This is a genomic window from Streptomyces desertarenae, assembly GCF_042681365.1.
In the GTDB taxonomy this organism is placed as follows: domain Bacteria; phylum Actinomycetota; class Actinomycetes; order Streptomycetales; family Streptomycetaceae; genus Streptomyces; species Streptomyces desertarenae.
Genome location: NZ_JBHUFU010000008.1, coordinates 1 through 220,767 on the forward strand (window position 1 = coordinate 1; position 220,767 = coordinate 220,767).

Annotated in this window: 206 protein-coding genes, 6 pseudogenes and 1 riboswitch (1 of these 213 only partly in view); of the genes and pseudogenes, 99 read left to right on the forward strand and 113 right to left on the reverse strand. The window is 75.5% G+C overall.

Features of this window, described 5'->3' with window-relative positions:
- The first annotated feature begins 137 nt into the window (after nucleotides 1-137).
- Nucleotides 138-701 (forward strand): hypothetical protein, encoded by a 564-nt coding sequence (locus ACFSJS_RS14635; RefSeq protein ID WP_380900307.1) that lies wholly within the window; start codon nucleotides 138-140, stop codon nucleotides 699-701.
- 180 nt (nucleotides 702-881) lie between these two features.
- Here ACFSJS_RS14635 and ACFSJS_RS14640 read toward each other — a convergent pair.
- A pseudogene (locus ACFSJS_RS14640) lies at nucleotides 882-1,271 on the reverse strand (CoA transferase subunit A); the annotation flags it as partial.
- Nucleotides 1,272-1,383: 112 nt separating this feature from the next.
- On the opposite strand from ACFSJS_RS14640, the gene ACFSJS_RS14645 reads away from it, so the two are divergent.
- The 3 genes from ACFSJS_RS14645 (at nucleotide 1,384) to ACFSJS_RS14655 (ending at nucleotide 4,802) form a co-directional block, all read left to right on the forward strand.
- Complete coding sequence (locus ACFSJS_RS14645; RefSeq protein ID WP_380900308.1) at nucleotides 1,384-2,352, forward strand: LysR family transcriptional regulator; 969 nt, start codon at nucleotides 1,384-1,386, stop codon at nucleotides 2,350-2,352.
- 103 nt (nucleotides 2,353-2,455) lie between these two features.
- On the forward strand, nucleotides 2,456-3,679 hold the full coding sequence (locus ACFSJS_RS14650; RefSeq protein WP_380900310.1) for an acetyl-CoA C-acetyltransferase: 1,224 nt from the start codon (nucleotides 2,456-2,458) through the stop codon (nucleotides 3,677-3,679).
- A 607-nt stretch (nucleotides 3,680-4,286) separates the two neighbouring features.
- Nucleotides 4,287-4,802 carry a lytic polysaccharide monooxygenase auxiliary activity family 9 protein gene (locus ACFSJS_RS14655; protein WP_380900312.1) on the forward strand — a complete coding sequence of 172 codons (516 nt, stop codon included), beginning with the start codon at nucleotides 4,287-4,289 and terminating at the stop codon, nucleotides 4,800-4,802.
- 313 nt (nucleotides 4,803-5,115) lie between these two features.
- On the opposite strand, the gene ACFSJS_RS14660 is transcribed toward ACFSJS_RS14655, so the two are convergent.
- Nucleotides 5,116-6,570, reverse strand: a complete 1,455-nt coding sequence (locus ACFSJS_RS14660; RefSeq protein ID WP_380900314.1) for an amino acid permease — start codon at nucleotides 6,568-6,570, stop codon at nucleotides 5,116-5,118.
- Between the two features lie 1,187 nt (nucleotides 6,571-7,757).
- Between ACFSJS_RS14660 and ACFSJS_RS14665 the strand changes: the two are divergent.
- Together ACFSJS_RS14665 and ACFSJS_RS14670 are read left to right on the forward strand one after the other, a co-directional pair.
- Nucleotides 7,758-8,240: pseudogene (locus ACFSJS_RS14665) on the forward strand (MarR family winged helix-turn-helix transcriptional regulator).
- 88 nt (nucleotides 8,241-8,328) lie between these two features.
- Complete coding sequence (locus ACFSJS_RS14670; protein WP_465269797.1) at nucleotides 8,329-10,761, forward strand: MFS transporter; 2,433 nt, start codon at nucleotides 8,329-8,331, stop codon at nucleotides 10,759-10,761.
- Nucleotides 10,762-10,888: 127 nt separating this feature from the next.
- On the opposite strand, the gene ACFSJS_RS14675 is transcribed toward ACFSJS_RS14670, so the two are convergent.
- Nucleotides 10,889-12,073, reverse strand: a complete 1,185-nt coding sequence (locus ACFSJS_RS14675) for a DUF418 domain-containing protein (RefSeq protein WP_380900318.1) — start codon at nucleotides 12,071-12,073, stop codon at nucleotides 10,889-10,891.
- A gap of 186 nt (nucleotides 12,074-12,259) precedes the next feature.
- Nucleotides 12,260-12,805, reverse strand: a complete 546-nt coding sequence (locus ACFSJS_RS14680) for an AAA family ATPase (RefSeq protein ID WP_380900320.1) — start codon at nucleotides 12,803-12,805, stop codon at nucleotides 12,260-12,262.
- A gap of 428 nt (nucleotides 12,806-13,233) precedes the next feature.
- Between ACFSJS_RS14680 and ACFSJS_RS14685 the strand changes: the two genes are divergently transcribed.
- On the forward strand, nucleotides 13,234-14,994 hold the full coding sequence (locus ACFSJS_RS14685) for a cellulase family glycosylhydrolase (RefSeq protein ID WP_380900322.1): 1,761 nt from the start codon (nucleotides 13,234-13,236) through the stop codon (nucleotides 14,992-14,994).
- Between the two features lie 96 nt (nucleotides 14,995-15,090).
- Here the strand turns inward: ACFSJS_RS14685 and ACFSJS_RS14690 are convergent, their stop codons facing one another.
- Entirely contained in the window at nucleotides 15,091-15,483 is a 393-nt protein-coding gene (locus ACFSJS_RS14690; protein WP_380900324.1) for a DUF5997 family protein, read from the reverse strand.
- 58 nt (nucleotides 15,484-15,541) lie between these two features.
- Between ACFSJS_RS14690 and ACFSJS_RS14695 the strand changes: the two genes are divergently transcribed.
- Nucleotides 15,542-16,315 carry a LysR family substrate-binding domain-containing protein gene (locus tag ACFSJS_RS14695; RefSeq protein ID WP_380900326.1) on the forward strand — a complete coding sequence of 258 codons (774 nt, stop codon included), beginning with the start codon at nucleotides 15,542-15,544 and terminating at the stop codon, nucleotides 16,313-16,315.
- Between the two features lie 66 nt (nucleotides 16,316-16,381).
- Here the strand turns inward: ACFSJS_RS14695 and ACFSJS_RS14700 are convergent, their stop codons facing one another.
- The 6 genes from ACFSJS_RS14700 to ACFSJS_RS14725 all read right to left on the reverse strand — a co-directional run bounded on the left by ACFSJS_RS14700 (nucleotide 16,382) and on the right by ACFSJS_RS14725 (nucleotide 24,095).
- Nucleotides 16,382-17,794: an FAD-dependent oxidoreductase gene (locus ACFSJS_RS14700; protein WP_380900328.1), complete on the reverse strand. Its 1,413-nt coding sequence runs from the start codon at nucleotides 17,792-17,794 to the stop codon at nucleotides 16,382-16,384.
- A gap of 108 nt (nucleotides 17,795-17,902) precedes the next feature.
- Nucleotides 17,903-18,121: a hypothetical protein gene (locus tag ACFSJS_RS14705; protein WP_380900330.1), complete on the reverse strand. Its 219-nt coding sequence runs from the start codon at nucleotides 18,119-18,121 to the stop codon at nucleotides 17,903-17,905.
- Nucleotides 18,122-18,273: 152 nt separating this feature from the next.
- Nucleotides 18,274-19,719: a WGR domain-containing protein gene (locus ACFSJS_RS14710; protein ID WP_380900332.1), complete on the reverse strand. Its 1,446-nt coding sequence runs from the start codon at nucleotides 19,717-19,719 to the stop codon at nucleotides 18,274-18,276.
- Between the two features lie 298 nt (nucleotides 19,720-20,017).
- Nucleotides 20,018-21,103, reverse strand: coding sequence for a S1 family peptidase (locus ACFSJS_RS14715; protein ID WP_380900334.1), 1,086 nt, complete (start codon nucleotides 21,101-21,103; stop codon nucleotides 20,018-20,020).
- Nucleotides 21,104-21,343: 240 nt separating this feature from the next.
- On the reverse strand, nucleotides 21,344-23,161 hold the full coding sequence (locus ACFSJS_RS14720; RefSeq protein ID WP_380900336.1) for a thiamine pyrophosphate-requiring protein: 1,818 nt from the start codon (nucleotides 23,159-23,161) through the stop codon (nucleotides 21,344-21,346).
- Nucleotides 23,162-23,372: 211 nt separating this feature from the next.
- On the reverse strand, nucleotides 23,373-24,095 hold the full coding sequence (locus ACFSJS_RS14725; protein WP_380900338.1) for a ribonuclease H family protein: 723 nt from the start codon (nucleotides 24,093-24,095) through the stop codon (nucleotides 23,373-23,375).
- A gap of 112 nt (nucleotides 24,096-24,207) precedes the next feature.
- On the opposite strand from ACFSJS_RS14725, the gene ACFSJS_RS14730 reads away from it, so the two are divergent.
- From ACFSJS_RS14730 to ACFSJS_RS14740, 3 genes are all read left to right on the forward strand, one after another.
- A complete protein-coding gene (locus ACFSJS_RS14730) occupies nucleotides 24,208-24,699 on the forward strand; it encodes an NUDIX domain-containing protein (RefSeq protein ID WP_380900340.1) in 492 nt (163 codons plus the stop codon).
- Between the two features lie 114 nt (nucleotides 24,700-24,813).
- A complete protein-coding gene (locus ACFSJS_RS14735) occupies nucleotides 24,814-26,547 on the forward strand; it encodes an ABC transporter ATP-binding protein (RefSeq protein WP_380900342.1) in 1,734 nt (577 codons plus the stop codon).
- A 5-nt stretch (nucleotides 26,548-26,552) separates the two neighbouring features.
- Nucleotides 26,553-28,466, forward strand: a complete 1,914-nt coding sequence (locus ACFSJS_RS14740) for an ABC transporter ATP-binding protein (RefSeq protein ID WP_380900345.1) — start codon at nucleotides 26,553-26,555, stop codon at nucleotides 28,464-28,466.
- 57 nt (nucleotides 28,467-28,523) lie between these two features.
- On the opposite strand, the gene ACFSJS_RS14745 is transcribed toward ACFSJS_RS14740, so the two are convergent.
- Entirely contained in the window at nucleotides 28,524-29,804 is a 1,281-nt protein-coding gene (locus tag ACFSJS_RS14745) for an MFS transporter (RefSeq protein ID WP_380900347.1), read from the reverse strand.
- An 83-nt stretch (nucleotides 29,805-29,887) separates the two neighbouring features.
- Nucleotides 29,888-31,636 (reverse strand): FAD-dependent oxidoreductase, encoded by a 1,749-nt coding sequence (locus ACFSJS_RS14750; protein ID WP_380900349.1) that lies wholly within the window; start codon nucleotides 31,634-31,636, stop codon nucleotides 29,888-29,890.
- 384 nt (nucleotides 31,637-32,020) lie between these two features.
- Here ACFSJS_RS14750 and ACFSJS_RS14755 point away from each other — a divergent pair, with 384 nt between their 5' ends.
- The 7 genes from ACFSJS_RS14755 to ACFSJS_RS14785 all read left to right on the forward strand — a co-directional run bounded on the left by ACFSJS_RS14755 (nucleotide 32,021) and on the right by ACFSJS_RS14785 (nucleotide 37,455).
- On the forward strand, nucleotides 32,021-33,205 hold the full coding sequence (locus tag ACFSJS_RS14755) for a SchA/CurD-like domain-containing protein (protein ID WP_380900350.1): 1,185 nt from the start codon (nucleotides 32,021-32,023) through the stop codon (nucleotides 33,203-33,205).
- Nucleotides 33,206-33,348: 143 nt separating this feature from the next.
- On the forward strand, nucleotides 33,349-33,813 hold the full coding sequence (locus ACFSJS_RS14760) for a cupin domain-containing protein (protein ID WP_380900352.1): 465 nt from the start codon (nucleotides 33,349-33,351) through the stop codon (nucleotides 33,811-33,813).
- Nucleotides 33,810-35,078: a beta-ketoacyl-[acyl-carrier-protein] synthase family protein gene (locus tag ACFSJS_RS14765; RefSeq protein WP_380900354.1), complete on the forward strand. Its 1,269-nt coding sequence runs from the start codon at nucleotides 33,810-33,812 to the stop codon at nucleotides 35,076-35,078. Before ACFSJS_RS14760 ends, ACFSJS_RS14765 begins: the two co-directional genes overlap by 4 nt.
- A complete protein-coding gene (locus tag ACFSJS_RS14770) occupies nucleotides 35,075-36,316 on the forward strand; it encodes a beta-ketoacyl synthase N-terminal-like domain-containing protein (protein ID WP_380900356.1) in 1,242 nt (413 codons plus the stop codon). Before ACFSJS_RS14765 ends, ACFSJS_RS14770 begins: the two co-directional genes overlap by 4 nt.
- 44 nt (nucleotides 36,317-36,360) lie before the next feature.
- The gene (locus tag ACFSJS_RS14775) at nucleotides 36,361-36,630 is read left to right on the forward strand and encodes an acyl carrier protein (protein ID WP_380900358.1); all 270 of its coding nucleotides are present in this window, start codon (nucleotides 36,361-36,363) and stop codon (nucleotides 36,628-36,630) included.
- Between the two features lies 1 nt (nucleotide 36,631).
- Nucleotides 36,632-37,111 carry an SRPBCC family protein gene (locus ACFSJS_RS14780; protein ID WP_380900360.1) on the forward strand — a complete coding sequence of 160 codons (480 nt, stop codon included), beginning with the start codon at nucleotides 36,632-36,634 and terminating at the stop codon, nucleotides 37,109-37,111.
- A gap of 11 nt (nucleotides 37,112-37,122) precedes the next feature.
- The gene (locus tag ACFSJS_RS14785) at nucleotides 37,123-37,455 is read left to right on the forward strand and encodes a TcmI family type II polyketide cyclase (RefSeq protein ID WP_380900362.1); all 333 of its coding nucleotides are present in this window, start codon (nucleotides 37,123-37,125) and stop codon (nucleotides 37,453-37,455) included.
- Nucleotides 37,456-37,578: 123 nt separating this feature from the next.
- Here ACFSJS_RS14785 and ACFSJS_RS14790 read toward each other — a convergent pair whose 3' ends face one another.
- The 7 genes from ACFSJS_RS14790 to ACFSJS_RS14820 all read right to left on the reverse strand — a co-directional run bounded on the left by ACFSJS_RS14790 (nucleotide 37,579) and on the right by ACFSJS_RS14820 (nucleotide 43,508).
- Entirely contained in the window at nucleotides 37,579-38,874 is a 1,296-nt protein-coding gene (locus ACFSJS_RS14790; RefSeq protein ID WP_380900364.1) for an acyl-CoA dehydrogenase family protein, read from the reverse strand.
- 102 nt (nucleotides 38,875-38,976) lie between these two features.
- Nucleotides 38,977-39,927, reverse strand: a complete 951-nt coding sequence (locus ACFSJS_RS14795; protein ID WP_380900366.1) for a sulfite exporter TauE/SafE family protein — start codon at nucleotides 39,925-39,927, stop codon at nucleotides 38,977-38,979.
- A gap of 168 nt (nucleotides 39,928-40,095) precedes the next feature.
- Complete coding sequence (locus tag ACFSJS_RS14800; protein WP_380900368.1) at nucleotides 40,096-40,827, reverse strand: N-acetylmuramoyl-L-alanine amidase; 732 nt, start codon at nucleotides 40,825-40,827, stop codon at nucleotides 40,096-40,098.
- Nucleotides 40,828-40,946: 119 nt separating this feature from the next.
- Complete coding sequence (locus ACFSJS_RS14805; protein WP_380900370.1) at nucleotides 40,947-41,834, reverse strand: TetR/AcrR family transcriptional regulator; 888 nt, start codon at nucleotides 41,832-41,834, stop codon at nucleotides 40,947-40,949.
- Between the two features lie 10 nt (nucleotides 41,835-41,844).
- Nucleotides 41,845-42,357 (reverse strand): thiol-disulfide oxidoreductase DCC family protein, encoded by a 513-nt coding sequence (locus tag ACFSJS_RS14810; protein WP_380900372.1) that lies wholly within the window; start codon nucleotides 42,355-42,357, stop codon nucleotides 41,845-41,847.
- A 5-nt stretch (nucleotides 42,358-42,362) separates the two neighbouring features.
- Nucleotides 42,363-42,770, reverse strand: a complete 408-nt coding sequence (locus ACFSJS_RS14815; RefSeq protein WP_380900374.1) for a hypothetical protein — start codon at nucleotides 42,768-42,770, stop codon at nucleotides 42,363-42,365.
- A 609-nt stretch (nucleotides 42,771-43,379) separates the two neighbouring features.
- On the reverse strand, nucleotides 43,380-43,508 hold the full coding sequence (locus ACFSJS_RS14820) for a hypothetical protein (protein ID WP_380900376.1): 129 nt from the start codon (nucleotides 43,506-43,508) through the stop codon (nucleotides 43,380-43,382).
- A gap of 620 nt (nucleotides 43,509-44,128) precedes the next feature.
- Here ACFSJS_RS14820 and ACFSJS_RS14825 point away from each other — a divergent pair.
- Complete coding sequence (locus tag ACFSJS_RS14825; RefSeq protein WP_380900378.1) at nucleotides 44,129-46,594, forward strand: glycoside hydrolase family 95 protein; 2,466 nt, start codon at nucleotides 44,129-44,131, stop codon at nucleotides 46,592-46,594.
- Nucleotides 46,595-46,657: 63 nt separating this feature from the next.
- Here ACFSJS_RS14825 and ACFSJS_RS14830 read toward each other — a convergent pair whose 3' ends face one another.
- Nucleotides 46,658-47,551 (reverse strand): RNA polymerase sigma factor SigF, encoded by an 894-nt coding sequence (locus ACFSJS_RS14830; RefSeq protein ID WP_380900380.1) that lies wholly within the window; start codon nucleotides 47,549-47,551, stop codon nucleotides 46,658-46,660.
- Between the two features lie 217 nt (nucleotides 47,552-47,768).
- Here ACFSJS_RS14830 and ACFSJS_RS14835 point away from each other — a divergent pair.
- The 3 genes and pseudogenes from ACFSJS_RS14835 to ACFSJS_RS14845 form a co-directional block, all read left to right on the forward strand.
- A pseudogene (locus ACFSJS_RS14835) lies at nucleotides 47,769-48,343 on the forward strand (pyridoxal-phosphate dependent enzyme); the annotation flags it as partial.
- Nucleotides 48,344-48,465: 122 nt separating this feature from the next.
- Nucleotides 48,466-48,858, forward strand: coding sequence for an MmcQ/YjbR family DNA-binding protein (locus ACFSJS_RS14840; RefSeq protein WP_380900382.1), 393 nt, complete (start codon nucleotides 48,466-48,468; stop codon nucleotides 48,856-48,858).
- A gap of 68 nt (nucleotides 48,859-48,926) precedes the next feature.
- Nucleotides 48,927-49,673, forward strand: coding sequence for a hypothetical protein (locus ACFSJS_RS14845; RefSeq protein ID WP_380900384.1), 747 nt, complete (start codon nucleotides 48,927-48,929; stop codon nucleotides 49,671-49,673).
- A 14-nt stretch (nucleotides 49,674-49,687) separates the two neighbouring features.
- Here the strand turns inward: ACFSJS_RS14845 and ACFSJS_RS14850 are convergent, their stop codons facing one another.
- The 4 genes from ACFSJS_RS14850 to ACFSJS_RS14865 all read right to left on the reverse strand — a co-directional run bounded on the left by ACFSJS_RS14850 (nucleotide 49,688) and on the right by ACFSJS_RS14865 (nucleotide 52,492).
- Nucleotides 49,688-50,473, reverse strand: a complete 786-nt coding sequence (locus ACFSJS_RS14850; protein ID WP_380900386.1) for an ATP-grasp domain-containing protein — start codon at nucleotides 50,471-50,473, stop codon at nucleotides 49,688-49,690.
- A 160-nt stretch (nucleotides 50,474-50,633) separates the two neighbouring features.
- Nucleotides 50,634-51,044 carry a DUF3662 domain-containing protein gene (locus ACFSJS_RS14855; protein ID WP_380900388.1) on the reverse strand — a complete coding sequence of 137 codons (411 nt, stop codon included), beginning with the start codon at nucleotides 51,042-51,044 and terminating at the stop codon, nucleotides 50,634-50,636.
- A gap of 79 nt (nucleotides 51,045-51,123) precedes the next feature.
- Nucleotides 51,124-51,330, reverse strand: a complete 207-nt coding sequence (locus tag ACFSJS_RS14860; protein WP_380900390.1) for a hypothetical protein — start codon at nucleotides 51,328-51,330, stop codon at nucleotides 51,124-51,126.
- A 169-nt stretch (nucleotides 51,331-51,499) separates the two neighbouring features.
- The gene (locus ACFSJS_RS14865) at nucleotides 51,500-52,492 is read right to left on the reverse strand and encodes a magnesium and cobalt transport protein CorA (RefSeq protein ID WP_380900392.1); all 993 of its coding nucleotides are present in this window, start codon (nucleotides 52,490-52,492) and stop codon (nucleotides 51,500-51,502) included.
- 209 nt (nucleotides 52,493-52,701) lie between these two features.
- Between ACFSJS_RS14865 and ACFSJS_RS14870 the strand changes: the two genes are divergently transcribed.
- A complete protein-coding gene (locus tag ACFSJS_RS14870; protein WP_380900394.1) occupies nucleotides 52,702-53,133 on the forward strand; it encodes a CBS domain-containing protein in 432 nt (143 codons plus the stop codon).
- A gap of 85 nt (nucleotides 53,134-53,218) precedes the next feature.
- Complete coding sequence (locus ACFSJS_RS14875) at nucleotides 53,219-53,752, forward strand: 2'-5' RNA ligase family protein (RefSeq protein ID WP_380900396.1); 534 nt, start codon at nucleotides 53,219-53,221, stop codon at nucleotides 53,750-53,752.
- 43 nt (nucleotides 53,753-53,795) lie between these two features.
- Here the strand turns inward: ACFSJS_RS14875 and ACFSJS_RS14880 are convergent, their stop codons facing one another.
- Nucleotides 53,796-54,191: a VOC family protein gene (locus ACFSJS_RS14880; RefSeq protein ID WP_380900398.1), complete on the reverse strand. Its 396-nt coding sequence runs from the start codon at nucleotides 54,189-54,191 to the stop codon at nucleotides 53,796-53,798.
- A 240-nt stretch (nucleotides 54,192-54,431) separates the two neighbouring features.
- Here ACFSJS_RS14880 and ACFSJS_RS14885 point away from each other — a divergent pair, with 240 nt between their 5' ends.
- A complete protein-coding gene (locus ACFSJS_RS14885) occupies nucleotides 54,432-54,656 on the forward strand; it encodes a hypothetical protein (protein ID WP_380900400.1) in 225 nt (74 codons plus the stop codon).
- An 87-nt stretch (nucleotides 54,657-54,743) separates the two neighbouring features.
- Here ACFSJS_RS14885 and ACFSJS_RS14890 read toward each other — a convergent pair whose 3' ends face one another.
- Nucleotides 54,744-55,985 carry an MFS transporter gene (locus ACFSJS_RS14890; RefSeq protein ID WP_380900402.1) on the reverse strand — a complete coding sequence of 414 codons (1,242 nt, stop codon included), beginning with the start codon at nucleotides 55,983-55,985 and terminating at the stop codon, nucleotides 54,744-54,746.
- A 73-nt stretch (nucleotides 55,986-56,058) separates the two neighbouring features.
- On the opposite strand from ACFSJS_RS14890, the gene ACFSJS_RS14895 reads away from it, so the two are divergent.
- Nucleotides 56,059-56,817 (forward strand): DeoR/GlpR family DNA-binding transcription regulator, encoded by a 759-nt coding sequence (locus tag ACFSJS_RS14895; RefSeq protein WP_380900404.1) that lies wholly within the window; start codon nucleotides 56,059-56,061, stop codon nucleotides 56,815-56,817.
- An 88-nt stretch (nucleotides 56,818-56,905) separates the two neighbouring features.
- On the opposite strand, the gene ACFSJS_RS14900 is transcribed toward ACFSJS_RS14895, so the two are convergent.
- The 6 genes and pseudogenes from ACFSJS_RS14900 to thiI all read right to left on the reverse strand — a co-directional run bounded on the left by ACFSJS_RS14900 (nucleotide 56,906) and on the right by thiI (nucleotide 62,387).
- Nucleotides 56,906-58,489: an MDR family MFS transporter gene (locus ACFSJS_RS14900; protein WP_380900802.1), complete on the reverse strand. Its 1,584-nt coding sequence runs from the start codon at nucleotides 58,487-58,489 to the stop codon at nucleotides 56,906-56,908.
- A gap of 122 nt (nucleotides 58,490-58,611) precedes the next feature.
- A complete protein-coding gene (locus ACFSJS_RS14905) occupies nucleotides 58,612-59,271 on the reverse strand; it encodes a TetR/AcrR family transcriptional regulator (RefSeq protein ID WP_380900406.1) in 660 nt (219 codons plus the stop codon).
- A gap of 253 nt (nucleotides 59,272-59,524) precedes the next feature.
- Nucleotides 59,525-59,796: pseudogene (locus ACFSJS_RS28045) on the reverse strand (IS982 family transposase); the annotation flags it as partial.
- Nucleotides 59,797-59,854: 58 nt separating this feature from the next.
- Nucleotides 59,855-60,505: an MOSC domain-containing protein gene (locus tag ACFSJS_RS14910; protein ID WP_380900408.1), complete on the reverse strand. Its 651-nt coding sequence runs from the start codon at nucleotides 60,503-60,505 to the stop codon at nucleotides 59,855-59,857.
- Nucleotides 60,506-60,543: 38 nt separating this feature from the next.
- On the reverse strand, nucleotides 60,544-61,011 hold the full coding sequence (locus ACFSJS_RS14915) for an SRPBCC family protein (protein WP_380900410.1): 468 nt from the start codon (nucleotides 61,009-61,011) through the stop codon (nucleotides 60,544-60,546).
- 101 nt (nucleotides 61,012-61,112) lie between these two features.
- Nucleotides 61,113-62,387, reverse strand: coding sequence for a tRNA uracil 4-sulfurtransferase ThiI (gene thiI / locus ACFSJS_RS14920; protein WP_380900412.1), 1,275 nt, complete (start codon nucleotides 62,385-62,387; stop codon nucleotides 61,113-61,115).
- A 269-nt stretch (nucleotides 62,388-62,656) separates the two neighbouring features.
- Here thiI and ACFSJS_RS14925 point away from each other — a divergent pair, with 269 nt between their 5' ends.
- Nucleotides 62,657-63,544: a pentapeptide repeat-containing protein gene (locus ACFSJS_RS14925; protein WP_380900414.1), complete on the forward strand. Its 888-nt coding sequence runs from the start codon at nucleotides 62,657-62,659 to the stop codon at nucleotides 63,542-63,544.
- Nucleotides 63,545-63,661: 117 nt separating this feature from the next.
- Here the strand turns inward: ACFSJS_RS14925 and ACFSJS_RS14930 are convergent, their stop codons facing one another.
- Nucleotides 63,662-64,156: a GNAT family N-acetyltransferase gene (locus ACFSJS_RS14930; protein ID WP_380900416.1), complete on the reverse strand. Its 495-nt coding sequence runs from the start codon at nucleotides 64,154-64,156 to the stop codon at nucleotides 63,662-63,664.
- Between the two features lie 463 nt (nucleotides 64,157-64,619).
- Between ACFSJS_RS14930 and ACFSJS_RS14935 the strand changes: the two genes are divergently transcribed.
- Nucleotides 64,620-65,492 (forward strand): SDR family NAD(P)-dependent oxidoreductase, encoded by an 873-nt coding sequence (locus ACFSJS_RS14935; RefSeq protein ID WP_380900418.1) that lies wholly within the window; start codon nucleotides 64,620-64,622, stop codon nucleotides 65,490-65,492.
- On the opposite strand, the gene ACFSJS_RS14940 is transcribed toward ACFSJS_RS14935, so the two are convergent.
- On the reverse strand, nucleotides 65,438-66,667 hold the full coding sequence (locus ACFSJS_RS14940) for a PP2C family protein-serine/threonine phosphatase (protein WP_380900420.1): 1,230 nt from the start codon (nucleotides 66,665-66,667) through the stop codon (nucleotides 65,438-65,440). The genes ACFSJS_RS14935 and ACFSJS_RS14940 overlap by 55 nt on opposite strands.
- 231 nt (nucleotides 66,668-66,898) lie before the next feature.
- On the opposite strand from ACFSJS_RS14940, the gene ACFSJS_RS14945 reads away from it, so the two are divergent.
- From ACFSJS_RS14945 to ACFSJS_RS14960, 4 genes are all read left to right on the forward strand, one after another.
- The gene (locus ACFSJS_RS14945) at nucleotides 66,899-67,429 is read left to right on the forward strand and encodes a DUF2243 domain-containing protein (RefSeq protein WP_380900422.1); all 531 of its coding nucleotides are present in this window, start codon (nucleotides 66,899-66,901) and stop codon (nucleotides 67,427-67,429) included.
- Nucleotides 67,426-68,391, forward strand: a complete 966-nt coding sequence (locus ACFSJS_RS14950; protein WP_380900424.1) for a cytochrome c oxidase assembly protein — start codon at nucleotides 67,426-67,428, stop codon at nucleotides 68,389-68,391. Before ACFSJS_RS14945 ends, ACFSJS_RS14950 begins: the two co-directional genes overlap by 4 nt.
- 405 nt (nucleotides 68,392-68,796) lie before the next feature.
- Nucleotides 68,797-69,009, forward strand: coding sequence for a hypothetical protein (locus ACFSJS_RS14955; RefSeq protein ID WP_380900426.1), 213 nt, complete (start codon nucleotides 68,797-68,799; stop codon nucleotides 69,007-69,009).
- A gap of 296 nt (nucleotides 69,010-69,305) precedes the next feature.
- Entirely contained in the window at nucleotides 69,306-69,848 is a 543-nt protein-coding gene (locus ACFSJS_RS14960; protein ID WP_380900428.1) for an acetoacetate decarboxylase family protein, read from the forward strand.
- Nucleotides 69,849-69,889: 41 nt separating this feature from the next.
- Here the strand turns inward: ACFSJS_RS14960 and ACFSJS_RS14965 are convergent, their stop codons facing one another.
- From ACFSJS_RS14965 to ACFSJS_RS14975, 3 genes are all read right to left on the reverse strand, one after another.
- A complete protein-coding gene (locus ACFSJS_RS14965) occupies nucleotides 69,890-71,041 on the reverse strand; it encodes a polyprenyl synthetase family protein (protein ID WP_380900430.1) in 1,152 nt (383 codons plus the stop codon).
- 60 nt (nucleotides 71,042-71,101) lie between these two features.
- Entirely contained in the window at nucleotides 71,102-71,791 is a 690-nt protein-coding gene (locus ACFSJS_RS14970) for an HAD family hydrolase (RefSeq protein ID WP_380900432.1), read from the reverse strand.
- 120 nt (nucleotides 71,792-71,911) lie between these two features.
- Complete coding sequence (locus ACFSJS_RS14975; protein ID WP_380900434.1) at nucleotides 71,912-72,898, reverse strand: RluA family pseudouridine synthase; 987 nt, start codon at nucleotides 72,896-72,898, stop codon at nucleotides 71,912-71,914.
- Between the two features lie 105 nt (nucleotides 72,899-73,003).
- Between ACFSJS_RS14975 and ACFSJS_RS14980 the strand changes: the two genes are divergently transcribed.
- Nucleotides 73,004-73,534: a hypothetical protein gene (locus tag ACFSJS_RS14980; protein ID WP_380900436.1), complete on the forward strand. Its 531-nt coding sequence runs from the start codon at nucleotides 73,004-73,006 to the stop codon at nucleotides 73,532-73,534.
- A gap of 223 nt (nucleotides 73,535-73,757) precedes the next feature.
- Here ACFSJS_RS14980 and ACFSJS_RS14985 read toward each other — a convergent pair whose 3' ends face one another.
- The 3 genes from ACFSJS_RS14985 to ACFSJS_RS14995 all read right to left on the reverse strand — a co-directional run bounded on the left by ACFSJS_RS14985 (nucleotide 73,758) and on the right by ACFSJS_RS14995 (nucleotide 78,073).
- Entirely contained in the window at nucleotides 73,758-74,168 is a 411-nt protein-coding gene (locus tag ACFSJS_RS14985) for a DUF2267 domain-containing protein (RefSeq protein ID WP_380900438.1), read from the reverse strand.
- Nucleotides 74,169-74,308: 140 nt separating this feature from the next.
- Complete coding sequence (locus tag ACFSJS_RS14990; protein ID WP_380900440.1) at nucleotides 74,309-76,537, reverse strand: glycoside hydrolase family 3 N-terminal domain-containing protein; 2,229 nt, start codon at nucleotides 76,535-76,537, stop codon at nucleotides 74,309-74,311.
- 330 nt (nucleotides 76,538-76,867) lie between these two features.
- Nucleotides 76,868-78,073, reverse strand: coding sequence for a glycoside hydrolase family 6 protein (locus ACFSJS_RS14995; protein ID WP_380900442.1), 1,206 nt, complete (start codon nucleotides 78,071-78,073; stop codon nucleotides 76,868-76,870).
- 274 nt (nucleotides 78,074-78,347) lie between these two features.
- Here ACFSJS_RS14995 and ACFSJS_RS15000 point away from each other — a divergent pair, with 274 nt between their 5' ends.
- The 11 genes from ACFSJS_RS15000 (at nucleotide 78,348) to ACFSJS_RS15050 (ending at nucleotide 89,002) form a co-directional block, all read left to right on the forward strand.
- Nucleotides 78,348-78,722 (forward strand): RNA-binding S4 domain-containing protein, encoded by a 375-nt coding sequence (locus ACFSJS_RS15000; protein WP_380900444.1) that lies wholly within the window; start codon nucleotides 78,348-78,350, stop codon nucleotides 78,720-78,722.
- A gap of 358 nt (nucleotides 78,723-79,080) precedes the next feature.
- Nucleotides 79,081-81,666 (forward strand): sensor histidine kinase, encoded by a 2,586-nt coding sequence (locus ACFSJS_RS15005; protein WP_380900446.1) that lies wholly within the window; start codon nucleotides 79,081-79,083, stop codon nucleotides 81,664-81,666.
- On the forward strand, nucleotides 81,663-82,097 hold the full coding sequence (locus ACFSJS_RS15010) for a roadblock/LC7 domain-containing protein (protein WP_380900448.1): 435 nt from the start codon (nucleotides 81,663-81,665) through the stop codon (nucleotides 82,095-82,097). The genes ACFSJS_RS15005 and ACFSJS_RS15010 overlap by 4 nt, the downstream gene beginning before the upstream one ends.
- Nucleotides 82,094-82,483 carry a DUF742 domain-containing protein gene (locus ACFSJS_RS15015; protein ID WP_380900450.1) on the forward strand — a complete coding sequence of 130 codons (390 nt, stop codon included), beginning with the start codon at nucleotides 82,094-82,096 and terminating at the stop codon, nucleotides 82,481-82,483. Before ACFSJS_RS15010 ends, ACFSJS_RS15015 begins: the two co-directional genes overlap by 4 nt.
- Complete coding sequence (locus ACFSJS_RS15020) at nucleotides 82,464-83,066, forward strand: GTP-binding protein (protein WP_380900452.1); 603 nt, start codon at nucleotides 82,464-82,466, stop codon at nucleotides 83,064-83,066. Before ACFSJS_RS15015 ends, ACFSJS_RS15020 begins: the two co-directional genes overlap by 20 nt.
- 119 nt (nucleotides 83,067-83,185) lie before the next feature.
- Nucleotides 83,186-84,313, forward strand: a complete 1,128-nt coding sequence (locus tag ACFSJS_RS15025) for an FAD-dependent oxidoreductase (RefSeq protein ID WP_380900454.1) — start codon at nucleotides 83,186-83,188, stop codon at nucleotides 84,311-84,313.
- A 101-nt stretch (nucleotides 84,314-84,414) separates the two neighbouring features.
- Complete coding sequence (locus ACFSJS_RS15030) at nucleotides 84,415-85,320, forward strand: LysR family transcriptional regulator (RefSeq protein ID WP_380900456.1); 906 nt, start codon at nucleotides 84,415-84,417, stop codon at nucleotides 85,318-85,320.
- Between the two features lie 88 nt (nucleotides 85,321-85,408).
- Nucleotides 85,409-86,005, forward strand: coding sequence for a cysteine dioxygenase family protein (locus tag ACFSJS_RS15035; protein ID WP_380900458.1), 597 nt, complete (start codon nucleotides 85,409-85,411; stop codon nucleotides 86,003-86,005).
- Nucleotides 86,005-87,159 carry a YeiH family protein gene (locus ACFSJS_RS15040; protein WP_380900460.1) on the forward strand — a complete coding sequence of 385 codons (1,155 nt, stop codon included), beginning with the start codon at nucleotides 86,005-86,007 and terminating at the stop codon, nucleotides 87,157-87,159. Before ACFSJS_RS15035 ends, ACFSJS_RS15040 begins: the two co-directional genes overlap by 1 nt.
- Before the next feature lie 705 nt (nucleotides 87,160-87,864).
- On the forward strand, nucleotides 87,865-88,443 hold the full coding sequence (locus tag ACFSJS_RS15045) for a hydrolase (RefSeq protein WP_380900462.1): 579 nt from the start codon (nucleotides 87,865-87,867) through the stop codon (nucleotides 88,441-88,443).
- Between the two features lie 388 nt (nucleotides 88,444-88,831).
- Nucleotides 88,832-89,002, forward strand: a complete 171-nt coding sequence (locus ACFSJS_RS15050) for a hypothetical protein (protein WP_380900464.1) — start codon at nucleotides 88,832-88,834, stop codon at nucleotides 89,000-89,002.
- Nucleotides 89,003-89,106: 104 nt separating this feature from the next.
- Here ACFSJS_RS15050 and ACFSJS_RS15055 read toward each other — a convergent pair whose 3' ends face one another.
- Nucleotides 89,107-89,466 (reverse strand): hypothetical protein, encoded by a 360-nt coding sequence (locus ACFSJS_RS15055; protein WP_380900466.1) that lies wholly within the window; start codon nucleotides 89,464-89,466, stop codon nucleotides 89,107-89,109.
- Nucleotides 89,467-89,931: 465 nt separating this feature from the next.
- Between ACFSJS_RS15055 and ACFSJS_RS15060 the strand changes: the two genes are divergently transcribed.
- Nucleotides 89,932-91,185: a hypothetical protein gene (locus ACFSJS_RS15060; protein WP_380900468.1), complete on the forward strand. Its 1,254-nt coding sequence runs from the start codon at nucleotides 89,932-89,934 to the stop codon at nucleotides 91,183-91,185.
- Between the two features lie 43 nt (nucleotides 91,186-91,228).
- Here the strand turns inward: ACFSJS_RS15060 and ACFSJS_RS15065 are convergent, their stop codons facing one another.
- From ACFSJS_RS15065 to ACFSJS_RS15080, 4 genes are all read right to left on the reverse strand, one after another.
- On the reverse strand, nucleotides 91,229-92,896 hold the full coding sequence (locus tag ACFSJS_RS15065) for an ATP-binding protein (protein ID WP_380900470.1): 1,668 nt from the start codon (nucleotides 92,894-92,896) through the stop codon (nucleotides 91,229-91,231).
- 116 nt (nucleotides 92,897-93,012) lie between these two features.
- Nucleotides 93,013-94,512, reverse strand: coding sequence for a tripartite tricarboxylate transporter permease (locus ACFSJS_RS15070; protein WP_380900472.1), 1,500 nt, complete (start codon nucleotides 94,510-94,512; stop codon nucleotides 93,013-93,015).
- The gene (locus ACFSJS_RS15075) at nucleotides 94,512-95,099 is read right to left on the reverse strand and encodes a tripartite tricarboxylate transporter TctB family protein (protein ID WP_380900474.1); all 588 of its coding nucleotides are present in this window, start codon (nucleotides 95,097-95,099) and stop codon (nucleotides 94,512-94,514) included. The genes ACFSJS_RS15070 and ACFSJS_RS15075 overlap by 1 nt, the downstream gene beginning before the upstream one ends.
- 50 nt (nucleotides 95,100-95,149) lie before the next feature.
- Complete coding sequence (locus ACFSJS_RS15080) at nucleotides 95,150-96,154, reverse strand: tripartite tricarboxylate transporter substrate binding protein (protein ID WP_380900476.1); 1,005 nt, start codon at nucleotides 96,152-96,154, stop codon at nucleotides 95,150-95,152.
- A gap of 116 nt (nucleotides 96,155-96,270) precedes the next feature.
- Between ACFSJS_RS15080 and ACFSJS_RS15085 the strand changes: the two genes are divergently transcribed.
- Nucleotides 96,271-96,969: a response regulator gene (locus ACFSJS_RS15085; RefSeq protein ID WP_380900478.1), complete on the forward strand. Its 699-nt coding sequence runs from the start codon at nucleotides 96,271-96,273 to the stop codon at nucleotides 96,967-96,969.
- Between the two features lie 13 nt (nucleotides 96,970-96,982).
- Here the strand turns inward: ACFSJS_RS15085 and ACFSJS_RS15090 are convergent, their stop codons facing one another.
- Both ACFSJS_RS15090 and ACFSJS_RS15095 read right to left on the reverse strand, forming a co-directional pair.
- On the reverse strand, nucleotides 96,983-97,783 hold the full coding sequence (locus ACFSJS_RS15090) for an ABC transporter permease (protein ID WP_380900480.1): 801 nt from the start codon (nucleotides 97,781-97,783) through the stop codon (nucleotides 96,983-96,985).
- Complete coding sequence (locus ACFSJS_RS15095; RefSeq protein ID WP_380900482.1) at nucleotides 97,776-98,741, reverse strand: ATP-binding cassette domain-containing protein; 966 nt, start codon at nucleotides 98,739-98,741, stop codon at nucleotides 97,776-97,778. Before ACFSJS_RS15095 ends, ACFSJS_RS15090 begins: the two co-directional genes overlap by 8 nt.
- A gap of 130 nt (nucleotides 98,742-98,871) precedes the next feature.
- Between ACFSJS_RS15095 and ACFSJS_RS15100 the strand changes: the two genes are divergently transcribed.
- Complete coding sequence (locus tag ACFSJS_RS15100; RefSeq protein WP_380900484.1) at nucleotides 98,872-99,642, forward strand: TetR/AcrR family transcriptional regulator; 771 nt, start codon at nucleotides 98,872-98,874, stop codon at nucleotides 99,640-99,642.
- 105 nt (nucleotides 99,643-99,747) lie between these two features.
- On the opposite strand, the gene ACFSJS_RS15105 is transcribed toward ACFSJS_RS15100, so the two are convergent.
- Nucleotides 99,748-101,403, reverse strand: a complete 1,656-nt coding sequence (locus ACFSJS_RS15105) for a glycoside hydrolase family 13 protein (RefSeq protein ID WP_380900486.1) — start codon at nucleotides 101,401-101,403, stop codon at nucleotides 99,748-99,750.
- A 214-nt stretch (nucleotides 101,404-101,617) separates the two neighbouring features.
- Between ACFSJS_RS15105 and ACFSJS_RS15110 the strand changes: the two genes are divergently transcribed.
- Entirely contained in the window at nucleotides 101,618-102,265 is a 648-nt protein-coding gene (locus ACFSJS_RS15110; RefSeq protein ID WP_380900488.1) for a DedA family protein, read from the forward strand.
- A 37-nt stretch (nucleotides 102,266-102,302) separates the two neighbouring features.
- Here the strand turns inward: ACFSJS_RS15110 and ACFSJS_RS15115 are convergent.
- The 3 genes and pseudogenes from ACFSJS_RS15115 to ACFSJS_RS15125 all read right to left on the reverse strand — a co-directional run.
- Nucleotides 102,303-102,776 (reverse strand): annotated as a pseudogene (locus tag ACFSJS_RS15115) (phosphatase domain-containing protein); the annotation flags it as partial.
- A gap of 92 nt (nucleotides 102,777-102,868) precedes the next feature.
- Nucleotides 102,869-103,642 carry an alpha/beta hydrolase gene (locus ACFSJS_RS15120; protein WP_380900490.1) on the reverse strand — a complete coding sequence of 258 codons (774 nt, stop codon included), beginning with the start codon at nucleotides 103,640-103,642 and terminating at the stop codon, nucleotides 102,869-102,871.
- 55 nt (nucleotides 103,643-103,697) lie between these two features.
- Complete coding sequence (locus tag ACFSJS_RS15125) at nucleotides 103,698-104,675, reverse strand: SDR family oxidoreductase (RefSeq protein ID WP_380900492.1); 978 nt, start codon at nucleotides 104,673-104,675, stop codon at nucleotides 103,698-103,700.
- 176 nt (nucleotides 104,676-104,851) lie between these two features.
- On the opposite strand from ACFSJS_RS15125, the gene ACFSJS_RS15130 reads away from it, so the two are divergent.
- A complete protein-coding gene (locus ACFSJS_RS15130; protein ID WP_380900494.1) occupies nucleotides 104,852-105,220 on the forward strand; it encodes a hypothetical protein in 369 nt (122 codons plus the stop codon).
- Between the two features lie 37 nt (nucleotides 105,221-105,257).
- Nucleotides 105,258-106,529 (forward strand): cytochrome P450, encoded by a 1,272-nt coding sequence (locus ACFSJS_RS15135; protein ID WP_380900496.1) that lies wholly within the window; start codon nucleotides 105,258-105,260, stop codon nucleotides 106,527-106,529.
- Nucleotides 106,530-106,554: 25 nt separating this feature from the next.
- Here ACFSJS_RS15135 and ACFSJS_RS15140 read toward each other — a convergent pair whose 3' ends face one another.
- The 5 genes from ACFSJS_RS15140 to ACFSJS_RS15160 all read right to left on the reverse strand — a co-directional run bounded on the left by ACFSJS_RS15140 (nucleotide 106,555) and on the right by ACFSJS_RS15160 (nucleotide 109,744).
- Nucleotides 106,555-107,058, reverse strand: coding sequence for an AAA family ATPase (locus ACFSJS_RS15140; protein ID WP_380900498.1), 504 nt, complete (start codon nucleotides 107,056-107,058; stop codon nucleotides 106,555-106,557).
- Between the two features lie 120 nt (nucleotides 107,059-107,178).
- Nucleotides 107,179-107,709: a DUF1360 domain-containing protein gene (locus ACFSJS_RS15145; RefSeq protein ID WP_380900500.1), complete on the reverse strand. Its 531-nt coding sequence runs from the start codon at nucleotides 107,707-107,709 to the stop codon at nucleotides 107,179-107,181.
- A gap of 49 nt (nucleotides 107,710-107,758) precedes the next feature.
- The gene (locus ACFSJS_RS15150) at nucleotides 107,759-108,064 is read right to left on the reverse strand and encodes a hypothetical protein (RefSeq protein ID WP_380900502.1); all 306 of its coding nucleotides are present in this window, start codon (nucleotides 108,062-108,064) and stop codon (nucleotides 107,759-107,761) included.
- A gap of 217 nt (nucleotides 108,065-108,281) precedes the next feature.
- Complete coding sequence (locus ACFSJS_RS15155; protein ID WP_380900504.1) at nucleotides 108,282-108,695, reverse strand: hypothetical protein; 414 nt, start codon at nucleotides 108,693-108,695, stop codon at nucleotides 108,282-108,284.
- Between the two features lie 137 nt (nucleotides 108,696-108,832).
- The gene (locus ACFSJS_RS15160; protein ID WP_380900506.1) at nucleotides 108,833-109,744 is read right to left on the reverse strand and encodes a glycoside hydrolase family 19 protein; all 912 of its coding nucleotides are present in this window, start codon (nucleotides 109,742-109,744) and stop codon (nucleotides 108,833-108,835) included.
- 365 nt (nucleotides 109,745-110,109) lie between these two features.
- Between ACFSJS_RS15160 and ACFSJS_RS15165 the strand changes: the two genes are divergently transcribed.
- Nucleotides 110,110-111,030, forward strand: a complete 921-nt coding sequence (locus ACFSJS_RS15165; RefSeq protein ID WP_380900508.1) for a DUF2637 domain-containing protein — start codon at nucleotides 110,110-110,112, stop codon at nucleotides 111,028-111,030.
- 100 nt (nucleotides 111,031-111,130) lie between these two features.
- Here ACFSJS_RS15165 and ACFSJS_RS15170 read toward each other — a convergent pair whose 3' ends face one another.
- The 4 genes from ACFSJS_RS15170 to ACFSJS_RS15185 all read right to left on the reverse strand — a co-directional run bounded on the left by ACFSJS_RS15170 (nucleotide 111,131) and on the right by ACFSJS_RS15185 (nucleotide 117,939).
- Nucleotides 111,131-114,343: a glycosyl hydrolase 115 family protein gene (locus ACFSJS_RS15170; RefSeq protein WP_380900510.1), complete on the reverse strand. Its 3,213-nt coding sequence runs from the start codon at nucleotides 114,341-114,343 to the stop codon at nucleotides 111,131-111,133.
- Between the two features lie 249 nt (nucleotides 114,344-114,592).
- Nucleotides 114,593-115,771: a MalY/PatB family protein gene (locus ACFSJS_RS15175; protein ID WP_380900512.1), complete on the reverse strand. Its 1,179-nt coding sequence runs from the start codon at nucleotides 115,769-115,771 to the stop codon at nucleotides 114,593-114,595.
- Nucleotides 115,772-115,853: 82 nt separating this feature from the next.
- Nucleotides 115,854-116,126: a DUF4235 domain-containing protein gene (locus ACFSJS_RS15180; RefSeq protein WP_380900514.1), complete on the reverse strand. Its 273-nt coding sequence runs from the start codon at nucleotides 116,124-116,126 to the stop codon at nucleotides 115,854-115,856.
- A 157-nt stretch (nucleotides 116,127-116,283) separates the two neighbouring features.
- The gene (locus tag ACFSJS_RS15185; protein ID WP_380900516.1) at nucleotides 116,284-117,939 is read right to left on the reverse strand and encodes a catalase; all 1,656 of its coding nucleotides are present in this window, start codon (nucleotides 117,937-117,939) and stop codon (nucleotides 116,284-116,286) included.
- A gap of 162 nt (nucleotides 117,940-118,101) precedes the next feature.
- On the opposite strand from ACFSJS_RS15185, the gene ACFSJS_RS15190 reads away from it, so the two are divergent.
- Nucleotides 118,102-118,863 carry a ZIP family metal transporter gene (locus tag ACFSJS_RS15190; protein ID WP_380900518.1) on the forward strand — a complete coding sequence of 254 codons (762 nt, stop codon included), beginning with the start codon at nucleotides 118,102-118,104 and terminating at the stop codon, nucleotides 118,861-118,863.
- Nucleotides 118,864-118,913: 50 nt separating this feature from the next.
- Here the strand turns inward: ACFSJS_RS15190 and ACFSJS_RS15195 are convergent, their stop codons facing one another.
- The gene (locus tag ACFSJS_RS15195) at nucleotides 118,914-119,564 is read right to left on the reverse strand and encodes a hypothetical protein (RefSeq protein WP_380900520.1); all 651 of its coding nucleotides are present in this window, start codon (nucleotides 119,562-119,564) and stop codon (nucleotides 118,914-118,916) included.
- 228 nt (nucleotides 119,565-119,792) lie between these two features.
- On the opposite strand from ACFSJS_RS15195, the gene ACFSJS_RS15200 reads away from it, so the two are divergent.
- On the forward strand, nucleotides 119,793-120,221 hold the full coding sequence (locus tag ACFSJS_RS15200) for a hypothetical protein (RefSeq protein ID WP_380900522.1): 429 nt from the start codon (nucleotides 119,793-119,795) through the stop codon (nucleotides 120,219-120,221).
- 87 nt (nucleotides 120,222-120,308) lie between these two features.
- Here the strand turns inward: ACFSJS_RS15200 and ACFSJS_RS15205 are convergent, their stop codons facing one another.
- Entirely contained in the window at nucleotides 120,309-121,394 is a 1,086-nt protein-coding gene (locus tag ACFSJS_RS15205) for a glutamate--cysteine ligase 2 (protein WP_380900804.1), read from the reverse strand.
- Nucleotides 121,395-121,584: 190 nt separating this feature from the next.
- Here ACFSJS_RS15205 and ACFSJS_RS15210 point away from each other — a divergent pair, with 190 nt between their 5' ends.
- Nucleotides 121,585-122,610: a DNA topoisomerase IB gene (locus ACFSJS_RS15210; protein WP_380900524.1), complete on the forward strand. Its 1,026-nt coding sequence runs from the start codon at nucleotides 121,585-121,587 to the stop codon at nucleotides 122,608-122,610.
- A gap of 58 nt (nucleotides 122,611-122,668) precedes the next feature.
- Here ACFSJS_RS15210 and ACFSJS_RS15215 read toward each other — a convergent pair whose 3' ends face one another.
- Complete coding sequence (locus ACFSJS_RS15215) at nucleotides 122,669-123,526, reverse strand: helix-turn-helix domain-containing protein (RefSeq protein ID WP_380900526.1); 858 nt, start codon at nucleotides 123,524-123,526, stop codon at nucleotides 122,669-122,671.
- Between the two features lie 395 nt (nucleotides 123,527-123,921).
- On the opposite strand from ACFSJS_RS15215, the gene ACFSJS_RS15220 reads away from it, so the two are divergent.
- Nucleotides 123,922-124,383: an ATP-binding protein gene (locus ACFSJS_RS15220; protein ID WP_380900528.1), complete on the forward strand. Its 462-nt coding sequence runs from the start codon at nucleotides 123,922-123,924 to the stop codon at nucleotides 124,381-124,383.
- A gap of 65 nt (nucleotides 124,384-124,448) precedes the next feature.
- Here the strand turns inward: ACFSJS_RS15220 and ACFSJS_RS15225 are convergent, their stop codons facing one another.
- The 4 genes from ACFSJS_RS15225 to ACFSJS_RS15240 all read right to left on the reverse strand — a co-directional run bounded on the left by ACFSJS_RS15225 (nucleotide 124,449) and on the right by ACFSJS_RS15240 (nucleotide 129,613).
- Entirely contained in the window at nucleotides 124,449-125,864 is a 1,416-nt protein-coding gene (locus ACFSJS_RS15225; protein WP_380900530.1) for an NADP-dependent succinic semialdehyde dehydrogenase, read from the reverse strand.
- A gap of 247 nt (nucleotides 125,865-126,111) precedes the next feature.
- Complete coding sequence (gene tpg / locus ACFSJS_RS15230; protein WP_380900532.1) at nucleotides 126,112-126,669, reverse strand: telomere-protecting terminal protein Tpg; 558 nt, start codon at nucleotides 126,667-126,669, stop codon at nucleotides 126,112-126,114.
- A 4-nt stretch (nucleotides 126,670-126,673) separates the two neighbouring features.
- A complete protein-coding gene (gene tap / locus ACFSJS_RS15235) occupies nucleotides 126,674-129,103 on the reverse strand; it encodes a telomere-associated protein Tap (protein ID WP_380900534.1) in 2,430 nt (809 codons plus the stop codon).
- A gap of 108 nt (nucleotides 129,104-129,211) precedes the next feature.
- Nucleotides 129,212-129,613, reverse strand: a complete 402-nt coding sequence (locus ACFSJS_RS15240) for a hypothetical protein (RefSeq protein WP_380900536.1) — start codon at nucleotides 129,611-129,613, stop codon at nucleotides 129,212-129,214.
- A 142-nt stretch (nucleotides 129,614-129,755) separates the two neighbouring features.
- On the opposite strand from ACFSJS_RS15240, the gene ACFSJS_RS15245 reads away from it, so the two are divergent.
- Entirely contained in the window at nucleotides 129,756-130,223 is a 468-nt protein-coding gene (locus ACFSJS_RS15245; protein WP_380900538.1) for a MarR family winged helix-turn-helix transcriptional regulator, read from the forward strand.
- Nucleotides 130,224-130,238: 15 nt separating this feature from the next.
- Here ACFSJS_RS15245 and ACFSJS_RS15250 read toward each other — a convergent pair whose 3' ends face one another.
- The 3 genes from ACFSJS_RS15250 to ACFSJS_RS15260 all read right to left on the reverse strand — a co-directional run bounded on the left by ACFSJS_RS15250 (nucleotide 130,239) and on the right by ACFSJS_RS15260 (nucleotide 133,088).
- Nucleotides 130,239-130,637 (reverse strand): hypothetical protein, encoded by a 399-nt coding sequence (locus tag ACFSJS_RS15250; RefSeq protein ID WP_380900540.1) that lies wholly within the window; start codon nucleotides 130,635-130,637, stop codon nucleotides 130,239-130,241.
- A gap of 176 nt (nucleotides 130,638-130,813) precedes the next feature.
- Nucleotides 130,814-131,287 (reverse strand): C40 family peptidase, encoded by a 474-nt coding sequence (locus tag ACFSJS_RS15255; RefSeq protein WP_380900542.1) that lies wholly within the window; start codon nucleotides 131,285-131,287, stop codon nucleotides 130,814-130,816.
- Between the two features lie 3 nt (nucleotides 131,288-131,290).
- A riboswitch (cyclic di-AMP (ydaO/yuaA leader) is annotated at nucleotides 131,291-131,448 on the reverse strand.
- A 386-nt stretch (nucleotides 131,449-131,834) separates the two neighbouring features.
- A complete protein-coding gene (locus ACFSJS_RS15260; protein ID WP_380900544.1) occupies nucleotides 131,835-133,088 on the reverse strand; it encodes an acyl-CoA dehydrogenase family protein in 1,254 nt (417 codons plus the stop codon).
- A gap of 162 nt (nucleotides 133,089-133,250) precedes the next feature.
- Here ACFSJS_RS15260 and ACFSJS_RS15265 point away from each other — a divergent pair, with 162 nt between their 5' ends.
- Complete coding sequence (locus ACFSJS_RS15265) at nucleotides 133,251-133,904, forward strand: TetR/AcrR family transcriptional regulator (protein WP_380900546.1); 654 nt, start codon at nucleotides 133,251-133,253, stop codon at nucleotides 133,902-133,904.
- A 67-nt stretch (nucleotides 133,905-133,971) separates the two neighbouring features.
- On the opposite strand, the gene def is transcribed toward ACFSJS_RS15265, so the two are convergent.
- Nucleotides 133,972-134,517, reverse strand: a complete 546-nt coding sequence (gene def / locus ACFSJS_RS15270) for a peptide deformylase (RefSeq protein ID WP_380900548.1) — start codon at nucleotides 134,515-134,517, stop codon at nucleotides 133,972-133,974.
- 108 nt (nucleotides 134,518-134,625) lie between these two features.
- Between def and ACFSJS_RS15275 the strand changes: the two genes are divergently transcribed.
- From ACFSJS_RS15275 to ACFSJS_RS15290, 4 genes are all read left to right on the forward strand, one after another.
- Nucleotides 134,626-135,864 carry a MurT ligase domain-containing protein gene (locus ACFSJS_RS15275; RefSeq protein ID WP_380900550.1) on the forward strand — a complete coding sequence of 413 codons (1,239 nt, stop codon included), beginning with the start codon at nucleotides 134,626-134,628 and terminating at the stop codon, nucleotides 135,862-135,864.
- Nucleotides 135,865-135,908: 44 nt separating this feature from the next.
- A complete protein-coding gene (locus tag ACFSJS_RS15280; protein ID WP_380900552.1) occupies nucleotides 135,909-136,646 on the forward strand; it encodes a type 1 glutamine amidotransferase in 738 nt (245 codons plus the stop codon).
- 117 nt (nucleotides 136,647-136,763) lie between these two features.
- On the forward strand, nucleotides 136,764-137,714 hold the full coding sequence (locus tag ACFSJS_RS15285; protein ID WP_380900554.1) for a cytochrome c oxidase assembly protein: 951 nt from the start codon (nucleotides 136,764-136,766) through the stop codon (nucleotides 137,712-137,714).
- Between the two features lie 112 nt (nucleotides 137,715-137,826).
- Nucleotides 137,827-137,985 (forward strand): hypothetical protein, encoded by a 159-nt coding sequence (locus ACFSJS_RS15290; protein ID WP_380900556.1) that lies wholly within the window; start codon nucleotides 137,827-137,829, stop codon nucleotides 137,983-137,985.
- A gap of 57 nt (nucleotides 137,986-138,042) precedes the next feature.
- Here ACFSJS_RS15290 and ACFSJS_RS15295 read toward each other — a convergent pair whose 3' ends face one another.
- Nucleotides 138,043-138,450: an SSI family serine proteinase inhibitor gene (locus ACFSJS_RS15295; protein WP_380900558.1), complete on the reverse strand. Its 408-nt coding sequence runs from the start codon at nucleotides 138,448-138,450 to the stop codon at nucleotides 138,043-138,045.
- Nucleotides 138,451-138,779: 329 nt separating this feature from the next.
- Here ACFSJS_RS15295 and ACFSJS_RS15300 point away from each other — a divergent pair, with 329 nt between their 5' ends.
- Both ACFSJS_RS15300 and ACFSJS_RS15305 read left to right on the forward strand, forming a co-directional pair.
- A complete protein-coding gene (locus tag ACFSJS_RS15300) occupies nucleotides 138,780-140,918 on the forward strand; it encodes an amylo-alpha-1,6-glucosidase (RefSeq protein ID WP_380900560.1) in 2,139 nt (712 codons plus the stop codon).
- Between the two features lie 246 nt (nucleotides 140,919-141,164).
- Nucleotides 141,165-142,286, forward strand: a complete 1,122-nt coding sequence (locus tag ACFSJS_RS15305) for a glycosyltransferase family 4 protein (RefSeq protein ID WP_380900562.1) — start codon at nucleotides 141,165-141,167, stop codon at nucleotides 142,284-142,286.
- Between the two features lie 142 nt (nucleotides 142,287-142,428).
- Here ACFSJS_RS15305 and ACFSJS_RS15310 read toward each other — a convergent pair whose 3' ends face one another.
- Both ACFSJS_RS15310 and ACFSJS_RS15315 read right to left on the reverse strand, forming a co-directional pair.
- On the reverse strand, nucleotides 142,429-142,815 hold the full coding sequence (locus ACFSJS_RS15310; protein ID WP_380900564.1) for a VOC family protein: 387 nt from the start codon (nucleotides 142,813-142,815) through the stop codon (nucleotides 142,429-142,431).
- Nucleotides 142,812-143,105 carry an ArsR/SmtB family transcription factor gene (locus tag ACFSJS_RS15315; RefSeq protein WP_380900566.1) on the reverse strand — a complete coding sequence of 98 codons (294 nt, stop codon included), beginning with the start codon at nucleotides 143,103-143,105 and terminating at the stop codon, nucleotides 142,812-142,814. The genes ACFSJS_RS15310 and ACFSJS_RS15315 overlap by 4 nt, the downstream gene beginning before the upstream one ends.
- A 458-nt stretch (nucleotides 143,106-143,563) precedes the next feature.
- Here ACFSJS_RS15315 and ACFSJS_RS15320 point away from each other — a divergent pair, with 458 nt between their 5' ends.
- Nucleotides 143,564-144,295: a lysophospholipid acyltransferase family protein gene (locus ACFSJS_RS15320; RefSeq protein ID WP_380900568.1), complete on the forward strand. Its 732-nt coding sequence runs from the start codon at nucleotides 143,564-143,566 to the stop codon at nucleotides 144,293-144,295.
- A 429-nt stretch (nucleotides 144,296-144,724) separates the two neighbouring features.
- Here the strand turns inward: ACFSJS_RS15320 and ACFSJS_RS15325 are convergent, their stop codons facing one another.
- The gene (locus ACFSJS_RS15325; protein WP_380900570.1) at nucleotides 144,725-145,030 is read right to left on the reverse strand and encodes a type II toxin-antitoxin system Phd/YefM family antitoxin; all 306 of its coding nucleotides are present in this window, start codon (nucleotides 145,028-145,030) and stop codon (nucleotides 144,725-144,727) included.
- Nucleotides 145,031-145,121: 91 nt separating this feature from the next.
- On the opposite strand from ACFSJS_RS15325, the gene ACFSJS_RS15330 reads away from it, so the two are divergent.
- The 3 genes from ACFSJS_RS15330 (at nucleotide 145,122) to ACFSJS_RS15340 (ending at nucleotide 146,673) form a co-directional block, all read left to right on the forward strand.
- On the forward strand, nucleotides 145,122-145,778 hold the full coding sequence (locus ACFSJS_RS15330; protein ID WP_380900572.1) for an ATP-dependent Clp protease proteolytic subunit: 657 nt from the start codon (nucleotides 145,122-145,124) through the stop codon (nucleotides 145,776-145,778).
- A gap of 11 nt (nucleotides 145,779-145,789) precedes the next feature.
- Nucleotides 145,790-146,098 (forward strand): hypothetical protein, encoded by a 309-nt coding sequence (locus tag ACFSJS_RS15335; RefSeq protein ID WP_380900574.1) that lies wholly within the window; start codon nucleotides 145,790-145,792, stop codon nucleotides 146,096-146,098.
- Between the two features lie 74 nt (nucleotides 146,099-146,172).
- On the forward strand, nucleotides 146,173-146,673 hold the full coding sequence (locus ACFSJS_RS15340; RefSeq protein WP_380900576.1) for a DUF6328 family protein: 501 nt from the start codon (nucleotides 146,173-146,175) through the stop codon (nucleotides 146,671-146,673).
- Between the two features lie 43 nt (nucleotides 146,674-146,716).
- On the opposite strand, the gene ACFSJS_RS15345 is transcribed toward ACFSJS_RS15340, so the two are convergent.
- Together ACFSJS_RS15345 and ACFSJS_RS15350 are read right to left on the reverse strand one after the other, a co-directional pair.
- Nucleotides 146,717-147,154, reverse strand: coding sequence for an ATP-binding protein (locus ACFSJS_RS15345; RefSeq protein WP_380900578.1), 438 nt, complete (start codon nucleotides 147,152-147,154; stop codon nucleotides 146,717-146,719).
- Between the two features lie 271 nt (nucleotides 147,155-147,425).
- Nucleotides 147,426-148,679, reverse strand: coding sequence for an 8-amino-7-oxononanoate synthase (locus tag ACFSJS_RS15350; protein ID WP_380900580.1), 1,254 nt, complete (start codon nucleotides 148,677-148,679; stop codon nucleotides 147,426-147,428).
- Between the two features lie 150 nt (nucleotides 148,680-148,829).
- On the opposite strand from ACFSJS_RS15350, the gene bioB reads away from it, so the two are divergent.
- The 3 genes from bioB to bioD all read left to right on the forward strand — a co-directional run bounded on the left by bioB (nucleotide 148,830) and on the right by bioD (nucleotide 152,209).
- Nucleotides 148,830-150,050 carry a biotin synthase BioB gene (gene bioB / locus ACFSJS_RS15355; RefSeq protein ID WP_380900806.1) on the forward strand — a complete coding sequence of 407 codons (1,221 nt, stop codon included), beginning with the start codon at nucleotides 148,830-148,832 and terminating at the stop codon, nucleotides 150,048-150,050.
- Entirely contained in the window at nucleotides 150,043-151,413 is a 1,371-nt protein-coding gene (locus ACFSJS_RS15360) for an adenosylmethionine--8-amino-7-oxononanoate transaminase (protein ID WP_380900582.1), read from the forward strand. Before bioB ends, ACFSJS_RS15360 begins: the two co-directional genes overlap by 8 nt.
- Nucleotides 151,414-151,477: 64 nt before the next feature.
- The gene (bioD, locus tag ACFSJS_RS15365; RefSeq protein ID WP_380900584.1) at nucleotides 151,478-152,209 is read left to right on the forward strand and encodes a dethiobiotin synthase; all 732 of its coding nucleotides are present in this window, start codon (nucleotides 151,478-151,480) and stop codon (nucleotides 152,207-152,209) included.
- Nucleotides 152,210-152,294: 85 nt separating this feature from the next.
- Here the strand turns inward: bioD and ACFSJS_RS15370 are convergent, their stop codons facing one another.
- Both ACFSJS_RS15370 and ACFSJS_RS15375 read right to left on the reverse strand, forming a co-directional pair.
- A complete protein-coding gene (locus ACFSJS_RS15370; RefSeq protein WP_380900586.1) occupies nucleotides 152,295-152,666 on the reverse strand; it encodes a fic family toxin-antitoxin system, toxin component in 372 nt (123 codons plus the stop codon).
- Complete coding sequence (locus ACFSJS_RS15375) at nucleotides 152,663-152,896, reverse strand: antitoxin (protein WP_380900588.1); 234 nt, start codon at nucleotides 152,894-152,896, stop codon at nucleotides 152,663-152,665. The genes ACFSJS_RS15370 and ACFSJS_RS15375 overlap by 4 nt, the downstream gene beginning before the upstream one ends.
- A gap of 560 nt (nucleotides 152,897-153,456) precedes the next feature.
- Here ACFSJS_RS15375 and ACFSJS_RS15380 point away from each other — a divergent pair.
- From ACFSJS_RS15380 to ACFSJS_RS15405, 6 genes are all read left to right on the forward strand, one after another.
- The gene (locus ACFSJS_RS15380; RefSeq protein ID WP_380900590.1) at nucleotides 153,457-154,902 is read left to right on the forward strand and encodes a hemolysin family protein; all 1,446 of its coding nucleotides are present in this window, start codon (nucleotides 153,457-153,459) and stop codon (nucleotides 154,900-154,902) included.
- Entirely contained in the window at nucleotides 154,899-155,906 is a 1,008-nt protein-coding gene (locus tag ACFSJS_RS15385) for a hemolysin family protein (protein WP_380900592.1), read from the forward strand. Before ACFSJS_RS15380 ends, ACFSJS_RS15385 begins: the two co-directional genes overlap by 4 nt.
- 60 nt (nucleotides 155,907-155,966) lie before the next feature.
- On the forward strand, nucleotides 155,967-156,812 hold the full coding sequence (locus ACFSJS_RS15390; RefSeq protein WP_380900594.1) for an SGNH/GDSL hydrolase family protein: 846 nt from the start codon (nucleotides 155,967-155,969) through the stop codon (nucleotides 156,810-156,812).
- A 95-nt stretch (nucleotides 156,813-156,907) separates the two neighbouring features.
- Nucleotides 156,908-158,338: an adenylosuccinate lyase gene (gene purB, locus ACFSJS_RS15395; RefSeq protein WP_380900596.1), complete on the forward strand. Its 1,431-nt coding sequence runs from the start codon at nucleotides 156,908-156,910 to the stop codon at nucleotides 158,336-158,338.
- Nucleotides 158,339-158,499: 161 nt separating this feature from the next.
- Nucleotides 158,500-159,021: a G/U mismatch-specific DNA glycosylase gene (gene mug, locus ACFSJS_RS15400; RefSeq protein WP_380900808.1), complete on the forward strand. Its 522-nt coding sequence runs from the start codon at nucleotides 158,500-158,502 to the stop codon at nucleotides 159,019-159,021.
- Nucleotides 159,022-159,158: 137 nt separating this feature from the next.
- Entirely contained in the window at nucleotides 159,159-160,310 is a 1,152-nt protein-coding gene (locus tag ACFSJS_RS15405; protein ID WP_380900598.1) for an ROK family transcriptional regulator, read from the forward strand.
- A 42-nt stretch (nucleotides 160,311-160,352) separates the two neighbouring features.
- On the opposite strand, the gene ACFSJS_RS15410 is transcribed toward ACFSJS_RS15405, so the two are convergent.
- Entirely contained in the window at nucleotides 160,353-161,096 is a 744-nt protein-coding gene (locus ACFSJS_RS15410; RefSeq protein ID WP_380900600.1) for a GntR family transcriptional regulator, read from the reverse strand.
- Nucleotides 161,097-161,305: 209 nt separating this feature from the next.
- On the opposite strand from ACFSJS_RS15410, the gene ACFSJS_RS15415 reads away from it, so the two are divergent.
- From ACFSJS_RS15415 to ACFSJS_RS15430, 4 genes are all read left to right on the forward strand, one after another.
- Nucleotides 161,306-162,055 carry an SDR family oxidoreductase gene (locus tag ACFSJS_RS15415; protein WP_380900602.1) on the forward strand — a complete coding sequence of 250 codons (750 nt, stop codon included), beginning with the start codon at nucleotides 161,306-161,308 and terminating at the stop codon, nucleotides 162,053-162,055.
- 288 nt (nucleotides 162,056-162,343) lie between these two features.
- Nucleotides 162,344-163,939 (forward strand): alkaline phosphatase D family protein, encoded by a 1,596-nt coding sequence (locus ACFSJS_RS15420; protein WP_380900604.1) that lies wholly within the window; start codon nucleotides 162,344-162,346, stop codon nucleotides 163,937-163,939.
- Nucleotides 163,940-164,047: 108 nt separating this feature from the next.
- Complete coding sequence (locus ACFSJS_RS15425; RefSeq protein WP_380900606.1) at nucleotides 164,048-164,614, forward strand: DUF1990 family protein; 567 nt, start codon at nucleotides 164,048-164,050, stop codon at nucleotides 164,612-164,614.
- Between the two features lie 100 nt (nucleotides 164,615-164,714).
- Nucleotides 164,715-166,229: a GNAT family N-acetyltransferase gene (locus ACFSJS_RS15430; protein ID WP_380900608.1), complete on the forward strand. Its 1,515-nt coding sequence runs from the start codon at nucleotides 164,715-164,717 to the stop codon at nucleotides 166,227-166,229.
- Here the strand turns inward: ACFSJS_RS15430 and ACFSJS_RS15435 are convergent.
- Nucleotides 166,177-167,436 (reverse strand): trans-sulfuration enzyme family protein, encoded by a 1,260-nt coding sequence (locus ACFSJS_RS15435; protein ID WP_380900610.1) that lies wholly within the window; start codon nucleotides 167,434-167,436, stop codon nucleotides 166,177-166,179. The two genes, ACFSJS_RS15430 and ACFSJS_RS15435, sit on opposite strands and share 53 nt — an antisense overlap.
- 59 nt (nucleotides 167,437-167,495) lie before the next feature.
- On the opposite strand from ACFSJS_RS15435, the gene ACFSJS_RS15440 reads away from it, so the two are divergent.
- The gene (locus ACFSJS_RS15440) at nucleotides 167,496-167,999 is read left to right on the forward strand and encodes an Lrp/AsnC family transcriptional regulator (RefSeq protein ID WP_380900612.1); all 504 of its coding nucleotides are present in this window, start codon (nucleotides 167,496-167,498) and stop codon (nucleotides 167,997-167,999) included.
- Between the two features lie 143 nt (nucleotides 168,000-168,142).
- The gene (locus tag ACFSJS_RS15445) at nucleotides 168,143-169,837 is read left to right on the forward strand and encodes a DUF885 domain-containing protein (protein WP_380900614.1); all 1,695 of its coding nucleotides are present in this window, start codon (nucleotides 168,143-168,145) and stop codon (nucleotides 169,835-169,837) included.
- Nucleotides 169,838-169,933: 96 nt separating this feature from the next.
- On the opposite strand, the pseudogene ACFSJS_RS15450 reads toward ACFSJS_RS15445, so the two are convergent.
- From ACFSJS_RS15450 to ACFSJS_RS15460, 3 genes and pseudogenes are all read right to left on the reverse strand, one after another.
- A pseudogene (locus ACFSJS_RS15450) lies at nucleotides 169,934-170,023 on the reverse strand (SDR family oxidoreductase); the annotation flags it as partial.
- A gap of 508 nt (nucleotides 170,024-170,531) precedes the next feature.
- A complete protein-coding gene (locus ACFSJS_RS15455; RefSeq protein WP_380900616.1) occupies nucleotides 170,532-171,725 on the reverse strand; it encodes a trypsin-like serine protease in 1,194 nt (397 codons plus the stop codon).
- Nucleotides 171,726-172,069: 344 nt separating this feature from the next.
- Nucleotides 172,070-172,303, reverse strand: a complete 234-nt coding sequence (locus ACFSJS_RS15460; protein ID WP_380900618.1) for a hypothetical protein — start codon at nucleotides 172,301-172,303, stop codon at nucleotides 172,070-172,072.
- Between the two features lie 415 nt (nucleotides 172,304-172,718).
- Here ACFSJS_RS15460 and ACFSJS_RS15465 point away from each other — a divergent pair, with 415 nt between their 5' ends.
- A complete protein-coding gene (locus tag ACFSJS_RS15465; protein ID WP_380900620.1) occupies nucleotides 172,719-173,153 on the forward strand; it encodes a VOC family protein in 435 nt (144 codons plus the stop codon).
- Nucleotides 173,154-173,318: 165 nt separating this feature from the next.
- Here the strand turns inward: ACFSJS_RS15465 and ACFSJS_RS15470 are convergent, their stop codons facing one another.
- The 4 genes from ACFSJS_RS15470 to ACFSJS_RS15485 form a co-directional block, all read right to left on the reverse strand.
- Nucleotides 173,319-173,702, reverse strand: a complete 384-nt coding sequence (locus tag ACFSJS_RS15470) for a VOC family protein (protein WP_380900622.1) — start codon at nucleotides 173,700-173,702, stop codon at nucleotides 173,319-173,321.
- A gap of 83 nt (nucleotides 173,703-173,785) precedes the next feature.
- Nucleotides 173,786-176,797 carry an AAA family ATPase gene (locus ACFSJS_RS15475; protein WP_380900624.1) on the reverse strand — a complete coding sequence of 1,004 codons (3,012 nt, stop codon included), beginning with the start codon at nucleotides 176,795-176,797 and terminating at the stop codon, nucleotides 173,786-173,788.
- Entirely contained in the window at nucleotides 176,794-177,960 is a 1,167-nt protein-coding gene (locus ACFSJS_RS15480; protein ID WP_380900626.1) for an exonuclease SbcCD subunit D, read from the reverse strand. Before ACFSJS_RS15480 ends, ACFSJS_RS15475 begins: the two co-directional genes overlap by 4 nt.
- Before the next feature lie 135 nt (nucleotides 177,961-178,095).
- Nucleotides 178,096-179,418, reverse strand: coding sequence for a glycosyl hydrolase family 28-related protein (locus ACFSJS_RS15485; protein WP_380900628.1), 1,323 nt, complete (start codon nucleotides 179,416-179,418; stop codon nucleotides 178,096-178,098).
- A 44-nt stretch (nucleotides 179,419-179,462) separates the two neighbouring features.
- On the opposite strand from ACFSJS_RS15485, the gene ACFSJS_RS15490 reads away from it, so the two are divergent.
- Nucleotides 179,463-180,179 carry a CDP-alcohol phosphatidyltransferase family protein gene (locus tag ACFSJS_RS15490; RefSeq protein ID WP_380900630.1) on the forward strand — a complete coding sequence of 239 codons (717 nt, stop codon included), beginning with the start codon at nucleotides 179,463-179,465 and terminating at the stop codon, nucleotides 180,177-180,179.
- 89 nt (nucleotides 180,180-180,268) lie between these two features.
- On the opposite strand, the gene ACFSJS_RS15495 is transcribed toward ACFSJS_RS15490, so the two are convergent.
- The 5 genes from ACFSJS_RS15495 to ACFSJS_RS15515 form a co-directional block, all read right to left on the reverse strand.
- A complete protein-coding gene (locus ACFSJS_RS15495) occupies nucleotides 180,269-180,697 on the reverse strand; it encodes an FAD synthase family protein (RefSeq protein ID WP_380900631.1) in 429 nt (142 codons plus the stop codon).
- Between the two features lie 27 nt (nucleotides 180,698-180,724).
- On the reverse strand, nucleotides 180,725-182,266 hold the full coding sequence (locus ACFSJS_RS15500; RefSeq protein ID WP_380900633.1) for a fibronectin type III domain-containing protein: 1,542 nt from the start codon (nucleotides 182,264-182,266) through the stop codon (nucleotides 180,725-180,727).
- A 96-nt stretch (nucleotides 182,267-182,362) separates the two neighbouring features.
- Nucleotides 182,363-183,916: a lipopolysaccharide biosynthesis protein gene (locus ACFSJS_RS15505; protein WP_380900635.1), complete on the reverse strand. Its 1,554-nt coding sequence runs from the start codon at nucleotides 183,914-183,916 to the stop codon at nucleotides 182,363-182,365.
- Complete coding sequence (locus ACFSJS_RS15510) at nucleotides 183,913-185,646, reverse strand: lipopolysaccharide biosynthesis protein (protein ID WP_380900637.1); 1,734 nt, start codon at nucleotides 185,644-185,646, stop codon at nucleotides 183,913-183,915. The genes ACFSJS_RS15505 and ACFSJS_RS15510 overlap by 4 nt, the downstream gene beginning before the upstream one ends.
- Nucleotides 185,643-187,298 (reverse strand): hypothetical protein, encoded by a 1,656-nt coding sequence (locus ACFSJS_RS15515; protein WP_380900639.1) that lies wholly within the window; start codon nucleotides 187,296-187,298, stop codon nucleotides 185,643-185,645. Before ACFSJS_RS15515 ends, ACFSJS_RS15510 begins: the two co-directional genes overlap by 4 nt.
- Before the next feature lie 186 nt (nucleotides 187,299-187,484).
- Between ACFSJS_RS15515 and ACFSJS_RS15520 the strand changes: the two genes are divergently transcribed.
- Nucleotides 187,485-188,723: a WcaI family glycosyltransferase gene (locus tag ACFSJS_RS15520; protein ID WP_380900641.1), complete on the forward strand. Its 1,239-nt coding sequence runs from the start codon at nucleotides 187,485-187,487 to the stop codon at nucleotides 188,721-188,723.
- 89 nt (nucleotides 188,724-188,812) lie between these two features.
- Here the strand turns inward: ACFSJS_RS15520 and ACFSJS_RS15525 are convergent, their stop codons facing one another.
- The 3 genes from ACFSJS_RS15525 to gmd are packed head-to-tail and all read right to left on the reverse strand — an operon-like array spanning nucleotide 188,813 to nucleotide 191,522.
- Entirely contained in the window at nucleotides 188,813-189,979 is a 1,167-nt protein-coding gene (locus tag ACFSJS_RS15525) for a glycosyltransferase (RefSeq protein WP_380900643.1), read from the reverse strand.
- A complete protein-coding gene (locus tag ACFSJS_RS15530; RefSeq protein WP_380900645.1) occupies nucleotides 189,976-190,512 on the reverse strand; it encodes an LbetaH domain-containing protein in 537 nt (178 codons plus the stop codon). Before ACFSJS_RS15530 ends, ACFSJS_RS15525 begins: the two co-directional genes overlap by 4 nt.
- Nucleotides 190,509-191,522: a GDP-mannose 4,6-dehydratase gene (gene gmd, locus ACFSJS_RS15535; protein WP_380900647.1), complete on the reverse strand. Its 1,014-nt coding sequence runs from the start codon at nucleotides 191,520-191,522 to the stop codon at nucleotides 190,509-190,511. Before gmd ends, ACFSJS_RS15530 begins: the two co-directional genes overlap by 4 nt.
- Nucleotides 191,523-191,698: 176 nt before the next feature.
- On the opposite strand from gmd, the gene ACFSJS_RS15540 reads away from it, so the two are divergent.
- Nucleotides 191,699-192,643 (forward strand): GDP-L-fucose synthase family protein, encoded by a 945-nt coding sequence (locus ACFSJS_RS15540; RefSeq protein WP_380900649.1) that lies wholly within the window; start codon nucleotides 191,699-191,701, stop codon nucleotides 192,641-192,643.
- 55 nt (nucleotides 192,644-192,698) lie between these two features.
- Here ACFSJS_RS15540 and ACFSJS_RS15545 read toward each other — a convergent pair whose 3' ends face one another.
- From ACFSJS_RS15545 to ACFSJS_RS15555, 3 genes are all read right to left on the reverse strand, one after another.
- Nucleotides 192,699-194,060 carry an exopolysaccharide biosynthesis polyprenyl glycosylphosphotransferase gene (locus tag ACFSJS_RS15545; RefSeq protein WP_380900651.1) on the reverse strand — a complete coding sequence of 454 codons (1,362 nt, stop codon included), beginning with the start codon at nucleotides 194,058-194,060 and terminating at the stop codon, nucleotides 192,699-192,701.
- 428 nt (nucleotides 194,061-194,488) lie between these two features.
- Nucleotides 194,489-195,115 (reverse strand): YigZ family protein, encoded by a 627-nt coding sequence (locus tag ACFSJS_RS15550; protein ID WP_380900653.1) that lies wholly within the window; start codon nucleotides 195,113-195,115, stop codon nucleotides 194,489-194,491.
- Between the two features lie 9 nt (nucleotides 195,116-195,124).
- Nucleotides 195,125-196,057 (reverse strand): LysR family transcriptional regulator, encoded by a 933-nt coding sequence (locus ACFSJS_RS15555; RefSeq protein ID WP_380900655.1) that lies wholly within the window; start codon nucleotides 196,055-196,057, stop codon nucleotides 195,125-195,127.
- A gap of 74 nt (nucleotides 196,058-196,131) precedes the next feature.
- On the opposite strand from ACFSJS_RS15555, the gene ACFSJS_RS15560 reads away from it, so the two are divergent.
- Together ACFSJS_RS15560 and ACFSJS_RS15565 are read left to right on the forward strand one after the other, a co-directional pair.
- Entirely contained in the window at nucleotides 196,132-196,539 is a 408-nt protein-coding gene (locus ACFSJS_RS15560) for a RidA family protein (protein ID WP_380900657.1), read from the forward strand.
- A gap of 51 nt (nucleotides 196,540-196,590) precedes the next feature.
- Entirely contained in the window at nucleotides 196,591-196,998 is a 408-nt protein-coding gene (locus ACFSJS_RS15565) for a CoA-binding protein (protein ID WP_380900658.1), read from the forward strand.
- 78 nt (nucleotides 196,999-197,076) lie between these two features.
- On the opposite strand, the gene ACFSJS_RS15570 is transcribed toward ACFSJS_RS15565, so the two are convergent.
- From ACFSJS_RS15570 to ACFSJS_RS15580, 3 genes are all read right to left on the reverse strand, one after another.
- On the reverse strand, nucleotides 197,077-197,454 hold the full coding sequence (locus ACFSJS_RS15570) for a hypothetical protein (protein WP_380900659.1): 378 nt from the start codon (nucleotides 197,452-197,454) through the stop codon (nucleotides 197,077-197,079).
- A gap of 43 nt (nucleotides 197,455-197,497) precedes the next feature.
- Nucleotides 197,498-198,049: a YbaK/EbsC family protein gene (locus tag ACFSJS_RS15575; protein WP_380900661.1), complete on the reverse strand. Its 552-nt coding sequence runs from the start codon at nucleotides 198,047-198,049 to the stop codon at nucleotides 197,498-197,500.
- A 152-nt stretch (nucleotides 198,050-198,201) separates the two neighbouring features.
- Nucleotides 198,202-199,062, reverse strand: a complete 861-nt coding sequence (locus ACFSJS_RS15580; protein WP_380900663.1) for an acyltransferase — start codon at nucleotides 199,060-199,062, stop codon at nucleotides 198,202-198,204.
- A gap of 160 nt (nucleotides 199,063-199,222) precedes the next feature.
- Here ACFSJS_RS15580 and ACFSJS_RS15585 point away from each other — a divergent pair, with 160 nt between their 5' ends.
- From ACFSJS_RS15585 to ACFSJS_RS15595, 3 genes are all read left to right on the forward strand, one after another.
- Nucleotides 199,223-199,768, forward strand: a complete 546-nt coding sequence (locus ACFSJS_RS15585) for a gamma carbonic anhydrase family protein (protein ID WP_380900665.1) — start codon at nucleotides 199,223-199,225, stop codon at nucleotides 199,766-199,768.
- Between the two features lie 108 nt (nucleotides 199,769-199,876).
- Nucleotides 199,877-200,923 (forward strand): DUF8017 domain-containing protein, encoded by a 1,047-nt coding sequence (locus ACFSJS_RS15590; RefSeq protein ID WP_380900667.1) that lies wholly within the window; start codon nucleotides 199,877-199,879, stop codon nucleotides 200,921-200,923.
- The gene (locus ACFSJS_RS15595; protein WP_380900669.1) at nucleotides 200,923-202,305 is read left to right on the forward strand and encodes an MFS transporter; all 1,383 of its coding nucleotides are present in this window, start codon (nucleotides 200,923-200,925) and stop codon (nucleotides 202,303-202,305) included. The genes ACFSJS_RS15590 and ACFSJS_RS15595 overlap by 1 nt, the downstream gene beginning before the upstream one ends.
- Here the strand turns inward: ACFSJS_RS15595 and ACFSJS_RS15600 are convergent.
- Entirely contained in the window at nucleotides 202,245-203,072 is an 828-nt protein-coding gene (locus tag ACFSJS_RS15600) for a spermidine synthase (protein WP_380900810.1), read from the reverse strand. The genes ACFSJS_RS15595 and ACFSJS_RS15600 overlap by 61 nt on opposite strands.
- Nucleotides 203,073-203,228: 156 nt before the next feature.
- Here ACFSJS_RS15600 and ACFSJS_RS15605 point away from each other — a divergent pair, with 156 nt between their 5' ends.
- Together ACFSJS_RS15605 and ACFSJS_RS15610 are read left to right on the forward strand one after the other, a co-directional pair.
- A complete protein-coding gene (locus ACFSJS_RS15605) occupies nucleotides 203,229-204,098 on the forward strand; it encodes a TVP38/TMEM64 family protein (protein ID WP_380900812.1) in 870 nt (289 codons plus the stop codon).
- A 54-nt stretch (nucleotides 204,099-204,152) separates the two neighbouring features.
- A complete protein-coding gene (locus tag ACFSJS_RS15610; RefSeq protein WP_380900671.1) occupies nucleotides 204,153-205,025 on the forward strand; it encodes an undecaprenyl-diphosphate phosphatase in 873 nt (290 codons plus the stop codon).
- A 19-nt stretch (nucleotides 205,026-205,044) separates the two neighbouring features.
- Here ACFSJS_RS15610 and ACFSJS_RS15615 read toward each other — a convergent pair whose 3' ends face one another.
- The gene (locus ACFSJS_RS15615; protein ID WP_380900673.1) at nucleotides 205,045-206,265 is read right to left on the reverse strand and encodes a CapA family protein; all 1,221 of its coding nucleotides are present in this window, start codon (nucleotides 206,263-206,265) and stop codon (nucleotides 205,045-205,047) included.
- A gap of 186 nt (nucleotides 206,266-206,451) precedes the next feature.
- On the opposite strand from ACFSJS_RS15615, the gene ACFSJS_RS15620 reads away from it, so the two are divergent.
- The 4 genes from ACFSJS_RS15620 (at nucleotide 206,452) to lnt (ending at nucleotide 210,857) form a co-directional block, all read left to right on the forward strand.
- Nucleotides 206,452-207,435: an FAD-dependent oxidoreductase gene (locus tag ACFSJS_RS15620; protein WP_380900675.1), complete on the forward strand. Its 984-nt coding sequence runs from the start codon at nucleotides 206,452-206,454 to the stop codon at nucleotides 207,433-207,435.
- A 189-nt stretch (nucleotides 207,436-207,624) separates the two neighbouring features.
- On the forward strand, nucleotides 207,625-208,623 hold the full coding sequence (locus ACFSJS_RS15625) for a PP2C family protein-serine/threonine phosphatase (protein WP_380900814.1): 999 nt from the start codon (nucleotides 207,625-207,627) through the stop codon (nucleotides 208,621-208,623).
- 212 nt (nucleotides 208,624-208,835) lie between these two features.
- On the forward strand, nucleotides 208,836-209,177 hold the full coding sequence (locus tag ACFSJS_RS15630; protein ID WP_380900677.1) for a hypothetical protein: 342 nt from the start codon (nucleotides 208,836-208,838) through the stop codon (nucleotides 209,175-209,177).
- A gap of 102 nt (nucleotides 209,178-209,279) precedes the next feature.
- Nucleotides 209,280-210,857 (forward strand): apolipoprotein N-acyltransferase, encoded by a 1,578-nt coding sequence (lnt, locus tag ACFSJS_RS15635; RefSeq protein ID WP_380900679.1) that lies wholly within the window; start codon nucleotides 209,280-209,282, stop codon nucleotides 210,855-210,857.
- Here the strand turns inward: lnt and ACFSJS_RS15640 are convergent.
- Complete coding sequence (locus ACFSJS_RS15640) at nucleotides 210,829-211,734, reverse strand: Gfo/Idh/MocA family protein (protein ID WP_380900681.1); 906 nt, start codon at nucleotides 211,732-211,734, stop codon at nucleotides 210,829-210,831. The genes lnt and ACFSJS_RS15640 overlap by 29 nt on opposite strands.
- Nucleotides 211,735-211,788: 54 nt before the next feature.
- Nucleotides 211,789-213,009, reverse strand: a complete 1,221-nt coding sequence (locus ACFSJS_RS15645; protein WP_380900683.1) for an FAD-dependent monooxygenase — start codon at nucleotides 213,007-213,009, stop codon at nucleotides 211,789-211,791.
- A 92-nt stretch (nucleotides 213,010-213,101) separates the two neighbouring features.
- On the opposite strand from ACFSJS_RS15645, the gene ACFSJS_RS15650 reads away from it, so the two are divergent.
- The gene (locus ACFSJS_RS15650) at nucleotides 213,102-213,749 is read left to right on the forward strand and encodes a TetR/AcrR family transcriptional regulator (protein ID WP_380900685.1); all 648 of its coding nucleotides are present in this window, start codon (nucleotides 213,102-213,104) and stop codon (nucleotides 213,747-213,749) included.
- Between the two features lie 551 nt (nucleotides 213,750-214,300).
- Here the strand turns inward: ACFSJS_RS15650 and ACFSJS_RS15655 are convergent.
- Nucleotides 214,301-214,876 carry a hypothetical protein gene (locus ACFSJS_RS15655; RefSeq protein ID WP_380900687.1) on the reverse strand — a complete coding sequence of 192 codons (576 nt, stop codon included), beginning with the start codon at nucleotides 214,874-214,876 and terminating at the stop codon, nucleotides 214,301-214,303.
- Between the two features lie 65 nt (nucleotides 214,877-214,941).
- Nucleotides 214,942-215,961 (reverse strand): helix-turn-helix transcriptional regulator, encoded by a 1,020-nt coding sequence (locus tag ACFSJS_RS15660; protein WP_380900689.1) that lies wholly within the window; start codon nucleotides 215,959-215,961, stop codon nucleotides 214,942-214,944.
- Between the two features lie 108 nt (nucleotides 215,962-216,069).
- Between ACFSJS_RS15660 and ACFSJS_RS15665 the strand changes: the two genes are divergently transcribed.
- Entirely contained in the window at nucleotides 216,070-216,486 is a 417-nt protein-coding gene (locus tag ACFSJS_RS15665; RefSeq protein ID WP_380900691.1) for a DUF3224 domain-containing protein, read from the forward strand.
- A gap of 25 nt (nucleotides 216,487-216,511) precedes the next feature.
- Here ACFSJS_RS15665 and ACFSJS_RS15670 read toward each other — a convergent pair whose 3' ends face one another.
- The 4 genes from ACFSJS_RS15670 to fabG form a co-directional block, all read right to left on the reverse strand.
- On the reverse strand, nucleotides 216,512-217,186 hold the full coding sequence (locus tag ACFSJS_RS15670; RefSeq protein WP_380900816.1) for a uracil-DNA glycosylase: 675 nt from the start codon (nucleotides 217,184-217,186) through the stop codon (nucleotides 216,512-216,514).
- Between the two features lie 132 nt (nucleotides 217,187-217,318).
- Nucleotides 217,319-218,899, reverse strand: a complete 1,581-nt coding sequence (locus ACFSJS_RS15675; RefSeq protein WP_380900693.1) for an ABC transporter substrate-binding protein — start codon at nucleotides 218,897-218,899, stop codon at nucleotides 217,319-217,321.
- Nucleotides 218,900-219,234: 335 nt separating this feature from the next.
- Nucleotides 219,235-219,990: an SDR family oxidoreductase gene (locus tag ACFSJS_RS15680; RefSeq protein WP_380900695.1), complete on the reverse strand. Its 756-nt coding sequence runs from the start codon at nucleotides 219,988-219,990 to the stop codon at nucleotides 219,235-219,237.
- Nucleotides 219,991-220,045: 55 nt separating this feature from the next.
- Nucleotides 220,046-220,767, reverse strand: partial view of a 3-oxoacyl-ACP reductase FabG gene (fabG, locus tag ACFSJS_RS15685; protein ID WP_380900697.1) — the 3' portion only. The gene runs 40 nt beyond the window's last position; only the last 722 of its 762 coding nucleotides appear in the window; its start codon lies off the right edge, out of view — the gene reads right to left on this strand; it ends in the stop codon at nucleotides 220,046-220,048.

Sequence of the window (220,767 nt, forward strand, 5' to 3'; positions counted from 1 at the left end):
CGCGCGCCGCCCCCGGGGGCGGCGCGCGGCGGGCCGTGCGGTCAGGGCTCGGGGACGCGGGCTCAGGCAGCGGATACCGTCAGCCTCTGCTATGCCTTGAAAGCGTAGAAAACACACCAAAAAGACTGGAGGTCGGTGTGCCCGAACGTAACACGCTCGCCCACAGCCTGCACGATCTGGGAATGGGCGCATGGTTCGGCGGCTCTTTGATGGGCGCCGTGGGACTGAACGGTGTAGCCCGCGAGTGGGAGGACGGGAAGACCGGAGACAAGATCGCAAGCATCGGATGGGCGAAGTGGACGCCGGTCAACGGCATGGCCATCGCAGTCCACCTCGCCGGCGCCGTCTCCATGCTGGCGTCCAACTTCTACCGGGTCGAGCACCAGCGGGGGATGGGGGCCACCTCGGTGATCAAGACCCTCCTCACCGGTGCCGCCCTGGCGGCCACCGCCTACAGCCGGGTGCTGGGCAAGAAGCTCGAGATGGTCACCTCGGCCGAGCCGGGGACGGACGCGGAGGCCGAGCGCCACCCCGTCTCCCTCGAAGACGCCGAACGGCAGCTCCGCTGGGCCCAGTGGAGCATCCCCGTACTGACCGGCGCGCTGACCGTCGTCAGCGCACTCGCCAGCGAGCAGCAGAAACTGTCCCCGCAGAAGATGGGCATGCTGCGCAAGGCCGCCGCACGCCTGGACATGGACTGAGCGCGGTCCGCCGCACGCGGACAACGGTGCCCCGGCCGCCCAGGCCGGGGCACCGTGCGGTGGACCGCGGCCCGGCCTGCCCCCCCCGTGTGCGTCACCCCCTCCCCCGGGCCCCCACCCGGCCGGTCGCCAACCGCACGCCGCGGCCCTGCCCACGTCCGGCTGCGGCACCCCCGGCACGGGCAGGTCGCTGCCGGCGCAGGAGCGCAGCGGGTGGCGGGGAGCCGCCGGACACCGGTGAGGTGACGGCAGATCACGCCGCAGTGGGAGCGCTCCTCGGATCCGGTGGTTCGGAGCCGGCGTGCTCGACGCGGCGCAGCTCGCCGGGGGAGCCCGCGGAGGAGTTGCCCGCGAAGGAGGGGACCGGCTCGGCGACGCAGCCGCCCGCCGGCATCCGGTCCACCGCGATGTCCGCCGCCGTGCGGACCACGGTGAGGTTCCCGCGGCCCTGCCGGACAGTCCCGTGGCCTGCGGCCGTGGGGACGGGATGCGCGAAGCGCTTGCGGGAGGCCGTGTCGCCGCCGTGCCGGAGGCGGCGATCGCGTCCCTCGTCGTCGTGGTCCTGTCCACGGCCCTTGCACTGCCGGCGCCCGTTGATTACGGTCCGATGCCGGATCAAGGCCACCTTGAAACTCCAGGCGAAACAGACGGTGCCGACCGCACGAGACCCCGGGGGGTGGCCGTGGAACTGCGTTACCTGACCTCCTTCATCGCGGTGGCCGAGGAGCTCCACTTCGGCCGCGCCGCCAGGCGGCTGCGGATGGCGCAGCCGCCGCTCAGCCAGCGGATCCGCCGGCTGGAGAAGGAGCTGGGCGTCCAGCTCTTCGAGCGCAACACCCGCTCGGTGCGGCTCACCAGCGCCGGCCGGTCCTTCCTCGAGCCGGTCCGCCGGGTGCTGGACGACCTGGACGTCGCCGTGCGAGCCGCCAAGGCGGCCGGGCAGGGCGAGTACGGCCGCGTCACCGTCGGCTTCGCCGGCGCCTCCTCACACGACACCCTGCCGCTGCTGACCCGCGCGGTGCGCGCCGCCCACCCCGGCCTGGAACTGGTGATGCGGGGGCAGACCTACGCCGACGTCGCCCTGGCGAAGGTCGCGGACGGCTCCCTCGACCTCGGCTTCGTCCGGCTCCCCGCCGACCTGCCGGGTGTGGAGACCCGCGTGATCGGTGAGGAGGAGCTGCTGTGCGCGCTGCCGCAGGACCACCTCCTCGCCGAGCGCGAGCGCATCGCCCTCGCCGATCTGGAGGGCGAGCCCTTCGTCACGTTCCCCGCCAACGCCGGCTCCTCGCTCCGCGACGCCTCCTTCCGCGCCTGCGAGGAGGCCGGCTTCCGGCCCCGGGTGGTGCAGGAGGCCCCGGACTCCTACACCATCCTGGCGCTGGTCGCGGCCGGCGTCGGGGTGACCCTCACCCTCTCCTCGTGCCTCCACATCCAGCAGACCGGCATCGTCCACCGCCCCCTGGGGGGCCCTCCCCGACGGCTGCGGGCCGCCCTCGCCTGGCGCCGCGACAACCCGTCGGCCGCCCTCCGCAGCGTTCTGCGGGTGGCGGCGGAGGCCCTGCCCACTCCGCCGGGGTACGAGGCGGAGGGCGGGAGGTCCGGCGGGGCGGCGCAGCTCCGCGAGGCCCCGAAGGCGGCCGGAGCCGATTGAGTGGTCCGGCGTCTCGATCCGTCGTCGATCGAGTATTGGACCGGGCGCGCGACCGGTGGAAAGGTCGGTCGCATCCGTATCCGCACCCCTGAAAGGCCACGACATGCCCGGTCAGTCCGATGTCGTCATCTGCGAACCGCTGCGCACCCCCATCGGCCGGTTCGGCGGAGCGCTGTCGTCGCTGCGTCCCGCCGGCCTCGCGGCCCGTGTGATCGCGGAACTCGTGCGCCGGACCGGCATCGACCCCGAGCGCGTGGACGAGGTGATCCTCGGCCACGTCTACCCCACCTCCGACGCCCCCGCGATCGGCCGGGTGGCGGCGCTGGACGCCGGGCTGCCGGTCTCCGTCACCGGCGTCCAGCTCGACCGGCGCTGCGGTTCCGGTCTGCAGGCCGTCCTGGATGCCGCGATGCAGATCCGCGCCGGTTTCAGCGAGGTGGTGATCGCGGGCGGTGTCGAGGTGATGAGCGCGGCCCCCTTCTACACGCACGACGCACGCTGGGGCGTCAAGGGCCCGGGCCTGGAGCTGCACGACTCCCTCGCCCGCGGCCGCGTCACCGCCGGCGGCGTCAACCACCCGGTGCCCGGCGGCATGATAGAGACGGCCGAGAACCTCCGCCGCGCGTACCGGATCAGCCGCGAGGACCAGGACGCCCTGGCCCTGCGCTCCCAGCAGCGGGCGGCCGCGGCCATCGGGGCCGGGCTGTTCGACGAGGAGATCGTCCCGGTGCCGGTGCGCACCCGCAGGGGCGGGACCACCGTCTCCGCCGACGAGCACCCGCGCCCGGACACCACGGCCGAGAAGCTCGCCGCCCTGAAGCCCGTGATGGCCGCGTCCGACCCGGAGGCGACGGTCACGGCCGGCAACGCCAGCGGCCAGAACGACGCCGCCGCGGCCTGCATCGTCACCAGTGCCGGGACCGCCGAGCGCCTGGGGCTGACCCCGCTGGTCCGCCTCGTCTCCTTCGCCAGGGCCGGGGTCCCCGCGCAGACCATGGGCATCGGCCCGGTCCCGGCCACGCGCGCCGCCCTGGGGAAGGCCGGGCTGACCCTGGCGGACCTGGACCTCATCGAGCTCAACGAGGCCTTCGCCGCCCAGGTCCTCGCCTGCACCCGTGAACTGGGCCTCACCGACGCCGACCACGAGCGCATCAACGTCAACGGCTCCGGCATCTCCCTCGGTCACCCCGTCGGCGCCACCGGCGGCCGCATCCTGGCCACCCTCGCCCGCGAGATGCGCCGCCGCGAGGCCCGCTACGGCCTGGAGACCATGTGCATCGGGGGCGGCCAGGGACTGGCCGCGGTCTTCGAGCGCGTCGCGGGCTGACGCTCCCCGCCTCCCGCCGGCGGGCCCGGGTCCGCCGGCGGGAGACCGCCTGAGCCGATCGGCGGGAACCGCGCCGGCACCGGACGCGCCGCCCGGGGCCGTACGGCAGGACCGCCGCCGACGGCTGCCCGGCCCTCGGCCGGGGCGTCCCGACGGCCGCGGAGCTGCTCCGGGCGACGGGTGCGGGCACGGCGCCGGACCACGGCGCCGACAGAGACCGCTCCCCGGCGCCCCTCCCCGTGGGGAGCCGCGTCCGGTTGCACGCCGTCGCCGCCTCCGCGGAGCCGGTGAAGCGGGGCGGGGCCGCCATGGCCCGGGACGTCGCGTTCGAGCCGGCGGACCCGGGGAACCGGCCTGCGTCGCCGAGTCGCTGACGCACGTCCGTCCGTGCTGCGGTCGCGGTCGCGATCGCAGCAGCCCGGCGTCCGGACGGCCGCCTCTCTTGACCGGTGACCGTCAACGAGTATGGTCTAGACCAAGCGGGAGCGCGGATGCGTCGCCGCAGCCGGCCCCACCGTCACGGCTGCCGTCCCGCATGTCCGCGCCTCCCCCGAGCCGTTCCGGCGAACCCGCGCGAAAGGCGCGGTCCCCCCACGAAGGAGTTGCCATGAAGGGTAAGAAGAGGCTGGCCGTCGCCATCGGAGCGGGCATCGCCCCGCTCCTGGCCGTGAGCCTGCCGGCCGGCACGGCGAACGCGCACGGCTACATCTCCTCGCCCCCGAGCCGCCAGGCCCAGTGCGCCGCGGGTGTCGTCCCCTGCGGCCCGATCAAGTACGAGCCGCAGAGCGTCGAGGGCCCCAAGGGGCTGAGGAGCTGCAGCGGCGGCAACGCCGCCTTCGCCGAGCTCGACAACGACAGCAAGGGCTGGAGGGTCACCCCCGTCAGCCGGACGACCAGCTTCAACTGGCGCCTGACGGCCCGCCACGCCACCAGCACCTGGCAGTACTACGCGGGCGGCCGGAAGATCGCGGAGTTCAACGACGGCGGTGCGCAGCCCGGAGCGACCGTCACGCACCAGGTGAACTTCGGCAGCCTGTCCGGAAAGCAGAAGGTGCTCGCGGTGTGGAACATCGCCGACACCGCCAACGCCTTCTACGCCTGCGTGGACGTGAACATCGGCTGACCCCGCCGATCGGCGCCGGCTTCGCGGGAGGACGGCCGGCGCACGGGGCGCGGCGCCCTGCGGGGACCGCCGCGCCCCGGTCCTCGGAGTGCCGGCGACCGGGTCACCGCGGGACGGCCGCCGGGCCGCGGCCCGTCGGGGGCGCGGCTGCCCCACGCCGCCCCCGAGAGGCCGCGCGGCCGGGCCGGGGGGAACCTACGCCTCCCCCGGACGACCTGTCCCTCCCCGAATTCACCCCTCCCCGACTCCGCCCACCGCCGGGGCCTGTGAGCCCCGCCGCGGCCCGGCGGGCGGCGCGTGCCCTCCGGGCCCGTCAGGGGTGGGGCCCTCCCGCGGGGCCGCCCCGCGCGGCCCCCTCCTCCTGCGCGAGCACCGAGTGCCGGTAGGAGTAGCCGAAGTAGACGACCAGACCGATCAGGAACCAGGCCGCGAAGCGCAGCCACGTCTCCGTCCGGAGGTAGGTGATGAGCCAGACCGAGGCGATCACGCCGATCGCCGGGGTGAACGGCATGAAGGGGGCGCGGAACCGGCGCGGCAGCTCGGGGTGGCGGTAACGGAGCACCATCACGGCGGTGCACACCACGGCGAAGGCGAGCAGGATGCCGATGTTGGTCAGCTCCGCCGCCTCACCGATCGGTACGAAACCCGCGATCACCGCGGAGGCCCCGCCCACGATCCAGGTGACGCGGGTGGGGACGTGCCGGGTCGGATGCGTCCTGGCGAACCAGCGCGGCAGCAGGCCGTCACGGCTCATGGAGAACCACACCCGCGTCACGCCCAGCATGAAGGTGAACATCACGGTGAGGATGCCGATGATCGCCCCGACCGCGACGACATCGGCGACGGCGTCCAGCCCCACCGACTTGAAGGCGGTGGAGAAGCCGCTCTCCGGGTCGACTTCCGTGTAGTTCTGCATGCCCGTCAGGGTCAGGCAGGCCAGGACGTACAGCACCATCGCGATGGCGAGCGAGTAGACGATCGCCCTGGGCATGTGCCGCTGGGCGTCCCTCGACTCCTCGGCGGCCGTGCTCATGGCGTCGTACCCGAAGACGGCGAAGAAGACCGTGGCCGCCCCGGTGAAGGCGCCGCCGACGCCGTACGGGAAGAACGGGCTGTAGTTGCCGGTGTCGATGTGGAGGAAGCCGACGACGATGACCAGCAGCACCACCAGCACCTTCAGGACGACGACCGCCGTCTCGAAGCGCGCCGCGTTCTTGATGCCCAGGGTGAGCAGGTAGGCGATGAGGAGGCAGAGGACGGCCGCGATGAGGTCGACCCGGTGCCCCTCACCGGTGCCCGGGGCGCCGAGCATCCAGGCGGGCAGGGCGGTGCCCGTCTCGGTCAGCAGGAAGTTGACGTAGCCGGAGATGCCGATCGCGACGACCGCGACGATCGCGGTGTACTCCAGCAGCAGGTCCCATCCGATGAACCAGCCCGCCAGCTCGCCCAGGACCGCGTAGCCGTAGGTGTAGGCGGAGCCGGCCTTCGGGATCAGTCCGGCGAACTCGGCGTACGAGAGCGCCGCCGCCGCGCTGGCCACACCGGCGATGAGGAAGGACACCAGGACGGCGGGGCCCGCGGTTCCGTTGGCGACGGTCCCGGCCAGGGTGAAGATCCCGGCTCCGATGATGCCGCCGACCCCGATGGCGGTGAGCTGCCACAGGCCGAGCGTACGGGCGAGCCGCTCGCTCGGAGCGCCCTCGGCCGCCTCGATGTACTCGATCGGTTTCCGACGCAGTACGCCCTGTCCCATCCGGAGCCCGGCCATGACCTCGTCCTCTCCGCCGGTGGCTGACAGCCGCTCATGATGACGGACCGGGCGGGGTGCCGGAGGCAGGCGCTCCGGAAGTGGTCCGTCCGCCTGCCCGCCCACCGGCCGGGCTGGGCCTTACGGGTGCCGCCCCTTCCGGTCCGGCGGCGGGCCGGCGGTGGGAACCGGGACGGGGCCGGTGCCCGCACGTCCGCGCGAGGACGCTTCCCCGGTGCGCGGAGGAGGCGCGGCGGGCCGCCCGGCGGTGGAGGGAGCCGCCGGCGGAGGGGGTCTGCCCCGCTGCCAGGTGCCGGTGTGCCACACCGCGTTGCCCGACCGGTCGTGGAGGACGAGGGTCCCGTCGTTCCGGAAGAGGGCGCAGGCGCCCCCGGCCAGGCCCCGGGCGCCTGCCGCTGCCCGACGTCAGGGCCGCCTTCCTGCGGACCGTCGTTCCGCGCGGGGAGTCGGCGCCGGCCGGGACGCGCGCGCCGCCGTGCGCCTCCGGCGCACGGGGGCGCTGTGCCGGGGCGGGGGCGCCTCGACGGCGGCGGATGCCGTACCCCGGCGAGCAGCGCGGTCGTCACCGCCGCGGCGGTCAGACATCGGCGGAATGCTTTCATCTCATCCTCCGGAGACCCACAGGAATCACGCGCCCCGGAACCCCGGAGCAGCCGGCGGTGGATTACCCGGGGCACTCCCGCCTCGCCCCGGCCCGCGGAGGGAGCCGAGAGAGCAGGCCGCCCCATCCCGCCGTGGGGAATTGTTCTCCCTCCCCCGCCCCGGTCGGCAGGGCGAGCAGGGAGAGGAAATGACGACCGGAATCGCCCTCGTACCATCCGGTGGAATTCTCCGCGGCCCGGCATCCCGGTTCCGGCGCCTGCGGCGCGGTACCGGCCCACCGGGGCGGGTCCGGCGCGGCCGCGGGCCCCGGCGTCCGGGGCACCCCGGCGGACACGGGCCGGCCTCGATGCGGCGCCCGCCGCGCCCCGGGCGGTGCACACCTCCGCGGAGCCGCGCGAACCGGCTGCGGGGCCCGCCGGTCCCGCGGCCGTCGCATCCCGCCGGCCCGGCACCCCCACTCCACCGCCCGGCTGCCGCCGGACAGGTCTTTGCCGAGCTTTTACGGGATTTTGCCCGATTTAGTTTCGTTTCATTAACCAACTAATTTATCGTTGCCCTAGGCAACAAAGTGGAGGTGTGCCGCCGTGGAGCGGTTCGAGGAGCTGGCCCGGCGGCTCAGCGCCGTGGGGGCCGTGAAGCGCGACCTGGGACGCACCCTCCCGCAGGACTGCCCGGCGGGTTCCGCCGCCGTGCTCACCGCGCTCGACCGCGAGGGCGAGATGCGGATGAGCCGGCTCGCCGAGCTGCTCGCCGTCGACACGTCGGTCACCAGCCGGCACGTCGCCCACGTGGCGGACCGGGGCTGAATCGAGAAGTCCCCGGACCCCGCGGACGGGCGCTCACGGATCCTGCGGCTCACACCCGCCGGCCGGCGGAAGCTGGCGCAGCTCTCCGAGCGCTACACCCGGGCGCTCGCCGCGCACCTGGCCGACTGGTCCGACGACGAGGTCGACCGGCTCAACGCGATGCTCGCACGGCTGCGCGACAGCTTCGGCGGCTGCCGCACCGCGCCGCGGCCCCCGGACGCCGGGGGTCCCGCGGAACCGACCACCCGTACACCCGCGTAGGAAAAGGAAGTCCATGGCCACATCCACACCGACCGGTGTGCGGGGCAGCCACGCCAAACACGGAGCGGGCGCCGGGAGCGACGCTCCGATGACGCACCGGCAGATCATGGAGGCGCTCTCCGGGCTGCTGCTCGGCATGTTCGCCGCCGTCATCGCGTCGACCATCGTCTCGAACGCGCTGCCCGAGATCATCGCGGAGCTCGGCGGCGGGCAGAGCGCCTACACCTGGGTGGTGACCGCGTCGCTGCTGACGATGACGGCCTCCACCCCCCTGTGGGGCAAGCTCGCCGACCTGAGCAGCAAGAAGGCGCTGGTCCAGGTGGCTCTGTGCATCTACATCGCGGGCTCGCTCGTGGCCGGCCTCGCCCGGAACCCGGGCATGTTGATCACCGCCCGTGCCGTCCAGGGCCTGGGCGCCGGCGGTCTGGCCGCGCTCTCCCAGATCATCATGGCCGCCATGATCTCCCCGCGTGAGCGGGGCCGCTACTCCGGCTACCTGGGCGCGACCTTCGCCGTCGCCACCGTCGGCGGCCCGCTGCTCGGCGGCGTCATCACCGACACCCCGTGGCTGGGCTGGCGCTGGTGCCTCTACGTCGGCGTGCCGTTCGCGCTGGTCGCGCTCCTGGTGCTGCAGAAGACGCTGCACCTGCCGGTGACCAGGCGGAAGGTCAGCGTCGACTGGGCGGGCGCCTGCCTCGTCACCGCGGCCGTCTGCCTGCTGCTGGTCTGGGTGACCTTCGCCGACGACAAGTACGACTGGCTCTCCTGGCAGACCTGCGCCATGGTCGGCGGCGCGATCGTCCTCGCGCTGGTCTTCCTGCTCGTCGAGACGAGGGCGAGCGAGCCGATCATCCCGCTGCGGCTGTTCCGCAACCGCACGATCACCCTGGCCTCGCTCGCCTCCCTGCTCGTCGGTGTCGCGATGTTCGCCGGCACCGTGTACTTCAGCCAGTACTTCCAGCTGGCCCGGGGCCAGTCGCCGACGATGTCCGGCGTCATGACGATCCCGATGATCGGCGGCCTGTTCGTCTCCTCGACGGTCTCCGGTCTGGTCATCACCAGGACCGGCAGGTGGAAGGCCTGGCTGGTCGCCGGCGGTGTGCTGGTGACCGCGGGCCTGGGACTGCTCGGCACCATGCGGTACGACACCCCGTACTGGCACCTGGCCCTCTTCATGGCCGCCATGGGCCTCGGCATCGGCATGATGATGCAGAACCTGGTGCTGTCCACGCAGAACCAGGTGGCGCCGCAGGACCTCGGCGCGGCCAGCTCCGTGGTGACCTTCTTCCGGTCGCTCGGCGGTGCGGTGGGCGTCTCGGTGCTCGGCTCGGTGATGTCGACCCGGATCGGCCACCACGCCGAGGACACCGTCTCCTCCCTCGGCCCCGGTGAGCGGGCGGCGGCCGGCAGGACCCTGGCCGGCGGCGGGATCCCCGACATGGACCTGCTGCCCCCGCACATCCGCACCTGGCTGGAGGGCGCCTACGGGCACGGGATCGCCGACGTCTTCCTGTACGTCACGCCGGTCGCCTTCCTCGCCTTCCTGGTGACGCTGTTCATCAAGGAGGTCCCGCTGCGGACGTCGGGCGCCCTCGCCCAGGCCGCCGAGCGGCAGCCGGACGCCGTCCGGGCCGGGGGGACCGCGGCGGCGCGGGCCGCCGGGACCGAAGGCCCGGAGGAGGACGTCCCGAGCCGGGCCACCGCCTCCCGCACCGGGGAGGACACCGCGGGCGGGGCCGCGGACACGCCCTCCGGCGGAGGGATACCGGTGCGCGGCCGCGTCCGCGGCGCCGAGGACGCGCCCGTGCCGCGGGCCGCGGTGACGCTGATCTCCCTCACCGGACGCCGGCTCGGCCGCTCGGTCGCCCGGGGCGACGGCGGCTACGCCCTCGACGCCCCCGGCGCCGGCACCTACGTGCTGATCGCCTCGGCCGACGGCTTCCAGCCGCAGGCCTCCACGATCGTCGTCGACGGCGGGCCCCTCCTCGCCCACGACATCCTGCTGAACGGCACGAGCGGGCTCGGCGGTGTGGTGCGGGCCGCCGGCAGCGGCGAGCCGGTCACCGGCGCGACGGTCGTCGTGACCGACGTCCGCGGCGACGTCCTGGCCGCGGGGCAGACCGGCGAGCAGGGCCTGTTCACCTTCGCCGAGCTGGTGCCCGGCCCGGTGACCGTCGCCGTCAACGCCGCGGGACACCGCCCGGCGGCGCTCCCCGTCGAGGTCGGCGGCACCGGGGTGACCCGTGTCGAGGTCGAGCTGCGCACCGGGGCGCGGGTACGGGGCACCGTGCGGGCCGCGGGCGGACCGCTGGACGACGCCCGGGTCACGCTCGTGGACGTCGCGGGCAACGTGGTCGCCACCGCGACGACTGGGGCCGACGGGGCGTACGCCTTCACCGACCTCGACGGCGGCGAGTACACGGTCATCGCCGGCGGCTACCCCCCGGTGGCCACCGGGGTCCGCGTGAGCGGGCACGGGGTCGAGAACCACGACATCGAACTCGCCCACCCGGGCGAGTAGTCCGGTCCCGGCCCCCGGGCGGTGCCGTGAGCGGAGGGCGGCGTCCCCTGGGCCGGAACGGCCCCCGGGCGGAGGGCAGGGGGCGGCCCACGCGGGCCCCCGGGGCACACGGCACCGGCGCGGCACCTCAGCGGCGCAGGACCCGCTTCTGGAGCGCCTCCAGCGGCCCCGCCGAGAACCGCCGCAGCCACAGCGCGGAACCGGCCGTCAGCACCAGGCACACTCCCGCCCACAACCCCATCACCCACCACGGCCGCCCCGTGCCGCCGAGCCGCTCCGCCAGGCCCAGCCCGATGCCGTACGCGGCGAACACGCACAGCACGTTCTGGAGGACGTACGCGGACAGCGCCGTCCGGCCGACGCAGGCGAGTCCCGTCATCAGGGGACCCGGCCGCCGCACCCGGTCCACCAGCGCGCCGATCAGGCCGATGTACCCGACGGCCAGCAGCGGGGCGGCAGCGTACCGGCTCAGCAGGAACAGGTCCGGGCCGCCCAGCGCCGCCGCCACGTTGAGCGGCAGCCCGAGACCCAGCCCCCACGCCAGCATCCGGGAGCGCAGGCGGCGCCCCGTCCCGTCCGCGCCGAACGCCCCCGCCCGGTACAGCCGCACGCCCAGCAGGAGGAGGGAGACCAGCAGGAAGAAGGTCAGCACCGGTTCCAGGCGCAGCGCGACCGCGTTCTGGAGCCGGAAGGCGACCTGCTCGGGGTAACTCCCGTGCGCGTACAGGTCGACGATCTCCGGGGGGACCGTGCCGCCGTCCTCCGTGCCGCTCAGGACCAGTGCCGCCGTCAGCAGGCCCATCACGGCCAGGTGCGCGCCCGCCCCCCACCACATCACCCGGCGCCGCGCCCGCTCCGAGCGGGTCAGCAGCCAGGCCACGAGCAGCGCGGTGACCGCGTACCCCATCAGCACGTCCCACGCGAAGACCAGCACGAAGTGCAGCGTGCCCTCGCAGAACAGGAACAGCGCCCGCCACCGGTAGCGTCCCGGCCACGGCTGCCCGCGCCGTGCCGCCGCGTCGTACTGGACGGCCAGCCCGACCCCGAACAGGATCGTCAGCAGTGACAGGAACTTGCCGTTCGCGAGCAGGGTGAACACGCTTTCGGCGGCTTCCGGGAACGACCCGAAGGACGCCTCGGCCGTGCCGGACCGCAGGACCCCCCACTCCGCCCCCGGGGCGGTGAAGATCCACACGTTGGTCATGAGCGTGCCGAGGACGGCCGCGCCGCGCAGGACGTCGAGCAGGACGAGCCGTCCTCCGGTGGGCGGGGGTGCCGGTGTCTGCGGGGGCTGGGTGCCGGTGTCCGTCATGGCCCCATCGTCACGGCGCTTCCGGGCGGGATCCTCGTGAGCGGGGCCGAACTTCCGGTACGCCGAAGGACGCAGGCGCCGGCGCGGTCGCTTCCTCCCCGCGGGGGAGGAAGTCTCCGGCCGGCGTCGCGGGGCCGCCGGCGGGACGGTGCGTGCCGGGGCGAACGGTCCCCGTGCGGCCGGATGTCAGCGGATGAGTCCGGTGACGAAGCGCGCCCGCTCCGCGACCGGGGCGAACGGCAGGTGCACCGGTTCGTAGCCGTAGTCGGTGTAGGCCGCGACCATCGACTCGTAGGTGCGCTCGGCCTCGGCGTAGGACTGCCGGCGCTCGCCGTCCTGCCGGTAGATCTCCGGCCACGGGGGCGCGACGAACACGCGGCGGCGGTAGCGGAAGGTTCTGGCGGCGGTGTCGAGGTGGGCGGGGACGGGAAGCCCCTCCAGCCGCAGGTAGCCCACGATGTCCGGGATTCCCCGGTCGAAGAAGACCGGCGCCGTGCCCGAGGCGGCCGTGCGGTACGAGCGCAGCTCCCAGCAGAGCATCAGTTCGGCGAACAGGGCCGGATCGGTCCACGGCAGCGCGGGCCCGGCGATCGCCGCCTGGTCCCGGATGATGCCGCGTCCCGCTTCGGGGGAGTGCGCATGGCCCGTCTCCCGCAGGTGGTCGATCAGGGTGGTCTTCCCGGAACCGGGCCCCCCGGTGATGACGACGAGCCGTTCCGCTCCCAGCGTCATGCGGTGATCCTCCCAGTCCACGTCGCCCGCCGCTCCGCCCGGCGAAGGGCTCCGGAGCCGCCCGCCGGCGGAACCCTACCGGCACGGCCGAACCGCCGGCCGGAAGCACACCCACGTGGACCCGGACCCCGGCTCCCGGCCGGCGGGCCGCGTCCGGCACCGCGGAAAACCAATTCGGCGGATCGGCCGTCGAATTCGATTCGATGATTCACCGATCACCGGACAGAGGCCGCCGAACTCCTCCTTTCCGCCTCGGAAATCCATATCGGCGGACGGTTTTTCCACCGGGCCCGTACCGGAGTTCTTGCCTGCGCGACACACCGATGTCAGGATTCCGGCGAACCGGCGTCCACCCGCGGTTCCGCGGTCGGCCGCAGACGCGTCCGTCCCCCCTTTCCCCCGGAATTGACCGACCACCAAGGAGCACCATGTCCGGTTTACGCGACACCACGGGAGCGATACGCCGATGGCTCGGCCTGCTGGCGGGCGGCCTCGCCGTACTGCTCGCCGGGCTGGGCCTGACGCCCGCCGGCGGTGCCGAGGCGGCGGCCGCCGCGGCCGCGCCGTCCACCGCCGCACGCGGCAATCCGGCTCCGGGCGACGCGATGGCCCGGGTCGCCGCGATGCAGCCCGGCTGGAACCTGGGCAACTCCCTCGACGCCACCGGCAGCGACGAGACCTCGTGGGGCAACCCGCGCATCACCGAGGCCCTGCTCGACAACGTCAGGGCCCAGGGGTTCAACAGCATCCGCATCCCCGTGACCTGGAGCCGGCACCAGGGCCCGGCACCGGACCACACCCTGGACGCGGCGTACCTCGCCCGTGTCAAGGAGGTGGTCGGCTGGGCGCTGGCGGACGGCTTCCACGTCATGATCAACATCCACCACGACTCCTGGCAGTGGATCGCGGACATGCCGGCCGACCGCACCGGCGTCCTCAACCGCTACAACGCCATCTGGAAGCAGCTGGCCGCCGCGTTCCGGGACTCCTCGCCCAGGCTGGTCTTCGAGAGCGTCAACGAGCCGCAGTTCACCGGCGGTTCCGGTGACGCCCAGAACGCGGCGCTGCTGGACGAGCTCAACACCTCCTTCCACCGCATCGTGCGCCAGTCCGGCGGCAACAACGCGACCCGCCTGCTCGTCCTGCCGACCCTGCACACCTCCGCCGACCAGGCGCGGGTGGACGAGCTGACCGCCACCATCGACGCCCTGGGCGACCGCAACCTCGCGGCGACGGTGCACTACTACGGCTACTGGCCGTTCAGCGTGAACGTCGCGGGCGGGACGCGTTTCGACGCCACCGCCCAGAAGGACCTGACCGACGCGTTCGACCGCGTCCACAGCGCGTTCGTGGCACGGGGCATCCCGGTGATCCTCGGCGAGTACGGCCTGCTGGGCTTCGACCGGCACACCGGCACCATCCAGCAGGGCGAGAAGCTGAAGTTCTTCGAGTTCCTCGGCCACCACGCCCGCGTCAGGAAGATCACCACCATGCTGTGGGACAACGGCCAGCACTTCCGGCGCACCGATTTCCGGTGGAACGACCCCGAGCTGTTCGCGCAGATCAAGTCCAGCTGGACGACCCGGTCGGGCACGGCCTCGTCCGACCAGGTGTTCAGCGCCCGCTCGGCGGCCGTCACCGACAAGACGCTCACGCTGAACCTCAACGGCACCTCGTTCACCGGACTGCGCCACGGCTCCACCGACCTGGTGCCCGGCAGGGACTACAACCTCCGGGGCGACCGGCTCACCATCACCGCCTCGGCGCTCACCCGGCTGAGCGGATCGCGGGCGTACGGCACCAACGCGGTGCTGCACGCGCGGTTCTCCAAGGGGGTCCCGTGGCGGATCGACCTGGTCACCCACGACACACCGGTCCTGCGGAACGCCTCCGGGACGACGGATTCGTTCGCCGTCCCCACCGACTTCCGCGGTGACAGGCTCGCCACGATGGAGGCCAGGTACGCCGACAGCACCAACGCCGGCCCCCACGGCTGGACCTCCTACAAGGAGTTCGACCGCGCCTTCGCGCCCGACTACACAGGCGGCGCCACCAGGCTGACGTCCGACTTCTTCGCGGAGGTCAGGGACGGCTCCCGCGTGACGCTCACCTTCCACTACTGGAGCGGGACGACGGTGACCTACCACGTCACCCGGTCCGGGACCTCGGTCACCGGCACCACGGCCTGACCGGCGCCCCCGGGCGCCGGACGGGCCGGCGCCCGGGGGCGGGGCCGGTGCAGCGGGCCGAGGGGGCCAGGGCCCCCTCGGCGGGGCCGGGGACCGTCAGCGGGACTGCTCGCGCCGCTCGGCGTTCCTCTCCCTGATGCGCGCCGCCTCCCTGCGCACCTCGGCCTGGGTGGCGCGCTCCTTCTGCAGCCACTCGGGGTTCTCCGCCTTCAGGGCGTCGATCTCCTCCGTGGTGAGGGGCTCGGTGATCCCGCCGCGGGCCAGGCCCGAGATGGACACGCCCAGCTTCGCCGCGACCACCGGCCGGGGGTGCGGGCCGTTGCGCCGCAGCTCCTGCAGCCACGCGGGCGGATCGGCCTGCAGCGCGTTCAGCTCGGCGCGCGAGACGACGCCTTCCTGGAACTCGGCGGGGGTGGCCTGGAGGTACACACCCAGCTTCTTCGCCGCTGTGGCGGGCTTCATCGTCTGGGTGCTCTGGTGCGGCTTCATGCTCCCAAGGGTATCGAGCGCGCGCGGCGCCTCCGGCCGCGCCCGGTAGGCTGGCGCGGTGACAGGCTCGGAAGCATCCCCCTCGTTCCGGCTCGCATACGTTCCGGGAGTGACGCCCTCCAAGTGGGTGCGGATCTGGAACGAGCGCCTGCCCGACGTCCCCCTGCACCTCGTCCAGGTGCCCGCCGCCGAAGCGTCCGACGTGCTGCGGAGCGGCGGCGCCGACGCGGGGCTGCTGAGGCTGCCGACCGACCGGACGGATCTGAGCGCGATCCCCCTCTACACCGAGACGACGGTGGTCGTGGTCCCGAAGGACCACCTCGTGGCGGCGGTCGAGGAGGTGACCGCCGAGGACCTGGCCGACGACGTCGTGCTGCACCCCCTCGACGACACCCTCGACTGGGAGCGCCCGCCGGGGCGGCCCGCCCTGGAGCGTCCCGCCACCACGGCGGACGCCGTGGAACTGGTGGCGGCGGGGGTGGGCCTGCTCGTCGTCCCCCAGTCGCTCGCCCGGCTCCACCACCGCAGGGACCTCACGTACCGGCCGGTCACGGGCACCCCCGCGTCGCGCGTCGCGCTGTCGTGGCGGGAGGACGGGACCACCGATTTGGTGGAGGACTTCATCGGGATCGTCCGGGGGCGGACCGTCAACAGCACGCGGGGGCGCCGCCCCGCCGCGCCGGAGGAGCCGAAGCGCAAGCGGCCCGGCAAGGGCGGCGCGCGGCAGAAGCCCGCACCCGGCACGTCGGCCGGCCGGAACCCCCGGGGGGGCTCCGGCGGCCCCAAGGGGGGCAGGCGCGGCAGGCCCGGCGGGCGCGGCCGCCGGTCCTGACGGCTCCCGTGCGGCCGGCCCGCTCCCCGCCGGGCCGGCACCGGCGGAAAGGCCCGGGAGCCGCCGTCAGTGCGCGCCGGCCCGGCGCACCTCCGCGGCCGCCTTCCGGGCCGCCACCAGGACCGGGTCCCACACCGGGGAGAACGGCGGCGCGTAGCCCAGGTCCAGGGCGGTCATCCGCTCGACCGTCATCCCGGCGGACAGCGCGACCGCGGCCACGTCCACGCGCTTGCCGGCGCCCTCGCGCCCGACGATCTGCACGCCCAGCAGGCGGCCCGTGCGGCGTTCGGCGATCATCTTCACGTGCATCGGCGCGGCGCCCGGGTAGTAGCCCGCGCGGCTGGTCGACTCGACCGTCGCGGTCACGAACCGCAGTCCGGCGGCTCTGGCCTGGCCCTCCAGCAGGCCGGTGCGGGCGATCTCCAGGTCGCAGACCTTGCTGACCGCCGTGCCGACGACCCCGGGGAAGGTGGCGTAGCCACCGCCGATGTTGGTGCCGATGACCTGGCCGTGCTTGTTCGCGTGCGTGCCCAGCGCGACGTGCCGGGTGCGGCCCGAGACGAGGTCGGGGACCTCGACGCAGTCGCCTCCCGCCCAGATGTCCTCCCGGCCGCGCACGCGCATCGCCAGATCCGTCAGCAGGCCGCCGGACTCCCCCAGCGGCAGCCCCGCCTCGCGCGCGAGTCCGGTCTCGGGCCGTACGCCGAGGCCGAGCACCACGAGGTCGGCCTCGTACTCGGCGTCCTCCGTGGCGACCGCCCGCGCCCTGCCCCCCTCGCCGGTGCGGACGGCGGTGACGGTGGTCCCGGTCACCGTCTCGATGCCCATCCGGCGCATCGCCTCGCGCACCAGCCGGCCCATGTCGGGGTCGAGCGTGGTCATCGGCTGTTCGGCCCGGTCCAGCACCGTGACCCGGTAGCCGCGGCGGACCAGCGCCTCGGCCATCTCCACGCCGATGTAGCCGGCGCCCACCACGACCGCGCGCCGCGGCGCGTCCGCCGCCCGGGACGCCTCGTTCCGCTCCAGGTCCGCCAGCAGCGCCCGGCCGTCGTCCATGCTCTGCACGCCGTGCACGCCCGGCGCGTCGATCCCCGGCAGGTCGGGGCGCACGGGGCGGGCGCCGGTGGCGATGACCAGGTGGTCGTAGCCCAGCCACCGCTCACCGGTTGCGCCGCTCCCCCGCTCCCGGAGGCGGATCCGCCCGCCGTCCGGGTCGAGCGCGGTGACCTCGGTGTGCAGCCGCAGGTCGATGTCCCGCTCGCGGTGCTGCCGGGGGGTCCGCGCGATCAGGTCGTCCGGGTCGGTGACGTCCCCGCCGATCCAGTAGGGGATGCCGCACGTGGAGTAGGAGGTGTGGCCGCCCCGCTCCAGCGCGACGATCTCCAGTTCCCCAGCCCGTCGGAGCCTGCGCGCCTGCGAGGCGGCCGACATGCCCGCCGCGTTCCCCCCGATGACCACCATGCGCTGCGCGGCCGCCATGCCGTGTGCTCCCTCCGCCGTACCGGTCGCGTACCGGCTCCGCCGTGCGTATGCCCGCACCGCGGCGCGGTACCGCCGGCCGCGGTGCGGGCCTCGGGCCGGGCCTCGTCAGGCCGTGCCCGGCGCGCCGGTGGCCGCGGGCGCCCGCATCCGCTCGCGGAGCAGGTTCAGGCAGGGCCCGCAGTGCCGTTCGGTACGGGTGTGCCCCTGGGGGGTGGGCGGATCCGCCCACCCCCCGCACAGGGCACGGCTCCTCGTCCCCTCCGCCAGGACGTGCCAGACGGAACCGGTGCCGGCCTCGTCCGGCCCCATGCGCATCTCGTACACGGCGCCTCCTCCACGGCTTCCTGTGCCATGGAAGGCCCAGACACCCGGGACCGGTAACCGGAGGGGGCCATTCGGGTGACCGGACCCCGGATGCGGGGCCCGGGCGGGACGTCCGGCCGTGCGGCGGCGGGGCCGGCCGTGGGCGGTCCGGTTCACAGCAGGCGCTTGATCTCCCCGCGGGCCCGGTAGAAGCCGCCCCGGGCGGCCACCCGGACCTCGGAGACGACGTAGCGGGCGCCGGGGACGCGGATGTCCTTGGGGAACTGGACCCGCCAGGAGGGGTCGTAGCCGGGGGAGACCACCCGGACACGGGTACGGGCCCCCTCCTGCACGCACTCCACGACCACCCCGTGCCCGGAGGCGGCCGAGGAGGCCCGGACCGTCTCCAGCTCCCGCGTGGGCGTGACGCGCTCCCAGCCGGAGGCCTTGACGTCGGCGGTCTGCGGCAGCCGCCCGCCCTGGGCCTCGCGGACCGCGCTCTCGCCGGCGTCGACGCAGGCGAGCGTGCCGTCGGTGGTGACCAGGTAGAGCCGCTCGCCGCGGTACTGCATCGAGTAGGCGGATCCGCAGCCGGTGCCCAGCTTCCACAGCCGGGTGCCGCCGGCGTCGAAGCAGTAGACGGAGGAGTGGTTGTCCCCGGCGAAGACGTACCGGCCGTCGGGGGAGGCCGCGCAGGAGAACACCGGGGCGTCGCAGCGGTACCGGGCCCGCACCTCCCCGTCGTGCTTGGCCAGGCGGTAGACCAGCCCCCGGCTGGTGCCGGCGAAGACCTCGCCGGCCTCCTGCCAGCCGAACAGCACCGATCCCTCGGTGGGGACCGACCACTCCGGGGCACCGTCGCGTGCCGCGTACCGGGCCACACCGCTGGAGTCCCCGTGGTAGACGCCGTCCTCGTCGCAGCGGACCATCCAGGCGTGGCTGCCGGAGCCCGGACGGCGCCACTGGAACTCGTCCTCGTGGTCGACGGTGGTGACACCGCCCCGGGCGTCGGAGACGCCGAGGACGCCGTCGTGGATGTCCAGCCAGTAGATGTCGACGTCCGCGGCTATCTCGTAGGCGACGTGGGGCACCTTGCCGCCCAGGTCGTAGACGCGGCCGTCGTCGCATCCGGCGTAGATCCAGAAGTCGTCGGCGACGATGCACTTGACGCCGTCGGGGAGGCCGAACCGGCCGGTGACCTCGCCGTCGTGGGTGAGGGTGAAGACGTCGCCGTTCTGGTTGCCCACCCAGGCGTGCTCGTCGTCGACGAAGACGCCGAAGGCGGGCGCGCCGGAGCGGAACCGCCACAGCACGGGCGCCTGGCGGGCCGTGGAGCGGCTGCTGGTGATCTCGCGCCGCGTGACCGGGCGGCGCCGGCGGACCCCGCGCACGGCCGGCGCGTAGCCCTTGCGGACCTTCTCGCCGATCTTGCGGGCGGCGGCGGCCGCGGCCTTCTCCGCCGTCGCGTAGCCGGTGGTCCGCGTCTGCCCCTTCTCGCCGATCCGGCCGAAGGAGACGGTCACCTCGGTGCCGCTGAGCCGCACCTCGTAGAACTTGTGCGCACCCCCGTTCTCCTCCGACAGCTCCAGGTAGGTCGTCGACTCGGCGGCAACAGGCATGGCGGACCCTTCGTCGGGCGGCAGGCGGGAAGGACGCCGGGTTGCGCACACCCGTGCGGCGGTCTCCGGCGATGGGGGAAACCCTAGGCTTGGGCAGTGACAGCGGGCGCTGACGGGCGGTCACGGGGAGCCGGGGGCGGATCCGGCGCCCCGGCCGCCCTCATGGACGAGGCCCGCGGGGACCCGCTGCCGGCCGCGCGGGCGGTGACACCGCCCGCGGACCCGGAGACGGCGGCGGACCCGGAGACGACGGCGGGGCCCCGGGCCGCTGCCCGGAGCCCCGCTCGCGCGTACGGCCTCAGCCGATCTGCGCGCCGAAGACCGTGAGCGCCTCCGTGACCGGCTGGAAGAACGTCTGGCCGCCCGAGGAGCAGTCGCCGCTGCCGCCCGAGGTCAGGCCGATCGCGGCGTCGCCCGAGAAGAGCGAGCCGCCGCTGTCGCCGGGTTCGGCGCAGACGTCGGTCTGGACGAGCCCCTCGACGACCTGCCCGCTGCCGTAGTTGACGGTGGCGTTCAGGCCGGTGACCGTCCCCTCGTGCACCCGGGTGGTCGAACCGCTGCGGACGACCCGCATCCCCACGGTCGCCTCGGCCGCCCGGGTGATCGTCTGGGTTCCGCCGCCGTAGAGGTTCACCTCACTGGGGTGCGGGGTGTCGCCGTCGTACGCGACCAGCGCGAAGTCGTCACCGGGGAACCGGGAGTCGACCATCGTGCCGATCGCCGGGCCCCCCGGGGACTGCGACCACCGGCTGCCCGTCTCGCCGCAGTGGCCCGCCGTCAGGAAGTGGGGCTCGCCGCCCCTGACGACGTTGAAGCCGAGCGAGCAGCGTCCGCCGCCGGAGTGGATGGCGTCACCGCCGGCGGCGAACGGCTCGAACTCCCCGGCCGAACGCCTGAGTTCGGCCTTGGAGCCGAGCCCCTTCACCACCTCGGCGAGCCGGTCCAGGGACTCGCCCTCGACGGTGCGGTCGGCGGTGACGACGACCTTGTTGGCCACCGGGTCGACGGCCCACGAGGTGCCGGGTATCGACGCCTCGTCCTTCAGGGTCCGCCGGGCATCGGCCAGGTCGGCGAGCGTGTGCTCGACGATCCTCGCCTCGCCGCCGGCCCTGCGCACGGAGTCGGCCGCGGTCCCGTCCGCGACGTTGACGACCAGTTTCCCGGCCGGGGCGTCGTAGTAGGCGCCGGCCGCGTCGGCGCCTAGTTCGCCGGCGAGCGACTCGGCGAGTTCTCCGGCCGCCGCGGCCGACAGGGTCCGCGCGGTGAACCGCGGCGCCTCCTCGGCGGCGTTGGCGGCCTGGAGGGTGAATCCGCAGCCGAGTACGGCGGCGGCGGTGCCGCAGGCGAGGGCGGCGCGCTTCCCGGATACACGACGGTGTCTCACATCGACCTCCTGTGGGGGGCCGCGTGCGGACGGGTGGGGGGCCGCACGCGGAGGATGAGCGGCCACTATTTCCCTACCGTCCGGTAGCACACAAGGCCGGCCCCTCCGACGGTCACCCGATCTCCACGCCGCTCCCCCGGGGCGGTCACCGGCCGGGAGCGGTCCGGAAGCCCGGCGCAGCGGGCCGGGCTTCCGGACCGGGGCCCGGGACGGGCCCGGCGGCGCGGCGGGCGCGGAGGCTCAGCGCTCCCGCCCCGCCCCCGGCTCCCTGCCGCCTCCGGGGAGGAACTCCTGCACCTTGGCCTTCACTCCCTGCCGGATCACCGAGCCGCGGTCGCTGTCGCCGTGGAGGAGGGCGGAGGCGGTGGCCTCCATCTGGTCCCAGGTGGCGTGCGGCGGGATCGGGGGCACGGCGGGGTCGGTGCGGAAGTCGATGACGAAGGGGCGGTCGGCGGCCAGGGCCCGCTCCCAGGCGGGCCGGACGTCCTCGGGCCGCTCCACGCGGACGCCGTCCAGACCGCAGCGGACGGCGATGTCGGCGTAGGGCAGGTCGGGGAGGTGCTGGGACTCCTCGAACTGCGGGGCACCGGTCATCGACCGCATCTCCCAGGTGACCTGGTTGAGGTCCTGGTTGTTGAACACGGCCACCACCAGGCGCGGATCGGACCACTGGGCGTGGTACTTGGCGGCGGTGACCATCTCCATCATGCCGTTCATCTGCATCGCGCCGTCACCGACCAGGGCGATGGCGGGCCGGTCGGGGTGGGCGAACTTGGCGCCGATGGCGTAGGGGACGCCCGGTCCCATGGTCGCCAGGGTGCCCGACAGCGAACCGCGCACGGCCCCGGTGAACCGCAGGTGGCGGGCGTACCAGTTGGTGGACGAACCGGAGTCGGCGGTGACGATCGCGTCGTCGGGCAGCAGCCCGTCCAGGACGTGGACGACGTACTCGGGGTTGACCGGGTCGGCCTCCAGCGCCGCGCGCCGCCGCATCACCTCCCACCAGCGGGCGACGTTGCCCTCCACCGTCCGTCGCCAGGAGCGGTCCTGCTTGCGGTGGAGCAGCGGCAGCAGCCGCTCCAGGGTGGCGCGGGCGTCGCCGACCAGGTTCACCTCGAAGGGGTAGCGCAGGCCCACCATGTGCGGGTCGATGTCGATCTGCACCGCGCGCGCCTGCCCGTACTCCGGCAGGAACTGGGTGTAGGGGAAGCTGGAACCGACCACCAGCAGCGTGTCGCAGTCGCGCATCAGCTCGTAGGAGGGGCGGGTGCCCAGCAGCCCGATCGAGCCGGTGACGTAGGGCAGGTCGTCCGGGAGCGCGTCCTTGCCCAGCAGCGCCTTGGCCACCCCCGCGCCGAGCACGTCGGCGAGCTGCTCGACCTCCGCCCGCGCGCCGCGGGCCCCCTGCCCGATCAGGACGGCCGTCCGCTCCCCGGCGTTGAGCACCTGCGCCGCCCGCGCCACGTCCTCGTCCGCCGGCACCGGGGCGGAGGCGCCCAGCCCGATGCTGGAGGGCACCATCTTGAACTCGTGTCCGGGCGGGGTGTACTCCAGCTCCTGCACGTCGGCCGGGATGATCACCGCGGTCACCGTGCGCCGGCCGCAGGCGGTGCGGATCGCCCGGTCGATGAGGTTGGGCAGCTGCTCGGGCACCGTCGCCGTCTCGCAGAAGTCGGAGGCCACGTCCTTGTACAGGGTGTGGAGGTCCACTTCCTGCTGGTAGGAGCCGCCCATCGCGCTGCGGTCGGTCTGGCCGACGATCGCCACCACCGGCACGTGGTCGAGCTTGGCGTCGTACAGGCCGTTGAGCAGGTGGATGGCGCCGGGTCCGGAGGTGGCGGCGCACACCCCCACCCTGCCGGAGAACTTCGCGTAGCCCACCGCCTGGAAGGCGGACATCTCCTCGTGCCGGGACTGCACGAACCGGGGCCGGTCGTCCGCCCGGCCCCAGGCGGCCAGCAGCCCGTTGATGCCGTCCCCCGCGTACCCGAAGACGTACTCCACGCCCCACTCCCGCAACCGCCGCAGGACGTGGTCGGCAACCTTGGTCTCCGCCACTCGTCTCTCCGTTCCCTGTGTCGTACGAGCACCCGGCCGGCCCCGGCAGGGGCCATGACCAGGTAGCCGCAGCGCACGGGCGGGAAACATCAGGGCGCCGCGGTGCACCTCCCGGGCGCGGGCGGCAGGGCGGCGGACCGCCGCCCCGCCGGGCGGGCGCCCCCGGAGCAGGCCGGACCCCGCGGGACGCGGCGGCGCGGGGGCGCGGGCGTCACGCGCCGTCGCCCGGCCCGGCGGCCGCGCAGGCCGGATGGCCCCAGCCGTCGGGGTTCTTCGCGATCGTCTCGCCCTTCGCGTACGGCCGCCCGCAGCGGCACCGGCCCGGGAACCTGGCCTTGACCGAACCCCCCGGGGAGCGCGTACTCCGCGGGCGCTGCGCCGCCTTCGCGCCCGGTGCGCCCGGCCTGCGGGCCCCCTTCCCGCCGGCGGCGGGGCGCGCGGCGGGCTGCGGCGGGGGCAGTTCGTCGCCCGCGGCGGAGCCGATCGGCTGCTGGGTGCGGGCGGTGTGGCTCGCGGCCCGGTCGGCGGCGTCGTTGAGGGCGTCGCCGTCCACCCGGTGGGCCGGGGTGTGGACGAACTCCACGCTCCGGCCGGCCAGCAGCGCGTCGATGCGCATCACCAGCTCCTGGTTGGCCACGGGGGTGCCGGCGGAGGTCTTCCAGCCCTTCCTGCGCCATCCCGGCAGCCAGGTGGTGACCGCCTTCATCGCGTACTGGGAGTCCATCCGCACCTCCGCCGGCACGGCCGGATCGAGGGTCTCCAGCAGTTTCTGCAGGGCGGTCAGCTCCGCCACGTTGTTCGTCGCCCGGCCCAGCGGCCCGGCCTCCCAGCGCTCCACCCCGCCGTCGGCACCGGCGATGACCCACGCCCAGGCCGCGGGCCCGGGATTCCCCTTCGACGCGCCGTCACAAGCGGCGATGATCTTCTCCACCACCCTCCGATCCTGCCATCCCCCCGCCGCCGCCCGGCCACCGGGCCGCCCGGCGGCGGGCCCGGCCGCGGTTCCCTCCGGCCGGGGCGCCGGCCGGCTCCGGCAGAATGGCGGGATGCCCGGCACACGGACCACCCGGTACGCGGCGGACGGCGCGAGGCGGCTCGCCGCCCGCCTGTGGCACCTGCTCGCGGGGCCGCTGCAGTGGCGCGCCCTGTGGCTGGTGCACGCCAAGTTCACCGTCGGCGTCACGGGCGTCGTGCGCGACGGGGACGGCAACGTGCTCCTCCTGCGGCACCGCCTGTGGCGGAGGGACCGGCCCTGGGGCCTGCCGACGGGCTGCGCCCGCAGGGGCGAGACCCTGGCGGAGACGGTCGTGCGCGAAGTCCGCGAGGAGACGGGGCTCGACGTGCGCGTCGGCGGACTCCTCCGGCTCGAGAGCGGCTACCGGCTGCGGCTGGAGGCTGCGTACGAGGCCCGGCTCACCGGGGGCACCCTGCGGATCGACCCCTTCGAGATCCTGGAGGCCGGCTGGTTCCCGCCCGACGCCCTCCCCGCCGGACTCCTGGAGTCCCACCGCCGCCTGATCGAGCGCGGACCCGACTGACGGCACGCCACCCGCCCGGCCGTCCACGAACCACTGGGAGGCGCCGCGCCCCGTGCCGGATGATGGCCTCGCCGCCCCGCGCGGCCCCGACCACGCCGACCCGGGGGGACCCGCTTGCTCACCGTCCTGCTCAGAAGACACCTCGCCCCGTACAGGAGGGCGGTGTACGCCCTGGTGGTGCTCCAACTGCTCCAGACGTGCGCCACCTTGTACCTGCCCGCCCTCAACGCGGACATCATCGACGACGGCATCGTGCGGGGGGACACCGGCCGCATCCTCGCTTCCGGTGCCGTCATGCTCGCGGTCACCGCCGTCCAGGTCGCCTGCAACATCGGCGCCGTCCTGCACGGTGCGCGGACCGCCGCGGCGTTCGGCCGGGACGTGCGGGCCGCCGTCTTCGACCGGGTGCAGTCCTTCTCCGCCCGCGAACTGGGCCGGTTCGGGGCACCGTCGCTGATCACCCGCACCACCAACGACGTCCAGCAGGTGCAGATGCTGGTCCTGACGGGCTTCACGCTCATGGTGTCGGCGCCGATCATGTGCGTGGGCGGCATCGTGATGGCCCTGGGGATCGACGTGCCGCTGTCGGGGGTGCTGGTCGCGGTCGTGCCGGTGCTCGGGGTCGCCGTGGTCCTGATCGTGCGGCGGCTGCGCCCGCTGTTCCGGACGATGCAGGAGCGGCTCGACACGGTCAACCGGGTGCTGCGCGAGCAGATCACCGGCATCCGGGTGGTGAGGGCCTTCGTCCGCGACCGGCACGAGAGGGAGCGCTTCCGGGCCGCCAACGCCGGGCTGACCGAGGTCTCCCTGGGCAGCGGACGGCTGCTCGCGCTGATGTTCCCGATCGTCATGACCGTCGTGAACCTCTCGTCGGTGGCGGTGGTCTGGTTCGGCGCCCACCGCATCGACGACGGCGGCATGGGCATCGGGGCGCTGACCGCGTTCCTCGCCTACCTGATGCAGATCGTGATGAGCGTGATGATGGCCACGTTCATGTTCATGATGGTGCCGCGCGCGGACGTGTGCGCCGAGCGCATCCAGGAGGTCCTGGAGACCTCCACCAGCGTGGTGCCGCCGGACGAGCCCGTGCGGGAGCTGCGGCGCCGCGGGCACCTGGAGGTCCGCGGGGCCGGGTTCCGCTACCCGGGTGCCGAGGAGCCCGTCCTGCGCGGCATCGACCTGGTGGCCGGACCCGGCCGGACCACGGCGGTGATCGGGTCGACCGGCAGCGGGAAGTCCACGCTGCTCTCCCTGGTGCCGCGGCTGTCCGATGCGACCGAGGGCGAGGTCCTGGTCGGCGGCGTGGACGTGCGGAGGCTGGACCCGGCCCTGCTGGCGAGGACCGTGGGGCTGGTGCCGCAGCGGCCGTACCTGTTCTCCGGCACCGTCGCGACGAACCTGCGGTACGGCAGGCCGAACGCCACGGACGAGGAGCTGTGGCACGCCCTGGAGGTCGCCCAGGCCGCGGACTTCGTCCGGCGGATGGAGGGCGGGCTCGACGCGCCCGTCGCACAGGGCGGCACCGACCTCTCCGGCGGCCAGCGGCAGCGGCTGGCGATCGCGCGCACCCTGGTGCAGCGGCCGGAGATCTACCTCTTCGACGACTCCTTCTCGGCTCTGGACTACGCGACCGACGCGGCGCTGCGCGCGGCGCTGGCCCGGGAGACGGCCGGGGCGACGGTCGTCATCGTCGCCCAGCGGGTGTCGACCGTCCGCGACGCCGACCGCATCGTGGTCCTCGACGGGGGGCGGGTCGTCGGGGCCGGGCGCCACGACGACCTCATGGCCGGCAACGACACCTACCGGGAGATCGTGCTCTCCCAGCTGACGGAAGCGGAGGCCCGCTGATGGCCATGGGACGGACACCCGCGGGCGGCCCGCACCAGCGGTCGATGGACTTCGCCGGTTCCGGGAAGCGGCTGCTGGCCCGGTTCGCCCCGGAGCGGGCCACGGTGTGCGGCATGCTCCTGGCCGTGCTGCTGAGCGTGGCGCTCTCCGTGGCGGGGCCGGTGATCCTCGGCCGGGCGACCGATCTGGTCTTCGCCGGGATCGTGGGGCGCGACATGCCCGGGGGGGCCGACCGGGAGCAGGTCCTGGAGCGGATGCGGGAGGAGGGGCGGGGCGGCGTCGCCGACATGCTCTCCGGGGTCGACTTCACCCCCGGCCGGGGCATCGACTTCGGCGCCGTCGCGGAGGTGCTGCTGCTCGCGCTCGCCGCGTTCGCGGCCGCCGGGGTGCTGATGGCGGCCGCGACCCGGCTGGTGAACCGGGCGGTCAACAACACCGTGTTCCGGCTGCGCGAGGACGTGCAGGCGAAGCTGGCCCGGCTGCCGCTGTCCTACTTCGACCGGCGGCAGCGCGGCGAGGTGCTCAGCCGGGCCACCAACGACATCGACAACCTCGGCCAGACGCTCCAGCAGACCATGGGCCAGCTGGCCAACTCGCTGCTCACCGTCGTCGGCGTGCTGGTGATGATGTTCTGGATCTCACCGCTGCTGGCCCTGGTCGCGCTGGCCACCGTGCCGCTGTCGTTCGCGGTCGCCCGGGGGGTCGGCAGGCGGGCGCAGCCGCAGTTCGTGCGGCAGTGGAAGTCCACCGGCGAGCTGAACGCCCACATCGAGGAGATGTACACCGGGCACGCCCTGGTGAAGGTCTTCGGGCGGCAGGAGGAGTCGGCCAGGACGTTCGCCGAGCACAACGAGGCACTGTGCGAGGCGTCGTTCCGGGCGCAGTTCGCCAGCGGGGTCATGCAGCCGCTGATGTTCTGCGTCTCCAACCTCAACTACGTGCTGGTGGCCGTGGTCGGCGGTCTGCGGGTCGCCTCGGGCGCGCTGTCGATCGGCGACGTGCAGGCCTTCGTCCAGTACTCCCGGCAGTTCTCGATGCCGCTCACCCAGATCGCCTCCATGGCCAACCTGGTGCAGTCGGGCGTCGCCTCGGCCGAGCGGGTCTTCGAACTCCTCGACGCCGGGGAGCAGGAGCCCGACCCGGTGCCGGGCGAGCGCCCGCGGGAGCGGCGGGGCAGGGTCGTGCTGGAGAAGGTGTCCTTCCGCTACACCGAGGACCGGCCGCTCATCGAGGACCTGTCGCTGACCGTCGAGCCGGGCCGCACCGTGGCCGTCGTCGGCCCCACGGGTGCGGGCAAGACCACCCTGGTCAACCTGCTGATGCGGTTCTACGAGGTGACGGGCGGGCGCATCCTCCTGGACGGGGTGGACATCGCCTGCATGACGCGCGACGAGCTGCGCTCGGGCATCGGCATGGTCCTGCAGGACGCCTGGCTGTTCGGCGGCACGATCGCGGAGAACATCGCGTACGGCGCCTCCCGCGAGGTGACGCGGGAGGAGATCGAGGAGGCGGCGCGCGCGGCCCACGCCGACCGCTTCGTCCGCACCCTCCCCGACGGGTACGACACGGTGCTCGACGACGAGGGCGCCGGGATCAGCGCCGGCGAGAGGCAGCTCGTCACCATCGCGCGGGCCTTCCTGTCCGACCCGGCGGTGCTGGTGCTCGACGAGGCGACCAGTTCGGTGGACACCCGCACCGAGATGCTGATCCAGCAGGCGATGGCGCGGCTGGCGCACGGCCGCACCAGCTTCGTGATCGCGCACCGGCTCTCCACGGTCCGGGACGCCGACACCATCGTGGTGATGGAGGACGGCTCGATCGCCGAGCAGGGCCGCCACGAGGAGCTGCTGGCGGCCGGCGGGGCCTACGCCCGCCTGTACGAGGCGCAGTTCACCCGGGCCGCGGCGGGGGCCGACTGACCCCGGCCCCCGCCGGCCGCCCGCCCGCCCGGCGGCCGGCGGGGGCCGGTGCGGTCCTCACCGCGCGGCCCGGCTCCCCTCCCGCGCCCTCGGTGCACCGCCGGGTCCGGCAGCTCCGGCGGGGGCCGGGGAGGGCACGGCCGGCCGGCGGGCGCGGGCGGCGGCGACCAGGGACAGGGGGACGAGGGCGGCGAGGGCCGCGCCGGCCCACAGGGCGCCGTGGGGCCCGGTGGTGTCGACGGCCCGCCCGCCCAGGAGGGCGCCGAGGGCGACGGAGGTGTTGAAGGCGGACACGTACAGCGCGGAGGCGGCCTCCCGGGGCTCCGGCGCGGCACGCAGGATGCGGTTCTGGAAGGTGACCGGCACCGCGCCGTAGCCCAGCCCCCACAGGACGAGGAGGGCGCCCGCCGCCAGGGCTCCGGCGTCGGTCGCCGCCATGAGGACCAGGGCGCACACCAGTACCGTGCAGGCACCCGCGGCCGTCCGCCGCGGGCGCTTCGCCGCCGGCGCGCCGGCGGCGAAGGTGCCGGCAACGCAGGCGGCGCCGAAGAGCAGCAGAAGCGCTCCGACCGCGGCCTCGGGGACGCCGTCGCCGCGCAACACCGGGCGCACGAAGGTGTACGCGGTGAAGTGGCCGGTGACGGCGAGGGCCAGCAGGGCGATGCCGGTGCGCACCCCCGTACCGCCCCTGAGGGCCCCGGGCAGGTCCGCGAAGCGGACGCGGCGCCGCGCGGGCACCGCGGGCATCAGCGCGAGCAGGCAGCCCAGGACGGCCAGGGACAGGACGCCGGCGGCCGCGAACGCCGTCCGCCAGCCGGCGAGGTGGCCGACGAAGGTGCCGGCGGGCATGCCCAGGACGGAGGCGGCGCCGACGCCCGCGAAGATCGCCGCGGTGGCGCGCGGCACCCGCTCCGGGGGGACCAGGCGCGGCGCGATGCCGCCGACCACCGCCCAGAACCCGCCCACGCTGATCCCCACCAGGAAGCGGGCGGCCAGGACGACGGCGAAGTGGTCCGCCACCGCGCACACCAGGTTGGCGACCGCCACCAGGCCGAGCAGCACCGCCAGGACGGTGCGGCGGTCGAGGCGGCCGGCCGCGACGGTGACCAGGGGGGCCGATACGGCGGCGACCAGGCCGGGGACGGTCACCATCAGCCCCGCGATGCCCGGGGAGACCCCCAGGTCGTGGCCGACGGAGGTGAGCAGCCCGACCGGCAGCAGCTCGGACGTCATCAGGGAGAACAGGCCCAGGGCCACCGTCGCGACGGCGAGCCGGCCTCCGGCGGGCGGGACGCGGCCGCCGCCGTCGCGGTCGGCGGCCTGGGTGTCGGTGGTCACGGGTGCACGGGCCCTTCCTCGGAAGCGGGTGGTGGCATGGGGGCCGGGGGGCGGCGAGTGCCGCCCCCCGGGGGTGCGGGCCGTCAGCCCAGGGCGAGGACGGTCGACAGGACCTGGCGGAGCGTCTCCGCGGGGTCCCCGGCGGGGCCCGCGGAGCGCCACGCCACGAACCCGTCGGGGCGCACCAGCACGGCACCGTCCGGTTCGACGCCGTGGGCCCGCGCCCAGTCGGTGCCGTCCTCGGTGACCAGGCCGGCGTCCGGGCCGGTGCCGATCCGGTGGGTGACCAGCGGAACGGACAGCAGGTCGGCGACGCGGTCGGCCGCGGCGTGCCACCCGGCCCCCGCGGCGGCGTCGGCGAGGAGGACCGGTGTCGTCTCGTACAGGTCCAGGGTGGAGATCCGCTCCCCGGCACGGCGCAGCCACAGGTGGGGGGCCCGGGTGCCCGGCTCCCCGGTCAGCCGCAGCTCGCCGGGGACGGCCGGTGCGTCGGGGTCGGTGCCGACGACGGCGCCGCGCGGGTAGCGGTAGCCCAGGGCCACGGTGAGGACTCCGCCCTGCGGACCCTTGCCGCCGGGGCCGCCGGGGCCGCCGGGGCCGCCGGGGCCGCCGGCGCCGGGCCCCCCGGTGCCCTGGGCCGCGGGGGCCGCGGCCCCCGAAGCGGGCGGTCCGCCGGCGGGGCGGCCGCCCGCGGCCGGGTCGTAGCCGGGGTGGCTGTGCTCGGCGGAGCGGCCCGACGCGCGGGCGGCGGTCGCCCGCGCGACGGGGCGGCGCTCGGCGTCGTAGGTCTCCAGCAGCCCCTGCCCCGCCCAGCCGCCGAGCACGGCGGCCAGCTTCCAGGCCAGGTTGTGGGCGTCCTGGATGCCGGTGTTGGCGCCGAACGCGCCGGTGGGGGGCATCTCGTGGGCGGAGTCGCCGGCCAGCAGGACCCGGCCGTCCGCGTACCGCTCGGCGACCCGCTCGGCCGCGTGCCACGCGGCCCGGCCGGTGATCTCCACGTCGAGCCCGGGGACGCCGACCGCGCGGACGATGTGCCGTGCGCACCGCTCGTCGGTGAACTCCTCCAGGGTCTCGCCGCGTTCGGGGTGCCAGGGCAGGTGGAAGACCCACTGCTCGCGGTTGTCCACCGGCAGCAGCGCCCCGTCGGCCTCCGGGTCGGTCAGGTAGCACATGAGGAAGCGGCGGTCCCCCACCACCTCGGCGAGCCCGCGGGAGCGGAAGGTGACGCTCACGTTGTGGAACAGGTCTCCCGGCCCGGTGTGGCCGATGCCCAGCCGCTCGCGGACCGGACTGCGCGGGCCGTCCGCCGCGACGAGGTAGGACGCGCGGATCGTAGTGTGCTCCCCGGTCTCCCGGCTCTTGGCCACGGCGGTGATCCCGTCCGGATCGGGGTCGAAGGAGATCAGCTCGGTGGCGAACCGCAGGTCCCCGCCGAGCCGCCGGGCGTGCTCGACCAGTACCGGCTCCAGGTCGTTCTGGCTGCACAGGCACCAGGCGCTGGGGCTGATCCGGGCCAGCGCGCCGTCCTCGTCCATCCGCTGGAAGAGCCACTCGCCCCCGTCCCCGGCCAGGGACGGTGCCTGGTAGATGCCGTGGTTGCCGGACAGGACCGACGCGGCCTCCCGGACGGCGGACTCGATCCCGGCCACCCGGAACAGTTCCATCGTCCGCACGTTGTTGCCGCGTCCGCGCGGGTGGGCCGAGGTGCCGGCGTGCCGCTCCACCAGGGTGTGCGGCACGCCCAGGCGGCCCAGGAACACGGAGGTGGACAGGCCCACCAGGGAGCCGCCGACGATGAGGACCGGGATCCTGAGGTCGGCTTCTTCGTTCATCACTCGCCTCCAGCGCATGCATCGCCACCGGCGCACACGGGCGTGCGCCGGTGGTGATCCATGCCACCGGGGCGGGGCCCTCGCCCACGCTTCACCCGGATGATCCGTGCCGCGCGGCCGCGGACACGGACGGCGGCGCGGACGCCGCCTCCGCGGGCCGCCCCGATCGCACCCGCGTGACCTGGGCCTTCGTCATATCCCTTGCCAGACAGATGCCTTGCCACCCGCCTCACCCGGTTGATTCCCAGGATTTGCGGCATCGGACGGGGCGTCACACGATCAAGACGCACCGCGGTCGGCGCCGGGTCCGCGCCCGCCCCGGCCGCACCGCCCTCCCCCGATCCCCCTCCCCCTTCCCCACTCCCCGCAGAAGAGGTGTGCCGGATGACAGCCCCGGGTCTCGCCCCCCAGGTCTCTGGCCTTGTTTCCCAGTCGGCGTTCGACGGCTCCAGGCTCCGGGTCGTCCTGCTGCTGGACGTCGTCGACGGCGCCCAGCAACGTTTCCTCGACGCGTACGAGCGCGTGTGCGACCAGGTGGCCTCCACCCCGGGGCACATCCGCGACCAGCTCTGCCAGTCGCTCGACGACCCCTCCCAGTGGCTCATCACCAGCGAGTGGGAGAGCGCACCGCCCTTCCTCGCCTGGGTGAACAGCGAGGAGCACATGGAGACGGTCCGGCCGCTGCGCGCCTGCTTGAAGGACACCCGGTCACTGCGCTTCCGCATCATCCGGGAGACCGGCGGTCCCGCCGCCGCGGCACCGGCCGCCCCGGTGCCGCGGGCATCTCCCCGGCCGGGCGGCGGAGTGGTGCGCCACGCCCTGACCTACACCCTCCGCCCCGGCAGCGGGTCCGCGGTAGCGAGGATCCTGGCCGGCCACCCCCTGCCCGTGCGGCGGGAGGGCGACCCGGTCCGGCTCCACCGCACCTCGCTGTTCGTGCACGGCGACCGGGTCGTGCAGGTCGTGGAGGTGCGGGAGTTGCGGGGCGATCTGCTCGCCGGGCTGGTCCACCTCACCGGACGGCCCGAGGTGCGCGCGGTGGAGGACGCCCTCACCCCGCACCTGGCGCAGGATCGGGACCTGGACGACCCGCAGTCGCTGCGGGTGTTCCTCACCCGGTCCGCGCTGCCGGCCGTGCACCACGTGGCCCCCCTGCCCTCCCCCGGCTCCACCCCCGCGCCCGCCGGACCGGTGCCTCCGGGGTCGCCGGCGGGGCGGCTCGCGCTGTACTACCCGGCCCGCCAGGGCCGGGGCGGCGAGCTGGCGCGACTGCTCTCCCGGCAGGACGAACTGGCCGCCGACGCCCCGCACGGCCCGGTCCGCGCCGCCACCGTCTTCCACCGCGACGACACCGTCGTGCGGATCGTCGAGGTGGCGGACGCCCCGGAGTCGGCGCCCGCTTCGGTCCTGGGCCTGCGGGAGCCGGACAGCGCCACCGAGCTCGTGGAGCTGCTCGACGCCCGGGCGCTCGGCGTCGAAGGGTTCGCCGGAGACGGGGACGGGCTCGTGCGCCTGCTGTCGCGCGCCCGCATGCGGCTCGTCGCCGACCTCGCCGAGGACGGTTCCTGAGATCGGTCCGCCCGGCCTCCCTCCCCGGTGGCCACCCCCCGCCCGCCACGACGACCCATCCCGTCCCCCACCGACCGAACCGCAAGAGAGCCGGGGACCGGCGATCCGCCCCGGCCCGCAGCGACCTTCTGGAGCGAACGACCATGACCGAGACCCAGCAGCGCCCACGCATCGTCGACCTGGACGAGATCCAGCCCAACCGCAGGCGCGGCGGCGACCTGCGCGCCATGCTCACCCCCGCCACGGTGGGTTCCACCAGCGGCTTCATGGGCCTGGCCATCGTGCAGCCCGGTGACCGCATCGCCGAGCACTACCACCCGTACTCCGAGGAGTTCGTCTACGTCGTCAGCGGCTCCTTCGAGGTGGACCTGGACGGGGAGCCGCACCCGCTCGCGCCCGACCAGGGCCTGCTGATCCCCGCCCACGTGCGGCACCGGTTCCGCAACGTGGGCGGTACCGAAGCCCGCCTGGTCTTCCACCTCGGCCCGCTGGCGCCCCGGCCCGAACTGGGCCACGTCGACACCGAGGAGACCGCGCCCGAGCGGGCCGACGACCGGTTCCCGCCCGTCCACGGCAGGCCCGTCGAACCCACCGGGGCGGTGTCGTGACCCGACGCGTCGCCGTCACCGGCCTGGGCGTGGTGGCACCCGGCGGCATCGGCGTCCCGGCTTTCTGGGACCTGCTGGCCGGGGGCCGCACCGCGACCCGGGGCATCACCCTCTTCGACCCCGCCGGGCTGCGCTCGCGGATCGCCGCGGAGTGCGACTTCGACCCGCTCGCGCACGGCCTCGCCGTCGAGCAGGTCGAACGCTGCGACCGCTACGTGCAGTTCGCGCTGGTCGCCGCCGCCGAGGCGGTCCGCGACGCCGGTCTGGAGCCGGCCCGCGAGGACCCCTGGCGCACGGGCGTCAGCCTGGGCACGGCGGTCGGCGGCACCACCCGTCTGGAGCACGACTACGTCCTGGTCAGCGGGCGCGGGTCGCGCTGGGACGTCGACCACCGGCGGGCCGGCCCGCACCTGAACCGCGCCTTCTCGCCCAGCACCCTGGCCTCGGCCGTCGCCGAGGAGTTCGGCGCGTGCGGGCCGGTGCAGACGGTCTCCACCGGCTGCACCTCGGGGCTGGACGCCGTCGGGTACGCCTTCCACGCCGTCGCCGAGGGCCGGGCCGACGTCTGCCTCGCCGGCGCGTCGGACTCGCCGATCTCCCCGATCACGATGGCCTGCTTCGACGCCATCAAGGCGACCTCCCCCAACAACGACGACCCGGCGCACGCGTCGCGGCCGTTCGACGCCGACCGCGACGGGTTCGTCATGGGAGAGGGGGGCGCGGTCCTCGTCCTGGAGGAGCTGGAGCACGCCCGGGCCCGCGGCGCCCGCGTGTACTGCGAGGTCGCCGGCTACGCCACCTACGGCAACGCCTACCACATGACCGGGCTGACCAGCGAGGGCCTGGAGATGGCGCGGGCCATCGACGACGCGCTCGACCAGGCCCGGCTGAACGGCTCGGACGTCGACTACGTCAACGCGCACGGCTCGGGCACCCGGCAGAACGACCGCCACGAGACCGCGGCGGTCAAGCGCTCCCTGGGCGCCCACGCCTACGAGACGCCGATGAGTTCGATCAAGTCCATGGTGGGCCACTCCCTGGGCGCCATCGGATCCATCGAGACGGTCGCCTGCGTGCTGGCCCTGGCCCACCAGGTGGTGCCGCCGACGGCCAACTACGAGACCCCGGACCCCGAGTGCGACCTGGACTACGTGCCGCGCCAGGCGCGCGAGCGGAGGCTGCGCGCCGTGCTGTCGGTGGGCAGCGGCTTCGGCGGCTTCCAGTCCGCCGTGGTGCTGACGCGGCCGGACGGGAGGACGCGGTGAACGCACGGCAGGGACGGCGCGCGGTCGTCACCGGCATCGGCGTGGTGGCGCCGGGCGGCGTCGGCGCGGAGGCCTTCTGGAAGTCGGTGGCCGACGGGGTCGGTGCCCTGGACCGCGTCACCCGCGAGGGCTGCGGGCACCTGCCGCTGAAGGTGGCGGGGGAGGTCCGCGGCTTCGACCCGGCGGCGGTGATCGAGGAGCGCTACCTCGTCCAGACCGACCGGTTCACCCACTACGCGATGGCCGCGACCACGATGGCCCTGGACGACGCCCGGCTCGGCCGGGCCGACGTGGCCTCGCCCTACTCCGTGGGGGTGGTCACCGCGGCCGGGTCCGGCGGCGGCGAGTTCGGGCAGCGGGAGCTGCAGAACCTGTGGGGGCAGGGGTCGCGGTACGTCGGCCCGTACCAGTCCATCGCCTGGTTCTACGCGGCCAGCACCGGCCAGGTCTCCATCCGCGGCGGCTTCAAGGGGCCCTGCGGGGTGGTGGCGGCGGACGAGTCCGGCGGCCTGGACGCCCTGGCGCACGCCGCCCGCACCGTGGGCCGCGGCACCGGCACCGTCGTCGTCGGCGCGGCCGAGGCGCCGCTGGCCCCCTACTCGGTGGTGTGCCAGCTGGGGTATCCCGAGCTGAGCACCGGGGAGGACCCGGAGTGCGCCTACCTGCCCTTCACCTCCGCCGCCCGCGGGTTCGTCCCCGCGGAGGGCGGCGCCATGCTCGTGGTGGAGGACGAGGAGGCGGCCCGCCGCCGCGACGCCCCGCTCAGGGCCACGGTGGCCGGGCACGCCGCCACCTTCACCGGCGCCTCCCGCTGGGACCGGTCCCGTGAGGGGCTGGCCCGGGCGATCCGCGGTGCCCTGGAGGAGGCCGGCTGCCGCCCCGAGGAGGTGGACGTGGTGTTCGCCGACGCCCTCGGGGTGGCCGAGGCGGACCGCGCCGAGGCCCTGGCGATCGCCGACGCCCTGGGCGCGCACGGTCGGCGCGTTCCCGTCACCGCGCCCAAGACCGGCACCGGACGGGCGTACTGCGGGGCGCCCGTGCTGGACGCCGCGGCGGCGGTCCTCGCCATGGAGAACGGCCTGGTCCCGCCCACCCCCAACGTCCACGCCCACGAGGTCCGCCACGACCTGGACCTGGTCACCGGCCGCGCGCGCCCGGCCGACCTGCGCACGGCCCTGGTGCTCAGCCGGGGCCTGATGGGCACCAACGCGGCGCTCGTACTGCGGCACGGCGCCTGAACCGACCCGACCACCCGATCCTCCGAAGAGAAGGAGAACACCCCATGACCGACCAGGTGACCGCACAGGTGACCGCGGAGGAACTGGCCGCGCTGATGAAACGGACCGCGGGCGTCGCCGTCGACCCCCGTGAACTGGAGGAGCGGGCCGACACCGGATTCGACGTCTTCGGCCTCGACTCGCTGGGGCTGCTGGGCATCGTGGGCGAACTGGAGAAGCGCCACGGCCTGGACCTGCCCGAGCACGCCGAGCGGTGCAGGACGCCCCGCGAGTTCCTCCGGTGCGTCAACGGCGCCCTGACGACGGGGGCGTGAGATGGCCGGGCACACCGAGAACGAGATCACCATCGCCGCGCCCCTGGACCTCGTCTGGGAGATGACCAACGACGTCGAGAACTGGCCGCGGCTGTTCAGCGAGTACGCGTCCGCCGAGATCCTCTCCCGCGACGGGGACCGCGTCAGGTTCCGCCTGACCATGCACCCGGACGACGAGGGCCGGGTGTGGAGCTGGGTCTCCGAGCGGGTCGCCGACCGGGCCTCCCTCACCGTGCGGGCCCACCGGGTCGAGACCGGCCCCTTCCGCCACATGAACATCCGGTGGCGCTACGAGGAGACTCCCGAGGGCGTCCGGATGCACTGGACGCAGGACTTCGAGATGAAGCCGGACGCGCCCGTGGACGACGCCTGGATGACGGACAACATCAACCGCAACTCGCGGATCCAGATGGCCCTCATCCGCGACCGGATCGAGCAGGCGGCGGGCGAGCGCCCGGCCGCCGCCGCGATGAGCGACTGAGGAGCCGCCCCGTGCACCACACCCTGATCGTCGCCCGGATGGAACCGGGAGCGGCGCCGGACATCGCGAAGGTGTTCGCCGAGTCCGACCGCGGCGAGCTGCCCCACCTGGTGGGCGTCGCCCGGCGCAGCCTCTTCCAGTTCGGCGACGTGTACCTGCACCTCATCGAGAGCGAGCGGGACCCCGGGCCCGCCATCGCCCGGGCCACCGACCACCCGGAGTTCCGGGACGTCAGCGAGCGGCTGTCGGCGTACGTCACACCGTACGACCCGCAGACCTGGCGCGGTCCGAAGGACGCGATGGCGCACTGCTTCTACCGCTGGGAGCGGAGCGGCCCGGCCTGAGCACCGCGGCCCGCGCGCGCCGGGGTCCGGACTCCGCGGAGTCCGGACCCCGGCGCGGCCGTGTGCGCCCGGGGCGCTGCGGTCGGGGGTGCGGCGTCCAGGTGCCCCCCGGTGCCGGGGCCGTCAGCCGGTGGCGGCCGAAGGGGCGCGGAATCCGTTCAGGTAGTGGTCTCCTATGGCGCGCAGGCGGCCGGCGGTCGGGGTCCGCACCGTCAGGGCCCGTGCGTCGCGCCAGAACCGGTCGAGTCCGGCGCTGTCGGCGAGTTCGAGGACACCTGCGGTGACGTGCTGGGCCGTCCGGCCGGTGACGGCCTCGGCGGTGGCCACGAGCACCGCCGCCCCGGTGTCCGGGGCGGCGGTCCACCCGTCCGCGGGGAGCCCCCCGGGAGGGCCGTGCACGGGGAGTTCGCCCGCCAGCGCCTCCGTGGCGCGTTCGACCACCGCCGTGGCGGTGTGCAGGGCCGCGGCGAGCTTCCCGTAGGCGAGCAGGAGGTCGGCCCGATCGCCCGCGGCGTCGCACTCCTCGCCGTCCGGCGGGACCGGCCGCTCACGGGAGGCGCTCCGCCCGGCCTCCCGGGCCTCGGCCAGGGCCCCCTCCGCGACGGCCAGCCCGACGTGGGCGAGGACGAGTCGGAGGAGGAGCGGGGCGAGCGCGGCCGACGCGGGTGCGGTGTGCTCGTCGCGCGGGCCGGGGCCGAGCACGTCGTCCGCGTCGACGAGGACGCCGCGGAGCTCCACGTCGCCGGCCCCCGCCAGCCGCTGGCCGAACCGGTCGTGTGCCGCCCCGGTCGTCACACCGGGGGCGGCCGGGTCCACCACGACGACGAGCGGGGCGCCCGTGGCCGTGCACACCGCCTCCAGGACGAACCGGTCGGCGACGGGGACGCCGGTGGCGAGGGGGCGGCGCCCGTCGAGGCGGTGCCCGCCGCCGCGGAGGGGGGTGAGGGCGAGGCCCGGTCCGGGGCCGGGGGCTTCGACGTCCCCCGCCCACAGCCACTGTCCGTCCGCCGCCCGCTCCTCGAGTCCGGCGGCGCGCTCCGGTCCGGCGAGGAGGCGGGCGCTCCAGGACAGGGCGTAGTGGCGCGCCAGGAGTTCGCCGACCGAACCGTCGGCGGCGGCGATCTCCCGGACGAGCGCGCACGCCCGCCGCAGGCCGGTGCCCCGGCCGTGCGCCCCGGGCGGGTTCAGCACGCCCAGGAGTCCGGCCTCGCGCACTCTCGCCACCTCGTCGGACGGGGGCTTGCCGGCCCGTTCGCGGGAGACGGCGTCGGCGGCGAGGTCGTCGGCGAGTTCACGGGCGACGCGGGGCCAGAAGTCGTCCGCCGCGGGAGGACCGGCCGGGGCCGGTGCCGTGCCCGAACTCTCGTCCGCACCGGTCGCCGGGGGCGCCGCCGGGGCGTGGGGGGTGGCCGGTGGCACGCGGTACCTCCAGGTCGGGGCGGGCCGTCGGCGAGGGCGCCGATCGGGGGCTGCGGTCCCGCGGCCGGGTGCGGTCCCACCCGGCCGCGGCCCTCTTCCGGTTCAGACCGCGGTGCTCTCGGCGGACCGCGTCCCGGCGGGGTCGCCGGCACCGTCCGCCGCGCCGGCGGGCGCCTCCCGCGCCTCCTGGCGGCGGTGCTCCCGGACGGCGTGGGCCAGGGCCGCCGCCCACGCCGCGTAGATGGCGCCGTAGACCGTCCACCGGACGGCGTCGCCGGCTCCGGCCCAGTCGCTGTGGAGCAGCGTGCGGGCGTTGGTCAGGACGATGAGGCCGCCCACCGCCGATCCGAGGACGCGCGGGGGGACGTGGCGCACCAGCCAGGCGGCGACGGGTGCGGCGACCAGGCCGCCGGCCAGGAGGGCCGCCGCCCAGCTCGCGTCGACCCCCTCGGACCCCAGGCCGACGAGGAAGCCGGCGCTGGCCGCGACGGCGACGACGAATTCGCTGGTGTCGATCGAGCCGATCACCTTGCGCGGCTCCAGGCGGCCGCTGGCGAGGATGGCGGGGGTGCCGACCGGTCCCCAGCCGCCGCCCCCGGTGGCGTCCAGGAAGCCCGCGACGAGGCCCAGCGGGGTGAGGAACCGCCTGCGCAGCGGCTTGCCGAGCCTGCCCTCGGGGAGCCCGGCGAACGTGAACCTGGTCAGGACGTACAGGCCGAGCCCCAGCAGGATGAGGGACATCACGGGCTTGGCCGTGTCCGTGGAGAGTTTGGAGAGGAAGGTGGCACCGGCGAACGCGCCGATCGCGCCGGGAACGCCGATCCTCACCACCACGCGCCAGTCGACGTTCCCGAAGCGCCAGTGCGCGGCGCCGGAGGCCAGGGTGGTGCCGATCTCCGCCAGGTGCACGGTGGCGGACGCGGCGGCGGGGTTGGTCCCGACCGCGAGCAGCAGGGTGGTGGAGGTGACGCCGTAGGCCATGCCCAGGCTCCCGTCCACCAGTTGGGCGCCAAGCCCGGCCAGGGCCAGCAGGATCAGCGTTCTCACAGCCACCTCGCCATGTTTCCCAGTTTTCCTACTTGATTAGTGGGAATCATGAGGGCGCGGCGCGGGCCCGGCAAGCTCCTGTCCGGCATGCGGGCAAGGGCTTCTCGCACTTCGGGAAAGCGCAGGTGGACGCGGCCGTCGGACCGCGCGGTGCCCCGCCGGCGCGCGGCGGGGTCAGCGGCCGCGGATCCGGGCGGCCCGGTCGCGGATGTCGGGGAGGCGCTCGTAGAGGGCCTGGCCGGGGCAGTCGGTCTGGTGGCTGTCCCGGTGCCCGGAGACGACGTCGAAGACCGCGGCCTCCCCCTCGGGGTAGCGGCTCCTGCCGTTGGTGGAGGTCAGCCTCACCGTGCCGTGCGGATCGGCGCCCGGGCGGAGCTTCCACGCCGCGACCGCGGCGATCGCCTCGACGACCGCCTCGGGCACGGTCGTGCCGGCGTCGAAGGTGCCCAGGGCGGCGACACCGACGCTGTCGCGGTTGAAGCCCTGGGTGTGCGCGCCGTGGACGGGGCGGGCCGCGCCCCCCGCCCGGCCCTCGTAGATGGTGCCGCAGCGGTCGACGACGAAGTTGTAGCCGATGTCGTCCCAGCCCTGGCCGTGGACGTGGTCGGCCTCCAGGGCGCGCAGCAGTTCGGGGACCTCGTCGCAGCGGTAGCCGTTGGGGTGCCCGGTGTGGTGGACGAACACCGCGACGGCCGGTCCGGTGTAGGCGGGGCGCTCCCTGACCATGCCCTCGTCGGCCCCCCAACCCGATCGGGGGACGACCGCCGGACGGGGGCCTCCGTTGACCGGCACGGCCGCCGGAGGCGGCTCCGGCCGCGGGACGGGCGGGGTCGCGGGGCCGTCCCCCGCCACCAGCACGGCCAGGGGCAGGAGGACGGCGCCCAGCACCAGGCGCGGGGACCACATGAAGCCCACTGTGCGTCCCCCGGGCGCCGGTCTCACGGCCGGGGCGCCCGACCGGGTGACACGGCGCGGCGGCACAGCCTCTCCTCGCCGCGCCCCGGCGGCGGGGCCGGCGCGGCGCCTCAGCCGCGGCCGGGGGGCTCCCCGGCGGCCGTCCCCCGGGCCGGCCGCCTCCCGCCGTGGGCGCCCGCCTCCTCCCCCGCCGTCCGGCCCGTGTCCCGTCCCGTTCCGCGGCGCGGGCCGCGGGCCGCCGCGCCGGCCGCCGTCGGCATGAGCTCGCCGAGCAGGTCGCAGGTCTCGCGCACCAGCGGCCGCAGCAGGCGGAACCGGGTGAGGGAGATGGCGCGGGCCGTGATCGGCGCCACGCGCTCGGCCAGGCGGCGGCTCCTGGCCGAGCCCTCGGAGCGGTCGTGGACCCAGAAGAGCACCAGGCCCATCTGCTGGAGCCAGAGCAGGTGGGGCAGGTACTCGCCCAGTTCGGGGTCGTAGCGGGTGTCGGCGCCCGCCAGAACCCGGCGGTGGATGTCGGTCGCGGCGCTGCGGGGCCCCTCGGACTCGGCGGAGAAGGGGCTGAGCGGGCTGTCGGGGTCGGCGGCGTTCTTGAAGAACTGGGCCGCGAACTCGTGGTAGGGCTCGGCAACGTCCAGCCAGGCGAGGAGGACCGCGCGGATGCGCGCCGCGAGGTCCCCCTCACCGTCCAGGACGCGGGCGGCGGCCGCCTGGTGCTGCTCGGTGATCCGGTCGTAGAACCCCTGGACCAGGTGTTCCTTGCTGTCGTAGTAGTAGTAGGCGCTGCCGACGGAGACACCGGCCTCCTGGGCGATAGCGCGCATCGTCGTGCGGTCGTAGCCGCGTTCGCGGAACAGGCGCAGGGCCGTCTCCAGGATGAGGGTCCGCGTCTGCTCGCTCCTGGGCTGCTGCTTCGCGGACCGTGCGGCCCTCCCCGGCCGTCCGGCCTCGGGAGGGCTCGCCCCGGCGTCCTCGCGTACGGGCTTGGGTGCTGCTTCCACGACGGTGAGCCTAGCCGGGGGCCCGGCAGGTCCCTCCGCACTCCTGCGGCGGGGAGGGGCCCCCGGTGCGGAACCACCCCTTCCCGGGGCCGGGGGGCCGGTCGTCGGCGGTGCGGTGGACCCGCCCGCCTCCGCCGCCGTTCCGCACGCGGCTCCTCTCCCGGTACCTGGCCGCCGCCAGCACCGCCCCGCGCGCCAGCCGGGCGCCCGCGGGCGTGCTCAGCCGGTGGGCGGTGGCCCGGTGGCCGGCCAGGGCCCACAGGCACACGATCCAGGCGGCCGGCCCCCGGTAGACCTGTCCGCCGTCCCCGACGACGGTGATCTCCTCCAGGGTGCGGTCGTGGTCGAGCCCCGGCAGCCGCCGCCGCGCCTCCCGGGAGCCGGCCGGCACGAGGTCGACCGGGACCAGCTTCCGCTGCCGCGCCAGCCAGGCGCCGACCTGCCGGCACAGCGGGCACTCCGCGTCGTACAGCACCGTGAGCCGGCGGACCGCGCCCGCGCCCGCCCCCGCGGCGTCCGCCACGGCCCTCACGCCCCCGCGGCGGGGACGGTCCAGTCCTGCGGCGGCACCGGAGGCGTCTGCTCGCGGTCCATCACGCCCCGGCGGCGGATCCGGCCGAGCACGTAGACGTTCCCCAGGTGCAGCACTCCCAGGACCAGCAGCACCACCCCGACCTGCCGGGACAGCACCTCGAACACACCCCTGGCGTTGCCCACCGGGTCCCCGACCCTCAGGTACAGCGCGACGAAGCCGAGGTTGACGAGGTAGAACCCGACCACCAGCAGGTGGTTGACGGCGTCCGCGAGCTTCTCGTTCCCCCGCAGCACGTCCGCGAGGAAGATCCGGCCGTTCCGGCTGAGCGTCCGGGCCACCCAGACGGTCAGAGCGATGCTGACGGCCAGGTAGACGACGTACGTGACCACAGTGAGGTCCATGGCCCACCCTTCCGTGAAGCGCTTTTTGAACGTGTTCAAAAAGCTGGTACGGCAGACTGTAGACCTGTTTTTGAACACGTTCAAGCCGCAGGGGCGCCCTGAGCGGGGAGCGGCGGCCGCGACCGCGGACACGGCCCGGGGCGAGCGAGGGGACTCCGGGGCCTGGGGAACATCCGTGTCAGACCGTGCCCCATGCGTTCGCCGGCCCCGGTGGGCGGCCGACGGGGCGCCGGCGGCGGGACCGGTCCGAAGGTGCTCCACGGACGACGCCCCGCTGTCTGCGGGAGCTTGGTTCGTCACCTGCGGTGGCGTTCTCCGGGCCGTACGTGAGGCGGCCCCGCCGCCCGTGGCAAGGGGGAAGCGGTGCCCACCATCGTGCAACCGCCGGCCGGCAAGGCGTTGACCGTCCGCGCGGCTGCGGACGCGATCCGGCACGGGTGCTCCTCAGCCCCCACTCCGACGGAGACGGCCGGGCCCCGGCTCGTACCGCCGGGGCCCGGAAAGAGGAAGGGGGAAGGGGGCCGGGGCATCGGCTCGGCGCCGCGCCGCGGCCGCCGGGCTTCGGGAGCGGCCCGCGCGGCGGCGGGGCGGTCGCCGGGGGCGGGCCGGTCAGGGGAGCTTCCGGCTCCCGAAGTGGTCCAGCAGCCACGCGGTGCCGTTCAGGCCCCAGGTCAGCAGCGCCAGGGCGATGATGGGGGCGGCCACCAGGCCGAGGACGAGGAGGATGGTCTCCGTCACGGTGCCTCCGGAATGTGGAAGGTTCGATGCCTGCGGTCGGGCGGCGGGAGCCGCCGGGCTGTTCCGATCCGATGCCCCGTTCGAGGGCGGACACTCCTGCGGAAGGGGCCGCGGCGGCACCGGGGGGCCGGCGGTCCCCGGCCGCCTCCGGGACTCGCCGGGTGTCCCGAGTTCGGCGGTCCCCACCGCCGCCCGCTCCCGAGAGATCCGATCTCTGATGAGCACGCGCGGACGGACAGGGGATCCGCCCCACCGGACGCACGTTCCCACCGAGGCCCCCGCAGGCACGCGGAGAACCGCAAAAGCCCCTCCTTCCGGCGGAAACGGCGGAACCCTGGCCGTCCGCAGGCCCGGTGCGGGCGGTATCGGCAGGCCTCCGCGGTTCCCCGGTCGCGCGGCCTCGCGCGGGAAGAGATCGGATCTGCGGGTTGTACCGTGACGTGTCTTGGGACATGCTGCCGAACTGCGGGTGCGGGCCGTCCGGGACGGGCGCCGCCCCTCCCGCCGAACCACCGCCGCCCCGAAGGACATCCATGAACTCACCGGCATCCCGGTCCGGCCGCCCCCCGCAGACCGCGCCCCCGCCGCTCCCCGGAACACACGCCGGCGGGAGCGGGAACGTGCTGTGGTACGACGAACCCGCCGCCTCGTGGGAGTCGCACGCGCTGCCCATCGGCAACGGGACCCTGGGCGGCATGGTCTTCGGCGGAGTCGCCCGCGAGACCGTGCAGTTCAACGAGAAGAGCCTGTGGACCGGGGGGCCCGGTGTCCCGGGGTACCACTTCGGCAACGGCTCCTTCCCGCGCCCCGGCGCCCTGGAGGAGGTCGTGGCCCGGATCGACGCCGAGGGCTGCGCGCCTCCCGAGTGGGTGGCCGGGAGACTGGGGCACCACCGCACGGGTTTCGGCGCCCACCAGACCTTCGGCGAGCTGCGCATCGACATGGCCGGCCGGAGCGGCCCGGACGGCCCGGACGACCGGGACGACCGGGACGACCGGGACGACCGGGACGACCGGGACAGCCTGCCGGCCGGGTGCACCGGGTACCGGCGGCACCTGGACATCGCCGACGCGGTCGCCGGGGTCCGCTACACCGCCGGCGGGGTCACCCACGTCCGGGAGTACTTCGCCAGCCGCCCCGACCGGGTGCTGGCCGGACGGCTGGCCGCGGACCGGCCGGGCTCGGTCTCCTTCACCCTGCGCTACGCGTCCCCCCGCGACGACCACGCGGTGACGGCCCGGGACGGCGGGCTCCGGATCCGCGGCAGGCTCGCGGACAACGGCATGGTCTTCGAGGCGCGGATCCGGGTGGTCGCCGACGGGGGCGAAGTGGTCTGCGAGGACGGCGCGGTGAGGGTCACCGGCGCCGACAGCGCCGTGTTCGTCCTGGCGGCGGGGACCGACTACGCCCCCGTGCACCCCTCCTACCGCGGCCCGGACCCGGCCGACGCCGTGCGGGCGGCCGTCGACGCGGCCGCCTCCCGCCCGTACCGGGAACTGCGGGAGCGGCACACCGCCGACCACCGCGCCCTGTTCGACCGCGTCCGGCTGGACATCGGGCAGCCCGCCCCCGGCCCGTCCGGGGCGTCCGGCGGGCCCACCGACGAGCTGCTGGCCGCCTACACCGGCGGCGACCCGGCCGACGACCGGGCACTGGAGGCCCTGTACTTCCAGTACGGCCGCTACCTCCTCATCGCCTCCTCGCGCGACGGCGCGCTGCCCGCGAACCTCCAGGGCCTGTGGAACGACTCCACCTCCCCTCCCTGGGACGCCGACTACCACACCAACATCAACCTCCAGATGAACTACTGGCCCGCCGGGCAGGCCAACCTGGCCGAGACCGCCGGGCCCTTCACCGCCTTCGTGGAGTCGCTGGCCGAGGCCGGCGAGCACAGCGCCCGGAGCCTCTTCGGCACCGCCGGCTGGGTGGTGCAGCACAGCGTCAACCCCTTCGGGCACACCGGTGTCGACGACTGGGCGACGGCCTTCTGGTTCCCCGTCGCCGGCGGCTGGCTCGCCTCCCAGGTCTACGACCTGCACCGGTTCGACGGCGACCGCGGCACCCTGCGCGACCGCGTCTACCCGCTGCTGCGGAGCGCCGCGGAGTTCTGGCTGGCGAACCTGCGGCGCGATCCGCGCGACGGCACGCTGGTGGTCTCCCCGTCCTACTCGCCCGAGCACGGCGACTTCACCGCCGGGGACTCCATGGCCCAGCAGATCGTGTGGGGGCTGTTCACCGACACGCTGGAGGCCGCGCGGGAGGTGGGCGGCGACGAGGAGTTCCGCGCCCGGCTCCGCGAGGCCCTGGACGAGCTCGACCCCGGTCTGCGGATCGGCCGGTGGGGGCAGCTCCAGGAGTGGAAGGCCGATCTGGACGACCCGTCCGACACCCACCGGCACGTCTCCCACCTGTACGCGCTGCACCCCGGCCGCCAGATCTCCCCGCACACCGCCCCGCGGTACGCCCGCGCGGCCGCGGTCTCGCTGAACGCCCGCGGCGACGGGGGCACCGGCTGGAGCAAGGCGTGGAAGGTGAACTTCTGGGCCAGGCTGCTGGACGGCGACCGCGCCCACGCCCTGCTCGCGCAGCAGCTGATGCACAGCACGCTGCCCAACCTCCTCGACACCCACCCGCCGTTCCAGATCGACGGGAACTTCGGCGCCACCGCGGGCGTCACGGAGATGCTGCTGCAGAGCCACGACGGCGTGGTCCACCCGCTGCCCGCCGTGCCCGCGCGGTGGCGGAGGGGGTCGGTCACCGGGCTCAGGGCGCGCGGCGGCGTCACCGTCGGGGCCTCGTGGGAGGAGGACGGGGCCGTGGAGTTCACGCTGGCGCCGGACCGCACGGGTGAACTGGCGGTGCGCAGCCCGGTGTTCACCGGGACGTACCGCCTGACCGACGCCGCGGCCGGCACGGCGGTGGAGGTCCGGGGCGGCGACGGCGGCCTCGTCGCCTTCACGGCCGAGGCGGGGCACGTCTACCGGGTGACCGGCGTCCTGCCGCCGGCCGGAGCGCGGGAGCGGCCCGGCGCACCGCCCTCCCGGCCGGCGGGCCGTCCTGCCGCGGGGGACGCGCCCGCCCCGTGAGACGCGCCCGCCCCGTCCGGGGTACACACCGGACGGGGCGCGGGGAGGGGGAGGCCGGTCGGTTCAGCCGGTCGCGAGCATGCCCTCGCGGAGCCTGGCCAGCACGCGGGAGAGCAGCCGCGAGACGTGCATCTGGGAGCAGCCGAGGCGCTCGCCGATCTGGGACTGGGTGAGTTCCTCGACGAACCTCAGGTGGATGATCTGCCGGTCGCGCTCGCCCAGCTCCTCGATGAGGGGCGCCAGGGCGTGGAAGTTCTCCACCAGTTCCATGCCCGGGTCCTCGGCACCGATGAAGTCCGCCAGCGCCGTCTCGCCCTCCTCGCTGCCGCCGACGGCGGCGTCCAGCGAGGCGGACTGGTAGCCGTTGGAGGCCAGCCGGGCCTCGATGACCTCCTCCTCGGAGAGGTTCATCAGCGCGGCCAGCTCGCTCACCTTGGGGGCGCGGCCGAGCCGCGTGCTCAGCTCCTCGGTGGCGCGGGCCAGTTCGACGCGGGCCTCCTGGAGCCTGCGCGGGACGTGCACCGCCCAGGAGGTGTCGCGGAAGAAGCGCTTGATCTCGCCCACGATGTAGGGGACGGCGAAGGTGGTGAACTCCACCTCGCGGGAGAGCTCGAACCGGTCGATGGCCTTGATCAGACCGATCATGCCGACCTGGACGATGTCCTCCATGTCGTCGCCGCGGTTGCGGAAGCGGCCGGCCGCGTACCGCACCAGCGACATGTTCATCTCGATCAGCGTGTTGCGCGCGTACTGGTATTCGGGCGTGCCCTCCTCCAGTACCGCCAGCCGGTCGAAGAACATCTTCGACAGCGCCCTCGCGTCCTTCGGGGCGATCTTGTGCGGATCGGTGACCTGCGGAAGCTCCGTCACACCGCGCGAAACCGCGGTGTCGTTCCGCTCGGTGGACTCCTGGACGCCCTGGCCGGCACCCGTGCGCGAGATCGTCGTCGCCGTCATCGTTTCCCTCCCTGGTTCGCCGCCCCTCGTGTCGTTGCGGGCCGACAAAGCCCCGCCTGCCCCGGCTGCCGAGGAGTATGCGCATCAATTTCTGGGATTTTCGTTCCGCCGGGTGGACGCACCGGGCGAACCCGCGGCACCGGCTGGGACGATGTCCGCCGCAGCGGTCCGGGGAACCAGGCCGACCGCCCCGGCCCCCGGCACAAGGAGCGTTCGGATGACGAGTGCGCCCCCGGTCGCCCCGGAGGACGTCCGCGACGCCGCCGAGCGGATCGGGGGAGTCGCGCACCGCACCCCCGTACTGCGGTCGCGCACCCTGGACGGCCTCGCCGGCGCTGAGCTCTCCTCAACTGCGAAAACCCCCGGCGGGTCGGGGCGTTCACGTTCCGCGGCGCCTACAGCGGCCGTCTCCCGGCTCCCCCCGGAGCAGCTCACCGGAGGCGTGGCGGCGCACTCGTCGGGCAACCACCCCCGGGCGGCGGCCCCGGCCGAGCGGGTCCGTGTCCCCGTACCGCGCACCGTCGCCGACGGGTTGGCGGCGCAGACCCCCGGGGAGCCGGCCTCCTCCGTCAACCGGCGCCTGGCCGACGAGGTCGTCCCGGCCGGCGACCGGATGATCCGCGACGCGGTGCGGTTCCTCTCCGAGCGCCTGAAGACCGTGGTGGAGCCCAGCGGCGCCGCCGCGCCCGCCGCCCCGCTCCCGGGCCGGACCGGCGGTCTCCCGCGCGGGTGGGGGTCGTCCTCTCCGGGGGCAGCGCCGCCGCCCGGCGCTTCGCCGAACTGTGCGGGGACCGAACCGGCCCCTGCCGCCGCCCGTCCCCGGACGCCCTCCTCCGGCTCGCCGGCCCCCGGTCCTCCCGGCCGCCGTTGCGCGTTCCCCTTCCGCACGTGCGTCCGATGACTACGGTGGTGCCATGATCGATGCCGACGACGTCCGCCGCATCGCGCTGTCCCTTCCCGAGACCGCGGAGAAGGAGGCGTGGAGCATGCCCACGTTCCGGGTGGCCGGAAGGATGTACCTCACCGTCCCCGACGACGAGACCTCCATCGCGGTGCGCTGCCCCCGGTACGAGCGCGAGGAGTTGATCGCCGCCGAACCGGAGAAGTTCTGGGTGCCCCCGCACGAGGCGGGTTCGGCGTGGGTCCGGGTGCGGCTGGCCGCCCTGGAGGACCTGGACGAACTGCGCGACGTCCTCGTCGACTCCTGGCGGCAGGCGGCGCCCGACCGGCTCCGCGAGGCCCACCCCGGCCTGGTGCCGGGTGCCGGGGCCGGGACGGCGGGCACCGGGGCGGGCGCCGTGTCGTAGGGGGCACCGATACTGGTTCCCCGGCGGGCCCGACGGCCCGGGACGGGAGACGGCAGGGAGGTGGCGGTGTGACGGCGCGGAAGGCGGCGGAGCTCACCGACGCGCAGCGGCGCGCGGTCCTGGCGTCCGATCCGGCCACCGGTGAGCTCTCGGCGGCCCCGGCGGTGTGCGCCGCACTGCGGGCCAAGGGCCTGGCCGTGGAGTACGGCCGGGCGCGCAGGCACTACCTGACCGGCGCGGGGCGGACGTTGCGCGACCGGCTGCGCGACCTGCCAGCCGGGGACCCGGAGGCGCCCCCGCGGGGGCCCGGCGCCCCGTCCGCCTCCGCGTCCCTCCCCACCCCCGCGGCCTCCGGCCCGGGCGGGGGGTTCGAGGCGGCGACCGGCGACGGGCCCGCACCGGACGAGGACCCGGCGCGGCGCGCCGCGGCGGCGGCCCGGGCCTGGACGGGCGTGCTGGAGATCCGCCGCGTCACGGGCACCGCCGCCGCGGACGGTACGGGCGTGCCCGCCCCCTGGGAGCGGACGCGCATGGTGCGGGCCGTCTCCCTGGCCCTGGAGTCCGCGGGCGTACCGCCGTCGGCGGTGGACGGGCAGGGCCGCCGCACACGGGCGGGCTACCGCGTGTCGCCCTCCGGCGAGCCCGGCTCGGTCCGCGTCGAGTGGCCGGGACCGTCCGTCCAGGAGGCCCGCCGGGAGGCCGGGGAACGGCTGCGGTCCTGCGCGCGCCTCCTGGAGGAGCGCGGTTGGGAGGCGCTGCTGTACCGGGGCCCGCGCCACACCCCGTTCCTGCTGGTGGCTCCCCGGCGCCGGTGACGCCCGGCCGGGCGTCACCGCGCGGAACCGGACCGGTCCGCCGCGGGAGCCGGCGCGGGGGTGCGGACGAACGGGCGGTCCCGGTCGGTGAGGGCGCCGGCCGGCCCGGCGGCGCGCAGGACGACGTCGAGGACGCGCTGCGGATCGGCGGCGTACATCCCGCTCGCCCAGGCCGCGTTGGCCTCCACCACGGCCCAGTGCCCCCCGGTCACCCCGACGTCCACCACGATCGCACCGGGCAGGGTGTGGCCGCACTCCTTTAGCAGTGCCGCCCCGAAGTCGGCCGCCTCGCGCGGCAGCGGCCCGACGTCCGGCCGGCCCCGCCGGGCGTACCGGCTGCCCGTGCGGACCGCGCCGTCCAGCAGGTACAGCCGGTACTCGGCGGTGAACTCCACCACGTCGCAGACGAGCACGGTCGTGGCCGGGTCCACCGCGTCGGGGCCGGGCAGCCGCGACCCGTCGGTGTAGACGCGCGCCGGTACCTCCTTGTCGTTGGGCGACTTCACGAAGGCGGGCCGGCGCAGTCCGTACGCCTCGCCGATCGGCACGGCCCGCACCTCGCGGCGGGTGTACGCGCGGGGCAGCCGGGCGAGCCAGTCCTCGGGCGCCTGGAGCGGCGCGATCCCCAGGGCGGGGGCCACGGCGTCCGCGAAGGCGGGCCCCGCGTGCAGGTGTCCGGCCCGCAGTCCGGGCGGCACGTCGAAGGAGGTCAGCCGGACCGTGCGCAGACCGCGGTGGTGCGCGGCGTCCCGCAGGCGCCGCGCGGAGCCGGTGAGCCGGGGCGGCAGGAGGAGGGTCATGGCGCCCCATCGTCGCGGGCGCCGCGCGGCGGCTCCACCGGTTATCGCGCGGCAGGCGGGGCGGAACGTGCGGGATCCCCGGGCCGGTGGGGCCGGAGTGCCGTGCCGTACGCGGTCGGCGCCGCGCGGCCGGGCGTACGGGCGGGCGGCGGCCCGGCGCTCAGGGGACGGGCTCGCCGTGGCCGGCGAACGCGCCGGCGCGGACGTTGGGCGTGGCGCTGCTGGTCACGCGGTAGCGGCCGTTGGGCAGGTCGTCGCTGATGGTGACGCGCACGGTGAGGGGCCCGGCCCACTCGTAGTCCCTGCTCTCGCCGTGGCGGGCCAGGTTGTCGGTCAGTTCCTGGTCCACCCGGCCGCCGCGCCGGACCGCCTTCTCGTACACCCGGGCGGGGAGTTCGACCTCGTAGGCGTTGGGGACCACCACGCGGGTGTGGCTGCACACCACGGCGTGGGCGTCGCACTCGCGGCGCAGGGCGTCCAGCAGCTCCACCGGCTCCCGGTGGAGCACCCTGTCCGCCAGCGCGTGCTCCCAGCGCTCCATCGTCCGTTCCCATCGCTTCAGCGTTTCCATGACACCTCGCGTGCCCGGGGCGCCCTCCCCCATGCCGCCGCCGGCGTCCGGGACGGGCGGCGGCGTGCGGGACGGCGCGTCAGGCCGCTCGCCGGGCCGCCCCCGGCGACGGCGCCTCCGCGGGCGGGTCCGGCACGGCCCGCAGATGGCGTCCGCGCCGCTTCCGGCGGGGCGGGGCGGCCTCGCCGTCGGCGGCGGGCGCCCCGAGCATGCGCTCCTCGTACCGCCCCAGGGCGAGCAGGGCGCACAGCAGCAGAGGGGGTATCACGAGTGCGGCGACAGCCACGGGAACTCCTCGGGAGGGAAGGCCGGTCCTCGTCCGCCTTGCCCCGGACCCCCCGTGGAAACCCCCACACCGGCCTTTTTCGGGCGCCGTCCGCCGAAGAGCCGTCACGCGTTCCCCCGGGCGGCGCACCCGCCGCTCCGGACGCCGCCCCCGGCCACCGCCCGGACGCTCACAGCCATCCGTTGCGGCGGAAGGACCGGTAGAGCGCGGCCGAGGAGGCGGCCATCACCCCGACGGCCAGCGGATACCCGAAGGTCCAGTGGAGTTCGGGCATGTGCTGGAAGTTCATCCCGTACAGCCCGGTGAACACGGTGGGCACGGCGAAGATCGCGGCCCAGGCCGATATGCGGCGCATGTCGTCGTTCTGCCAGGTGCCCACCCGCGCCAGGTGCGCGTCCAGGACGGAGTTGAGCAGCTCGTCCAGGGAGCGGACCTCGGTGTCGGCCCGGTGCAGGTGGTCGGACACGTCGCGGAAGTACGGCAGGGCGTCCTGCGGCCACGGGGAGCGGGGTCCGGCGACGAACTCCCGCACCACCGGCACCAGGGGCCCGACCGCGTCGCGGAACTCCAGCACCTCCCGCTTGAGCGTGTAGATCTGCTCGGTGAGGTCGTCGCGCGAGGGGGAGAAGACGCACCGCTCCAGCCGGGTGAGTTCCGTGCGCACCTTGGCGGCCGCGTCGGTGTAGGAGTCCACGACCACGTCCAGGACGGCGTGCAGCACCGCGGCGGGACCGAAGGAGGCCACGTCCGGTTCGGCGGCGAGCCTGCGGGCGGCCTCGGCGGCGGGGTCGGCCTGCCCGTGCCGGACGGTGAGGGCGAAGCGGGGCCCGAGGAAGACCATCACCTCCCCCGTCTCCACCTCCGACGCGCTCTCGATGTACCACAGCGTCCGCAGCGCCACCGCCAGCACGTCGCCGTACCGCTCCCCCTTGGGGCGCTCGTGGGCCTGCACCGCGTCCTCCACCGCGAGCGGGTGCAGCCCCATCTCCTCGGTGAGGTCGGCCAGTTCGCGCTCGGTGGGGGAGTCCAGGCGGATCCACGCGAACTCCCCCTCCCCCAGTTCCCTGAGGTGCTTGAGCACCGTCCGTCCGGCCCTGTCGGGCTCGCCGCAGTCGACCTGCCGGGCCTCGCCGGCCCCTTCCCGGTAAATCACGCACTCCATGCCCCTCGCATGCTTCGGCGGACCGATTCCATGCGCACCGCGGAACCGGCCCCCGGGACCGGCCGGCCCGCGGATGCGGATGCGGGTCCGGACGGCGGGAGCGAGAATCGGACAACCGGACACGGACCCGGTGGGCCGGGACTCCGGCGGGGCCCGGCGACACGCCGCGGGCGGCCGCCGGCGGCGGTCCGACACGAAGGGCGGACGGCATGAGGGTACGCGAGCACATGGTCTCCCCTCCGCAGGCGGTGGCGCCGGAGACCACCGCGGAGCAGGCCGCCGTGCGCATGCGCGAGGGGGAGATCGGCTGCCTGCTGGTCGTCGCGGACGGCGAGCTGCGCGGGATCGTCACCGACCGCGACCTGGTGGTGCGGTGCCTGGCCGGGGGCGCCTCCGTGAAGACCCCGGTGTCGGAGCTGATGTCCTCGCCCGTGGTGGCGGTGAGGACCTCGGCGGACGTCGCCACCGCCTACCGCGCCCTCCACGACTCCGGTGTGCGGCGGCTGCCGGTGCTGGACGGGCGCGGGCGCGTGGTGGGCGTGCTGAGCGTCGACGACCTGCTCCTGGACGTCCTCCGGCGCCTGGGCGACCTGCTCGGCCCGGTGGCCCGGACGGCGCTGCGGGAACCGCCCGCCCCGTGACCGCCCGCCCGGGCACCGCCCGTCCGGGGGCGGGCGGCCGTCCGGGGGCGGGCGGCCGGGGCGGGCCGGCCGTACGCTGGCGGGTGTGCGCACCGTGGAGCTGCTGCCGGACGACACGGCCGACCGCGCCGTGCGGGAGGCCTGGCGGCATCTGGCCGCGGCCGGGCTGCCGAGCCAGGCGGGCCACACCCACCCGACGAACCGGCCCCACCTCACCCTGGCCACGGCAGAGGCGGTGCCGGCCGCCGCGCGGGTCCGGGTGGAGGAGGCGCTGACCGCCCTGCCGGTGCCGTTCCGCCTGGCGGGACTGGTGCGGTTCGAAGGGCGCGTGCACGTGCTGGCCTGGGCGGTGTGCCCGGATCCGGAACTGCTGCGCCTGCACGAGGCGGTCTGGCGGGCGCTGGAGACCTCGCCGGGCACCGGTCCGCTGAACCCGCTGCACGCCCCCGGGCGCTGGGTCCCGCACATCACGCTGGGCCGCAGCCGCCGGCCGGTGTGGGAGGTGCCGGACGGCCGGCTGCTGCCCCCGTCGCCGGGCGGGACGCTGCGGGGCCGGTTCACCGGCGCCCGCAGCTACGACTCGGCCACCCGCGGCGTCGACTCCCTGTCGCCCCGCTGAACCCGCCCGCCGCGCACGGCGGGACCCCGCGCGCGGCCCCGTGTCAGCCGGCCGCGTCCCCCTCCCGCGCCACCAGGGCGAAGGGGTGGCCGGCCGGGTCGGCGTACAGGCGCGCGTCGCCCGGCTCCTCGTCGTCCCGGGCCTCGACCGGGCGGGCGCCCAGACCGATCGCCTCGCGCTCCGCCTCGTCCATGTCGCCGCGTGGGACCAGGATGTGCAGGTGCACTCCGCGGGTGTCGGCCGGGCTCGGCCAGCTCTGCGGTATGTGCCCCTCGTCCCGTCTGACCGCCAGCCGCACGCCCTGCCCCCCGGTCACCTCGACGACGTCCGGGTCGGCTCCCGGGCGCGTCTCGGCCCCCAGCAGCCTCGCGTAGAAGTCGGCCAGCTCCTGGGGTTCGGCGCAGTCCAGGACCAGCACGCTCGTCTTCTCGACGGGCATGTGTCGCCCCCCTTCCGGGGTCGTCTCCGGCGTCCCGCTGCGGGTCCGCCCTTCCACCACGGTCCTACCCCGGAGCGCCGGGAGTCAGCGGGCCGCCCGCCGAATCCCCGGCGTCCGGGGGGAGTTGGCGCCGCACCCCGGGCGGGCCCCGGTCCGTCCGTCCGCGTCCGGAGGGCCGCGGACGCGGACGGGGAGGCGGCGGGATGCCTGCGGCGCGGCGGCCGTGGGTAGGTGTCTCCCATGACCGATGTCGTGGACGCAGACGAGTTGCTCCGCCGTATCAGGGCCGCGCGCGACTGGGCCGCGGAGCGTGAGGCGACGGCCGGTGAACGGGCCGGGGACGGCTCCGGGAGCGGGGGAGGCGGCGGTGGCCGGGCGGCCGACGTGGACCTCGCCGTCTTCTCGGCGGTCCGCGAGGTGCTGGACGAGATCATCGATCCCGGCGCCCGCCGGCGGAGGCGGTAGCCCGCTTCCGGCCCGGGAGGGGCCGGTCCGGAAGCGGGCGCACGCGGGTGGCCGGTGGTCCCCCGGCCGCCCGGCCCCGGGACGCCGTCAGGGAGCGGGCGGTGCGGACCGGGCGGCTCCGTCGTCCCCGCGCACGGCTTCCTCCGCCCCGGACTCCCGGGACGTCCCGTGTCCGGTGCCCAGCGCCCCGGCCGCGCAGGCGGCCGCCGCGCACAGCGCCACGGGCAGCAGGAAGGCCGTGTTCAGGGGGACGAGGTGGGTGAGCGGCCCGATGACGGCGGGCCCGGCGAGCATGCCGAGGTAGCCGAGGCCGGCCACCCGGGAGACGTTGACCCCCGCGGCCTCCGGGTCGGCGTGGCCCGCGGCGCTGAAGAGCTGGGGGACGCAGCCCGACAGTCCGGCCCCGAAGACCGCCCAGCCGACCAGCGCCAGGGGGATCCACGGGGAGAGGACCACCGCCGTCAGGCCGGCCGCGGCCAGGACGGAGCCGTGGCGGACGACGGCGACCGGGCCGAAGCGCGCGGCCACCGGGTCGGCGAGGAGGCGTCCGGCGGTCATGGCGGTGGCGAAGGCGCCGTAGGCGAGGGCCGCGGTGGCCTCGGACGCGCCGAGGACGTCCCGCATGGCGAGCACGCTCCAGTCGTTGGCGACGCCCTCGCTGAGCATCAGCATCAGTGCCAGGACGGCCAGCGTCCGGATGCGCGGCGGGGTCGCGCGCCGGGCCCGGGGCCCCTTCTCGGCCGCCGTGGCCTCCCGCGGTTCCCCGGCCGGTTCGCGGGGCAGCAGCGCGGGAGCGGCGAGGACGGCGGCGAGGAGGCCGAGGGCGCCCACCCCGGCGAGGGTCGCCGGGGCGCTCCAGCCCCAGCTGAGGGTGCGGGCCCCGACGAGGGCGGCGAGCACTCCCCCGACCGAGAACACGGCGTGGAAGGCGGACATGACCGGCCGCCGGTAACCGCGTTCGACCTGGACGGCGTGGGCGTTCATGGCGACGTCCAGGCAGCCGTTGCCGAAACCGAACAGCAGCAGGGCGGCGCCCAGCGTCCAGGCGTCCGTGGCCAGGGCGGGCAGGACCAGCGCGGCGCTGCACAGGGCCGCGCCGGCCGGCACCACCGTGCGGGCCCCCAGGCGGTCGGCGAGCGGCCCGGTCAGCCGCATGCCCGCGAAGGCGCCGCCGCCGAGCAGGAGCAGCAGCCAGCCGAGCACGGCGTGGCCGACCCCGGTGCGGTCCTCCACGACGGGGATGTGGACGACCCACATTCCCATCAGGAAGCCGTTGAGGGCGAAGTAGGCGAAGGTGGCCAGCCGGGCGGGCCGCAGGACTTTCTCCATGTTCCCGAACCTAACAAACATGCCGGATGTTCGATAGATTGAATTTCGCACACCGAATGTGTTCAATGAGTGCGTGGCGAGCGCAGACCGACTGAGGCGGATCACGGAGGCCGTACGCGAGGCCGGACGGTTGAGCGTGGCGGAACTGGCCGGGCTCACCGGCGCCTCGGAGATGACCATCCGGCGCGATCTGGAGATCTTGGCGGACCAGGGCGTCCTGGAGCGCTACCGCGGCGGGGCCAGCAGTCTGCTGCTGCGCGGCGAGGAGCCCCCGTTCGCCCTGCGGTCCGGTGAGCGGCCGGAGGCCAAGCGGCGCATCGCGGCGGAGGCGGCCCGGCTGATCGCCGACGGCGAGTCGGTCGTCCTGGACAGCGGCACCACCTGCCTGGAGGTGGCACACGCCCTGACCGGGCGGCGGCTGACCGTCATGCCGCTGTCCCTGCACGCCGCCAACGCGCTGACCGGCGCCCCGCGCCTGAAGCTGCTGCTGCCCGGCGGGGAGCCCCGCCCGGGGGAACTGGCGCTGACCGGCCCGCTGGCCGAGGCCTCACTGGCCGCGCTGCGCTTCGACACCGCCGTCCTGGGCTGCTGCGGCCTGACCGCCGCCGACGGCCTGACCGCGTACGACCTGGCCGACGCCGCGGTCAAGCGCGCCGCGATCGCCTCGGCCCGCCGGGTCGTCGCCGTCGCCGACGCGGCCAAGTTCTCCCGCACCGCGCTCGCCTTCGTCGCCCCGGTCTCGGCCCTGGACGCCGTGGTGACGGAGGAGGCCGCCCCCGACGACGAGACCGGCGCGCTGACCGCGGCCGGCGTCACCGTGCGGAAGGTGTGAACCGCGCGGAAGGCCCGCGCCGGCCGCGGGAGGATCCGTCCGGCCGCCGTGTCCTCCCGCCGGTCGGCGGGAGGACACGGCGGGCGGCTCAGTGGACCGGGGCGGCCGCCGGCGCCTCCGGCTCCGCCTGCCCGCTCTCCTCGGCCAGGCGCTGCATGCCGCTGGTCGTCTTCAGCGGCTTCTCCTTGATGAACACCACCGCCACGAGCGCGAGCAGTGCGAACGGCGCGGCGATGAGGAACAGCTCGGCGGTGGCCACCGCGTAGGCGTGCTCCACCACCTCCCGCACGGGCCCGGGCAGCTGCGTGACGTCCGGCACGGCGTCCCCGCCGTGCGCGCCGCCGCCCTGGGAGGCCGCCCCGGCCGCCGGGTCGATGCCCAGGGCCTGCAGCCCCTTGCCCATCTCGTCCGTGACCCGGTGCGCGAGCACCGCGCCCAGCACGCTGGTGCCGATGGTGCCGCCCATGCTGCGGAAGAAGGACAGCACGGAGGTGGCCGCGCCCAGGTCGGCGGCCGCCACGTCGTTCTGCGCGGCCAGCACCAGGTTCTGCATCAGCATGCCGACGCCGACGCCGAGCGTGGCCATGTACAGGCTCAGCACCCCGAATCCGGTGTCCGCGTCGATGGTGGACAGCAGCCCGAGCCCGGCCGTCATGATGAAGGCCCCCGCCACCAGGTAGGCCTTCCACTTCCCGGTGGCGCTGATGATCTGCCCCGCCACGGTGGACGACACGAGCAGACCGCCGATCATCGGCAGGCTCATCAGGCCCGCGACCGTGGGCGACTTGCCCAGGGCGAGCTGGAAGTACTGGGAGAGGAAGACGGTTCCGCCGAACATCGCCACACCCACGAAGAGGCTGGCCACCGTGGTCAGGGTGACGGTCCGGTTGCGGAAGATGCCCAGCGGGACGACCGGCTCGGGCACCCGGGACTCGACGTACACCGCCAGCGCCAGCAGCAGCGCGCCGCCACCGGTCAGGGCCGCCGTCTGCCAGGAGGCCCAGTCGAACCGGTTGCCCGCCAGCGAGACCCAGATCAGCAGCGCGCAGACGCCGGCGACCAGCAGGAACGCGCCGAGGTAGTCGACCTTCGCCTCGCGGCGGACCGTCGGCAGGGACAGGGTGCGCTGGAGCAGCAGGATCGCCAGCAGGGCGAAGGGCACGCCGATGAAGAAGCACCAGCGCCAGCCGAGCCAGGAGGTGTCCACCATGACGCCGCCGACGAGCGGGCCGATCACGGTCCCCACGGCGAAGACCGCGCCGAAGATCCCCGCGTACCGGCCCAGCCTGCGCGGCGGGACGATCGCGGCCATGACGACCTGGGCGAGCGCCGTCAGGCCGCCCGCACCGATGCCCTGCACGACGCGGCTGAAGATCAGCAGGCCGGCCCCCTGCGAGAAGCCCGCGAGGAGCGAGCCCACCACGAACATGGCGAGCGAGAGCTGGAGCAGCAGCTTCTTGTTGTAGAGGTCGGACAGCTTGCCCCACAGGGGGACGGTCGCGGTCATCGCCAGCAGTTCGGAGGTGACGACCCAGGTGTAGGCGGACTGGCTGGCGCCCAGGTCCGTGATGATGCGCGGCAGCGCGTTGGCCACCACGGTGCCGGCCAGGATGGCGACGAACATCCCGGCCATCAGGCCGGACATGGCCTGGAGTATCTGGCGGTCGGACATGGCCGTGGGCGCCGTGTCCCCCCGTTTCTCTGTCGCGGTCACGAGGTCCTTCTCATCGGGTCGGTGGGCCCGGGGCCGGGTGCGGCACCGGGGCGGGACGGCCGGGACCGGCCGGGTGCCGCTCAGGACGCGGGTGCGTCGAGCCCGGCGGCGAGCTGCGCGAACACGCGCCGGAAGATGTCGCGGAAGGTGTCCGGCTCCCCCGAGGCGCTCCAGTACTGGATGGCGACGCGCACGGCGATGGCCGCCGTGCCCGCGAGCAGCCTCGGGTACAGGCCGAGGGGGGCGTCCGGTCCCGGATCGCCGAGCGCGTCCTCCGCCCCGGAACCGGGTGGCGTGCCGCCCATCCGCAGGGCGACGGCCGAGGCCAGCATGCGCTCGTCGGCCATGTGCGTGCCCAGACTGCTCGCGAGCAGGTGCGGTGAGCGGTGCAGCACCCGGGCCCGCAGCCGCCACAGTTCGTGGTGCCTCTCCATGTCGGCCAGCTCGGCCTCCAGGGCGTCGCGCACGGCCTCCAGCGGGGACAGTTCGGCCGGCGCGTCGAGCACGGCCCGCTGCAGCCGCCGTCCCACCTCGGGGTCGGCCATGACGAAGGCGTCGTCCCGGCAGTCGAAGTAGTTGAAGAAGGTGCGCGGTGAGACACCGGCGGCCTGGCTGATGGCCTCCACGGTGACGTTCTCCGCCCCGTGCTCGGCCGCCAGCCGCACGGCCGCCTCGACCAGCGCGAGGCGCGTGGCCGTCTTCTTGCGTTCGCGCAGTCCGGGCGCGGGATTCTGGGGCACGCCTTGCAGGGTATGAAAGTTTGCATGAGATGCAAAATTTTTTTCGGCATCCTCCCGGCCCGGGCGACCGGCCGGCTGCCGGACGGTGTCCCGGCGTCCCGGGACGGGCCGCCGGATGATCGATCCCAAGGGGCCCAGTGGTCGTATGCGGCGAGTGCCCGCATGACCGGCCGACCGGTGTGATCGTTGTGCCGGACGGCGGCGGTGAGCGCGAGGATGCGCCGCAGGACGCGGACGGCTGCGCCGCCTGGGGTGCGGCCCTGCGCAGCCGTCTATCGCAGCCGGGCTGCTGGGGCAGGCAGGGGAACAGGTGCTGCAGGTGGGCATGGGCGTGCCGCAGCCACCGGGCCTCGGACGTGAAGCCGGGCATTGCCTGCATCATCGCCAAGGTGACCAGCTCGGCATCGCTGAGCTGCGGCGCGATGCCACGGCCGGCCGCCAGGGGGCGAACTGCGGTGGGTCCTTCAGCAGGTCGTCGGTCCTGACGCACAGTGCGGTCGCGAGGGAGTCCGACTCTGGCTTCACACACTGGCGTCGGACTCCCTCGTCGCATGCGCGCAGACGATGTCCTGAAATCGATCATCTATGCGGTCGTGCGTCTGCGGGCCAGTTCCCTGTCCTCCTCGATCAGCGCGTCAGCGACCAGCAGCCGCGGCAACAGGTCCGGTTCGAGTGTCATCGCGCGGAAGACGAGCGCGACGGTCACGTCGTGGTCGGGCCGGTGCACGATCTCGACGGGGTCGGAAACCCGGATGTCTCCCGGCTCGATCACGCGCAGATAGGCGCCCGGCACCGCGGCCTGGGTAAACCGCTTGATCCAGCCCTCTCGCTTCAGCCAGCCCTGGAACGTCGCGCATGGGATCCGCGCGCACGACACCTCAAGGACCACATCCGGCCCGATCCGCCACCGTTCTCCGATCAGGGCGCCGTTGACGTCGAGGCCGAGGGTCGTGAGGTTCTCCCCGAAGACGCCGTTGGCAAGCGGCCTGCCCAGCTCGGCCTCCCATCCGTCGAGATCCTCGCGGGCATAGGCGTAGACGGCCTGGTCGGAACCGCCATGGTGCTTCACGTCGTAGACGCGGTCGCCTACGAGACCGACCTCGCCAGTGCCCTTGGGGCCGGGCGCGATGACGGCAACCGGGCCGTCAACAGGCCGCTTGTCGATGCCTGTCGCGCTGAGGCCCTTCCACGGGTTGGGTCGGGGCTTGCCGACATTGACGGAGAGCAGCTTCATGCGCGCGACGGTACGGGTCCTCTGCACGCCGGGGCGACTCATTTCCCTGCTGACCCCTTGGAATCGATCATCCAGGAGTCCAGCAGTCCCGCCACCACCCGTCCGAACAGCAGGCGCGCCGCCCACGCCGTGGGCGCGTCCAGCAGCCGCGGCGCGCCCCGCAGCCGCGCCTCCTCGCGCCACACCACCCGCGCCCCTTCCCCCGCGGGCGTCACCTCCGCCTCGGCCCAGCCGAGGACGACCCTCCCCCGCTTCTCCACCCGGAACCGCCCGGGGCGGCCCGCCGAGGGCGGTTCCCAGCGGACCACCTCCATGGGGTCGTCGAAGCCGGCGCGGCCGACGCCCGTGCGGGCGGTGAAGCGCGTGCCCACCCGCGTGGGCGGCGCGGTGAGGACCGTGATCCGCGTGAGCGGGACGTGGCGGGCGTGGCGCTCCCAGGCGGTCAACCGGCGCCACGCCTCCTCGGCGGACAGCCGGGTCCGCCGCTCGATCCGGACGAGGGGCATGCCACGAGCCTGGCACCCCGGCCCGGCCGGGACCGCCCGACCCGCCGGGGGCCGCCGGCGCACCGTCCGCGCGGGGGTCCGGCGCCGCGCGGGGGCGGGCGCTAGGCCACGGCCGGGGAGGGGTCCTCCCCCGCCTCCGGGGCGCCGTCGTCCTGCCGGGCCGTCCCTGCGGCCGTCCCGCAGACCGCCGCCCCGCCCCGCCCCGCTCCTCCGTCCTTCCGGCCCGGGTACATCACCTGGGCGCGTTCCAGCAGTTCCTCCACCGTCTGGTCCACGTCGATCCGCCGCTCCACGCGCGCGAGCCGGCCCGGTGTGGAGCCGGTGGCCACGCGCGGCGGGAGCAGCAGCGAGCAGCAGTCCTCGTCGGACAGGCGCGAGACGGCCGCGGTACCGATCCGCTCCGCCTCGGCCATGATCTCCGTCTTGTCCCAGCCGAGCAGGGGGCGCAGCACCGGCAGCGGGCTGGCCTCGTCGACCGTGGCGATGTTGGAGAGCGTCTGGCTCGCCACCTGGCCCAGGCTGTCGCCGGTGACCAGGGCTCCCGCACCGGTCCGGCGAGCCAGCTCGGCCGCCGTCCGCACCATCAGCCGCCGCTGCGCCACCACCTGGTACCGTCCGGCGCCCGCGGTGGCCAGGGCGCGCTGCGCGGTACCCAGCGGCACCACGTACAGCCGGGCGCCCGGCTGGTGGCGGGTGAGCTCGCGCACCAGCGCGTACGCCTTGTACGCCGAGGCCGGGCCCGTGTAAGGGGCGCCGGTGAAGTGGACGAAGTCGCAGCGCAGTCCGCGCCGCATGGCGCGGTGGGCGGCCACGGGCGAGTCGTAGCCGCCGGAGAGCAGCGCCACGGCGCGCCCGCCGGTGCCCACCGGCAGTCCGCCCTCGCCCGGGAGCCGCTCCACGGACACGTAGACCTCCCTGCGGTCCACCTCCACCGCCACCTCCACGGCGGGGGAGGTCAGATCGACCGGCAGGCCGAGCTCCCGCCGGACGCGGGCGCCGACGAGGGCGGCGAGCCGCGCGGAGTCCAGGGGGAAGTCCTTGTGGCGGCGCCTGGCCCGCACGGCGAAGCCGCCCGCGACGGGGCCGCGCTCGCGCAGCAGGCCGACGGCGGCCTCCGCGACGGCCTCGGGATCCCTGGGCACCGAGACCGCGGGCTGCACCAGGTTGAAGCCCGGCACCCGGCGCACCCGCTCCACCAGTTCCTCCACCGGCGCGTCGCCGGAGACCACGGTGACGCTGCGTCCCGTCCGTATCCGCACCGGACCGGCCCCTTCGAGCGCGGCCCGCAGGTTGCGCCGCAGGACCTCCTCGAACCGGCCGCGGTTGCGGCCCTTGAGCACCACCTCACCGTGCTTGAGCAGAACGCACCGGTGCACTGCGGCAACCTCCCGTCGTCGTCTCCGGGGCTCGCCCCGCCCGGCCGGGCCCGCCGCTCCGCGGGCCGCCGCGCCGCCGGGGGCGGCCGTTCCGCGATCACTGGTTCCCGTCGTTCCCCCTTCCCGGATAGGCCGCGGAGCGGTACGTGTCAAACACGGTGGCGCCGGTCACACCCCGGCTCCGGCCGGCGGGTTGCCCGGGAGGGGACAATGGCCCTTCACGGGCGCCGGCAGGCGGCTCCCGGTCCGCCCCCAGGAGAGCCTCCGCAGTGCCCCGCCAGCATCGAGCCCGTACCGCCGCCGACGGGAGCGGCACCGTGCCGCCCGCCTCCGAACTGCGCCCCGACTGCGGCGCGTGCTTCGCGCTGTGCTGCGTCGCGCTCCCCTTCTCGGCGTCCGCGGACTTCGCGGTGGACAAGGCGGCCGGGCAGCCGTGCGCCAACCTGCGGGAGGACTTCCGCTGCGGCGTCCACTCCCGGCTGCGCACCGAGGGCTTCCCCGGCTGCACCGTCTTCGAGTGCTTCGGCGCGGGCCAGAAGGTCTCGCAGGTCACCTTCGGCGGACGGCACTGGCGCGAGGACCCCGCCGCGGCGCGGGGCATGTTCGCCGCCTTCCCCGTCGTGCACCGGCTGCACGAGCTGATGTGGTACCTCTCCGAGGCGCTGGAGCTGCCCGCGGCGCGTCCGATCCACCGGGAGCTGCGGCGCTCCCTGGAGGACGTCGACCGCCTCACGCGCGGCAGCGCCGAGGAGTTGGCCGCCGTGGACGTGGCGGCCGTCCGCGGCGCGGTGGACCGCCTGCTGCTGCGCGCCGGCGAACTGGTGCGGGCCACCGTACCGGGCCGCCGCCGGAGCCGCCGCCGGGCCGACCTGGCGGGGGCCCGGCTCAGGGGAGCCGACCTGCGGGGCACCGATCTGCGCGGCGCCCTCCTCATCGCGGCGGACCTGCGCGGCGCCGACCTGCGGGCGGCCGACCTGATCGGCGCCGACCTGCGGGACGCCGATCTGCGCGGGGCCGATCTGTCCGGGAGTCTCTTCCTCACCCAGCCCCAGGTCAACGCCGCCCGCGGGGACGACCTGACCCGGCTCTCCCCCCGGCTGTCGCGTCCCGCGCACTGGAGCCCCTCCCCGAAGGGGGGCGCGCCGGGCGGACGCTGACGCCCCGCCGGGCGGCCGGCGGGATCCGAGGGCGTCCGGTGCCTCGGCGGGCGCGGCGAGCCGCGGCTCCCGCCCACCGCCTCCGGCCACGGCCCCCGGACCGCCGCGCAGGGCCGTTCACCGCCCCCCGGGCCGCCACTCGTAGCGGATGTCGGGCCCGCGCTCCTCGTTGCGGGCGCCGTCGGTGCGCCCGGTCCCGCAGAAGCCGTGGCGCTCGTAGAACCGCCGGGCCGGACCGTTGGCCTGGAAGGTCCACAGCACCAGTCCGTCCGGGCGCCGCCGCTTGGCCGGCCCGACGAGGCGGTCGCCGGCGCCGCGGCCCCGCCGGGCCGGATCGAGGTGGAGCTGCTCCGGTTCGCCGCCCCCGCCGAGGACCATCATGCCGACGACCTCGCCCCGCACGGCCGCCACCCAGGTCTCCCGGTGCGGGACCGCCGCCTCCCGGATCCACTCGGCGACCTGCCGGTCGGTGCGGGCCCGACGCACCCCGGGAAGCGCGGCGGCGAAGGAGCGCAGCCGCACTCCGGCCACCGCGGGGGCGTCGCGGCCGGTGGCGCGCCGGACGACGGGGCCGTCGGCGCCGAGGGCGTCGTGGTTGCCGCCGGTCCCCATAGCCGCGCACCCTCGCACTCCCCTGTGGCCTGCGCATCCGGGATCCGGCCGCGGCGGACCTGCCCGGAGGGACGGGAACCGCCGGGTGGGGGCACCCGGTGACGGACCGCCAGAAGTCCGCGGACGGCGGCCCGGTGGCGTCTTCCCCGCCCGGCACCGGCGGCAGGGGCGTGCGGACGGGGTGGCTTGACCCGGCGCCGACGGGGTAGACCGAGGAGTGTGCCCGGGCGCCGACAGGTGGAGTCGTGAACAGGCGCCCGGCCGCACACCGACCGGCGGTCGGCGGCACCCCCTCCCGCCGGCCTCCGGTCGCCCCCTTCCCGCCCCTCCGCGCCTCGGCACGGCGCCGGCGGGCACCGCGCGCCGGCCCGGAGGCCGCCGCCACCGCCCGACGCCCCGCGGCCCGGTCGCCCGTCCGCCCGCCGAGGGAGCGGTGCGGGCTCCGGCCGTGCACCATGGACGCATGGCCTTCGATCCGTACGGCATCCCCGGAACAGCCGTGGTCACCGGTGCGTCCTCGGGCATCGGCGCCGAGTACGCCCGCCGGCTGGCCGGGCACGGGTGGCGGCTCGTCCTCGTCGCCCGGCGCGCCGGACGGCTGGAGGACCTGGCCGCGCGGCTGCGCGCCGGCACGGGCTCACGGGTGGAGACGCTCACCGCCGACCTCGGCCGCGAGGAGGATCTGGCGCGGGTGGCCGGGCGGGTCGCCGGCGGGGACGTGGACCTGCTGGTGAACAACGCGGGCGTCAACGGCTACGGCCCCTTCGCCGAGGTCGATCCCGGGCTGCTGGCCCGCGTGGTGGCGGTCAACACCCTGGCGCCGACCGTCCTGGCCCGCGCGGCGGTGCCGGGGATGCTGGAGCGCGGGCGCGGCGCGGTGGTCAACGTCGCCTCGATGCTGGCCTTCGCGGGCTCCCTGCCTCCCGGCGCGCTCCCCCACCGGGCCGTCTACGGAGGCACCAAGGGCTATGTGGTGACGTTCTCCCGGACGCTCGCCGCCGAACTGGCGGGCACACCCGTGGCCGTGCAGGTGCTCTGCCCCGGGCTGACGGCCACCGAGTTCCACCTCGCCCGCGGGGAGGAGCCGGTGGCCGGGGAGGAGGAGCTCGTCCACGACGAGGGCGGCATGCCGCCCGGTGACGTGGTGACGGCCTCCCTGGCCGCCCTGCGCTCGGGGGAGACGGTCTGCGTGCCGGGTCTGGTCGAGGCGGACGCGGTGGAGCGGCTGCGCACGGCCGAGCTGGCCCTGCGCACCGGCACCGGCCCCTCCCTCGCCCCCCGCTACACCGCCGTGGAGCCCGGCCCCGGCTCCGGCACCCCCCGCGCGGGCCGCTGAAGGGGCGCCGTCCTCCCGGCGCGCGCTCCTCCCCGCGGCGGTTCCACGGGAGCCGCCCTGCGCAGGACCAGCAGGGCGATGTCGTCCGAGGGGCTGCCGCCGGTGTGGTCCATCAGCTCGTCGAGCAGCCCCGTGGCGACCTCGTGGGGCGAGGCGCCGACCCACCGGGGGAGGCGCTCCTCCAGGGGGAAGAAGGAGCCCGCCGGATCGCGCGCCTCGGTGACGCCGTCGGTGCACAGCAAGAGCATCGCGCCGTCCGGGAGGTCGAGCCACTCCGCCCTGCGGGGCTCCGGGGCGAGGGACCCCAGCCCCAGGGGCACGCCGGCTTCCCGCGGCATGAGCGGCCCGGTCCGCTCCCGGTGCAGCAGGTACGGCGGGACGTGGCCGCAGTCGACGGCCCTCACCCACCGTCCGCCGCCGACGTCCAGGACGAGGGCGGTGACGAAGCGTTCGGGCTCCCCGGTCTGGGTGGCGAAGGCGTTGTGCCGCACCACCGCGCTCTCCAGCGCGTCCACGACCGCGGTGAGGTCCGGCTCGCGGTTGGCGGCCTCGCGGAAGGCGCCCAGCACGGTGAAGGCGGCGCCGATGGCGGGCAGCCCCTTGCCCTGGACGTCGGCGATGCACACCCGGGTGCCGTACGGCGAGTCCACGACCTCGTAGATGTCGCCGCCGACCCGGCTGTCCTCCTCCACCGGCTCGTACACCCCGTCGACCAGCAGCCGGTCGGTGAGCTGCGGCAGCGGGCGCAGGATCTGCCGCTGGAGGCCGGCGGCCGCCGAGCGCAGCCGGATGATCTCCTCGTCCCTGCGGACCCGCTGCCAGGCCCCGGCGACGCTCAGCCCGCCGAGCGCCATGGTGAAGCCGATCGTCGCCAGGTTGGCGGAGACCGTCTGGAAGGGGTCGTAGGCCATCAGGCCGACGAGGGCGAGCACGATCCAGGCGGCGGCGAGGGCGGTCTGCCGCACCGTGCCCCGCCCCGCCACGAAGGCCGGGAGGAAGACGAGGAGGGGGGTCAGCCCCAGGCCCCGTTCGCTCAGGTAGTCCGAGACCACCACCAGCAGTGTCAGGGCGACGATCCAGGTCGCCAGGGTCCGGGACCTGAGCCGGGGCGGAGCGGCGCCCCACCGCCGGCCGCCGTCCGGGTACGGGCCGCCAGGGGCATCAGGGCTGCGCACGTCGCTTCTGCACCTCCGTGATCGGATTCCGCCGGGACGCCCCGTGCCGTTCGGGGGCGGGCCGGCGCTCCAACCCTCCCCCATCCCCGGGCGGCCCCGGGGCATCCACGCGCAGCGTCACCCGTGCGCCCGAGGGCCCGGCGCCGGACCGGGCGGGGGTCCGGGAGGAGGAGCGGGAGCGGGGTACGCGTACCGGGCACCGAACCCGCCCTCCACGGAAAGGCCCGCACCATGAGCGATCCGGCCCGGCGCCCCACCGCCCCGCCGCCTCCCGGCCCCGCGCCCCGCCCCCGCCGGTCGGCGTGGGTCTGCGCGCTGATCGGCGCGGCGGTCGTGGCCGCGGTCGACGAGATCGTCTTCCACCAGCTGCTGAACTGGCACCACTTCTACGACCGCTCCACCCCGGCCGTCGGCCTGCTCAGCGACGGGCTGCTGCACACCGCCGAACTGCTGGCGCTGGTCGCCGGCTTCACCCTCTGGGCCGACCTGCGCCGCCGCGGCGCCCTCTCCGTGCCCCACGCCCGGGCCGGGCTGCTCCTGGGCATGGGGGGTTTCCAGCTCTTCGACGGCGTCGTGGACCACAAGGTGCTGCGCACCCACCAGATCCGCTACGGCGTCGACCTCCTCCCCTACGACCTCGCCTGGAACGGCGCCGGGCTGGTGCTGCTGGGCCTCGGGGCGGCCCTGGCGGTGCGGGCCGGCCGGGCGGCGCGGGGCGGGGACGGCCAAAGCGCCGCGCACGGCCCGAAGCCGTCCCGGTGACCCCGGAGCACCTCCACCGCTCCGGGACGGGACCGGGGGTCGCGGCCCTGCTCGCCGCCGGGGTCTCCCTGGTGGCGGCCGTCTGCTACCTGCTCGCCGCCGCGCGCCTGCGCCGCCGCGGAGACGCCTGGCCGCCCCTGCGCGACGTGTGCTTCACCGCCGGCGGTGCCGTCCTGGCCGCGTCCGTCCTCGTCACCCCGCCCGGCGGACCGTTCACCGCCCACATGGCCCGGCACCTGGCAGCCGGGATGGCGGCCCCGCTGCTGCTGGTGCTCGGCCGGCCCCTCACCCTCGCCCTGCGCGCGCTGCCCCCCGGCCGCCTGCGGCGCGCCCTGCCCGCGCTGAGCGGCTCCCGCCCCGCGGCCTGGATCCTCTTCCCCCCGCTGGCGGCGGTGGTGGACGTGGGCGGGCTGTGGCTGCTGTACCGCACGCCGCTGTGGTCCGCCTCCCACGAGCGGCCCCTCCTCCAGGCCGCGGTGCACCTCCATGTCACCGCCGCCGGGCTGCTGTTCGCCTTCGCCGTCTGCGCGCTGGACCCGGTGCGCCACCGGTGGGGGCTGCCGTGGCGGGGGGCTGCGCTGCTGGGGGCCGGGGCCGCCCACGCCGTGCTCGCGAAGTCGCTGTACGCCGCTCCTCCGCCCGGCACCTCCTTCGCGCCCGCGGACCGGCGCGCAGGGGCCCTGCTGATGTTCTACGGCGGCGACGCGGTGGAGCTGGCCCTGGCGGCCGTCCTGGCCGCCGGGTGGTACGCGGGGAGCGGCCGCGCCCTGGCCCGCGGCGCGCGCCTCCGGGGAGGCGCCCGGCCCTCCCCTCCCCGCCCCCTGCCCGGCGCCGGCCGGGGCCGGCGGAGTCCCTGCCGGCATCCGCCGGCCCCGGGCACGAGTGCCCCCGCGGCCGGTGGGTACCCGAAGGGGACAACCCGCAAGGGAGTCACACAGCAGTCAGCGGAGCACGAGCGCTGACGCCGCCGGCGGCCGATGTGTCCGTCCCCCCGTGCCGATCGGCCGCCGGCTCCTCCCGTTCTCCGGCCGGCCCCCAAGCGAGCCGCGACGCCCCGACTCCGGCTCGCGTTGGACGAGGAGGCCGGGTGCCGGGGGAGGACACGCCGCCCGGCGGGCCCCGTCCGGGGCCCGCGCGAGGCGGCCTCCGTCTGCCGTGGGCCGCCCCTCCCGGGCCGTGGGCGGAGAAGCCGCGCGGCGCGGGCCGGCGGCGGCCGCGGGGCCCGGGGAGGCGGAGAAGACGGCCCGCCGGCCCTCCGCGAGTCCCGGGGGGTGACGTGGAGGGCCGAATGCAGCACCTCGCCGCGCGGTGTGCCCGGCGCCGGGTCAGGCTGGGAACTCCCAACGTCTCGAAGGAGATTGATTCCCATGCGTCGTCTTGTCCGCCTGTCCGCGGTCGGTGCCGGCATCTGCTGCGCCCTGTTCGTCAGCTCGCCCGCCGCCACCGCGGTGAACAACCCCGAGACGGGCATCCAGATGTGCTCGGAGCAGAGCACCTACAGCATCGTCGGCAACCTGATCCAGTCCCAGCCCAACCAGGTCAGGAGCTGCATGTCGAGCGCCATGCTCGGCAGCGAGTGACCTTCGCGGCGTCCTCTCGGGCGGGTGCCCCGCGACCGGGTCGCGGGGCACCCGTCCGCCGTCGTGCGGGGGTGTGCGGGATCCGGGAGCGGACATACGCTCCGGGCGTGCAGGTCCCCGAGGCCCGCCGCGCGGCGGCGTGAGGAAGGAGCCCGAGGATGTCCGGTCACGGCCCGGTTCCGGGGGCGTCGGCAGGGCCCGGCGGAGAGGCCGGGCCGGAGGGGTCCGGTGCGCGGCCGCCCCACCCGCCGGCGCCCTGGAGGTTCCGCGGGTACCTGTGGGCGGCGGTCCTCCCGGTGGCCGGCCGGTTGCCCGTCCCCGCCGACCTGCGCCCGCTGGGCGCCCCCACCCGGCTGGTGGTGGGGGTGGTCCGGTACCGGGAGGGCACCTTGAGCTACGACGAGCTGGCCGTCGGCCCCCTGGTGCGCCGGGGCCGCCGCGCCGGGTTCCTCGTCGACCGCATCTGGGTCAGCGACGCCACCTCGGTGCGGGGCGGCCGGGCCGTTTGGGACCTGCCCAAAGAGCTCGCCGAGTTCACGTGGTCGGGCCGCTCGGTGCGCGTCACCGACCGCGACGGCCCGGTGGCCGAGCTGGCGTTCCGGCCGGGGCCCCTGGGAGGCCTCGGGCTCCCGGCGGTTCCGCTGCCGCTGCCGGGTTTCTCCGGTTCCGGGGAACGGCGGCTGTTCGTTCCGGGGCGCCTGGTGGGAACCGTCCGCCCGGAGGCGATGACGGTCCTCTCCTGGTCGGACCGGCTCCCGCGGCCGGCGCGCGCCACCACCCGGCTCTCGGTGGCCGTGCGCCCCTTCCGCATGACCGTCCCCGGTCCGGTGCGCTGCTGACGCCCCGGCAGGCTGCCGCGGTCCGGGGCCGTGCCGGGCGCTCAGCCCCACTCCCCCGCCCCGCCGCTCCCGGCCTCCCCGGCCGTCTCCCGCACCAGGTCCGCCAGGCCCCGGAGGACCGGCGGGTCGTCGCAGGCGTCCGCCAGGCGGCGACGGGCCGACCGGGCCAGCCGGCCGATCCGCTCCTCGACCGCCGCGGGGACGCCCAGCGCGGTCAGGACGTCCCGGAAGCGCGCCAGTTCCCGCGGTGTCAGCGACCGGTCGCCCAGGCTCTCGCGCAGGACGGCGCGGGCCCGGTCGTCCCCGCAGGCGTCGGCGCGGGCCAGGGCGAGCGCCACGGGATAGGTGATCTTTCCCTCGCGCACGTCGCCGCCCGCCGGCTTGCCCGTGCGCTCCGGGTCCCCGAAGAGGTCGAGGAGGTCGTCACGGAGCTGGAAGGCCAGCCCCGCCCGGCGGCCCGCGGAGCGCAGCGCGCCGACGGTCCGGTCGTCGCCGCCGGCCAGGACCGCGCCCAGGTGCAGGGGGCGCTCGACGGTGTAGAGGGCGCTCTTGAGGCGGGCGACGCGCAGCGCGGCGGCCGGGGAGGCGCCGCCCGCCGCCTGGATGTGGAGGTCGAGGAACTGCCCGGCCACCATCTCCGCGCGCATCGCCCGCCACACCTCCTCGGCCGCGTGCCGCACCGGCCCGCCGGGCAGTGCCTCGGCGAAGAGGTCGTCCGCCCACACCAGCGCCAGGTCCCCGGCGAGGACGGCCACCGCCCTCCCGTACGCCTCGGGGCTGCCGCGCATCCCCTCTTGCCGGTGGCGGCGGGCGAAGTCGGCGTGCAGGGACGGGCGGCCCCGGCGCAGGGCGGAGTCGTCCATCACGTCGTCGTGGACCAGGGCGCAGGCCTGGAGCAGCTCCAGGGCGGCGGCGGTCCGCAGGACGTCGGCCGCGGCGGGGCCGCACAGGTCGCCTCCGGCCGCCCGCCAGCCCCACCACAGGAACGCCCCCCGGGTCCGCCTCCCGCCGCGGAGGACCAGGTCGGCGAGGGCCGCGGCCGGCTGCGCCCCGAAGACCGCGTCGAGGGAGCCGGCCTGCGCGCGCCGCCGCTCCACGCAGCGCCGCAGGGTCTCCTCCACCTCCCGGCGGGGGTCCTCGCCGGGTCCGCCGGAGGGGTCCCGGGAGCCGGTGCCGGTCCCGCTCGTCGCCATCGCGGTCACCCCCGTGGTCCCACGGCCGGGGCGCCGGCTCCCGCGGCCCCGCCCTCCGGCTCAGGAGCCGCCGGGCAGCCGGCCCAGCAGGCTGTCGTCCAGGTGGGCGAGCAGGTCGGCCGGGCCCTCGTAGACCTCCACCGCCCCCGCCTCCAGCAGTTCCTGCCGCGTGAGGCCGCCGGAGAGCACGCCCAGGCAGGGCACGCCCGCCCGGGAGCAGGCGGCCACGTCCCAGACGGTGTCGCCGACGAAGACGGCCCGGTCCGGGGTCGTCCCGGCGTGTTCCAGCGCGGAACGCACCAGGTCGGGCGCCGGTTTGCTGGCCGCCACGTCGTCGGAGCTGGTCGCGGCGGTCACCGCGTCGTCCGCGTCGAGCGCCCGGCGCATCGCCTCCAGCTCGTCGCCGCGCGCGGAGCTGGCCAGCACCACCGTCCAGCCGCGCCCGGCGCAGGCCCGCAGCAGGTCGGCGGCGCCCTCCAGCGGGGCCAGGCGCGACCAGTACGCGGCGTAGAGGGTGTGGTGGGCGGCACTGGCGGCCGCGGCCTCCTCCGGGTCGCGGTCCTCGCCGAGCAGCCGCGCGAGGAGCTGGTCGCTGCCCATGCCGATGGTCCGGTGAATCAGGGACATGGGCACCCGGCGGCCCGCCTGCCGCAGCGCCTCCCACCAGGCCACGGTGTGGAGGTAGGTGGTGTCCACCAGGGTGCCGTCCACGTCGAAGAGGACGGCCCCCCGCGTTCCTTCGCCGCTCATGCCGGTCTCCTCACCGCCGGTTCCCGGGCCCGCCGGCCTCCGGCTCGCTGCCGTCGGAGCCCCGGGTACCCAGCCGGCCGTCCGGCGCACCCCGCCGCCCGCCCTTCCTGGCGCGGCCGGTCAGGAGGGGCGGGCGGGGGCGGCCGCGCGGCCCCGCCCGGGTCCGCTGCCCGCGGCCCACTCCCGGGGGGAGGTCCAGGCCGCCAGGGTGCGGCGGCTGGCGAAGCGGCGGGGGCGGCCGGTGAGGGGGTCGGTGAACTCCAGGGACGCGGCGAGCAGCTGGAGGGGGCGGCCGAAGTCGTCCGGGGCCCGCTCGACGACCTCCGGGTAGAGCGGGTCGCCCAGGATGGGCACGCCCAGTCCGCTCATGTGAAGCCGCAGCTGGTGGGTGCGCCCGGTGAGCGGGACCAGCCGGTAGCGCCCCAGCCCGCCGCGGTGCTCCAGCAGCTCCACCCGGCTGGCGCTGTTGGGCTCCCCGGGCTCCTCGTACGCGGCGATCACCCCGCGCTCCTTGACGATCCGGTTGCGCACCGTGCGGGGCAGCTCCAGCCCCGGGTCGTGGGGCGCCACCGCCTCGTACTCCTTGTGCACCCGCCGGTCGCGGAAGAGGTTCTGGTAGGCGGCGCGGTGCTCCGGGCGGACGGTGAACATCACCACGCCCGCGGTGAGCCGGTCCAGCCGGTGCGCCGGGCTGAGCGAGGGCAGGTCCAGGTCGCGGCGGAGCCGGGCCAGGGCGGTCTCGGTGACGTGCCGGCCGCGCGGGGTGGTGGCCAGGAAGTGCGGCTTGTCCGCCACGACGAGGACGTCGTCCCGGTACAGCACCTCCACCGCGTAGGGCACCGGGACCTCCTCGGGCAGCTCCCGGTGAAACCACAGGTGGGCGCCCGGCCGGTACGGGGCACCGGGGGCGAGCGGCCCGTCCGCGGCCCACACCTCCCCCGCCTCCAGCAGGGCGTCGATCCGCTCCGGGGCCACCGCGGGCAACCGCTCGACCAGGTGGTCCCGGACGGTCGCCCAGGGGCCGTCGGCGGGCAGCCGGAGGCGGACCGGGTCGATTCCGCGCCGCTGCGGCAGGGGGGAGGGCGGCACCGTGCGTCTGCGTCTCATCGCGTCGCCAAGCCTAGGCCCCGGTCCGGACCGCGGGGACGCGGGCCCGGGGACGGCGGTGCGCCTAGGATCGGGGGCGCCCGCACCCGCACCCGGGAGGTACCGGTGTCCCCCGAAGCGACCCCTCGCGTCCTGACCGACCTCGGCGACCGCGTCGCGGGGGCGGCCCCCGACCGGGCGGGTGCCCTGTGGCGGCTGGCCGAGGCCGGACGGCAGCTCGACGCCAACCTGGTGCGCCTGCCGCCGGGCGCGGAGGTGGGCGGGCACGCCGAGGACGACCTGGACGTGCTGCTGCTCGTGGTCGGCGGCGGCGGCGAGCTGGAGGACGCGGCGGGCGCGCGGCGGGCGCTGGCGCCCCAGGCCCTGGTGTGGCTGCCGCGCACCTCCCGGCGGGCGCTGCGGGCGGGCCCGGAGGGTCTGGTGTACCTGACGGTCCACCGGCGGCGGCCGGGCATGGCCGTCCGCGGACCCGGGTCCGCCGGGCCGGGCACCCCCGGAGGGGGCGGGGCCGACGAGGGCGGCGAGGGGCCGTGCATGCTGGACCGGGTCTGCCCGGAGTGCGGCCGGGTGAACGGGCGCGCCGGTGCCGTCTCCTGCGAGCGGTGCGGCGGGCCGCTGCCGCCCGTCGCGCCGTAGGGCCCGCCGCCGCTCCCCGCGGGGCGGCCGGGGCTCAGGTGCCCCGGCAGCCGTAGAGGAGCAGCAGGAGGACGGCCGTGCCGGCCAGGGTGATCAGGAGCGAGCCGAGGCAGCCGGCCCGGTTGGAGAAGAAGAAGAACACGGTCACCGTCTCAGGGGTCGTCGTCCGTGCGCCCGGCGTGCGCCGGCGCGGCACAGGAGCGGCGGACTGTGCCGCTCCGCTTCACGAGTGCCCCGTGCTGCCCGAGAAAAGCACCCTGGCCAGTTCGTCGTCCAGGGAGGGGCGGACCTTCGCCGAGCACATCCCCCCGGTGGCCTCGTCGACGACCTCGATGACGCAGCGGGCCTCGTGGACGGCCTTGGGCCGGTCGGCGGAGGCGCGCTGCGCGACGCGGTCGAAGAACTCCCGCGGGCTCATCCGCATCCCCGTCTCGGGCTCGTCGGGCGCGTAGGCCACCCGGCGCAGGTGCTCCCCGACCTCGCGCGGGAGCTGGGCGGCCAGCTTCTCCGCGACCGTCGCCGGGACCCGCTCGGCGAGGGTCTCCAGACTGGCCCGGGTGGCGGTCTCGGCGGCGCCCGGGTCGCTGAGCCGGGCGCGGGCCTGTACCTGTCCGAGGAAGGCGTCGTACCGCATGGTTCACTCGTCCCTTCGTCTCCGGCCCCGCCCCGGTACCCGCCCCCGGTGGGCGGAAACCCGCCGGCGCGCGGTGCCCGGCCCCCTCCGGGACGGGGGTCGGGCACCGCGCGCCGGGCGCGCCGGGACGCGCGCCCGCGTCAGCCGCCGGAGCAGGAGACGGCGGGCACGGCCGGGGAACCGGTCGCGGTGAAGCCGAACGCCGTCGAGCCGCCGGGGGCCAGCCGCGCGTTCCAGCCGCTGCCGGTGGCGACCACGGTGTCCCCGGCGCGGGTGAGCACGGCGTTCCAGGCGCTGCCGATGGTGAGGGCGCCGGAGGGGGTCCAGCGCACCTGCCAGCCGTCGAGGGGAGCGGAGGTGTCGTTGCGCACGGTCACCTCGGCCTGGAAGCCGCCGGACCACTGGCTGACGATCCGGTAGTGGGCCGTGCACCGCTCCTGCCCGGGGTCGCCGGGGTCGCCGGGGTCGCCGGGCTCGTCCGGGCCGGTGCCGTCGTAGGTGAGTCCGTGGCCGAGCGGGAACAGCGCCTCCTTGCCGTCCCCGTCGTTGATCGGCTGCTGGCCCGCCGACCGCATCCAGGTCATCGGCAGCTTGCCCGTCGGCGCGTGGTCGCCGTAGAGCACGTCGGCCACCCCGGCGCCCTCGGTGCCCGGCAGCCAGGCGGCGAGCAGCGCGTCCCAGCCGCCGAGCTGCCCCGCGATGTCCAGGGGACGCCCCGAGACGAGCACGACCACCACGGGCACCCCGGCGGCCCGCAGTCTGGAGAGGGTGGCCAGGTCCTCCTGGTCCAGGCCCATCGAGCCGGGCCGGTCGCCCTCCATCTCGGCGTAGGGGGTCTCGCCGACGACGGCCACGGCCACGTCGTAGGAGCCGTCGATGCCGTTGCCGTACCGGTCGTAGACCACCCGGGACGGATCGGACGCGGCGGCCCGCATGCCCTCCAGCACCGTGGTGCCCGGGGTGACGTCGCCGCTGCCGCCCTGCCAGGTGATGGTCCAGCCGCCGCTCTGGTTGCCGATGTCGTCGGCGTTCTTGCCGGCCACGAAGACCTTCGCGGACGTGTCCAGCGGCAGCACCCCGCCGTCGTTCTTCAGCAGTGTCTGGGACTTGCGCACCGCCTCGCGGGCGAGTTCGCGGTGCTCGGCGGAGCCGATGCCGGCGGTGTAGGAGCGGTCGGTGTAGGGGTTCTCGAAGAGGCCCAGTTCGAACTTCTTGGCCAGGATGCGGCGGTTGGCGTCGTCGATGCGCTCCATCGGGACCCGTCCGGCCCGGACCTCACCGCGCAGCAGCTCGATGAACCTGCGGTAGTCGTGCGGCACCATGACCATGTCGATGCCGGCGTTGACCGCGTCGCGGACCTCGGCGGCGGTGAAGCCCTGCCGGCCGTCGAGCTGGTCGACGCCCGCCCAGTCCGAGACCACGAAGCCGGTGAAGCCCAGCTCGCCCTTGAGGACGTCGGTGATCAGGTAGCGGTGGCCGTGCATCTTGACGCCGTTCCAGCTGCTGTAGGAGACCATCACCGAGCCCACGCCCCGCTCCACCGCCTCCCGGAACGGCGGCAGGTGCACCTCGCGCAGCTCGGCCTCGCTCAGCCGGGTGTCGCCCTGGTCGTCGCCGCCGGTGGTGCCCCCGTCGCCGATGTAGTGCTTGGCGGTCGCCAGGATCGATCCGGGGGCGTCGAGCGAGGCGCCCTGGAGGCCGTCGATCAGCGTGGTCATCGCGCTGGGGATCTCGGGCGTCTCGCCGAAGGACTCGTAGGTGCGTCCCCAGCGGTCGTCGCGCGCCACGCACAGGCAGGGCGCGAAGGTCCAGTCGATGCCGGTGCCGGAGACCTCCTCCGCGGTGGCCCGGCCGATGCGCTCCACCAGGCCGGGGTCGCGGGTGGCGCCCAGTCCGATGTTGTGGGGGAAGATCGTGGCGCCCCGCACGTTGTTGTGGCCGTGCACGGCGTCCACGCCGTAGATCACGGGGATGCCCAGCGGGGTGGACAGGGCGGTGCGCTGGAACGAGTCGTACATCTCCGCCCACGCCTGGGGGGTGTTGGGAGTGGGGGCGGAGCCGCCGCCGGAGAGCACCGAGCCGATGCGGTAGGCCGCCAGGTCGGACCGGTTCTCCAGGGCGCCGCGGTCGACCTGGGTCATCTGGCCGATCTTGTCGTCGAGCGACATCCGCGACAGCAGGTCCTCGACCCGGTCGTCCACCGGCAGCGCCGGATCCTCGTAGGCGGGGGCGGGCGGCACGTCGGCCGACGCCGCGGCCGGCGCGGTGCCGTTCAGGGTGCAGGCGACCATCAGGGAGACGGCCGCCCCCGCGGTCAGCCGCCGCAGCCTGTCGCGCACCGCCGTCCGCCCCGGGGCCCGTGCGGGCATCCCTCCCGCCGTGCCCCCCGCCGTCCCCCGCTGCGTTCCTCGCGTCGTCCGTCTCATGGCGGTCCGTCCTTCCGGTGCGGCCGCGTGCACGGCCTGGGTGGGGGGCTCCGGCGCCGGCCCGAGCGCTCCTGCGGCGCCTGGCACGAGGGGGTGAGGGGCGCGGTCCGCCCTTCCGGTGCGGGCCGGCCGCCAGGGCCGTCCGGCCCCGGCGGAGGAGACACCGGGGCCGGACGGGGAACCGGTTCGGCGGCGCGCCCTCATCGCGCCGCCGAACCGGGGGTCCCGTCCGGGAGTCCGGGCGCGGCGGGCCTCCCGGGCGGGCGGTCCGGTTCAGGGGAGCAGGGGCGGCACCGAGTTGCGGACCAGTTCGAGCGCCTGCTCGGGGAACCACTGCCCGGCGGGCGGGGCGACGGTGCCGCGGGCCGGGTCCTCGGGGCCCTCGGTGCCGCGCAGGCACGCGCCGTCCGACTCCCCGGGGATCTTGATCCACAGGCGCGCGTCGTGGAGCGGATCGCCGGTGCGGGTGGTCGGCTGCCGTCCCAGGCCGCGGTCCGGCGGGTTGCACCAGTCCTGCGGGTCCGGGTACTGGTCCGTCTCCGGGTACCACGGGCCCCTGCCGTTGCGGCTGGTGTCGGTGACGAAGTGGGGCTGGTCCGACGGGTCGGGGGTGACGTGCGCGTCCAGCCAGGTCCGGGCGTCGTTCCGGTCGGTCCACTGGTCGGGGCAGGACGCCGGGTCGCCGCCGCCCAGGGTGTGCTCCAGGCAGCCGGAGACCAGCTTGCCGTACCAGGCCAGCTCGTCGTCGGAACGGTAGTTGGAGGCGTTGAGGTAGAAGCCGGCCGTCCGCTCGACCCCGGCCCGCACCAGCCGCGGCACGATGGACCTGACGCTGTGCCAGTTGCTGTGGCCGGCGTCGAGGTAGACGGTCGTGCCGGGCAGGGCGGTGAGGGTCTCGACGGCGTGGCCGATCTCCTCGTAGCGGGCGTCGGTCAGGGTGCCCCGGTCGTCGTCCTGGCCGCAGTCGGAGGGCAGCAGGGCCAGGGAGTCGGGTTCGAGGACGACCAGTGCCCTCCGCGTGCCGATGCCCCTGGCGACCTCGTCGATCCACGCCGTGTACTCGGCGGTGTTCGCGGCGCCGCCCGCCGAGTACTGGGAGCAGTCGCGGCCGGGGACGTTGTAGAGGGAGAGCACCGGCAGGGCGCGCTTGCGCGCGGCGTCCCGCACGATGCCGGCGACCTCCTGCCGGATGCGGCCGTCGTCGCCGCTGCCGTTGAGCCACACGGCCTGGGGCGTGGTCACCATGCGGGCGATGCCGGCGGCGTCCCGGTACTTCCCGGACCGCACCAGCTCTTCGATCTGCGTGCGGGCGTCGGGGTTGGCGGGCGGGGTGTACAGGCGCACCCGTTCCGCTCCGCGCTTCCCGTCCGCGCCGCCGGCCCGGTCGGCGGCCTCCGCCGCCCCGGTGAACCCGGCGGCCAGCAGCAGGGCGGCGGCGGCGCCCGCTCCGGCGGCGATCCCTCTTCTCCGTCTGTGCACGTGCCCGGCTCCTGACGTGAGCATGACTTTGACGACGCGATGGGCGCCCCCGGCGCGGCACGGCCTCCCTCGCCGCTGGGAGCGCTCCCAATCCGCTGCCAGACCTTCCCGCCGTCCACGCCGTCCGTCAAGACCCCCTGCCCCGGTTTTCCGTACCGGCGAGTTCACCCCTCCCCCGGCGGCGACCTGGCACATTGCGGCCGCGAACGACCACACGAGGCGCCGGAGCGGCACCGCGGACGGCCCGCCGCCGCGCTCCTTTAGAGTCGGGGGTATGGCTGCTGACGACGGGAGCGTGCGGATCGACAGCTGGATCTGGTCCGTCCGGCTCACCAAGACGCGCTCGACGGCCGCCGCCGCCTGCCGCGGCGGCCACGTCCGTGTCAACGGGGACCGCGTGAAGCCCGCGCACCCGGTGCGCCCCGGCGACGAGGTGCGGCTGTTCCACCTGGGCCGCGAACGGGTCGTCGTGGTCAAGCGCCTGGTGCGCAAGCGCGTGGGCGCCCCGGTCGCGGCGGAGTGCTACGTCGACAACAGCCCGCCCCCGCCGCCGCCCGAGTACGTCGCCCCCGTCGCCCGGCGCGAGCGCGGCGCGGGCCGGCCGACCAAGCGCGAGCGGCGCGAGACGGAGCGGCTGCGGGGCCGCTGACCGGGGCGGGCAGGACGGGCCGCCGCGCGGTCGGATCCCGTGCCGCACCGGCGGCGGTTCGCCATCGGGAAGACATAGCCCGCCCTGCGTCCGCCGCACCGCCCCGTGCGCGGCCTGCCCGTCCGCGGGGCTGCCCGCGCCGCTCCCGCCCGTGTCGCCCGTTTTCCGGCCGTTCGCCGGACAACGCTCCCATACGCCCGGCACGGAGTCCGCGGAACCGGTTCCGGCGCTCCGTCAGAACCCCCCGGGCCAGGCCCACCACCTGTTTTCTTTTGACATTCCGTATGACTACCATCGCCCCATCCTTCGCCGCTCCCACCAGCGGCGACCCGTCACCGCGAACCACTGCTGGGGAGAGATGGCACTGCGCGCCCGTGCGCCGAAACGGCGGGGCCGATCGGCGAGCGAAACGTTCCACCTGAGTTCGCTCCGCACCGCTCTGCTCGTCCTGACCGTCATACCCAGCCTCGCCCTGGTCGCCCTGTGGGGCACCAGTACCGCCCAGCTGGCCCGCGACTGGCAGGCCCAGCGCGACGAGAAGGCGCTCGCCGCCCAGGCCGGCACCCCGGCCAACACCGTGTACTTCAACCTCCAGGAGGAGCGGCGGCTCACCGCCGAGGCGCTGGCCGCTCCCGGCGACCGCACCCGCACCGCCCTGCGCGAGCAGCGCGCCCGGACCGACGAGGCCCTGGACGCCTTCCACTCGCTGTCCGCCGTCGAGGCGTCCGAGGCCCCCGAGGAGCTGCGGGAGAACGTCTCCCTCACCCGCACGGACATGCTGCGCATCGACCGCATCCGCGAGGACGTGGACGACGGGGTCGCCACCCAGAACGAGGCCTTCCGCTACTTCACCGAGCTGATCGCCGCCGACCTGCGGCTCTTCGAGGCGCTCAGCCGCTCGAAGAACAGCGAGGTCACGGCCCAGGCCCGGGTGCTGATCGACCTCTTCTGGGCCAAGGAGATGCTCTCCCGCGAGGACGCCCTGCTCGCCCGCGGCTGGCAGACCCGCCGGATCAGCCCGACCGAGTACGGCAACCTCGCCGAGTGGATCGGCGCCCAGCAGTTCCTGCTGGAGAGCCGGATCTCGCCCCACCTGCCGCACAAGGACCTGCTGCTCTACCGCCGCATGACCACCGGGGGCGACTGGCAGACCAAGAGCGACGTGGAGCGGTCGCTGCTGGGCGCGCACTCCCACGGCGGCGCGCCGGGGATCCCGCTGCCCGACTCCCGCACCGAGTGGCGCAGGTCCGTGGACGCGCTGACCCCGCAGTTCCAGAAGCTGATCATGACCCGCACCATGGACCTCAACGCGGTCGGCGACGAGGCGGTGCGCGGCCTGCGCAACCGCCTGCTGGGCGCCAGCGCCATCGGCCTGGCCGGGGTCCTGCTGGTCATCTGGATCAGCCTGCGGGTCGCGGGGTCCATGCGGCGCCGCATCTCCTCCCTGCGCGACGAGGCGCTGGAGATGGAGACGAAGCTGCCGCAGGTCGTCGAGCGGCTGCGCAACGGCGAGTCCGTCGACCCCGACACCGAGGTCCCCGAGGTCAGCCACGCGAGCGACGATCTGGGCCGGCTCGGCCAGGCCCTCAACCTCGCGCGCCGCAGCGCCGTGGAGACCGCCGTGCGCGAGACCGAGCAGCACCGCGGCTTCGAGCGGCTGCTCCAGCGCATCGCCCGCCGCACCCAGCTCCTCATCGGCCTGCAGATGAGGAAGCTCGACGAGATGGAGCGCCGTCACGAGGATCCCGAGGTCCTGGAGGGCCTGTTCGACCTCGACCACCTGACGGCCCGGCTGCGCCGCTACGAGGAGAACCTGGTCATCCTCGGCGGCGGGCAGCCGCAGCGGCGCTGGCGCAAGCCGGTCAAGGTGCTCGACGTGCTGCGCGCGGCACTGGGCGAGGTGCAGGACTACCGCCGCATCCAGATCGAGGTCGACGGCCAGCCCTGGCTGACCGGCCGGGCCGTGGGCCCGCTGGTGCACGTGCTGGCCGAGCTGATGGAGAACGCCGCCGCCTTCTCCAAGCCGCCGACTCCCGTGGAGGTGCGGGCCGGCCGGGTCGGACGCGGCCTGGTCGTGGAGATCGAGGACCGCGGCCTGGGCATGGAGCAGGAGGAGTACGAGCGGATCAACCGCCTCGTCGCCGACCCGCCGCAGATGGACATGCTCTCGCGGGCCGACGACGCCCGGCTCGGCCTGTACGTGGTCTCGCGGCTCGCCTCCGGGCTCGGCCTGGGCGTGGAGTTCCGGCCGTCGGTGTTCGGCGGCACCCGGGTGATCGTCCACGTCCCCGAGGAACTGGTCGCCGACGGTCCGGGGACCGGGGACGCGCCGCGGGGCGGGCGCCGGCGCGGGACGCCGGCTCGGGAGGCCGGGGGCGAGTCGCCCCGCCATGAGGCGGACGGCCACGGCGCGGACGGTGCGCCGGAGGACGGCGCGGAACGCGAGGACGGGCCCCGCACGGCGCTGCCCGTCCGCTCCCGGGGCCGGGCGATGTCGGCGGTGGTCCCCTCGGCCGCCGGTCCGCGCACCGCCCCGGGCACGGGCCGCACCGGGGCCGAGCACGCCGGGGCGTCCGCCCCCGGTGAGGACGAGCCGGCCGCGCAGCACCCCCGGGACGCGGCGTCCGCCGGGGAGGACACGCGGGCCGGAGGGACCGGCGGGGACCCGGAGCCGGACGCGGCGACCCGGCCGCTGCCGCGCCGGGTCCGCCAGGCCAGCCTCGCCCCCGAGCTGCGCGAGCCCGCCCCCCGGACCGGCGCCGACGACGAGGACACGCTCACCCTCCGCTCGGAGCCCGCCCGGTCCGGAGCCGCCATCGGCGCCTTCCAGCGGCAGTCCCGGATCGCCAGGCGACGGGCCGCCGCTCCCGACGACGCATCCTCCTCCTCGACCGGCGGCAGCACGCCGGGTCAGAGCCGACCCACGACGGAAGACCGAACATGACACAGCGAACCACCGCCACCAACCAAGACCTGGACTGGCTGCTGGACGGTCTGGTGGAACAGGTGCCCGGCACCCGGCACGCCATCGTCCTCTCCGACGACGGCCTGGTCGTCAGCCAGTCGGGCACCATCGAGCGCACCGACGCCGAGCGCCTGGCCGCCATCGCCACCGGTCAGCAGAGCCTGGCCCGCGGCATCGACGAACTGTTCGACGGCGGTCCGGTGCAGCAGGTCATCGTGGAGCTGGCCGACCTGTGGCTGTTCATCACCGCCGCCGGCAAGGGCACCCACCTGGCCGTCGTCGCCTCCCAGGACGTGGACGCCGAGGTGATGGCCGTGGCCATGCACACCCTCGTCCAGCAGGTCGGCCAGAAGCTGGGCACCGAGACCCGGGCCGACGTCTCGGCCTCCGGCGGGGGTGGACGTGTGTGAACCACTGGACGGACCGCCTGGAGTCCGACGACGGGGAGGACCCGCTGGTCCGGCCGTACACCATCACCCGGGGCCGTACGGCCCCCCGGCGGGACGACCTCACGCTGATCACGGTGGTGACGACGGTCGAGCCCGACGAGACCCGGCCCGCCGGACGGCGGCTGGAACCCGAGCACCGGGCGATCCTGGAGCAGTGCCGTGAACCGGCCGCGGTGGCGGAGATCGCCGCGGAACTGGACCTGCCCGTGTCGGTGACGAAGATCCTGATCGGCGACCTCGAGGCGCTGGGCAGGGTGACGACCCGTCCGCCCCTGGCGGCCGAGCGAAGTGGTGGACTGAACCTTGAGATTCTGCAGGCGGTGAGGGATGGGCTCCAGAGACTCTGACGGCGCGACCGCGACGGGGCCGGTGGCCGTCAAGATCCTGGTCGCCGGCGGTTTCGGGGTGGGGAAGACCACCATGGTGGGGGCGGTCAGCGAGGTGACGCCCCTGCGCACCGAGGAGTACCTCACCGAGGCGAGCATGGGGGTCGACGACACCGACGGGCTGGCCGAGAAGACCACCACCACGGTGGCGCTCGACTTCGGCCGCATCACCATCGACCCGGGCCTGGTCGTCTACCTCTTCGGCACCCCGGGCCAGGAGCGCTTCTGGTTCATGTGGAACGACCTGGTCAACGGCGCGCTGGGGGCGGTCGTCCTGGTCGACACCCGGCGACTGGAGGTCAGCTTCGCCTCGATCGACTTCTTCGAGAGCCGCGGCATCCCCTTCGTGGTGGGCGTCAACTGCTTCCACGGCCGCTGCGACCGCACCGCGGAGGAGGTGCGCGACGCCCTCGACCTCGACCCCGGCGTGCCGCTGCTGATGGGCGACGTGCGGCGGCCCGAGGCGGGCCGCGACCTGCTGGTCGCCCTGATCGACCTGCTGATGTCCCGGTCGGAGGCGGCCGCCGCCGCTCCGGTGGGCTGACGCGGGCGTCCCCGCCCCTCCTCCGTCCCCTCCCGCCCGCATCCCGGCGCGGCAGGGGGCGGGCGCCCGTGCCCGCCCCCTGCCGCGCCCCGCTCCCGCACGTCCCCCGAAAGGAAGCCATGTCCCCGGCCCGTACCGTCCTCATCGTCGGAGGCGGCGTCTCCGGCAACGCCCTCGCCGTCCTGCTGCGCCGCGCCGGCGTGGGCGTCGACCTCGTGGAGCTCTCCCCCGACGGGAACGTCCAGGGCTCGGGCATCACCCTGCAGGGCAACGCCCTGCGCGTGCTGCGCGAGGTCGGCGTGTGGGAGGAGGTGCGGCGTGCGGGGTTCGGCTTCGACACCCTCGGGCTGATCGCGCCCGACGGCACGGTGCTGCACGTCGCCGAGGACATCCGCACCGGGGGCCCCGACCTGCCCGCCACGATGGGCATGGGCCGGCCCGACCTCCAGCGCGCCCTGGCCGGTGCGGCCCGCGCCGGCGGGGCCCGCGTCCGGCTCGGCTGCACCGTTCAGTCCCTGGAGCAGGACGGCGACGGGGTGGACGTCCGCCTCACCGACGGCACCGCCGCCCGCTACGACCTGGTGGTCGCCGCCGACGGCCTGGGCTCCCCCACCCGCGCCCTGATCGGCATCGACGACCGGCCCGAGCCCACCGGCATGGGCATCTGGCGCGTCACCGCCCCCCGCCCCGCGGGCGTGGAGCGCACCGACCTGGCCTACGGCGGGCCGGCGTTCATCGCCGGCTACTGCCCGACGGGCGAGGACTCCCTCTACGCCTACCTCGTCGAGCCCAAGCGGGACCGCGCCGAGCTGCCGCCGGCCTCGTACGCGGAGGAGATGCGGCGGCTCGCCGCCGGGTACGGGGGCGCCTGGAAGGAGATCGCGGCGTCCATCACGGACTCCTCCCGGATCAACTACACCTGGTTCCACCGCCTGCTGGTGGAGGGCCCCTGGCACCGCGGCCGGGTCGTCCTCGTCGGCGACGCCGCCCACGCCTGCCCGCCCACCCTGGCGCAGGGCGCGGCGATGTCCCTGGAGGACGCCCTCGTGCTGGCCGAGCTGCTCACCGCCCGCGCCGACTGGGACGGGGAGCTGTTCGCCGCGTACCGGGAGCGCCGGATGCCGCGCGTGCGGATGGTCGTGGAGAACTCGGTGCAGCTCGGCCGGTGGCTGATGGACGGGGTGCGCGACGCCGACGTGCCCGGGTTGATCGGCCGGACCATGGCGGTGCTGAGCGAGCGCCCGTAGCGCCTCCGGCCGCTCCGGCGGGACGGCGGCGCGAGGAGGCGGAGCCCGCCGGGCGGGCGGCGGCCTCCCGGCACCCCCCAACATCCGCTTATCGTTCCGCCATGTTCGACTCTCGGCACATCAGGACCTTCCACGAGGTGGTCCGCACCGGCTCGTACACGGCGGCGGCCCGCGCGCTGGGCTACACCCAGCCCGCGGTCACCCAGCAGATGAAGGCCCTGGAGCGGTCCGTGGGCACCCCGCTGTTCCTGCGGGTCGGGCGGCGGATGCGGCTGACCGAGGCCGGGGAGGCGCTGTCCCGCCACGCGGGCGTGATCCTGGACAGCATGGCCACCGCCCAGCAGCAGATGGCGGCGCTGACCCGGCTGCGCGCGGGGCGGGTGCGGGTGTGCGCGTTCCCCAGTGCCGGGGCCACGCTGGTGCCGGAGGCGCTGGCGCGGCTGGCGGCCGACCACCCCGGCGTGCGGGTGGAGCTCCAGGAGAGCGAGCCCCCCGAGTCGCTGGACCGCGTGGTGCGCGGCGAGTGCGACATCACCCTGGCCTTCACCTACCCCGGGCTGCGCGAGCAGGTGCCCGAGGAGCTGGTGGAGATCCCGCTGCTGGAGGACCAGCTCACCGTGCTGATGCCCACCGGGCACCCGATGGCGCGCAGACGGGCGGTCCGCCTGGCGGAGCTGGCGGACGAGCGCTGGATCGCCGGGTGCCTGCGCTGCCGGACCAACTTCCTCCACGAGTGCGCCGAACTGGGGTTCGCCCCGGACATCGTCTTCACCACCGACGACAACCTCGTGGTGCAGAGCCTGGTGGCCGAGGGGCTCGGCATCGCGATGATGCCCGGGCTGGTGCTCTCCTTCCTGGTGCACCGGAAGGTCACCGGCCGCGCCCTGGACCCGGCGGCCCGGCGGCAGGTCTCCGCCTACGTGCTCCGCGAGCACCTGCGGATACCCGCCACCGCGCTGGTCCTGGAGGGGCTGAAGGCGGTGGCCGCGGACCGGGTCGGCTGCTGACCGCCCGGCGTGGACCATAAGCAGAACTTGGGAGGATGCGAAGGAACCGTCGTTGGACGTGATGGGTGATCGGCGCCAGGCTGCCGTCATGGCCGCTTCCACCCACTCCCCCGCAGCCCCCTCCGCCGCGCGCACCCCCGCCCCGCGGACGACCGACCGGCTCACCGCCCTCGTCGGCGACATCCGCGAGGCCGTGGGACGCGGGCTCCCCCCGGACCTGACCGCTTACCTCGTCGGCGAGAGGCTGGCACCCCACCTCGGCGCCGCCGACCTGCTCACCCCCGCCCAGCGCGAGGGCGACCCCGGGCGCTACCGCCAGCACCTGCTGCACGCCGAGGCGGACGGCAGCTTCTCGGTCGTCGCCCTGGTCTGGCTGCCGGGGCAGCGCACCTCCGTGCACGACCACGTCGCCTGGTGCGTCACCGGCGTCCACGAGGGCGAGGAGCACGAGCGCCGCTACCGGCTGGTGCCCGCCGCGTCCCCCGGCGGCCGGGCCCGGCTGGTCGCCACCGAGGACGTGGTGAACCCGCGGGGGGCGGTGTGCGGTTTCGCGCCCCCCGGCGACATCCACCGCGTCTGGAACGGCTGCTCGCACAAGGCCGTGTCCCTCCACGTCTACGGCGCGGACATCTCCCGGCTGGGCACCAGCGTCCGCCGCGTCTACGACCTGCCGGCCGACCGCTGATGGCGCTGCTCGGGGAGCGCCCGGGGAAGACCGCCGGCAGCGGCGCCGGAACCGGCCCGCCCGCGCGGTCCCCGGCCGCCGGTGCGGACGGTTCGGGCGGCACCGGCCGGTGCACCGGGCCGCGGGAGCGGCGGCGGACGCCCGGGCCGCTGCCCGGCCTCGCCCTCGCCTGCTGCGGAACGGCGGCGGCCTGGACCGTCCACCGGCTGCTGCCGGGGGTGCCGATGCTGACCGCGGCCGTCGTGCTGGGCGTCGTCGCCGCCCACCTGCCGGGCACGGGGCGCCTGTCGGGCGGGCCGGGGCGGCCGGGCCTGTCGCTGGCCGGGAAGCGGCTGATGCGGATCGGCGTGGTCCTGCTGGGGCTGGAGCTGAGCCTGGGCGACGTGCTGGGACTGGGCTGGGCGACCTTCGCGATGGTGCCCGCGGTGGTGGCGGCGACCTTCGCCGGCACCCTCTGGCTGGGACGCAGGCTGGGCCTGCCCGGCGACCAGCCGCTGCTGGTCGCCACCGGCTACTCGATCTGCGGCGCCTCCGCCATCGGCGCCGTCGGCGAGGCGCGCGGGAGCGACGAGCGCGACGCGGCCGCCTCGGTCGCGCTGGTCACCCTGTGCGGCACCCTGGCCGTCGTCGTCCTGCCGCTGCTGCACCATCCCCTCGGTCTGGACGACACCGGGTTCGGACGGTGGGTCGGCGCCGGGGTGCACGACGTGGGCCAGGTCGTGGCCGCCGCGCGGACCGCGGGCCCGGAGGCGCTGGGCGAGGCAGTGCTGGTGAAGCTGGTGCGGGTGCTGCTGCTGGCCCCGCTGGTCGCCGCGGTGGCCGTGGCGGCGGCCCGCCGGGGACGGCGCCGGGACGCGGAGGGGCGCGGCCCGGCGGCGGGGGCGCGGACCCGGCGCCCTCCCCTGGTACCGCTGTTCGTGGCCGGCTTCCTGGCGGCCGTCGCGGTGCGCACCGCCGGGCTGCTGCCCGCCGGCGCGCTCGCGGCCACCGCGACGGTCCGGGAGTTCGTGCTGGCCACCGCCCTGTTCGGGTTGGGCAGCGCCGTCCACCTGCCGTCCCTGGCGCGCACCGGCCGGAGGCTGGCCCTGCTGGGCGCCCTGTCCTGGGCGGTCGTCGCCGGGGTCTCCTACGCCGGTGTGCTGCTGACCACCTGACCCCCTCCCGGGGCGCCCCGGGGAGCGCTCCCCCGCTCCCCGGGGGCGTCCCGGCGACTCCTGCGCCGTCCGCTCCGCCCCGGAGGGGCCTCCCGCCTGCAGGGCGGGCGGGGACCGCGCGGAGGCCGGTGCCCGGTCCAGCGCATCCCCGCGTGACGCCGTCCCGGCAACCGGGTGACGGGGGGTTTCCAGAACGTGACATGAACGCTACAGTTCTATGGGAGCGCTCCCACGCCCCCGTTCGACCGGGTTCCGGAGCGGCGCCGTCCCCCAGCGCCGCCATCCGCCCGTTCCGCGCGCGGCCCCGGGACCGGCCGCCGCCGGGACGGCCCCGGCCGGACGGGCGGCAGGCACGAGACGCACCGGAACCGCCGTGCGCGCGGACGGGCGCACCGCCTCGCGCCCGTGCGGGCCCGGCCCGCACGGGCACCCCGACAAGGAGAGTCACATGCCCCCCACACCGCGTCCGCCCCGCAGGCGGCCGGCCGCCGCGCTCGTCCTGGCCGCACTCGCCTCCGCCGGGGCCGCCGGTGTCCCGACGGCCGCCGCGGCACCGGCGGCCCCGCCGTCCGCGCCGACGGCGTCCGCCGCCGCGCAGTGCCCGCCGGACGGCTTCTGCGAGGACTTCGAGGACCAGGACGGCCCGCAGCCCTCCGGCCGCTGGACCGCCGGGCCCCCAACTGCTCCGGCACCGGCACCGCGCGCGTGGACACCGCGGTCGCCCGCAGCGGCGGCAGGTCCCTGCGGATCGACGGCGGGGGCGGCTACTGCAACCACGTCTTCGTCGGCACTCCGCTGGACGACGTGGACACCTCCGGCGCCCTCTGGGGCCGCTTCCACGTCCGCCACACCACGCCGCTGCCCGCCGCCCACGTCACGTTCGCGGCCCTGCGCGACGCGGCCGACGGCGGCAAGGACCTGCGGATGGGCGGGCAGAACGGCGCCCTGCAGTGGAACCGCGAGTCCGACGACGCGACCCTGCCCGAGCAGAGCCCCAACGGGGTGGCGATGAGCCGCCCGCTGCCGACCGGCACCTGGACGTGCGTGGAGTTCCGCGTCGACGGGGCCGCGGGGCACCTGGAGACGTGGGTGGACGGCCGGGCCGTCGAGGGGCTGGCCGTCGACGGGACCCCCACGCACGACATCGACGGCCAGTGGCTGCGCAGGGCGGGCTGGCGGCCCTCGCTCACGGACCTGAGGCTCGGCTGGGAGAGCTACGGCGGCGATGCCGACACCCTGTGGTTCGACGACGTCGCCGTCGGCGGCTCCCGCATCGGCTGCTGAGACCCGCGGCCCCCTCCCCTCCGGACCCCCCACGGGAGAAGCCCCCGGCGCGCGCCGCCCCACCGGTCCGGGTGCGCGCCGGGGGTGGGGGCGGCACCCGGTGGCCCCGTGGCCGCCTCCGCCTCCGCCACCGCGGCCCCCTCCTCCCCCGGCCCTTCCGCCGCGTCCGGACGTGGCACACGTCTCACCGGCGCTCCGGCATGGCCGCCCCGGCGGCGGGTAGCTGCCCGCCGGTTTGCGTCGTGCGGCGCCGTGACCGCGATGCGGGCACGGCACGGTCGCGCGATCGGCCCGTGAAACGATCGGAGGCGGTGGCGCCGGCGCCGCCCCGAGGGGCGCCCGCGGCGCCGTGAGACGACTGGCACGACGAGTGAGGAAGGACAGCGGCATGACGACGACCGCCACCCGGAGCGACAACCCCCCCATCTACGAGAGCCTGCTGGAGGAGCTCGGCGACGTCCCCACCCAGACGCGCGAGGCGGCCGAGCGAATACAGCGCGAGACCAGGGAGGCGCTGGACTGGAGAGGTCTGGGGACCCCGGAGCACCGGCCGGAGTGAACGGCCCCGCCGTCCGGCGCCCGCCCCGCCCGGGGCGGGCGCTTCTCTGTGCGCCGGGAAGCCCGCGGAGACCGGCCCCCGCGCCGGGCGCGTGCCGCCGTGTGTCAGGCGGTGGCCGGGATCGGGACGAGGAAGTACTCGCGGCCGTCCCGGTCCACCACCCGCACCGGGTGCGAGGGCAGCGAGCCGAAGACGGCCTCCGCGACGGCCTCGGGGGCGTCGTCGGCGCTGAGGGGCGGCCTGAGGGCGGCCCGGATCGCCTCGCGGGAGGTCGGCGAGGGGGTCTTGCGCCCGGCGGAGTCGGCGCACTCGTCGATCTGCTCGTCGCTCAGGTCGGGGCCGTAGCCCCTGCGGCGCGCCTCGGCCGCCACCACGGTGGCCAGCGCGGCGCGGTTGTGGTCGCGGCAGACGTCGCCGGGCGTTCCCTTGGGCTGGAAGTGGCGTGCGGTTCCGATCGAGGACAACGCTGCCTCCGTGGAGTGTGGAGGGGACCGGCCCGGCGTCTTCCACGCGGCGGCGCGCGGGGGTCCGCCGGCCCGATGGAGGAAGGCCCCGGTCGAGACGGGGGAGAACTCGACCGGGGCCGGCTTGGGGGCGGTCGGCCGGCGACGGGCTCGCCCCTGGACGGGGAAGCCTCCGCGCCGCGGCCATCCGCTTCTGATTCAACGGTAAACCACCCACGGTTGTTCCCGCACACCGGGGTCCGGAGGGGGTGCCTGCCGGTGCGGGCCGCCTTCCCCGGGAGGGTGCGGAGGGCGCCGGAGGACCGCCCCCCGGGATGAGACCCCGTCCGTCCGGGTGAGAGGGCCAGGGTTGGGTAGCGGAACACCATGAGGACAAACCGCCCCATCTCTCACATACTCCTGGGACGGCGGGCGGCTCTGCTCTGGGCTGCCCTGCTTGCCGTCGCCACCGTCTTCATCGCCCCGATGGGCGACGCACGGGCGGCCACCGACCTGGACAAGGTCGCCGCCGCCCTCCGCGACGACCCGGTCTTCGTCGACCCGGCCGCCTCCGACAAGCTCTCCGACACCGAGGCCGAGCAGCTCACCGAGCAGATCCGGGACGGCGACGTGCCGATCTACGTCGCCGTGCTCCCCGAGGACTCCTCCTACGACGGCGAAGCCGTCTTCGACCGGCTGCGTTCGGAGGTGGACCGTCCGGGCGTGTACGCCGTGGCGCTCGGCTCGCGGTTCGGCGCGGCCTCGGACTCCGACGTGCTGCCCGGCTCCGCGGCCGGCGAGCTCGCCCAGCGCAACCTGCGGGAGCACTCCGGCGAGCCCGACCGCATCCTCGGCGGCTTCGTCACCGACGTGCAGTCCGCCGCCCGCGACGGCGGAGGCGGCGGTTACGGCGACCGGGACGGCACCGGCTCCGGCGGAGGCGGCGGTGGCCTGCTGGTGGGCTTCCTCGCCGTCCTGGCGGTGTTCGTGCTCGGCGGCGTGTTCCTGACCCGGCGCTCGCGCAAGCAGCGCGAGCGGGAGGAGCAGGCCGAGCTGGAGCAGGTGCGCGCGGCAGTCGAGGAGGACATCACCTCCTACGGCGAGACCCTGGACCGGCTGGACTTCTCCCCCTCCGCCCCGGACGTCGACCAGGAGATGATCGACGACTACCGGCGGGCGCTGGACGCCTACGAGAAGGCCAAGGACGCCTCCGCCGCGGCCCGGCGCCCCGCCGACATGCGGGCGGTCACCGAAGCGCTGGAGGACGGCAGGTTCGCCCTGACCGTGCTGGAGGCCCGCCGTGAGGGACGGGAGCTGCCCGAGCACAGGCCGCCGTGCTTCTTCGATCCGCGGCACGGACCGTCGGTGCGGGACGTGGAGTGGGCTCCCCCCGGCGGCGCGCCCCGCGACGTGCCGGTCTGCGCGGCCGACGCCACCCGGATCGAGGACGGTCTGGACCCGGCGGTGCGGACGGTGCCGACGCAGACCGGCGAGCGGGTGCCGTACTGGGACGCGGGTCCGGCCTACGGTCCGTGGATGGGCGGCTACTACGGGGGCTACGGCTCGATGCTGCTGCCGGGCCTGCTGTTCGGGACGGTCCTGGGCAGCAGCATGGGCGGCTACGGGTACGGCTACGGCGGGGGGTACGGCGGAGGCGACGACTTCGGCGGAGGGTTCGGGGGCGGCGACTTCGGCGGAGGCTTCGACGGAGGCGGTTTCGGGGGCGGCGGCGACTTCTGAGCCGGTCCTGCGGCTCCCGCCCCCTCCGCCGCCCCGGCGGCGGTCACCGCGGACGGCCGAGCACGGCCCCGCCGCCGGGCGCACTCCCCCCGCCCCGGCTTCCCTCCTCCGAGCCCCCGCCGGCGGCGGGCGCGGTCAGCGCGTCGGGCAGGACGACCGTGAACACCGCTCCTCCGCCGTCCCGGTCCTCCACCCCGGCGCCGCCCCCGTACCGCTCGGCGAGACGGCGGACCAGAGCCAGTCCGATGCCCCGGGGCCGGTGCGCCGGGGACTCCTTCCGCGTCCAGCCCTCGGTGAAGATCTCCTCGCGCCACCCGGCCGGAACCCCGGGACCGGTGTCGGCCACCTCCAGCACCACCGTGCGCCCCTCGGCGCGCAGCGACACCTCCACCCGGGCCCCGCGGGAGCCGCAGGCCGCGTCCAGCGCGTTGTCGACGAGGTTCCCCACCACCGTCACCAGGTCCCTGGGGTCCACCAGGCGGTCGGGCAGCAGGGTGTCCGGGGCCAGCCGCAGCTCCACCCCGCGCTCGGCCGCGACCGTCGCCTTGCCCACCAGCAGGGCGGCCAGCAGCGGATCGTGGACCCGCCCGGCCACCTGCTCGGCGGTGGCGCGGCGCACGCCCACGGCCCCGGCCAGGAACTCGGCCGCCTCCTCGTGCATTCCCAGCTCCAGCAGGCCCAGCAGGGCGTGGAGCCGGTTGGCGTGCTCGTGGTCCTGGGCGCGCAGGGCCTCCAGCAGCCCGCGGGTGCCGTCCAGCTCCCGTCCGAGCAGCTCCAGCTCGGTGCGGTCGCGGAGGGTGGCGACGGCGCCCCCGTCCGCGGTCGGCATCCGGTTGGCCACCAGCACCCGCCCGCCGCTGACGGCCAGCAGGTCGGGGCCGGTGACCTCACCGGACAGCACGTCGCGGACGCGCCCGGGCGGCAGGACCTCCTCCAGCGGCCGCCCGGTGTCCGCCGCGTCCAGTTCCAGCAGCCGCCGTGCCTCGTCGTTGGCCAGGCGGACCCGGCCGCGCCGGTCCAGCGCCACCACGCCCTCGCGGATGCCGTGCAGCATCGCCTCGCGCTCGGCGAGCAGGGCGGAGATGTCGGTGAAGGACAGGTCGTGGGTGCGGCTGCGCAGCCGCCGGGCGACGAGGTAGGCGGCCGCCGCCCCCGAGGCCAGGGCCCCGCTGGCGCACGCCAGCAGCACCGGCACCGAGTACAGCAGCCCGTCGCGCACGTTGCCGTAGGCGATCCCGACGGAGACCGCCCCGACGATCCGGCCGTCGCCGTCGCGCAGGGGGACCTTGCCGCGGGCGGAGCGGCCGAGCGTGCCCACGTCGATCTCCATGACCTCGCGGCCCGACAGCGCGGCGGAGGGATCGGTCGACACCCGCCGGCCCACCCGGTCCGGTTCGGGGTGGGACCAGCGCACCCCGCGCCGGTCCATGACCACCACGTACCCGGCGCCGGAGGCCCGGCGGATCCGCTCTGCGGCCGCCTGGACGGGGCCGCCGGGCGAGGGCGGGGCCGTCCGCACCCCCTCGGCGAAGCGGGGCTCGGCCGCGGTGGTGCGGGCGATGGCCAGGGCGCGGCGCATCGCCTGCTCGTCGAGCTCGTCGCTGAACAGCGCGAGGAACAGCCCGGTCGCCAGCGCGGTGACCCCGGTGACGATCGCCAGCTGGGCCAGCAGCACCTGCGAGAAGACGCGGCGCGGTCCCCTGATCCGCATATCCCGACCTCCCGGGTTCCGGCCGTCCGTTCCGCGCCAGGGTAAGCACCGCTGCCGCGCCGGGCCGGGCCCGGTTCCCGCCGGACCGGGCCCGGCCCGCCGCGCCGCCGGGGCCGTCACGCCGCGGCGCGGCCCCGGACCCGCCGCGCGAGGCGGCCGACCAGCGGCCACAGCACCACCAGGGCGGCCACGGCGTACAGCACGACCGCGGCCGGCTCGCTCCACAGCCCGCTCACCGCGCCGCCGCTGAGTTGGAGGGTGCGCCGCAGTTGCGCCTCGGCCAGCGGGCCGAGGATCACTCCGAGGATCAGCGGCAGCACCGGCAGCCCGAACCGCCGCATCGCGAACCCCAGCAGCCCCAGCACCAGCAGGACCACCAGGTCGACGGGCTGGAGGTTGACGGCGTAGGCGCCCAGCGCGGAGAAGAACAGGATGCCCGCGTACAGGTGGGGGCGCGGGACGCGCAGCAGCCTCGCCCACACCGGTGCCAGCGGCAGGTTCAGCACCAGCAGCAGCACGTTGCCGATGAACAGGCTCGCGATCAGCGCCCACACCAGGTCGCCCTCCCGCTCGAACAGCAGCGGGCCGGGCTGGATGCCGTACTGGGTGAAGGCGGCGAGCATGACCGCGCCGATGGCGTTGGCGGGCAGGCCCAGCGAGAGCATCGGCACGAAGGATCCCGCGGCCGCCCCCTTGTTGGTGGCCTCCGGACCGGCCACGCCCTCGATCGCCCCCCGCCCGAACTCGCCGCGGGGGCCGGCCAGCCGCTTCTCGGCGGCGTAGGACAGGACGGTGGGGATCTCGCCGCCGCCCGCGGGCAGCGCGCCCATGGGGAAGCCGATGGCCACGCCCCGCAGCCACGGCTTCCAGGAGCGCCGCACGTCCTCGCGGCTCATCCACGGCCTTCCCACCGGCACCGGCCTCACCGGCGTGCGCCGCAGGTGGGCGGCCACCCACAGGGCCTCGCCGACGGCGAAGACCGCGACGGCGACGACCACGATGTCGATGCCGTCCGCGAGCTGCGGCACGCCGAACGTCAGCCGCTGCTGGCCGGAGACGGAGTCGATGCCGACCAGGCCGATGGCCAGGCCCAGGGCCAGGGAGGAGAAGCCCCGTATCCGGGAGGAGCCGATGACGGCGGTCACCGTGGTCAGCGCCACCACCATGATCGCGAAGTAGGCGGGGGCGCCGAGCGTCACCGCGAAGTCCACCACCAGGGGGGCGAGGAAGACCAGCATGGCGGTGCCGATCGTGGAGGCCACGAAGGAGCCCACCACCGCCGTGGCCAGGGCCTGGGCGGCGAGCCCGCGCTTGGCCATGAGGTTGCCCTCGATCGCGGTGACCACCGACGCCGACTCGCCGGGCGTGTTGAGCAGGATCGAGGTGATCGCCCCGCCGAACATGCCGCCGTAGTAGATGCCGCCGAACATCACGAACGCGGCCGTGGGCTCCATGCCGAAGGTGACCGGCAGCAGCAGGGCCACGGCCATCGCCGGCCCGATGCCCGGCAGCACGCCCACCGCGGAGCCGACCAGCACGCCGACGAGGGCGTAGAGCAGGTTGACCGGGGACAGGACGGTCGCGAAACCGCCGAGGAGCGCTTCCAGCGTCTCCATCACAGGATTCCCTTCAGCACACCGGGCGGCAGGATGACGCCGAGCCCGTAGGCGAACGCGTAGAACGAGCCGACCGACAGGACGGCGGAGACCGCCGCGTCGCGCAGCGGGCGGCGACTGCCGAGCGCCCAGGCGGTGCCCCAGAACAGCAGGGCTCCCGAGATCGCCCAGCCCAGCGGTTCGATCAGGACCGCGTTGGCCAGGAAGAAGCCGACCACCAGCAGCACCGCGCGCCAGTCGGGCTTCGCGTCGGGGTCGACGTCCTCGCCGCCCTCGGCCTCGCCCCGGCCGCCGCGCAGCACGTCCGCGGTGAGCGCGGCGGCCAGCACCAGCAGGCCGGCCCCGACCGCGACGGGCACGGCCCTCGGCCCGATCGGGTCGGTGCCGGCGGCGGGCAGGCCGGGCATGGTCAGCGCGTCGAACAGCACCACCGCGCCGAGCAGGGCGAGCAGGGCGCACAGCAGGAGTTCGGCCCGGTTGGGCGTCCTCCCGTCCCCGCCGCCCCCCGGTGCCGAGGGGGGTCCGGCGGTTCCGGGCGCCGCCTCCGGCGCCCCGCCTGCCCCACCGGTCCCAGCCGTCCGCGTCATCTCCCGCGCCTCCGTCCTCTCGTCCGCCTGCGCCGTCCCCTCCGTCTCCCTCATCGGGCCAGCCCCAGCCTCTTGAGGGTCCGGGCGACCCTGGTGTTCTGGTCGGCCAGGAAGTCCTCGAACGCCTCGCCGTCCAGGAAGGCGTCGGACCAGCCGTTGCGCCGCACGGCGTCCTTCCACCCGGCGGATCCGCGCAGGGTGCGCAACGCCTCGACCAGCCGCTCCCGGCGCCTGTCCGGGAGGCCGGGGGCGGCGACCACCCCGCGCCAGTTGACGGCGGAGACCGGGGTCCCCGCCTCGGCCAGGGTGGGGGCGTCCACGCCCGCCACGGTGGTGGGGCCGGTGGTGGCCAGCACCCGGACGTCGCCGGTGGCGATCTGGTCGGCCATCTCGCCGATGCCCGTCGCCGCCACGTCGATCTTGCTGCCGAGCAGGGCGGTGAGCAGTTCGCCGCCGCCGTCGTAGCCGATGTAGCGGGTCCTGGTGGGGTCGATGCCGGCGGCCTCGGCGATCTGCATCGGCAGCAGGTGGTCAGGGCCTCCGGGGGAGGAGCCGCCGCCGACCGACAGCCCGCCGGGGTCGCGCCGCCAGGCCCGCAGGAAGTCGTCGAGGCTCTCCAGCCGGGAGTCCCTCGGCACGACGACGGCGCTGGGGTCCTCGATCAGCCGGGCCAGCGGCGTGGTGTCGGCCAGGCCGACCTCCGAGCGGTTGGTGAAGACCGCGCCGACGACGCCCAGGCCCATCATCATCAGCAGTCTGCCGTTGCCGCGGGCGTTGACCAGCCGGGACAGCCCGATGGTGCCGCCCGCCCCGGAGATGTTCATCACCTCCAGGCCGCGGGCCGCCTCCGACTCGGTCAGGGCCTTCCCGACGGTGCGGGCCGTGATGTCGTAGCCGCTGCCGGGACCGTTGCCGACGATCATGCGCAGACCGGTGAGCGGCCCGGACGAGCCCGTCCCGCTCTGCCGGGTCACCCCGCACCCGGTCGCCGCGGTCCACGCGGCGGGGACGAGCGCGGCCGCGGCTGCGGAGCGCAGCAGTGTGCGTCTGTCCACGGGAACCTCACTTCCGGAACGTCCGACGAAACGACGGGGTCCGCCAGACGCTGCCAGGAGGATGTGCTCCCGGTCACGGTTCGCAAAGCAGTGGTCGTTGAGTAACTTGTGGTCCGATGGAGCACAGGGTTCTGGTCGTCGACGACGACTTCATGGTCGCGCGGCTGCACGGCGTGTACGTCGACCGCACTCCCGGCTTCCGCACCGCGGGGGTGGCGCACGGGGCCGCGGAGGCGGTGCGGCAGGCCGCCCTCCTCTCCCCCGACCTGGTGCTGCTGGACCTGTACCTGCCCGACGGTCCGGGGCTGGAGGCGCTGCGCCGCATCCGCGAGGTGGCCCCGGAGGCGGACTTCCTGGTCGTCAGCGCCGCCAAGGACACCCAGACGGTGCGCCGGGCGCAGCGGGCGGGTGTGGTCAACTACCTGATCAAACCGTTCGAGCAGGCGGAGCTGCGGGCCCGGCTCGGCCACTGGCGGGCCACCCGGCTCGCCCTGGACGGCACCCGGAGCACCGACCAGTCCCAGGTGGACCGCCTCTTCCCGGTGCCGGGCCCGGGCCGTGCGGGAGGGCAGCGCGCGCACCGCGACGCGCTGCCCAAGGGGCTCAGCTCCCCCACCGCGTCGCTGGTGGAGGAGGCGCTGCGGTCGGCGGGACCGGAGGGGCTGTCGGCGAGCGAGTGCGCGGCCGGGACCGGCCTGTCCCGGGTCAGCGCCCGCCGCTACCTGGAGCACTTCACCGCCGCCGGCCGGGCCGGGGTCCATCTGCGGTACGGCACCACCGGGCGTCCCGAGCGGCGCTACACCTGGCACCCCTGAGCCCGGTGCCCCCTCAGGCCGTGCGGTGCCGGAAGAGCAGTGCGGCGGCGGCCACCGAGGCGGCGAGCAGGCCGGCGCACCAGGCCAGGGCCCACCAGGCCGCGTCCCCCGCGGGCTGGTCCAGGAGCAGGCCGCGCAGCGCCTCGATGACGTGGGTGGCCGGCTGGTTCTCGGCGAACCCGTGCATCCAGTCCGGCATGGTCTCCACGGGCACGAAGGCGCTGCTGGGGTAGGGCAGGAAGAGGACGAGGAAGGTGAAGCCGTTCGCGGCCTCGGCGGACCTCGCCAGCAGGCCGACCGCCGCCGACAGCCAGGAGAAGGCCAGGACGTAGGCGGCCAGGATTCCCACCGCGGCCACCCAGGCCGGACCGCCCGCCTGGGGGCGGAAGCCGATGAGGAAGGCGACCGCGAACACCACCGCGGTGGCGGCGGTGTTGCGCGCCATGCTCGCGGCGACGTGTCCGGCGAGGAGCGAGGTGCCGCTGACGTCCAGGGAGCGGAAGCGGTCGACGACGCCCTCGGTCATGTCGTTGCTGACGCCGACGGCGGTGCCGGCGGCGCCGAACCCGGCGCACAGCACCAGTACGCCGGGGACGACGTAGGTGACGTAGTCGGTGCCGGTGTCGATCGCCCCTCCGAAGAGGTAGACGAAGAGCAGCATCAGCATCACGGGCAGGATCAGCGAGGTCAGCAGCGCGTCGACGGTGCGGGCGGAGAGCCGCGCGCTGCGGGCGGCCAGGACCAGGGCGTCGGCCGGGCCGCGGCACGGGGGCCGGGGCGCTGCGGTGCGGGGCGCGGCGGCGGTCTCAGACACGGGCGGCCTCCTCGGCGGCGGGGGCGGCGGAGTGGCCGGTGAGGGCCAGGAACACGTCGTCGAGGGTGGCCTCGTGCACGGCGAACCGCTCCACCGCGTCGCGGTCCGGGTCCACCCCGTCCAGCAGCGCCCTCACGTGTGCCGCGCTCCCGTCGGTGGGCACCCCCAGGACGAGGCGCTCGGGGTCGCGGAGCACCGCGATGCCGTCGAGCCGGTCCGCCACCCGCGCGTACGCGGCGGGGCCGGCGAGCGTGAGGTCCAGGCGCCGCCCGGCGATCCGGCGCTTGAGTCCGGCCGGGGTGCCCTCGGCGACCACCCGGCCGCCGTCGAGGAGTGCGACGCGGTCGGCGAGCCGGTCGGCCTCCTCCAGGTACTGGGTGGTGAGGAAGACCGTCGTCCCGGTGCCGGCGAGGGAGGCGACGAACTCCCACAGGGCCCGCCTGCTGCGCGGGTCGAGCCCGGTGGTGGGCTCGTCGAGGAAGACCACCTCGGGGTCCGCGACGAGACCGGCCGCGATGTCGAGCCGGCGGCGCATCCCGCCGGAGTAGGTGCCGACCCGGCGGCGGGCGGCGGCGGTGAGGTCGAACCGCTCCAGCAGCTCCCCGGCGCGCTCGCGGGCCCGGCGCCGCGGCAGCCCGCCCAGCCGCCCCATCATGCGGAGGTTCTCCTCGCCGGTCTGCTCGGCGTCCAGGGCCGCGTACTGGCCGGTGAGGCTGATGCGGCGGCGGACCTCGCGCCGCTCGCGCACCGCGTCGAAGCCGGCCACGCGGACCCGTCCCGCGTCCGGGCGCGTCAGGGTGGCCAGGATGCGCACGGTCGTGGTCTTGCCCGCGCCGTTGGGCCCGAGCAGGGAGAACACGCTGCCGCGCGCCACGCTCAGGTCGACTCCGGCCAGGACCGGATCCCGCCCGTAGGACTTCTTCAGTCCGGTCGCCTCGACCGCCGGTTCGCCGGTCATCCCGACCACCCCCTCTGTGCTGCGTACCAGGTACGCGCTTCTGTGTATGCCATACGCTCTACTGCGTAAGGTATACACGGACCTAGGATGGCGGTCAACCCGAACCGAGGACCAGAAAGCGGCGGAGACGATGGCGAAGGACAGCGGCACCGGGCTGCCACCAGGGGTCGAAACCGCCTGGGGCCTGCGCGAACGCCCTGGGAAGGGCCCCAGGCCGGGGCTGAGCGTGGACCGGATCGTCGACGCCGCCGTCAAGATCGCCGACGCCGAGGGGCTGCCGGCGGTCTCCATGGGCCGGGTGGCCTCCGCCCTCGGCGTCTCGACGATGTCCCTGTACCGGTACGTGGCGTCCAAGGAGGAATTGCTGGTCCTGATGCAGGAGGCGGTCCTCGGGCAGCCTCCCGCGGAGGAGGCCGGCCCCGAGCCGGAGGACTGGCGGTCCGCGCTCGCCCGGTGGGCCCGAGCGATGCGGGAGGTGCTGTACCGCAACCTGTGGCTGCTGCGCCTCCCCGTCACCACCCCGCCCACCACACCCCGGGCGCTCGCCTGGATGGAGCGGGGACTGGGCTGCCTGCGGAGCACCGGCCTGGACGCGGGCGAGAAGCTCCAGGTCCTGCTGCTGGTCGACGGCTTCGTCAGGAACGAGGCGAGGCTGGCGGCCGACCTCGCCTCCGCCGCCCGGGCCGCGGACTCCACCGTCGAGGAGGCCATGGCCTCCTACTCCCGGCTCCTCGCCTCCCTGGTGGACCCGCGGCGCTTCCCGGAGGTCGGCGAGGTGCTGAAGACGGGGGCGATGAGCGACGGGGGCCCCGAGGACGCGGAGTTCGCCTTCGGCCTCGAACGCATCCTGGACGGCATCGAGGCCCTGGTGCGGGAGAGGAACGGCGCCGCGGAGCGCTGACGCACGGCGGCGTCCGCGGCCCGGACCGCGGACGCCGGTGCGGGCCGCCGGAGCGCGGCCCCCGCCCCGCCGTACGGTACGGCGGGGCGGGGGCCGCGCGCGGTGTCACCCCGTCCGGTGCTCCAGCCAGACGGCGGTGTCCGGCGGCAGCGTCCTCCCGTCGCACCCGCCGCCGGCCAGCAGGGGCCCGGCGGCCGCGGACGGCGGCAGGGGCAGCGGGGCGCCGGAGAGGTTCACCCGGCACTCCAGGGCGCCCTTGCGGAAGGCCAGCTCCCCTTCCGCGGAGGGCAGCCAGGCGAAGCTCTCGTCGCCGGCGAAGGAGCGGCGGAGCTTCAGGGCGGTGCGGTACAGCTCCAGGAAGGAGCCGGGCCGGCCGCTCTGGGCCTCCACCGAGTACTCGCCCCAGTCCTCCGGCTGCGGCAGCCAGCTGCCGCCCGGACCGAAGCCGTACGACGGACCGGAGCGCTCCCAGGGCAGCGGGACGCGGCAGCCGTCGCGGCCCTTGCGGGTGCGGCCGGTGCGCTCCCACATCGGGTCGCGCAGCGCCTCGCGCGGCAGGTCGGCCACCTCCGGCAGGCCCAGTTCCTCACCCTGGTAGAGGTAGGTGGTGCCCGGCAGCGCCAGGGTCAGCAGGGCGGCGGCACGGGCCCGGCGGCGGCCGAGTTCCGCGTCCGCGGCGGGCTCGCGGCCGTCCGCCATCAGCCAGGCGACCGTGTCGGCGCCGGCGGGCAGGGCGTAGCGGCTGGTGTGGCGCACCACGTCGTGGTTGGAGAGCACCCAGGTCGGCAGCGCGCCGACGGAACGCGCGCCCTCCAGGGAGGCGTCGATCACCCTGCGGAACGCGGCGGCGTCCCAGGGGCAGCGCAGGTAGGGGAAGTTGAAGGCCTGGTGGCACTCGTCGGGGCGGGTGTACAGCGGCAGCCGGGACTCGCTGACGCCCGCCTCGGCGACCGCGATGCGCGGCGGGTCGTACCCGTCCAGGATCCTGCGCCAGGCGCGGTGGATGTCGTGCACCTCGTCGCGGTCCCAGAAGGGGTGGTCGTGGCCCTCGGGCGGTGCGTTGAGGGGGGCGGAGTCCGCGCCGCGGGTGTCGCGCAGCGGCGGGGCGAGGTCCTTGCGCATGCCGTGCGCCACGTCGATGCGGAAGCCGTCGACGCCCAGGTCCAGCCAGAACCGCAGGACGCTTTCGAACTCGGCGGCGACCTCGGGGTTCTCCCAGTTCAGGTCGGGCTGTTCGGCGGCGAAGATGTGCATGTACCACTGGCCGTCCGGCACCCGGGTCCAGGCCGGGCCGCCGAACTTGGACTGCCAGTCGGAGGGCGGCTCGGCCCCGTCCGGCCCGCGGCCGTCCCGGAAGACGAACCGGTCGCGGACGGGCGAGCCGGGCGGGGAGGCCAGGGCCTCGGCGAACCAGGGGTGCTCGCTGGAGCAGTGGTTGGGGACGACGTCCACGATGACCTTCAGCCCGAGGGAGTGGGCCCGGTCCAGCAGGTCGCGGAAGTCCTCCAGGGTGCCGTGCCGGGGGTCGACGCCGCGGTAGTCGCTCACGTCGTAGCCGCCGTCGGCCCAGGGCGAGCGGTAGAAGGGGGTCAGCCACACGGCGTCCGCACCGAGTTCGGCGACATGGCCGAGGCGGTCCGCGGCTCCGCGCAGGTCGCCCATTCCGTCACCGTCGGAGTCGGCGAAGCTGGGCACGTATATCTGGTAGACGACCGACTCCCGCCACCAGTCGGAGCTGCCCGGGGACGTGCTCTGTATCACGGAGGTACCTCTCGCGCATTCGTACGACGGTCGGTCTTGACAGGCGCAACCGCGCCCCGCGTCAAGAAATGTCCCGGACACCAGCGTGCGGCATACGCCGCGTCCGGGATCCGGACACCCCGCCGCACCCCGGGGCGGGGATTCCTGATTCGCCCCCCGGACGGCGGGTAGCCGTGCTCGTACCGTCCGCATTCCTCCACGCAGCGGGAGCCAGATGAACGGAACGACGTCCGCGGCACAGCAGACCACCGGCGGGATCACCGGCTGGGCCACCGGCCTGATGGAGACGCTCGGCGCTCCCGGGGCGGGGCTGGCCATCGCCCTGGAGAACCTCTTCCCGCCCCTGCCGAGCGAGGTGATCCTGCCGCTGGCCGGGTTCACCGCCAGCCGCGGCGACATCAGCCTGTTCTCGGCGCTGCTGTGGACCACCCTCGGCTCGGTCGTCGGCGCCCTGGCCCTGTACTGGGTGGGCGCCCTGCTGGGGCGGGAGCGGACCCTGGCGGTCGCCTCCAGGGTACCGCTGCTCAAACCCGGGGACATCGAGAAGACGGAGGCGTGGTTCTCCCGGCACGGCACCAAGGCGGTCTTCTTCGGGCGGATGGTCCCGGTCTTCCGCAGCCTGGTCTCCGTCCCCGCGGGCGTCGAGCGGATGCCGGTGCGGACGTTCCTGACCCTCACCACGCTCGGCAGCCTGCTGTGGAACACCCTCTTCGTGCTCGCCGGCTACCTGCTGGGAGAGAACTGGGACTCCGTCTCGGGCTACGTCTCGATGTACTCCAAGGCCGTGGTGGCGATCATCCTCGTGGCGGTCGTGGGCTTCTTCGCCGTACGCCTGGTGAGGTCGCGCCGCGGCGAAGGGTAGGGACGGCCCCGGGGCCCGGGGCCCGGGGCTCAGGTGCGCCCCTCCCCTCCTGTGCCTCCTCCAGGACGGGCTGGGCCGCCATCCACCCGGCCCGCACCACGCGGAAGCCCGCCTCCTCGTAGGCGTCGCAGACCAGCGGGTCGTCGTCCACCACCAGGGCGACCGTGCGGTCCCGCGCCAGCGTGCGCAGCAGTTCGGGCTTGGTGACGCGGGCGGGGCGGCGGTCCCGGTCACCGCGCATCATCAGCCTCCCCTCCGGCAGGCCGTGCCGCTCCAGCCACTCCACGGTGTCGCGGCGGCACCGCTCGGGGCGGCCGGTCACGTACACCACCTCGTGCCCGGCGGCGCCGGCGAGCGCCAGGTCCACGCCTTCGGCCAGCGGCGGGTCGGCGGGGGCGGCGGCGAAGAAGGCGTCCCAGTCGCGGGGACGGGAGTCGAGGAAGTGCAGCCGGTGGCGGGTGTCGGCGAGGGTTCCGTCCAGGTCGAAGACCGCCAGGGGGCGGGGTTCCACAGGTCACCTCCGGGGCGGGGTGCGAGGCGGCACCGCGGGTGCGGCACCCTGCCATGGTCCCATCCGGGGCCGCCCCCGCCGCACGGCCGCGGTCACGTCCGGCGCAGCCCGTCCGCCCACCACCGCAGGGCCTCGGTCGCGGTGCCGGGCGGCACCTCGTGGCCGCCGCCGAACTCCCGGTAGGTCACCGCGTAGCCGCTCTGGGCCAGTTCGGGCACCAGGCGGCGGCTGCACTGCCCCACCGGCAGCACGGGGTCGGCCCGGCCGTGCGAGACGAAGATCCGGGGGCGCCCGTGGTGGACCATCGGCGCCATGAAACCGGGTGAGAAGGCGAGCACCGCGCCGAACAGGTCGCCGTTGGCCAGCCCGAGCGACAGCGCGTAGGAGGCGCCGTCGGAGAAGCCGGCCACCGCCACCCCCGCCGGGTCCACCGGGAAGCGCCGGAAGACGTCGTGGAGGGCGGCGTCCAGCCGGGCCACGTCCGGGCCGTAGCCCTCGCGGACGACGTCCCAGGTGCTGCCGGCCGCCTGGGGGGCCAGCAGCAGCAGTGACGCGGAGCCGGCCTGGGGCAGCAGCCAGGACAGGGCCTGCTCCGCCGTGCCCCCGGCTCCGTGGACCACCGTCACCAGCCGGTACGGCCGCCCGGCCGCGCGGTCCCCCGGCGCCGGCGGGACGCGCAGCAGCGCCTCGCCCGCCACCCGGTACGTGCCCGGCTCCCCCTCGCCGGCCGGGGAGGCCGACGGCCGGGCGGTGAGCCGCCCATGCCGCGCGTCCTCCGTGACGGCCGGGTGGGGCAGTCCGCGTTCCGGGCCCGCCCGCCGGGGGGCCGCGCCCGTCCCGGCCGCCTGCCGCGGTGTCCTGTCCACCGTGCGCTCCTCCCGTTCTCCGGTCGCGCCGCCGTTCCCGCCGCGGCGCCGTCCCTCAGCGGACGCCGAACCGCCGTCCGGCGCCCAGGACCGCGCCGGTCAGCAGCGCCGCGGTGGCCAGCCGCCGCGCGGCGGTGCGCCGCCGCCCGTGCCAGCCGCCGTGCACCGCCCCCTCGCCGGGGAGCGGGGCGAACAGGTTGCCCCCGGTGTCCGGACCCGGCTCGTGGCGGGAGAGGTGGGTGCGGTCGGCCTGGAAGGCCATCATCCGCTCGGCCGCGCCCGGCATCGTCCTCGCCTCCATGATCATCTGCCGTCCCGCCGGGCCGACGACCTTCTCCCGGCGCGGCGAACCGGCCAGCGCGACGACGGCGCGGGCGACGCGCTCGGGGGTGTAGACCGGCGGCATGGCCACCGGCCTGCGCCCGGTGTGGTTGGCCGCGTGGTCGAACAGCGGGGTGTCGATGGTGGCCGGGAGCACGGTGCACACCGCGACGCGCCGCAGCCCGTCCAGCCGCAGCTCCTGCCGGAGGCTGGTGCCCAGCGCCCGGACGGCCGCCTTGGACATGCCGTAGGCGTGGGTGTAGGGCTGGGGCAGGGCGGCGACGACGGACGAGACGTTGACCAGCGTGCCCCGCCCCTGCTCGCGCATCACCCCCAGGGCCGCGCGGGCGCCGTGGACGTATCCCATGACGTTGACCTCCAGCACCCTGCGGATCTCCTCCACCGGGGTGTCCAGGAAGGGCCCGAAGACGGTGACGGCGGCGTTGTTGACCCACACGTCGATCCGCCCGAAGCGCTCGACCGCCCGCCGGGCCAGCTCCTGGACGGCCCCGGCGTCGGTGACGTCGGTCGGCACCACCAGGGTCCGTGCGCCCCGGTGCCTCCCGCAGCGCTCCGCGGCCTCCTCCAGGGCCTCCTCGCGGCGGGCCGCCAGCACCACCGCGCAGCCCTTCCGGGCGAACGCCTCGGCCGTGGCGCGTCCGATACCGCTCGACGCGCCGGTCACCACCACCACAGAACCGCGTACCCGCATGCGCCGGCCTCCTCGTGTCCGTCCCGTCCTGCGCCGGTCACGCGCTCACCGCGCGTGCGGCCGGGCCCGGCGGGCCCGGCCCCGTCCGCTGCGGCGGGTCCGTCCCGCCGTCCGGCGCCGGTGTACCCGTGGGCGGGCCGGACATGCCCGGCCCGCCCACGGGTAGACACCCCCGCATGGCAGGAGAAAACGACACGAACCGCGACAGGGAGCACGAAGGAACCGGTTCCGGGGCGTCCCGCTGGGACGCGGACGGGGACCGGGTCCGCGAGATACGGGAGGAGGAGCGGCGGCGGAAGGAGTCCCGCCCCTTCGACTACCCCTACCCCGAGCGCCGGGCGAACGTACGGGCCCGGCGCCACATCAGCCGGGAGGAGGCGGACGCCGACATGCCGCCGGGCCTCTCCGGCAGCTACGGGACCACCGGAGGCGGGCAGCCGGCCGGCCCCGCCCACACCCCGCCGAGCAGGTCGGTCACCGAGGAGGACCCGGCCGGGACGGTCGACCGGGACGACGGGGAGGGCTCCGGCGGCACGGGCCGGTGACGCGTTTCGGGCACCGCGGCCGGGGCACGCGCGTCGCATGAGCCTCCCCCGCCCCATCGCCGACAGCACTCCGTCCCTCCTCGCCCGGGGGTACGGCTGGCTGCCGGACCGCATGCGCCGCGCCGCGGTCCCCCTGGTCCGCGCCCGGCTGCTGGGCCGCCGGGCCGTGGCCCTGCGCGGCCCGGACGCGGTGCGGTTCGTCTACGACGAGCGCAACGTGCGGCGGCACGGCGCCCTGCCCGAGCCCGTGAGGAGCACCCTGTTCGGGCACGGCGCGGTGCACACCCTGGACGGGGAGGCGCACCGCGTGCGCAAGGCGATGTTCCTGTCCCTGCTGACCTCGCGCGAGGGGATCGGCGACCTGGTCGGCCACGCCACCGGGGCGTGGGACGCGGCCGCCGCCCGGTGGGCCGGGCAGGGGCGCGTGGTGCTGTTCGACTCGGCGGCCGAGGTGCTCACCGAGGCGGTCTGCCGGTGGTCCGGCGTACCGCTTCCCGCTTCCGGGGCGGGGCCGCTCTCCCGGGACCTGGTGGCCATGGTCGACGGTTTCGCCACCGTGGGGCCGCGCCACTGGCGCGCCCGTGCGGCGCGCCGCCGCCGGGAGAGGTGGCTGGCCCGCCTGGTGGAGGAGGTCCGGGACGGATCGGCCGCCGTGCCGGAGGGTTCGGTGGTGGACGTGGTGGCGCGGCACCGCGACGCCGACGGCGAGCCGCTGGACTCCCGTACGGCCGCGGTGGAGATCCTCAACGTCCTGCGGCCCACCGTCGCGGTCTGCTGGTTCGTCGCCTTCGCGGCCCACGCGCTGCACCGGTGGCCGGAGCACCGGGACCGCCTGGTCGAGGAGGCCCGCCGGGAGGACCGGGAGACCGGGGGCGCGTACGCCGAGGCGTTCGTCCACGAGGTGCGCCGCTTCTACCCGTTCGCGCCGTTCATCGGCGGCCTGGCGGTGCGGGACCTGTCGTGGCGGGGCCGCCCGATCCCCGCCGGAGCGCTCGTCCTGCTCGACATCCACGGGCAGAACCACGACGCCGGGCTGTGGGACGAGCCCTACTCCTTCGTCCCGGAACGGTTCCTCGACCGGCCGGTGGAGCGCGACGAGCTGATCCCCCAGGGCGGCGGCGACCCGGCGGCCGGCCACCGCTGCCCCGGTGAGGACGTCACGATCGCCCTGCTCCGGGCCCTGTCGGTGCGGTTGGCGCGGCTGGCGTACGAGGTCCCCGAGCAGGATCTGCGCATTCCGCTGCGGCGCGTCCCCACCCGCCCGCGCAGCGGCTTCGCCGTCACGGACGTGCGCCCGCACGGCGGCTGACGGCGAGCCCTCCGGGCTTTCACGCTCACCACCCGTCGCCGCCGCGGGCCGCCCCGCGCCCGCCCGCCTCCCCGGTCCCGTCGGCGGGCCGCACGTCGAACCCGCCGCGGCCGTCGACGCGCACCTCCCACACCGCGTCGAACCCGTCGGACCGGCCCGGTCTGCGCAGCCGCCTCAGGGTGTCGAAGAACCCCGCCTCGGGCACCCGCTCCCGGCCCTGCCGGGCGGCGTTGCGGGCCAGGGCGCCCGGTACGTCCGGCGGGAACCAGTAGGCCACCACCCGCGCCCCGTGGGCGCGTCCGGCTGCGATCAGCGGCGCCCACTCCAGGGGCGAGGGGTTGGTGTTGTCGACGACGACCGAGCTCCCCCGCTCCAGCGCCTCGGCCACCATCCGCAGCTGGCGGCCCTGCTTGTTCCGGGCCGAGCGCGGGAAGAGGTCCTTGCTGACCACGACGGAGTCCCGGGGGAACGCACGGGCGCGGAAGGTGGTCTTGCCCGCCCCCTGCAGGCCCACCAGTACGGCGAGCACCGGAGGGGAGCCCCCGGGGCCGGGCCCCGGGGGCTCCCCTCCGGACGGCGGCCCGGACGGCGTCACGGCACCCCGCCGCGCCGGGCTCCGGCGTACCGCGCCGTGCCGCCGGCCACCGCCTCAGCCCTCGGCCTTCTGCTGGGTCAGGCTCCAGGCGTACTGCAGCCAGTCGGAGGCGGTGACCGTGGTCAGGCACGAGGCGACCAGGCGGGTGGCGCGCGGCGCCGTGGCGTAGCCCATGGTGAGACCGGTGGCGATCCACATCCCGACGCAGAAGGGGCAGGCCAGCAGTTCGCCCACGGAGCGGTGCACCCCGTGGCCGCGCGGTTCGTCCATGACCTCCGCCCCGCCGATGCTCCCGGCGCGCCGGGTGAAGGGGGCCCGCAGGAAGCTGGTGACCTTGTCCTTGGTCAGCAGGCGGGAGCTGCGGTAGGTCGCCACTCCCATCAGCAGCAGGTCCAGTGGCGGCACCCGCTCGGGCAGCGGCCGCCCGGAGGCCCTCATCCGCCAGGCGAACAGGCCGACGCCGCTCGCGTAGACGCTCGCCAGCACGGTCAGTCCGCGCAGGGAGACCTCTCCCTCCTCGGCGTACCCGTCGGCGCCGGTGACCCGGCCCACCGTCTCGGCGGCCTGGTCCATCGCACCACTCATCCGTCTCCTCCTCGTCACCGGCTGTGGGTGTGCCGCTCCGCCGGTCCGCTCAGGGCCTGGGGTTGACGCGCCGCCATCGGGGGCGCGCGTCGGCCCCTCTGCGTCCCGCCACCGAGGCGCACCGCGGGCACAGGCGCTGGACCCGGTCGGCCGCACCACCCGACTCCGGTATGACGTCGGTCCACTCCACGTGCGGGAAGCGGCCGAGCCGCGACCTGCTGAGGGACAGGCCGCACACGGTCTGGTTGGTGCCCTGTTCCCAGGCGTGCACCTCTCCCGCGGGCAGGCGGACGTTGTCCTCCTCGTCGGTCCACCGGCCCGAGGCCGCCACTGCATAGCGTTTGCGTACTGGCACGGATGACGGGTTTCCCGCTGCGGCCCCCTCCACACCCTCCCCGCGGTGCCCGGAGTGGTGGGCGGGTGGCGCGGCGCTTCCCCGGTGCGATCCGCTCACGCCCTGCCGCAGGCTCCGCGGCGCCGGGCCGGGACCCGGCCCGCCCCCGGTAGGCACGCGGCGCCCCGGCGGGGGCGGCGGCCGCCCGGTGCGCCCCGTCCGCCGGACGCCGGGCGCCTCACTCCCCTGCGGCCGGGGAGTCCGCGCGGCGCTGGAGCTTGCCGCCCGTACGGAATGCGTGGATGCCGTGGCCCCGCTCCTCCGCGGTCCGCACCACCTCCTCCCAGCCCAGCGACCGGCCGCCCACCGCGAGCAGGGGGCCGGTGGCGCGGGCGCCGATCAGTCCGGCCAGCAGCTCCACGGCGCGGCCGCTGAGCGCTCCCTCGTCCGCGGGGACGGCTCTGCCGGACACGCCGGTCACCCGCCGGCCGGCCAGGTCGACGTCCCCCGTCTCCAGCGAGAGCAGGTCCAGGACCTTCAGCTCGCACTCCCACAGCAGCAGCCACAGCGCCCGGTGGGCCAGGGGGACGGAGTCGTCGCCGAGCAGCTCCTCGAGCCGTTCGGCCGTGATGCGGTCGTCCGTGAGCGTCATGGCCCGGCAGTATTCCGGGGGAGGGCGGCGGAGGATAGGGGTAGGAGCAATCCTTCACGTGAAAGGCCGCCGGCCGCCGCGCACCGCCGGGGAGGACGGTGCGCGGCGGGCTCGGCGGCCCGGGGGGCGGTTTCCCGTCAGCAGCTCAGGTTGCTGCCCGGGGTGGTGCCCAGGATCTGCACGAACCGCTGGTAGTTGTTGATGCGGCTCTGCACCTGGGCGGGGTTGCGCCCGCCGCACTCCAGGGAGCCGTTGATGCTGCGGATGGTCTCGCCGAAGCCGTGTCCGTTCACCATCGCGTTGTGCGGGGTCATGGTGCCCGGACCGCTCTGGGTGTTCCAGTACCACAGGGCGGTCTTCCAGGCGACGGCCGCGTCCCGCTCCACCAGGTACGGGTTGCGGAGCAGGTCGATGCCCAGGGCGTCGCCCGCGGCCTTGTAGTTGAAGTTCCAGCTGAGCTGGATCGGACCGCGCCCGTAGTAGGCGGCCCGGCCCGCGGGGCAGCCGTAGGGCTGGCTGTCGTCGCAGTAGTGGGGGTAGTTGGCGGTGTTCTGCTCCACGATGTGGACCAGGCCGCCGGTCTCGTGGGAGACGTTGGCGAGGAAGGCGGCGGCCTCCCGCTTCCTGACGGTGTCGCTGCCGGTGGTGGCGAAGGCGGGGTAGGCGCTCAGGGCGGCCTTCAGGCCCTGGTAGGTGTAGAAGGAGTTCCGGTTCGGGAACATCTGGTTGAACTGCGCTTCGCTGACCACGAAGCCCGAGGGGGACGGGTCCGTGGGCGGGGTCGTGCCGCCGCAGGCGCCCTGGTCGGCCCAGACGCCGGTGTTCCCGGGGGGCGCCTCGTTCTGGGTCCACCACTTGGCGGACCAGTTGCGGCCGTTGTGGGAGACGGTGTCCCCGCCCCAGTAGGCCGTCGAGGAGTTCCAGGCCGGGGCGCAGTCGGCCGCCGAGGCGGAGGTCGCGGGCAGGGCGACCGCCAGGGCACCGGCGAGCGCGGAGGCGGCGACGCCCGCCAGCAGACGCTTTCGTAGCACCTGAACGTCCCTTCGCATGGGGGGATGGGTCGCCACCACTCAAGCGTGTTGGTATGTACCAGTCAAGGTATAGACCAAAGGTGTTCCGGATTCGAGCGGCCGGTGGCCGATCCGCCGCCCGTGGGGCACGGACGCCCCCGAGGGCTTCGGACACCCGGGGACAGCACGGGGCACACGGGACGCCGGGGCATGCGGACCATGGGACGATATGAGGAACGCTCACCCGACTTTCATTCACCGTGAAGGTCGTTCACCGTGATCGTATGGCTTACGGCTTCACCCGAATGCCGCCCTTCCGGCAGGTTTCCGGCTCGTTGTTGTGGACGTGACTCCACCACATCCGCTTTCCGCATCAGCGCCCCGCCGCGCCGGACGGGGCTGCCATGGGTGACCCGGGCCAGTACTACGATCCCTACGGCATGGCGCCGGGCGGCCCCCAGAACGGGTACCGGCCCGCCGGCGGCCACCCGGAGTTCGTCCCGGCCCCCGCGCCGGAGCAGGGTCACCCCGCCGTGCCGGACGTGGACCTCCTGGACCCCTCCTGGGACTTCGAGGCCGAACTGGCCAAGCTGCTCCGCGACTCCGGCCGGCTCCACGACCCGGCCGGGCAGCACGCCCCGCACCAGCCCCAGGAGCCGTCCGCGCCGCAGCCCGAGGGCAGGGCGGACGACGCCACCTGGGTGCTGCGCCGCTTCGACCCCTCCGACGAGGGAGCGCCGGCGGACGGTTCCGGCGAGCCCGCCCCGGCCCGCTCGCCGACGCGGCAGAGGTCCGACCGCCGCCACCGCCGCAGGCGCCGCACCCCGCACCGCTCCGAGGTGTCCTGGCTGCACATGTTCAGCTTCGCGATCGCGGCGCTGACGGCCGGCATCGTGGCGATGGTCAGCGTGCTCGGCGGCCTGGTCTCCTACGACCCGCTGCGCCAGGTCGCCGGGCCCGGGGTCCCCTCGGACCTGGCCCGGTGGTGGCCCCTGCTGATCTACGGCCCCTGGCTCGCCGGCTCGCTGTCGATCCTGCGCGCCACCGTGCTGCGCCGCCGGGTGCGGCACTCCTGGGCCGTGGTGATCGCCTTCTCGACCGTCGCGGTGGCCCTGTGCGTGGCGGAGGCCCCCAGGACCCTGGCCGGGATCGCGGCCGCCGGCCTCCCCCCGATCACCGCCCTGGCCTGCTTCCACCAGCTCGTCGGGCAGATCACCCTCACCCAGCCCCGGCACGCGCTGCCCCGCCGCCCCGCCCCCCTGCCGCAGCAGCGCGGTCCGCTCCCCCGAAAGCGGACCGCGCGCCGTCCGGAGGGGCGCGGCTGACCGCCCCGCCGTCCGCCGCGCGGGCGGGCGGGACGACCGGACCCGGCCGGGTGCCCGCGGTGGGCACCCGGCCGGGTCCGTCGTGCCGCGGACCCGCCCGTCAGCGGCGCCGGCCGGCCCGCATGCTCTCCGGCGGGCCCAGGTAACTCGGCTCCAGGCCGCCGGTGTCCACCACGATCCGGTGGACGACGACGGTCGGGTCGACCATCCACAGCTTCAGGGTGTGGACGCCCGGCCGGTCGATCCGGTGCCGGGTGGAGGTCCGGTTGACGTTGTCGGAGGTGTTCCGCGCCCACCGCTTGTTCATGTAGGTGTCGTCCGCGCCCGTGGCGGTGGTGACGTTGACGGTCTGCGGCTCGGCGTCGTCGATCGAGACGGCGTACCGCAGGCCCTCCGTCGGCAGCACGTTGTTGCGGGGCGCCAGGTACACCCAGACCTCCGCCTCGCCGGCCGTGGTGAGGGTCATCTCGTACTCCAGGCGCGGCCCGCGGCCGCCCGGCGTGCGACTGGGCGCGGTGACCGGGTAGGGCTCCATCCCGTCCTCGTCCCGCCCGGCGTCGGGCAGGCGCTTCCAGTGGACCCCGGCGCCGCCCACGGCCCGGGTGCAGTGGGCGGCCTCCATGCAGACGTAGCCGCCCGCCTCGACGAAGCCCCGCAGCCGGTGGCGCGGGAGCGCGGGGTTCTCCACCACGGCCGTGACCTCCACCGCGGCGCCGTCCGGCCCGTGGACCGTGATCGGCACCCGCGTCAGCCCCTTGGGGGCCCGCTTCCAGTCGATGCGCACGGTGGCGCGCACCTCCTCCTCGACCCGGCCGCGGGCGCGGTCGATCAGCACCCAGGGCTCGGCCGCGGTGATGCGGTAGTCGAACGGCCGGGTGCCGCGGTTGAAGACGTCGATGTACTGGTCGGGGCGGGTCTGGTAGGGGCTGAAGGCGGGGAGCACCGCCGTGCCGCCCGCCTCGGGCCACCACAGGTCGGAGCCGTCGACCGCCACACCCATCTCGGCCCGGTCGGGCAGCTCGATGCGCTTCACCGCCGGGAAGACCTCGTCGGGCAGGGCGACGTGGTTCGGGGTCTGGGGCTGCTGCCAGGGCGCGTCGGGGCCGTAGCGCTCCACGTCGCCGTAGCCGATCTTCGGCTGGGTCTGGAAGCCCTTCCACTTCCCCCCGGCGAGGATGTTGTTGTAGTGGTCCGACATCGCCTGGTCGTCGGCGAAGCGGGCGTCGGTGAGGTCGGCGTAGCGGTTGGTGGCGGCGCGCCCCTGGGCCGCGTAGAGGAGGTTGGTGAACTCCGCCTCGCGCAGCTCGTAGAGGTTGGCGGTGGCCTTCACCTGGTAGAGGACGAGCTGGTGGTAGGCGTCCTGGTCGTCGCGCGGGAGCTTGCGTCCGAGGCGCTCGGCCTTGCGCGCCAGTTCCCGCCACTGCCGGGTGACCCGCGCCATCTCGCCGTAGTGGTTGAGGTGGTACGGGCTGGCCTGGTCGTCGTAGACGACCGCCGCGTCGTCCTTCGACAGGTCCTTGGCGGGATCCAGGGTGATGCGCCGGTTGAGCAGCTCGGGCTTGCGGCGGGCCTGGAGGAAGCCGTAGGCGTGCAGGATCTCGGCGATCTCCGCCGCGTGCTCGGGGCCGAAGCTCTGCTCGGCGTACCGCCGCTCCCACTCCCCCAGGCGCTCCAGCGTCCAGCGCCCGGGGTCCCAGGCGTAGTCGAGGAAGAACTGGGTGGGCATCTCCTCGGCCTTGAGGTCGCCCACGTTGACCACCCACAGCCGGTCCACGCCGTAGGTGTAGGTCAGGTGGAGCTGCTCCCAGGTGCTGACGAGGTTGGCGGTGTCGACCCACTTGTAGTTGCGGCCGACGCCCACGTAGTCGAAGTGGTAGTACATGCCGTAGCCGCCGGACCGCTTCGGGAGCGACTGGTCGGGCAGCTTGCGCATGTTGCCCCAGTTGTCGTCGCAGAAGACGACGGTGACGTCCTCCGGCGGGCGCAGGCCCTTGTCCCAGTAGCGCTGGACCTCCTTGTAGAGGGTCTGCACCTGGGGGATGCCGGTGACGTCGGACCTCCCGGTGACCTCGGACAGGATCCGGCGCTGGCTGTCGAGGATGGACTGCATCAGGTCGATGCCGTCGCCGTCGGGCAGGCTGACGTCGCCGTTGCCGCGCATGCCGAGGGTGACGACGCCCTCGAAGTCCTCCTCGACCATGCGGCGGACGCCGTCGGCCCAGTACGCCTCGATGGCCTCGCGGTTGCGGCGGAAGCTCCACTCGCCGGTGCCGCCGTAGGGGTCGCTGCCGGGCTCGGTGATGTTGCCCTCGGCGTCGCGCCTGGCGGGGACGGCGTGGCGGTTCCACTCCTCGATGCCGCGCATCATGGGCGCCTCGTGGGAGGTGCCCATCACGATGCCGTACTCCTTGGCGGTGGCGTGGTTGGCCGGGTCGTCCTCGGCGAAGGCGCGGCCCCACACCGCCGGCCACAGGTAGTTGGCCTTGAGGCGGAGCATGGTCTCGAAGACGGCGGCGTAGAACTCCTTGTTGAAGCCGTTGGGGAAGCCGGGGGCCTTCCCCGGCCCGAAGTACTCCGGGGCCCAGGTGCCCAGGGCCGGGTTCTCGTCGTTGATGAAGAAGCCCCGGTACTTCACCGCCGGGGTGCCCTGGGTGTGGCGGCCGGGCAGCACGTGCAGCTCGTCGTGGCGGCGCGGCGGCACGTCGTCCCAGAAGTGCCAGGGCGAGACACCCATCTGGCGGGAGGTCTCGTAGATGCCGTAGATGGTGCCGCGCTGGTCGCTGCCGGCGATCACGAAGGCACGGCGGACGCCCGGGAACGGGTCCTCCACCACCTGTTCGAGGGTGGTCTCCCACTTCCCGGCGATGCCGGAGACGTCCAGCCTGCCGTCGGCGACCAGCCGGTCGACGAGGGGGCTCCTGCCGAGGGTGCCGACGATCACCACCTCGGAGCGCCGGGGCGGGGTGTCGCCGCGCTTGACGGCGGGGGAGGCGCCGGTGACGCGCTCGATGTCCCCGCGCAGGTCCTCCACCGCCCTCAGGACGCCGGGGTGGTCGCCGGCGCTGACCACGACGGTGGCGGCCCTGCCCCCGGCGACCAGGGGGAAGCTCCCGGGCTTGCGGGAGAAGGCGATGTAGGCGTCGTGGGCGCCGCCGGGCCTGCCGTGCCCCCTTCCCCCGTCCGCCGCGGCGGCGGCGACGGGGGCGGTGACGGCGGGTACGGCGGTGGCGGCGGCGGTCAGGGGGAACAGGCTCAGGAACGTCCGCCGACTGGCGTTCTCGGGGTCCTGCGGGCCGGTGATGGGCCTTCTCATGTGCTCAATCTCCGCGAGGAAAGGGACGGGAGAGTACGGAAGAGGTTGGCGCGCCGATCGTTTCCGGAATGGTTCCGGAAAGGAAATCACCGGGGCATGCTCAGGTCAAGGCTCTGTATCCGGGAAGTTCCCGCCGCGTGAACGAGGCCGGCCGACGAACACGGGGAACCGCCGGCCCGCTGCTTCCGAAAACTTTCGCCGGAGATCCGGCTCCGCGGGAACGGCAGGCCGCCCCGGACCGCGGGACCGTCAGACCGCGGCGGCCATCCGGCGCACGGCCTCGGCGAGCACCTCGGGTGAGGTCGCCAGGTTCAGGCGCGCGTGGCCGGCGCCGCCCGTGCCGAAGTCGGGGCCGGAACCGAGCGCGACCCGGCCCCGCTCCAGGAACACCGCGGCCGGGTCGTCCCCCAGGCCGAGCCCCCGGCAGTCCAGCCAGGCCAGGTAGGTGCCCTGGGGCGGCCGGTGGCGCACCCCGGGGAGGTGGCGGCCCAGCAGCTCGCCCAGCAGCCGCCGGTTCCGGTCCAGTGCGGCCAGGACGGCGTCGAGCCACTCCCCGCCGTGCCGCAGGGCGGCGGTGTGGGCGACCACGCCCAGGTGGCTCGCCCCGTGCCCGACCTCCTCGGGCATCCGCGCCAGGTCCCCGGCGGCCTCCGGGCCGGCCACCGCCACCGCCGCCTTGAGACCGGCCAGGTTCCACGCCTTGGACGCCGACATCAGCGCGAAGCCGCGCCCGGCGCCGCGGACGGAGAGATAGGGCACGTGCTCGGCGCCGGACGGCACCAGGGGCGCGTGGACCTCGTCGGCGACGACGCGGACCCCGTACCGCTCCGCGAGGGCGGCCACCCGCTCCAGCTCGCTCCGGGTGTGGACGGTACCGGTGGGGTTGTGGGGGCTGCACAGCAGGTGGGCCGCCGGACGCCCCCGCTGCGTCGCCCGGGCGAACGCCTCCTCCAGCACCCCGTGGTCCAGCCGCAGGTCCGTGCCGAGCGGTGCCTCCACGATCCGGCGGCCCAGGTGTTCCACGAAGGCGCGGAAGGGCGGGTGGACGGGCGGATCGACGACCACCGCGTCACCGGGGCCGGTGACGAGCTTCAGCACCTCCGTGATCCCCAGCATCACGTCGGGCACGAGCGCGGTGTGCTCCACCGGCGGCCGCCATCCCCAGCGGTCCGCCGCGAAACCGGCCAGCGCCTCCGCGTAACCGGTGCCCGACGGGTAGCCGGTGTCGCCCAGGGCGACCGCCTCGGTGAGCGCCCGCGCCACGGGGCCGGCGAGCGGGGCGTCCATCTCCGCCACCCACAGCGGCAGGACGTCCTCGGGGTACGTCCGCCACTTGGCGCTGGTGCGCCGCCTGAGCTCCCGGGGGCCCAGGGCGCTCAGGGGGTCGGACGCCCCCGCGGGACCGTGCGCGTGCGGAGGCGGAAGCATCACGGGGCACCTCCGGGAAAGGGCGGTGGGGCGTACGGACAACCGTACGGCCCACCGCCCCGCGCCGGGTACCCGGCCGGGCTCACCCCGGCCAGGTGCCGGTGACCTTGCGGACGACCACCGCGCCTCCGCGGTCCACCGCGGCCCGGACCACGGAGAAGATCACTCCCTGGATCGCGGCCGCCAGCAGGATCTCGCTCAGCCTGCGGTTCTCGTCTCCGGGGTCGGGGGCGTCGTCCTCGTGGCTGACGGCCTTCCACGCCTGCTTGAAGGCGGCGGTCGCGATGGCGCCGCTGAGGGCACCGAGCGCGAGACCCACCGGCCTGTACAGCAGCTTCTGCTTCCTCTTCTTCATGACCGGGTTTCTCTCCTACCGGTTCCGGCGGACTCGTGCGCCCCGGCCACTGCGGGGGCCGGGACTCGGGTGCTCCACGGATTCCCCGCGAACGAGCCGCTACACGGCGGCGGCGCGCCGGGCCCGGCCGGGTCCGGCGCGCCGCCTGGGGCCGCGCTCAGCGCGTCACCACGTGCCGCTCGTCGGGCACGCAGTGGGTCATGGTCAGCCCGGCCACGTCGCGCGGCGGGTTCTTGCCCAGGTTCCCCAGGCGCTTGCGGTCCTCGTCGGTCAGGGTCTGGTTCGGCAGCGGCTCCAGGTGCGCCACGTCCTCCGGGGAGATGCCGAGCCCTTCCCCGACGCGCAGGCCGAGGTCGTTCTCGACCAGCAGGAAGTGCCACACCATCCGCTCCTGGATGTGGCGCGGGCACTGCCGGAGCTGGTTGACGAAGTTCTTGACCAGGTCGTCGCGCTCCCAGTCGTCCATCAGCAGGTAGCGCTGGCCGGCCTGGAGGTAGTCGTTGGTGCGCGGGATGCGGCTGCGCGTCAGCCGGCCGCGGATCTCCGGGCCCTGCTCCCCGTAGCCCGGCCCCTCGGCCTCCACGAGCCCGCCCAGGGTCGAGGGCTCGTAGTTGACGTGCGGGTTCTCGCCCCCGGGGTCGACCTCGTACGCCATCGGCCCGCCGCGCTGGTTGGTGTGCACCGGGGCCTTGGCCCGGTTGACCGGCAGCTGGAGGTAGTTGGGGCCCACCCGGTAGCGCTGGGTGTCGCTGTAGGAGAAGGTGCGGCCGACCAGCATCTTGTCGTCGGAGAAGTCCAGGCCGTCCACCAGCACGCCGGTGCCGAAGGCGATCTGCTCGTTCTGCGTGAAGAAGTCGTCCGGCATCCGGTTGAGGACCATGCGGCCCACCGGCTTGGGCGGGAACTCCTGCTCCGGCCAGACCTTGGTGTCGTCCAGCGGGTCGAAGTCCAGCTCGGGGTGCTCGTGGTCGTCCATCATCTGGACCAGGAGCTCCCACTCGGGGTAGTCGCCCCGCTCGATCGCCTCGTACAGGTCCTTGGTGGCGTGGCCGAGGCTGTCCGCCTGGACGTTGGCGGCGTCCTCCTCGGTCATGCTGCGCACGCCCTGCTTGGGCATCCAGTGGTACTTGACCAGCACGGTGTGGCCGTCGGAGTTGGCCCACTTGTAGGTGTTGACGCCGAATCCCTGCATGTGCCGGTAGTCGGCGGGGATGCCGCGCGGGCTGAAGAGGTTCACCAGCATGTGCATCGACTCCGGGGTCTGCGACATGAAGTCGAAGATCCGCTCGGGCCGCTGCTCGAAGGTGACCGGGTCGGGCTTGAGTGCGTGGATGACGTCGGGGAACTTGATCGCGTCCCGGACGAAGAAGACGCCCAGGTCGTTGCCGACCAGGTCCCAGTTGCCCTCCTCGGTGTAGAACTTCACCGCGAAGCCGCGGGGGTCGCGGGCGGCCTCGGAGGAGTCGCGGCCGCCGATGACCGTGGAGAAGCGGACGGCCACGTCGGTGCGCTTGCCGCGCTCCTGGAACAGCTTGGCGCGGGTGTAGCGGCTGATGGGCTCGTCGCCCCAGGAGCCGTACGCCTCGAAGAAGCCGAAGGCCGTCACGCCGCGCGCGTGCACCACCCGCTCGGGGATGCGCTCCCGGTCGAAGTGGCTGATCTTCTCCAGGAAGTGGTAGTTCTCCAGCGTTGCCGGACCGCGGGCGCCGACCGTGCGCTGGTTCTGGTTGTCGTGGATCGGGTGGCCCTGCCGGTTGGTGAGCACCGGCTGGCCGTTGCCCTGGGTGTCTCCCCGCCTGGCTGTCTCGGTCACGTACTGCTCTCCTTCGAACGGCTTGGCGCGGGCAAGGGCCCGCCGCGCCCGAGTGGCTGTACCCCGTTCCATCCCTTTTGCACCTCCCCTCGGCCAACGGATGCGCACCCGTCCGGCGTCCGAGCGGGTGCGGGGCGGCCGGTTCCGGGTACGCGCGCCCCCATGGTCGACGTGCTGGAGGCGGGAGGCTGGGGACTGCTGGCGGGCTCCGCGCTGCTGCTGGGCGCGGTGCTGGGGTACACGCTGCGGATCCCCCACCAGGTGGTCGCGTCGGTGATGGCCTTCGGCGCGGGCGTGCTGCTGTCGGCGGTCTCGTTCGAGCTGGCCCTGGAGGCGTACGACCGCTCCGGGATGCTGCCGCTGGTGCTGGGCACCGTCGCGGGTGCGGCCGCCTACACGGCGGGCAACGTCCTGCTGGCCCGGCGCGGGGCGCGGCACCGCAAGCGGTCCGGGCAGGTGCGCGGGCGCAGTCAGCCCTCGGAGGGGCAGCAGGCGGGCTCCGGGCTGGCGCTGGCGCTGGGCGCGCTGCTGGACGGAGTGCCGGAGTCGGCGGTCATCGGACTCGGGACGGCCGAGGGCGGGGCGGTCAGCGCGGTGACCGTCGCGGCGGTGTTCATCAGCAACGTGCCCGAGGGGCTGTCCAGCTCGGCGGGGATGCGCGGGGCCGGCCGCGGCAAGGGCTACGTCTTCGGGCTGTGGGGCTCCATCGCCGCCGCGAGCATGGTCGCGGCAGCGGTCGGCAGCGCCGTCGCCGGGGCCCTGCCGGCCTCCGCGGTGGCCGCGGTGACGGCGGTGGCGGCGGGCGCCATCCTGACGATGGTCGCGGACACCATGATCCCGGAGGCCTTCGAGGAGGCCCACCAGGCCGTCGGCCTGATCGTGGTCGCCGGCTTCCTGGTCTCCTTCGCCCTCTCCCGGGCGTGAGCGGACGCGCCGCCGGCCCGGCGTGCGGTGCCGGGCCGGCGGCGCACCGGTCAGCGCTCCAGGTCGCCGCGCATCGCCACGAACAGCCTCCCGGCCTCGTCGAGGGTGCTGTCGGGGAAGAGGGCCACCGCGGCGGTGCCCTCGTCGGCCCAGCCGCAGACCACGTTGCCGCTCTCGGCGAGGGAGGCGAGCAGGCACTCCACCGAGCCGCCCAGCGGACCGGGGTCCGCCACCGGCTGCGCCTCGGGCTGCCCCAGCTCCGGATCCCACCCGATGTGCTCCAGCATGCCCCGGAAGAGGTGTTCACGGCGCCTGTTGGTGTCCTCGGGGACGTTGTCGACGCCTTCGAAGAGGATCGGATCGCCGCCGTCGGGGTCGGCGAAGTGGGTGACGACCAGGGTCATGCCCTCCCTCATCTCCCCGGGGTCGACCGGCACGTCGGTGACCGCGCCGTCGCCGTCGCGCCGGCGCAGCCCGCCCGCCACCTCGGCGTCCACCAGCCTGCGTCCGCCCTCCGGCGCGGCGGAGCCCTCCGGCGCCGGCTCCTCCGGCGGGGAGGTCTCCGACGGCTGCCGGGCCGCCTGGGACGGGGACGCCTGGGGAGCGGCCGTGTCCTCCGGCTGGCACGCGGCCAGTGCGGCCACCGCCAGCACCGCTGCGGCGACGGCCCGGCCCGGCGTTCTCCTGGATGTCCGAAACACGGTGGTGCACCCCCTGTCACGGGCCGCCCCCCTGGCGGCCACGACCGGTGGACGCGCAGGTGGCGGCTGCCGGTTCCGGTGCTCGGGGCACTCCGAGACGCCCAGGCGCGCACACCGGGGGATGGCCAAAGTTCCGCTGTCCTCGCCGGGCGATCCGGGGTAGGCATGAGCGGGGGACCGCACGGTGCGGGCAGCCGTTCCCCCGCGAGGCGAGAGGAGGCCGCTCCCGTGCTCACCCGGATCGGCGCAGGCAGGGGGCACGACGCCCCGGACGGGTACGCCGCCGCCCGCCCGGAACCGGCCGCCGGGGACGGCCGGGCCGCGTGGGTGGTCGGGGAGTGCTGGCTGTGGTGCGAGCGGACCGACACGGCGGTGCTCTGGCTCGGGCCGGTCATCTCGTGGGGCACCCACGCCCCCCTGTACGCCTGCGACGACTGCATCGGCAGGCTGGAGGAGCAGGTGCGGGAGGACGGCCCCTCCCACCGGGACGCCGTCTGCTGGCTGTGGTGCGGGCGCGGCGACGTCCCGCTGGTCCCGCTCGCCGAGGTCGGGCACCGGGGCGGGACGACCGTCTTCCACGCCTGCGAGGAGTGCATCGGCCGGATCAAGCAGAAGGTGCTGGCCCTGGCGATGGTCAAGGACGCCGCCAAGCGCTGAGCCGCCCGGCGGACCCGCGTCCCGCGGGAACGGGGTCCGGCGGGCACGGGCCGGGGCCGGTCCGTCCCCCCGGGGAACGGAGTCTTTTCAGGCCACGGTGCGGCGTACGGCTTCGGCCACCACGGCCCCGAGGTTCCCCGCGGACTCCTCCCACACCGCGCGCTGGGCGTCGGCGCCGCTGCCCCGCCGGAACAGCTCCGCCACACCTTCCTCCACCAGCGACAGGTCCCCGGCATCCGACAGGGCCGGGCGGACGTGCTCGACGAGGGCCTCCACGACGGCCCGCGCGGGGGCCGGCTCGAAGGTCTCCGGGTGCACCAGGTCGCCGGAGATCCCGGAGCGGCCCGCACGCCAGGCGGCCAGCCGCAGCAGGCCCACGTCGACCGCGGCGGGCGGCTCGCCCTCCCGCCAGGCGCGCGCGGCGGTCTCCACCAGCCCCCGGGTCAGGGCGGCGACCAGCACCGTGTCGCGGGCGTCGAGGCAGACGTCGGCGACCCGCACCTCCACCGTCGGGTAGTTGCGCGCCAGCCGGGCGTCGAAGTAGACCATCCCCTCGTCCAGCAGCGCCCCGGTGGCGATCATCGTGCGCACCCGCTCGTGGTAGGCCTCGGCCGACCCGAAGGCCTCCACCGGCCCCGCCGAGGGCCACCGGCCCCACACCCGGTTGCGGTAGCTGGCGTAGCCGCTGTCCTCGCCCTGCCAGAAGGGCGAGTTGGCGCTCATCGCCAGCAGGGGGGCCAGCCACGGCCGGATCCGGTCCAGCACCGCCACGCCCTCCTCGTCGGACTCCACGCCCACGTGCACGTGGCAGCCGCAGGTGAGCTGCTCCTGGGCGGTCAGCCCGTACTCCTCCACCATCCGCCGGTAGCGGTCGCCGGGACTGAGGGAGGGGTCGACCGGCAGCGGCGAGGTGGCCAGCGCCGCGACCTCGGCGCCGACCGCGCGGGCCCGCTGGGACGCCGCGCCGCGCCAGCGCCGCACCTCCACCGCGAGGTCCACCATCTCGGTGCGGGGACGGGTGCCGGTCTCCACCTGCTCGCGCTGGAGCTCCTTCTCCAGCTCCTCGGCCTCGTCCGCGGAGGCCAGCACCGCCCCCGACACCGCCTGCGGCTCGCCGCCGTCCGCGCTCACCAGGAGCAGTTCTTCCTCCACGCCAACGCTTCTCTTCACCAGGGCCTCCTCCGGCGGTCGTCCGCCCAGCGGATGCCCCGGCCCGGCCGGAGTACGCGCCCGGACCGGACCGCGGCGCCGGGAGGGGGCGGGAGTGCGGTCATAGGAGGCCGGGGAGCGGGAAGGAGACCCTCCCCACCCGCGGGCAGCCATGGACGACTCCGCCGCGGGGGGCAGGGAGGTTCGTTCACTCATGCGTCGTACCACGCCCGACGGCCCCGGTTACACGCGCGTGCGCTGCGGCCGCGGTTTCCGCTACCTCGACGCCTCCGGGCGTCCGCTGCGCGACCGGGCGGAGGTGGATCGGATCAAGGCGCTGGTGATCCCGCCGGCCTGGCGGGACGTGTGGATCTGCCCCGAACCGGACGGCCACCTCCAGGCGGTGGGCACCGACGCCGCCGGCCGCCGCCAGTACCTGTACCACCCCGGATTCCGAGCCGAGCAGGAGCAGGCCAAGCACGAGCACGTGCTCGACGTGGCCGAGGCGCTGCCGCGCATCCGCGAGGCGGCCGAGGCGCACACGAGCCTGCGCGGCCTGACCCGGGAGCGGGTGCTGGGCACCGCGGCCCGCCTGCTGGACCTGGGGTTCTTCCGCGTCGGCGGGGAGCGCTACGCGGAGCTGAACAACTCCTACGGCCTGACCACCCTGCTGCGCGAGCACGCCGAGTGCGGACGCGGGACGGTGACGTTCTCCTACACCGGCAAGCACGGCAGGGAGATCGTGCGGGCGGTGGCCGACCCGGCGACCTGCCGGGCCGTGCGCGCCCTCAAGCGGCGCCGCGGCGGCGGCGAGCGGCTGCTGTCCTACTGGGACCGTCCGGCGTGGCGCGAGGTGACGGGCGAGGACCTCAACACCTACCTGAAGGACCTGGGCGGGGTGGACATCACCGCCAAGGACTTCCGCACCTGGCACGGGACCGTGCTGGCCGCCGTCGCCCTGGCCGTCTCCCGGTTCGCCGGCAGGAACGAGACGGCGCGGCGCCGCGCGGTCGCGCGCGCCATGCGGGAGGTCTCCGAGTACCTGGGCAACACCCCGGCGGTGTGCCGCGCCTCGTACGTCAACCCGCGGGTGGTCGAGCTGTACGAGGAGGGCGTGACCATCGCGCCCGTCCTGCACCGCCTCGGCGACGGGGCCGCCTTCGGGATGCCCGCCACGCAGGGGGCCGTCGAGGAGGCGGTGCTGCGGATGCTGCGCACCGGCCGCCCGCCGGCGGGCTGAGGCGGCGGGCGGACGCCGGCCCGGACCGCGGGCGGCCGGGTCCGTCCCGCGGCCGCCCTCAGTACCGCTCGCGCAGCTCCCGCAGGGCCCGCTGGGTCTCCTGCACCGGCAGCGCCTGGGTGACCATGCGGTCGAGGGCCTCGAGGTAGGCGGTGACCTCGGGGCGTTCGTCGATGTAGACCGCGCCGGTCAGGCTCTCGGTGTAGACGACGTCCGGCAGCTCGGGGTAGCTGAACCTGAAGAGCTGGAAGGGCCCGAACATCCCGGGGTGCGGACCGGCCTCGAACGGCATGATCTGCACGCTGATGTTCGGTCTGGTGCTCTCCTCTATCAGCCGGTCGATCTGGGCCCGCATCACGTCCGCGCCGCCGACCGGCCGGCGCAGCACCTGCTCGTCCAGCACCATCCACAGGCGCGGGGCGTCGTCCTTGGCCAGGAGCTGCTGGCGCCCCATGCGCAGCGCGACCCGGCGGTCGAGCTCCTCCTCGTCGGCGCCGGGGAAGCCGGTGCGCAGCAGGGCGCGGGCGTAGTCCTCCGTCTGGAGCAGGCCGGGGACGCAGTGGGGCTCGTAGGAGCGGATCAGGCTCGCTTCGCTCTCCAGGCTCACGTACAGGCTGAACCAGTCGGGCAGGACGCTGCGGAAGCGGTGCCACCAGCCGGGCTTGTTGGCCTTCTCCACCAGGGCGAGGAACGCCTCGACCTCGTCCTCCCCGACTCCGTAGCTCTCCAGCAGGGCCTTGACGTACAGGGGGCGCAGGCCCACCTCGGCCTTCTCCATGCGGCGGACGGTGGAGGTGGTGACGCTCAGGACCCGGGCAGCCGCCTCGAACGACCATCCCGCTCGTTCCCGCAGGTCACGCAGGCGCAACCCAAGGACGATCTGTCCCACGGTCGGCGCCGACCGGGACTCGCCCATGGCCTCTCCTTCCCCACCTGTGCCTCACAGGCAGAGCAGTGTGCCATGCCCTCGCCGGGGCAGCCAGACCGGCCTCGACGAAACAGACAGGATGAGATTTAAATCTTGCAATTTGCAGAACTCTTCTTGCCTTTTGCGGACAGCGACGAGCATAGTAGCCGGGTGATCCAGTTCACGACGCGGCGGCGCCGACGTCGAACCGTCCCGGCACCCGGGTCCTCGCCTCTCCCCCGCAGGGCCCGCCCCCTCGCCGTCCCCGTCTGCCGCGGTGTGCTGCTGGACTCGGTGACTGGTCAGCAGGCGCTTCCGGGCGCCGCCGCCCGGTGCGGGCCCGGCGCCGGACACGGGGCAGCGCCGCCCCCGCCGCCCACCGGCATACGAAAGGCGAGCCGCTGATGGCTCTTCTCCCCCGTTCCGCCCGCAGGGCGCCCGCCCTCCCGGCCGTGCACGTCCCACGGCCGCCGCACCGTGCGGAGTTCGAGGTCCCCGCCCAGCGCTCCTCCGTCTGCGTGGCGCGGCACCTGCTCGCCGAGTGGCTGCGGCGGTGGCGCTGTCCGTCCGACGTCGTCGACACCGCCCAGCTGGTCGTCTCCGAGTTCGTCACCAACGCGGTGGTCCACACCGCCAGCGACCGGATCCTCTGCTGCCTCCAGCACGGCGAGCACCGGCTGCGCATCGAGGTGTGCGACCAGGGCACCGGGACGCGCGGCCTCGCGGCGCACTCGGCCGGCGTCGACGCCACCAACGGGCGGGGGCTCCAGCTCGTCGACGCGCTCGCCGACGCCTGGGGCGACGTCCCCGGGCCCGGGACGCGGGGCCGCGTGGTCTGGGCGGAGCTGCGGCTGACCGGCGCCTGACGGCGGACGGCCGGCGCGGGCGGGACGGAACGTCCCTGCCGCCGCCCCGTCCGCCCGCCGTGCGGTCACTCGGCGGCGGGCACGTCCGGAGGCGTGCCGTGCCACACCGTGGTGGCGTTGCAGAACTCGCGGATGCCGTGGCCCGACAGCTCACGGCCGTAGCCGGAGCGCTTCACCCCGCCGAAGGGCATCGCCGGGTGCGACGCGGTCATGCCGTTGAAGTACACCCCGCCGGCCCTCAGGTCCCGCACGCAGCGCTCCTGCTCCGCCCGGTCCCGCGTCCAGACGTTGGAGCTGAGGCCGAAGTCGGTGTCGTTGGCGACCTCGATCGCCTCGTCCAGGTCCGCCACCCGGTAGAGGGTGGCCACCGGGCCGAAGGTCTCCTCCCGGTGGATCCGCATCGCGGGCGTGATGTCCGCCAGCACGGTCGGCTCGTAGAACCAGCCCGCCGGGTGGCTCGCCGGCCGGCGTCCGCCGCACAGCACCGTGGCGCCGTGCTTGCGGGCGTCCTCGACCAGCTCCTCCAGATCGGCCCGGCCCCGCTCGCTGGAGAGCGGACCGATCCGGGTCGACTCGTCCATCGGATCGCCGATCTTCAGGGCCCTCATGCCGTCGGTGAAGAGGCGGGCGAACTCCTCGTACACCTCCCGGTGCACGATGAAGCGCTTGGCGGCGATGCAGGACTGGCCGTTGTTCTGGGTCCGGGCGGCCACCGCGACCTCGGCCGCCTTCGCCACGTCCGCCGAGGGCAGGACGAGGTACGGGTCGCTGCCGCCCAGCTCCAGGACGGTCTTCTTGATCTCGTCGCCGGCGATCGAGGCGACGGAGCGCCCGGCCGGTTCGCTGCCGGTGAGCGTCGCGGCGGCCACGCGCCGGTCGCGCAGCACGCCCTCCACCTCGCCCGAGCCGATCAGCAGGGTCTGGAAGCAGCCCTCCGGGTATCCGGCCCGGCGGAAGAGCTCCTCCAGGTACAGGGCGGTGCGCGGCACGTTGGAGGCGTGCTTGAGCAGCCCGGTGTTGCCCGCCATCAGGGCGGGCGCGGCGAAGCGGATCACCTGCCAGAGGGGGAAGTTCCACGGCATCACCGCCAGCACCGGGCCCAGCGGGCGGTAGCGGACGTAGGCGGTGGTGGCGCCGCTGTCCTCGACGTCCCCCTGCGAGGGGTGCTCGTCGGCCAGCAGCCCCTCGGCGCGCTCGGCGTACCAGCGCATGGCCTTCACGCACTTGGCGACCTCGGCGCGGGCCGCGGCGACGGGCTTGCCCATCTCGGTGGTCACGGTCCGGGCGATCTCGTCCTGGTCCTTCTCCAGCTCGTCGGCCGCCCGGCGCATCAGCTCGGCGCGCTCGGCGAAGCCGGTGGTGCGGTACTCCTCGAAGGCCGTGCGGGCGCGTTCCAGCCGCCGGTCGACCTCCTCCGCGTCCATGGCCTCGAAGGTCTCCAGCGTCTCCCCGGTCGCCGGGTTGGTGGTCGAGATGGGCATGGGGTCCCTCCTTGGCGTGGCGGGCGGCCGCGCGGCCGCCCGTGCGGGACGGCGGCGGCCGCTCCGGCCGCTCCTCCCGTTCTTCGTCCGCGGGCCCGCGTACCCGCGGACGGCGCTCTCAGTCGACGGCGCGCGGAGGGACGGGGCGGCACCGGGGGCTCGCCGCGGCGCCGGCGGCCGGGGCCCGGGGGCCGAAGGGGCGCCGCCCGCCGGGTGAGCGGGCGGCGCCCCATCGGCCGGACAAGTCCTAGTAGCTCATCTCCACGTAGTCGATGTCGGTGAACTCCACGACCAGGTCCTGCGCCCGGCGGCCGCCGTCCTTGAAGTAGACCTCCTGGAGGCCCTCGGCGACGATGTTTCGAAGCTCCCGCTCCCCCGCCCCGGCGGCCCGCGCCTCGAACAGGCGCTGCGCGTAGACGGGCGGGAGGTGCTGGGTGATGCGGCGCATCCGCCCGTCGTCGGTGGAGCCGGGAGCGGCGGTGAAGCCGAAGCGGGCCCGCGCCTCGACGGCGATGCCCGTGCTGGTCGCGGCCCGCTTCTCCGCCCGCCGCCGCACCCTGGGCTGCCACTCCTTGCGCACCTCGCGCTCCAGCGCCTCGGCCAGCTCCCTGGGCGGGTGCTTGCGCTGCCCGGCCACGTAGCGCTGGACGGTGCGCTGGGAGACCCCCAGCCGCTGGGCCACGGCCTTGGTCGACCCCCTGGCCTGCCGCACCAGGAACCGCATCCGGGCTCCCGCGGTCTTCGGGATGGGCCGGGTGAGGACGTTCAGGTCGGCGGCCTCCAGCCCGTCGGCGATCTTCCCCACCGTCTCACTCCCCCTCGGCGACGGCGTCCACGCCGTCCTTGATGTGGCGGGCCGGGTTGTGCCCGGCCTCCATCAGCTCCAGGGCCCAGGCCATCGGCCGGGTGCCCTCGTGTTTGACCATGCCCGGCGAGACCCCGAGCCGGAAGGCGCCCGGGACCGGCCCGCCGTCCCCGGCGCGGGGCAGCACCTCCAGCGGGGAGGGGCCGTCGCCGGGGTAGACCACGCAGTCCGAGAGCACCGCCAGCGGGTACAGCCCGGCGGCCGCCGCGGTCCTGGCCATCTTGCGGTGCATGTTCACGCGCGCGGTGGCGATGACGGCCGCGCGGATGTCGGGGCGCCACGTCGGGCGCTCCAGTGCGGGCCACCGCTCACCGGGCCGGTAGCCCAGGCCCTGGGGACGCTCGCGGAGCTTGCCGATGCCGCCCTTGACGGTGGCCTTGACGGCGGAGAGCACGGCGGACTCGCCCCGGTCGGCCGCCTTGTGGCCCTCCATGGCGGCCAGGTAGGCGGACTCGTCCAGGTCCGTGGTGACGCCCAGGGCCGCCATCGTCTCCAGGTAGGCGGCGCGCAGCCGGGCGTGCCACGGATCCAGGTAGGGGCCGTGGTCGGGCCGCACCCACGCCTCCAGCGGCCGCACCTCGGCACCGAGCTCGACGGCGTAGGCCACGGTGGGGGTGGCGTACCAGGCCGGGCCCTGCGGGCGGCCGCCGTGCGGGGTGAACGGGCTCGGCAGCCGGGGGTCCAGCTCGACGTGTGAGAGGTCGACCAGCCAGCAGCCGGGCAGCTTCCGGTCGAAGTCGGGCGAGACGGCGTGGACGGCCGGGCCCAGGCCGACGGCCAGCCGGCTCGCGGCGGCGAGGAACGCGGTGTTGACGTCGATGCCGACGGCCCAGGGGCGGGCGCGCTCGGCACCGGTGAGGAGCGCGGGGTCGCGGACCCACTCGTACGCCTCCTCGTCCAGCACGTCGCCGGGGGCGCGGCCGGCGGCGACGGGGTGCTCGTCGGGTGCCTCGGGCGGCGCGGGGTCCACGGGGGCGGTGAGCGAGCCGGGCACCGGTGCGGAGACCCACGCCCCGGTGGCCCCGTCGCGTGCCGCGCGGGTGGGCGGGCGCACGCCGGTCATCAGCTCCAGACCGCAGACGGCGGTGGAACCGCAGGGGGTGAGCACCCGCGCGGCGTAGGCGCCCAGGGTCCGGGCCAGCTCCTCCGGCGGGAAGCTCGCGGCGTCCCCCCAGGAACGGGTGTCCAGCGCACCCCAGGGGAGGACGGCGAGCTGCACGCAGTGGCGCCGGCCGCCCTCCGCGGGGCGGTAGACGCGCGCCCAGGGGCCGAAGCCGCGCCGGGTGAGCCGCCACCCGGCCTCGGTGAGCTGCCGTACGACGGGGTGGGAGCCGGGCAGCCGCAGCCCTCGGCGGTCCTCCAGCTCCGCCGGCAGGCCGAGCCGTGCGGCGGCCGCGGCGGTGAGGACGACGAGCGGGTCGGCGTCCCTGCCGAAGCGGTGCAGCCGGGGCGAGCCGAGCCCGGCGCCGGTCAGCGCCCACTGCGCCAGTTCCGGGACGGTCCGCGCCGGGCAGCCGAGGACGCGGCCGTCGGTGAGGTGGGCGGCGCCGTCCCCGTCGAGCACGGCCAGGGGTCCGCCGGGGAAGGCGGGGCCGGGCGCCGCGGGGGCGGGGCGCGCAGCAGGGCGCGCCGGCCTCCGGGGCGCGCGGCGGGACGTGCCGCTGGGCTCCCCGCGCCCTGCCGGGCCCGCCGCCCGCCGCGGGGCGGGCGGCGCCTCCGCGGCGTGCGGTGCGGGAGCCGGCGCGGGGGCGGGAGCCGGCGCGGGCGCGGGAGCCGGAGCCGGCGCGGGGGCGGGAGCCGGCGCGGGGGCGGGAGCCGGCGCGGCCGCGGTGCGGCAGAAGCCGCCGATGTGCTGGGGCCGGCCCGCCGCGCGGTAGGGCGTCGGCCGCCCGCACAGCACGCACGGCTGCGGCGGGCCCGTCACGAGTTCACCGCTCCCGGTGCGGTCCGCCCCGGCCGGGGCGGGAGGAGGAACGTGGGCGTGGGCGGGGACGGGGGGCTCCTGGGCCGGGGGCGGCGCCGCCTCGGGCACCCGCGCGGAGTGCGCCCCGGGGGCCGGGTGCGCCCCGGAAGCGTCCCCGGGGGCGGGGGCGGCTTCCGCTCCGCCCGTTCCGGCGTCCTCCCCGGGGAACCTCTCGGCCCAGCCCTCCAGCAGCCGCGCGTACGCCTCGCGCTTGGGGGGGCGCGGCTCACTGCGGCCGCTCTCCCAGCCGAGCACCGTCTCCCTGCGCACCCCGAAGACGTCCGCCAGTTCGCCCTGGGACACTCCGGCTGCTCGGCGCAGCCGCTTGCGCTCGGCGGGGGGCGGGAGTTCGTTGGGGCGGGCCAACAGGGCGTCCACCGCTGCCAGTAGCTGATCCCGCTCGTTGGGCATGGGCACCTCCGCGTCCGAGCCTAGCTTTCCGCACGCGAGGGCCCGTGCAGCGCCCGTACCCTCCCGTCCTGCGAGGGGCGGGAGGGTACGGCCGCCGGAGCCGTCCGGTCAGCGCTGGGTGAGGCTCAGCCGCACCTCCACCTCCTGGTCGCCGGAGATCCGGGGTTCGGCCGCCACGTCGTAGAGGCCGGCCAGGGCCTCCTGGACCTGCCGCACCGCGTCGGGGCTGCCGCTGAGGTCGGCCTCGACCGCCTCGCCCAGCGCCGGGGCCTCGCCCGCCTCGCCGCGCGTGCGGACGTCGACCGTCCCCGTCCAGAACCTCCGCTCGCCGCCTCCCCCTCCGGCCCCGCGGTGGCCGTCCCCCAGCTGGGGCGATCGGGGGAAGAGCGATCCGAGGGCGGTGAAGACGGCCTCGGCGTCCGGGGCGGTGCAGTGGGGCAGCTCGATCTCGACCTGGCACACGTCCTGTCCGCCGGTCTGCGCGGTCTGTCCGCTCTGTTCAGTGCTCATAGCCCCACCTGTACCCCGGTGCGGGCGATGGTCACAGCCCGATCGGAAGGCTTGCGGTCCGTTCGGGTCGGCCGGGCGGAGAAGACCCCTCGGCGCCCGGTTTCCTCGTGGGTGCGACCAACGTCCTTGTTAGGCTCCCCGCATGGACCCGACGGCCTGCGATGCCGCGCCCACCCGGCTGAGGAACACTCCGAGCTGGCTGCTGTCGCAGCTGACGGCGCACGCCCACCGGCTGGTGTGGGACGCGTTCTCCGCCACCGACGACCGCCGCTACCACTACGCCCTGCTCGCCGCCGTGGAGGAGTACGGTCCGGCCAGCCAGGCCGCGCTGGGGCGCCGCTGCGGCATCGACCGCAGCGACGTGGTCGCCGCGCTCAACGAACTGGCCGACCGGGGCCTGGTCACCCGTTCCCCCGATCCGGCGGACCGGCGGCGCAACATCGTCTCCGTCACCCCCGGGGGGCGCCGGCACCTGGAGCGGCTCGACGAGGTGCTGGGCCGGGCGCAGGACGAGCTGCTGGCCGGTCTCTCCGCGGACGAGCGCGGGCAGTTGGTGCGGCTGCTGCAGCGGGCCCTGGAGCACCACGCGCCGTCCCGCCGGGAGGAGTGAGGGCGCGGGCGTCCCTCACCCGTACGGGTGGCGGGGCACGGAGGTGGCCCACGGGCCCGGCCCGCCGGACACCTCCTCGCGGCGCCCGGGGTGCGGCTCCCCGGTGCGGGCCTCCTCCAGCGTCGCCCACCGGGACGGGATGCCGTCCGGCTCGGCGACGGGCACCGGGCACACCCGGAAGTGCCAGGGGGCCGGGATCTGCGGTGGCGCGCAGAGGTCCTTCGCGGGGGTGGGCAGGGGGCCCTCCCGCTCGGGGGCGTACTCGCTCCAGCCGTAGCGCGCGGAGTCCTGCGCGATCTCGGCGTCCAGCACCCAGGTGGTCCCGGCGCCTCCCGCGGCGAGCGCCGCCCATCCGGCGGCCAGGAGCAGCCTCGCCCTCCCCGCCCTCCCTGTCCCGGTTCCGCCCGGTTCCACGGCTCCGCCCCCTTCCCCCGCCGCGCCGGCGGGACGCGGACCACTCTAGGGGCGCCGCCGGAGCGGCCGCGCGGTACCGGCCTCCTACCGCACCGGCGCGGGGCCGCCGGGGCGGGGCGGGGCGGGCCCGGACGGGCCGGGCGGTCCCGGTGGGATCCGCCCGGCCCGTCCCGGTGTCACCTCACGCGCCCGTAACGCACGCTCTTGGTCCAGATCCGCTCCTTGCGGACGGTCTTGCCCGGCTTCGGGGAGTGCCAGACCCTGCCCTCCCCGGCGTAGATGCCGACGTGGTAGACGCTGCCGCCGGAGTGGAAGAAGACCAGGTCGCCCTTCTTGCGGGAACCGGCGGAGATCTTCTTGGCGCGGTTGTACTGGGCGGCCGCGGTGCGCGGCAGCTTCTTGCCCGCCTTCTTGTACGAGTACTGGGTGAGTCCCGAGCAGTCGAACCGGTTGGGGCCCGCGGCGCCGTACTGATAGGGCGACCCCTTCTTGGAGGCCGCGACCTTGAGCGCCTTGCTCGCGGGGGTGGCCGCCTCGGCCTCGGGGGTGGCCGACGGGATCAGCGCCGTCCCCGCCAGGGTGACGGCGGTGACGGCGGTGGTGATGCCCACTCGGGACAGCCGTCCTGCTATGGGTGCGTGCGCAGACATGAGTGAACCCTTCGTCATACGCCTGCGAAAGATGACCTGTCGGGTTCGGGCCGGCGAAGTTGCCCGGCCACCTGATGTGGCTTCACCCCAAGGACCGCGTCGTGCGGCGCGGTCCGCCGTGCTCGGGTCTCCCGCTCCTGCCGTCTCGTCGTCAGTCCGTCTTCTCACCCGGGCGGCGGCAGGATTCGGCGTCCGTCCGAGCGGCCCCGCCCTTCTGCGGGGACTTGCAGTTGTCTACGGATACTGCGTCAAAAACAGTCCGGATTGGGCGAGCGAAGGTCTTTTGTGAACATGATCACTCGTGTGTCCCGCGGTGCGGATCGCTCTCCCCGGCCGGTGCGCACCGCCCCCCGAGGGGCTCTGACCAGCAGCCTCCGGGTCCGGTCGGGGCGGCGCGCGCCACGGGAGGCGCACGGCCGGGCGGGAGGGGCGCCACCGCGATCACCCCGAATGGCTGCCGCCGTGTCGGGTGACCGCGGCGGGTCGCGGCGCGGTCCGGCCGCACGCCGGCGGCACCGGCCCGCCCGGGCACCGGGCGGGCCGGACGTCAGCGGATGTGCACGCCGGAGATCGCGCGGGCGATGACCAGGCGCTGGATCTCGCTGGTGCCCTCGAAGACGGTGTAGACCGCGGCGTCCCGGTGCATGCGCTCCACCGGGTACTCCCGGGTGAAGCCGTTGCCGCCGAGGATCTGCATCGCCTGGGCCGTGACGGACCTGGCCGTCTCGCCGGCGAACAGCTTGGACATCGACCCCTCGGCCGCCTCGAACGGCTTGCCCGCGGCCGCCATCCACGAGGCGCGCCACACCAGCATCCGGGCGGCGTCGACACGGGTGCGCATGTCGGCGAGCTGGAAGGCGACGCCCTGGTTGTCGATGATCGGACGGCCGAACTGCACCCGGGTCTTGGCGTACTCCAGGGCGATCTCACAGGCGGCGCGGGCGATGCCGACGGCCTGGGCGCCCACGGCCGGGCGGGACGCCTCGAAGGTGGCCATCGCGGCGTTCCCCACCCTCTCCCCGCCCCCGGCGGAGGACGCCCCCGCGCCGTCCTTCCGCGCCCGCTCGCGGGCGCGGGCCAGACGCTCGTCGAGCTTCTCCTTGCCGCCCAGCAGGCAGTGGCCCGGGACCCGGACGTCGTCCAGGACGACCTCGGCGGTGTGGGAGGCGCGGATGCCGTGCTTCTTGAACTTCTGCCCCTGGGAGAGGCCCGGGGTGTTCGGCGGGACGATGAACGAGGCGTGGCCCCTGGAGCCGAGTTCGGGGTCGACGACGGCGACGACGACGTGGACGTTCGCGATGCCGCCGTTGGTCGCCCAGGTCTTGGTGCCGTTGAGCACCCACTCGTCCCTGGCCTCGTCGTAGACCGCGCGGGTGCGCATCGCGGAGACGTCCGACCCGGCGTCCGGCTCGGAGGAGCAGAAGGCGGCGACCTTCACGTCGCTCGCGTCGCCGTACATCTGGGGGATCCAGGTGCCGATCTGCTCCTCGGTGCCGTTGGCGAGCACGCCGACGGCCGCCAGCCCGGTGCCGACGATCGACAGGCCGATGCCCGCGTCGCCCCAGAACAGCTCCTCCATCACCATCGGGATGCTCAGTCCGGTGGGGTCGAAGTACTGCTGGGCGTAGAAGTCGAGCGAGTACAGACCGATCTTGGCGGCCTCCTGGATGACGGGCCAGGGAGTCTCCTCGCGTTCGTCCCACTCGGCGGCGGCGGGGCGCATGACGTCGGCCGCGAAGCCGTGGATCCAGTCCCGCACGGCCTTCTGGTCGTCGTTGAGGTCGAGTGCGAACTCCGCCATGGAAGCCCCTCCATCCGTTGTTACTAGCGGTAACGCGACCATGTTACCGGCCGGTGTGCCGTCGACCGCCGCTCGGCGGTCCGTCCCGCCGCTCCCGCCGGGTGTTACGTTGCGCGAGGGCGGAGCAGAGCGAGGCACACCGGAACGGGGAGGCCAGGGCAGATGGGGACCACACGGCAGGACAGACCCCAGGAGGGCCGGCGCGGCACCGCCGAGCGCCGCCGCAGGGAGCTGCTGGAGGCGGCCGAGCGGGTGGTGCTGCGGGACGGCCCCGGTGCCTCGATGAACGCCATCGCCGCCGAGGCCGGGATCACCAAGCCCATCCTCTACCGGCACTTCGGCGACAAGGGCGGCCTCTACCGCGCCCTGGCCGTGCGGCACACCGACGCCCTGGTGGACTCCCTGCGCACCGCGCTGGACGAACCCACCGACCGGCGCGAGCGCGTGGAGGCCGCCCTGGACACCTACCTGGCCGCCATCGAGGCCCGGCCCCAGGTGTACCGCTTCCTGATGCACCCGGCCGAGGAGTCCGGCGGCGAGCGGGGCTTCGACGTCGGGCAGCACTCGGCGCCGCTGCTGCGCCGGCTCGGCGAGGAACTGGCCACCGTCATCGCCGAACGCGTCGACGCCGGCTCCGCGGCCGAGGAGCGGGCCCGGGTGTGGGGGCACGGCATCGTCGGCATGATGCACGCCGCCGGCGACTGGTGGCTGGGTGAGCGGCCCTGCCCCCGGGAGCAGCTCGTGGGGCACCTGGCGGACCTGCTGTGGGGCGCCCTGGCCACCGCGGACGACCGCGAGGGCGGCCCCGGCTTCTGACGCGGCCCCGGCGTCCGGGGCGCCTCCCGCCGGCCGGTGCCGCCCCGCCGGAACCCCGCCCGCGGCGCTACCCCTGCGCCCGCGGCACCCTCCGGCGCACCGCCCGCAGCACCCGGCGGCGGCGCGGCCCCGCCAGGCGGTCGGGGTAGACGGTGCCCTCCAGGTGGTCGCACTCGTGCTGGAGGCAGCGGGCGAAGAAGCCGCTCCCCTCGATCCGCACCGGCGCCCCGGCGGCGTCGACCCCCTCCACCACCGCGAGGTCGTGGCGCGGCACCGGCGCCTCCGCACCGGGCAGCGACAGGCAGCTCTCCGGACCGCGTACGATGGCGCCCCCGGCCTCCACCAGACGGGGGTTGACCACGTGGCCCAGGTGGCGGCGGTCCTCGTCGTCCGGGCAGTCGTAGACGAAGATCCGCAGGGGGACGCCGACCTGATTGGCCGCCAGGCCCACACCGTGCGCGGCGTACATCGACGCGAAGAGGTCCTCCACCAGGCGGGCCGTCTCCGCGCCGAATTCCGTCACCTCCGCGCACGCCGCGTGCAGGACCTGTTCGCCCAGCGTCCGCAGGGGGCGGACGGAGCCGGAGCTTCCGGGAATGCTGCCGCGGTGCATGGGCGCCACACTACGCCGTGCTGATCATCCCCGGGTGGCGCGGTGCGGGACCGGGAGAGGACCTCGGTAGGCTGATGCCCGATCCAGGGGCAAGGAGGGACAAGGACGATGGCAGGCAACACGGAGCCGCTGCCGCCGCGGGCCAAGCTGGCCGTGACGGCGGGCAAGGCCGCCGCGGCGGTGTCGCGGGCCGCGGGCCGCGGCAGCGGATCGGTGATCGGCGGAAAGGTGGCGCTCAAACTCGACCCCGACCTGCTGGCCCGGCTCGCCCAGAACCTGGACGTCGTCCTGGTGTCGGCGACCAACGGGAAGACCACCACGACCCGGCTGATCGCCGAGGCGCTGCGCGCCGCGGGGCCGGTCGTCTCCAACGCGCTGGGCGCCAACATGCCCGCGGGCATCACCGCGGCGCTCGCCGGGGGCGGCGACGCCCGCTACGGCGTCATCGAGGTCGACGAGAAGTACCTCTCCGCGGTCGCCCGCGACGTGACGCCCAAGGCCATCGCCCTGCTCAACCTCTCCCGCGACCAGCTCGACCGCGCCGCCGAGACCCGGATGCTCGCCGAGCGGTGGCGCGAGGGCCTGTCCGGCTCCAAGGCCGTGATCGTGGCCAACGCCGACGACCCGCTGGTGGTGTGGGCCGCCTCCTCCTCGCCGAACGTGGTGTGGGTGGCCGCCGGCCAGGAGTGGAAGGACGACGCCTGGTCCTGCCCCGCCTGCGGCGGTGTGATGCAGCGCCCCGGCGACGACTGGTTCTGCGGCGAGTGCGGCTTCCGCCGCCCCACCCCGAGCTGGGCGCTCTCCGGCGACCACGTGCTGGACCCGCACGGTTCGGCCTGGCCGATCCGCCTGCAGCTCCCCGGCCGCGCCAACAAGGCCAACGCCACCACCTCCGCGGCCGTCGCCGCCGCCTTCGGCGTTCCGCCGCAGACGGCGCTGGAGCGCATGTACTCGGTGACCGCGGTGGCCGGCCGCTACGACGTGGTGTCCTACCAGGGGCGGGAGCTGCGGCTGCTGCTGGCCAAGAACCCGGCCGGCTGGCTGGAGACGTTCTCGCTGATCGACGCCCCGCCCGCGCCCGTCATCCTGGCGGTCAACGCCCGCTCGGCGGACGGCACCGACACCTCCTGGCTGTGGGACGTGGACTACTCCCGGCTGGCCGGGCACCCCATCTGCGTGCTCGGCGACCGCAAGCTGGACCTGGCGGTCCGGCTGGAGGTCGCGGGGGTGGACTTCCAGGTGTGCGACAGCGTCCCCGAGGCCGTGCGGCAGTGCCCGCCCGGCCGGATCGAGGCGATCGCCAACTACACCGCCTTCCAGGACATCCGCCGCGTCGTCGGCAACTGACCCGGTTCCCGCAAGCACAGAGCCCTACGAAAGGCACGGCGAGGATGGCGAGCACGAATGACAGCGGCCTGCGCCTGGTGTGGGTCTACCCGGACCTGCTGAGCACCTACGGCGACCAGGGCAACGCACTGGTGGTGGAGCGGCGCGCGCGGCAGCGCGGACTGACCGTGCACCGGGTGGACGTCCGGTCCGACCAGCCGATCCCCACCTCCGGGGACATCTACCTGATCGGCGGCGGCGAGGACCGGCCGCAGCGGCTGGCGGCCGAGCGGCTGCGCCGCGACGGCGGGCTGAACCGGGCCGTCGACAACGGCGCGATCGTCTTCTCGGTCTGCGCCGGCTACCAGATCCTGGGGCACGAGTTCATCAACGACCTCGGGCAGCGCGAGCCGGGTCTGGGCCTGCTGGACGTGACCAGCACCCGCGGCGAGGGCGAGCGCTGCGTCGGCGACGTCCTGGCCGACATCGACGAGCGACTGGGCCTGCCCCAGCTCACCGGTTTCGAGAACCACCAGGGGGTCACGCACCTGGGCCCGACCGCCCGGCCGCTGGCGCGGGTGCGGCTGGGCCGGGGCAACGGCACGGGCGACGGCACCGAGGGCGCCTGGAACGACACCGTCTTCGGCACCTACATGCACGGCCCGGTCCTGGCCAGGAACCCGCAGATCGCGGATCTCCTGATCAAGATCGCCCTGGACGTGAACGCGCTGCCGCCGGTGGACGACCGCTGGTACGAGGCGCTGCGGGCCGAGCGGATCGCCGCGGCCACCCAGCCCGCCTGACGCCGCCCCGCGCCCGCCGGCGGGCGCCCGTCCGGCTCGCCGCCCCCGGCCGTACCCCCGGCCGGGGGCGGTTCTACTCTGGTTCGAGCGGATCGGCACGATATGGGAGAGCTGCGGATGGACCACGACGGACACGGCATGCCGGCGGACCTGCCGCCGTTCACCCTCGGACGTGGCCTGGAGTTCTCCCCCGAGCCGTTCTTCCTCACCGGCTGCCTCCTGGCACTGGCGCTCTACGGGTGGGGCGTCGTGCGGCTGCGGCGGCGCGGCGACGCCTGGCAGGCGGGTCGCACGGTCTCCTTCGTGCTGGGCGTGCTGACGGTGGCGCTGACGATGTGCACCGGCCTCAACGACTACGGCATGGTGCTCTTCAGCGTTCACATGGTGCAGCACATGGTGATCAGCATGCTGTCGCCGATCCTGGTGCTGCTGGGCGCCCCGGTGACGCTCGCGCTCCGCGCGCTGCCGGCCGCCGGGCGCGGCCGGAAGGGGCCGCGCGAGCTGCTGGTGGCCGTGCTGCACAGCCGGTACGTGCAGGTCGTCACGCACCCGGCGTTCACCATCCCGGTCTTCATCGCGAGCCTGTACGCCCTGTACTTCACCCCGCTGTTCGACTTCCTGATGGGGTCCGGGGCCGGGCACATCGCGATGATGGTGCACTTCCTCGCGGTCGGGCTGGTCTTCTTCTGGCCGATCATGGGCGTGGACCCCGGGCCGAACCGCCCCGGCTACGTGATGCGGATGCTGGAGCTGTTCGCCGGCATGCCCTTCCACGCCTTCTTCGGCATCGCGCTGATGATGGCCGGCGAGCCGATGGTGGAGACGTACGCCGACCCGCCCGCCTCGCTCGGCGTCACCGCGCTGTCCGACCAGCACGCGGCGGGCGGCATCGCCTGGGCGTTCAGCGAGATCCCGTCGGTCGTCGTCCTGATTGCCCTGGTCTTCCAGTGGTACTTCTCCGAGCAGCGGCAGGCCCGGCGCAGCGACCGGGCCGCCGACCGCGACGGCGACCGGGAGCTGGCGGCCTACAACGCCTACCTGTCGTCGTTGCAGGCCCGCGGACGGTAGCGCGCGACGGGCCGTGGCCGGACATCGCAGGAGGGTGTCCGGACCGCGGCGGGACGGGTCGACGCCCGCGCCCGGGGTACCCGTCCCACCGACCGGGAGGAGGGTGCGAGCGATGCAGGAGACGGCGAAGACCATGGCCGCCACCACACTGGCCGCCCTGGTGGTGATCACCGCCTACACCGTGGCCCTGGGGGGCAGCGGCTGGCTGTGGTTCGCCTGGGTGGTCCTGGGCCTGGCGACCCTGGGGCTGGCCACGGCGAAGGACCGCTGAACCGCCGCGTCCCCGGGTCCCCCCGCGGACGTCGGGGAGGACCCGGGGACGCGCGGGTCAGAAGTCGAACACGGCCCCGGTCTCGCGGGTGAGCGCGCAGGCGTTGGGGAATTCCGCGCTCCACCGCAGCGAGCCGTCCCGCCAGATTCCTTCGGCCTCGGCGACCACCGGCCGGTGCTCGTTGGTGCAGTGGTGCTGCCGGCCGGAGAGGGCGCGCAGCTCTCCCCCGGCCCGCTCGATGTCGGCGCAGGCGGCGGCCGCGCGGGGGTGGGGCCCGTCGCCCTGGTCGGGGCAGGTCAGCAGCACTCCACGCGTCCAGGTGCCCGCCGCGTCGGAGACGGTCAGGAAGAGTTCGCCCCGGGCGGGCGCCGGGTCCGCGGCCTCGGCCCGCACGGCGGACGCCGGGGCGATCGTGAGGAGCGCGGCGACGGCCGCGACGGCGGCGGTGCGGGAACGCGGGAGCATGGGGGCCTCCTCGGCACGGTACGGAAAACCGGAGACGATCGCCGTTCACACCAGCGCGCCGGCGCGGACCGGGCAAGGCACCGCGCCGCCCCGTCCGCCGTCCGGCCGACACCGTTCCACCCGTCCGGACGCCCGGTGCCTCAGCGTCCCGCGCTCCACTCCACTGCCACGCGCCTTGAAGGAAACTTGCGCGGCATCGTATAAAGACGGTGATCGTCGCGTGATGTCCGCGAGGACGTCCCGGACGTTCTCTCGTGCATGCTTCGTGCTCGCCTCGCTGCCGGTGGATCGCCCCGGCATGCCGTTTCCTGCTGTGTGGGAGGGTGACGATGGCGGAGGGATGGACTTTCGCCGGAGAATCCGCGCGGGTCGACACCGGCGCGGTCACACTCATCGAGGGTTCGTCGTTCTGTCTGTCCGAGCCGGGCGGTGACATCGTCCCCGGCACGTCGCAGGGGCTCTTCTACCGCGACACCCGCATCCTGTCGGCCTGGGGGCTGCGGCTGGACGACGAGGAACCCGACCCGCTCTCCGCGATGGTGCCCGAGCCGTACCGCGCGGTCCTGCTCGCCCGGGCCCGTCCCCGGCCCGGACAGGCGGAGGCCACGCTCCTGATCGAGCGCCGCAGGTTCGTGGGGGCCGGGATGCGCGAGGACGTGGTGCTGCGCAACCTCGGCAACGAGGCCGCCGCCTGCGTGCTCACCCTCCGCGCCGAGGCCGACTTCGCCGACCTGTTCGAGGTGAAGGAGGGGCGGGTGCGCCACCGCGGCCGGCACGGGGTGGAGCACGGCGACGGGACGCTGGAGCTGACGCGCCAGTGGCGCGGGCAGAGCCGGGGCGTCCGGATCGCCGCCGAGGGGGCGATCAGTGCGTCGGGCTCGCTCGCCTTCCGGGTCGTGGTGCCCCCGCGCGGCACGTGGCGCACGTCCGTCCTGGTGACCCCGCTGGTGGACGGGGTCGAGACGCCGACGTCCTTCCCGCTGGAGCGGCCCGTGGAGCAGGCCGGTCCGGTGGTCCGCAACACCGCTTGGCTGGAGACCGGCCCCAAGGTCTCGGTGGGCGACGAGGCGCTGGGCGCCACGCTGCGCCGCAGCCGCCGCGACCTGGGCGCGCTGCGCATCTTCGACCCCGAGGTGCCCGACACCCCGGTGGTGGCGGCCGGCGCGCCGTGGTTCATGGCCCTGTTCGGGCGGGACTCGATCCTCACCGCCCTGATGGCACTGCCCACCGATCCGCGGCTGGCCCTGGGCACCGCCCGGGTCCTCGCCCGCTACCAGGGCACCCGGGTGGACCCGATGACCGAGGAGGAGCCCGGGAGGATCCCGCACGAACTGCGCTTCGGCGTGGACGCCTCGCTGGTGCTGGGCGGCAACGTCTACTACGGCACCGTCGACGCCACCCCGCTCTTCGTGGTCCTGCTGGGCGAGCTGCTGCGCTGGGGCGCCGACCGGGAGGCGGTGCGGGCGCTGCTGCCGCACGCCGACCGGGCGCTGGAGTGGGTCGAGCGGTACGGGGACCGGGACGGCGACGGGTTCGTGGAGTACCGGCGCGCCACCGACCGGGGACTGGCCAACCAGGGCTGGAAGGACTCCTGGGACGGCGTCAACGGCGCCGACGGCCGCATCGCCGAACCGCCGATCGCCCTGGCCGAGGTGCAGGGCTACGTCCACGCCGCCTACCTGGCCCGCGCCCTGCTGGCCGAGGACGCCGGGGACGCCGGGGGCGCCGAGCGCTGGCGGGCGAAGGCCCGCGAGCTCAGGCGCCGGTTCGACGAGCGCTTCTGGCTGCCGGAGCGGGGCTGGTACGCGATGGCGCTGGACGGCGCCAAGCGGCCCGTCGACTCCCTGGCCTCCAACATGGGCCACTGCCTGTGGAGCGGCATCGTGGCCGCCGAGCGGGCGCCGCAGGTCGCCGAACACCTGCTCTCACCGGAGCTGTTCAGCGGCTGGGGCGTGCGGACGCTGGCCACCTCCATGGCCGCCTACAACCCGATGAGCTACCACAACGGCTCGGTGTGGCCGCACGACAGCGGCATCGCGGCGGCCGGGCTGATGCGCTACGGCTTCACCGGGCACGCCCGGCGCGTGGCCGAGGCCGTGCTCGACACCGCGGCGGCCTTCGGCGGGCGGCTGCCCGAGCTGCTGTGCGGCTTCGACCGCGCCGAGTACGACCAGCCCGTCCCGTACCCGGCGTCCTGCTCGCCGCAGGCGTGGGCCTCGGCCACCCCGCTGCACCTGCTGCGCGTCCTGCTGGGCGCCGAGGCGTGCCTGCCGCACGGGCGGCTGCGCCTCGCCCCGGCCCTGCCCGAGCGCTTCGGTCCGCTGCGGCTCGAGGACCTGCCGCTCGGCGGCGCGCGGGTGCGCGTCGAGCTGCGCGACGGCCGGCTGGAGGTGGACGGGCTGCCCCCCGGGGTGGAGCTGACGGACGAGCCGTGCCCGTGCGCGGCGTCCGACGGCCGAGCCCCCTAGGCCCGCCGCCGGGCCTCCACCGGGCCGCGGCGGCGCCCGTCCCGCACCGTCCCGTCCCCACCGCCCCGGGGCCGCCCCGCCCGGCCGGGCGCCGGCCCCCTCCCGTCCTCTCCCTTCTTCCCCTCTTCCCCGTCCGGGCCCGTCCGGCCGGGGACTTCCGCCCCGCCCGGGCCCACCCGGCCGGGAGCCCCCGACCAGGCTCCCGGCCCGCGTCCGGAGCGCCGACGCGTGCAAAGGAGGAGTCGTATGAGCAACCGGCAGCTTCGCATCGCAATGGTCGCGCCGCCGTGGTTCGACCTGCCCCCGCGCGGTTACGGGGGCATCGAGGCCATGTGCGCCGACCTGGTCGACGCGCTGGTGGCCCGCGGTCACCAGGTGACGCTGATCGCGGCCGGCCGCAACGGGACCCGCGCCCGCATGGTGCGCACCTACGACGTGCCGCAGGGGCCGCGGCTGGGCGAGCCGCTGCCGGAGGTGCTGCACGCGGCGGCGGCCGGGCGGATCCTGGACGGCCTGGAGGTCGACGTGGTGCACGACCACTCACTGGCCGGTCCGCTGCTGGCCCGCGGCCGGAGCGTCCCGACGGTGGTCACCGTCCACGGCCCGGTGGCGGGCGAACCGGGCGAGTACTACCGGCAGTTGGGCGACAGCGTGCACCTGGTGGCCATCTCCGACGCCCAGCGCCGCACCGCCCCCGAACTCAACTGGTGCGGCACCGTGCACAACGCACTCCGCCCCGAGGACTTCCCCTACCGGCCGGACAAGGAGGACTGGGTCCTCTTCCTGGGCCGCTGCACCCCCGACAAGGGCATGCACCTGGCCATCGACGCCGCCCGCGCCGCGGGCCGGGAGATCCGGCTGGCGGCCAAGTGCAGCGAACCCGCCGAACGCGAGTACTTCGAGGCCGAGATCAGGCCCCGGCTGGGCGAGGGCGTCGAGTGGCTCGGCGAGGTCGGCGGCGTCCGCAAGAAGGAGCTGCTGGCCAGAGCCCGCTGCCTGCTGTTCCCGCTGCAGTGGGAGGAGCCCTTCGGCATGGTGATGATCGAGGCCATGGCCTGCGGCACCCCGGTGGTCACCCTCCGGCGCGGCTCGGTCCCCGAGGTGGTGGAGGACGGGGCGACGGGCCTGGTGCGCGACGATCCGGCCGAACTGCCCGAGGCGGTCCGGGCCGTGGACCGGCTGGACCCGGCGCGGTGCCGCAAGAGCGTCGTCGAGCGGTTCCGTCCGGAGATCATGGCGGCCGGGTACGAGGCGGTCTACCTCCGGGCCGTCGCGGCGCGCGGCGGGGCTCCCGGGGACGTCCCGCCGGAACCGGACGGCTCCTCCCCGGCGGGCGCGGCGGCCGCCGACATGCTGCCCGTGGCCTGACGGCCGCCCCGGCCGGCGGCGGCCGGACCTCGCCGCCCCGCGCGCTCCGGTGCCGGGCCCGGCACCGGAGCCGCCCTGCCGGGACGGCTCCGGACCCGGCCGCGGGCGGTGGGCCGCGGCCGGTGCCCGCGCGGGGCCCCCGTCATGCGCTGTGCACGATCTGGACCAGGTTGCCGCAGGTGTCGTCCAGAACCGCGGTGGTGACCGGGCCCGCCTCCAGCGGCTCCTGGGTGAAGTGCACCCCGAGTCGGCGCAGCCGGTCGAACTCCGCGTGCACGTCGTCCACGGCGAAGGAGGCGGCCGGGATGCCGTCCTCGGCCAGCGCCGCCCTGTACGGCGGCACCGCGGGGTGGCCGGAGGGCTCCAGCAGCAGTTCGGTCCCGTCGGGGTCCTCCGGCGAGACCACGGTCAGCCACCGGTCCTCACCCAGCGGGACGTCGTGCTTCTTCACGAAGCCCAGCACGTCGGTGTAGAAGCGCAGGGCCTTGTCCTGGTCGTCGACGAAGACGCTGGACAGGTGGATCCTCATGAGGCACTCCCCGGTGCGTCGGGCCTGAGCCACCGGGTCACGAGGTGCTCAAGCGGTTCGGTGTTCAGGTCGTGGAACTTGTAGCGGCCCTGACGCCGCGGGACCACCAGGCCCGCGGACTCGAGCACGGCCAGGTGCTGGCTGACCGCCTGGCGGGACAGCCCCAGGCCGTGCTTGGCCACCAGCCGTCCGCACAGCTCGAACAGGGTCTGGCCGTCCCGCTCCGCCAGCTCGTCGAGGATGCGTCGGCGAGTGGGGTCGGCCAGGGCCTTGAAGACGTCCTCCGCCATGGCCGCCACCATAGGCAAGTGATTGCTTGCATATCAAGCCGGACACCCCGCCGTCGTCCGGCCCGGGGGCGGGCCGGCCCGGTTCCGGCCCCCGGGGCCAACGCCCGGCGCCCACGCGGGAGTCGGCGGATCCGGAACGTCCCGCCGGGGGCCGCGGCTTCCCCGGCACGCCGGCGGCGCCGGCGCGGTGCCGCGACACGGCCCGGCGGGACGCGTGCGCCGTACGGCGGCACCGGACGGCACCCGGGTGCCTGCGGCGGCCCTGGAGGGGTAAGCGCCGGACACGGGCCGGAACGGCCCGACGATCCGCCCCCGCACCAGCAACAGGCCGGTGCGGGTCCGATCGGGAACCGTCGCCGCCGGTGCCGCCCGGGCAGGCGCCGGTTCCCCCGGATCCGCCGCCCGGTCCCGGAAGAACGCAGCCCAGGCGCCCGCCCGGCGGAGTAGGGAGTCGACCCGTGTTCTACAACGTCCTGAAGTACGTCCTGCTGGGCCCGCTCCTGCGACTGCTGTTCAGACCCCGCATCGAGGGGTTGGAGAACGTGCCGGACGAGGGCGCCGCGATCGTCGCCGGGAACCATCTGTCCTTCTCCGACCACTTCCTGATGCCCGCGATCCTGCACCGGCGCATCACCTTCCTGGCCAAGGCGGAGTACTTCACCGGTCCCGGCCTGAAGGGGAGGCTGACCGCGGCGTTCTTCCGCAGCGCCGGGCAGATCCCCGTGGACCGCTCCGGCCGGGGCGCCGGGCGGGCGGCGATCGAGGAGGGGCTGAAGGTGCTGGGCAGGGGGGAGCTGCTCGGCATCTATCCGGAGGGCACCCGGTCGCACGACGGCCGGCTGTACCGGGGGCGGACCGGGGTCGCCGTCATGGCCCTCCGGACGGGGGTGCCGGTGGTGCCGTGCGCCATGGTGGGGACGTTCGAGATCCAGCCGCCGGGCCGGTCGCTGCCGAGGATCGGGCGGGTCACCATCCGCTTCGGCGAACCGCTGGACTTCTCCCGCTTCGCCGGCCTGCACGAGGAGCGCACCGTCCTGCGGGCGGTCACCGACGAGATCATGTACGCGATCATGAATTTGTCCGGCCAGGAGTACGTGGACCTGTACGCCCCCGACGCCAAGGCCGCGCAGGCGGCGGCCCACCGGAACGGTGACGACGCCGGCCCGGCGCCCGGGAGCGCCGCGCCGTGACCGCCGGGCCCGCGGCGCCACCCCCCGGCCCCGCCGTTCGCGCCCGCCTCCCCGCCCCGGGCCTCGTCCGGGCCGGCCATCGACGTCAGGGCGCGCAGGCCGTTCCCCGGCTCCGCCGCGTCACCGGCGCGCCTCGTCCCCCGGCTCCGGTGCTTCCCGACGATCCTCGCCCACGCCTCGCCGATCCCCGCGCAGCCCGTGCTCGGGGTCTCGGCGAGCCTGGCGTCGCGCAGGGCCTCGGCCCACACCTGGACCAGCAGGGCGGGCGGAACGCCCCTCCGGGCGTTCGCTCCTGACGAGCCCGGCCCTCACAGGGGCGGGGCGAGGCAGGAGGAACGACTCCTCGCCCCGCGTCGAGGGGCACCGCGCCCCCGGCCCCCGCGCCCCCTCTGCCCGGCCGCCGCCCCGGCCCGCCCCCCCCTGCCGGCGTCACCCGCCTTGGTGCCCCGGGCGGCGCTCGCCACCGGGCGGGCCGGGGTGGTGCGCCGCGATGCCGAAGCGGCTCCGTTCGCCCGGAGCGGACGGCACCTCCCGCACGGACGAGACGGTGCTGATCACCCCGTCGTCGCCGGAGGCACCCATTCCCTCCAGTCGCTCCAGGTCAGCGGCGGTCACCAGGGCCACCAGAGGCTTGCCGTGGCGCGTCACCACCACCCGCTCGCCCCCGTACACCACACGGTTGATCAGGTCGGCGAGTTCGGCACGGGCTTGCGTGACCGGAATTTCGTAGGCCATGCTCCCAGCATAACCGGATGTACGTCCTGTAAATTCTGTACATTACCTGCCGGAGTTGCCCGCCTGCCGGCCCACGAAGGGACCGATCGCCGTGCACCGACCCGCTTCCGCCTCCCCCCGACCCGTCGCCCGCCACGTCCTACCCGAGTTCACCGAGCGCACCGGCTACGGCGTACGGACCCTGGACCCGTACTCCAAGCTCCTGGAGGAGCGCATCGTCTTCCTCGGGACGCAGATCGACGACGCCTCCGCCAACGACGTCATCGCGCAGTTCGTGCACCTGGAGCACAGTGCCCCCGGGAGGGACATCTCCCTCTACATCAACTCCCCCGGCGGCTCGCTCACCGCCATGACCGCGATCTACGACACGATGCGGTTCGTCTCCTGCGACGTCGAGACCGTCTGCCTGGGCCAGGCGGCCTCCGCCGCGGCCGTGCTGCTGGCGGCCGGAACCCCGGGGAAGCGGCTGGCCCTGCCCGGGGCGCGCATCATGATCCACCAGCCCTCCCTCGCCGAACCCGTCCAGGGCCAGGCGCGCGACCTGGAGATCCACGCCCGGGAGATGCTGCGCGTCCGGGCCAAGCTGGAGGAGCTGCTGGCGCTCCACACCGGCCGGCCGCCGGAGCGCGTCCGGCAGGACCTGGAGCGGGACACCTTCTTCGACGCCGAGGGCGCCGTGGCCTACGGGCTCGTGGACCGGCTGACGGCCGACCGCAGGGCGCCCCGCCCGGCGCGCCCCCTGCGGTGAGCGGAGGCGGCATGCTGCCCCCGGAACCGCCTGCCCTGCCCGCCCTGACCCGGGCCGAGTGCGAACTGGTCGACCGCTACCTGGAGGTGGTCGACCTGCTGGGCCGGATCAACCCCGCGCGCGGCCGGGACACCTACGGCGCGCTGCGCGCCGCCCAGGCCCTGGTCGGCCGGGCGACGGCGCTGCGGGACGCGCTGGCGACGATGCACGACCGCGGCGAGAACGAGGTCCACGCGGGCACGCTGGCGCGGGCGCTGCGGGTGCTGGACGGGCGGCGCCGCACCGCTCTGGTCGCCCTTCCGCCCGGCCCCGGGGGCTGACGCGGGCCGCCGGGCCCCGGGCGTTACCGGACCGGCGGCGAGTGACCCGTCCCACGGCGGCTACCGGAACCACCATGAACCACCGCCGTGAGACGCCCCTGGAGCGCGACGACCGCAACTTCACCGAACTGCTGCAGGAGGTGCGGGTCGTCCAGACCGGCGTCCAGATCCTCTTCGCCTTCCTGCTCACGCTCGCCTTCACCCAGCGCTTCGCCGACCTGGACCGGGTGCAGCGCGGCACCTACGTGACGACCCTGCTGCTGGCCGTCGTCGCGGCCATCCTCTTCACGGCTCCGGCCGCACTGCACCGGGCGCTGTTCCGGAAGGGGGCCAAGCGGATGCTCGTCGACGCGTCCTCGCGCCTGGCCGCCATCGGCCTGGCCGTGCTCGCCCTCGCGCTGACCGGAGCGGTGCTGCTGGTGGTGGACGTGGTGCTGGGGCGGGCCGCCGGGATCGCGGTGGCGGCGGGCGTGCTCGTCCTCTGCGCGGCGGTGTGGGTGCTGCTGCCCCTCGGCATGCGCCGCAGGGCGCCCGGCGCGGGGGCGCGCGCGGCGGGACGGGTTCCGGAGCGGTGAACGGCGCCCCGCGGGTCCCGCCGGGGAGGCGGGCCGGCCGGGGTCAGCCCAGCGGGGTCCGTCGCGGCAGGGTGATCCAGACCGTCTTGCCGCCCTCCGCGGTGGGCACGACGGTGAGGCTCCCGCCCGTCTCGGCGGCGAGGCTGCGGACGATGACCATGCCGCGGCCGTTGTCCTGCTGGACGGCGGCCGGCAGCCTCCGGGGCCGGCGGGGGTGGCTGTCGGTCACCCCGACCCGGAGCGTCTCGTCGTGCTCCAGCCGGATGTCGACGGTGAAGGTCGGCGATCGGCCGAAGGTGTGCTGGACGGCGTTGGTGGCCAGCTCGGAGACGATGAGGCGGACGGTGTCCGCCAGATCGTTTCCGCTGATCCCACCTGCGACGCCCCACTCGACGAGGACGTCCGTGACGTATCTGCGCGCGGCCGTGACCGAGGCGGGGGCGCTCGGAAGGGTGACGGACGCTTCCTGATGATCTGCCATGGCGAGCTTCGTCCCTTTCCCACCGGGGGCGGGACTCCGGCGCGGTGCCGGTATGTGGAGACGGAGCCGCCCTCGGATGGCTGCTTCGCGTCAGAGTGCCATCATGTCGACGCGACTGCGGCCGTTCACCCGACATGCACCGGTTTCTGTCGCCCGAAGCGGTGAACTCCGCGCGTTGTCACCGTTCTTGGTGCGACCGCCCGCCGGAAACCCGCCGAATCCCGCCGGAAGCGCCGCCGGACCGCGCCCGGCGGGCGCGGCCCGCCACCGGTCAGGGCGCCGGCGGCGCCGTGCCCGCGACGGCGGCGACGGCCGCGGCGACGTCGGCGTCCGTCAGGTCGGCGCGGGCGGTCAGCCGCAGCCGCGAGACGCCGTCGGGCACCGACGGCGGCCGGAAGCAGCCCACGGCCACCCCGGCGGCCCGGCAGTCGGCGGCCCAGCGGACGGCCGCCTCCGGCGCGGGGGCGCGCACGGAGACCACCGCGGCGTCCGGGCGCGTGGCGTCCAGCCCGGCGGCGGTCAGCCCCGCGTGCAGCTTCCGGGCGGCGGCGCGGACCCGGGCGGCACGGGCGGGTTCGGCGCGCACCAGCCGCAGCGCGGCGAGGGCGGCTCCGGTCGCGGCGGGGGCGAGCCCGGTGTCGAAGACGAAGGTGCGGGCGGTGTTGACCAGGTGGTCGATCACGCGCGCCGGGCCGAGGACGACGCCGCCCTGGCTGCCGAGCGCCTTGGAGAGGGTGGCGGTGGCGACGACGCCGGGCGCACCCGCCAGCCCGGCCGCGTGGAGGGCGCCTCGCCCGCCGTCGCCCAGGACGCCGAGGCTGTGCGCCTCGTCCACCACCAGCGCGGCGCCCCGGTCCCGGCAGACGGCGGCCAGTTCGGCCAGCGGCGCGGCGTCCCCGTCGACGGAGAAGACGGCGTCGGTGACGGCCACGGCCCGGCCGTCGAAGCCGTCGAGGGCCCCGGCGACGGCGCCGGGGTCGGCGTGCGGGACGACGGCGGTCGCGGCGCGGGAGAGCCGGCAGCCGTCGATGAGGGAGGCGTGGTTGGCGGCGTCGGAGACCACCAGGGTGCCGCGGTCGGTCAGGGCGGTGACGGCGGCCAGGTTGGCGGCGTAGCCGGAGGAGAACACCAGGGCCGCCTCGAAGCCGCAGAAGCCGGCGAGTTCGGCCTCCAACTCGGCGTGCAGCTCGGTGGTGCCGGTGACCAGCCGGGAGCCGGTGGCGCCCGCGCCCCAGCGGTGCGCCGCGTGCCGGGCCGCCGCGACGACCTCGGGATGCCGGGTGAGGCCGAGGTAGTCGTTGCCGGCCAGGTCCAGCAGGCGGGAGTCGGCGGGGCGGGGCCGCAGGGAGCGCAGCAGGCCGGCGCGGCGGCGCTGCTCCAGCCGTTCGCCGATCCAGTCGAACGGATCGGCCTCCGGGGACGGTCCGGGGGGCGCGGGCGCGGGCGACCGCGCGGGCGGAACCGGGCCCGCGCCGGCGGCCGGCGGTGTCCCCCCGCCCGGGGGACCGGTGCGTTCCTGCGGCATGACTGGCCGTCCCTCGCCTTCTGTCGGGTCCGCCCCAAGGTAGCCGCGGGCCGGGGCCGGGCGGGGTGTGGCGATGCACACACCTTCCATCAGGGCGTTTGTGGGAGTCCGTCCTTGGCCCCGGAAGCGGCGTACGACAGGATCAGCGCCATGGACCTGCTGAAGACGCTGGTGGACAAGGGGCTGCGGCGCGAGCTGCCCACACGCGACGAGGCTCTGGCCGTGCTGGCCACCTCCGACGACGAACTCCTCGACGTGGTGGCCGCCGCCGGGAAGGTGCGGCGCCACTGGTTCGGCCGGCGGGTGAAGCTCAACTACCTGGTCAACCTGAAGTCGGGGCTCTGCCCGGAGGACTGCTCGTACTGCTCGCAGCGGCTGGGCTCGAAGGCCGACATCCTCACGTACACCTGGCTGAAGCCCGAGGAGGCCGCCGAGGCGGCCGGCGCGGGTGTGGCCGGGGGCGCCAAGCGGGTCTGCCTGGTGGCCAGCGGACGCGGGCCCACCGACCGGGACGTCGACCGCGTCTCGAGGACCATCTCCGCCATCAAGTCGCAGCACGGCGACGTCGAGGTGTGCGCCTGCCTCGGCCTGCTCTCCGACGGCCAGGCCGAGCGGCTGCGTGAGGCGGGGGCGGACGCCTACAACCACAACCTCAACACCTCCGAGGCGACCTACGGGAGCATCACCACCACCCACACCTACGCCGACCGCGTGGAGACGGTCCGGCACGCGCGGTCGGCCGGGCTGTCGGCCTGCTCGGGCCTGATCGCGGGCATGGGCGAGTCGGACGGGGACCTGGTGGACGTGGTCTTCTCGCTGCGGGAGCTGGATCCGGACTCGGTGCCGGTCAACTTCCTGATCCCCTTCGAGGGGACGCCGCTGGCGAAGGAGTGGAACCTCACCCCGCAGCGCTGCCTGCGCATCCTGGCGATGGTCCGGTTCGTCTGCCCCGACGTGGAGGTCCGGCTGGCCGGCGGGCGCGAGGTGCACCTGCGGTCGATGCAGCCGCTGGCACTGCACCTGGCCAACTCGATCTTCCTGGGCGACTACCTCACCAGCGAGGGCCAGGCGGGCAAGGCGGACCTGGAGATGATCGCCGACGCCGGTTTCGAGGTGGAGGGCGCCGGGGAGCGGACCCTGCCCGAGCACCGGGCGGACGCACCGGCGGCCGGGTCCGGCTGCGGCGGGCACGGCGGCGGTGGCTGCGGTCCGTGCGGCGACGCCTCCGCCGAGGAGGGCGGCGGGGCGGCCGGGGAGGCCGGTCCCGCGGACGCCGTACCGCAGGCCGCGCAGGCCCCCGGACGGGCGCGCACCGACCTGGTGGCGGTGCGGCGGCGGGGCGCGGGCACGGAGCTGCCGCCCAATGCCTGACGCCCCCTCCCTCCCCTCCCCCGCGGTCCTCCCGGGAGGAGGCGCCGGGCTGCCGGAGCCGTCCCCCGGGCTCTCCTGCGAGGAGTTGCTCGAACTCGACCGGCGCCACGTCTGGCACCCCTACGGCCCGATGCCCGGCCGCGCCGAGCCCCTGGTGGTCTCCTCCGCCTCCGGGGTCCGGCTGCGGCTGGCGCGGCCGGCCTGGGGGCGCGACGAGCTGGTCGACGGCATGTCGTCGTGGTGGTCGGCGATCCACGGCTACCGCCACCCGGCGCTCGACGACGCGGTCCGCGCCCAGTTGGAGCGGATGAGCCACGTGATGTTCGGCGGCCTCACCCACGAGCCCGCCGTGCGGCTGGCCGAGCGCCTGGTGGCCGTCTCCCCCGAGGGCCTGGAGCACGTCTTCCTCGCCGACTCCGGCTCGGTGGCGGTCGAGGTGGCCGTCAAGATGTGCCTGCAGTACTGGCGCTCGCTGGGCCGGCCGGGCAAGCGGCGGCTGATGACCTGGCGCGGCGGCTACCACGGGGACACCTGGCACCCGATGTCGGTGTGCGACCCCGACGGCGGCATGCACCACCTGTGGTCGGGGACGCTGCCGGTGCAGGTCTTCGCCGACGCCCCGCCGGACGGCTTCGACGCCGGGCCCGACCCCGCGTACGAGGCGCACCTGCGGGAGACGGTCGCCGCGCACGCCGACGAGCTGGCCGCGGTGATCGTGGAACCCGTGGTGCAGGGCGCGGGCGGGATGCGCTTCCACTCCCCCGCCTACCTGCGGGTGCTGCGCGAGGCGTGCGACGAGCACGGCGTGCTGCTGGTGCTGGACGAGATCGCCACCGGGTTCGGGCGGACGGGCGCGCTGTTCGCCGCCGGGCACGCGGGGGTCGCCCCGGACGTGATGTGCGTCGGCAAGGCGCTGACTGGCGGCTACCTGACGATGGCGGCGACGCTGTGCACCGCGCGGGTGGCACAGGGGATCTCACGCGGCGAGGTGCCGGTGCTGGCCCACGGCCCGACCTTCATGGGCAACCCGCTGGCCGCCGCGGTGGCGGGCGCCTCGCTGGACCTGCTGCTCGGGCAGGACTGGGCGGGCGAGGTGCGCCGGATCGAGGCCGGGCTGCGCGCCGGGCTCGCCGGGGCCGCCGCCCTGCCCGGGGTGCGGGACGTGCGGGTGCTGGGCGCGATCGGCGTGGTCCAGCTCGACCACGAGGTGGACATGGCCGCCGCGACGGAGGCGGCGGTGCGCGCCGGCGTGTGGCTGCGGCCGTTCCGCGACCTGGTGTACACCATGCCGCCGTACGTCACCGGGGACGAGGACGTGGCGCGGATCGCGGCCGCGGTGTGCGCCGCGGCGCGCGCGGGCTGAAGCGCGCCGCTGGGACGGCGGGACCCGGGGACGGGCCCGAGGGGATCGAGGAGAGGCACGAGGAATGTCGGTGCTGGTGGTCACCGGGACGGGCACGGAGGTTGGCAAGACCGTGGTCACGGCGGCGCTGGCCGCCGCGGCGGTGGCGGCGGGCCGCTCCGTGGCGGTGCTCAAACCCGCGCAGACCGGGGTCGCCGAGGGCGAGCCGGGCGACGCGGCCGAGGTGCGGCGGCTGGCGGGACCGCGGGTGACGGCCGTGGAACTGGCCCGCTACCCCGACCCGCTGGCGCCCGAGACGGCGGCGCGGCGGGCCGGGCTCCCCCCGGTGCTGCCCGAGTCGGTGGCGGAGACGGCCCGGACGCTGGCCGAGGAGCACGACCTGGTGCTGGTCGAGGGCGCGGGCGGGCTGCTGGTGCGCTTCGACGGGCGGGGCTCGACCCTGGCCGACGCCGCCCGGCTGCTGGGGGCCCCGGTACTGGTGGTCGCCGCGGCCGGGCTGGGCACGCTGAACGCCACCGCGCTGACGGCCGAGGCGCTGCGCGCCCGCGGCCTGGAGTGCGCCGGGGTGGTGGTCGGCAGCTGGCCCCGGGAGCCGGACCTGGCGGCCCGCTGCAACCTGGACGACCTCCCGGTGGCGGCCGGCGCCCCGCTGGCCGGACTGCTGCCGCAGGGGGCGGGCGCCCTGGACCCGGCGGTGTTCCGCAGGAGCGCGGCGGGCTGGCTCTCTCCGGCGCTCGGCGGCACCTGGACGGGCGGGCGGCGGGCCGCCGGGGCGGAACCGGTCCGGCCGGGGTGATCCGCCGGGCGCACCGCACCGGGCCGGCGGCCGGACCGCCCGGCGGGCTGTCCGGACGGCGGCGGGCCGCCCGGGAGGGCACCCGTCACAGCGTCCAGCCGCGCAGTTCGCCGGCGATGGCGCGCACGTCCGCCGTGCCGTCCTTGACCAGGCGGGCGAGGTCGCGGACCTGCTCGGGCGAGACGGCCACCTTCAGCCCGCCCGCCACCAGGTAGGCGTAGGCGACGGCGGAGGCGAACAGGGCGTTGGACCGCTCCAGGGCGGGAACGTGCAGCAGGAGCTGCAGGAGGGCCGCGGCCCGGTCGTGGGGGCCGGGGTAGACGGGGCGGTCGAAGACGGTCGCCTCGTGGCGGGCGACCGCGGCGATCAGGGCGCCGTAGTCGGTCACGCGCGGATCGCCGGGCGTCTTGTCCTCGGCGACCATCAGCAGCCAGGCGAGGTCGATGCGGGGACTCACGAAGGCCTGCGGCCCTCCCGCTCCCGGCCGAACTCCTCGGCGAAGACGGCCTCGTACTGCTTCATGAAGGCGGCCGCGGCCTCGACGAAGGCGTGCCCCGCCTCGCCCGCGTCCTGCCGGACCAGCTCCTCGATGTAGCGGTTCACGCTGATGCCGCGCTGGAGCGCCCGCTGCCGGGCCGCCTCGGCGGTCGCTTCGTCCACCCGGACGTTCAACTGGGTCTTGGCCACACCTCCACGCTAGCGCCATCGCGCTAGCACCGGCAAGCGGCCCGGTCGGCGTCCGCGGTCCGCACGGCCGCCCGTCCGGCGGATGCCCGGCCGCCCACCGGGTACGGCTCACAGGACGGCTCCCGCACGGGCCGTGCGGCCCACCCGCCCCGCGGAGGCGCGGCGTCCGCGGGGCAGGAGGAGCCCCGAGGGGCCCGGGCACGGGCGGACCGCCGCCCGGACCCCGGGTGGCTGGACACGGTGGCCGGCACGCTCCGGCTGCGGGACCGTCCGGGCCGCCGCCCCGCCCGGCTCTCCGGCGGCCGGCACCAGCGGGTCGGCCCACCATGCATGGCGCGCCACGGGGTACGAGCCCCGACGCAGTGGAGCCGCCGATCCGGTCCGGGCGGCGGCAACCGGTGACCGTGAGGAGGCCCGCCGACGATGGACAGTCCGGCGCGCGTACCGTACCGCGCGTTCGCAGGGGAGGTGCTCGGGCACCCGTCCGCGGACGGGGTGCCCCGGGGCGGGGTGCCCGGGGGCGGGAAGACCCCTCCGGCCCCCGGAACGGGGGCGGCCCGGTGACCGAGGTCCTCCTCCTGCTCCTGGCCCTGCTGCTGACGCTCGCCTGCGCCGTGTTCGTCGCCGCGGAGTTCTCCCTGACCACCGTGGAGCGGAGCGAGCTGGAGCGGGCGGCCGAACTCGGCGAGGCGGGTGCCGACAGCGCGCTGCAGGCGGTGCGGTCCCTCACCTTCCAGCTCTCCGGCGCCCAGCTCGGCATCACCGTGACCGGCCTGGTCATCGGCATGCTCGCCGAGCCCTCCACCGCCCGTCTGCTGTCCGGGCCGCTGCGGTGGGCCGGTCTGCCCGCCCCGACGGCGGCCTCGGTCGCCCTGGTGGTCGGCACCGCGCTGTCCACGGTGGTACTGATGGTGGTCGGCGAGCTGGTGCCGAAGAACTGGGCGATCTCCCGGCCGCTGCCGGTCGCCCGCCGCGTCGGTGCCCTCCAGCGGGGCTTCAGCGCCGCGTTCCGCCCGCTGATCACCCACCTGAACAACACCGCCAACCGCGTCCTGCACCGGCTGGGGCTGGAGCCCACCGAGGAGCTGGCCTCGGCCCGCTCCCCCCAGGAGCTGGTGGCCCTGGCCCGCCACTCGGCGAGGGAGGGCGCGCTGGAGGCGGACACCGCGGAGCTGTTCGTCCGCACCATCCAGCTCTCGGAGCTGACCGCGCAGAGCGTGATGACCCCGCGGGTGCAGGTCACCGCCCTGGAGGAGCACACCACCGCCGAGGACGTGGTCAACGCCGCACGCGCCACGGGCCTGTCCCGCTTCCCCGTCTACCGGGGCGGTCTGGACACGGTGGTGGGCGTCGTCCACGTCAAGGACGCCATCGCCGTTCCCGCCGGACGCCGGCTGCACCATCCGGTCGCCGCCCTGCTGCGCGAGCCGTTGCTGGTGCCCGAGTCGCTGACCGTGGACCGGCTGCTGGACCGGCTCTCGGGCAGGAACAGCATGGCGGTGGTGATCGACGAGTACGGCGGCACGGCCGGGGTCGCCACGCTGGAGGACATCGTCGAGGAGGTCGTGGGCGAGGTCCGCGACGAACACGACCCGTTCGAGACGCCCGACCTGGTCCCGGCGGGCGCGGACCCCGCGGGCCGCGCGCTCTACGACGCGGACGGCGCGGCCCGCACCGACCAGCTCGAACGCATCGGGCTGCGCGCCCCGGAGGGCCCGTACGAGACGCTGGCCGGGCTGGTCGCCACCGAGCTGGGCCGCATTCCGGCGGTGGGCGACGTCCTCGACGTCGCCGGGTGGCGCCTGGAGGTCGTGGACGCCACGGGGCGGCGGGCCGCCGGGGTGCGGCTGACCGCCCCGCCGGAGCCGGAGGACGGCGACACCTACGGCGCCGACCACCACTACAGCGGCGGACGCCACCACGGTGCCGACGTCACCGGCGGGACCGGCGGGACCGGCGGCCCGGACGGCGGCGGAACCGACGACGGACGGGAGGCCCGCAGGTGACCGCGGTCCAACTGCTGATCGGCCTGCTGACGCTGGTCGCCAACGCCTTCTTCGTGGGCGCGGAGTTCGCCATGATCTCCGTGCGCCGCAGCCAGATCGAACCGCTGGCCGAACAGGGCGACAAGCGGGCGCGCGGCGTGGTGTGGGGCCTGGAGCACGTGTCGGCCCTGATGGCCGCCGCGCAGCTCGGCATCACCCTGTGCACGCTGGTGCTGGGCGTGGTCGCCGAGCCCGCCATCGCGCACCTGCTGGAACCGCCCTTCCACCTGGCGGGCGTGCCCGAGGGCCTGATCCATCCGATCTCCTTCGTGATCGCGCTGTCGGTGGCGACGTACCTGCACATGCTCTTCGGCGAGATGGTGCCCAAGAACATCGCGCTGGCCGCGCCGGAGCGGGCCGCGCTGCTGCTGGGCCCGCCGCTGGTCGCCTTCGCCCGGGCCCTGCGCCCGGTGATCTTCGGGATCAACGCCTTGGCCAACGCCCTGCTGCGGCTGCTGCGGGTGGAGCCCAAGGACGAGGTGTCGGCGACCTACTCCGACGACGAACTGGCGCGGCTGGTGGCGGACTCCAGTGAGGCCGGGCTGCTGGACGAGCGGTCGACGGAGCGGCTGCGCGACGCCCTGGAGCTGGGCCGCCGCCCGGTGGCCGAGGTCGTGAGGCCCACCGACCGCGTCGTCTCGGCCCGCGTCGGCGTCACCCCCGACGGGTTGGAGCAGCTCTCGGCGAGCAGCGGCTTCTCCCGCTTCCCCGTGGTGGACGGCCGCGGCCGGGCACTGGGCTACCTGCACGTCAAGGACGCCCTCGACGCCGTGCAGCGCGACGCGCCGTTCCCCGTCTCCGCCCTGCGGCCGATCGCCCGGGTGCGGGCGACGACACCGCTGGACGACGTGCTGGGCGCGATGCGCGGCAGCGGCACCCACCTGGCGGCCGTGATCGGCCCGGACGGGCGCGCCGTCGGGCTGGTCACCATGGAGGACGTGCTGCGCGAGCTGGTCGGCCGGTAGGTGCCGGGGCCGGGGCGGGCCGGGGCACATACCAGTCGGTCGGTTACCATGGCCTGCGCCATGGACAGCAGACCGCAGAGCGCATCCGGCTCCCCCGCCCCGCCCGCCATCACCAGCTTCGTCGCCCTGGGCGACTCCTTCACCGAGGGCATGTCCGACCTGATGCCGGACGGCACCTACCGGGGCTGGGCCGACCTGCTGGCCGCCCGGTTGGCCGCGCGCACCGAGGGCTTCCGGTACGCCAACCTGGCGGTGCGCGGCAAGCTCATCGGGCAGATCGCCCGGGAGCAGGTGGACGTGGCCGCCGCCATGGACGCGGACCTGGTGACGCTGGTGGGCGGCCTCAACGACGTGCTGCGCCCGAAGTGCGACATGGGGCGGGTGTGCGGACTGCTGGAGGAGTCGGTGGCCCGGCTCGCACCGCGCTGCGGGCACCTGGTGCTGATGCGCAGCCCCGGCCGGCGCGGTCCGGTGCTGGAGCGCTACCGGACCCGGATGGAGCAGTTGTTCGACTTCATCGACTCCCTCGCCGCGGAGCACGGCGCCCTGGTGGTCGATCTGTACGGCTGCGAGGCGCTGGGCGATCCGCGGATGTGGGCCGACGACCGGCTCCACCTGACCGCGGAGGGGCACGAGCGGGTGGCCGAGGCCGTCTGGCAGCGGCTCGGGCACGAGGCCGAGTCGGACTGGCACGCCGCGCTGCCGCCCGCCGTCCTCCCGGGCTGGTACGCGCGCCGCGTCGCCGACCTGCGCTTCACCCGCCGCCACCTGCTCCCCTGGATCGGCCGCCGGCTCACCGGCCGCTCCTCCGGGGACGGGCTGGCACCCAAGCGGCCCGACCTGGCGCCGCTGGCCCCGGCCGTGGACCGGGAGCGGTACCAGGCCGCCGGTCCCGCCGCGGACTGAGGCCGAACCCGGCGCCGCCGCGCGTCCCCGCGGGGGCGGCCGCCGCCTCGGACCTGGGGCGGCCGGCCCGCGGGGCACCCGTAGAATCCCCGGGTGTGACTGAGAAGCCGCGCATCCCGAACGTCCTGGCCGGCCGCTACGCCTCCGCGGAGCTGGCCCGCCTGTGGTCCCCCGAGCACAAGGTGGTCCTGGAGCGGCGGCTGTGGCTCGCCGTGCTGCGGGCCCAGAAGGACCTGGGCGTGGAGGTCCCGGACGCGGCGCTGGCCGACTACGAGCGGGTCCTGGAGGACGTCGACCTCGCCTCGATCGCCGAGCGCGAGAGGGTCACCCGCCACGACGTGAAGGCGCGGATCGAGGAGTTCAACGCCCTGGCCGGGCACGAGCACGTGCACAAGGGCATGACCTCCCGCGACCTGACCGAGAACGTCGAGCAGCTCCAGATCCGCCTGTCGCTGGAGCTGGTGCGCGACCGCACCGTGGCCGCCCTGGCCCGGCTGGGCCGGCTGGCCGCCGAGCACTCCGAGCTGGTGATGGCCGGGCGCTCCCACAACGTCGCCGCGCAGGCGACCACGCTGGGCAAGCGCTTCGCGACCGCCGCGGACGAGCTCCTGGTGGCCCACGCCCGGCTGGAGGAGCTGCTGGGCCGCTACCCGCTGCGCGGCGTCAAGGGCCCGGTGGGCACCTCCCAGGACATGCTGGACCTGCTGGGCGGTGACGCGGGCAGGCTGTCCGAGCTGGAGGAGCGGATCGCCGCGCACCTCGGCTTCGGGCGCACCCTCACCTCCGTCGGCCAGGTCTACCCGCGCTCGTTGGACTACGAGGTGGTGACCGCGCTGGTGCAGCTGGCCGCCGCGCCCTCCTCGCTGGCCAAGACGATCCGGTTGATGGCCGGTCACGAACTGGTGACCGAGGGGTTCAAGCCGGGGCAGGTCGGCTCCTCGGCGATGCCGCACAAGATGAACACCCGCTCCTGCGAGCGCGTGAACGGCTTCGCCGTCATCCTGCGCGGTTACGCCTCGATGGTCGGCGAGCTGGCGGGCGACCAGTGGAACGAGGGCGACGTCTCCTGCTCGGTGGTGCGCCGCGTCGCCCTGCCCGACGCCTTCTTCGCCCTCGACGGCCTGTTGGAGACCTTCCTGACGGTGCTGGACGAGTTCGGCGCCTTCCCGGCGGTCGTGGCCCGCGAGCTGGACCGCTACCTGCCGTTCCTGGCCACCACCAAGGTGCTGATGGGCGCGGTGCGCGCCGGGGTGGGCCGGGAGACGGCGCACGAGGTGATCAAGGAGCACGCGGTGGCCTCGGCGCTGGCGATACGCGAGGGCGCCGAGCGCAACGAGCTGCTGGACCGCCTGGCCTCCGACGAGCGCATCCCGTTGGACCGCGAGCGGCTGGCCGCCCTGCTGGCCGACCGGCTCTCCTTCACCGGCGCGGCCGGCGACCAGGTCGCCTCGGTGGTGGCCCGGATCGAGGAGGTCGCCAAGCGGCATCCGGAGGCCGCCGCCTACACGCCGGGCGCGATCCTCTGACCTCCCGGCCGGGCGCGGGACTGCCCCCGGCCCGGCCGGGAAGGAGTCCCGCACGAGCGACCGCCGGGGAGGAGTGAGGGACCATGCCGAAGAGGGTGGCGGGCCGGCCGGAGGAGGCCGCGTCCGGCGGGACGGCGTCCGGGCCGCTGTCCGGGGCCGAGATGGAGGAGCTGCGCGCCCGGACCGTGCCGGACGTGGTGGCCGAGGGGCTGCGCGTGCTGTTCTGCGGGATCAACCCGGGGCTCACGACCGCCCGGCTGGGCCACCACTTCGCCCACCCGGGCAACCGCTTCTGGCCGGTGCTGCACGCCTCCGGCTTCACGCCGCGGCGGTTGAGGCCCTCCGAGCAGCACGAGTTGCTCTCCCACGGGCTGGGCATCACCAACATCTCCCCCCGCCCCACCGCCCGCGCCGACGAGTTGTCGGCCGAGGAGTTCCGCGAGGGCGGCCGGGTGCTGAGGGAGAAGGTGGCGCGGCTGCGTCCGGCCTGGCTGGCGGTGGTGGGGGTGACCGCCTACCGGGCGGCCTTCGGGGACCGGAAGGCCCGGATCGGCCCGCAGGAGGCGGCGATCGGCGACACCCGGATCTGGGTGCTGCCCAACCCCAGCGGGCTCAACGCCCACTGGACGCTGGAGACGATGGCGGAGGAGTTCGGCCGGCTGCGGGCCGCCGCGTCCGCCTGACCGGCCCGGCCCGGCCGGTCGGCCGCGGTTCCGCCCCGGAGGCTCCTCCGGTCCCGTCCCGGCTCCCGGCTCTCGCCCCCGATCCGCTCGCCGGATACGATCCGGCCACAGATGTGCACCTTCCCGGGAGGCGGACGTTGGGACGGCTCACCGGCAGGGACCCCTCCCTGCTGCGCAGGATCAACTCCACCGTCGTCCTGCGCGCGCTGCGCGCGGCCGAGGGCGCGCCCTCGCTCTCGGACCTGGCCCAGGCCACGGAGCTCTCCCGGCCCACGGTCGAGGGCGTGGTGGAGCAGTTGGTGGACGCGGGGCTGGCCGCCGAGACGGCCGCCTCCTCCGGTGACGTGCGGCGGCAGGGGCGCCCCGCCCGCCGCTACCGCTTCCGCGCCGAGGCCGGCCACCTGCTGGGGGTGGAGATCGGGCCGCACCGGGTGGCCGCCGTCGTCGCCGACCTGGGCGGGGAGCGGCTGGGCACGGTCGCCCGGGAGGTCTCCGAGCACGCCTCGGCCGACGAGCGGCTGGAGCGGGTGCGGGCGGTGGTCTCCGAGCTGCTGCGCGGCTGCGAGGTGCCGCGCAGCACCCTGCGGGCGGTGGGGGTGGGCAGCCCCGGGATCGTGGAGGCCGGCGGCACGGTGCGGCTGTGCACCGCGCTGCCGGGGTGGACGGGACTGCCGCTGGGCGAACGGCTGCGGCGCTCGTTCCGCTGCCCGGTGCTGGTGGAGAACGACGCGAACGCCGCCGTGCTGGCCGAGCACTGGGTGGGCGCGGCCACCGGCTCCGACGACGTGGTGTTCGTCCTGGCCGGGCTGAGCCCGGGGGCCGGCTCCCTGATCGGCGGACGGCTGCACCGCGGGTACGGCGGCGCGGCCGGGGAGATCGGCGCACTGCACCTGCTGGGCCGGGAGGCGACGCCGGAGCATCTGCTGTCCACGACCGGCGAACCGCTGCACCCGCTGGACGAGGCCGCGGTGGCACGGGTGTTCGCCCTGGCCCGCGAGGGGGACGAGCGGGCGCGGCAGGCCGTGGAGCGGTTCATCCGGCGGCTGGTGCACGACGTGGCCGCCCTGGTGCTGGCCCTCGATCCGGAGCTGGTCGTCGTCGGCGGCTGGGCCACCGGGCTGGACGGGGTCCTGGACCCGCTCCGCCGCGAACTGGAGCGCTACTGCCTGCGCGCGCCGCGGGTGGAGCTGTCCAGGCTGGGCGGCGAGGCCATCGCGACCGGAGCGCTGCGGCTGGCGCTCGACCACGTCGAGGAGGAGCTGTTCACGGTGGAGGGGACGACCGTCTGACCGGCGGGCGCCGGGGCCCGCCCGTCCGGCCGGCCCGCTCCGTCAGCTCGCCAGCAGGGAGACCCCGCCGGTGTCGCCGAAGGTGAGGCGGCAGGTGTCGGCTCGGTAGGTGGCCACGGCCACCGCCGCGGTGCCGCCGCCGGCGAGGTAGCGGGTGGTGACGACGAGGACGGGCGCGCCGGGCAGCCGGTCCAGCCGCCTGGCGTCCTCCGCGCGGGCGGACCCCAGCTCCACGGCCCGCTCCTGGCCGCCGAGTTCGAGGCGGTTCAGCTCGCGCAGGACGGCCCGGCCGCGGGCGGCGCCCGCGCCGGCCCCGATGCCGGAGAGCCCGGGCACCGACGCGTCCGGCACGTACAGCAGCTCGGTGGCGACCGCCTGCCCGTGGGCCGTGCGGACGCGGTGGACGATGTGGACCGTCCGACCGGCCTCCGCACCGAGCGTCCGGGCCACCGCGGCCGGGGGCACGGCCTCCTCGCAGTCCTCGGTCTGCCAGGCGTCGCCGGAGGCGCCCGGCCAGCCGTGCTGCGCGGGGTCCAGGTCCACCCCGACGCGCGGCGGGGCGACGGTGGTGCCGACCCCGCGGCGGCGGTGGAGGCGGCCCTCCAGCTCCAGCTGCTCCAGGGCCTGGCGGAGGGTGGCGCGGGCGACGCCGAAGCGGGCGGCGAGCTCGCGCTCGTTCGGCAGGACCTCCCCCACCGCGAAGTCGGACTCGAGCGCCTCCGACAGCACGGTCTTGAGGTGCCAGTACTTCGGCTCCGGCGCCGTCTCCAGTCGAGTGGTCCCCACCCTTGCCTCCGCAGTCACCGTGGTCCGCCGGGGGACGTGCGTCCCTCCGTGATTTATGCGCGCTTGTTTTTTAAAGGTTGTTGCGTATAGCGACGATAGGGATCCCTGCCCCACTTGGTCAAGACCAATCACCCCCGCTACCGTGCCGGGCACGGGCGCACCGTCCGCTGGGAGGCCGGTGCGGAGGACCGGCGGAAGGGCGGGCGGAGATGGAACGGCAGGTGACGGTGGTCACCGGTGCCGGCCGCGGCATCGGAGCAGCGGTGGCGCGGCGGCTGGCGCGGGCCGGGCACGACGTGGCCGTCGGCTACGAGCGCGACGCGGAGGCGGCCGAGGCCACGGCGGCGGCGGTGCGGGCCGAGGGGCGCGAGGCGGTGGCCGTGCGGATGGACATCAGCGTGGAGGCCGAGGTCGACGCCTTCTTCGCGGAGGCGGCCGACCGGCTCGGCCCGGTCACGGGGGCCGTCCTCAACGCCGGCATCACCGGCCCGCTGGGACGCTTCACCGAGACCCCCACCGCGGTGATGCGCCGGGTGGTGGACGTCAACGTCGTGGGCACGCTGCTGTGCGCGCGGCGGGCGGCCCTGGCGATGTCCGAGCGCCACGGCGGGAGCGGCGGCGCGATCGTCACGGTCTCCTCGTGCGCGGCGACGCTCGGCAGCCCCGGCGAGTACGTCCACTACGCGGCGAGCAAGGCGGCGGTGGACGCGATGACGGTGGGCCTGGCCAAGGAGCTGGCGCCGGAGGGGGTGCGGGTGAACTCGGTGCAGCCGGGGACGATCCTCACCGAGATGCACGCCGCCATGGGCGACGCCCGGCGGCCGTGGCGCAAGGCCGAGGTCATTCCGATGGGCCGTCCCGGGGAGGCGGAGGAGGTGGCCGGCGCGGTCGCCTGGCTGCTGTCGCCGGAGGCGTCGTACACCACGGGCGCGGTGCTGCGGGTGAGCGGCGGGCTGTGACCCGGCGCCGTCCCTCCCGCCCCGGTGCGCGGACGGCGCGCCGGGGCGGGAGGGCCCGCCGGCGGCTCGCCGGACCGGCCGCGCCGCTTCACCCGCTCCGGGCCCGGGTGGGGGAGCCCGGCCGGGCAGGCGGCGTGCCGTTCGGGTGGCACATGAACTTGTCATTTTCCCGTCGCCCTCCGCTCCCCTGCCGCCCGCCGCGGCGTTCCCCCGGCTCCCCACCCTGAACCTCCGTACGGCCGCCGAGCCGCCGTTCCACCGTTCCGCCCGCCCTCCGGAGGTCCGTCCATGGCAGCAGCCGATTCCCCGTCCGCCCGCCCCGCCCCCGCCCGTCGCGCGGTCCTGCGCGGCACGCTGGCGGCGGCGTCGGCACTGGCGCTGCCGGGCTCCGTGCTGGGCGCGGCCCCCGCGCTGGCCCTGTCCGGCCGGCCGCGCGCCGCCTGGGGCGTGCAGGCCGGCGAGGTGACGACCTCCTCCGGCCTGGTGTGGGTGCGTTCGGACCGCCCGGCCCGGATGCTGGTGGAGACCTCCGCCACGGAGTCCTTCCGCAACCCCCGCCGCTGGTACGGCCCCCTGCTGGGCCCGGACACCGACTTCACCGGGACGACCGCGCTGCACGGCCTGCCTCCGGGGCGGCAGGTGCACTACCGGGTGGTGCTGGCCGATCCGGACGACCCTCGCCGCACCGGCGAGCCGGTCCGCGGCACCTTCCGCACCGCACCGGCACGGCGCCGCGACGGGGTGCGGTTCGTGTGGTCGGGCGACCTGGCCGGACAGGGGTGGGGCATCAACCCCGAGCGGGACGGCGGCTACCCGATCTTCGACGAGATGGCCCGCCTGGACCCGGACTTCTTCCTCTTCAGCGGCGACACCGTCTACGCCGACGGCCCCCTGACCGAGACCGTGGAGCTGCCCGGCGGCGGGGTGTGGCGCAACCTCGTCACCGAGGAGAAGGCGAAGGTCGCCGAGACCCTCGCGGAGTACCGGGGCAACTTCCGCTACAACCTGGCGGCCGAGTCGCTGCGGCGCTTCAACGCGCAGGTGCCCTCGATCGTGCAGTGGGACGACCACGAGGTGGTCAACAACTGGTACCCGGGCGAGATCCTCGCCGACGAGCGCTACACCGAGCGGCGCGTGGACGTGCTGGCGGCGCGGGCCCGGCAGGCGTTCGGCGAGTACTACCCCCTGTCCCCCTCCTCCCGGCGGCGCGACGGGGCGGGCCGGATCCACCGGGTGGTGCGCCACGGCCCGCTGCTGGACGTCTTCGTCCTGGACATGCGCACCCACAGGAACGCCAACTCCCCCGGCCGGCAGACCTCCGACCCGCAGGGTGTCCTGGGCGCCGAGCAGCTCGCCTGGCTCAAGCGCGAGCTGGCGCGCTCGCGGGCGGTGTGGAAGGTGATCGCCTCCGACATGCCGCTGGGGCTGGTCGTCCCCGACGGCACGGACGTGGAGGCCGTCGCGCAGGGCGACCCCGGCGCGCCCCTGGGCAGGGAGCTCCAGATCGCCGAACTGCTGAGGTTCGTCAGGCACCGGCGCATCACGGGCACGGTGTGGCTGACCGCCGACGTGCACCACACCTCGGCCCAGCACTACTCGCCGGAGCGGGCGGCGTTCAAGGACTTCGCGCCGTTCTGGGAGTTCGTCTCCGGGCCGCTGAACGCGGGCGCCTTCCCCGCCTCCGCCCTGGACGGCACGTTCGGCCCCGAGCGGGTCTTCGTCAAGGCGCCGGAGCGGGGGAACGTGTCGCCGAGCGAGGGCTACCAGTTCTACGGCCAGGTGGACATCGACGGCGACAGCGGCGACCTGACGGTGCGGCTGCGCGAGGAGGGCGGAGCGGTGCTGTTCACCAAGACGCTCCGGCCGGGCCTGGTCGGGCAGTGACACCGCCCGCGCGTCGGGGGGCGACCACCCCCCGACGCGCGGCACCGCTTCCCGTCCGCTCCCCCGTCCGCCCCCCCGGAGGGAGGGCGGACGGCCTACGCTGCGTCCATGGACCACCGGCACCACGGCGACGGCGGTCGCGGCGGCACGGGCGGCCCCGCGGCCGGTCTGACCTATCCCGGGGCGGGCGCCACCCGCGGGGACGCCCCCTCCCGCTTCCCCCCGGGGTTCGGGCGGCTGCGGGTGCGCACCCTCCTCGGTTCGGGCCCGGAGGTCTTCCGGGCCGCCGCCGACACGGTGCTGACCTGGCGGATGCACCGGGCCATGGGGGTGGAGACGGTCACCGACGCCCCGCGCGCGGAGCCCGGCGCGCACGTGGTGGTGGGCCTGGGCCTCGGGCGGCTGCGCGTCCGCGCCCCGTGCCGGGTGGTGTGGACGGAGGACGGCGGGCGGCGCGCCGGCTTCGGCTACGGGACGCTGCCGGGCCACCCGGAGCACGGTGAGGAGGCCTTCGTGGTGGAGCTGGCCGACGACGGGACGGTGTGGCTGGAGGTGCGGGCGTTCAGCCGTCCCGCGGTGTGGTGGACGCGGGCCGCCGGGCCGCTCGTCCCCCTGTTCCAGCGGCTGTACGCCCGGCGGTGCGGGGCGGTGCTGCGGCGCTGCGTGCGCATATGACAAACCGATCGACAAAACGGGCATGGTGCCCAGATGGCACTTAACCCATCGGTCACAGACCGTTCGTGATCACGCAACACCGGTCGGCGAGAGTGGCGGCATGACCGAGACCTCCGCATACCGCTCCGACCGCCGTACGGGCCGCCGTGCGCCGCGCCGCACGGGCCGGGGCGCACACCACTGGCGGCACGACCTGGTCGAACTGGCCGCCCTGTTCACCGCCGTGACCGTGGCGGACAGCATCGCGAAGACGGTGGCCCAGGGCCCGGACGGCCCCGTGCTGCTGGTGCTGTCGGCCGTCGCGCTGCTGGCCGCGGCCGGGATCCACACCTGGTTCGCACGGCGCCGCCACCATCCCCCGCCCGATCCCGGGGCCGCGGCGGGCCGCGGCGGGGAGACCGGAGCGGCGGCCGCCGCGGCGGCGGAGGCCGGTCCGTCCAGGGCGGCCGGGCCCGCCGAGGCGGAGCCGCCGGTGCTGTGGCGGCTGCGCACCACCGTGCGCGAGGAGCCGGGCTCGCTGGCCGCCCTGTGCGGTGCGCTGGCGGAGCACCGGGTGGACGTCCTGGGCCTCCAGACCCATCCGCTGGGCGAGGTGACGGTGGACGAGTTCATGCTGCGGGCCCCCCGGTCGCTGGCGCCCGCGGCGCTGCACCGGGCGGTGGCCTCGGCGGGCGGCCGGGACACCTGGCTGGAGCGGGCCGACGCCCACGACATGGTGGACGTCCCCACCCGGGTGCTGGAGCTGGCCACCCGCACCGCCCTGGACAGCGCCGACCTCCCGCTGGCGCTGCGGCAGCTGCTCGGCCGCTGCACCATCCGCTCGGTCCCGGCCGGCGCGGCGGCCGGCCCGCGGCCCGCGGGGGACGCGGAGGCCGGGGAGGACCCGCTCCGGGAGGGCGTGCTGGAGGGGACGGTGATGCGGCTGCGCGATCCGCACGGCGGGACGATCACCGTCGAACGCCCCCACCTGCCCTTCACCCCCACCGAGTTCGCGCGGGCACGCGCCCTGGTCCGGCTCGACGCCCTGCTGGACGTCCAGCCCGACCCCCGCACCGACGGGCCCGCTCCCGCGCAGGGCGCCTCCGGGCGGATGCCGCGCCGCCGCGAGACGCTGACCCTCCGGGAGGGCAACGAGATCACCGTGCGGCGGGCGGACACCCGTGATCTGGAGGCCGCCCGCGCGATGCACCGGCGGTGCTCGGTGCGCACGCTGAACGCGCGCTACCACGGCCCGGTCAAGGACGCCGACCGCTATCTGGACCACCTGCTCAGCCCGCGCTTCGGCCGCACCCTGGCCGCCGAGACGCCCTCGGGGAAGCTGGTGGCGCTGGGCCACCTGCTGTGGGACGGCGACGAGACCGAGGTGGCCCTCCTCGTGGAGGACGTCTGGCAGCGCCGCGGCATCGGCGCCGAGCTGCTGCGCCGGCTGGTGGAGATGGCCGCGGAGGCGCGCTGCGAGAGCGTCTACGCCGTGACGCGGTCGTCCAACACCGGCATGGTGGCGGCGATGCGCGGTCTGGGGCTGCCGCTGGACTACCAGATCGAGGAGGGGACCCTGGTGATCACCGCCCGGCTCGCTCCGGTTCCCGCCGCCGCGGAGACGAAAGGCCCCTGAGGTCTCCGGCCCCCTCGCCGGCAGCGGCCTCGGCGCCGCCCTCGGTGCCGGAGGCACCGGCGAGGGCGGCGTCGAGGTCGTGCCACAGGTCCTCGACGTCCTCCAGGCCCACCGACATGCGCAGCAGCTTCTCGCCGATCCCGCCGGTGCGGCGGTTGTCCTCGCCGATGATGCGGTGGCTGATGGAACCGGGGTGCTGGATGAGGGTGTCCACGCTGCCCAGGCTGACGGCCGGGGTGATCAGCCGCACCCCCGCGATCACCCGGTGCGGGTCGCCGTGCACCTCGAAGGAGACCATGGCGCCGCCGATCCGGGGGTAGTGGACGCGGGCGACCCGCGGGTCGCCCGCCAGGCGGCGGGCCAGTTCCGCGGCGTTGGCGGACTGCGCCCGCACCCGCACCGGCAGGGTGGACAGGCCGCGCAGCAGCAGGTACCCGGCCAGCGGGTGGAGGACCCCGCCGGTGGCGAAGCGGATCCTGCGCAACTCCCGGGCCGTTCCCTCGTCGCAGGCGACGACGCCGCCGAGGACGTCGCCGTGGCCGCCCAGGTACTTGGTGGCGCTGTGCAGCACCATCCGTGCGCCGTGCTCGGCGGGGCGCTGGAGGACGGGGGTGGCGAAGGTGTTGTCGACCAGCAGCGGCACCGGGCCGCAGGCGCGGGCCACGGCGTCGAGGTCCAGCTCGGACAGGGTGGGGTTGGCCGGGGTCTCGACCATCACCAGGCCGGTGTCGTGGCGAACGGCGCCGGCGATGCCGGCCGGGTCCGTCCAGGTCACCTCGGTGCCCAGCAGCCCGTCGGCGAGCAGGTGGTCGCTGCACCCGTACAGCGGCCGGACCGCGACGACGTGCCGCAGCCCCTGCGCGACGCGGGCCAGGAGCACGGCGCTCAGGGCCGCCATGCCGCTGGCGAAGGCGACGGCCGACTCCGTCCCCTCCAGCCGGGCCAGGGCGGTCTCGAAGCGCGCCACGGTGGGGTTGTCGAGGCGGGCGTAGACCGGCGGTCCCTCCAGCCGGGCTCCGGTGGCGGCGAACTCGTCCAGCCGGGCGGCCTCGGCGCGGCTGTCGTGGGACGGGTAGGTGGTGGACAGGTCCAGGGGGGCGGTGTGCAGGCCGAGGGCCGCGAGGTCCTCGCGGCCGGCGTGCACGGCTTCGGTGGCCGGCGACCGGGGTGGTGTCGCCGGTGTCGTGTCCATGCTGTCCTTGGTCATGCGCCGATACTGAACAGCTACCGGAAGGTAGCCCGAAAAGTCCGTGCTATGTTCGGCCGGTGCCCGATTCCGTCGCACTGGATCCGGTCGACCTGGAGATTCTGCGCCTCCTGCAGAACGACGCCCGGACCACCTACCGCGACCTCGCCGCCGCCGTGGGCGTGGCCCCCTCGACCTGCCTGGACCGGGTGGCGCGGCTGCGCCGCGGCGGGGTGATCCTCGGGCACGCCCTGCGGCTGGACCCGGCGATGCTGGGCAGGCCGCTGGAGGCCTTCCTCTCCATCCAGGTGCGGCCGCACCGCAGGGAGCTGATCGGCCCCTTCGTCGAGCGCGTCCGGGCGCTGCCGGAGTCGCGGGCGCTCTTCCACCTCACCGGCCCGGACGACTACCTCGTCCACGTGGCGGTCGCCGGGACCGCCGACCTCCAGCGGCTGGTGCTGGACGAGTTCACCTCGCGGCGGGAGGTGGCGCGGGTGGAGACGCGGCTGATCTTCCAGCAGTGGACGTGCGGGCCGCTGCTGCCGCCCGCCCCGCCGCAGGCCCGGCCCGGCGCCCCGGCCTGATCCACCGCCCCGGCCCGCCGCTCCGCCCCCGCTCCCGCACGCCCCTTTGCTCCCGTATCCGGCGCGGAGCAGCGGCGGACCGGCGTCGACGGAATCCGGACGCCCCGCTGACGCGGCGGCCCCCGCGTACCAGGATGGCGGTCATGTCCGATACCACTGTGAACGCACCCCTGCCCCGGCAGGTCGCCGATGCCCACGTCGACGCGCTCGTGGAGCTCGACCCCGTCCTGGGCACCTACCTCGGTCTCCCGGAGAGCTCGGGGAGGCTGCCCGACTTCTCCCCCGCCGGCCAGGAGGAGCAGGCCGGTCTGTGCCGCGCCACCCTGGAGCGGCTCACCGAGGCCGAGAGGCGGCCCGGCGCCGACGATCCCGCCGAGCGGCGCTGCGCACGGCTGCTGCGCGAGCGGCTGACCGCCGAACTCGCCGTCCACGAGGCGGGCGAAGGGCTGCGCGCCGTCAGCAACATCCACTCCCCGCTGCACTCGGTGCGCAGCGTCTTCACCCTCATGCCGACCGGGAGCGGCGAGGACTGGGCGGCCGTCGCCCGGCGGCTGCGCGCCGTGCCGGCGGCGCTGGCCGGCTACCGTGCCTCCCTCCAGGCGGGCCTGGCCGGCGGGCTGCCGGGCGGCCCCCGGCAGGTGGAGACGGTCGTGGGCCAGCTCGGCGAATGGATCGGCGGACAGGACGGGCGGAGCTGGTTCGCCTCCCTCACCGCCGGCGGGCCCGCGGCCCTGCGCTCCGAGCTGGACGGTGCCGCCGCCGCGGCCACCGGCGCCCTCGCGGAGCTGCGCGACTGGCTGCGCGACACCTACGCCCCGGCCGTCCACGGCGCGCCGGACACCGTGGGCCGCGACCGCTACCGGCGGTGGTCGCGCTACTGGAACGGCACCGACCTGGACCTGGACGAGGCGTACGCGTACGGCTGGGAGGAGTACCACCGCATCCGCGCCGAGATGCGCGCCGAGGCCGAGAAGGTGCTGCCCGGGGCGGCCACCCCCTGGGAGGCGCTGCGCCACCTGGACACCCACGGCCGGGCCGTCGAGGGGGTGGAGGAGACCCGGGTGTGGCTCCAGAACCTGATGGACGAGGCGATCGAGAAGCTGGACGGCACGCACTTCGAGCTGGCCGAGCCCGTACGACGCGTGGAGTCCATGATCGCCCCGCCGGGCGGTGCCGCCGCGCCGTACTACACCGAGCCGTCGCTGGACTTCTCCCGGCCGGGCCGCACCTGGCTGCCGACGATGGGCCAGACCCGCTTCCCCGTCTACGACCTGGTCACCACCTGGTACCACGAGGGGGTTCCCGGCCACCACCTCCAACTCGCCCAGTGGACCTACGTCGCCGACCGGCTCTCGCGCTACCAGACGTCGGTCGGCATGGTCAGCGCCAACGCCGAGGGCTGGGCCCTGTACGCCGAGCGCCTCATGGACGAGCTCGGCTTCCTGCACGACGCCGAGCTGCGGCTGGGCTACCTGGACGCGCAGATGATGCGCTCGACCCGGGTCATCGTGGACATCGGCATGCACCTGGGACTGGAGATCCCCGACCACTCCCCCTTCCACCCCGGGGAGCAGTGGACGCCGCGCCTGGCACAGGAGTTCTTCGGCCTGCACAGCGGGCGTCCGGCGGACTTCGTGGAGAGCGAGCTGGTCCGCTACCTGGGCATGCCGGGCCAGGCGATCGGCTACAAGCTGGGCGAGCGGGCCTGGCTGAAGGGGCGCGAGGCGGCCCGCGCCGCGCACGGCGACGCCTTCGACGCCAAGCGCTGGCACATGGACGCGCTCTCCCTGGGGTCGCTGGGGCTGGACGACCTCGTCTCGGAACTCTCGGCGCTGTGAGCACGGCAGGGTCCGCGGGACGCGGTCCGGCGGCCGCGCCCGCGGACCCTCCCGTGCGGACGTCCCGCGCGCACGGCGGGGCGCCCCCGTCCGGCGTCACCGGCCGAAGCCCCCGTCGGAGGTGATGACCTGGCCGGTGATCCAGGCGGCCTCGTCCGTGGCGAGCCAGGCGACCAGCCGGGCGGGATGTCCGGCCGTCCGCCGAGCGCCTCGGCGGCGGCTCCCACCAGGGCGGCCGGGACCCGGCCGCCACGCACGCCGGTTCCGGGCGGAACTGCGGGCGAGCGGCGCGCTCGTGGACGCCCCGGCCGGCCCCGGGCGCGCTGGGTGGCGGCCCGGGACATCGAGTGCAACTCCTCCTCGGCCGCCGCCGCGTTGGTGTACGGCTACGACGCGTACACCGCTGGCACCGCCGAGAATCGCATCCTGCGCGCCGCCGGCGAGCGGCTGCTGCGGCTGCCGGGCGTCCCCGGCCCGGCAGGCGGCGCCTGGCCCACCAGCGGTCCGGCTCGCCGACACCCTGCCGCTGGCGCGGGGACAGGAACTGCCGCACTGACAGCCGTCCCGCCTCGGCTCCCACCACCAGCCCGCGCTGCGGCTCGCCGAGGCCGCCGCGGCGGAAGCCGGCGTCCTCCCGGCCTTCACGGCCGCCGAGGACGCCGGACGGGCCCTGGCACGGGCCGCGAGGACGGATCTACCTGTTGATCCAGATGCCGAAGTCCCGCGTGGCCGTGTAGAAGTCCTGGAAGCCCAGGCGCGCCCCCGCACTACGGGTCACCGTGCCCTTGGCGATCGCGCCGCCGGCGGCCGAGGCGGTGTAGATCGGGCCGCCGCTGTCACCGCTGCGGGCCGCCTCCCGGCCGTCCATCTGCTCCGCCTCCACCAGGTCTTCGGAGTCGTTGTAGAAGAAGAGGACCTTCATGTTGCAGACCGGGCCGCCCGTGGCCCGTGCGCTGGTGATTCCGGACTGGCACAGGTACTCACCCGGGAAGACGTGGTCCCAGCCGTCGACCCGCACGCCCGCGTCGCTGTCGGGTCCCCCGGTGTACATGAAGTTGTCGGAGTTCGTGGGGATGAGCATCACGTCGTGGGCGTCACTGGACTTGGTGGAGGTGCCGATGTAGATGCCCTGCGGGTTGGTGAACCGATTGCCGCTCCGGCCGCAGTGCTCAGCGGTGAGCAGGTAGGTCGCGCTTGCGTCACGCACACCGAACCCGGCCGTGCACGCCCCGCCATTGAAGTTTATCTGTGCTCCGCCCGACCACGGCGCACCGTCGTTCACACGCGAGCGCTCCTGGAGAGGCTCCTCGCTGATCGTCTTCACGGACACGCCGGCGATCCGGTCGACCGTGCTGTGGTCCTGCGCGACGGAGGCGGTGCGTGCTGCGCGGGTGGTGTCCTGTGCCAGGACCAGTCCGCTGCCGTCAGTGGGGATCTTGACGCTGTGGCCGAGCGAGGGGTCCTTCTCCAGCCGGGCTTGTAACAGCTCGGAGGCGTCCTTGAGTTCGGCCAGCGAGTGGTCCGCGGCGACGATGTGCACGGGGGCGGTTCTGCGGGCCCGCTCCGCGGCCCGCTGTACGGGCTCGGGCAGGTCGCCCTTCCACCACAGGGTGACGTGGTCTTCCTGAAGGCCGATGCCCGTGTAGCCCTCGTAGTGGCCCCGCTCCTGGGCCTTGGCCAGGATGCTCGCAGCGGCGACGAGGGGTCGCTGCTCGTTCATCTTCCGCAGGTTGTCGGCGCCGACAGCCTGTGAGATCGGGACGCTCTTCTCGCTGTTGCCGTCGCGCTGCTGCTCGGCGCTGGCACCCGGTGCGAGGGTGCCGACGAGCGCCATCGCCGCGGCCAGGGCCGAACCCGCAGCCCACAGGCTGGTTCTGCCGTATCTCATGAGTATGCCTTTCCCCTTGGCGTAGCAGTCTGTGATCAGACGGCACAAGCATCCTCATGGGCCCCGATTTACATTCTATCTACAAATGATTAATACCTACCGGATACTCGGGGGTCGTAAGTGAAACACGGAGTCGCACGTGCGGTCGGGTGCGGTGCCGGGAGAGCCACCTTCTCGACGGACTCCGTGAAGACGTACCGGTCGACGTCCACGCACGGCCGGACGCCGACCGGACCGTCGAACCGAGTGCCGTACCGGCTCCGGTGCGACCGGCAGGGAGCCCGGCTCCACCGCAGCGTGCTCTCCACCGCCGTCGGCCGGAAGACGGCCGGACCCCACGCCCGTCATGCCGACTTCCCGCGCACCCGAAGGACGGACTGCCGCACTCGGCCCGCGACACCCCAAGTGGGCGCCCCCGCCGGCACCCTCACCCAGCCGTTGTCGTCATTCGCCCGGTCGCCCACGTACTCCGTGGCGTAGCCGTAGTGGTGGACCGGGTTCGGGTCGTCGTTGAGGGCGGCCATCTGCCCGTCGCAGCTGTTGCAGGTCTCGAACGAGGAGATCATGTACCGCGACATGCCGGCATCCAGGACGTAGCCGGACCGGTCGCAGGGCCGTAGTCCCCGTACACATGGGTCATGCCGCCGCCGTATCCGGCGTGCTGGTACCACGTGATGAGCAGGGTTCCGACACTGCTGCTCATCGTCGCCGTCGTCCTGTCGCCGGAACAGGTCCGGCTCTCCACCCGGGACATCTTCTCGCCCGGCTTCTGCCCGGCGAGGTCGGAGCGCTTGACGGTCTCGCGGGAGGCCGCGCAGGGCAGGTGCGAAGTCGCCCGATCCGGCGACGGGGAGCCACATGGCCGTCGATGAACACGTACAGTGCCGCCGGAAGGGCGTCCCGGTTTGTCTTCACACACCGACCAACGGGCGCCGCCCTTCGCCTTGGTCGCGGCCGGCACAAACACCGGACTCACTCATCTAGGGTGGGCCCATGGCGTCGATCAGGCAGTTCCAGGTCACCTTCGACTGCGCAGAACCCGAGCGCGTCGCCCGTTTCTGGTGCGAGGTGCTGGGGTACGTCGTGCCGCCGCCACCGGAGGGGTTCGCCACGTGGGACGATTTCGACCGCTCGCTGCCGCCCGAGGACCAGGGTTCGGCGTTCGCGTGCGTCGATCCCTCGGGTGCGGGCCCGCGTCTGTTCTTCCAGCGCGTCCCCGAGGACAAGGTCGTCAAGAACCGGCTGCACCTCGACGTGCGGGTCGGCACCGGGCTCGTGGGGGAGGAGCGCCTGGCCGCGCTTGAGGCCGAGTGCGCACGACTGGTCGGGCTCGGCGCGGTGCGCGTGCGGCTCCTGCCCGCCGACGGAGTCAGCGAGTCGTGCCTGGTGATGCAGGACGTCGAGGGCAACGAGTTCTGCCTCGACTGAGCGGCCGCGGAAGCGGCGCCTCCGAGCCGGCCGGCGCAGTTCGCCGCCGCGAGGGGCGCCGTACCGCGACGCGCGCCGACGGCCCTGACCGGTGGTCACCTTCGGCGTCCACGAGCGGCTGCGGCCGCCGCTCACACGCAACCGGCCGGGACGGCGCGTGAGCGGTCAGGAGGTCGTGGCGGCCCGGTCGGACTCGCTGCGCAGCACGCAGAACTCGTTGCCCTCGGGGTCGGCGAGGACGACCCAGCCCGAACCATCGGGATTCCGGTGGTCGGCGACGAGGGTGGCGCCGAGGCCCGACAGCCGGTCCACCTCCTGGTCGCGCGAGGTCTCGGGGCGCAGGCACAGATGGATCCGGTTCTTGACCGTCTTGGCCTCGGGCACCTGGTTGAAGTACAGCACCAGGCCCTCCGCCAGCAGGACCTGGGTCTCCCGGTCACCCGGCCTGTGCTCCGGATACAGCGGACGGCCGGTCACCGCGCTCCAGAACCGGGCCAGCCCGTAGGCGTCCGCGCAGTCGATCGCCACGTTCTGCACCACCGAGACCATGCACACGATCCTTCCCGATCCTCACGCCGAACACCACCGGGTCGCGCTCGTCCCGGACGCGCACACGGTTCAGGCGCCCGGCCCTACGGCACCCGGTGGCGGACGGTCGAGCCCGCGCGGCCCTTGACCACCTCCAGCTGCGCCGGGATACGGCGGCGCAGATCGGGGACGTGGCTGACGATGCCGACGCTGCGGTCGCGCTCGCGCAGGGAGTCCAGCACGTCCAGCACCTCGTCGAGCGTCTGGTCGTCCAGGCTGCCGAACCCCTCGTCGATGAAGAGGGTGTCCAGCCGGACCCCGCCCGCCTCCTCGGTGACGACGTCGGCGAGCCCGAGGGCCAGGGCGAGGGAGGCGAAGAACGTCTCGCCGCCGGAGAGGGTGGCGGTGTCGCGCTCGCTGCCCGTCCAGGCGTCGATGACGTGCAGGCCCAGGCCCGAACGGCCGCGGCCGGAGAGGCGCGCGTCGGAGTGGACCAGGGTATAGCGGCCGCCGGACATGTGCGCCAGGCGGGCACCGGCCGCCGCGGCCACCTGCTCCAGACGGGCGGCCAGTACGTAGGACTCCAGGCGCATCCGGCGCTCGTTCTCCGCGGAGGTCCCGGCGGTGAGGGCGGCGAGCCGGGCGACGCGGTCGTACTCCTCGCGCAGCGGCGCCAGGGCGCGGGCGTCGGCCAGGGCGCGGGCGGAGAGCCGGTCGAGTTCGGCGCAGCGGTCACGGGCCGCGGTCTCGGCGGAGGAGGCCGCCTTCAGACGGGAGACGGCCGCCTCCAGCTCGGCCTCGGCGGCGGCGAGGGCCGTGGGCGGGAGGCCGTCGGCCCCGGCCAGTTCGGGATCGGCCAGCACGGCGGCGACGGCGGCCTCCTCGGCCAGGCGCTCGTCCACGCGGCGCTGCAGTTCGCGCCGTTCGTGGGCGGCGAGGAGGGCGTCGGCGGCGGCCCGCGGGGTGTCGAACCCGGCGTGCCAGACGGCGTCGGCGAGCCGTGCGTCGGTCTCCTTCAGCCGCAGCGCGGCGGCCTCGGCCTCGAAGGCGGCCCCGGCCGCGGCCGCCAGCAGGTCGGCGCGGCGCTCCAGCCCACGGGCGCGGTCGGCGACGGAGGCGGCCCCGCCGCGGGCCCGCGCCACCTGCTCCTCCAGACCGGAACGCTCCGCCAGCAGCACCTCACGCCGGGAGGTGCGGGACGCCGTGCGCTGTTCGGCGTCCCGCCGGACGGCGAGCCGGGCCTCGTACTCGTGCCGCAGGCGCTCCAGGGCCGCGCGGGCGTCGGCGGCGCCGGCGGCGGTGCGCCGGGCCCCGGTGTGCTCGGCCTCCAGAGCGGCCACCCGGTCGGCGAGCTCGGCGACCGACGCCTCCCCCGCCTCCTCCGCGACCTCGGTCAGCCTCTCCCGAACGGTCTGCCGTCGCAGTTCGGCCTGCCGGTGCGCGTCCTCGGCCCGCCGGTGGCGCTCCAGCGCCTCCTCCTCGGCCCGCCGGTCGACGTGCCGCGCTCCGGGACGCGCCGGGGCGGGGTGGTCGGGTGAGCCGCACACCATGCACGGCGTCCCGTCGGCCAGTTCGCCGGCGAGTTCGGCCGCGATGCCGTCCAGACGGCGCGCCCTGACGTCCAGCCAGTCCTGCCGGGCGGCCAACGCCCGCTCATGCGCCTCCAGCGCCCCGGCGTGCGCGGCGGCCTCCTCGGCGGTGAGGGCGTCGCGGCGGCGGGCGGCCTCCAGGCGGCGGGCGGCGGCGTCGAGGTGCCGGGCGAGCTGCTCGGCGCGGGAGGCTGCCTCGGTGGCGGCGTCGACGTCGCGCTGCCGGGCGTCCCGGGCGGCCTCCCAGCCCGCCAACCACTCCTCCGCCTCGCGCAACAGCTCCTCGTCCGCACCCGACTCGTGGTCCAGCCGGGCGAGTTCGGCGGTGATGCGGTCGCAGCGCTCCTCGGCGTGCCGGGCGGCCTCCAGGGTGCCCAGCTCCCGGCGGGCGGCGCGTTCGAGCTCGGCGAGCCGTTCGCCGGATGCCTGGGCGAGGTCGGCGGGGAGCAGGGAGCGGGCGTGTTCCTCGGCGCGCGCGGCACGGCGGCGCTCGGCCTCGGCCCTCTCGCGCGCCTCCAGGAGCGGTGCCACGGCCTCGGCGGCACGGGAGCGCTCCAACCGGGCGCGGTCGGCCTCGTGCCGCGCGGCCCCGGCCGCCAGGGCCTCGGCCCGCCGCCGGGCGTCGGCGAGGCGCCGTCCGCGGCGGTGGAGTTCGCGTAGCTCCTCCAGGCGCCGCCGGGCGGCGAGGTGGGCCTCCTCGGCGGCGAGGTGGGCCGCCGCGGTGGAGTCCAGGCGTTCGCGGGCGTGGGAGCGGGCCTGCGCGGCCCACTCCACCACGGCGTCGGCCAGTCCGGGGTCGCCGGCCGAGAGGTCGTCCAGGACCGTGCCGTCCGGTGCCGAGGCGTCCGACCCGGCGGCCTGCCGCATGCGCTGGGCCAGGGCGAGCAGCCGCTCGTCGCCGTCGCGCACCCGGTGGTGGGCGGCGGTGCGCAGCTCCGCCAGGTGCCGTTCGACGGCGGCGAAGCGGCCGGTGTCGAAGAGACGGCCCAGCAGCCTGGCGCGGTCCTCGGCCCCGGCCCGCAGGAAGCGGGCGAAGTCGCCCTGGGGCAGCAGGACCACCTGGCAGAACTGCTCGCGGTTCATGCCCAGCAGCTGGGCCAGCTCCTCGCCTATCTCCTGGTGGGAGCGGCTGAGCGCCTTCCAGGTGCCGGTGGCGGCGTCGTACTCGCGCAACCGGGACTGCGCCTTCTCCACGGTCGTTCCGGTGCCGCGCCGCTTGGGGCGGAGTTGTTCGGGCAGCCGGGTGACCTCCAGCCGGCGCCCGCCGACGGTCAGGTCGAGGACCACCTCGGTGAGGGTGCCGGGGTCGGCGTGGTCGCTGCGCAGCAGGCGCTGCCCGGGACTCTGGCGGGCACCGGGCACACCGCCGTACAGGGCGTAGCAGACGGCGTCCAGCACGGAGGTCTTGCCCGCTCCGGTGGGGCCGTGCAGCAGGAACAGCCCCGCGGCGGAGAGCCGGTCGAAGTCGACGGTCTGGGTGCCGCCGAAGGGGCCGAAGGCGGTGACGGTGAGCCGGTGGAGCCTCATCGGGGCGCCTCCGTGCGGGCGGCCTCGACGCGGACCGCGTCCAGCGCCTCGCCCAGCAGGGCGCGCTCGCGGCCGTCGGGGCCCGCCCCGCCCCGGACGTGGGCGACGAAGCCCTCCAGGATCTCCGCGTCGGTGCGGTCGCGCAGCCGGCGGCCATAGGAGGCGAAGGGGTCCTGGGGCGGCCGCTCGGGGTCGAGGACGAGGGTGAGGACGTGGGGGAAGCGGCCGGCGAGCCGGGCCATCGGCTCGCGCGGGCGGACCGGATCGGTGAGGGTGGCCTCCACCCACGCCTGCTCGTGGCGCTCCAGGGCGGGGTCGGCGAGCAGGTCCTCCAGGCGGCCGCGGATGCGGGCCAGCGGACGCGGGACGGGGCAGTCGACCCGCTCGGCGCTCACCTCGCCCGCCGGTCCGAGGTCGACCAGCCACATCGACTTGCGGTGGTGGGCCTCGGAGAAGGAGTAGGCGAGCGGCGATCCGGAGTAGCGGACGCGGCCGGTGAGGGCCTGGCAGCCGTGCAGGTGGCCCAGGGCGACGTAGTCCACGCCGTCGAAGACCCCGGCCGGGACGGAGGCGGCACCGCCGACGGTGATGTCCCGTTCGCTGTCGGAGGTCTCGCCCCCGGTGACGAAGGCGTGGGCGAGGACGACGGAGCGGGTGCCGGCGGGGCGGGCGGCCAGGTCGGCGCGGACCTTGTCCATGGCGGCGCCCAGCACGGCCGCGTGGGCCGCGCGCTCCACCCCGAGGACGTCCTTGACCAGGGCGGGCTCCAGGTAGGGCAGGCCGTAGAAGGCGACCTCGCCGTGGGCGTCGGCCAGGACGACGGGGGTGGCGCAGCCGGCGGGGTCGGTGCGCAGGTGGACGCCCGCCCGCTCGATGAGGCCGGCGCCCACCCCCAGGCGGCGGGCCGAGTCGTGGTTGCCGGAGATCATGACCGTCGGGACGCCGAGGCCGGCGAGGCGGTGCAGGGCGTCGTCGAAGAGCTCGACGGCGGACAGCGGCGGCACCGCCCGGTCGTAGACGTCGCCGGCGACGAGCACCGCGTCGACGCGCTCGGCGCGCACCGTCTCCACCAGGTGGTCGACGAACGCCTCCTGGGCGGAGAGCAGGTTCACCCGGTGCAGGCTCCGCCCCAGGTGCCAGTCCGAGGTGTGCAGCAGTCTCAACGGCCGGTCCCGCCCCGCATGTGTCTCCCTCCCTCGTCCGCGCGCCCGCGAGTGCCCGTGGGCGCGCGGTCCGGATTGTTTCATGATCCGGGTGGCGGAACGCCCCGTACGGGGAACCGGGGCGGTTCCGGGCGGTCAGCGGCTGACGCAGTCGGTGAACCGGACCCGGTCGGCACCGGAGGCGACGAACTCCGACGGGGGGTTGCCGGCCAGCAGGCACATGTCGTACCGGGCGAGCACGCCCGTCCCGCCGCCGTCCCCGTAGTCGTGCCGCCCGGAGAGCTGGCAGCAGTCGTAGCGCACCAGCGGGCCGCCCGGGGTGAGGCGGTAGCGGTGCGGCCGGGAGTCGCGGGAGAAGGGCTTGAAGGAGTTGGAGGTGTCGTCGCAGTCGTTGAAGTGCACCGTGCCGCTGTCCCAGGCGCAGTCGATCACCACCGTGTGCTCGTCGCGGAGCTCGAAGCGGATGTCCTCGGCGTGGAAGCGCTGCACGGAGTCGAGGTGCTCCTCGCGCGGGAAGCGGAAGAAGGTGCTGGTCAGCCCGTAGTGGGGGCTCTCCTCGGGGCGGCGGCCGGTGATGATGTAGGAGCCGCCGCGGCAGGTGATGGAACCTCCGTAGGGGAACTCCAGGAAGTTGCCCCACTCGTACTCCACCTTCATGTCGTTGAACCAGTAGTTCAGGAACTGGTCCTGCTGCGGGCGGTCGGACGACCTCCGCGACAGCCCGGAGTACAGGAAGGCCCTGCGCCAGGCGCCGCCCACGCGGCAGGCGTCCCAGCGCATCTCGGAGTTGGTGTTGCTGCCGTCGAGGGCGAGCCCGTAGGTCCACTCCCCCAGCCACTCGCACTCGGTGAAGCGGTAGTCCTGGGCCTGGCCGGTGGAGTACGAGTAGAAGAACGAGGCGCCCGGGGTGCCCGAGCGGAAGCCCATGTGCTCGAACACGACGTTCGCCCAGCGGTTCTCGTTGCGGCACAGGTAGGAGTCCCCGGCCCTGGCGGGCGCGAAGAGGATCTGCGTCATGCGCTTGCCCGCGCCGCGGAACCGCAGCCCGTTGGCCTTGGGCCCGCCGTCCTCGGCCGCGTCGATCAGCGCGTGCGGCTCGCGGACGAGGTAGGTGCCGGCGGGGACGTCGACGACGGTGCGCCCGACACCGTCCCACACCCTCCCGGCCGCGTAGCGGTGGGCCTCGGCGAAGGCCGCGCTGTCGTCGGTCCGTCCGTCGCCCCTGGCACCGAAGTCGGCCACGACGTCGACGGTGGCCTTCCCCTCGGGGCGGCGGCCGGGAACCGCGGTCACCTCCGCCTCGTCGGCCCGCGCCGTCCGGGACGGCTCGCAGCCGGCGAGGCCCGCCGCCAGTGCGGCCGTTCCGCCGGCCGTCAGCAGCCCCCGGCGGGAGGGGCGGCGACCGGGGCCGGGACCGCCTGCCGGTTCCGCCGTCCGGAAGGGGGGTTCGCCTGCCATGATGGTGCTCCTTCGCAAGTCGGTGCCTTGAGGTGGGGGAAACGATGGGCCGGTTCCGTGGTGCCGTGGAGCGGCTGGCGGCCGCGCAGAAGCCGGCCCGGGGGGTGTCGCTGTACTCGCGGTACGTCAACCGGCCCGCGGGCCGGTTACTGGCAGCGGCCGCCTACACCGCGCGGATGACGCCGAACCAGGTCACCGCGGTGAGCGCGGCATTCACCTTCGCGGGCGTGGTGATGACGGCCGTCCTGCCGCCGTCGCACGCGCTGGCGGCCGGGGTGTACGCGGCGCTGGCGGTGGGGTTCGCCCTGGACTCCGCCGACGGCCAGCTCGCCCGGCTGACGGGCGGCGGCAGCCCGGCCGGCGAGTGGCTCGACCACGTGGTGGACTGCGCCAAGGCGCTGGCGCTCCACATGGCGGTGCTGGTCGCCTTCTACCGCCACTTCGACGTCTCCGACCCCCTCGTGCTGCTGGTGCCGGTGGCGTTCCAGTTCGCCGCCGTACTGATCTTCTTCGGCGGGATCCTGACCGAGCAGCTGAAGCGGAGGACGGCCGCCGCGGGAGCCCCCGCGGCGCCGCCCTCCACCGTGCGCTCGCTCGTCCTGCTGCCGGTGGACTACGGGGTGTTCTGCCTGGTCTTCCTGTTCCTGGGCGACCGGGAGCTGTTCACGGCGCTGTACTGCGCGCTGCTCGCCGTCCACCTGCTCTTCCTGGCGGCCTTCCTGGTGAAGTGGTACCGGGAGCTGTCCGTCCCGGCCCGCTGAGGCTCCGCGGCGCGCTCCCCCGGGGGCCGGGGCACGGCCGCCCCCGCCCCGGGCGGCCGCCCCGCCGCGAAAGCGGCCGCCGGGGGTTCTCAGGCCGACCCCGCCAGGCCGTTCAGCGCCCTGCGCAGCAGGGTGCTGGAGGTGTGCACGGTGTAGGGGAAGTACACGACGTCGACCCCGACGCCGGCGAAGTCCCGTTCGAGCCGGTCGCCCTTCTCGGTGCCCCGCCAGTCGTCGCCCTTGAAGATGACGTCGAAGCGGACCTGCCGCCAGGTCTCCAGCTTGTCGGGCACCGTCTCCACGAACGCCGCGTCCACGAACCGGATGCTGCGGACGATCTCCAGCCGCTCGGTCAGCGGGACGACCGGTGAGCGGCCCTTGGCCAGTTCGGCCATCTCGTCCGACACCACGCCGGCGACCAGGTAGTCGCACCGGCTCCTGGCGTGCCGCAGGATGTTCAGGTGCCCGACGTGGAACAGGTCGTAGACCCCGGGCGCGTAGCCCACTCGGTGCGTCATCCTTGGCTCTCCTCGGCTCGTGGTCGGTCAGTTGGGGGCCGTCACGTACAGCGGGCCGTTGCGCCCCGAGAGGTTGGTGCCGTCGGTGACCTCCAGCGAGTAGCGGTGGGTCGCTCCCGGTTCCACGGTGTCGGTGAAGGTCATGGTGGGGCGGTCCCAGGAGCGGGATGCCTGGTCGATGGTGGTCAGCAGGACGCCGTCGCGGTGGATCCGGTAGGTCAGGACGGCGTCGTCCCGGTCCCAGGCCGCCTTCCAGCTCAGTTTGATCCTGCCCGGTCCGTCGCCGGCGCCGCTGAAGGCCGGCACCTGCGGGGCCCCGGTGTCGGGGGCCGCGGCGAAGCGGGTCAGCCCCTGCTGGGGGGCGTCGTTGACGGCGGTGAACTCGCCGCCCGTCCACAGGATGCCGTCCGCCATGACCATGGCGCGCGGACCGAGCTTCTCGCCGATGCCGCCGTTGGTGTCGGGGAACCAGTGGAGGATCGTCTCGTCGGCGATCGACTGGGCCAGCAGGTGCTGGCGGTTCTGGTGCTCGGGGAAGCCGCCCGGGGTCTGCGAGCAGTCGTGGGCGTGCGAGCCGCTGTAGAGCACGCCCTGGTGGGGCACGACGGCCTGGGTGGCGCCCAGGCAGGTGTCCTTCCACAGCATCGCGCCGTCGGAGAGCCGGCCCGCCGCACGGCCGTCGAAGACGCCGCCGCCGGTGCCCTCGGCCCCCAGGTAGAAGTTGGTGCCGTCGTTGACCAGGGCCTTCACCGCGGAGCGGCGGGGGATCCAGCCGGTGAAGCGGTCCACGGTCCGGCCGGTGGTGGCGTCCAGGCCGACCAGCCCGTGCACGCTGTTGAGGATGCTGCCGTTGACGGAGGTGAACCGGCCGCCGATGACGACCTTGTTGTGCTTCGGGGAGACGGTGATCGCGTTGATCCCCGGCGTGGGGTCCTCGGCGATGGACGATCCGCGGACGGTGGCGTTGAAGGGCAGCAGCCGCCCGTCGCGGGTCAGCGCCGCCACGTGCTCCCTCGTCTGCCCCTCGACGGTGGTGAACTGGCCGCCGATGTAGACGGTGGTGTCGGTGACGTCGACGGCCCGGACCACCGAGGAGACCGCGGGCTTCCACTCGCCGCCGATGGTGCAGTCGGCGGTGTGGAGGCTGGCGGTGTTGGAGCGGCCCACCCCTCCGGCGCTGCCGAAGGAGCCCCCGATGTAGAGGACGGAGCCGTCGGGTGACGCCTTCATCGCCCGCACCGTCTCCACTCCTCCGGTGAACGCCGGTGCGCACGGCAGCGGCTCGCCGGTGGCGGCGTCGAAGGCCGCGAAGTTCTTGCGGGGCAGCTCGCCCGTGCCGGGGGCCGCGCCGGGCGGGCGGATGTGCTCGAAGGTGCCGCCCGCGTAGACGACGCCGTTCGCGTACGCCAGGGTCCACACGATGCCGTCGGTCTGCCAGGTGCTCAGCGGATCGGCGGTCAGTGTGGGTTCGCCGGCCGCGTGGGCCGGGCCGGTCGCCAGGGCCAGCGGCGACAACGCCAGCACGGCGGCGATGAGCAGGGATCTGACGGGTCTGCTTCTCCTGCGCATGGTTCCCCCCTGGAAGCACATGAGCGAGAACGGGATGGACCGGAGGCGGGAGGGAGCACTCGGCGGGCGAGCCGCGCAGGGCTCAGCCCCCGCCGCTCACCGTGAGTTGTTCCCGTCGCCCTTGCGCAGCGCCCGGAAGAATTCCCCCACCCCCAGCGGCACACGATAGCGCCACACCGCGGCCCCGAACGCGCAGATTGTCAAAGTCGTGCCCAGGAAGGCCCCCTGTCCCGTATCGCCCAGGAGCGCGCGGACCGCGAACGCCACCGGCGCGGCCACCGCGAAGGCGACGGCGGCGGCGTACAGGTAGCCCCGGTCGACCGTGCGGAAGCCCAGCCTGCGGCGGACCAGCAGGGCCGAGGCCCCGTTGTCCACCACGATCGCCAGTCCCCAGGCGACCGCCGCGCCCGTCACCCCGTACCGGGGCGCCAGCCAGATCCCGGCGCCGATCTGGACGGCGAACCCGGTGCCGGCCACCGCCAGGTTCCACACGCTGCGTCCGGCCATGAGGATGACGGTCTGGGCGTTGCCGACCGCGACGTTGACCGCGCAGGCCGCCGAGAGGACCACCAGGCCGGTCGCCCCCGCGCCGAAGTCCTGCCCGAACAGGGAGAGCACGGTGCCGGGATAGGCGGCCAGCAGGGCGAACAGCGGCCAGGAGAACAGCACGATCCACCGGGTGGAGAGCCGGTGGAGGTGGACCGCGTCGGCCGTGCGGCCGCCCGCCAGCAACCTGCTGAGCTGCGCGGCGACGGCCAGCCGGACCGCGAGCTGGAGCAGGGTGCCCGCGGTCACCAGCCGCCCGATGGCGGTGTAGACGCCGGCCTCGGCGCTGGTGCCCAGGGCGGACAGCAGGACCACCCCGATCCACACCGAGGCGATGTCGAAGATCGAGGAGAGGGCGCGGGGTCCGGCGAAGGCCCAGAACTCGCCCGGGCCGGCCGACCGCGGCGCGTCCGGCAGGCCGGGGTGCGCCGCGCGCGAGCGGCGCAGCGACCACCAGGCGGCGGCCGCGCCCAGCAGGGCGGGGGCCAGCCAGGCGGCGGAGAGGGCGAACACCCCGGGTGCCACCAGCACCAGGGGGACGGCGATCACCACCCGCAGTACGGGTTTGCCCATCTGCTCGACGCCCACGAAGGGCACCACCGAGCCGTAGCCCCGGGTGGCGCCGAGCAGCACCAGGGAGAGCGCGGCCACCGGCAGGAAGAGCGCGAACAGCCGTACCACCGCCACGGCCTGGTCCTGGGGCAGGCCGGGCAGCAGCCACAGCGCCGGGGCCGGCGACAGCAGCAGCGCCGCCGCGGCCGCCGAACTCACCAGCAGGGCGGGCGGCACGGCCGTGCGCAGCAGCGCGGGCACCCCGGCGCCGCCGGTGAGCTCCAGGTCGCGGGAGACGAAGCGCACCAGCGCGGTGTCGGCCCCCAGCTTGCAGGCGTTGCCGAGGATCGTGAACGCGGCGACGCCCGCGAAGACCGCACCGGCCCCGTGCGCGCCCAGCCCCCGGGTGACGATGGCCACCAGCAGGAAGCCGAACAGGGCGTTGGCGCCGGAGCCCGCGAAACCGAACCAGCCGCCGCGCACGGTCGCGGCGACCGCGCGCGCGCCGGTCGTGGCGGCCGGGCCCGCCGGGGCGGGACGGACGCCCGTCATGAGCGCAAGGTGGTGCCGTCGCCGGCGCGCCGGTACCGCCCGTAGGAGCCGTAGGCGCTGTCGGAGCGGTCACCGGACGCGGACGGGTCGACGCGCTTGAGGGCCACGGTGTCCTCGGCGGAGTACGCGGGAGCCTCCTCCGGGTCCGCGGCGGGGACGTCCGCCGGGCCGGTGCCGGTGCCGATCCCGGTGCCGGTGCCGGTGCCGCTCCCGGCGGTGCGCGCCGCCCTGCCCCGCCGGCGCCCGCTCTCGTGCAGCACGGCGCCCAGGACGTGCCCGCCGACGGACTCCACCAGCTCCCGCGCCCTCACCAGGTCGTCCCTGCGGGTGCCGCCCGGGTCGCAGACCACCACCACCCCCCGCACCAGCGCGGCGACGGCCGTGCCGTCCGCGTGGGAGAGCAGGGGCGCGGTGGTGGCGACGGTGTACTCGCCCCGGTCGGCGGCGCCGGTCAGCAGGCGGGAGAGTTTCGGGGAGTTCATCGCCCGCGCCGCGTCGGGCGTCCGGCGCCCGGGCAGGAGCACGAGCCTTCCGGCGGTCCCCGTGTCCACCGCCAGCCGGGGGCTGCCGAGCCAGTCGACGCCGGGTGACCGGTGGGTGCCGCCGCGCAGGGGGAGCCGCCCGGCCAGTTCCGGGGAGCGCGGGTCGGCCTCCACCAGGAGCACGTCGCGGCCGGTCTCCGCCAGGGCGGCGGCCAGGTTGACGGCGGTCGCCGCGGTCTGGGGGTACTCCCTGACCGCGACCACCAGGAGGGCCCCGGGCTCGGCCAGCCGCGGGTGGCGCAGCAGCCGGAGGGCGATCGTGCGGTAGGTCTCGGCGCGCTCGTCCTCCCGGGACGGCCCGACCTCGGGCAGCTCCGTGCCGCCATCGGGGCGCGGGAGGGTGCCCAGCACCGGCGCGCGCAGGGCGTCGCGCACTTCCTCGGGCGTGCGCGCGCGGGGGTCGAGGAGGGAGCGGATCCAGGCGGCCACCAGTCCGCCGGCCAGGCCGACCACCGAGCCGACGGCGACCAGCACGGCCGGGCCGGGACCCGACGGGACGCCGGGGGCGTCGCCCTCGCGGACCACGTCGCCGGGTGTGGTGTCCAGGGCCTTCAGGCCGGTGATGCGCCCCTGGACGTCGGCGATCCGGGCGTTCAGCCCGTCGCGTTCGGACTCGGCGGCCGCCCCGGTGGTCCCCGCGGTCCGCTCGTCCAGCTCCCGGCGCTGGTCCAGGAGGGGTTCCAGCTCGCCCCGGAGCTTGGTGACGGTGGTGTCGATGCGCCGGTTGACAGTCTCCTCGCGGTGGTCCAGGTACGCCTGGAGCAGTGCCCTGACCCGCCGTTCCGCCTCTTCGGGGGTGCCGGCGGTGTACTCGAACTCCAGGATGTGCGTCTCGGGCGGGTTGCCCACCCGCAGGCCCTCCTGGAGGTCGTCCGCCCCGGTCCCGCCGCCCAGCCGCTCCGCCGCGCGGTCGGCGACCGACTCGCTGAGGGCGACCTGCCGTTCGGTTCCCATGCTGAGCTGCTTGTCCGCCGCGATTCCGCCCCCTTCGAAGGGCGCGGTGCTGATCGGCCGTACGACGACCTCGCCGGTGGCGGTGTAGCTGTCGGAGCCCAGGGCGGAGACGGCCCCGCCGCCCAGGGCACCCAGCAGCACCCCGGAGGCGATGACCGCCCGGTGGCGGAAGAGCCGGCGCAGTTGGTCGCGGAGCTGGTCGGGCTCGCGCGCTGACGGGTCGAAGGCGCTCACGTGCGTGCTTCTCCTGTGGGCAGGGGGGTGGGGGTGGTCCGGTGGGTCCCGTCCGCGGCCGCGGGCGGCGGCGTCGGCGGCGGGCTCCCGCCGGGTGCGGAGCCGGCGTCGCGCCCCGGGCCGGGGACGGCCTCCGTTCCGCCGCCGGCGCGGCGGGCGCCCGGTGGCGCGGGGGGCGGCTCGGGGCCCCGGCGGCGCGCCCTGGTGCTGATCAGCAGCGGCACGGCGAGCAGCAGGGTGAGCGGCCCCATGACGAACATCAGGCTGCCCCGCAGCAGGATGAGCTGGTAGAAGCCGAACGCCGGGACCACCAGTGCCGCGAGCGTGGCCCCGTGCCCGCGCAGCCGGTGCCGCACCTCGTCGACCCGCCGCCCGACCGCCCCCAGCAGGGCGAAGACGGCGACGACCCCGGGGAACCCTCCCCAGATGTAGCTCTCGATCCACACCGGCGAGGAGAGGTTGTCGAAGGAGTAGCCGGCGTGCCGGGCGAGGGTGATGCCGACGTCCTCGGGCTTGCCGGGCCAGGCGGCGCGCGGCACGAAGAACAGCGGCGGCCCCAGCGCCGTGGCCGGGTCGTGGCCGTTGACCCGCACGTAGTCCAGCCCGGTGGCGATCTGCTGGAAGGCGTCGTAGTCGCCGTTGGAGGTGAACTGCTCGGCGAGCGAGACGACCTCGATCGGCTCGCGCTTGTCGGTGCGGAAGTAGTCGCCGTAGGGGAACACCACGAGGATCGCGGCGGTGACGGCCAGCGCCCCCATCCGGAAGGCGTGGGCCCGGCGCAGCGCGGAGGCGCCGAAGACGAGCGTCAGCAGCACCGTCCCGGCCCAGAAGCGCGGTTGGCTGACGGGGTTGTTGACCACGGCGTTCACCGCGACGACCACCGGCAGCAGCATCCACCGCAGGCCCCGCAGGACCCGGTCCCCGCCCTCGGCGCGGGGCACGTGCACCAGCGCGACCAGTGCCCAGAAGGCCGGGACCGACAGCACCCACGCCATCAGCGCCCGGTTGGCGCTGCCGTCCGGATCGCCCTGCGCGGCGGCCTCGTTGAGGGCCTGCCGGCTGGTGAGGAACGCCTCGATCCCGCCCTGGGCCGGGACCAGGGCGGCGGCCAGCAGCAGCGCCGCCGCGCACAGCAGCAGGACGCGCACCGGCGCCGGCCGGCGGGCGAGCAGCGGCTCCAGCACGGCGGACGTGCGGTACGGGCGCCGCCCGGCCAGGGCCGAGCCGGCGCTGTAGGCCAGCAGCCCGGCCTCCACCACCACCGTCGCGGTGAAGGCGGTGCCGGAGTCGACGGAGAAGCCCCACGGGTAGGAGTCGGTGGCGAGCATGGCCAGCGGCGCCAGTCCCAGCCAGACGTGGCAGAAGAGCCAGAAGCCGAGGGCGACGACCCGCAGCCGGGTGTCGGTCAGCACCCGGGCCAGCGCGGTGCCGGTGTGCACCACCACCACGCACTGCACCGCGAACGCGGGACCGGTCCGCACCTCCTGCCCGTACAGCACCAGCGCGGGCAGCAGCACGGCCAGCACGACGGTCCACAGGCACAGGGCCGTGACGTCGCGGGTGCCACGGGTGCCACGGGTGCCGTGGGTGCCGTGGGCGCCGCGGTCCTCGGCGGGCGGCTCGGGCCCGCGGGCCGGTTCCCTCTCGGGCATCGCCGGATCTCCTCCCCCCGCCCCGCACCCGGCCCCGCGGTCCGCGGGGCCGGGGCGGGCGGGGTCGTGGTCTGTCTCGGGTCCCCGCCCCGGCGGCGCCGGCCGGGCCCCGCCGCGGATCCCGTTTCGGTCCCGCGCCGGTGTGCGGACGCCTACGATGACCGCAACGTCGGAGGGGGGACGGCAGTGCAGGACTTTCTCGCGGGCCGCCGCGCGCTCGTGGTCTCGACCAACTATGCACCGGAGCACGCCGGGATCGGCCCGTACTCGACGCAGATCGCCGAGCACCTGGCCGCCTCGGGCGCCGACACCCACGTGCTGGCCGGGATGCCGCACTACCCGGCGTGGCGCGTGCACGAGGCGTACCGCGGCAGGTGGCGGATGACCGAGGTGAGCGAGGGCGTCACCATCCACCGCAGGCGGCACACGGTGCCCGCCCGCCAGACGGCGCTGCGCCGCGGGCTGTTCGAGGCGAGCGTGCTGGCCCACGGCATCGCGGCGCCGCCCCGCGTCCGCCCGGACGTGGTGCTCAGCCAGATGCCCAGTCTGGCCGGGGGCGTACTGGGCGCTCGGGCCGCCCGGCGCGCCGGGGTGCCGCACGTGGTGGTCGTCCAGGACCTGATGGGCGCCGCGGCGGGGCAGAGCGGGATGAGCGGCGGCGGCCGGGTCGCCTCGCTCGCCGGGGGCGTGGAGGGCCGGGTGCTGCGCTCGGCGTCGGTGGTCGGGGTGGTGCACGAGTCCTTCACGGACCGGGTGGCGGCCATGGGCGTGCCCCGCGAGCGGGTGCGGGTGGTGCCCAACTGGACGCACGTGCGCGCCCCCGGCGGCGACCGGGCCCGGACCCGGGCCCGGCTGGGCTGGCCCGAGGACGCGGTCGTCGTGCTGCACTCGGGCAACATGGGGCTCAAGCAGGGGCTGGACGTCCTGGTCGGGGCCGCCCGGCTCGCCGGCCGGGACGGCGGGGTGCGGGTGGTGCTGATGGGGGACGGCCACCAGCGCGAACGCCTGCTGGAGCTGGGCGAGGGCGTGGAGGCGCTGTCCTTCCTGCCGCCCGCCGGCGCCGAGGAGTTCCCCGAGGTGCTGGCCGCCGCCGACGTGCTGGCCGTCACCCAGAAGGCCTCGGTGCTGGACATGAGTCTGCCGTCCAAGCTGACCTCGTACTTCACCGCGGGCCGGCCGGTGGTCGCCTCGGTGGCGGCCGGGAGCGGCACCGCGCAGGAGGTGGAGCGCTCCGGCGCCGGCGTGGTGGTGCCGCCCGAGGACGCGGCGGCGCTCCTGGAGGCGGTCCGCTCGCTGGCCGCCGACCCGGCGCGCTGCGCGGAGCTGGGTGCGCGGGGCCGGGAGTACGTCGAGCGGCGGCTGAGCCGCCGGGCCGGTCTGGAGCGGATCACGGCTCTGCTCCGGGAGGCCCTGGCCCACGGGTGAGCCGCGGCGGGCGCGGGCGCTCGGGCCCGCGCCGTCCGGCCGGTGCGGGCCCGGCCCGCGGGGTCCCGTGCGGGCGGCGGAGGGTGCGCTCATCCGGGCCGCCCCGCCCCGGGCCGGCCGGCCGCGCGGCGGTACAGCCCTTCCAGCCGGTCCGCCACGGACGCGATCGAGTACCTCTCCGCGACCGCCGTCCGGCCCGCCCGCACGGTGCGCTCGTACAGTCCGCGGTCCTCCAGCAGGGCCAGCACCGCCTCGGCGAGCCGCTCGGGCGACCCGTCGGTGACCAGTGCCGCCCCGCGCCGCCCCAGTTCGGGGGCGAGCCCGCAGGCGCGGGTGCAGACCACGGGGGTGCCCGCGGCCATCGCCTCCAGGACGGTGACCGGGAAGACCTCCGCCTCGCTGGGCAGCACGTACACGGTGGCGCGGGCCAGGCGCCGCAGGGCGGCGGCGTGGTCCAGCGGACCGCCGTACCGCACCGTCCCGGACAGGTCCTCCTCCGCCGCCAGGCGCAGCACCTCCGCCAGCCGGCCCTCGTCCGCGCCGTGCAGGGTGAAGGTCGCCTCGGGGTGCTTGCGGCGGACCAGCGCGGCCATGCGCACGAACGCGTCGGGGCGCTTGACCGGGTGCAGGCGGGCCAGGAAGAGCACGTCCGTCCCGGTCGCCCCGCCGGCGTCCCCGGTCCCGCCGGCGTCCCCGGTCCCGCCGGGAGGGACGCGCACACCGTTGGGCAGCCGGATCATCGGCGGGCCGCCCGGCCGCAGCACCCTGCGCAGGCCGGTCTCCTCCTCCTCCGTCAGCACCAGCGCGGCACGGGCCCTGCGCAGCAGCGGCACGTAGCAGCGGTCGAAGAGGCGGACCACGGGCGAGCGGCGCGGCTGGACCATGCCGTGGGTCTGCACCACGAACGGCCGGCGCCGCAGCACCGCCGCGGCGAGCGCCGCGAGGGAGACCAGATCGCGTCCGGCGTGGACGTGCAGCACGTCGGCCCGGCCCGCCTGCCGCCACAAGGTGGCGGCCAGCCGGGGGTTGAACAGGCCCAGGAACCCCTGGCCGGGCACCAGCGTGCGGGCCCGGTGCGCCCGCAGCGGCACGCCGTCCGCGGTGCGCGGCGGCGGGGTGCGTCCCCGCCACAGCGACACCAGCGCGACGTCGTGGCCGCGGGAGGCGAGTTCGGCGAGCTGTCCGGTGGCCACGCTCACCGGGCCGCCGTACGCCCCGTCGTCACCGACCAGGGTGACGGTGTGGACGATCCTCAACGGTCCCTCCCGGCGGTGTGCACGGCGCCGGGCGGCAGGTCGCGGTGGGCGACCGCTCCGGCGCCGACCACCGCGCCCGCGCCGACGGTGACGCCGCGCAGCACCATGGCGCGGGCGGCGACCCAGGCACCGCGCTCCAGGCGGATCGGCGCGTTGTCGAACTCGAAGGTGGGCGAGCGGCGCTGGTGGCTGCCGGTGCAGAGGACGGCCTCCTGGGAGACGCACACGTCGCTGCCGATCGTGATCGGCTCCAGGTTGATCAGCCAGGCGCCCTCGCCGATCCAGACGTCGTCGCCCACGGTCAGCTTCCACGGCCACTGCACCCGCACCCGGTGCCGGATCAGGACCCGCTCCCCCACCCGGGCCCCGAAGGCCCGCAGCAGCGCCGGACGCCAGCGCGGCGGGAACCACCACTTGGTGAAGACCAGGTTGAGCACCGCGAACCAGGCGGCCTGCGCCGGCACGCCGCGCTGCTTGTCGTAGCCGGCTCCGGTGAAGCCGCGCAGCCGGCGCCCGGTGGCCGGGGCGCTCACCGGTCCACCCGCACGCGGCGCCCGGAGAGTTCGGCCTCCAGCTGCTCCACGTCGGCCTCGACCATGATCCGGGCCAGCTCGTCGTAGCGGACCCTGGGCGACCAGTCCAGCAGTTTCTGCGCCTTGGAGGCGTCGCCGATCAGGGCGTCCACCTCGGTGGGGCGCTCGTACTTGGGGTCGTGGCGGACGTGGCGCTCCCAGTCCAGGCCGGCGGCGCCGAAGGCCGCGTCGAGGAAGTCGCGGACGGTGGCGGCCACTCCGGTGGCCACCACGTAGTCGTCGGGCTCGTCGCGCTGGAGCATGCGCCACATGGCCTCGACGTACTCGGGCGCGTAGCCCCAGTCCCGGACGGCGTCGAGGTTGCCCAGGTACAGGTGCTCCTGGAGGCCCGCCCGGATGCGGGCGACGGCGCGGGTGATCTTGCGGGTGACGAAGGTTTCGCCGCGGCGCGGGCTCTCGTGGTTGAAGAGGATGCCGTTGACGGCGTGCATCCCGTAGGCCTCGCGGTAGTTGACGGTCGCCCAGTACGCCATGACCTTGGCGCAGCCGTAGGGGCTGCGGGGGTGGAAGGGCGTGGTCTCGTTCTGCGGCGGCGGGGTGGAGCCGAACATCTCCGAGGACGACGCCTGGTAGAGGCGGGTGTCGATGCCGCTGGCGCGGATGGCCTCCAGCAGTCTCAGGGCGCCCAGACCGGTCACGTCGCCGGTGTAGAGGGGGGCGTCGAAGGAGACGCGGACGTGGGACTGCGCCCCCAGGTTGTACACCTCGTCGGGTCGCACGTCGCGCAGCAGGTTCACCAGCGCCACCCCGTCGGAGAGGTCGGTGTGGTGCAACACCAGCCGCCGGCCGGGCGTGTGCGGGTCCTCGTAGATGTGGTCGATGCGTTCGGTGTTGAAGCTGGACGAGCGTCTCATCAGGCCGTGCACGGTGTAGCCCTTGCCCAGCAGCAGCTCGGCCAGGTACGAGCCGTCCTGCCCGGTGATGCCGGTGATCACAGCGGTACGCGACATGGCGCTCCCCCCACGAGTGGTCGTATGTGCGGTCCCGTCCGGCCGTCCCCCACGGCGGGGCGGGGACCGGGCGCCGGTGGGCCGGACGGCGGCACCGTCCGGCCCACCGGTCGCAACTGGTGATATTTCAGCAGAAGTTGGATGAAAGGATGGCCTTTCCTGGCAGAATCCCCGCCATGGATGATCTGCTGCCCCCGCCCGCCCGCGTCTTCGTCGCGGGGCACCGCGGTCTGGTCGGTTCCGCCGTGGCCCGGCACCTGTCCGGCCGCGGCTACACGGTGCTGACCCGCTCCCGCGCCGAGCTCGACCTGCGCGACGGCGCCGCCACCGCCTCCTACCTGCGCGACGTCCGGCCCGACGCCGTGGTCCTGGCCGCCGCGAAGGTCGGCGGGATCATGGCCAACAGCACGTACCCCGTCCCGTTCCTGGAGGACAACCTCCGCATCCAGCTCGGCGTGGTCGCCGGGGCGCACGCCGCCGGGGTGCGGCGGCTGCTCTTCCTCGGGTCGAGCTGCATCTACCCCCGGCACGCCGACCAGCCGATCACCGAGGACGCCCTGCTGACCGGCCCGCTGGAGCCGACCAACCAGGCCTACGCCGTGGCCAAGATCGCCGGGATCGTGCAGATCCAGTCCTACCGGCGGCAGTTCGGGGCCTCCTTCGTCTCGGCGATGCCGACCAACCTCTACGGGCCGGGCGACAACTTCGACCCCGAGACCTCGCACGTCCTGCCCGCCCTGATCCGCCGCTTCCACGAGGCGCGGGAGGGGGGCGCGCCGGAGGTCGTGCTGTGGGGCACCGGCACGCCGCGCCGCGAGTTCCTGCACGTGGACGACCTGGCCGCCGCGTGCGAGGTGCTGCTGCGCCGCTACGACGGCGACGATCCGGTCAACGTCGGCTGCGGCGCGGACCTGACGATCCGCGAACTGGCCGAGAAGGTGGCCTCGGTGGTGGGTTACGGGGGCCGGATCGCCTTCGACGCCGCCAGGCCCGACGGGACCCCGCGCAAACTGCTCGACGTGAGCCGGATGCGCGCGCTGGGCTGGGCCCCCTCGATCGGGCTCGAGGAGGGGATCGCCGCCACCTACCGTGCCTGGCGGGGTGCGGTGGAGCCGGTCTGATCCGGCCCCGCCGGGGTCCGGGCGGGGGACTCCGGCCGCCTCGCCGCGGCGGGCCCTAGTAGGCGCCACGGGCGCTCACCACGGCTCGGAACGTACGGGCCAGGACGTCGACGTCCTTGGTGTAGCGCCAGTTGTCCACGTAGCTCAGGTCCAGCGCGACGGTCTCGTCCCACGACAGGTCGGACCGTCCGCTGACCTGCCACAGTCCGGTGATCCCGGGTCTGACCGACAGCCTGCGCAGCTCCGCCCCGTCGTACCGCTCCACCTCCTCGGGCAGCGGCGGCCGCGGGCCGACCAGCGACATGTGGCCGGCCAGCACGTTGTAGAGCTGGGGCAGTTCGTCGAGGGAGTAGCGGCGCAGGAACCGCCCCAGCCGGGTGACCCGCGGGTCCCGGCGCATCTTGAACATCGCCCCGTCGTGCTCGTTGGCCGCCTCCAGGGCGGAGCGCAGCCGGTCGGCGGAGTCCACCATCGTGCGGAACTTCCACATCCGGAACGGTCTGCGCCCCCGGCCCACCCGCACCTGCCGGTAGATCACCGGCCCCGGCGACGACAGGCGCACCGCCAGCGCGACCGCCAGCAGCAGGGGCGCCAGCAGCACCGCCAGCACCAGGGCCCCCACCACGTCGGTGACCCGCTTCAGCAGCACCGGCAGGCCGCGCCGCGCCGCCGGGACCACGTGCAGCACCGTCAGCCCCGCGGCCCGCGCCGGCCGCAGCCGGTGCAGCGAGACGTCGACGAGGCCGGGGACGACGGCCAGGTCCCGGCCGTCGTCGTGCAGCGCCCAGGCCAGCCGGCGCAGCCGGTCGCCCGACAGCCGCCGCCCCGGGGCGACGAAGACCAGATCGGCGTCGAGCTCCACCGCGCACGCGAGGACGACGTCCGCGTCCTCCTGCCCGGAGCTGCCGCCGCCGGCCGGGAGCCGGGCGGAGACCGGCAGCGCGGGGTCGGCCGCACCGTCGTCGACCACGCAGCTCCCGACCACCAGGTACTCGTCGTCCGTGCGTGCCGCCAGCCGCGCCAGCAGGCCGTCGACGACCCCGGCCTCCCCCACCACGAGCACCCGCCGCAGCCCCCTGGCGCTGCGGCGCAGCGCCAGGGTGTGGTGGTACGCCAGCTTGCGGTGCACGGCGGTCACCGCCAGGCACGGCAGCAGCGCCGCGGCCCACACGGCGGCCGACACCTCCAGCCGCGCCACCACGCACACCGAGGCCAGCACGCCCAGCATCACCAGCCAGTCGCGGACCACCGGCAGCACGGCGCGGCTGTGCCCGATCACCCCCGGGGCGTAGCGCCCCCGCAGCGCCGCGGTCAGCGGCCAGGCGGCGCCGACCAGCACGCCGGTCAGCAGCGGATGCCGCTGCCCCTCCACGGCGACCAGCACGCCCACCGGTGTGGCGGCACCCAGCAGATCCACCGTCAGAACCACCGGAAGGCGCCACTCGCCCTCGGGTCTTCGCCTCCTCCCCCGCCCACCTGCCCGGACACGAAACGGCTCGGCTAACCCCGCGGGCGAATCGATGACCCGCGGGCCGGCAGCTTCGGACAAGCCATGCCCCCCTATTCGGTCGGCGTCCCCTTCCCCCCTGCACATCCGAAACCGCCGGCTGTGCAGTCGCCTCCGTACCGAGAGGGAAGACTAGAACAGGAATGCTTATGTTCGCTGCTGTTTACCCAAGCTGTTGACGACTGCGACGCGCGGTTCACGTGGGACGTGAAGATCACCGGCGGGCATGTGGCCGCGCCCCCGGCTCCCCCGCTCCCCCTCCGCGGCGGACCGCGGCCCCCGCGGCACCGGTCCGGCCGTGCGCGGCGGCCCTCCCCGGCCCCCGCCGCGGCCCGCGGTCATCCGGCCCCGTACGCCTCGCCGCCCAGCTCCAGCCGGGCGGTGCCCGCGGTGGCGTCGGCGAGCCATGCCCGGAAGGCGTCCACCTCGGCCTCGGGCAGCCCCACCTCGATGGCGACCTCGGCGCCGTAGTGCACGCCCCGCACGTCCCGCCCGCCGCTGCGCAGGTCGTTCTCGATCCGCCCGGCCCGCTGGTGGTCCACCGTGACCGTGACCAGCCTCATCCGCCGCCTGGTGACGGTGCCCACGGCGTCCAGGGCCTCGCCCACCGCGCCGCCGTAGGCGCGGATCAGCCCGCCCGCGCCCAGCTTCACCCCGCCGAAGTAGCGCGTGACGACGGCGGCGGCGTAGCGGACCTCGCGGCGCAGCAGCATCTGGAGCATGGGGGCCCCGGCCGTGCCGCCGGGCTCGCCGTCGTCGCTCGCCCGCTGCACCCCGGCGTCGGCGCCGACGACGTAGGCCCAGCAGTTGTGGGTGGCGTCCGCGTACCGGGCGCGGACGCGGGCGACGAACGCCTGCGCCTCCTCCTCGGTGGCGGCGGGGGCGAGCGTGCAGATGAAGCGCGACCGGTTGACCTCGGTCTCGTGCACGCCCTCGCCGGCGACCGTCACGTACTGCTCCCGCATCCGGCCAGCCTAGATCAGGTCCCCCGCCGAGGGCCCGGCGCCCTCGTCCGCGCGCCCGCCCAGGACGGCCGCCACGAACCGCGCGACCAGCGGTCCCGGCTCGCCGCGCCGGTGGCACACCGCCACGGTGGTGCGTGCTTCGGGGTGGTCGGTGCGGCGGTAGGCCACCCCGGCCAGGCGGAGCCGCCGGACGCTCTCGGGGGCCAGCGAGACCCCGAGCCCGGCCGCCACGAGCGCGCAGACCGTCTGCCACTCCACCGCGCGCTGCCCGGGACGGGGCTCGAAACCCGCCGCACGGCACACCCCGGTGATCCGGTCGTGGACCGTCGGCCCGGCGTCGCGGGGCAGCAGCACGAACGGTTCGCCGGCCAGCTCCCGCAGGGGGACGGTACGGCGCGCGGCCAGGGGGTGGGCGGCCGGCAGGACCGCGACGAACCCCTCGGACAGGACGGGCCGGGCCGCCAGGCCGGGCTCGTCGGGCGGCTCCCGCATCAGCCCCACGTCGATCGCGCCCCCGAGCAGGGCGGCCGTCTGGGGCGCGGTGGTCATCTCCCGGATGTCCAGCTCCACCTGGGGGCAGCGGTCCCGGAAGGCCCGCAGCACCCCGGGCAGCACGGTCGTCGCGAGCGAGGCGGCGAACCCGATCCGCAGCCGGCCGGAGAGCCCGCTGCCGGCCAGGCGCGCGGCCCTCAGGCCCGTCTCGACCTCCTCCAGGGCCCGCCGCGCGGCGGGCAGCAGCTCCCGTCCGGCCTCGGTGAGCGAGATCCGGCCGGGGCGCCGGACGAGCAGCCGGTGGCCGACCCGCTCCTCCAGCCGGTGGATCTGCCGGCTCAGCGGCGGCTGCGCCACGCCCAGCCGCTCGGCCGCGCGGCCGAAGTGCAGTTCCTCGGCGAGCACGGCGAAGGCGTGCAACTGTCCGAGAGCCAGTTCGGGGCGGTCCATACCCCTGGAGATATCACGGGATGCCGTCGGACGTATTGGACGCGTCGCCCCCCGCCGCCCTAGCGTCCGTGTCCATGACGCAGCGGCGAGTGATCCTGAGCGGCTCCGCCTTCGAGGAGGAGATCGGCTACGCCCGGGCGGTGGTCGACGGCGACCGGGTGTACCTCTCCGGGACGACCGGCTTCGACTACGCGACCATGACGATCTCCGAGGACGTGGTGGAGCAGGCCGAGCAGTGCCTGCGGAACGTCCGGGCCGCGCTCGCCGAGGCGGGCTGCTCCCTGTCCGACGTGGTCCGGGTGCGCTACCTGCTGCCGCACCGCGAGGACTTCGCCCGGTGCCGGCCGGTCCTGCGCCGCCACTTCGGCCCCGTCCGCCCCGCCGCCACGATGCTGGTGTGCGGTCTGGCCGATCCCCGGATGAGGTTCGAGATCGAGGTGGACGCCAGGCTGCCCGCGGCGGAGGGCGCCGCCGGCCGGTGACACGGCGGGCGGCGCGGGAATGGCGCGGGCGGGACACCGGTTGGCAGGGGCATGTACGCAGACGCAGAGACAGTCCGCAGGATCCTGACCGGGAGCGGCGACACCTGGGCCGTGGTCGGCCTGTCCTCCAACCGGGACCGTGCCGCCTGGGGTGTGGCGCAGGTGCTCCAGCGGTTCGGCAAGCGGATCGTTCCCGTCCATCCGAAGGCCGAGACGGTGCACGGCGAGAAGGGCTACTCCTCGCTGGCCGAGATCCCCTTCCCCGTCGACGTCGTGGACGTGTTCGTCAACTCCCGCCTGGCGGGCGGCGTCGCGGACGAGGCGGTCGCCGTGGGGGCGAAGGCCGTCTGGTTCCAGCTGGGCGTGGTCGACGAGGCGGCGTACGAGCGCACCCGTGCGGCCGGCCTGGAGATGGTGATGGACCGCTGCCCGGCGATCGAGATCCCGCGGCTGGGCTGACCCCGCCGGTCCCGGACCGGCGGGGGCGGGTGCGGCCCTGGTCCGGCGGGGCGGGCACCGCCCCGCCGGACCCCGCCGTCACCCGTCGGAGTAGCTGAGCTCCCCCAGTGTCCAGCTGCTGACCGCGTCGATGGCGACGCGGTACATCCCCCCGGTGTCGGGCAGGCCGTAGCTCCCCTGGAGGATGCGCGCCACGTGCAGGTGCAGGTGGGTGGGCCGGGTGCGCCCGCCGTCCCGGCGGGCCTCCGCCCCGGTGGTGCCGAAGAGCTCGGCGAACGGCTTGAGCCGTTCGGAGTCCCGCAGGACCTCGGCCACCCGCGCCTTCCAGACGGCCTCGGGTGCCAGCCTGCCGGTGATGACCGCACCGGGCACCACCACGGTGAGGGGCATCTGATTGCTCTGCTCGGTCTCCACCATCTCGGCGATGCCGACGAGCAGCTCATCGTGGATCGACATGCGGGCAGAGTAACGCCCGCGGGCCGTTCCGGTGCCCGGGGGATCAGACGACCGGGACGCCCAGCCCCTCCAGCACCCGTGCGCCGGGCAGACGGGCGAGGAGCTTGCCGGGCACCAGCAGCTTGCCGCGGCGGCGTCCGCTGCCGATCACCACGTACTCGGTGTCGGCGACGGCGGCGTCCACCAGCAGCGGCCAGGCCTCGGGCAGGCCGACGGGGGTGATGCCGCCGTACTCCATGCCGGACTCGCCGACGGCGGTCTCCATGGGCGCGAAGGAGACCTTGCGGGCGCCCAGCTCGCGCCGGACCAGGCGGTTGACGTCGGCGCGGGTGTGGGCCAGGACCACGCAGGCGGCCAGGGTGGTCTCCTGGCCGCGGCGGCCGGCGACGACCACGCAGTTGGCCGAGTGCTCCGGCGGGACGGCGTGGACCTCGCCGAAGCGGGCGGTGTCGGCGTCGTCCGGGTCGCTGTCGACGTAGACGACGCCGTCGGCCGGGACGGGGCCGCGCAGCGCGTCGGCGACGGGCGGGGCGAGCAGGTCGAGCTTGTCGGTGACCGGCCAGGCCTCGGCGAACTCTCCGATGGGTGCACGCATGCCCGCACGCTAGCAGCCCCGTCCGGCGGCCCGCGGGCCGCCGGACGGGGCTCGGGGCGGCTAGAACCAGTGGTTGCGGGCCACGTACAGCAGCAGCGCCAGGCCGTGCAGGGCCACGGCGAAGAGCAGCAGCAGGCGCAGGTTCCGGTTGCTCACGGCGTACGCATCCCGTCGGTCTCCCGTTCCGTCCCGGCGGCCGGCGCCCCGTCCGGCGGCGGACCCGCCCCCTCCAGTCTGCCCCCTGCCTCCGCGGGGGCGTCGCCGAGCGCGGCCAGGGCGAGGAGCTGCCCGGAGGTGACCCCCTCCGGGAGCGGCGCCGGCGGCGGGGTGCGCAGCGGGGGCTGCCAGCCGTCCTCGGGATCCCAGCGCCGCACGACGCGCGCGGGCGCTCCGGCGACCACCGCGTGGTCGGGCACCTCGCCGCGCACCACCGATCCGGCCGCCACCACCACGTTCCGCCCCAGCCTCGCCCCCGGCAGCACCACCGCCCCCGTGCCCAGCCAGCCGCCCGGGCCGATCTCCACGGGCGCCGACCGCGGCCACTGCCGGCCGACCGGCAGGCAGGGGTCGTCGTAGGAGTGGTTGGTGGAGGTGATGTAGACGTACGGGCCGCAGAAGACGTCGTTCCCGATCGTCACACCGGCCGCGGCCGTGTCGGCGACCACGTGGCTGCCGCGTCCGAGCACCACCCCGTCGCCCAGCCGCAGCACCGTCTCCGGCCCGAGGTCGAGGCCGGGCATCATCCCCGCGGTCAGCGTCACCTCGGCGCCGATCACGCAGTGGTCGCCCAGCTCGATCCACTCGGTGCCGAAGAGGGTGCCCTGCGGGAAGGCCAGCCGGGTGCCCTCGCCGATGCGGCGGAACACGTGCGGCCCCGGGGTCCGGGCCGTGACGGCACCGGCCCGCTGCGCGTACCGCCACAGCGCGTGCACCGCGCGGGACGCCGTGCGGGAGGTCAGGCGGGACACGGTGCTGGAGAGACGGGATGAGAACGTGTTCCTGTCGTTGGGCACCCGCTCACGGTAGACGTCCCGGGCGCGGCGCGCCGACCCCCGCGCTGTGATCCTCACCCCACCCCCGCGGGCCCGTCGCGTACGGTTCGGTGGAGCCGTGATCACGTGCGGGGCGCGGCACGGCGGGACGTCGGACCGGAGGAGCCGGAGTGCGGCACGGATGGAGAGGCGGGCGATGATCGCGGGCGTGGCGGGCAGGGAACCGGTGGTCGACCCGGAGGCGTACGTCGCCCCGACCGCCGTGGTGGTCGGGGAGGTGGAGCTCGGTGCGGGCTCGGGCGTCTGGTACAACGCGGTGCTGCGCGGTGACTGCGCCGCCATCACCGTGGGCGCCGGCAGCAACGTCCAGGACAACTGCACGGTGCACGCCGACCCCGGCTTCCCCGTGGTGGTGGGGACGGGCGTCTCGGTGGGGCACAACGCGGTGCTGCACGGCTGCACCGTCGGGAACGACGTGCTGATCGGCATGGGCTCCACCGTGCTCAACGGCGCCCGGGTGGGAGCCGGTTCGCTGGTGGCGGCGCACGCCCTGGTGCCGCAGGGCATGGAGGTCCCGCCCGGCTCCCTGGTCGCGGGGGTGCCCGCCCGCGTCCGGCGGGAGCTGACCCCCGAGGAGCTGGAGGGCATCCGGCTGAACGCCGCGGTCTACCGGGAGCTGGCCGGCACCCACCGGGACACCCTCGCCGTCCGGGGGGACGGCGCCTGACGGGTCCGGCGCACCGCCGGACCGCTCCGGTTCCGCGGTGTACCGGGTCCGTACCGATGCGGGGGCGGCCGTGGCCGCCGCCGGGCCGCGCCCTTAGTGTTCTGCTCCATGTGGCCAGGACAGCAGCAGCCCGGGGGCGAGCAGAACCCGCAGAACCCGCAGCAGCCCAACCCGTACCGGACACCGGGGTACCAGGCGCCCAACCCGTACCGGGCACCGGGATACCAGGCGCCGGGGTACCAGACCCCGGGCCCGTACCGGCAGGACCAGCCCGGCGCCCCCTGGGGCCACCCCCCGGCGCCCGGCGCCCCGCCGCCGCACGGCGGGGGCGGCAGGGGCGGCAGGGGCGCCGCGATAGCCGTCGTCGCGGCCGCCGCCGTGATCGCCGCCTCCGTGGTCACCGGTGTCGTCCTGCTGGGGGACGACGGCGGGGGGAGTGACGCCGGAGGCGGCGCCACGACCGCCTCCCCCAGCGCCGGGCCCTCCACCGGGGGGAGCGCCCCGTCCGAGGAGCCCGGCGAGCACGAGGACGACCCCGGCAACCCGCGCGACGGCCGCGCCCCGGAGAAGCCCGGCCCGGTGGTGCCCGGCTGGAAGGTCGTCACCAACGCCAAGCACCACAACGCCTTCGACGTCCCGGCCGACTGGAAGGTCGACTCGGAGACGATGATCATCGGGTACGGGCAGAAGGAGAAGGACAACCCCTTCGCCGGGCCGCAGGTCGCCTTCAGCGGCCCGGCCTACCACAAGCAGGGCTGGTGCGAGGACGACGGCAACAAGTACACCCGCGCCGTCGTCGGCAGCAAGGGCGGCCAGGGCTCCCGCAACACCGCCGAGGGTGCCGAGCGCGCCGCGGAGAACTTCGTCTACTTCGCGTACGGCGAGCAGAAGGAGACCGTCAGGCGCACCGAGGCGAAGGAGTTCTCCAACAAGCACGGGATCACCGGTCACATCGCCACCGCCACGGCCACGGGGGTGAAGAAGGAGAGCAAGTGCGACGCCGACGGCAAGGCCGTCGCCGTCTCCTGGATCGACGGCAGCAACGACCTGCGCATCTGGGTGCTCGTCACCGACGCCGGGGTCGGTGACGAGGTCTCCCAGGACGTCATCGACAAGATGACCGGGAGCCTGCGGCCCTACGCCGAGGAGGACTGATGCACCCGGGGGCGAACGGCGGCGGGCGGGAGGCGGGGCGTCCGGCCCGCCCCGCCTGGGCCGGACGCAACTACACCCTGCTGACCGCCGCCGCCGTGGTCACCGGCCTGGGCAACTCGGGCGCACTGATCGCGGCGGCGTTCGCCGTGCTCGAGTCGGGCGGCGACGGCACCGACGTGGGGCTGGTCGCCGCCGCGCGCACCGTTCCCCTGGTCGTCCTGCTGCTGGTCGGCGGGGCCGTCGCCGACCGGCTGCCCCGCCACCGGGTGATGGTGGCGGCCAACGCGCTCAACTGCGTCTCCCAGGGCCTCTTCGCGGTGCTGGTGATCACCGGGGAGGCCCGGCTGTGGCAGATGGCGGTGCTCTCCGCGCTGGGCGGCACCGGCCACGCGTTCTTCGCCCCGGCCGCCGAGGGGATGGTGCTGGCCAGCGTCCGCGGCGAGCAGGCCGGGCGCGCCTTCGCCGTCTTCCGCATGGGCGTCAACGGCGCCTCCATCGGGGGCGCGGCGCTCGGCGGCGCGCTGATCGCCGCCTTCGGCCCCGGCTGGGTGCTGGCCGTGGACGCCGCCGCCTTCGCGCTGGCCGGGGCGCTGCGCGCCTTCCTCGACCTGGGCGGCATGCCCGAGCGCGCGCCGGGCGGCGGGCTGCTGGGCGATCTGCGCGACGGCTGGCGCGAGGTGGCGGGGCGGCCCTGGCTGTGGGCGATCGTCGTGCAGTTCTCCGTCGTCAACGCGGTGGTCGCGGCGGCCGAGGCGGTGTACGGGCCGCAGGTCGCCGAGGAGCACCTGGGCGGCGCCCGGCCGTGGGGGCTGGCGCTGGCCGCCTACGGGGCGGGCACGGTGCTGGGCGGGCTGCTGATGGTCCGCTGGAAGCCGCGCCGCATCCTGCTCGCCGGCACGCTGTGCGTCTTCCCGCTGGCACTGCCCTCGGCCGCGCTGGCGGTGCCGGTGCCCGTGGCGTGGCTGATCGCGGCGATGTTCGCCACCGGTGTCACGCTCGAGGTGTTCGGGGTGGCCTGGATGACGGCCCTGCACCAGGAGGTGCCCGAGGAGAAGTTCTCCCGGGTCTCCGCCTACGACTGGCTGGGCTCCATCGCCCTGGTGCCCCTCGCCACCGCCGCGGCCGGACCGGTCGAGGCGCTGGTGGGACGGCCGGCGGCGCTGTGGGGCTGCTCGGCGCTGGTGGTGCTGCTCACGGCCGCGGTGCTGTGCGTGCCGGACGTGCGGAACCTCTCCCGGCGCGGCGCCCTGTCCGCCTCCGGTGCGCCCGTCGCCTCCGGCGGCTCGGGGACACCCGGCGCCCCCGTGGTCGCCCCCGGCGGTCAGCCGACCGTGAAGGCGCCGTCCGGCGGCACCGGCGAGGGCGCCGACTCGCCGTCCTGAACCGGGCGGGCGTCCCCCACCAGGCGCTCCAGGGCGCCGCCGTGCACCACCCGGGCGGGGAACGGGTCGGCGGCGGCCCGCCGGGCCAGCTCCGCCACGGGCGGCTCGGTCCGGGAGGCGACCAGCACGGCGTTGCCGAAGCGGCGTCCGCGCAGCACGGCGGGCTCGGCGACCAGGCACACCCGGCCGAAGGCGGCGCGGAGACCGGCCAGCTGGGAGCGGAGGAAGGCGAACGGCGCGGCGTCGGCGAGGTTGGCGACGTACGTCCCGTCCGGCCGCAGCACCCGGGCCGCCTCCCGCGCGTAGCCGAGGGTGGTCAGGTGGGCCGGGACGCGCGAGCCGCCGAAGACGTCGGCCACCACCACGTCCGCCGACGCCGGCGGCCGCTCCCGCAGCGCCTCCCGCGCGTCCCGGGCCCGCACCTCGATCCCGCCGTCCCCCGGCAGCGGCAGGTGCTCGGCGACCAGGGCGAGCAGTGCCCGGTCGGAGTCCACCACCCACTGGCGGGAGCCGGGGCGGGCGGCCGCCAGGTGGCGGGGGAGGGTCAGGGCGCCGCCGCCCAGGTGCAGGACGTCCAGCGGTGCGCCGGGAGGGGCGGCGAGGTCCAGGACGTGGGCGATGCGGCGCGTGTACTCGAACTCCAGGTGGGACGGGTCGTCGAGGTCGACGTACGACTGGGGCGCGCCGTCGACGGTGAGCAGCCAGGCCCGTGCCCGGTCCACGTCCGGCAGCAGCCGCGCGGTGCCGTGCTCCACGGCGGCGGTCACCGGTACCCGTCCGTCGTCCGCTCCGTCCCCGTGCCCCGCGTCCCCGGTCCGGTCCGCGCCGCCCGCCCTGCCCGTCGTGTCGTCCACCGGGCCATTCTGACCGGTGGACGCACGGGGCCGGGCAGGGGGCCGGGGCCGCTTCCGGGCGCGTGCGTCATCTTCGTCGGTTACGCTCCCCCGGTGCCTGTCCCCGTCCGGCAGCCCGCAGGCCCCGCCGCCCGGTGCGCCTCGGTGTTGTTCTCCCCCTGGTCCCGTCTGTCCCTCCTCGCCGTGCTGCTGGCCGCCGCCGCCACCGCGGTGGCCCTCCACGAACCGCAGCGGCTGCTGACCGGCGCCGAGCTGCCCCGGCCCTCCGGGGCCGCGGCGGTGGCCGCGTTCGCCGTCGCCTACGGCCTGTGCACGGCGGCCCTGGTGCCCAGACCGGTGCTGAACCTGGCCGCGGGCGCCTTCTTCGGGGCCTGGGCGGGCACGGCGGCGGCCGTGGCCGGGACGGTGCTGGGAGCCGGCATCGCCTTCGGCCTCGGGCGGCTGCTGGGCCGGGACGCGCTGCGCCCGCTGCTGGTGCGGGGGCGCTGGATGGAGGCCGGCGACCGGCGACTGGGCCGCCACGGCTTCCGCTCCGTGCTGGTGCTGCGGGTGCTGCCGGGCATCCCGTTCGCCGTCTCCAACTACGGGGCCTCGGTGACCCGGGTGCGCTGCTCGGCGTTCCTGGCCGCCACCGCGCTGGGCTGCGTGCCCAACACCGCCGCGTACGCCGTCGCGGGCAGCCGGGCGGCGGAGCCGACCTCGCCGGCCTTCCTCGTCGCGTCCGCGGCCGTCGCCGTCCCCGCGGCGGTCGCGGCCCTCGTCGCCTGGCGCAGGCGGCCGGGGCCGCGGCGGGTACGGGCGGCCCGGCGGCCCGGTCCGGCGGCCGGAGCCGGTGGGGCCGCGCCGGGGGAGCCGCCGCGCGCAGCCGTCACCGCCCCGGTACGCGCGGGAGACAGGCGTTCGCCCGCCGTTTCCCTGCCCGTTCCGGATCGGCCATAGCATCTGCCCGACCCGACCGAAGATCATCAAGAAGCAGGGACGAGCACACCCGACATGTCTTGGTTCGAAGCGTTCATCCTCGGGCTCGTCCAGGGGCTGACCGAGTTCCTCCCCATCTCCTCCAGCGCCCACCTGCGGCTGACCGCGGTCTTCGCGGGGTGGAAGGACCCCGGCGCGGCCTTCACCGCCGTCACCCAGATCGGCACCGAGGCCGCCGTGCTGATCTACTTCCGCAAGGACATCGCGCGGATCGTCTCCGCCTGGTTCCGTTCCCTGCACGACCGGCAGGCGCGCGGTGACCACGACGCCAAGCTGGGCTGGCTGGTGATCGTCGGCTCGATACCGATCGGCGTGCTGGGCCTGACCCTCAAGGACCACATCGAGGGCCCCTTCCGCGACCTGCGGCTGATCGCCACGACGCTGATCGTGCTGGGCATCGTGCTCGGCGTGGCCGACCGGCTGGCGGCGCGCGACGCGAGCGGGGGGCGGCACCGGGCCGTGCGGGAGCGCAAGGGCCTGGAGAAGCTGACCGTGCGCGACGGCCTGCTGTACGGCATGGCCCAGGCGATGGCCCTGATCCCGGGCGTGTCCCGGTCGGGCGCGACGATCAGCGGCGGCCTGTTCATGGGGTACTCCCGGGAGGCGGCCGCCCGCTACTCCTTCCTGCTGGCCATCCCCGCCGTCCTCGCCTCCGGCCTCTTCGAGCTGACGGAGATCGGCGAGGGGCACGTCTCCTGGGGGCCGACCGCCTTCGCCACCGCCCTGGCCTTCCTGGTGGCCTACGCGGTCATCGCCTGGTTCATGAAGTTCATCTCCACGAAGAGCTTCATGCCGTTCGTGGTCTACCGGATCCTGCTGGGCCTGCTGATATTCGGGCTCGTCGCGGCCGGGGTGATCTCGCCCCACGCGGGCGACCCGGTGGGCTGAGGCACCCCGGCCGCGCCGGTCACCGGGCCCCGGTCAGCCCGTCCGCGGCGGCCCCCCGGCTCAGCACCGCCTCGCGCACCCGCTCGTACACCTCGGGGAAGTGCTCGGCGGTGGCGCGGACGACGCGGAAGGGCGGACCGGTGTCGGAGTGGCCGACCAGGAACTCCGCCCGCTCCACCGCCCAGCCGCCGCCGGGCCCGGGGGTGAAGGTGAAGCGGGCCATCGAGCCCTCGTTGCCGCTGCGCTTGTCGGCCGGGGCGAAGCTGGCGACCTGGTCGCCGAGCCCGTAGACCACCCAGGTCCCGTTCACCTTCTCGTAGGGCTGCGGGACGTGGTTGTGGGTGCCGACGACCAGGTCGATGTCCTTGCGGCCGCCGGTGCGGGCGGCGGTCAGCTCCTCGGCGAGGCGGAGCTGCGCCGCGTCGGGGGCCTGCTGCCACTCGGTGCCCCAGTGGACGCTGACGAGCACCACGTCGGCCCCGGCCCGGCGGGCGGCGCGCGCGTCGGCGATCACCTGCTCCGGCTCCAGCAGCCGTACCGCCCAGGGCCGTCCCTCCGGCAGCGGGACGCCGTTGGTGCCGTAGGTGTAGGCGAGGTGGGCGACCCGGGCGCCGCCGGCTCGCAGCACGGCCGGGCGGGCGGCCTCCGCCGCGCTGCGGGCCGTGCCCGCGTGCCGCACCCCGGCCTCGTCCAGCGCGTCCAGGGTGCGGCGCACCCCGTCGAAGCCGTCGTCGAGGCTGTGGTTGGAGGCGGTCGAGCAGCTGTCGTAGCCCGTCGCCCGCAGCGCCCGGGCCAGGTGCGGCGGCGAGCGGAACAGCGGGTAGCCGGTGAAGGGGCCGTCCTCGTCGCCGTAGGGGGTCTCCATGTGGCACAGCGCGATGTCGGCGGGGGCCACGACGGGCTTCACCCCGGCCAGGATGCGGGTGAAGTCGTGGCCCTCCCCGCCCGCGTCCAGACGGGCCTGCCGGATGATCGAGGGGTACGGGATGATGTCGCCGGTGGCGACCACCGTGAAGGGCCGCCGCCGGTCGGCGGGCGCCGCGTCCGCTCCGGCGGCGCCCGGGGCGCCGCCTCCGGTGCACGAGGCCAGGGCGGCGAGCGCCAGGAGGACGGCCGCCGGGGCCGCGGCGCGTATTCGGCCGCCGTGTGCGGCGCCCCTTTGCTCCGGGTGGTCCGGCCGGCGGTCCGCCGCCGTCCGCCGGTTCCGCTCCGCCCGTGTCCCGCCGTGCGTTCCGCGCATCTCCGCCTCCGTCCGTCGGTGCCGCCCCCGGACGGCCGCGCCGTCCCTCTTCTCCGGCAGCGTGGGCGGGCGCGCCGGGGGCGGCACCCCGGGGGAGGGCGCCGGTGGGCCGACCGGGCGAACGGGCCGCGCGGATGCTGGAATGTGCGCAGTGGCGGATGGGCGGCGGACGGGGTGACGGGCCGGATGGCGGACGGGACAGCGGGCGGACCGGTGGGCGCGCGGGCCGGCGGGGCGCGCCCCGGGGAACCGGACCTGCTGGTCGTGGGCGGCGGTCCGGCCGGCTGCGCGGCGGCCGTGATGGCGGCGAGCGTGGGCCTGCGCACGCTGCTGCTGGAGGCGCGGGGGGAGCTGTGCGGCAGGCTGCGGTACGTCCCCGCCCTGGAGAACGTGCTGGGCGGCTTCTCCTCCGGGCCGCGGTTCGCCGCGGCGGCGGCCGCCGACGTGGCGCGGGCCCGGGGGTGCCGGGTCGAGTACGGCGCGCGCGTGGTCCGGCTCGCCGCGCACGACGACCGTGTGGCCGTCACGCTGGAGTCGGGGGCGGTCCGCACGGCCGCGCACGCCGTCGTCGCCACCGGCACCGTCCCGCTGGGCCCGGCGCAGGCCGACTGGCTCCACGACCCCGCGGGGCTCGCCACCGTCCCGCTGTGGGAGGCGGAGCCCGACCGGTGGGCGGGCCGGACGGTGCTCGTGCTGGGCGCCGACCGGCCGCTGGGCACCGCGCTGCGCGCGGCCCCGGGGGTGGCGGCCCGCTTCCTGGTGGCGTACCCGCCCCCGGACGGCTACAAGATCGACGAGGTGCGCGCCGACCCGCGCGTCGAGCCGGTGCCGGTGCGGCGGGCGGTCCTGTCGGCCGTGCGGGGGACGGACCGGGGGCGGAGGGGAGCGGGTCCCGGCCGGATCGCGGTGGAGCTGACCACCGCGGAGGGCCGGGTGCTGCGGCGGGAGGCCGACGCGGTCCACCTCAACCTCGGCAGCGCCGCCGCGGGTCCCCCGCAGGGGCTGGTGCGGGGAGCCGACGGCTACTGCCCGCCGGACCGGCAGCATCCGCGCGTCCACGTGGCGGGCGACCTGCGGTCGGCGCGCGCCCAGCGGATCATGACGGCGGCGGGCTCGGGCGGCGAGGCCGCGCTGCGGGCGTACTACGCGCTGCGCGGCGCACACGGCTGACCGGGCCCTGGGGCCGGGCCTGCGGCAGCCGTGCGGGGGTGTGTCCACCCCCTCGCTTTCCCGCACCGCCCCCGGCTGGGAAGCTTGGTACAGGCAACCGCGGGACACCCGCACCGATCCCCGGAGTTCACCTTGGCCGAGCGCAACGACGACAGCTACCGCCTGCTCGCCGTCCTCCCGTTCGCGTCCATGGCCGTCGTCGCCCTGGTGGACGTGGCGGCAGGACCCGGCGCGGGGTTCCTGCCGTTGTTATCCCTGGGCCCCGCCTTCGCCAGCCTCGTCGGCGACATGCGCCGCACCGCGCTCATCGGACTGCTGGCCCTGCTGCTGTGCCTGTGCCTGGCCGCGTTCAACGACCTGCTGTGGACGCTGCGCGGCAGCACGGCCCTGGCCTCGGTGGCCGGGGTCGCGGTGGCCGGCCTGGCCGCGGCGGCCGTCCGGCAGCGGCGCGAGGCGGAGCTGGCCAGCGTGCGGTCGATCGCGGAGGTCGCCCAGCGGGTGCTGCTCCGCCCGGTGCCGCGGGCGGCGGGCCACCTGCGGGTGGCGGTCTCCTACACCTCCGCGGTGGCCGAGGCGCGGATCGGCGGCGACCTGTACGAGGTCGTCAACTCGCCCTCGGGGGTCCGGGTGATCGTGGGCGACGTGCAGGGCAAGGGCCTGGAGGCGGTGGAGACGGCCGCGGTGGTGCTGGCCGCGTTCCGGGAGGCCGCCTACGACGAGCCCGACCTCACGGCGGTGAGCGCCCGGCTGGAGAGGTCCGTCAACCGGCACATGCCGGCGGAGCGGTTCGTCACCGCGGTGCTGGCCGAGGCGCACGAGGACCGCTCGGTCACCCTGCTCAACCACGGCCATCCCTCGCCGCTGGTGGTCCGGGCGGACGGCACGGCCCACCCGGCGGAACCGCCCGAGACCTCGCCGCCGCTGGGCATGGGGCTCGACCTCAAGCCGCCCGAACCCTACGGGGTGTCGCTCGCCCCCGGCGACCAGATGCTGCTGTACACCGACGGCGTCACCGAGGCGCGGGATCCGGAAGGCGTCTTCTACCCGCTCGTGCGGCGCTCGTTCCTCCTGCGGGAGGCCGGCCCGGACACCGCGCTGGAGGCGCTGCGCAGGGATCTGGTGGCCCACGTCGGCGGCCCGCTGCACGACGACGCGGCGATGCTGCTCCTGCGCTACCGCGACCGCTGAGTCCCGGCCCCGGGCCCGCCCGGGGCCGGGGCGGGGCACCGGGAACGCGCACGGGCCCGGCGCGCCCGGTTCCGTGCGCACCCGGAGCTGTCCGCCCGGGCTGCCGCGATTCGTCGGGAAAGGGGAGATTCACCCGCTCGGGTGGGGTACTCGTGGGACCGACATCCCGTTTCCCCCGCCGTTCCCGGCGCCGAGCGAGCCGAGCCGAGACCATGAAAGACTCCCGCCTCACCCTCCGAGAACTCCGCATCCTGCACGAGACCGAACGGGTACTGCTCCGGGACGCCCGGCTCGCCGAGGCCTTCCGCGAGTTCCGCGAGTGCGCCGGCCCCGGGCCGGGCCGCGGCCCCGAGGCCGTCGTCCCACCGGACGCCGTCCGGGACGCCGACCCCGGGCCGTCGCGGCGGCTGTGGCTGCTCGTCGGCGTCTGCGCGTTCCTGGTCCCCGTCTTGACGGTCCTGCACCCGGGTGTCGGGGCGCTGGTGCTGCTCTCGGTCCTGACCGTGTGCGCGGCCAGGTGGGTCGACCGCCGCCGGGGGCGGGGCGCGGGCTGATCCCGTCCGTCCGGGCCTTCGGCGGGCGGTTCCCGGGAAGGGCTACCCGGTGGGGGCCGCCCGGAACCCCGGGCGGCCCCGGACGAGGCGAGGAGGCGCGTCATGGGGGTGCTCCGCGGGTCCCGGTGGCGGCGGGGCGTGCTCGCGGTGGGGGCCGGCGCGCTGCCCGCCCTGGCGTTCCCCGCCCCGTCGCTGTGGTGGTGGGCCTACGCCGCGCTGGTGCCGTGGATGCTGCTGCTGCGCTCGGCGGACGGCGGCCGCCGGGCCGCCGTGGAGGGCTGGCTGGGCGGCGCCGGCTTCCTGCTGGCCACCCACCACTGGCTGGCGCCGAACCTGCACGTCTTCCTGGTGGTGGCGGCGGTGCTGCTGGGGCTGCTGTGGGCGCCCTGGGGCTGGCTGGTGCGGCACCTGCTGGCGGGCGCGCCGGGGCCGGGGCGGGCCCTGGCCGCGGTGGTGCTGCTGCCCTCGGCGTGGCTGGCGGCCGAGCTGGTGCGCTCCTGGGAGTACCTGGGCGGGCCGTGGGCGCTGCTGGGGGCCGGTCAGTGGCAGGTTCCGGCGGCGCTGCGGCTGGCCTCGCTGGGCGGGGTGTGGCTGGTCACCGTGTGGGTGGTGGCCGTCAACACGGCGCTGGTGCTGCCGGCCGCCGCGGCGCCGCGGGCCAGGACGGCGGCGGTGGCCGCCGCGGCGGTGTGCGCGCTGGTCCCGGCCGCGGCGTGGATGTGGGCCCCGCAGCCCCGCCCGGCGGGCACGGTGCGGGTCGCGGTGGTGCAGCCGGGGGTGGTGGCGGGCCCGGACGCCCGGTTCGATGCCGGCGAGCGGCTGACCCGCTCCCTGGCGGGCCGCGGCGCGGACCTGGTGGTGTGGGGTGAGAGCAGCGTCGGCCGCGACCTGGACGGCCGGCCGGACCTGCGGGAGCGGCTGGCGGCGCTGTCGGCGCGGGTGGGGGCGCCGCTGCTGGTCAACGTGGACGCGCGGCGCCCGGACCGGCCGGGCGTCTTCAAGAGCTCGGTGCTGGTCGGCCCGGACGGCCCCACCGGGGACCGCTACGACAAGATGCGGCTGGTCCCGTTCGGCGAGTACGTCCCGGCCCGCTCCCTGCTGGGCTGGGCGACGGCGGTGGGCCGGGCCGCCGAGGAGGACCGCAGGCGCGGGGACGCCCCGGTGGTGGTGCGGGCCGGGGCGCAGGGCGTGCGGGTCGGCCCGCTGGTCTGCTTCGAGTCGGCCTTCCCCGACATGGGCCGGACGCTGGTGCGCGACGGCGCCGGGCTGCTGGTCGCCCAGTCGGCGACGTCGTCCTTCCAGGAGAGCTGGGCACCGCGGCAGCACGCCTCCCTGGCGGCGCTGCGGGCGGCCGAGGCCTGGCGTCCGGTGGTGCACGCCACGCTGACCGGGGTGAGCGCGGCGCACGGGCCGCGCGGGGAGCCGGTGGGCGCGCGGCTGGGCACCGACCGGAGCGGCACGGCGGTGTACGAGGTGCCGCTCGCCTCGGGCACCAGCCCGTACGCGCGGTTCGGGGACTGGGTGCCGGCCGCCGCGCTGGGGGCGCTGGCGGCGGCGGCCGGCGCCGGGGCCGGGGCGTGGGCCGCCGGGCGGGTGCGGCGGGGGCCGGAGCGCCGGCGCGGCGGCGGGCGGGCCGGGGAGGCCGGTGCCGTCAGGCGTCCTGTTCCAGCGCGGCGGTGACGATCCGCTCGCACAGCTCGTGGGTGCGCAGGGCGTCCTCGGCGCTCAGGAGCCTCCCGGCGCGCACCGCGTCGAGGAAGGCGAGGGTGATCTGCTCGATGCCGCGCTGCCGCGCCACGGGCACCCAGTCCCCGCGGCGGCGGATGCTGGGCTGCCCCCTGTGGTCGACGACCTCCGCGAGGTTGAGCACCTGGCGCTTGGCGTCCTGCCCGGAGACCTCCAGCACCTCCTCGGCGCTGCCGCTCGTCCGGTTCATCACGCCGATCGCGGTGAACCCGTCGCCGGACATCTGGAGCACCACGTGGTGCATCAGTCCGTCCCGGACGCGGGCGCGGACGTCCACGTGCCGGGCCGGGCCGGGCAGCAGGAAGCGGAGGGTGTCGACGACGTGGATGAAGTCGTCGTAGACCACGTCGCGCGGTGCGGCGGCCAGTCCGACCCGGTTCTTCTGCATCAGCACCAGCTCGCGCGGGTGCTCCAGGCACTGCGCGTAGCCGGGCGCGTGGCGGCGGTTGAAGCCGACGGCGAGCGACACGCCCCGCTCCCCGGCGAGGCGGACCAGCTGCTCGGCCTCGGCCAGGTGGTAGGCGAGCGGCTTGTCGACGTACGTGGGCACCCCGGCCCGGAGCAGCCGGGCGACGATGGCGGGGTGCTCGGACGTCGGGGCGTGGACGAAGGCCGCGTCCGGACCGGCGGCGAGCAGGCCGTCGAGGTCGGCGTGGCACTGCCGCGCGGGGATGCGGTGGGCCTCGGCGGTGCGCTCCAGGGTGGCGCGGGTGCGGGTGTGGAGGTGGAGCTCCAGGCCCGGCCGGGCGGTGAGCACCGGCAGGTACGCCTTGTGCGCGATGTCGCCGAGTCCGATCACACCGACCTTCACGTGGTCTCCCCTGTCCGTTCGCCGGGCCCGGCCTGGTCCGGTCGCCCTGTGCGGTCACCCCCGGTCCGCACCCGCCGGGGACGTCCCGTGTGCCCCGGCAGCATACGGCTCCGGCGGGCGCCAGTCGGCGATGCCGTCCAGGCTGCGCAGGGCCGGGCCCGGCCCGAACCGGCCGACCGCGGCGAGGGCGGTGTCGCGCAGGGCCCGGAGGGGGCCTGCGGAGACACCGGCCAGCCGGGCCACCCGGGCGGACCGGCGCACCACCTCCGTGGTGCGGGGCAGCCGGTCGCGGGTGTAGGCGGCCAGGGCCCGCGGGGTGCCGGCGGCGTCGGGGGCGGCGTGGTGGGCGAGGACGACGGCGTCCTCCAGGGCCTGGCAGCCGCCCTGGGCGAGGTTGGGCGCCATGGCGTGGGCGGCGTCGCCGAGCAGCGCGGTGCGGCCGCGGTGGTGGGCGGGCAGCGGTTCGGCAATGCGGTACACGTCGTTGCGCAGGACGGCGTCGTCCGGTGCGGCGGCGATCAGCTCGGGCACGGGGCGGTGCCAGCCGCCGAAGCGGCGCAGCAGTTCGGCCCGCTCGCCGTCCGGTGCCCGTCCTCCGGCGGGGACGGTGGCGGTGGCGTAGGCGTACACCCGGCCGTCGTGCAGCGGGACGGTGCCCCACAGCGTGCCGCGGCCCCAGGTCTCGTGGGGGGCGAAGGGCCGCTCGGGTGCGGGGACGACGAACCGCCAGGCGGTGAAGCCGGCGTAGCGGGGCCCGGGGTGGCCGGGGAAGAGGGTGTGCCGGGTGGCGGAGCGCAGGCCGTCGGCGGCGACGGCGAGGTCGGCGGTGAGCTCCTCGCCGTCCGCGGTGCGCACGGTCGCCGGCCGCTCCCCGGTGCCGGGGTCGGTCACCTCGGCCGGGGTGCCGGTGCGCAGGGCGCCCTCGGGCAGGCGCGAGGCGAGGAGGGCGACGAGGTCGGGGCGGTGGGCGACGACGACGGGGCCGCCGAAGCGCTCGGCCGCCGCCTGCTGGGTGGTGCGGGAGAGCCAGCGGCCCGAGGGGGTGCGCAACCCGCCCTCGTCCTGCCGGGCGGACATGGCGCGGACGGCGTCGCCGAGGCCGACGACGTCCAGGGCCCGCTGGGCGTTGGGGGCCAGGGCGATGCCCGCGCCGACCGGTTCCAGGGAGCGCGCGCGCTCCAGGACGGTGACCGCCCATCCGCGGCGGTGCAGGGCCGCGGCGGCGGCCAGACCGCCGATTCCGGCTCCGACGACGACGGCTCGGGGCTGAGGCATGGCGGGGTCCTTCCCTGCGGAGCACCGTCACTACAGATGTAGTGACACCTACGACGCTACTACAGCTGTAGTGAGAGCGGTAGATTGGCGGCATGGCTTCCGGCACGCCCCCCTCCCCACGGCCCCCCGCGTCCACACGGGCCGCCCGGACCGCACGCCCCTCCGGCTCGTCCCGCGCCGAACTGATCGCCGACACCGCGATCGGCCTGCTGGCCGAGCGCGGTCTGCGCGGCCTGACCCACCGGGCCGTGGACGAGGCCGCCGGACTGCCGCAGGGCTCCACCTCCAACCACGCCCGCACCCGCGAGGCCCTGCTGGAGGCGGCGGTGCGGCGGCTGGCCGACCGGGAGGCGGAGATCCTGGCCCCCCGCCGGGTCCCCGGCCCCGACGCCGGCCCGGAGGCGATGGCCCGGGTGGTGGCCGAGGCCCTGCACCGCTACCTCACCCGGCACCGCCGCCTGGCGGTCGCCCGCTACGAGCTGGCCCTGGAGGCGACCCGCCGCCCCGCCCTGCGGGCCGTCTACGACCGGGCCGGCACCGGCGCCTTCCGCGAGCCGCTGGTGGCGGTGATGGCCGCCGCGGGATCGGCCGCGCCCGAACGGCACGCGCTGTCGCTGATCGCCTGGTGCGAGGGGATGATGTTCGCCTGCGCGGCGGGCTCCCACCATTCGGCGGTGCCGGACCCGGAGGAGCTGCGGACCGGGCTGGGCGAACTGCTGCGGGGCATGCTGGGCGGCTGACGCCCGGTCTCCCCGGACCGCCCGTCCGGCCCCCGGGGTCACCCCTGCGGGGAGTACCCGGCGGCGGCCCCGTGCAGCACAGTGGGCGGGGTGCGAACCATCACCGGCGCTCTGCTCTTGACCGGAGCCGCCCTGGCCGCGGCCTCCGGATGCGTGACGGTGGCCGGTGGGCACCCCCGGGAGGAGAGCCCGCCGCCCCCGCCCTCCGGCCGCCCGTCTGCCGACCGCGCGCAGGAGGCGTCCTGGACCCCCGCACCGGCCCGGGAGGCCCTGGCCAGGGTGCCGGAGGAGGCGGGCCCGGCCCCCGGCGCCCCCGGCCCCGCACGGCGCGGACCACTGCCCGGGAGCGCCCGCCCCGCCCCGTCCGCCGCTCCCGCTCCCCCGGCCGCTCGGCCGGCCCCGCGGCCCGGACGCCCCTCCCCCGCCCCGCCCCGCGCCGTCCCCGCCACCCCGGCTGCTCCACCGTGGCCGGGTGCCGACGTGTGCGGGCTCGGCGAACGCCACGGAGGCTGGGGACCGGGCAGCGAGCAGGCCCGGATCTGCCGGGAGGTCTACGGCGGCTGAGCCGGGCCGTCGAAGCGCTCCGGCGGCCCGGCCCGGTGCCCGGTCGCCGCCAGCCACCTCTCCAGGCGTCCGGCGGTCGCCCCGACGAGCGCTCTGTAGGCCTCCGCGTGCTCGCGGCCGTCCGCCCCTCCACCGGGTGCGCCGCCGGGCGGGCCCTCTGCCGCGCTCCGGGCCCGCGCCAGCTCGCGGCGGGCCGCGGCGCGGTCGCCCAGCCGCGCGTGGCACTCCGCCAGCCCCAGGTGGAGCGAGGGGAGCAGGGAGCGCGGCGACGGGCCCCGTCCCGCCACCGGACCGCGGGCGGCGGCCAGGGCGCGCCGCTGCCACTCCAGCCCGGCCGCCGGGTCGTCCTGGACCCCGGCCAGGTGGTGGGCGAGGAGGCAGCGGAGGAACGGGTCGCCGGCCGCGCCGGCCTCCTCCCACAGGCGTGCCAGCCGGTTGCGGGCCTCCTCCCGGTCCCCGCCCCGGTGGAGCACCACCGCCTGGCCGATCCTGACCGCCACCGTCGGTTCCGGTCCCGAGGTGCCCGCCCCCTCCTCCCCCGGTCCCCGCCGCTGTCCCGCCATGGCCTCTCCCGTCTGCCTCGCGCGCCCGGCGTCCCGGGCCCGGTTCCGGCCGCCCGGGCCGGGAATCAGGTTCCCTCTCCGGTGCTCCGCCCGTACCGGCGGGCGAGTTCCCCCACCGCGTCCGCCACCGCCTCGCGCAGTCCGCCGGGCCCGAGCACCTCGGCGTCCGTACCCAGCCGCAGCAGGTCGCTCACCGCCACGGGCGTGCTCTCCACCGGCAGGACCACCCGCACCCACCCGTCCGCCTCCGGTTCGCCGGCCTCCGCCGCGGCCCGCGCGCCCGCGGACCCGAACTGCACGGGCAGCATCCGCAGGGCGCGCGGCGAGACGCGCAGGTGCGCCTCCCCGCGGTACCGGGCGTCCTCCAGCCGGCGCGAGGCGCCCTCCCAGTACGCGGCGAGGCCGAAGTCCGCGGGGCGCTCGAAGCGCTCGCCGGGGCCGCCGGCGGCCAGGATGCGCGAGACGCGGTAGGTGCGCACCGCTCCGTCCCCGTCCCCCTCCCCGGAGCCTCCGCCGCCGTCCGCGGAACGCGCGACGAGGTACCAGATCCCGCCCTTGAGGACGAGGCCCAGCGGCTGCAGTCCGCGGTGCACCTCGCCGCGCCACCGGCGGTAGTGGACGCGCAGGGTCCGCTGCTCCCACACCGCCTCGGCGACACGTCCCAGGTGCGGCACGGGGTCGGCGTCCCGGAACCAGGCGGGCGCGTCCAGGTGGAAGCGCTCGGAGACGCGCCGGGTGCGCTCCGCCAGCCGGGCGGGGAGCGCGGCGCGCAGTTTGAGCTGGGCGGTGGCCAGCCCGGCGCCCAGGCCCAGCTCGGCGGCCGCGGCGGGCGTCCCGGCGAGCCCCAGGGAGTCGGCCTCCGCCTCCGTCAGGCCGGTGAGCCGGGTGCGGTAGCCCTCCATGAGCCGGTAGCCGCCCTCCGGCCCGCGCTCGGCGAGGAGGGGGACCCCGGAGGCGGCGAGCGCCTCGGCGTCGCGGTAGACGGTGCGGACGGAGACCTCCAGCTCGGCGGCGAGTTCCGGGGCGGTCATCCGCCCCCGGTTCTGGAGCAGGAGCAGCATCTGCAGCAGGCGGTCGGCGCGCATGGCGCCAGTCTGCCGCCCGTACCTGACAGGAGGTGTCAGGTACGGGCGGGACAGTGGTGGCGTCCGGCGCGGGAGGGCCCGCGCCGTCCACCGCAGCAGAGGAGCCCCATGCCCACGCACACCACCGGCAGCTTCGCCTTCGCCGACTGGCAGGAGAAGGTCGTCGCGGAATCCGCGGACGGTCCGAAGCTGGCCACCGCCGTCGCCACCAACCACTTCACCGGCGGGATCGAGGCCACGGGGACGTCGTGCGCCTACACCATCGTCCACACCGCGGGCGGGCCCGGGCCGGCCGGCGGCTTCACCGGCCACGAGCTGGTCACCGGCACCGTCGGCGGCCGCCGGGGCAGCTTCGTCCTCGCCGAGCACGGCACCTTCGACGGGGACGGGACGGTGCGCTGCACCTTCGAGGTGGTGCCCGGCTCCGCCACCGGCGAGCTGGCCGGCCTGCGCGGGACGGGCGGTTTCACCGCCGTGCACGGCGAGCCGTCCGTCCCGTACGCCTTCGACTACGAGCCGGGCTGAGCCCGCCCGGCCCGCGCCGGCCCGGTCAGGCGTCCCCCAGGTCGGGGATGCACCAGTCGATCGGGGTGTGGCCCTGCGCCGCGATCGCCTCGTTGATCAGGCTGAAGGGGCGGGAGCCGAAGAACTTCTTCGCCGACAGCGGCGAGGGGTGGGCGCCCTGCACCACCACGTGGCGCCGGGTGTCGATCAGCGGCAGCTTCTTCTTCGCGTGGTTGCCCCACAGCACGAAGACGGCCGGGTCGGGGCGGGCGTCCACCGCGCGGATGACCGCGTCGGTGAACTTCTCCCAGCCCTTGCCCTTGTGGGAGTTGGCCTCCCCGGCCCGGACCGTCAGCACCGCGTTGAGCAGCAGCACGCCCTGCTCGGCCCAGGGCATCAGGTAGCCGTTGTCCGGGACGGGGCAGCCCAGGTCCGCGTGCATCTCCTTGTAGATGTTCCGCAGGGACGGCGGGATGCGCACACCGGGGCGCACCGAGAACGCCAGACCGTGCCCCTGCCCTTCGCCGTGGTAGGGGTCCTGCCCGAGGATCAGCACCTTGACCCGGTCGTACGGGGTGGCCGCCAGCGCCGCGAAGACCTCCTCCCGGGGCGGGTAGACCGGTCCGCGCGCCCGCTCCTCCTCGACGAACTCGGTGAGCTCCTGGAAGTAGGGCTTCTCCAGCTCCCCGCCGAGGACCTTCTGCCAGGACTCGGGCAGCATGCCGTTCACGTGAGACAACCTCCGGTGTGGGTTTCCGCGCGCCGCGCGTCGGCCGCGCGGCGCACCCCAGAACGTACCGGTGAGCGCCGACAGCCGCGCGTCACCGGGGCGTTGCCGGCGGCGTGGCCGGGCTCACCAGCTCTTCTTGCGGTCCAGCTCCCACAGCCGCATGATCGTCGAGGAGTCGATGCACCACTCCACGCCGGCGATGTCGTCGTGCGCGGCGATGTAGAGCTTGCCCTGCCACAGGGGCAGCAGCCGGGCGTCCTCGGCGAGGATCTCCTGGGCCCGGCCGAAGTCGTCGCTGACCGCGCCCCGGTCGCTCTCCTTGCGGGACCTGGGGAGCAGGGTTCCGGTGAGGACCTTGTGCTCGTACGGCGCGCCCAGGGCGTTCTCCTCGCCGACGAACGGCGCGATGTAGTTGTCGGCGTCCGGGAAGTCGGGGAACCAGCCGCGGCCGAACACCGGGTACTTCCCCTCGGCGATCCCCTTCTGCAGCTCGCGCCACTCGCGGCCCTCCAGGGTGACCTCGAACAGCCCGGAGGCCTCCAGCTGCCGCTTGATCTCGCCGAACTCGTCGGCGGTGACGGCGCCGTAGCGGTCGGTGGCGTACCACAGCGTCAGCCGGACCTTGCCGCCGATCCCCGCCTGGGCGAGGGTCTGCCTGGCCTTCTCCACGTCCGGTTCGCCGTACTCCTCGTAGAAGGCGCTGGTGTGGCCGGTGATCCCGCCGGGGACCATGGAGTACAGCGGGGCGGCGGTGCGCTTGTAGACGTTGCGGACCAGCGCCTTGCGGTCGACGACCTGGGCGACGGCCTTGCGGACGGCCGGGTCGGAGACCTCCTCGTGCTGCGGGTTGAAGACCAGGTAGCGGATCTCGGTGCCGTAGACCTCGTTGAGCTTGATGTCCGGGTAGTCGGTGCGGTTCTTCTCGAAGTCGGTGATCTGCTCGGGGGTCAGGCCGCGGTAGGTCAGGTCGACCTCGCCCTTCTTGAGGTCCTCGACCATCTTGGCGGAGTCCTTGAAGTACCGGACGGTGACGCCGGTGTTCTTGACCTCGGCGGAGCCGTTGTAGCTCTCGTTCCGCACCAGCTCGGCGAACTCGCCGTCCTTGTAGTCCTGCAGGCGGTACGGGCCGGAGCCGCTGATCTCGCTCGTCTCCAGCAGCCGGTCGGCCGGGAAGACGGCGGGGTCGACGATGGAGGCGGCGGGGGTGGCGAGCACCAGCGGGAAGGTGGCGTCCGGCCGCTTGAGGTGGAATATGATCGTCCGGTCGCCCGAGGTCTCTATGCGGTCGATGCTCTGCAGCAGCTGGGCCGGTCCGCTGTCGGCCGCGATGTCCAGCGTGCGCTCGAAGGAGTGCTTGACCGCCTCGGCGTTCAGCGGGTTGCCGCCCGAGAACTTCAGGTCCTTCTTCAGGACGCACCGGTAGACGCTGCTGACGGTGTCGGTGAACCCGCAGTGCTGGGCGGCGTCGGGCTCGGGGCTCCCGCTGGAGTTCGGGAAGTGCATCAGCGTCTGGTAGATGTTCCGGTACAGCTCCCACGAGCCGTCCCAGGCGCCGGCCGGGTCGAGGGTGCTCGGCGTGCTGGTCGTGCCGATCACGATCGCGTCCTCGGTCTCGCCTTCTCCGAGCAGCGAGCCGCATCCGGCGAGCAGGGTCGCTGTCACCAGCACGGCTGCGCCCTTGAGAGGCTTGTCCTGGCTGAACACTTGTACGCTCCTCGGTCGGCGATGCCACTAGTGCCTGGGGGGTGGAGACCGCCGGCCGACGAGGCGTGGCGCGCGCTGCGGCGCGCGCGGGCGTCCGCGCCTGCGGCGGGTTTCCGGCAGGCCTCTCGTGCCGACGATGGGGCAGACCTTACCGCAGCATGTGACGGAGCTGACAGGCTCCTGGACCGGGCAAGATCAGGGGTTCCGCACCGCACCGCACCGGGCGCGGACAGCACGCGGAGCGCGCGGAGGGGGAGGCCCGCCGCCTTGTGTCCCGGTTCGGGGACGTATGCCGGCGGAACCTCCCCCTCCTTCCGTCCTCGGGGGCCGGGCGGTCACTCCACCCCGGCGTTGAGGAGCATCCCGCCGTCCACCACGAGGGTCTGGCCGGTGATCCAGCCCGACTCCTCGGAGGTCAGGAAGGCGGCCGCGCCCCCGATGTCCCCGGGCTCGCCCAGCCGCCCCATCGGGTAGCGCCTGACGACCTCCTCCTCGCGCCCCTCGTAGAGCGCCGCGGCGAACTTCGTCTTCACCACGGCCGGAGCGATGGCGTTGACCCGCACGCCCGGCGAGAACTCGTGCGCGAGCTGGAGGGTGAGGTTGACCATCGCGGCCTTGCTGATGCCGTAGGCGCCGATGAAGGGCGAGGCGGACAGCCCGGCGATGGAGGCGATGTTGACGATGGTGCCGCCGTGCTCCTTCTGCCACGCCGCCCAGGTGCGCTGGGCGAAGCCGAGCGCGGAGAGCACGTTGGTGTCGAAGACCTTGCGGGCCGCGTTCAGGTCCAGCTCCGCGATGGGCCCGAAGACCGGGTTGGTGCCCGCGTTGTTGACCAGGTGGTCCACGCGCCCGAACGCCTCCATGGTGCGTTCGACGGCCTCCGCCTGGTGGGCCTCGTCGTGCGCCTTGCCGGCGACGCCGATGGCCCGGCCGGAGCCGAGGCGCTCGACGGCCTCCTTGAGCGCGTCCTCGTTGCGGCCGGTGATGCACACCCGGTCGCCGCGGGCGACGAGCGCCTCGGCGATGCCGTAGCCGATGCCCCGGCTCGCCCCGGTGATCAGGGCCACCCTGCCGCTGTCCTGCACTGCCATGTTGTCTTTCCGTTCCCTGGTGGTCCACCCCGGCGGACTGTCGTCCGTCCGGCCGTCAGTCGAGCGGGCCGCCGGCCACGTACAGCACCTGGCCGGAGACGAAGCCCGCCTCCTCGCCGGTGAAGAACGCGACGGCGTTGGCGACGTCCTCCGGCCTGCCGACCCGCTGGACGGGGATCTGGGAGGCGGCGGCCTTCTGGAAGTCCTCGAAGCCCATGCCGACGCGGGCGGCGGTGGCGGCGGTCATGTCGGTGGCGATGAAGCCGGGCGCCACGGCGTTGGCGGTGACGCCGAACTTGCCGAGCTCCTTGGCGAGGGTCTTGGTGAAGCCCTGGAGTCCGGCCTTGGCGGCGGCGTAGTTGGCCTGGCCGCGGTTGCCGAGCGCGGAGCTGGAGGAGAGGTTGACGATCCGGCCGAAGCCCGCGTCGACCATGTGCTTCTGGCAGGCCCGGGACATCAGGAAGGCACCGCGCAGGTGCACGTTCATCACGGTGTCCCAGTCGGAGTCGCTCATCTTGAACAGCAGGTTGTCGCGGAGCACGCCGGCGTTGTTGACCAGGACGGTCGGCGCGCCCAGCTCCTCGGCGACGCGGGCGACGGCGGCCTCGACCTGCTCGGTGACGGAGACGTCGCAGCCGACCGCGAGGGCCCTGCCGCCCGTGGCGGTGATCTTCTCCACGGTGTCCTTGCAGGCCGCCTCGTCCAGGTCGAGTACGGCGACGGCCCGGCCCTCGGCGGCCAGCCGGACGGCCGTGGCCGCGCCGATGCCGCGGGCTC

Bases quoted from the DNA above. Each gene is read 5' to 3' on its own strand.
- ACFSJS_RS14650 (WP_380900310.1), top strand. From the start codon at position 2,456: ATGCCCGGTCAGTCCGATGTCGTCATCTGCGAACCGCTGCGCACCCCC.
- ACFSJS_RS14655 (WP_380900312.1), top strand. From the start codon at position 4,287: ATGAAGGGTAAGAAGAGGCTGGCCGTCGCCATCGGAGCGGGCATCGCC.
- ACFSJS_RS14660 (WP_380900314.1), bottom strand. From the start codon at position 6,570: ATGGCCGGGCTCCGGATGGGACAGGGCGTACTGCGTCGGAAACCGATC.
- ACFSJS_RS14670 (WP_465269797.1), top strand. From the start codon at position 8,329: ATGACGCACCGGCAGATCATGGAGGCGCTCTCCGGGCTGCTGCTCGGC.
- ACFSJS_RS14675 (WP_380900318.1), bottom strand. From the start codon at position 12,073: ATGACGGACACCGGCACCCAGCCCCCGCAGACACCGGCACCCCCGCCC.
- ACFSJS_RS14680 (WP_380900320.1), bottom strand. From the start codon at position 12,805: ATGACGCTGGGAGCGGAACGGCTCGTCGTCATCACCGGGGGGCCCGGT.
- ACFSJS_RS14685 (WP_380900322.1), top strand. From the start codon at position 13,234: ATGTCCGGTTTACGCGACACCACGGGAGCGATACGCCGATGGCTCGGC.
- ACFSJS_RS14690 (WP_380900324.1), bottom strand. From the start codon at position 15,483: ATGAAGCCGCACCAGAGCACCCAGACGATGAAGCCCGCCACAGCGGCG.
- ACFSJS_RS14700 (WP_380900328.1), bottom strand. From the start codon at position 17,794: ATGGCGGCCGCGCAGCGCATGGTGGTCATCGGGGGGAACGCGGCGGGC.
- ACFSJS_RS14710 (WP_380900332.1), bottom strand. From the start codon at position 19,719: ATGCCTGTTGCCGCCGAGTCGACGACCTACCTGGAGCTGTCGGAGGAG.
- ACFSJS_RS14730 (WP_380900340.1), top strand. From the start codon at position 24,208: ATGCCCGGCACACGGACCACCCGGTACGCGGCGGACGGCGCGAGGCGG.
- ACFSJS_RS14740 (WP_380900345.1), top strand. From the start codon at position 26,553: ATGGGACGGACACCCGCGGGCGGCCCGCACCAGCGGTCGATGGACTTC.
- ACFSJS_RS14750 (WP_380900349.1), bottom strand. From the start codon at position 31,636: ATGAACGAAGAAGCCGACCTCAGGATCCCGGTCCTCATCGTCGGCGGC.
- ACFSJS_RS14755 (WP_380900350.1), top strand. From the start codon at position 32,021: ATGACAGCCCCGGGTCTCGCCCCCCAGGTCTCTGGCCTTGTTTCCCAG.
- ACFSJS_RS14760 (WP_380900352.1), top strand. From the start codon at position 33,349: ATGACCGAGACCCAGCAGCGCCCACGCATCGTCGACCTGGACGAGATC.
- ACFSJS_RS14775 (WP_380900358.1), top strand. From the start codon at position 36,361: ATGACCGACCAGGTGACCGCACAGGTGACCGCGGAGGAACTGGCCGCG.
- ACFSJS_RS14780 (WP_380900360.1), top strand. From the start codon at position 36,632: ATGGCCGGGCACACCGAGAACGAGATCACCATCGCCGCGCCCCTGGAC.
- ACFSJS_RS14800 (WP_380900368.1), bottom strand. From the start codon at position 40,827: ATGTGGTCCCCGCGCCTGGTGCTGGGCGCCGTCCTCCTGCCCCTGGCC.
- ACFSJS_RS14815 (WP_380900374.1), bottom strand. From the start codon at position 42,770: ATGGACCTCACTGTGGTCACGTACGTCGTCTACCTGGCCGTCAGCATC.
- ACFSJS_RS14830 (WP_380900380.1), bottom strand. From the start codon at position 47,551: ATGACGGCGACGACGATCTCGCGCACGGGTGCCGGCCAGGGCGTCCAG.
- ACFSJS_RS14840 (WP_380900382.1), top strand. From the start codon at position 48,466: ATGATCGATGCCGACGACGTCCGCCGCATCGCGCTGTCCCTTCCCGAG.
- ACFSJS_RS14850 (WP_380900386.1), bottom strand. From the start codon at position 50,473: ATGACCCTCCTCCTGCCGCCCCGGCTCACCGGCTCCGCGCGGCGCCTG.
- ACFSJS_RS14855 (WP_380900388.1), bottom strand. From the start codon at position 51,044: ATGGAAACGCTGAAGCGATGGGAACGGACGATGGAGCGCTGGGAGCAC.
- ACFSJS_RS14865 (WP_380900392.1), bottom strand. From the start codon at position 52,492: ATGGAGTGCGTGATTTACCGGGAAGGGGCCGGCGAGGCCCGGCAGGTC.
- ACFSJS_RS14870 (WP_380900394.1), top strand. From the start codon at position 52,702: ATGAGGGTACGCGAGCACATGGTCTCCCCTCCGCAGGCGGTGGCGCCG.
- ACFSJS_RS14880 (WP_380900398.1), bottom strand. From the start codon at position 54,191: ATGCCCGTCGAGAAGACGAGCGTGCTGGTCCTGGACTGCGCCGAACCC.
- ACFSJS_RS14885 (WP_380900400.1), top strand. From the start codon at position 54,432: ATGACCGATGTCGTGGACGCAGACGAGTTGCTCCGCCGTATCAGGGCC.
- ACFSJS_RS14890 (WP_380900402.1), bottom strand. From the start codon at position 55,985: ATGGAGAAAGTCCTGCGGCCCGCCCGGCTGGCCACCTTCGCCTACTTC.
- ACFSJS_RS14900 (WP_380900802.1), bottom strand. From the start codon at position 58,489: ATGTCCGACCGCCAGATACTCCAGGCCATGTCCGGCCTGATGGCCGGG.
- ACFSJS_RS14910 (WP_380900408.1), bottom strand. From the start codon at position 60,505: ATGAAGCTGCTCTCCGTCAATGTCGGCAAGCCCCGACCCAACCCGTGG.
- ACFSJS_RS14915 (WP_380900410.1), bottom strand. From the start codon at position 61,011: ATGCCCCTCGTCCGGATCGAGCGGCGGACCCGGCTGTCCGCCGAGGAG.
- ACFSJS_RS14930 (WP_380900416.1), bottom strand. From the start codon at position 64,156: ATGGGGACCGGCGGCAACCACGACGCCCTCGGCGCCGACGGCCCCGTC.
- ACFSJS_RS14935 (WP_380900418.1), top strand. From the start codon at position 64,620: ATGGCCTTCGATCCGTACGGCATCCCCGGAACAGCCGTGGTCACCGGT.
- ACFSJS_RS14945 (WP_380900422.1), top strand. From the start codon at position 66,899: ATGAGCGATCCGGCCCGGCGCCCCACCGCCCCGCCGCCTCCCGGCCCC.
- ACFSJS_RS14955 (WP_380900426.1), top strand. From the start codon at position 68,797: ATGCGTCGTCTTGTCCGCCTGTCCGCGGTCGGTGCCGGCATCTGCTGC.
- ACFSJS_RS14965 (WP_380900430.1), bottom strand. From the start codon at position 71,041: ATGGCGACGAGCGGGACCGGCACCGGCTCCCGGGACCCCTCCGGCGGA.
- ACFSJS_RS14970 (WP_380900432.1), bottom strand. From the start codon at position 71,791: ATGAGCGGCGAAGGAACGCGGGGGGCCGTCCTCTTCGACGTGGACGGC.
- ACFSJS_RS14975 (WP_380900434.1), bottom strand. From the start codon at position 72,898: ATGAGACGCAGACGCACGGTGCCGCCCTCCCCCCTGCCGCAGCGGCGC.
- ACFSJS_RS14985 (WP_380900438.1), bottom strand. From the start codon at position 74,168: ATGCGGTACGACGCCTTCCTCGGACAGGTACAGGCCCGCGCCCGGCTC.
- ACFSJS_RS14990 (WP_380900440.1), bottom strand. From the start codon at position 76,537: ATGCCCGCACGGGCCCCGGGGCGGACGGCGGTGCGCGACAGGCTGCGG.
- ACFSJS_RS15000 (WP_380900444.1), top strand. From the start codon at position 78,348: ATGGCTGCTGACGACGGGAGCGTGCGGATCGACAGCTGGATCTGGTCC.
- ACFSJS_RS15005 (WP_380900446.1), top strand. From the start codon at position 79,081: ATGGCACTGCGCGCCCGTGCGCCGAAACGGCGGGGCCGATCGGCGAGC.
- ACFSJS_RS15010 (WP_380900448.1), top strand. From the start codon at position 81,663: ATGACACAGCGAACCACCGCCACCAACCAAGACCTGGACTGGCTGCTG.
- ACFSJS_RS15020 (WP_380900452.1), top strand. From the start codon at position 82,464: ATGGGCTCCAGAGACTCTGACGGCGCGACCGCGACGGGGCCGGTGGCC.
- ACFSJS_RS15025 (WP_380900454.1), top strand. From the start codon at position 83,186: ATGTCCCCGGCCCGTACCGTCCTCATCGTCGGAGGCGGCGTCTCCGGC.
- ACFSJS_RS15030 (WP_380900456.1), top strand. From the start codon at position 84,415: ATGTTCGACTCTCGGCACATCAGGACCTTCCACGAGGTGGTCCGCACC.
- ACFSJS_RS15035 (WP_380900458.1), top strand. From the start codon at position 85,409: ATGGCCGCTTCCACCCACTCCCCCGCAGCCCCCTCCGCCGCGCGCACC.
- ACFSJS_RS15040 (WP_380900460.1), top strand. From the start codon at position 86,005: ATGGCGCTGCTCGGGGAGCGCCCGGGGAAGACCGCCGGCAGCGGCGCC.
- ACFSJS_RS15050 (WP_380900464.1), top strand. From the start codon at position 88,832: ATGACGACGACCGCCACCCGGAGCGACAACCCCCCCATCTACGAGAGC.
- ACFSJS_RS15060 (WP_380900468.1), top strand. From the start codon at position 89,932: ATGGGCGACGCACGGGCGGCCACCGACCTGGACAAGGTCGCCGCCGCC.
- ACFSJS_RS15065 (WP_380900470.1), bottom strand. From the start codon at position 92,896: ATGCGGATCAGGGGACCGCGCCGCGTCTTCTCGCAGGTGCTGCTGGCC.
- ACFSJS_RS15070 (WP_380900472.1), bottom strand. From the start codon at position 94,512: ATGGAGACGCTGGAAGCGCTCCTCGGCGGTTTCGCGACCGTCCTGTCC.
- ACFSJS_RS15075 (WP_380900474.1), bottom strand. From the start codon at position 95,099: ATGACGCGGACGGCTGGGACCGGTGGGGCAGGCGGGGCGCCGGAGGCG.
- ACFSJS_RS15085 (WP_380900478.1), top strand. From the start codon at position 96,271: ATGGAGCACAGGGTTCTGGTCGTCGACGACGACTTCATGGTCGCGCGG.
- ACFSJS_RS15095 (WP_380900482.1), bottom strand. From the start codon at position 98,741: ATGACCGGCGAACCGGCGGTCGAGGCGACCGGACTGAAGAAGTCCTAC.
- ACFSJS_RS15100 (WP_380900484.1), top strand. From the start codon at position 98,872: ATGGCGAAGGACAGCGGCACCGGGCTGCCACCAGGGGTCGAAACCGCC.
- ACFSJS_RS15110 (WP_380900488.1), top strand. From the start codon at position 101,618: ATGAACGGAACGACGTCCGCGGCACAGCAGACCACCGGCGGGATCACC.
- ACFSJS_RS15125 (WP_380900492.1), bottom strand. From the start codon at position 104,675: ATGCGGGTACGCGGTTCTGTGGTGGTGGTGACCGGCGCGTCGAGCGGT.
- ACFSJS_RS15130 (WP_380900494.1), top strand. From the start codon at position 104,852: ATGGCAGGAGAAAACGACACGAACCGCGACAGGGAGCACGAAGGAACC.
- ACFSJS_RS15135 (WP_380900496.1), top strand. From the start codon at position 105,258: ATGAGCCTCCCCCGCCCCATCGCCGACAGCACTCCGTCCCTCCTCGCC.
- ACFSJS_RS15145 (WP_380900500.1), bottom strand. From the start codon at position 107,709: ATGAGTGGTGCGATGGACCAGGCCGCCGAGACGGTGGGCCGGGTCACC.
- ACFSJS_RS15155 (WP_380900504.1), bottom strand. From the start codon at position 108,695: ATGACGCTCACGGACGACCGCATCACGGCCGAACGGCTCGAGGAGCTG.
- ACFSJS_RS15160 (WP_380900506.1), bottom strand. From the start codon at position 109,744: ATGCGAAGGGACGTTCAGGTGCTACGAAAGCGTCTGCTGGCGGGCGTC.
- ACFSJS_RS15165 (WP_380900508.1), top strand. From the start codon at position 110,110: ATGGGTGACCCGGGCCAGTACTACGATCCCTACGGCATGGCGCCGGGC.
- ACFSJS_RS15170 (WP_380900510.1), bottom strand. From the start codon at position 114,343: ATGAGAAGGCCCATCACCGGCCCGCAGGACCCCGAGAACGCCAGTCGG.
- ACFSJS_RS15175 (WP_380900512.1), bottom strand. From the start codon at position 115,771: ATGCTTCCGCCTCCGCACGCGCACGGTCCCGCGGGGGCGTCCGACCCC.
- ACFSJS_RS15180 (WP_380900514.1), bottom strand. From the start codon at position 116,126: ATGAAGAAGAGGAAGCAGAAGCTGCTGTACAGGCCGGTGGGTCTCGCG.
- ACFSJS_RS15190 (WP_380900518.1), top strand. From the start codon at position 118,102: ATGGTCGACGTGCTGGAGGCGGGAGGCTGGGGACTGCTGGCGGGCTCC.
- ACFSJS_RS15210 (WP_380900524.1), top strand. From the start codon at position 121,585: ATGCGTCGTACCACGCCCGACGGCCCCGGTTACACGCGCGTGCGCTGC.
- ACFSJS_RS15215 (WP_380900526.1), bottom strand. From the start codon at position 123,526: ATGGGCGAGTCCCGGTCGGCGCCGACCGTGGGACAGATCGTCCTTGGG.
- ACFSJS_RS15220 (WP_380900528.1), top strand. From the start codon at position 123,922: ATGGCTCTTCTCCCCCGTTCCGCCCGCAGGGCGCCCGCCCTCCCGGCC.
- ACFSJS_RS15225 (WP_380900530.1), bottom strand. From the start codon at position 125,864: ATGCCCATCTCGACCACCAACCCGGCGACCGGGGAGACGCTGGAGACC.
- tap (WP_380900534.1), bottom strand. From the start codon at position 129,103: ATGCCCAACGAGCGGGATCAGCTACTGGCAGCGGTGGACGCCCTGTTG.
- ACFSJS_RS15240 (WP_380900536.1), bottom strand. From the start codon at position 129,613: ATGAGCACTGAACAGAGCGGACAGACCGCGCAGACCGGCGGACAGGAC.
- ACFSJS_RS15245 (WP_380900538.1), top strand. From the start codon at position 129,756: ATGGACCCGACGGCCTGCGATGCCGCGCCCACCCGGCTGAGGAACACT.
- ACFSJS_RS15255 (WP_380900542.1), bottom strand. From the start codon at position 131,287: ATGTCTGCGCACGCACCCATAGCAGGACGGCTGTCCCGAGTGGGCATC.
- ACFSJS_RS15260 (WP_380900544.1), bottom strand. From the start codon at position 133,088: ATGGCGGAGTTCGCACTCGACCTCAACGACGACCAGAAGGCCGTGCGG.
- ACFSJS_RS15265 (WP_380900546.1), top strand. From the start codon at position 133,251: ATGGGGACCACACGGCAGGACAGACCCCAGGAGGGCCGGCGCGGCACC.
- def (WP_380900548.1), bottom strand. From the start codon at position 134,517: ATGCACCGCGGCAGCATTCCCGGAAGCTCCGGCTCCGTCCGCCCCCTG.
- ACFSJS_RS15275 (WP_380900550.1), top strand. From the start codon at position 134,626: ATGGCAGGCAACACGGAGCCGCTGCCGCCGCGGGCCAAGCTGGCCGTG.
- ACFSJS_RS15280 (WP_380900552.1), top strand. From the start codon at position 135,909: ATGGCGAGCACGAATGACAGCGGCCTGCGCCTGGTGTGGGTCTACCCG.
- ACFSJS_RS15285 (WP_380900554.1), top strand. From the start codon at position 136,764: ATGGACCACGACGGACACGGCATGCCGGCGGACCTGCCGCCGTTCACC.
- ACFSJS_RS15290 (WP_380900556.1), top strand. From the start codon at position 137,827: ATGCAGGAGACGGCGAAGACCATGGCCGCCACCACACTGGCCGCCCTG.
- ACFSJS_RS15295 (WP_380900558.1), bottom strand. From the start codon at position 138,450: ATGCTCCCGCGTTCCCGCACCGCCGCCGTCGCGGCCGTCGCCGCGCTC.
- ACFSJS_RS15300 (WP_380900560.1), top strand. From the start codon at position 138,780: ATGGCGGAGGGATGGACTTTCGCCGGAGAATCCGCGCGGGTCGACACC.
- ACFSJS_RS15305 (WP_380900562.1), top strand. From the start codon at position 141,165: ATGAGCAACCGGCAGCTTCGCATCGCAATGGTCGCGCCGCCGTGGTTC.
- ACFSJS_RS15310 (WP_380900564.1), bottom strand. From the start codon at position 142,815: ATGAGGATCCACCTGTCCAGCGTCTTCGTCGACGACCAGGACAAGGCC.
- ACFSJS_RS15315 (WP_380900566.1), bottom strand. From the start codon at position 143,105: ATGGCGGAGGACGTCTTCAAGGCCCTGGCCGACCCCACTCGCCGACGC.
- ACFSJS_RS15325 (WP_380900570.1), bottom strand. From the start codon at position 145,030: ATGGCCTACGAAATTCCGGTCACGCAAGCCCGTGCCGAACTCGCCGAC.
- ACFSJS_RS15335 (WP_380900574.1), top strand. From the start codon at position 145,790: ATGCTGCCCCCGGAACCGCCTGCCCTGCCCGCCCTGACCCGGGCCGAG.
- ACFSJS_RS15340 (WP_380900576.1), top strand. From the start codon at position 146,173: ATGAACCACCGCCGTGAGACGCCCCTGGAGCGCGACGACCGCAACTTC.
- ACFSJS_RS15345 (WP_380900578.1), bottom strand. From the start codon at position 147,154: ATGGCAGATCATCAGGAAGCGTCCGTCACCCTTCCGAGCGCCCCCGCC.
- ACFSJS_RS15350 (WP_380900580.1), bottom strand. From the start codon at position 148,679: ATGCCGCAGGAACGCACCGGTCCCCCGGGCGGGGGGACACCGCCGGCC.
- bioB (WP_380900806.1), top strand. From the start codon at position 148,830: ATGGACCTGCTGAAGACGCTGGTGGACAAGGGGCTGCGGCGCGAGCTG.
- ACFSJS_RS15360 (WP_380900582.1), top strand. From the start codon at position 150,043: ATGCCTGACGCCCCCTCCCTCCCCTCCCCCGCGGTCCTCCCGGGAGGA.
- bioD (WP_380900584.1), top strand. From the start codon at position 151,478: ATGTCGGTGCTGGTGGTCACCGGGACGGGCACGGAGGTTGGCAAGACC.
- ACFSJS_RS15390 (WP_380900594.1), top strand. From the start codon at position 155,967: ATGGACAGCAGACCGCAGAGCGCATCCGGCTCCCCCGCCCCGCCCGCC.
- mug (WP_380900808.1), top strand. From the start codon at position 158,500: ATGGAGGAGCTGCGCGCCCGGACCGTGCCGGACGTGGTGGCCGAGGGG.
- ACFSJS_RS15415 (WP_380900602.1), top strand. From the start codon at position 161,306: ATGGAACGGCAGGTGACGGTGGTCACCGGTGCCGGCCGCGGCATCGGA.
- ACFSJS_RS15420 (WP_380900604.1), top strand. From the start codon at position 162,344: ATGGCAGCAGCCGATTCCCCGTCCGCCCGCCCCGCCCCCGCCCGTCGC.
- ACFSJS_RS15425 (WP_380900606.1), top strand. From the start codon at position 164,048: ATGGACCACCGGCACCACGGCGACGGCGGTCGCGGCGGCACGGGCGGC.
- ACFSJS_RS15430 (WP_380900608.1), top strand. From the start codon at position 164,715: ATGACCGAGACCTCCGCATACCGCTCCGACCGCCGTACGGGCCGCCGT.
- ACFSJS_RS15435 (WP_380900610.1), bottom strand. From the start codon at position 167,436: ATGACCAAGGACAGCATGGACACGACACCGGCGACACCACCCCGGTCG.
- ACFSJS_RS15445 (WP_380900614.1), top strand. From the start codon at position 168,143: ATGTCCGATACCACTGTGAACGCACCCCTGCCCCGGCAGGTCGCCGAT.
- ACFSJS_RS15455 (WP_380900616.1), bottom strand. From the start codon at position 171,725: ATGAGATACGGCAGAACCAGCCTGTGGGCTGCGGGTTCGGCCCTGGCC.
- ACFSJS_RS15460 (WP_380900618.1), bottom strand. From the start codon at position 172,303: ATGTCGCGGTACATGATCTCCTCGTTCGAGACCTGCAACAGCTGCGAC.
- ACFSJS_RS15465 (WP_380900620.1), top strand. From the start codon at position 172,719: ATGGCGTCGATCAGGCAGTTCCAGGTCACCTTCGACTGCGCAGAACCC.
- ACFSJS_RS15470 (WP_380900622.1), bottom strand. From the start codon at position 173,702: ATGGTCTCGGTGGTGCAGAACGTGGCGATCGACTGCGCGGACGCCTAC.
- ACFSJS_RS15475 (WP_380900624.1), bottom strand. From the start codon at position 176,797: ATGAGGCTCCACCGGCTCACCGTCACCGCCTTCGGCCCCTTCGGCGGC.
- ACFSJS_RS15485 (WP_380900628.1), bottom strand. From the start codon at position 179,418: ATGGCAGGCGAACCCCCCTTCCGGACGGCGGAACCGGCAGGCGGTCCC.
- ACFSJS_RS15490 (WP_380900630.1), top strand. From the start codon at position 179,463: ATGGGCCGGTTCCGTGGTGCCGTGGAGCGGCTGGCGGCCGCGCAGAAG.
- ACFSJS_RS15495 (WP_380900631.1), bottom strand. From the start codon at position 180,697: ATGACGCACCGAGTGGGCTACGCGCCCGGGGTCTACGACCTGTTCCAC.
- ACFSJS_RS15500 (WP_380900633.1), bottom strand. From the start codon at position 182,266: ATGCGCAGGAGAAGCAGACCCGTCAGATCCCTGCTCATCGCCGCCGTG.
- ACFSJS_RS15505 (WP_380900635.1), bottom strand. From the start codon at position 183,916: ATGACGGGCGTCCGTCCCGCCCCGGCGGGCCCGGCCGCCACGACCGGC.
- ACFSJS_RS15515 (WP_380900639.1), bottom strand. From the start codon at position 187,298: ATGCCCGAGAGGGAACCGGCCCGCGGGCCCGAGCCGCCCGCCGAGGAC.
- gmd (WP_380900647.1), bottom strand. From the start codon at position 191,522: ATGTCGCGTACCGCTGTGATCACCGGCATCACCGGGCAGGACGGCTCG.
- ACFSJS_RS15540 (WP_380900649.1), top strand. From the start codon at position 191,699: ATGGATGATCTGCTGCCCCCGCCCGCCCGCGTCTTCGTCGCGGGGCAC.
- ACFSJS_RS15550 (WP_380900653.1), bottom strand. From the start codon at position 195,115: ATGCGGGAGCAGTACGTGACGGTCGCCGGCGAGGGCGTGCACGAGACC.
- ACFSJS_RS15555 (WP_380900655.1), bottom strand. From the start codon at position 196,057: ATGGACCGCCCCGAACTGGCTCTCGGACAGTTGCACGCCTTCGCCGTG.
- ACFSJS_RS15560 (WP_380900657.1), top strand. From the start codon at position 196,132: ATGACGCAGCGGCGAGTGATCCTGAGCGGCTCCGCCTTCGAGGAGGAG.
- ACFSJS_RS15565 (WP_380900658.1), top strand. From the start codon at position 196,591: ATGTACGCAGACGCAGAGACAGTCCGCAGGATCCTGACCGGGAGCGGC.
- ACFSJS_RS15570 (WP_380900659.1), bottom strand. From the start codon at position 197,454: ATGTCGATCCACGATGAGCTGCTCGTCGGCATCGCCGAGATGGTGGAG.
- ACFSJS_RS15575 (WP_380900661.1), bottom strand. From the start codon at position 198,049: ATGCGTGCACCCATCGGAGAGTTCGCCGAGGCCTGGCCGGTCACCGAC.
- ACFSJS_RS15585 (WP_380900665.1), top strand. From the start codon at position 199,223: ATGGAGAGGCGGGCGATGATCGCGGGCGTGGCGGGCAGGGAACCGGTG.
- ACFSJS_RS15590 (WP_380900667.1), top strand. From the start codon at position 199,877: ATGTGGCCAGGACAGCAGCAGCCCGGGGGCGAGCAGAACCCGCAGAAC.
- ACFSJS_RS15595 (WP_380900669.1), top strand. From the start codon at position 200,923: ATGCACCCGGGGGCGAACGGCGGCGGGCGGGAGGCGGGGCGTCCGGCC.
- ACFSJS_RS15610 (WP_380900671.1), top strand. From the start codon at position 204,153: ATGTCTTGGTTCGAAGCGTTCATCCTCGGGCTCGTCCAGGGGCTGACC.
- ACFSJS_RS15615 (WP_380900673.1), bottom strand. From the start codon at position 206,265: ATGCGCGGAACGCACGGCGGGACACGGGCGGAGCGGAACCGGCGGACG.
- ACFSJS_RS15620 (WP_380900675.1), top strand. From the start codon at position 206,452: ATGGCGGACGGGACAGCGGGCGGACCGGTGGGCGCGCGGGCCGGCGGG.
- ACFSJS_RS15625 (WP_380900814.1), top strand. From the start codon at position 207,625: ATGGCCGTCGTCGCCCTGGTGGACGTGGCGGCAGGACCCGGCGCGGGG.
- ACFSJS_RS15630 (WP_380900677.1), top strand. From the start codon at position 208,836: ATGAAAGACTCCCGCCTCACCCTCCGAGAACTCCGCATCCTGCACGAG.
- lnt (WP_380900679.1), top strand. From the start codon at position 209,280: ATGGGGGTGCTCCGCGGGTCCCGGTGGCGGCGGGGCGTGCTCGCGGTG.
- ACFSJS_RS15645 (WP_380900683.1), bottom strand. From the start codon at position 213,009: ATGCCTCAGCCCCGAGCCGTCGTCGTCGGAGCCGGAATCGGCGGTCTG.
- ACFSJS_RS15650 (WP_380900685.1), top strand. From the start codon at position 213,102: ATGGCTTCCGGCACGCCCCCCTCCCCACGGCCCCCCGCGTCCACACGG.
- ACFSJS_RS15655 (WP_380900687.1), bottom strand. From the start codon at position 214,876: ATGGCGGGACAGCGGCGGGGACCGGGGGAGGAGGGGGCGGGCACCTCG.
- ACFSJS_RS15660 (WP_380900689.1), bottom strand. From the start codon at position 215,961: ATGCGCGCCGACCGCCTGCTGCAGATGCTGCTCCTGCTCCAGAACCGG.
- ACFSJS_RS15665 (WP_380900691.1), top strand. From the start codon at position 216,070: ATGCCCACGCACACCACCGGCAGCTTCGCCTTCGCCGACTGGCAGGAG.
- ACFSJS_RS15670 (WP_380900816.1), bottom strand. From the start codon at position 217,186: ATGCTGCCCGAGTCCTGGCAGAAGGTCCTCGGCGGGGAGCTGGAGAAG.
- ACFSJS_RS15680 (WP_380900695.1), bottom strand. From the start codon at position 219,990: ATGGCAGTGCAGGACAGCGGCAGGGTGGCCCTGATCACCGGGGCGAGC.